This is a genomic window from Nocardia sp. CY41 (genome assembly GCF_009829325.1).
Taxonomy (GTDB): Bacteria; Actinomycetota; Actinomycetes; order Mycobacteriales; family Mycobacteriaceae; genus Nocardia.
The window spans coordinates 1-230,686 of sequence record NZ_VUOS01000017.1; the positions used below are offsets into that span (position 1 = coordinate 1).

The window sequence follows — 230,686 nt, forward strand, 5'->3', positions numbered from 1 at the left end:
TGCCTGGTGCCCGGACCGGCAGTAGCGGTTCGATCACTGTCCACAACTCGTCGTCCACGATCCACGGGGCCGCCACGACGAAACATACTGCACCGCAACGAGAATCACCGCCACTCAACAGAACCTGTTAGAGGCTCTAAAGCGTAGGTGGCGATGATATCGCGGTCAGCGATGCATCTCGTAGCAGCCTGCATCGGTTGCGCCGGGTAGCGGCTGTCCGCACGGAGCGTGCGTACAATCTCGTGAACTACAACTTCCGGAACGACGAGCTCAAGATCCCACTCTTTCCGTCGATCGAGCAGGGACTGCCAGGGGTCGAGCTCCAGGCTCGGCCGAGTACGCAGAGCGTTGGAATCGACGACAACGATTATGGACACAGCTCGCCATTCTCGTCGTCACCCCTGCACCGCCGCGAACTAATTGGTCGATGGCGGCGGCGCGGCGATCTGGGATCGGTGGTTGCAGAATGCAGGTTAAATGGGGTGTTGTAAAACGTTAGATTGTTGATCACCCTTTCGGGTATCGCGCCGTAAGACGAGGGGCACCTGTGGTGCTGTTATGTTGTGCGCCGCCATCGGCGGTGGAGTCTGTCTTGCGGTATCGGGTGCTGACACGTCCTCGATAAAACCGTAGTGTGGGTAAAGTCGCTCGGCCTCTGTGCCTTTGGTAGTACCTGTGTAGACATCGACATCGCCCAGGTGGGCGAGCCCTACACGCATGAGGCCGCTGCCGACTTTTTGGCCGTGCCATTTCGGATGCACATACCATGCGTTCAGTTGGCCCGCGCCGTCCGGGCGATGCGACACCCAGATGAAGCCTGCGATATCGTCGGTGGTCGTTCGGGCAACGAAGAATCCTGGTTCACCGCTTGATGCACGTCTCGTCCACTCCCTGAGTTTGCGTGGCCCCAGGTCGGACAACAAGAATCTGTCCACATCGGCGGAAGCGGCTCCGGGAAGGTGCTCCAGGGCACTTCGGCTTCCGAGCACGTGCGCGCGAGTGATGCCCGGCCCGTCCGTCTCCCGAGCCGGCCCGATCATGGCCACGGGATTCGGAATGTCTTGACTCGTGTTCAGGTACTCCGGCGTGAAGATGGCCGGAGTGGCGGCGCCGGTACCGGGGTCTGTGCCAGCGGGGCGAGCGGTCGGGTGCTCGAGGAGTGTCGAGATCGGTTTCGCCAGGTCGGTATCGTGGCTCTTCAATGTGTGGGCTGCTTGACCCACTTCTGCGGACGTGTCCCAAATGTTCTTGCGCATGATGGGGGTGACACCGCCGACCAGTGCCGTTCTCGTCCGCTCGAGCACATGTCTCAATGCCCGAAGCACATCTGCCACAAGTTCCTCCGCTAGCCGAACCAATGTATTCGCCCTGTTTACGGCCCGGATCCAGCAGTAGATCCTCACCCACCTATCAATCTGACTGAACCGCGCCGACTTTCCTGCCGGTGGTTTACGAGCCGGTAGTCACTCGGCCCATTGGTCTGTGTCAGAGTTCATCGATGCAAAGTAGGTCGACGCGGCCGTAGAGGGCGATGGTCTTTGACAGCACCTTTTCGTCGGCCGCTTCGATGAGTTTGTTGACAAGTTTGGTGGCGAGGGTGTATGCGGCACAGCGGGCGCGATCGGAGGGCCTGGCGACATGTTGCGCGCGCAGGACGATTCCAGGATCATCCGGTCCTGCGCAGCCCTCGGGCGTGTAGCGAAAGTGTACGTCGTTGGCCTCGGCGTACGCGATTTCGTCTCTCTCCAGCTCGGACAAGTCCCTCCCGACCAGCGGGATTCCGTCGCAGGCGACTGGGGACCGTGCACGGCGTCGGCAGCGACGCAGAACAGCCCCATGGCTTGGCTCACATAAGCCGTGACGGCAGTCTTAGGAGCAGCCGCTCCGCGACGGTAACCTTCAACCTTCCGAGTCGGCGAGAAGATCGTGTGGTCCCGTGGACAATCGCTGACCTTTGTCGGGCCGAGCACCCCGGCCGCCGCGGCACTTCGTTGACGGTCATGCCTAACCGGAGCGGCCCGACGGCAACAGCCCGGCGAATAGGACCACTCGTCCCGTTCGACGGCCACGAGATCGGCTTCGGTGTTGAACGCCATAGTCGCTCCCCTGGAGACACCTGAGAATTTGCCGCCGTCCATTATGTCAATCGCCGGCCAGCGCACTGCCGGGTGCGGCCACGTGAGCGGTATGGGCGACGTTGGGATGCTGCGATCAGAAGGGTGTCACGGACGCGGAGCGGCCGGTACCCGGTCGGCCCGAGTGCAGCGAGCTCGACGTCGATATCGACCTCGATGGCGCCGAAGAAGACCTTCGATCACCCCAAGAGGTCAAGCGGCGGCCTCGAAGGACGCGTCGCGAGCGGGGCCCGAACGCCTTGATCGGGTCGTAGTGCTGACCGGTTTGCACAGTAGTGGAGCTGCCCGAGGAAGCGGTTGAAGAGGTGCCGAAGCGCAGCGGCGTGCCGATCACCGCGGTCGCGTCGTCGGCGATAATGATCTTGGGGTGCGCCGGCTTTCGCTATCGCGGCGAACGCCCAAAGGAATCCCGGAGCGTTGAGTCGGTTGTTCTTCACCACGCGGCGGGTGATCGAGATGCTGCGCCCGGAGGCCCGCGTAATCGGCGTAGGCCTTCAGCGAGCGGGCGTCGGTGAACCGCTCGCGGTCGTCGCCGATCTTGCCGAGCACCCGGGCGCCGGAGAGGTCAGCAAGGCCCGGGAACTGGTGATCACCGCGTAGTCGGGGTGCTGCTGGAACGCCACGGTAGTGGCCTCGGTGAGCTGAACCACGGGCGCATTCAGCGTCGACGCTACCCAGCAGCGCGAAGGCCTCCTCGACCAAGGGCGGTTGGTGCAGCTGCTCAGCGCGTAAGGCCTGGTGCAGCTGAAGCGCCAGGGACTCGACGCGGCTCTGACGGCCGGCCCGGCGCAGCACCGCCATCAGCTGAGCCTTCGTCAGCCGCGCCGCAGCGGTGGGAGTTGGTGCGAGCGCCAGGACAGCGCGCGCTTCCGAGCTGGCCAGGTTGGTCGCGGTGCCCTTCTTGAACGCGGTCAGGAATCCGGGGTAGTACTCGCGCAGCACCGCCCGCAGCTCCTGGACAGCCCGCGTGCGCCGCCAAGTGGCGTCCTGAGTGGCCCGCGCCAGCACTGCTACGGCCCGGACGAGCTCGCTGTCGGCGGGCAGCGGCCGGTGGACGTGGGCGTCGGTGCGCAGGATGTTCGCCAGCGTCATGGCGTCGACGTGGTCGGACTTCTTGCGCGCAACGGAGTGGCGCTCGCGGTAGCGGGCCACCGCCATCGGGTTGATCGCGTAGACCCGGCGACCAGTCTGGCGGAGCGCCGTCACGAGCAGCCGCGAGGAGTTTCGATCGCGACCGGGATCGGGTCGGTCGCACTGTCGCCGGCGTCGGCGAGCATGGCCATCAGCTCAGCGAACCCCGCCGCGGAGTCACCGATACGACGCTTGGCGACGAGGCCGGCATCCACGTCGACCAAGGCGATGTCGTGGTGATCTTCGGCCCAGTCCAACCCGCAGAACACTTTCACCCTGTTCCTCCCCTCAATCTGACTGTTTATGCTGGTCAACGTGACCCTGACGAGAACGCGCGGCGCCCTAATGACGAGGCTCTCTGGCCTGACCTCCGATTGAGTCGTCCGCGATCCCAACGATCCGCACGGGCACCGGTCTTACGCAAGAGCTCTGAGCTCCCGTTGCGACTCGGGGTGTCGTCCGCGCGGACGGGCTCGAACCACGAGCAGCATTGTTGCTCCTGCTCCTGCTCCTGCTCGGCGGGGTTGCCCCGCGCGTTCCGGAGTCATTAGTTGGATGTTCTCGCTGTGCGCCGGACTGATGTGCGCCAGGACATCGTCATCGATCCGGCGTCCGGCCCGACGCACCTGGTCGACGGAGAGCCCCGTAAACTCTGTGGTCCAGGCGAGTACGGCATTGGTGGCGAGGGTCAGGAGGCACCAGGCTTGCTCGGTTTGGTCTTCGAGCTGGCGGCCGCGGATCATGCCCTCGTGCGCGTAGAGCAGGTCCCGCCGCAGAGCGTGCAGGGATTCGCCCTTGTTGAGTTGTCAGGAGATCTTGCGCCGATAGTCCGGATCGGACAGATAGCAGGCGTAGACCGTGCGCCGCAACGTCCCGTACTCCTTGAGTGCGGTGGCGAGGGTGTGCTCTGCCGCCCGGACGCGGACAGCTCGCCGACCAGCAGCGAGGCGGTGGCATGCCATGCCTGAACGGATATGCCGTAGCTGCAGGTCGCAGGGGGTGATTCGCTGGTTTCGGCTGCGGTGCTGGTGGGTTGGTGCTTGGCCGGCTGTAGACGAGGTTGGTCGGCGTGCTGGAGGTTGGGATTCGTCGGTCCGAGAGCGAGGGCGGTGTCGATACGATGCGGTCCGGATGGTTCACTGCGACTATAGTTTCCGGGGTGAGTGATGCCCGAGGTCCTGAACGCGATGGTGATCTGACCGATGAGCAGGCTGCTGTTCTGCTGCGCTCGTTCACCGAGACCATCACCGAGGCCGGAGAGATCACGTAGAGGCCCGAAGAGCAACAGAAGCCGATCAAGTTCAACCTGTCCGACCTGATGATCTACCGCAACGCCGTGGATATCACCGTCGTCGTCCGCGACCTGGTCGCCGAGGGCCGACTCATCACCGCCGATCAACTCGCCGCGCTCTCGCCTTATCCAGGAGCCCATATCAGCCGGTTCGGCGCCTACGCCACCGACGAGTTCACCCACCACCCGACCCGTTCGACCCGGCGCTGCCCGAGGTCGGCTTCACCACCGTCGATCTCGCTGCCTGACCGCTCGGCAAGCGACAGGAACTCGATGGGCGGGTCGGGCGGTGGTGCGATCGTCGCGAAAATGCTGCAGGCAGCCAGGCAGGTCGCCGACGCGATCGTCGGCAAAGCCGCACCACGAATCAGCAAAACTCACCAGCAATTCCCGCGCAATATACGTGAGGGCCTTGAGCGGATCACGCACAAAGACGAGCAGCTCGCATCCAAACTCGACAGGATCGGCCCGGCTGCGCGCACCGATCGCAATACCACCGCCGGACACCCAGGATCCGGTGCAGGTGCGTGGCGACCGGTCCACGGGCCGGACCCGACCGCTGAGGACGGATTTCTGGACTTGCCCATCGAGGAGCAGATACGCCGACTAGAGCAAGCGCACGGCATCCGCACCGACGCCCAGCGGGCACTCGAGCTCAGCCTGTACATGGAGGATATGTTCCGCGACATCGTCCTCGTCTCCCGGCAGGCGCGGCCGGAGACGGCCCGCTACGGGCCCGAGGGGTGGGCGAGCTGGCTCGATGCCCGCCTGTACGCCAGGCAGAACCTCCATCGAGAGATGTCGGTAGACCTCATGGCGGAAATACACCGCAGGCTGCAAATCCGGCACGACCCGGAGAGTGCCGGGCTGATGGAAGGGACCCGGAGGTGGGGGTGGGCGATCTTGGGCCGACCGGTGTCGCAGAGCGAGTTGGCCGTTATCGAGGACAACCCGCTACTGACCCATGTGCCGGGGCCGTTCCGTACCGAACCCCACGGAGTCGTGTGGTACCCCAAAGTCGACGGTCAGCCCGGCGCGCGAGAGGTGCGTTGGCTGGACGCACCGCCCACGGAAGAGGAGCTGGCCGCGATCAGGAACGATCCCTTGCGGGGATACGTGGAGCCGGGAGTACCGTTGCCGAACCAAGGTGTGATCCTCTACCCGAATTTCGGCAGCGTGGACAATACGCGCGCATTCCACGAGTCGCTGTGCGACTGGTACGACGTCGCGACGAGACAGCCGGATCACAATCCGTACGAGGTTGCTCCCGAGTTCCAGCGGCAGTTCATTTCCGGGCATGCCTGGCGAGGTGATGGTCACGGTCGGCATTCGAGGATCCTGATGAATTTCGCGTTGGAGCAGGCAGGCTGTCCTCCGAGCGCTGTCGCCAAGTTCGACGGTCTTTCGATGTCGTCGACGGAGTGGGCTGATGCGGTCAAGGCAGGAAGCGACCGCTACCGACAGTGGCAGGACAAACTCGAACGATCGGGCGGGGACATCGATCCGATGGACCTGTTCGATCTGGGACCGACAATGCAGCGGTATCAGCAGATGGGTGGCCAGTCTTTCATGCCGGAAGACTGGCACGACAAGGCCGGGTACGAGCGCCTGCACACCCAACTGCGCTCGGGACAGTAACTGCGGGCTCAGCGTCGAGCGCCACCTGACGACAAACCTAACCCAGACCAGCGCTCAAAAGCAGCTACGGCAAATCCGCCCGATTTTCGGCCGGTCGGGAGCCTGCATCGGAAACCCGACCTCACTGCTGGTCAAGCTATTGTCGTTGTTTCCGCGCGATTACTACCCCTATTCGGCAGGGTGGCTCGACGGCTATTCGTCGGGCGGGGTCACGAAGAGCAAGTCGGCGTGGCCTGTACCCGGCGCGTATGTTCCGAATCCGATTCCCTGTTCGCGGCCGCCACCGGCGCACCGAGCAGACCGGTGCCGGCCGGAGCGGTCGACGGGGAACTGGGTGCGTCCGCCGCCGAATTATCCGGCTTCTGATCGGTGGATTTCGCGTTCGGGTCGGTGGCGGATTGACTCGTCGCGGGATCGGCGCCCGGTTGGGTAGGCGCCGGTGTGTCGGTTTTGGTCGGGTCGCCGGTAGACGGTGCGGCCGCGGGCGTACCATCGGCCGCACGGTCGGCGCTGGTGATCACCGTATCGGCAGCATTCGCGAACTTCTCTGCGGCCGTACCGGCAGAGTCGATCAGGCCCTTGCCCGCCTCGCCGCCCGCTTTGATGATGTCGGCGAGATTGTCGTCCAGCTTGCCGACGGACTCGATCAATGTGGGCACATTTCCGGTGATCGTGCCTACTGCGGTGATCAAACTAGTCACATCCGAGGGCTTCCACGAATTCGGGTCGCTGGCCGCGCCGGTGGAAGCGGGGGTCTGCGCGGGTTGGTCGGTTTTCGTCTCGTCCTTGCCCGCACCGGTGTCGTCGGTCTTGGCGTCGTCTTGTTTCTTTCCGGACTGATCGGCTCCCTCTTGCTTCGCGGACTGATCGGCTCCCTCTTGCTTCGCGGACTGATCGGCTCCGTCCTGCTTCGTAGCCTGATCCGCTCCGTCCTGGCCGGCCGGCTGCTGGCCCGCGATCGGGCTCGCCTGCGGCGTGCCCGCGGGCGTGGTGGAAGGGTCGGTCGGAACCTGTTCGGTCTCTCCGGTGTCGGACTGCCTGCTGTACACCGCGAGCATCGGATCCGTCTGCGGTGTGCCGTCGAGCGGGTCGCCCTCTCCGAGTTGCTCACTGCGGGTACGTACGTTCGCGCCGGCCTGCTCGATCTTGGTCGCGACGTCCGATTGGGTGCCGAGCAATTCGTTCAGCGCGGTCGTGATGGCGGTTTGGTGGGTGTACTGGGTGTCGCCGTCGTCATCCGAGACGTCCGGGCCGGGAATGACCTGCCAGTCCTCGGAGACGGTGAATCCGGCCGCGACGGCTTCGTCGACCTTGTCCAGCAGAGCCTGACGGAATCCGGCCAGACTGGTGCCGCTGTCGATCAAGGTCTGCGCGAGATCGTCGGTATCCAGCGCTACTTTGTTCGCCGCGTCGCGATCGCCTGCGATCCGGTCGTAGGCGGCGTAATAGGCATCGCCGCTCCAATGCGCGCCCGCCGCCCGGATCTGCGTGACCGTTTCATCGATCAGGGCGACGAATTCGCTGTTGCGCGAACGTATTTCGGTTCCGGCTTCGCCCAATTTCCACGGCTGCCATTCCGACCGCACCTGACTGAGGGTGGGCGTCGTGCTCGTCGTCCTCACAGATGTGCGCCCATCGCGTCGAGGCCGTCGCGGAACTCCAGGTCGGATACCTCGTAGTTCGCGGCGCCGCCTTTCGCGATGTTCGAAACGCGCTTGCAGCGCATGGCCATCCGCTGCCATGCGTCCTCGACATTCGAACCCGCCGCCGAGCAGACCTCGCTCAGCGTCGAACCCGGTAGCACACCGCCGAGCGCATCGGTGGTGGCTCGTACGGTCAAAACCCCGATCGCACCGCCGATTTTGTCCATCGACGCGGCCAACGCGCGTAGCTCCGCTGGATCGACGTTCATAACGCCCCCCTTCATACCGGATCCCCTCCGGCGTAACGCTATACCAGAGCAATCCCGCCCCGTGCGGCCAAATCTATCATTCGCCGCCCGCGAAAGGTCAAGACCGGCAAGCCTTTCGGTTACCCTTCCGCATCCGGGTCCGGCGGGAGAACACCGGTGACCAGGAAGATGACCCGGCGGCCGATCTCGACCGCATGGTCGGCGAAGCGTTCGTAGTAGCGACCGAGCAGCGTGACATCGACGGCCGCGGCGACGCCGTATTTCCAGTCCCGGTCCATGAGTAGTGTGAAGAGGTGGCGGTGCAGATCATCCATCGCCTCGTCGTCCTCGTTCAACTGCGCCGCGCGCTCCGGGTCGCGGGTTTCCAGCACCTCTCGCGCACCGGCCCCCATGTTCACCGCGATGCGACCCATCTCGGCGAAGTAGCCGTTGACGGACTCGGGTAGCGCGTGGTTCGGATGACGCCTGCGCGCGACCTTGGCCACGTGCAGCGCGAGCGCGCCCATCCGGTTCACATCGGCGACGATCTGGATCGTGCTCACCACTTGCCGCAGATCACCGGCGACCGGCGCCTGCAGCGCGAGCAGCGCGAAGGCCTTCTCCTCGGCGTCCTGGATCAGTTCCGCGATCCGGTCGGACTCGCTGATGACCTGTTCCGCCAGCGCGAGGTCCGCCTGGAGCAGGGCCTGAGTCGCCCGCTCCATGGCCGAGCCGGCCACGCCAGCCATCTCACCCAGCAGGTGGGCGAGTTCGGCCATTTGCTCGTTGTAGATGACACGCATGGAAACTGACACTAGTTCGCCCCGCTGACCAAGTCACGAACAGGGAGTGAATGACCGGTGTGCATCATTAGCGCGCCGGTTGCCGTCGACGATTCAACGACGGCGAGCCCATGCCGACGCTGAGGGCGAAACAGGAGGATCGCGCCGATTGTGTGATCTGCGTCGCAATGCTGCCGCGGCGTTCCCGGCGGGCTACTTGCAGATGTCCTCGGCGGCGTTGACGTGTTCCAAGTCCGAGGGCAGCACGGCGGGCGTGGAATCCGTCGACGTGCTCGTCGCGACGTTGGCGATCTCGTCACCGACCGGTGTCGGCGCCTTCACGGTGACGCCGGACTTCGAGTCGCCTCCGATGACGACCTCGACGATGCCGCCGAGATCGTCGGCGGGCTCGATGGTCGCGCCGGGGATCGAGGTCGCCACGGTGGCGGCCTCGGCCTCCAGGCCGGGGGCGTAGCGGACCTTGGTCGTGGTGGAGGTGCCGTTGGCGTAGTTTGCGGTGTTGTAGATCGTGAAGCCCTGGTTGCCGAGTTTGGTGGCCGCAGTGCGCGCCAGCCCTTCGACTCCGGAACCGTTGGACACCAGCAACGAGACGGTGGAGGGATCCACCGCCTTGTACTTGGTCGGTGTCGGCGCGGACTGCGGTGGAGCGGGTGAGTTCGCCTGCACGGTCGGCTTCTCGCCCGGCAGCGGCTGGTCGTCGCGGATCGCCTTGAAGATCGCCTTGATGTCGGATTCGCGAGGGATCTCGTTGCCGTAAGGGGTGGTCCCCGCGGTCGGGACGGTGAGGAAGGTGACCGCGCCGGCATCGATCTTCTGCAGTGATCGTCCCAGCATCAGTAGGTCGCTCGGTTCGACCTTCTGGACCCAGGTGTGCTGGCTGAACGCGCTGATGAAGCCATTGAGCTTGCCCGGATTGAACAGCACCTTGCTCGACAGCGTGCCGCGCAGCAACGAAGCGAGGAAGCGTTGCTGCCGGTTGATGCGGTCGTAGTCGCTGCGCTCTTCGCCGTAGACATGCCTGGCGCGCACGTAGTTCAGCGCGGTCGCGCCGTCGATGCGCTGCTTGCCCGGGTGCTCGAGGATGGTGCCGAGCACGTCGTCGACGAGCGGCTTGGACGCGCAGACCTCGACGCCATCGATCTGGTTGACCATCGACTCGAAACCGGCGAAGTCGATGCCGATGAAGTGATTGATCGACGCGCCGGTGAGGCGCTGAATCGTGGAGACGAGGCACATCGGGCCGCCGAGATTGTAGACGGCGTTGAGCTTGTCGCCCATGGCAGAGGGGAACTTCTCGTCTGAGTATGCGTTTTTCTCGTTGTCCCACCCATTGCACTGGGGCCTGGTCACGTCCAAGTCGCGCGGGAAAGATACGACGACGACCCGATTCCGGGCCTTCGGGATGTGGACCAGCATGGTGGTGTCGGCGCGAGCACCCTCGGCGTCGTCCAAAGTGCCCGCGCCGAGCCGGCCATTGGCCCCTGCGCGGGTGTCGGTGCCGACCAGCAGGTAGTTCTCGTCGCCGAGCTGGGCGTTGGAATCGACGATGTCCTCTGAGTTCTCGTCCAGGGCCGAGACCTGGGTGAAACCGTCCGTCGTCGACTGCAAGTAGCTCCAGCCGCCGCCGGTGACCAGCAGCGCGAGCGCGGCGCTCACGGACAGTCCGGCTCGGCCCGCGGCTCGTAGCCGCTTGTTGCGGCGCTCCTTGGAGGCCTGCAGACGGGTCTGGGCGGTGCCGACGGGCTTCGGCTTGGCGTCCTTGCCCTCCTTGGTGGGCCATCCCACGCCCTTGCGCTTGGCGCGCGTGGGCTCCTCGAGCGGAGGAAGTACGTCGGTGACCTCTTCGGCCTGCTCCGGTTCCGAAGCGGCGGCGGGCGCCGGGCGCTCGACGGGGCGGCGGCTCGTGGGGCGGGCGGCCGGCGTGGCGCCTGTGATGTTCTGGACCACAGGGGAACTGGCCGTCTGGCGTGGCGGGGAGTCCGGCGCGCGCCGGGGACCGGCTGCGGCGCCGCGGCCGTTGGCGGCGGCCGGGTCGGCGGGCCTGCGAGGAGCTTCCTGCCGTGCGTCGGCACGGTTGATTCGTGCCGATGGGGGGCCCGCCTGCGGCGGTAGTGGCTCAGGGCGTCGGCCTCGGTTCGCCGGGGGGACGGGAACCGGTGGCGCCGGCTCGGCGCGGCGTCCCCGGCCGTTGGCGGCCGGGTCCGGCGGACCAGGTTCCGTACGGCGACCGCGACTCGGCGCGGCGGCCGGATCCGCTGGGGTCGGCTCCGCGCGGCGGCCGGTGCGTTCGTTGTCGACCCGCTGGACGAGATCCTGCACCGTCAGGGGCGCGGAACTCTGGTCGGGAGCGGCGTCGGTATGGCGGGAGCGACGAGACGTGCGTGCGGCGTCTCGGTCGGGGGAGTCCGCCGCGGGATACCGCTCCCACGGGGCGCGACCTCCGGGCCGTGGCGAACGCCCGTGCCGATCGTCACCCACCAACGAACCTCGCTTTTCGTCCTGCTTTTCCGCTCAGGTCACACTCGACCGGCGGCACCGATTCCGCAATGATAACGATTCCGCCACGGGGAGCCACTCCAGTGCGGAATCGAAGAGGTCACAGTGGTGTTGCGCTCTGGATTCGCTGTGCGGTTGCCCGATCAGCCTCCGCTGTGCATCACATCGGCCGCGCGTGGCACCGCGGGATCATCCGGATCGTCGAGCCAGCCGTGTGGCAGCGCGACCTTGCCCGGCGAACCCTGCCTGCCGCGCGGCCCCTCCGCGTCCTTCGGGAACGGAACGGCCGGGTCGAGTTGGCCGACGAGATCTTCCAGCTGCGCGAGGCTGCCCACCGTGGCGAACGCGCGACGCAGATCGGAACCCACCGGGAAGCCCATCAGGTACCAGGCCATGTGCTTGCGCAGATCGCGCATCGCCTTCTCCTCGCCGACATGCTCGGACAGCAGCGCGCCGTGCCGGAACAGCACCGCGCCCACCCGGCCCAGATCGGGCGGCTCGGGCAGCGGCTCACCGCGCAGCGCGGCCTGCAGTTCGGCGAACAGCCACGGCCTGCCGAGGCAGCCGCGGCCGACGACGACGCCGTCGCACCCGGTCTCGTCCATCATGCGGACGGCGTCGGCGGCGGAGAAGATGTCGCCGTTGCCGAGCACCGGGATCGAGGTGACCGCCTCCTTGAGGCGGGCGATCGCGGTCCAGTCGGCTTCGCCGGAGTAGCGTTGCGCGGCCGTGCGCGCGTGCAACGCGACCGCTCGCGCGCCTTCGGCTTCCGCGATGCGTCCCGCGTCCAGATAGGTGTGGTGGTCGTCGTCGATGCCGATACGAAACTTCAGGGTGACCGGGACGCCCGCCGGTTCCGCCGCGCTCACCATGGCGCGCACGATGTGCCGGAACAGTGTCCGCTTGTACGGCAGGGCGGCGCCGCCGCCGAGGCGGGTGACCTTGGGGACGGGGCAGCCGAGGTTGAGGTCGATGTGGTCGGCCCAGCCCTCGCCGACGATGATGCGCACGGCTTCGCCGAGTGTGGCCGGGTCCACGCCGTAGAGCTGCATCGAGCGGGGATGCTCGTCGGCGTCGAAGGACATCATGTGCAGCGTCTTCTCGTTACGCTCGACCACCGCCCGCGCGGTGATCATCTCGCACACGTAGATAGAGGTCGGGCTCCCGAATTCCCGGCACAACTTGCGGAAGGCCAGATTCGTGATGCCCGCCATCGGCGCGAGTACGACCGGCGGATCGACCGGATACGGCCCGATCCGCAGTGCCGCCGTCGCCTCGGTAGTCATCGTCACGCCGACCAGTGTCTCATTTCCGCACGTAGGTCGGCCGGATCGGGTCGTCCGCCCAGTACGCATGTCGCGATGCGGGCGCTGCACCGGTCCGTTCCCATGTCGCCGCCGTCCGGTCCCGGACGGCGGCGTGCTGTCGCTGCGGTCAGCCTACGGAGCTGCCCGCCATCTGGCGGTCGCGCTTCGCGGCTTCGCGGGCGAGCATGCGGTCGCGCTGCTCCTCGAACTTGATGACGTCCTTGCTCAGCTTGTCCAGGAACAGCCCGAGGCGCTCGCGGACCGCCTCGCCGCGGGCGGTGAAGTCCGTGCGTTCGAAGATGTTCCACTTCTTCAGCACCGGCTGGACGACTTCCTCGAGGTGCTGGCGCAGGTCGTAGATGCCGTGCTTGGCCATCAGCACGCCGTTGCGGCGGAAGTTGGGCATGCCGGCACCGGGCATCTGGAAGTTCTCCAGGATCAGGGTGATCGCCTCGATGGCCTGATCGGGGGCCAGGTCGAGGGCGGCGCCGCACATGTTGCGGTAGAAGATCATGTGCAGGTTCTCGTCGGCGGCGACGCGCTGCAGCATGCGGTCGGCGATCGGATCGTCACAAACCTTGCCGGTGTTGCGGTGGCTGACTCGGGTGGCGAGTTCCTGGAAGGTGACATACGCGACGGAATGCAGGAATCCCGCGTCGGCTTCGGCAGGGGAAGCGAAACCGTTGGTCATGTGGACCATGCGGGCTTCCTCGAGGGCGACCGGATCGACGCCGCGGGTGACGACCAGGTAGTCCCGCATCACGATGCCGTGGCGATTCTCCTCGGCGGTCCAGCGGCCCACCCAGGTGCCCCATGCGCCGTCCTGCGAGAAGTTCTCGGCGATCTCGCGGTGATAGGAGGGCAGGTTGTCCTCGGTGAGCAGGTTGGTGATCATGGCCGCCTTCGCGACCTCATTGAGCCGGGACTGCTCCGGATCCCAATCCACGCCGCCGAGTGCCGCGAAATTGCGGCCGTCGTCCCACGGGACGTAGTCGTGCGGATGCCATTCCTTTGCCAGGGAGAGGTGCCGGTTGACGTTTTCTTCGGCAACCGGCTCCAACTCCGTCAGAAGCTCGAGTTGAGTCAGATCCCTTGCCATGTATGAACCCTTCAGTGTGTGCTTCCGGTCGTGCAGGTCATCCCAAGGTAGACCGATACCGATGCGGCCATACCTTACGGCACCGTAGGTGTGATGCGAAACGCATCTGTTAGACGATCGATGCCCTGGTGATCCACCTCATACGACGCCTTCGCCGTTCGGTGATCTACACGAGTGTATGGGTTATTCCCGCAGCAATGGGACTATCGACGCGGCCTACGGAGCGTTAGCTGCACGTGACGGATCGCACCGCCGCGCTCACCGGGCAAGGTATAGGACGAAACGCGCTGGTGCCCGCGTGTGTCGCCCCTCGCGGCGCACCTAGCTGCGATGTTCCTGTGAATCGGCTCCGGCAATTGCGCGAGCCGAGGGGTGTCGGGACGGCGGTCCTTCGGAGTCTGCTCGCGGAAGATAAGGAAACGCTGGGTATGAGCCGAGGCACCTCGCTCATCGGGTGACGCGTCCTGGCGGGGAATCACTCGCGCGCCGACGGAGGGTCCTGGCCGTCGGGCCCTCTACCCGGGTCAGCCGCACACCCACCGCCCGGGCTGCCGCGGGGGCCTGCTCCTCGATCATTCGCAGCGGTTCCTCCGCCGCGGCCCGCACCTCGAGATCGTCGCCGGCACCGGCCTTCCTAGTGCTGCGGCCAGAAGCCGCTTCCGCAGGATCATTCGAATCGACTACGGAAGCGGACGCCCTCGGCCGTACGCCGCTACCGAGTGCGCCGCCATTTGTGCCGTTTATCACAGTCCGACCGGTCTCGCTTCTCGCATCGACCACGCATCCGCGGGCGGCGAGATGCCCTCATTGCGACTGGGTCATTCCCGCAATGCAGAGTTTGCGCCGCTCTCCATCCGCGGCCCGCAACCATCTGTCTGCGCTCGGCGCGATCGCATGAAAAGGAATCTGGAAGACCGTCGATTCAGGCGTACGGGCTTCGATCCTGATGCCAGGGCATTGCCTACGGCGCCCGAGGGATTGCACCCGACGGGAAGGGTGTGACTCCGGCATGGCCCTGCAAGTCGGCATAACAAGTGCCCGATCCGCGGAGAACTCCGAGAAACGGGCCGGGCGCCCGGGTGACCCGGGCGCCCGGCGCCTGTGCCCCCAGTAGGGCTCGAACCTACGACCTGCGGATTAAAAGTCCGTAGCTCTACCAACTGAGCTATAGGGGCGCGGAGGAACAGTGTAGTGGGATCGGGGGCGGATGCCCCAATCGGGGGAGTTCGTGTCGGCGGGCGGGGTGGATGGGTGGGGGCGGCGTGGCGGGCCCGGTTGTGGCGGGCGGCGATGCCGAGGTGGGTAACGCGGCGTGCGCGACGGGCGATGCAGGCGGTAAACACTTGCCACCCAGCTTTGTTCATCTTAGCTGGATCTGGATATCATTCAATCATGTTGGCTGGCAATGTCTTTGGATTTGCAGGGGGTGAACGGCTCTGGCCGGGGGAGGCGCGCGGGACGGGTTGGCGGGCGAATCCCGGGCGGCGACCGGTCGTCCGGGCTGCTGGTTCGCTCGCGTGAACAATCCTGGGCCGCTGCCGAATTCGCGCACCCTCCGGACCGACCGGTGCGGTTGCCGAATATTTGCCGTAACAGAAATCGGAATCGGACGGCTATCCGACTCGCCGGTTTGCCGCGTGTCGGAACCGGATTCCGGGTACGGTGACGCCTTGGTGAATTCCGAAAGAATCGCCGACCCGTTCGGCGCCTTGGAATTCGGATTGTCGTTGCTGTGTCCGAGAGCGCCGCGGTCGATCCGGTCGGCCACGGCTCGACGGAACTCGATGCCGCAGGAGGAGGCACGTTCGAGACGAAGAAATGCCCGGATGCGCACCCCCTGCGGCGCACCCGGGCAGGCAAACTATACCAGCTGGTGTGGTTCAGGTTTTTCGCGAGTTTTCGTACCGAAGGTTTGAAATCGGTCGAAAACCGGGTTCCACGTATTGATAAAACTCATGAATTCGCGCCGAGGGTCCGTTCCTTCGGGGGTGGCTGATTGGCGGCGAGTAGGCTTCGGAGGCGTTTCGAGCATGGCACGGCAGCAAGAGCGGGCGCGCCGGACACGGGCGGCGATTATCAGGTCCGCCGCCGTTGAGTTCGGGAAGAGCGGCTATGCCGCTGCATCGCTCAACCGCATATTGGAAGGGTCGCGCGCCACCAAGGGCGCGATGTACTTCCATTTCGATTCGAAGGAAGATCTGGCACGCGCGGTGCTGGAGACCGCGGTGGAACGCTACCGCGCGTCCGCCGAGCGCTGGCTGGCTCGAACGGATCTCAGCCCGCTGGACGTCCTGCACGGGGTGGTCGACGAGATCGCGCTGCGGTTGGAGCACGACATCATCGTGCAGGCCGAGTACCGCCTGATCATCGAACCCGACTTCTACCGTGACGTGCAGGCTGGCGGCGGCCGCATCCTGGGCCGCACCACCAGGGTGCTCACCGTCCGCGCCATCGACCACGGGCAGCTGCGCGCGGATGCCGATCCCGACCGGTTCACCCGCACGCTCGCCGCCGCGTTGGCCGGCCAGCGGTACATGGTGGCCCTGCTCGGCGGGCAGGTGGACCTGCGGGCGCGATTCGAGGAGGCGCTCGAGGTCGTGATCGAGGCGATGGCCACCATGGAATGGCTGGAGAAGTTCCGCAGCGACGGCTGGCGGGCTCAGGCTCGCTTGGAGGAGCTCGGTTTGAGCCTCTGACCAGCCGGTTTGGGATTCGAGTCCGGTCTGTCATAAGCTATCCCAGCTCCCAACGGACAGCCGTTGAAAGCCGGTCCGGAGAAATCCGGGACGAGCCCCCTTCGTCTAGCGGCCTAGGACGCCGCCCTTTCAAGGCGGTAGCGCGGGTTCGAATCCCGTAGGGGGTACGATCTGTGGATCGTTGGTAGCAGAGCATGGCCCTGTGGCGCAGTTGGTTAGCGCGCCGCCCTGTCACGGCGGAGGTCGCGGGTTCGAGTCCCGTCAGGGTCGCAAGGAAGCGCCGGAGATATCCGGCGTTTCGCGTATGGCATTCACTTCGGGTGCCTGCGGCCAGGTAGCTCAGTTGGTACGAGCGTCCGCCTGAAAAGCGGAAGGTCGCCGGTTCGATCCCGGCCCTGGCCACCCCACTCGTAGGCGAGCCCTGTTCACGGAGAGCGTGAGCCGGGCTCGTTTCGTCATTTCTTGTGGGGGTGCAATCCCCACGCCCCGCCCGGAGGGCTTCGCCCCCGGACCCCCCCTTGGTGCTGGTTGCGTTCGGGGGATCATCCAGATCATTTCGCGGTGCGGTCATGATCCGTGTCGTTCGGGTTCTTCGCGCTTCTGGGTCCGTGTCGCCTCCTCGGTGAGTAAGGCGGGGTATTCTCTGGAGTCGACCGAGCGCTCCGTGTGGTGAATCACACGGTGGCGCATCCGAGTTCGGGCTCGGGTGGTGGTCGACAGGGGGCGGGTAGGCTGGCGCGGCCATGTCGACCCTTCTTCTCGCACTCGCGGGGTTCGCCTTTCTGGACTCGCTCGATCTGCTGCTCATCGGCGTCACCACGGCCGTCGTATACGACAGCAGGCTGAGCCGCCGGTCGCCGTTGGTGAGTGGTCTGAGCCTGCTGGCGGGCGTCTTCGCGGTCACCACCGCGTTCGGGATCTGCACCGTGCTGGGAATCGGATTCCTGACCGATCTGATCGACTTCGAGATCACACCGGCGGTGCGGTACTGGGGCGAGCTTTCGGCGGGCGTGGTGTTGCTCGCTCTCGCGGGCATTCGGATGACCGGAACGACGGCCCCGGAGCGGGCGACCGCATTGCGCCGCCGACCGTGGGTATTGGCGGGCATCGGCGTGGCGATCGGCATCGCCCAGGCGCCGACGGCGGTGCCGTATCTCGCCGGACTCGCGATGATCTCCGCCCGGAATCCACTGCCGACGTTGTGGCCACTGATCATCGTCGCGTATTGCGCGCTCGCATTGCTCCCCCCGTTGGTGATACTCGGCCTGGCGATGCGGCGAACGACCGGGGCACGGCGGATGTATCGAAAAGTTGTTCGTCTTATCACTACTTATGGACCGATCTCGGTTCGTGTGCTTTTCGCGATCTTCGGTGTGGCTCTCCTGTGTGACGCGCTCGTCCATTACCGCAGCCTCTGGTGGTGAATTGCGGCGCCGTAAGTCCGGCAATGGTGGGCGAACGGGAAACGCGGTTTGCGGGGCGGTGTTCGGTGGGATGCTGGAGGTATGGCTGAGCGCTGGTATTACTGCTTGAAGCACAATCGAGCCGAGCAAGGGCGGCAGTGCTGGTTCCGCGACCGGATGGGCCCGTACCCGGACCAGGCGACGGCGGAGCGGGCCCTCGAGATCGCGCACGCGCGCAACGCGCGGGAAGACGCCCGCGACCGGGCCTGGCGGGACGGGGACTGAGTCTGCCCGAACTCGGCCAGGGCGATCCTTCCCCGGGCCGGTGAAGTTGATCTTGAGTCGCAGGTCGGAGGCTCGGGCGGGGTCACACCGGGTGCGGCCGCTCAGCCCGCGATCAGGTGTATCGAGTACGGTTCTCCAGAACTCGACGAATGCTCGGAGGTCCTGGCGTGGGCTGCGAGCGGAAACCAGGATCAGCAGGGAGGGCGACCCTTGAGGGTTACCGTTGTTGTGCCGACCTACAACGAGCGGGAGAATCTGCCGGTTGCGGTGGAGCGGCTGACCGCGCTGCCGGTGCCCGACCTGCACGTACTCGTGGTGGACGACAGCTCGCCGGACGGCACCGGCGAAGTGGCCGACAAGCTCGCCGCCGAACTGCCGAACGTGGTCGGTGTGCTGCACCGGACCGAGAAGGACGGGTTGGGCCGCGCCTACGTGGCGGGTATCACGCGCGCTCTGGACGAGGGCGCGGACGTGGTGATCCAGATGGACGCCGACCTTTCGCATCCCGCCGAAGTCATCCCGGCCATGCTGGAGAAGCTCACCACCACCGACGCGGGCGTGGTGCTCGGTTCCCGCTACGTACCCGGCGGCTCGACGGCCGCCGAGTGGAAGTGGTACCGCAAGGCGTTGTCGGCCTGGGCCAACTTCTATGTCAACCTGATCCTGCGCCTGGGCGTCAAGGACGCCACCGCGGGCTTCAAGGCATGGAAGGGCGACACCCTGCGCGCCATCGATGTGGCCTCGATCCGCAGCAACGGCTACTCCTTCCAGGTCGAGATGAACTACCGCACCATCAAGAAGGGGATCGCGATCGCCGAGGTGCCGATCCGATTCGAGGAGCGGACGCTCGGAGCCTCCAAGATGAGCCTCAAAGTGCAGCTCGAATCGGCGCTCATGCCGTGGAAGCTGCTGTTCGGCCGCGCGGTCTGAGCGCAACCCCGAGCCGCGCTCGCCGCAGGAACGGGGCGCCCAGCGGGTGACGAGCGGGTGGTGCCCGCGCCCGCATGAGCGCTTCGGCCAGGCGAGTGGGAGGTACGCAGCGTCGCAGCCGCCGACGTCACGGCGACTCACACCGGGTGCACGTTGTTCGCCGAGGGCAGCGGCGTGGTCGGCGTCATGCCGGTCGACGGCGACCACGGTGGGGAGACAACGACGCGTGTGTTAGCCGTCGCCAGGCCGGTTCGACCACTGTCGCAGGTCGGCCCCGCCGAATCGGCGTTGCTGCCCGTGCGTGATCAACCGGTCAGTGCGGCCAATCCAGGAGCGTATCGATGAACAGCTGGCGCACCCGGGCCACGTTTTCGTCCAGATCAGCCGGCTCCCATGCGCTGACGTCGATCGGGTCGAGGATCGCCACGTCGACCGTTCCGGGCCGGGCGACCATCGCGTTGCGCCAGCAGATCTCGCCCGCGTTCCGGATGACGACCGGGATGACCGGTACCCCGGCTTGTATCGCGATGTGGAACGCGCCCTTCTTGAAGGGTCCGACCTCGGGGGTGTAGGAGCGGGTGCCCTCCGGAGCCACCGCGACGGACAAACCGCCGCGTAGGGTCTCGACCACCGGCCGCAACGCCGCCTTCGCCTGCGCGGTGTTCGCGCGATCGATGAACGTCACCCCGACGAAGCGCATGAGCGGGCCGAAGACCGGATTCTTGGTCAGCTCCTTCTTGCCGATCGCGGTCACGCCGCCGCCGAGCACCTCGGGCACGATGATGATGTCGAACTGGCTCTGGTGGTTGAACAGGAAAACCGCAGGCCGCGGCGATTTCGCGTTCTCCGCGCCGGTGACGCGCACGTGCACGCCCGCGATGCGCAGCGTATTGCGCGCGGCGTGCGCCATCAACGCGTCGGCCATCTGCTGCCGGTCCTTCGTCGGCGCCTTCGACGCGACGCCGAACAGCGCGCCCCCGAGCAATCCGGCGAAGCCCGCGGCGGTGCGTGCGTAATCGCCTGCGCGCGGCGAACGGCGCGGCCGGAACGTCAGCCGGGCCCACTGCCGCCGGTCGGCGATGCCGGCCAGCTCGTCGTCGGGGTTCACCGCCACCGGATGCCCGACCAGCGACAGCATGGGTGCGTCGGCGATCGCGCCCGCGTAGGCGTAGCTGTGTCCGAGATCCACCCCGTACGCGTCGGCGAACTCCGTGATCGCCTCGGCTTTGCCGTTTCGCCACAGCGTTCTACCGTCGGGATATCCCGTGAGCACACCGTCCGTGGTGGCCATGGGCGTGTACAGCAGGTGTTCGATGCCGAGCTGCGCCGCGGCGGGCGCGACGTGGAATCTGGTCAGCGAGGTGGCCAGCACGACGGTGTGCCCGGCCGCTCGGTGGGTCCGGATCAGCTCCCACGCTTCGGGATAGAGGTATCCGTACCCGGTGCGCTTGAACTGACGCCTGCCCAGCTCGTCCAGTTCCTCTTCGGATCGACCGCCCAGCGTCTCGGACAGTTCGCGGAGGAACCGGCTGTATTCGCCGTCGGTCATGTGGTTGTGCAGTCCGCCGAGCAGCACGTCGGCGGGCTTGCGGCGTGGCCGCCGCCGCGAGCCGGGGCCGTCGACGACCGCGCCGCCGAAGTCGAAGACCGCCGCGACCGCGGGGCCTTGCGGCCCGGAGCGGATGGCGGCGAGCGCGGCGTCGAGGTCAGCGCGCTCGGTCATCGATCCTCCTGCGTATCGCGATGTTGTCGAAGCGATCGTTCACCGCGCCGCCCGATTGGACGGGTCCAGTGCGGCGGCCTGCGCGATACGGGCGCCGATCACGCGCAGGCGTTCGGCGAACTCCCTTCGTCGCCGGATCAAATCCTTCCCGGCCGACTCCGGATCGTCCTCGGGCACCGTCTCCAGCAGGCCGTAGTTGTCGGCGAGCTTGAGGGCGCTGGTGAACAACTCGGTGGAAACCGACTCGGGACTGTGCAGCCGTTGCTGGAGCATCATCTGCTTGCCGACCGCCACGCATTCGGTGATGAACCCTTTGCGATCGAGCTCGTCGCTCGGGTCGCGGTCGGCCAGCCGTTCGGCCACCACCAGCTGCGCGTCGACGAACGAGCGCAGCACGCGGTGGGCCATGGTGAAGCCGGAGGCGGTGAGCTTCGCCAGGATGTCCGAGCCGTCGGTGTCCCGGCGGGAATGGCTGTACCAGTCCGGATCCACCAGCAGCATCTCCGCGACCATCTGGTCGGCGAACTCGCCGCGATCCGGGAAGAAGAACTCGAACTTCAGCAGATCGCGCAGCCGGAACGCCTCGTCCCAACCGGTCCGCAGGGCGTCGGCGTCGTCGCTGTCGACCGCGGCCAGAATGGACAGCTCGAGAATCGCGCGATTGACGAACCAGTGCACGGCACTGTTGCGGTAGAAGGCGGCCTCCAGGTGCGCACCCGACTCGATCGAGTACACCGGCTCGATCCCGCCGCGATACACCGTGACCACCTTGGTCAGCGAAAGCTGTTCCAGCACCACGGCCAAGCCCTGCTCGTCGCGCAGGGCCTCGAGTTCGCCGCGCGGCAGTTCGCGCTTGTCGATGTAACCGAGCACGGGGTTGAGCACCGTGCGCACCTCGCCGAGGGTGAGGGCGCGCCCGTCCACACCCAGCAGCGCCAGGGTGACCAACGCGTTGACCGTCACCGGGGTGACCGCGTTGATGCCGACCGCGACTTCGAATGCCAACCGCTGCACGGCCCTTCGCTCCAGTTCGGCGATCTCCGGCGGTTCGTTGTCGACGACCCCGGCTTCGGTGCGCGGCGGCGGGATCGGCTCCGTGTGGTGCAACGGGATGGTCAGCGGCGGGGCCGTGAGCGGATCGCCGTGTGCGGAGAGCCGGTCGCGGGCCGACAACGGCTCGCCGAAACGGACGTACACGTGCCCGGCGGAATGCTGCTGACTACGGATGTAGCGCGCCAGCCAGGTCAAGCCCTCCGGTTTCTTCTTGCCGCCCTCCTGCTCGGTGGCGATGGCGCCGAGTTCGTTGAGCCGCTCGTAGGTGATCGAGACGGGCACCAGCATGACGTCATCGATGCGGTTGGAACGGACGGCCGCGGCAAGGTAGTTCAGCAAGCCGTAGCGCGGCGGCCGCAGCTTGCCGGTGCGGGTGCGGCCGCCCTCGAAGTACCACTCCAGGTTGAAGCGTTTGGCCAGCAGGTAGGCGAAGTACTCCTCGACGACGGCCTTGTAGACCTCGTCGTCGCCGAAACTGCGCCGGATGAACACCGTTCCGGTGCGCCGGGCGACCGGGCCCATCGGCCAGAAGCTGAGGTTCGCGCCGCCGATCACGTGGTTCGGCGGGAAGTCGTTGCGGGCAAGCACGTCTCCGAGCACGAACGCATCGACGTAGGAGCGGTGTGAGGGCAGGAACACCAGCGGGAAGCGGCGGTTGAGATCGCGCAACCCGGCCAGGCCGGAATCGTCGGAGTCCACATTCCAGGTCGAGGCGTGCACCGGGCGCATGGCTTGGGTGAACAGGTCGGAGATCAGCCTGCTCTGCGCGGCCACGAGTTCGTTGAGCGCTTTCTCCGCGCGGCGGTACACCTCGTGCGGGCTCGCCCCGATCTGGTCGGCGATGAGTTCCAGCCTGCGCAGGAAGTCGGGGGAGTCGAGGATCTCCTCCGCGACCAGTTTGGGCACCTTGTACCGGTCGCCGATGATGGTGCGCTCGGCGCGTTCGAGCGCCACCACCGCCGCGCGCACGACGGCGCGGGCGAACGGCTCGGCGGTGCCCTTGTCGAACAGGGCCGAAGCTTCCGGGTTGTTCGCGCGCAATTCGCTGAGGCAGGCAGGCGCACCGGTCAGCACGACGTACCGGTCCGGTGACTTGCCCAGCAGTCTGCGCTGGACCAGCCGATTGGGCTTGCGCGGGTTGGTCAGCAGGGCGAGATCGGCGAAGGTGACGCGGCGCACGCCGTCGCGTTCGGGCGGCAGCCACAGCACGCGGATCGGCACCACCAGCGGATCGTCGCGTCTGCCGACCAGCCGGGCGGCGACGGCGCCCGCGTCCAGGTCCAGCTGTGTGACCGGCGCGTCGGTGCCGAACTCCGCGCTGATCCCGCCGTCGGCGAGCCACTGGCCGACGAGTTCGCGTTCCACCCCCGAGGCGGCGTCGATCAGGGCCACCACCGATCGCGGTGCGGTCCCGGGCCGGGCTGTCGTGAGTGAATCGCCGCGGTGATCGATCATTCCACTATTCAATCCCGGAGTGTCTATTCCGCGCAGGCAGTCGGCGCGGTGAGTTCGTTGCGGACGCGAATGACGTGTCTCGCGAAGCGGCGTGGCGAAAGTGCTCGCCGCTGTCGCCGCGAGCACACCCGCACGGCGATGCAGGTAATGCTAACCTTACCTCCATTAGTTAGGCCAGGGTAACCTTTGGAGGATCGTTGTCGACCACGGAACGCCTGCGGGTTGAGTATGTGACCGATCCGGCGGCAGCGATGTCCCGGCTGGCGGGGGCGGATCGGTTCGGCGAGTACGTGATGTACGAGCGTCCGGGGGAGTGGGTGTTCGCCGCCGATCCGATCGGCAGTGTCGAACTGGATGTCCGCGAACTGCGCATCGCCTGGGAGGGGCAGACCACCACCAGTCCGTGGGAAGGCAATCCCGCGGGAGTGATCGACCGCGCGCTCGCCGCGCTGCCCCTCGACGGGCGGAATGCCTACGGCTGGATCGGATTCGAGTTCTGCGCCTGGGCGCTCGACGCCACCGAGCACCTGGACCCGCGCACCACGCTGGCGCATCTGATGGTTCCTCGGATCGAAGTGCGGGTCGGCGAATTCGGCGTGCGGATATCGGGCGCGACGCCGACGGAGACCGGAGACATCCACGACCTGATCGCGCAGTCGCAGAACACCGAACTGCCGCAAGCGCATCCGACCGACATCCGCATCGACCCCACCGGCTATCGCGACCGGGTGGCCGAGGCGGTCGGCGAGATCCGGGCCGGGCGATACCAGAAGGTCATCCTGTCCAGGAAGGTCGATCTGCCGTTCGCCGTGGACGTCCCGGCCACCTATCGGCTCGGACGCGCGCACAACACTCCGGCACGGTCGTTCCTGCTGCGGCTCGGCGGTCTGGAGGCGGCGGGCTTCAGCCCCGAACTGGTCGCGTCCGTGGACGACGACCGGGTGGTGACCACCGAGCCGCTGGCAGGCACCCGCGCTTTCGGCCGCGGCGCCGCGGCCGACTCGGCCGCCAGGGCCGAGCTGATCACCGACCCGAAAGAGATCGTCGAACACGCCATCTCGGTGCAGACTTCCTTCGCGGAGATCGCGGTCGTCGCCGATCCCGGCACGCCCGCGGTATCGGATTTCATGGCCGTGCGCGAGCGGGGCAGCGTGCAGCATCTGGCCTCCACGGTGCGTGGGCGGCTGGCCGCGGACCGGTCCAGCTGGGACGCGCTGGAGGTGCTGTTCCCGTCGGTGACCGCCTCGGGGATTCCGAAGCGCGAGGGCGTCGACTCGGTGTTCCGCCTCGATCACGACCCGCGCGGGTTGTATTCCGGTGCGGTGGTCACGGTTTCGCCGACCGGCGCGCTGGAGGCGACCCTGGTGTTGCGCGCGGTGTACCAGAACGCCGAGGGAGCCTGGCTACGCGCGGGTGCGGGCATCGTGGGCCAGTCCCGGCCGGAGCGCGAGTTCGAGGAGACCTGCGAGAAGCTGGGCAGCATCGCGCCCTACGTCGTCAAGGCGTAACGGAAGGCATACGGGCAGCGCACAATCGGTGCGCTGCCCGTCGGTCTCCAGTCGACCTACAGGTCGGCGCGCAACGCCTTCTTGTCGATCTTGCCGACCGCGGTGACCGGCAGTTCGTCGCTGCGGCGCAGCACATCCGGCAGTTTGTAGGTGGCCAGCCCCCGCGCGGCGAGGAAGGTCTTGATCTCCGCCAGCGTAGGCATCTCGCCGTCGACGACCAGCACGGCGCACACCTTCTCGCCCAGGGCCGCGTCGGGCAGCCCGACGGCGGCGGCATGCCGGACGGCGGGATGGGCGAGCAGGTGTTCCTCGAGTTCGTCGCAGGAGACGTTCTCGCCGCCGCGGTTGATCACATCCTTGATCCGGCCGGAGACCACCAGATGCCCGCTGGGCAGGCGGCGGACGAGATCACCGCTGCGATAGAAGCCGTCCGGGGTGAACGCGCGCGCGTTGTGCTCGGGCGCTCGGTAGTAGCCGCGAATCGTGTACGGACCCCGGGTCAGCAGCTCGCCCTCCGCGCCGGGGGCCACTTCGTTGCCGTCGCCGTCCACCACGCGGATCTCGTCGGCGGGGGAGAGCGGACGGCCCTGGCTGGTGTGCAGCAATTCGGCCGGATCGTCGAGCCGGGTGTAGTTGAGCAGACCCTCGGCCATGCCGAACACCTGCTGCAATGTCGCGCCCAGCGCCGGGGTCACTTCCTTCGCGTTGACCTCCGCGAGTCGCGCGCCGCCCACTTGGAGCAGGCGCAGCGAACTCAGGTCGGCCTCTTCCCATTCGGTGGCCGCGCACCAGAGCTGGGCCAGCGGGGGCACGACGGCCGTAACCGTGACACGGTGCCGCTCGATCGCGGCGAACGCGTTCTCCGGGCTCGGGTCGCTGACGAAGGCCACCGCACCGCCGACCGCGACGGTGCCGAGGATCCCGGGGCAGGCCAGCGGGAAGTTGTGCGCTGCGGGCAGCGTCGCCAGATACACGTCGCGCTCGGTCAATTCGCACACCTCCGCACTGGCGGTGGCGTTGTAGGCGTAGTCGTCGTGCGTGCGCGCGATCAGCTTCGGCAGGCCGGTGGTGCCGCCGGAGACCAGCATCAGGGCGATGTCGCCCGGATCGATCGCGGGCAGCTCGCCGCCGTCGCGCGGGATCGAGGCGAGGTCGGTGAACGGGCCGGGATCGCCGAGGACGAGGACATGGCGAAGCGACGGCACCGCGTCCCGCACGGTCGAGGCCAGTTCCCGGTAGTCGAACTCGCCCGTCCGGTCGGCGACGATGTAGCCGACCGCGTCGGAAAGCCGTGTCAAATGCTCGATTTCGGCCCGTCGATGCGCGGGCAGGCCCAGCACGGGGATGATCCCGGCGCGCAGCAGGCCGAACAGCACGGTCAGGAACTCGGGCACGTTCGGCAGCTGGACCACCACGCGGTCACCGGGCGCGATGCCGAGCGCGAGCAGTCCGTGGGCCATCCGGTCGGCGGCGGCGTCGATATCGGCGTAGCTGCGCGTGCTCGCCGCGTCGACCAGCGCGGGGCGCTCGGGGTGGCGTTGTGCGGTCGAGCGCAGGAGGTCTCCCAGCGGGCGTCCGGCCCAGTAGCCTGCCGCTCGATACTCCGCGGCCTTGTCGGCGGGGAAAGGTACGTAGCCGTCGCGATGCGCGGACTCGGTCGGAGTGGAAGTCACGGTCAGCCTCACAGGTTCGAGCAAAGGTTCCCTTATGTAGGTTAGGCAACCCTACTTGGAAGGTCGGCGCACGGAATAGGCCGCGGCGTGTTCGAAGCTGCCGCGCCGGGTCGTCGAGCACTAGACTTTTCGTCATGACCAGGTGGGACACCTCGAACATCCCCGATCAGAGCGGTCGGAAGTTCATCGTGACAGGGGCAAACAGCGGCCTGGGGGCCGAAACGGTGCGCGCGCTTGCCGCCGCTGGGGGCGAGGTGGTGCTCGCCTGCCGGAACGTCGCCAAGGGGGAGCGGGTGGCCGCCGGGCTCGGTGACCGGGCGGAGGTACGCGAACTGGACCTGGCCGATCTCGCTTCGGTGCGCGCGTTCGCCGAGGGCATCGATCGGGCCGATGTGCTGATCAACAACGCGGGCGTGATGGCACTGCCCGAAGGACGCACCGCCGACGGGTTCGAAAAGCAGATCGGCACAAACCATCTCGGTCATTTCGCGCTCACCGGGCTGCTGCTGGACAAGATTTCCGACCGTTTCGTCACCGTATCCAGCGGCGCGCACCAGGTCGGCAAGATCGACTTGGACGATCTGAACTGGGAGCGGCGCAAGTATCAGCGCTGGGCCGCCTATGGGCAGGCCAAGCTGGCCAACCTGATGTTCGCTCGCGAGCTGCAGCGCAGGTTGACCGCGGCGGGATCCGCGAAAGTCTCGGTCGCCGCGCATCCCGGCTACGCCTCCACCGAGTTGCAGTCGCACACCGAGTCGTTCCTCGACCGCGTGATGTGGGTGGGCAACCGGGTGTTCGCGCAGAACGCCGCGATGGGCGCGCTGCCGACGTTGTACGCGGCGACCGCCGACGTCCAGCCCGGCGGCTACTACGGGCCCACGGGGCTCGCCGGCATGCGCGGATACCCGGGGCCGTCCGGCTCGTCGAAAGCGTCCAGGGACGAGAAGGTCGCCGCCGACCTGTGGCAGCTGTCCGAGAAACTGACCGGAGTCACCTACGACTTCACGAACTGAAGCGTTGTGACCCACGTCTCATAACCTGGTGTCACACTCCATCTTTCCGCGTCGTCCTCTTGATGAACCACAAGGAACGGCAAAGGACGGAAATCATGGAACAGCGCTTCGAACTCTTCGCCAACCCGGTCGGCGGCAGCTTCATCAAGCGGCTCACGATGGCGTCCAAGGTGATCAACGACTCCACTCTGGATGCCGCGACCTACGAACTGGTGAAGATTCGCGCCAGCCAGATCAACGGCTGCGGCTACTGCACCGACATGCACACCAAGGACGCGGCGCACGCCGGTGAGACCTCCGTGCGGCTCAACCTGATCGCCGCATGGCACGAGGCCACCGTCTTCACCGAGGCCGAGCGCGCCGCACTGGCGCTCACCGAGGAGGCCACCCGGATCGGCGACGGCCGTGCGGTGAGCGACGCGGTGTGGCAGGAGGTGCGCAAGCACTACGACGACGACCAGATCGCCGCCCTGATCGCCGCCATCGCGATGATCAACGCCTGGAACCGGATGAACGTCATCGCCCGCACGCCCGCCGGTGATTACGTGCCCGGTCAGTGGGGGTGAGCCGGTTCGTCGGGCACGGCCCGCGCCGTTCGCGGCCTCCTTCCGGCGGGACCGCGAACGGTGCTCACGCGCAACAACACCGGCCGATCAACGGTTTCCGAGCGAAGGAGCGCCACGCGGCGTTCGTTCGCGGCTCGATGTGCATGCCGGCGGCGAAGACTGCCGGGACGCGCTCGGCAGCTGTCGGTGGCGTTCCGGACTCGGTCGGTCGACCACTTCGGGCGAAACACGCCGCGCCGACACCGTGGCCGATGACACAGTTCACCGATCGGTTGCAGGCTGGTACTGTCCCTGACGTGCAGCGCGTGTATTTCTGGTTTAGCAAGCCGGCCCAGGGTGGGCTGGTCTGCGGCTACCACGTGCGCTGACGAACTTCCACCCCGAGCCGGACGCTGGACCGGCTCGACGGGATTCGCATCCGTGGGTCGGCCTCGAGAAAAGGAACCCACGACATGACAACCGCAGCCGACGTCGACGCACGGCATTCCGATCTGGATGATCAACGCACTCTCAACGTGAGCCCGCTGCGCTCGCCGGCGGAAGTGCGTCGCGTGCATCCGATCACCGACGCGCTCGCCGACACCGTCCGCGCGGGACGCAAGGCCACTGTCGACGTGCTGAACGGCGCGGATGATCGCCTGATGGTGATCGTCGGTCCGTGCTCCGTGCACGACCCCGCCGCGGCGCTGGACTACGCGCGCCGTCTGGCGGCGAAGGCCGCCGAACTCGGCGACCGGCTGCATGTGGTGATGCGGGTCTACTTCGAGAAGCCGCGCACCAGCCTGGGCTGGAAGGGCCTGATCAACGACCCGCACCTGGACGGCTCGTTCGACGTCAACACCGGATTGGGCTTCGGCCGCAAACTGCTGGTCGACATCACCGCCCTCGGTCTTCCGGTGGCCTGTGAGTTCCTGGATCCGATCACTCCGCAGTACATCGCGGATCTGGTGTCCTACGGGGCGATCGGGGCGCGCACCGCCGCCAGCCAGGTGCACCGCCAGCTCAGCAGCGCGTTGTCGATGCCGGTCGGTATCAAGAACGGCACCGACGGCGACGTCCAGGTGGCCGTGGACGGCGTGCGCGCCGCGGCTGCCAGTCACGTGTTCCCCGGCACCGACCTCGACGGTCGTGCCGCGCTGATCCGCACCACCGGCAATCCGGACTGCCACGTGATCCTGCGGGGCGGCAGCACCGGGCCGAACTACGACGCGGCTTCGGTCGCCGAGGCGTGCCTGCGACTGGAGAAGGCGTCGTTGCCGCAGCGGATCGTGGTGGACGCCAGCCACGGCAACAGCAACAAGGACCACAACAAGCAGGTCGACGTGGTCACCGACATCGCGCGGCGGCTGGCGGCGGGTGAGCCCGGTGTCGTCGGCGTCATGCTGGAGAGCTTCTTGGTGGCCGGACGCCAGGATCTGGCCCTCGGCCACGCCGACGAACTCACCTACGGGCAGTCGATCACCGACGCGTGCCTGGACTGGGAGACCACCGCCGCGCAGCTGGACCATTTGGCCGACGCGGTTGGGCGGCGGCGCGAATCGTCAGCAGCCGAGCACACCCAGTAAGTCGCCGGAGGCGATGGTCCGGACAGAAAAGTCTGCCTCGGTCAGGTGTTCGGTCAGCCGGGCGAGCGGCGGCTTCGGACTGGTCGGAGCCGCGGCGTCGGGTGTGCCGTACCCGTAGAACAGGCCCAGCGTCGCGCCCGGCGCCAGCAGTCGCCGGATCAGTGCGAGTTCGGCGGTGGGGCGCTTGGTCCAGAACAGGTTGACATTGACCGCCAGTATTTTGTCGAAACCCGCCGCGCCGGCCCCGGTCGCGCGCAGCAGCCGGTCCGGGTCCAGGTCGGCGAGGTCGGCATGCACCAACCGGACCCGGCCCGACTCCAGCCGCGCGGCATGTCGTCTGCCTGCCCGGGAGACGGCGGTGGCGGAGCGCTCGACACCGACGACCATGCCGTCGATCGCCTGCTCGGCGAGGTAGCCGATCGAATCACTGGAACCGGGGCCGATTTCCAGCACCCGGTCGGCCGGCCGCACCGCCATGGTGCGCACGATCCACGCGAATCGCGGGTCGGTCGTCATCGTGCGCGAGCTTCGCCCGGCGCCTGGGCGCTCGGCGTCCGGCGGTGGCGGAATTCGGCGGGCCAGTCGTCCGCCGGACCGGGCGGGTCGGTGCGCAGGCGGGCGGCGAGCCAGTGATCGCGGCGTCGACCGCGCTGAATGCTGCCGAGCCGGGACAGGCCCTCGTAGTGAAACCCGGTGTGGCGCGCGACCGCGGCCGACGCGTAGTTGCCCACGAACGCGCGCCAGGCGATCCGCTCCAGGGCCAAGCCGTCGGCGCGGAACCCGAATTCGCACACCAGATCGACCGCCTGCGTCATCAGGCCGCGCGACCGCTGCGCCGGGGCGAGCCAGAAACCGATCTCGGCCGCGCTCTCGTCGCGCTCGCCCAGACCGATCATGCCGATCACCGGTCCGTCGGCGCGCAGCCGGAGAGCCCAGGTGGGGCTGCGCGCCGCCCAACCCGGGACGACCATCTCATCGATGAAGGTCACGGCGCTGTCGCGGACGTACGGCACCGGGATGGTCACCCACTCCGCGATGGCCGGGTCCTGACAGCACTCGGTGATGGCGTCGACATCGGCCGCCGTCGGAGCCGACAGCCAGATCGTTCCGTTCGACAGCGCGTGGTGGTCCATCGCGCCATGCTGTCACGGAAGGGCCCGGCGAATCATCCCGGAACTGCCTGCCGCCGATGCGGCGCGGGGCGGCTGTCGCCCGGACCGTAGACTTCCCCTCGATGGTTGCCGCGCTGCTTTCCGACCTGTTCGAGTCACATCGGGCGCATCTGCTCTCGGTCGCCTATCGGCTGACGGGCAGCGTCGGCGATGCCGAGGACGCGGTTCAGGAAAGCTGGTTGCGCTTGGCGGGCGCGCACCAGTCCGAGATCGACGATCTGCGGGCCTGGCTGACCACCGTGGTGAGCCGGATCTGCCTGGACCGTCTGCGGAGTGCGGCGGCGCGGCGGGAGAGTTACGTGGGTCAGTGGCTGCCGGAACCGGTGGTCACCGCACGCACTCCCTCGAGCACTCCGGATCCGCTGGAAGCCGTGGTGCGCAAGCAGGAGTGCCGGTTCGCGGCGCTGGTCGTGCTGGACACCCTGACGCCGCCGCAGCGCGTGGCTTTCGTGCTGCACGACGGGTTGTCGGTGCCGTTCGACGAGATCGCCGACATCCTCGGCATTTCGGCCGATGCCGCGCGGCAGCTGGCGGTGCGCGCCCGCAAGGCGGTGACGCAGGCGCCGCAACCGGTGCCCGATGCCGAGCACGAGGCCGCCGTACAGCGCTTCCTCGTCGCGCTGAGTTCCGGTGACGTGGCCGCCGTCGCCGCGGCGCTGCACCCGGACGCGGTGATGATCGGCGATGCCAACGGCACCACCGCCACCGCGATCAACGTCCTGCACGGTGCGGATCGCATTGCCCGCTTCTACCTCGGCCTGGTGCGCAAGTACGGCCTGGCGGAGGCGTCGCCGGTGTACGAATTCGTCTCGGTGAACGGGCAGTTGGGTCTGAAGGTCGCGGCGCGTCCGGCGGAGGAAGGCCGAAGCGGGTATCCCGCGCGGGTGGTCGGCTTCACCGTGCGGGACGGGGCGGTCTGGGGGACGTACGATCTGGCGAACCCGGCCAAGTTGGGCGGCATCCGGCTGGGTTGAGTCCGGCGGGGACGACATCGGTGCGTGCCCCGGCACGCTCGCCGAGCGCTTCGGGGGAGAGACGGAGAACGTGCCCGGCTGGTCGGTGCTGCCGGGTGGACGTCGCACCGAGCACCGCGCCCGCCGCTGGCGCCGGCGTCGCCCGGCGCGGGAGCTCGACGGCGAGTAGGACGCCCGCTCGCCGCTTTACCACCCGTTGACGGAGGCCGCCGAACCGGTTTCCGGTGGGTGATTCCGGACCGCGTCTGTTTGCGCGGAGCCCGTTCGATCGCGCGCGGAACTCCCGACCTGGCCCGGTGGCAGGGGGCGCGGAGAGATAGAGAGAGGGGGCTACTCTCCGGTTATGCCCTCGCGACATCAGACCGTTGCCCGCCTGCGCCCCTTCGCGTCCACCATCTTCGCCGAGATGACCGAACTCGCCGTCCGGCACGACGCGGTCAACCTGGGCCAGGGCTTTCCCGACACCGATGGGCCCGCGAGCATGCTGGAAGCAGCGCGTCGCGCCATCGCCGACGGACTCAACCAGTACCCGCCGGGGCGCGGCATGCCGGTGCTGCGCCGGGCCGTGGCCGACGACCGGGCGCGGCGCTACGGGACCGATTACGACCCGGATTCGCAGGTGCTGGTGACGGTGGGCGCGACCGAGGCGATCAGCGCGGCGGTGCTCGGCTTGGTCGAACCCGGCGAAGAGGTGGTGCTGATCGAGCCGTACTACGACTCGTACGCCGCGGCGGTCGCGCTGGCCGGAGCCCGGCGGCGCACGGCACGCCTGGTGGCCGACGGGGATCGGTTCGTCCTCGACCTGGACAGCCTGCGCGCCGCGATCACCCCCGCGACCCGGATGCTCATCGTCAACTCGCCGCACAACCCGACCGGCACGGTGCTCGGACGCGCGGACTTGCAGGCGATCGCCGACATCGCCTGCGAACACGACATTCTGGTGCTCACCGACGAGGTCTACGAGCACTTGGTCTACGACAACGCCGAACATGTCAGCCTGGCCACCCTGCCGGGCATGGCCGAGCGGACGGTCGTGGTGTCGAGCGCGGCGAAGACCTTCAGCGTCACCGGGTGGAAGACCGGGTGGGCGTGCGGGCCTGCCGAGCTGATCGAAGGGGTGCTCGCGGCCAAGCAGTTCCTGACCTTCGTAGCGGGCGGCCCGTTCCAGCCCGCTGTGGCACACGCGATCGCTCACGAGCTGGGCTGGGTCGCCAAGCTGCGGGAAAGCTTGTCCGAGAAGCGTCTACGGCTCTCCGCCGCGCTCGCCGACACCGGGATGCGGGTGTACCAGAGCGCGGGCGGCTACTTCGTCGTCGCCGATATCACTCCGCTCGGCGCGGGCGACGGCCTGGCGTTCTGCCGTGCATTGCCCGAGCGGCTCGGTGTGGCGGCGGTGCCGGTCATCGCGTTCGCCGACGACACCGCCGCCTGGAGTCACCTGGTGCGTTTCACGTTCTGCAAGCGGGACGAGACGCTGGAGGAAGGGGTCCGGCGGTTGCGTCGCGGCTGATCGCAAAACCTTGCCGTTAGCTGTCAGGTTTCGCTGGCATCGTGCGTGCCATGGCAACCCAGTACTACACGGCGACCAGTCTCGACGGATACCTCGCCGACACGGAGAACTCGCTCACCTGGCTTTTCGAGGTCGAGGGAGCGGATGACGCGGAGGCGGGCATCGCGGGCTTCCTCGCGCAGGTCGGCGCCATGTGCATGGGCGCGACCACCTATGCGTGGATGGTGGCCAACGAGCCGCCCGAAAATTGGCACAAGAACTACGGTGATCTCCCGTGCTGGGTGTTCACCCACCGGGAGCTGCCCGCGATACCCGGCGCGAATCTCCGTTTCGTCTCCGGTGCGGTCGAGGCGGTGCACCGAGAGATGGCCGAGGCGGCAGGTGCGCGCAACATCTGGGTCGTCGGTGGCGGCGATCTGGCCGGGCAGTTCGCCGACGCGGGACTGCTCGACGACATCATGGTGAGCGTCGTCCCGGTGACGCTGGGCGCGGGCGCTCCGCTGCTGCCGCGCCGCATCCTGTCCACCCGGATGCGACTCGTCGGCGTGGAGCAGGCCGGTCAATTCGCCGAACTGCGCTATCGCCTGACTTCCGGCCCGAGCTAGGGGTCCTGCATCAGGCCGGTATCGGCCGGGCGCGGTCGGTGGCGAGGAGCGCGGCGACCGCGCCGAGCATGGTGCCGGTGACGTAACGCTGGGTGCGCAGCCACAGCGGGCGGCCGGTGAGGAAGCTCGCCAGACCGCCCGCACCCAGGACGATCAAGCCGTTCACGGTGAGTGCCACCGCGATCTGCACCGCGCCCAGGCACAGGCTCTGCAACCAGACCTTCCCGTGCTCCGGCGTGACGAACTGCGGGATCAGCGCCATGTACATGATCGCGATCTTCGGGTTCAGCAGGTTGGTGACCAGTCCCATGGTGAACAGCCGTCGGGCGGGATCCGTGGACAGCGTCGTGGGCGTGAACACCGAGACGCCGCCCGGCCGCACCGCCTGCCAGGCCAGCCACCCCAGATACGCGGCTCCCGCCAGCTTCACCGCCAGATACAGGCCCGGAACCACCGCGAACACCGCCGTGATCCCCGCAGTCGCCGCCGCCAGATACACCCCGAACCCCGCCGCCACCCCGGCCAGCGACACCAACCCGGCCCGCCGCCCCTGCGACACCGTCCGCGACACCAGATACATCATGTTCGGCCCCGGCGTGAGCACCATCCCCAACGCCGCCACCGCAACCCCCACCACCGCCGCCATCTCGATCATGACCCGATCGTCGCCCACCCCCATCCCCTTTGTCGCGGTCCACTCGCCACCCGCTGGACGTGAAGCAACGCCTGCGGTGGCGCAACCGAGCTTTCGATCAGCCCTGCGTCAATTCGAGATACGGCTTTTGCAGATGGGCCGGCGGCTGAACCGACTGGAAACGGGACTCCGGCCCGAGCACGTCACCGCTACGCACGCCTCGAAAAAGTTCGGAGCCTTGCGCGGAGCGAATGACCTGCGTGGGAGCGGAGCCCGTGATGAAGATGTAGAGATTGTCGGTCGGGCGGTCGAACCCGGACTCCGGAAGATTGGACCAGCAGTATCCGGGAAGATTCGCTGCCGAATTCAACTTTTCCGCTGGTAGACCGGATGCCGCTATGACGACGCGATCCCACTGATCATCCCACCCCGCGGCTTCGGTCAGCGTCCGCAGCGAATAGGTGCCCGGCTGCGCAGCCCGCTCTCTGATGGAGCGCCGCAATTCGGTCGCGGAACCCAGCGGCTCGGCCCGCGACTCCAGATCGAAGCTCGCCGAGCACTGCGAAGCGGTCTCACCACGGTCATTCGACGTGGAGCATGCCGCACCGGCCAGCAGGCACAGAGCTACAGCCGTTATCCGGAGAAGAGCACGCATAGATCACCGACCTGCCGGAAGCGGGATGTCAGCACGCGCCGGGTGGCCGTTCTTGTCCACTTCCACCTGGTTGCTCCATGCGACCTGCCCACTCGGGTCGAGCACGATCGCGCCGCCCTCCTTGATTCGCTGATAAATCAATCGCTGGAGTTCATCCGGCGAGGCATTCGGATGGTCAATGGCGATCTGCCGGCCGATCGCGTTGTTGTGTAGATCCATCGCTTCTCGCGTCGGAGGATTCGCGCCGAGTCCTTCATGCGCGGCACCATAGTTTTCGGTCCACTCCGCACCGTATCGCTGTGTCATGAGTGCGTTCCAGTACATATGCCGGAATGCATCACCGTGGCCGTCGTTGAGCGCGTTCTGGTCCGGATTGCTGTACGTCTTCTTGGCAGCCTCCTCAGCCTGCGCTTTTATCTCGAAGAAATCCGTGATTTCACCTACTCCAGTGGTTCCCGGCCGGGCGACTCGTGATGAGAGGAGCGCTATCTCTTCGGGGGTCATCAGGATGGGTTGGAAATCCGGACGGACGGCACGGATGCGATCGAGCACCAAGCCGGAGGGCCACAGCGTGGCGGGCGCACTCGACGGGGCGGTTTGGAATTTGGTGAGAACCTCGACCAGGCCCGGGTCTCGAGGCATAGCGGTGACTCCGCGCCGGGTCTCCGGTGAGAGATCCTCCAGCAGTCGCTTGATCTTCTCAGCACCCTCGAGGTCGGTTTGCTGGATCGCCGTCAGTGCGGCGCGAATCTGCGTGGTCAAAAAAAATTCGAGCCCTTCCTTCTCGGCGAGGCCCGATGCTCCATACTTGATCAGGACCTCGGTGTTGGACATCCTGGAGTCCACGCCGCCGTCGTCCCTGACGAAGAAATCGAACTCGGCGGACTCGGCTTCGGCCTTCTTGCTTTTGATCACTTCGATGTAGCCGACGATCGCATCGATCTGAAGGTAGACCTGCTGCTGGATTTCGATGAGAATCTGCTTCGTTCGCCGCGCATGGTCCCGGTCGTGAGCCGCTCTGTCGCGGGCGGAATCAGCGACCGATCCCTTGAAGTAGGCGTATGACATGTCGATCCGTGATGCGGCCTGGTGCGTCTGCTCCTCGATCCGCAGCGCGGCGTCTTTGAACGCGTTGGCGATGGTGACCGTGGCACGTGGATCCCAGGACAGCACCGTCGATACCGTGAGAGGCGTCGTGTAGCTTCCGCCGCTCATCGCTGGCCTGCCTCCCGGAGGTCGATAGCCCAGTACTGGTCCCGACCGACGAACTCGACAACCGCGGCGTCCGTGACGTCCGCGAATCCGATCAATTGCTGCGCGTGGTAGTGCACAACTCGATCGAGCGCCGTCGCGATCTGATCCACAGCGTCTGCGACCTGGGAGTCGCGCATGGTTTCGACAGCGATGACATCCCTCGCCAGGGGCACCGCCTGCCGTATCGCGTCGGCGTGGCCGCGTACTGTCCCCGCCATCTCTCGCGTCTGGACTGGATCAAGTTCGAGCTCGCTCACCGTGCCCCCTCGAGGTCGTATTCCGGACAAGCGTACCGGCCGAAGGAGGGCATCGCGGTCGCGCGGGGAAACCTGGTGTCTCCTCATGTGTGCGCCGACGAATCGGACGATCTGATCGAAAAGCGTTGTCTTACAGAGGGCTCGGGATTGTGCCGGTGTGGCGTGCAATGACTTGGAGGGAAAAGGCGCCCCGCGCGGACACCACGACGAAGGTGGATAGGGCGGCGAGTCGGCGGGACTTGCCCGGCCGGACCGATGACAATGCTGCGCATGGCGGCCACGGTCAGCGGGTTGGGGAATCGGCGGGCGGAGCCGATGGAAGGAGTGTCGCCAGGGGCGGCATTTCGGCGGGATATCGAGGGAATGCGGGCGGTCGCGGTGCTGGCCGTGGTGCTTTTCCATGCCGGTGTGCCGGGGATCGGTGGTGGATTTGTCGGGGTGGACGTATTTTTCGTGATTTCCGGGTTTCTGATCACGGGAATGCTGTATCGAGAAGCGGCGGCCGGTGGCACTGTCGGGCTCGTCCGTTTCTACGGCGCGCGGGCGCGCAGGCTGCTGCCCGCCGCGGGTGTCGTGCTCGTCGCCACGGCGATCGGCGCGGCCGTGCTGCTGTCGCCGGTGCAGGCCCGCCAAGCGCTCGGCGACGGGATCGCGAGCGCGCTGTACGCCGGGAACTACCGGTTCGCCTGGCAGGGTACCGACTACCTCGCCGCGGACGCGCGCCCCTCGCCGTTCCAGCACTTCTGGTCGCTCGGTGTGGAGGAGCAGTTCTATCTGATCTGGCCGGCGCTGGTGATCGTGACGGCTCGGCTCGTGCGACGGCGCCGCAGCGGTTCGGCCACCGCGCTGCCGCACCTGATCGTCCTCGCTGTCGTCGCCGCGCTCTCCTTCACGATCGCGCTGACCTGGACGCGCACCATGCCGCCGTGGGCGTTCTTCGCACTGCCCGCGCGGGCCTGGGAGCTGGCGGCGGGCGGCGTGGTGGCGCTGTCGGCCGTCTACTGGTCCCGGTTGCCGAAATCGGTGTCCGCCTGCGTGGGGTGGACGGGAGCCGGTTTGATCGTCGTGGCCTGCGTTCGGCTCGACGAGCAGACCCCGTATCCGGGCATCGCGGCGCTGCTACCCGTGCTCGGCGCGGTCCTGGTCATCGGGAGTGGCTGTGCCGCGGCGCGATCCGGCGTCGGTCACGTCCTCGCGGTGTCCCAGATGCAGGCCGTCGGCAGGCTGTCCTACTCCTGGTATCTGTGGCACTGGCCGGTGCTGGTGCTGGCCCCGCATGCGCTCGGCCGGCCCCTCGGGCTGGTCGGCGCGCTGGGCGCGGTCGCCATGGCCGGTGGGCTGGCCGCGCTCACCCAGCGGCTGATCGAGAATCCGGTTCGCTTCGCCGCCCGTCTGCGCGGTTCGGGCGGGCTCAGCCTCGCCTGCGGTGGTGTGAGCACCGCGCTGGCCGTCGGTGTTGCGCTCGCGCTGCTGGTGCTCGTGCCTCCGCCGGTCGGGCGCGGCACGGCGGCGCAGAGCCTCACGCTGACGACACCGGTCGCGCCGGCCACTCCCACCGATCCCTACGATGCGGCGATCGAGCAGTTGACCGCGCAGACCCAAGCGGCGGTCGCCGCGTCGGCGGTGATCCGCGACGTTCCGTCGAACCTCACGCCCGCGCTGTCGAACGCCCGCGGCGACCGGGCAGCGGTGTTCGACAACGGTTGCTTCCGTTCCTGGCACGACGTGGGCCAGGGCGAGTGCGCCTCCGGTGACACCGGCTCGCCGACCACCGTCGCCTTGGTCGGCGACTCCCACGCGGCGATGTGGCAACCGGCGTTCGAGGAGATCGCCGTAGCGCGGCATTGGCGGCTGGAGACGATGGCGAAGGTCACCTGCCCGCTGCTCGACCTCCCCATCACCAGCCCCTACCTGGGCCGCGAGTACACCGAATGCGGGCAGTGGCGCGGACAGATCATGACCAGGCTGCGGCAGGAGCGTCCCCGGCTGGTCGTGGTGAGCATGTCCCGGCGCTACGGCGGCGACTTCGGCTTCGTCTCCTACGATCCGGCGTGGATCGACGCCGTGCGCCGCCTGGCCGCCGAGCTGCGCGCGACGGGCGCGGCGGTGCTCGTGCTCGGCGGGATACCCGATCCGCATGCCACCGTGCCCGCGTGCGTGGCCGAGCATCTCGACGACGCGTCGGCCTGCGCGCCCGCCCGGACGGTCGCGGTCGACGACGCGGGTATCGCCGCCGAGCGTGCGGCTGCCACTGCGGGAGGCGGGCAGTTCGCCGACCTGACCGCGCTGTTCTGTACGGCGGCCCGCTGCCCGGTAATAGTCGGGAACGCTCTGGTCTACCGTGACGACAACCACCTCACGATCGGGTACGCCACGACGCTGGCGCCGGTCATCGGCACACTCGCCGAACGCGCGCTCGCGCACGGCTGAGCAGTGAGTGCGGTCCGCGGGAAGACATCGCGCCTTTCCGGCGTTACACCCGGTCGCTGCCTGCCGCGCTTCGCGGGAAGGGCCGGTAACCTGCGAGGTTGTCGGAGGGGTCGGGGAGAATGGCGGGGAATCTAGCTGAGGAGGGACTGTGAACGACGGTCCGCTGATCGTGCAGAGCGACAAGACGCTGCTGTTGGAGGTCGACCACGAGCTGGCCGATTCGGCGCGGCAGGCGATCGCGCCGTTCGCCGAGCTGGAGCGGGCGCCGGAGCACGTGCACACCTATCGGGTGACGCCGCTGGCGCTGTGGAACGCCCGCGCGGCAGGTCATGACGCCGAGCAGGTGGTGGACGCGCTGGTCAGTTTCTCCCGATACGCGGTGCCGCAGCCGTTGCTGGTCGACGTGGTGGACACCATGGCCCGTTACGGCAGGTTGCAGCTGGTGAAGCATCCCGCGCACGGGTTGACGCTGGTCAGCCTCGATCGCGCGGTGCTGGAGGAGGTGCTCCGGCACAAAAAGATCGCGCCCATGCTCGGCGCGCGCATCGATGACGACACGGTGGTGGTGCACCCGTCCGAGCGCGGCCGGATCAAGCAGACGCTGCTGAAGATCGGCTGGCCCGCCGAGGACCTCGCGGGCTACGTCGACGGCGAGGCGCACCCGATCGAACTCGACTACGCGACCGATGGCTGGCACCTGCGCGACTACCAGCAGATGGCCGCCGACTCGTTCTGGGCGGGCGGCTCCGGCGTGGTGGTGCTGCCCTGCGGCGCGGGCAAGACGATGGTCGGCGCCGCGGCGATGGCCAAGGCCAAGGCCACCACGCTGATCCTGGTCACCAACACGGTGGCGGGCAGGCAGTGGCGGCGCGAACTGCTCGCGCGCACCTCGCTCACCGAGGACGAGATCGGCGAGTACTCCGGCGAGCGCAAGGAGATCCGCCCGGTCACCATCGCCACCTACCAGGTGATCACGCGTCGCACCAAAGGTGAGTACAAGCACCTGGAACTGTTCGACAGCCGTGACTGGGGCCTGGTCATCTACGACGAGGTGCACCTGCTGCCCGCCCCGGTCTTCCGGATGACCGCCGATCTCCAGTCCCGCCGGCGGCTGGGCCTGACCGCGACGCTGGTGCGTGAGGACGGCCGCGAGGGCGACGTGTTCTCGCTGATCGGCCCGAAGCGCTACGACGCGCCGTGGAAGGACATCGAGGCCCAGGGGTGGATCGCGCCCGCCGAATGCATCGAGGTCCGGGTCACCCTGACCGATGCCGAGCGGATGTCCTACGCGACCGCCGAGCCGGAGGAGCGCTACAAGCTGTGCTCCACCGCGCACACCAAGATCGCCGTGGTCGAGTCGATCCTGGCGCAGCATCAGGACGCGCCGAGCCTGGTCATCGGGGCCTACCTGGATCAGCTGGACGAACTCGGCGCCGCGCTCGACGCCCCGGTGATCCAGGGCTCGACGAAGACCAAGGAGCGCGAGGAACTGTTCGACGCGTTCCGGCGCGGCGAGATTCCGGTGCTCGTGGTGAGCAAGGTGGCGAACTTCTCCATCGATTTGCCGGAAGCGTCGGTGGCCGTGCAGGTCTCGGGTACCTTCGGCTCGCGGCAGGAGGAAGCGCAGCGTCTCGGTCGGCTGCTGCGTCCGAAACACGACGGCGGCCAGGCGCATTTCTACTCGGTCGTCGCGCGTGACACACTCGACGCCGAATACGCCGCGCATCGTCAGCGTTTTCTCGCCGAACAGGGGTATGCCTACCGCATCACGGATGCCGACGACTTGCTCGGCCCCACCATCGGATAAGCGGAGGAAATTCCTCCGCAAGCTGTGCTAGGAATGAGGGCGTGCGACGCTTCGAATTCGCGGTGGACCGCAACCACGCCCACGCGGTCAACGAAGTCTTCGCCGACCTTCGCCGGCTGCGTCTCCTGGCCATCGCCGCCGCGGTCGTCGCGGCGACCGGGACGGCGTTTCTCATCTGGCTGGATCATCCCTGGGCGTATCTGCTCGCGGTCGCGTTCGCACTCGGGGCGGTGACGGCGTTGTGGGTGGCGCTGTGGACGCCGTGGCATTCCAGCATCGACAAGCTGTACGCGGACGGTGAGCTGGTTCCCGCGGTGGTCTCGGAGGCGCGCCCCTCCGGCGTGGTGCTGCTCGCCTTGGTCGATGTGTCGACGCCGGATACGAGCGATCCGCGCTATGCGTTGGTGACCAGGAAAGTCCGCGACCTCCCCGGTCACAAGGCCAGGGCGGGGGAGCGCGTGCCGTCGGTCGCCGTGCGCACCGACCGCGCGCCGCGGCAGGTGGGGCAGCGCTGGCAATCGGTGAGCGCCATGCCGATCGCCTGGGGCACCACCGACGGCTCGGTCATCGCCCGCGCCCGTGCGGCGATCAGCGAGGCCGAGTGGCGGCTGCTCACCGACAATCTGGCGCTCGCCGAGAAGGTGCGGCGCACCGCGACGAAACGGTTGCTGCTCGACCCGCACCACCTGCCAGGCGACCTCGGTTCCTGAATCCGGCTGCCCTCGCGCGCTTTACCGGTTGCGGCGGCGCTTAGACTCGAAACATGGTTCCAGCGTCCGATCTGCTGGCTTTCGTCGCCGCCGCGGTGGTCATCATCGTCGTGCCCGGTCCCGGGGTGCTGTTCACCATCGGTCGCGCGCTCACGCTCGGCCGCCGCGCGGCGCTGCTCTCGGTGCTCGGGCACGCGGCGGGCGTCTACGCGGCTCTGGTCCTGGTCGCCTTCGGTCTCGGGACCCTGCTCACCGCGTCGGCGCTGGCGCTCACCGTGGTCAAGTTCGCGGGCGCGCTGTATCTGATGTATCTGGGAATCCAGGCGATCCGTCGGCGTTCGGCGTTGCGCGAAGCGCTGGGCGCCTCGATCGAACCGGAGCCGCACACGCGGGTGCTGCGCCAGAGCGCGATCGTCGGGTTGACCAATCCCAAGGCGATCGTCTTCTTCTCCGCGGTGCTCCCGCACTTCGCCGACCCGGCGGCGGGTTCGCTGTCGTGGCAGTTCCTGCTGCTCGGCACCGTGTTCCTGGCCATCGCGCTGGTTTCCGACAGCGCGTGGGCGCTGCTGGCCGCCTCGGCGAGGTCCTGGTTCGCCAAGTCGCCGCGCAGGTTGGAGGCGGTCGGTGGCGCGGGCGGGGTGATGATCTTCGGCGTCGGCGCGTCGGTGGCGCTCACCGGAAGCGGCGACTGAAGCCGTTACCATCCAGCGAAGTCGGTGCGCCGGTACCGGCAGCAGGCGGGGTGGAAAGGGGTGGTCGTTCGTATGAGGTTGTCCGGCCGGATGTGCGCCGCGGTCGCGTGCGTGGTCGTCGCGGGGTCGTGGGTGCCCGCGCACGCCGACCCGCCACCGGATCCGCTGGTCGGCGCACCGGGACTGGGCGACCCGTACTACCCGCTCGACGGCAACGGCGGCTACGACGTCCACCACTACGATGTCGGGATCGACTACGACCCGCCGAGCCGTGCGCTGGCAGGTACCGCCACGATCACCGCGCACGCCACCCAGGCCCTGCGCGTGTTCAACCTCGATTACGCGGGGCCGCAGGTGCGCACGGTGTCGGTGAACGGGCTTCCCGCCGCCTTCGAGCGCAATGGCGAGCACGAGTTGACCGTGACGCCCGCGATCGTCCTGCTGCCCGGCCTGCCGTTCACCGTCACCGTCGATTACGCGGGCCCCGCGGTGAACACCAACGGCGAGGGATGGACGTTCGCTCCCAGCGGCGGCGCGTTCGTCGCGGGCGAGCCGCACTCGGCGACGAGCTGGTACCCGCTCAACGACACCCCGCTGGACAAGGCCACGTTCAGCCTGAACGCGACGGTTCCCGCCGAGTGGGAGGTCGTCTCCAACGGCGTGCGCGTCGAGAACGTGGTGGACGGTGCGAAGCGGACGGTCCGCTGGATCAACGCCAAGCCGGTGCTCGGCTACCTGACCACCGTCGCGATCGACAAGTTCGACTACCTCGAGCAGCGCAGGGCCGACGGCATTCCCTTGATCAGCGCGTTCGCGCCGAACGCCGAGGAGCGCCAGCGCGAGCTGGAGCAGCGTCTGCCGGAGATCCTGGACTTCGCCGAAAACCTCTACGGCCCGTATCCGTTCGAGGCGGCGGGCGGCATCCACCTGGACGCCGACATCTCCTTCTCGCTGGAGACCCAGACCCGCCCGGTCTACGCGCCGGCGATCGACCTGCAGACCGTGGTGCACGAGATCGCGCACCAGTGGTGGGGCGATTGGGTGTCGGTGCGCCAGTGGTCGGACATCTGCCTGAACGAGTGCTTCGCCAGCTACACCGCCGACTATCTGTGGCCCGAGCGGATGGAGGGCAAGAACGTCGACGACGACTACCGCGAGACCATCCAGAAGTATCGCGACAACCAGAAGTTCTGGAACGTTCCGCTGGAGAACCCCGGCGTCGGGAAAGAGTTCACCTCCGTCTACTACCGCGGCCCGCTGTTTCTGCACGCACTGCGCAAACAGATCGGCGACGAGGTGTTCTTCGGGGCCGTCCGGGACTTCCTCGCCGTGCACGCCTACGGCAACGCCTCGATGCCGGAGTTCCGCGCTTTCGTGCAGTCCAGGTCGCCCGTGGACCTGACCGGTTTCTTTCACGCATGGCTGAACACCACCGCGCCGCCGCCGGAGGAGTACCTGTTCCCGGGCGTGTTGCGCAGCTGAGACCTCAGTCGTCCGCCACGCGCTGCCCGGCCTTCGCCACCCTGCGTTCTGCTCGCTCCACCTGACGGCGTGCCGCCTGCAGTTCGTCTTTCGCCGACCGCTCTGCCGCCTTGCGGAACTGCCGCTGCTGTTCGGCGTGCGCGAGCTCGTCGCGCAGCGTGGCCACGCGTTCCTCCGCCGCGGACAGTTCCCCGGTCGCCTCCGCGAGCGCGGCGCGTGCCGAATCCTCGTCGGCGCGAGCGGATCCGAGCGCCTCCTGAGCCTCCGCCAGCTCCCGGCGGGCACTGTCGTCCGGCTTCTGCCGGGATGCCGCCCGTCCGCGCCGCGCGGCCGGTTCGGGAACCGCGAGCAGATCCGGGCCGCTCGGCCCGAAGCCCTCGTAGCTCGCGGCCGTGACGAGGGTCCCCGAGCGCAGTCGGTCGGCCACCTCCGCGTCGGCGAGTGCCGCGGTCAACGTCTGGCCGAGTTCCCGGACGACGCTCTCGCCGACCGGATGGCCTTGTTCGGCGGCGAGCGTCCCCGCCTTCTTTGCGAGGGCGTTGACCAGTTGCTGCCGCTGTGTGGTCAGCTCGCGCAATTGTTCGGCGGAGAGTTTCCGCTGAGCGGCGGCCAGGGCGGCGCCGAGCCGCAGCAGTGCGTCGACGTCGTCGGGCGCGGCGCGGGACAGCAGATTGGCCGCCCACGCGGTCAGCGTGGGTTTGCGCAGCTTGCCGATGGCGGCCGCGAGCTGCTTGTCGCCCGCCTGCTTCGCCGCGGCCGCCCGGTCCGTGCGCGCCGTGACGAACTCCGTGGGCGCCAGGCCGTACAGGTCGCGCGCCACGTCCTCGACCGTCATACTGCCCAAGCGTAACGGCCGGGTCTCGGCCGACGACACACTCCGCATACCGGACATCAGTCCAGTTGCATAGAAGATGCGAAAGGCGTTGCTAGTGAATTACTCTGCGTTCCTGCTGCTCGGCCGTCTGCTTCCCAGCATCCTGGGTTACGCGCTCATGGGGCTGTACGGCACGCACGGCATCTGACGCGCGCCGTTCGCCTTCACCCGGTGAGCTGATGCGGCCGCCGTGGTCGTACGGGTATCCTCACCGCGTTCACGAGCCCGTGAACGTGTTCGGTGAGAGAGGTTTTCAGGTGAAGTTTCCAGGAGCGAGGCTGCTGGCACGCATCGTGCTCGCCCTCGTCGCGGTAGCCGCGGTGGTGGTCGCGGTGGCCGGCTGTTCGATGATCGAGGACGCGGGCAAGTCGGACACCGCCAAGGCCAAGGTCGGCGACTGCATCAACGTCATCGAGGGCTCGGCGGTCGATTCCAAGACCGAGCCGGTGGACTGCTCGTCGGACAAGGCCGTGTACAAGGTCGCGCAGTCGTCCGACAAGAAGACCGACTGCGCCGCCGACTACACCTCCTACGAGGAGACCCTGGCCGGCGGTACCACCGCGTTCCTGTGCCTGGCGCCGAGCTTCAAGGAAGGCAGCTGCTACAACGAGAGCAGCACCACCGGATACAAGCACGTGGACTGCGCCTCGCCGGACGCCACCTTCAAGGTGCTGAAGCGGATCGACGGTCAGGCGGACGAGTTGCTGTGCGGTGCGGACGCCGACAGTTTCCGGCTGATCGAAACCGACCCCAAGGCCACTTTCTGCACGGCCAAGCCGAAGGGCTGATCATTCCAGCAGGGCGACCGACGCGATCCGGTGCAGCGTGAAGTGCCGGACCGCGCCGGTCACGGGGTCCAGCGCGTCGAGCTGACCGTTGCCCACTTTCAACGGTTCCACCACCCGCTGCGTGGCGACCCCTTGGGCGTCGACGTAGCCGATGTTCACCGACCGCCGCACCCGCGCCGCGAGCTGGAGCAGGGCGAGGGTGGCGGCGGTGTTGGTCCGGGTGCCGTCCGGGCGCACCGCCTGACCGGACCTGGCGCTGGCGGCGCGTTCGCCGGCGCGCAACTCGGTGACGAGCAGTTCGAGCTGCTCGGTACTGGGCGGGGTCGGCCGGTACGGCTGCCGCGCGGCCGGGCGCACCGAGATGCGCGCGCCGCGCGGCCGCAGATCGACGATCGCGCCGGCCGAGTTCTCACCCGCGGGCGCGAATCCGGCAGCGCGCAACCGCTCCAGTAGTTCGCCCAGCGGCGCCTGGGCGATGGCGACGGTCGGCGCGATGGCCCGCAGGGCCAACTCGCTCGCCACCGGCGCCGAGAGCACCTGGGCCAGCAGCGCCGGATCGTCGCTGCGGATGAACGACTGCGCCATGCCCGCCCGCAACTGACCGTGGCGCCTGGCCACGTCATCGATCAGATAGGTCAGCGCCTGCGGGATCGGCGTCCGGGAATGTGTGGCGAACAGCGCGTGCAGCTCGGCTGCCGTCGAACCGGCGTCCAAAGCGCGGCGCACCGAGGATTCACCGATCCGATACACCGTTGCTGCGCCCGCGGATTCCACGTCGGCGGCGAGAGCCACGCGCCGTTGGAGGTCGGCGGTCAACGGACCCGGCGCGATCACCGTCAGATCCGCCTGCACCAGCACGTGATCCACCGGCTCCGGCAGCGCCGCCTCCATCTGCGCCTCCGCGTCGGCCACGCTGGTCGGCGCCGCGTGCAGGAGTGCCCGCGCCGCCGAGCCGAGCGCGCCGCGGCCGACGAATCCGAGCGCCGCCGCCTCGGCCAGCGTCTGTTCGACCACCTCCGGTCGGAAGTTCCTGCGCCTGCGGGGCTGCTGCCAGGCCAGTACCCGGCCGATGTCCGCGGGCTCCAACGCCGTGCCGGATGGGTACTCGGCGAGCAGGGCGAGGATCGCGCGCCGATCGCGCGGCGCGTTCGGGCTGCGCAGCTCCAGTGCCAACGCCGCAAGGGGCTTGTCGTTGGCATCGCGCATGCCGATCATCCACGGCATCCGATCCAAGTCCAGCCAGGTCGATCCGAGCGTGGCCCAGCGCCGCGCGGGCGGAGATTCCAGCCAGGAGTCCACCAGCGGTGTCGGCGCCCAGAAGTCGTCGGTCGTATCGAAGTCCGGCGGCGGGTCCGGCAAACCTTTCTCGATCAGTTTCGCGGCGGCCAGTAGCTCCACCAGCAAACCCGCGCGCGGCTCGTCCACACCGGCCTGCTTGGCGATGCGGCGCAGTTCCCGCACGCCCAGGCCGCCCGCGCGCAGGGCGGGAGCGGGGGCTTGGCCGAGCACATCGAGCACGGCGGCGCAGTGCCGCAGCAGCTCGCCGACCTCGCCCGCCGCGACGGCGTTCACATCGGCGGGCGTCTGTTTGACGGTCTGTGGTTGCGGCGGAGTCAGCGCATGCGGGTGGGTGACCGGTTCCCGCCGCAGCACCTGCCCGACGGTGACGGGAAGCTCGACGGTCTCGTCATCGATCCGGTGCAGCAGCCTGCGCGCCAGCAGCCGCTGAATCGGGCGGTCCGGCGGCGTGCCCGGTGCGGCGTCCTTGGTGCGCCCGCGCGGTCCGGTCGTGGCCAGCTTGTCCAGCAGAGCGCGTTCGGCCGGGACGAGTTCGGGCAGCGCCGCGACCACCTCGGGTTCGGTGAGGGCGTCGGGGATCTCGGTCGCGGTGCCGATCGGCCACGGCAACGCCTCGGCGGCCGCCGGAATCAGGTGCAGCCCCTCGTCGACGTTCAGCCAGACCAGCGCGCGAGCGGTCAGCCGCTCCAGCGCGTGGTCGATCGCGGCGGCCGGCACCCGTTCGCACAATTGCACATGCAGTTCGGCGCGGCGGAGCGGACCGCCGTCGGTGCGCGTCACCCCATGCATCGCAAGGGTTTCCACGATGGCGAAATCGAGGGTGTTCAGGTCTTCGGTGGCGCGCAGCACCGACGCGCGCTGTTCGAGGCGGGCGGCGAGCACGGCCATGGAAGAGGGCAGCGGCACGGCCAGGTCGGGCCGAAGCTGCAACAGCGTCACGAGCTGGGCATCACTGCGGGCACCGAGCCATCCGGCGAGGGAGTCGGTCGCGGTCATCCGATCCAGCCTACGATGCTGGGCGGTCGCCCGCCGGAGTGCGGCGGTGCGGGCCGCGCGGTGCGGGCTGCGGCGCGTCCGGGGAGAACGGCCCATGCCACAATGAGGGCGTGGTGAACAAATCGAAGAAATCCTACGTCGACAACGGCTGGCCGAAGGTCGCCGACGGTGACCACGCGGTCACCGAGCTCTCCTCGGCCCGCTCCGGTGGTCTCTCGCCCTACGGTGAGGACACCGAGTTTCCGGTCCCCGCTGAGCAGTTGCCCTACATGCACCCGAACACGGTGATCAACCGCTGAGCGCGCGAACGGAACGTTCTCGGCTACGGAGAAGGGCCCCGCATCCATAGTGATGCGGGGCCCTTCTCGACGTCGCGTGGCGATCAGGAGGGCAGCAGGCCCTTGTTCGCCTCGTAGAAGTTCACGATCGCGGGGTCGAGGGTGACTCCGCTGGACTTGGCGGCATTGAAGAAGTCGAGAGCTTCTTTGGGCACCTGAACGCCCTGGCTCTGCACGACCTCGAGGGCGCGGTCGACGGCCGAGAAGATCTGCTGGGTGTCCGCCGGCGCGGCCTGGGCGGCCTGCGGCGCGGGGTTCCAGCGGGGGGTTTCGGCCTGGGCGGGCGCGGAGCGCGGGGTGGGCGCACTGCTGAGGCCGAGCTTGGACGAGCAGGAGGGCCAAGCGCCCCAGCCCTGCGAGGCGAGCACCTTCTCGGCGACCGCGATCTGCTGTTCACGGCTGGCCTGGTTGGCGCTGGCGGCGTACTCCTGGCCGCCGTGGGCGCGCCACGTGCTCGGCGAGAACTGCAGCCCGCCCTGGAAACCGTTGCCGGTGTTGATGCCCCAGTTGCCGCCGGCCTCGCACTGAGCGAGTCGATCCCAGTCGGAGTCGGGTGCCGCGCTGGCGTTGCCTGCGAAAGCCACACCAGCGGTGCCGATGATGGCGCCGGTGACGGCGACCTTGGCTACCGTGCGGCCGGTCGAGCTTGGCTTGCGATGGCGTCCACTCATATCGGGTTCGTCTTCCTCTCGACGCACCTGCGACGTCTTCGGTTCTGGTTCGGACTGAGAGGTCGTCCGTTCCGCCCTCGCCCCTACGTTTCCGTCGGGGGTCCGGTACCCGCGGGGCGAGGCTCGGTGCGGCGGGCCGGTGGTTCGCCGGGTGTCCCGGCTGGATAAGACCGTACGTCGAACGGCGGGAAAAATCACTATTTGGTAACCGGCGTGTACCAACGGGTCTCGACCCGGTCTCAACTGCGCAAGCGGCCTTCGCGCAGCTAGAGGCGCTACGGCCGAGTCCGCTCAGTGCTGTCGCCGCGCCGTGACCTTCTCGTAATGTGACGAGGATCACATGTCCGAGTGGGTAACGATCGCGGCGGGTACCCGGTTCTCGCCGCTTCGGAGGCCGCGCTCCGGTGCTATCGGGCCCTGCGGCCCGAGCGCAGTGCGAACACGAGCGCGAGCACGAACCCCAGCGGTGCGAGCATGGCCCCGAAATAGAGCCACAGGCCCGGCTCGCCGTCGGTCAGCACAGGAATCGCGAAGATGGCGACGATGGCCAGCAATCCGAGCGCGAACATGGCGAGCGCGAGCTGCAGCAACCAGTCGCCGCGCCGCTTGGGCGCGCCGCCGGATGGGGTCGGAGCGGAAGGGTTCGTCACGGCTCGACGGTAAAACTGATGTGCTTGCGTTATTCGCACCGGGGTAGACTCGATGGCAATCGCGTCCTGCAATCGTGCTGGGCGCGTTCTTTTCGCACAAGAAAAGGGCCGGTCGCGGGATCGGCCCGGCAGACGGATGTGCTCGGGCCGTAGGGGTCCGAGTTTTCGATGACGAACGGGTGAGCGCAGTGCCGACCGGCAGGGTGAAGTGGTACGACGTCGAAAAGGGCTTCGGCTTCCTTTCCCAGGACGAGGGTGAGGACGTCTACGTCCGCTCGTCCGCGCTCCCTCAGGGCGTCGAAGGTCTCAAGCCCGGCCAGCGTGTCGAATTCGGCATGGCCGCGGGCCGTCGCGGCCCTCAGGCGCTCAGCCTCAAGCTGCTCGAGGCGCCGCCGTCGGTCCGGCAGGGTCAGGAACGCAACGCGCGCAAGGAACCTGCCGCGCGCAGGCACACGCCGGACGAGTTGCACGGCATGGTCGAGGACATGATCACCTTGCTCGAGGCGAAGGTGCAGCCCGACCTTCGCAAGGGCAAGTACCCGGATCGTAAGACGGCGCAACGCATCTCGGAGGTCGTCCGCGCGGTGGCGCGCGAACTGGACCGGTAGTCGCCGAGGCGTTCGCGTCGCTGTGCGTTCACGCGGCCGTGCACGGTTGCCGTCCGGAGGTGCACGCGCAGCGGCGGATCACCGTCCGCCCAATTCTCGGGTGACGAGCGAATCGACGAGATCGTTCATCTCCTCGACTAGTTCGGCCGCGCCTCCGTTGTGGGCGAGGTTGCGCATCTCGTGGGGATCTTCCTGCCGGTCGTAGAGTTCGTACTCGAAATCGGCGCGGGATCCGGCGATGTCCCGGGGTGTCGAGTAACGGGCGAAGCTGTAGCGGGGCGTGATGGCGCCTCGGAGGCAGTATTTGACGCCCGGTGCTCGACCGCCACTGGACTCGGCATCGGAGGTGACCAGGATCGCGTCGCGCAGGGAGCGAGTGGGGTCGGCCAGCACAGGTGTGAGGTCTTTGCCGGTGAGCGGGCTCCCCGTCGCGGCGTCGATCCCGGCCAGGGCGGCCAGGGTGGGCACCAGATCGATGTGCGAAGTGAGTGCGGCCGTGGTCGTTCCGTGCGTCGCCGGATTACGGGGATCGGCGATGACCAACGGGACGCGGTTGTTCTCGCGGTAGATCATCGCGCCCTTCTGGCGCAGTCCGTGCGCCCCGCCGAGCTCGCCGTGGTCGGCGACCCGTACCACGACGGTGTCGCTCGCGCCGCCGCTGTGGTCCAACGCCTCGAGGACCTGGGCCATCAATTCGTCGGTGCGGCGCAGCAATTCCAGATACCAGTTCCCCCACTGCCGCCACTGTGTGCGCCCGAGCGCCGAATCGACGTCATGGGGCATCGGGCCGCCGACGGCCTCGTTCATGGTGCGCCACACGGACTGCACCCGAGGTTTGGCCGACAGATCCGACTCGAAGTTCGGCGGCACGTCGGCGCCGTGCTCGGGGACGTCCTCCAGTCGGTAGAAGCGCGGGCAATACATCATGTCGTGCGGATTCACCATGCTGACCACGCACATCCACGGCTGACGGTCGCCGCCGTGGCGCCGCAGCCAGTCGACGGCGTTGCCCACCACGCCGGGGTCCGCATGGGTGCCCTCGTTCGGCCCGCCGCCGGACAGGATGTCGTAAGCCTCGTCGAATCCGTATGCCGAGAGCGCGGAGCCGTCGGTGCCGACCGGCTCGGAGAGGTGCCATTTCCCGATGTAGGCGGTCCGATAGCCGGCGTTCTTCAATACCGTGCCGATGGTGGGGATCGTGGTGTCGAGGTCCGGGCTCCAGGCGTGCAGCGGCCCGAGCGCCGCGCCCATGAGGTCGTTGCCTCGGACGTTGTCCGTCATGCCGGTGGCCGGAGCGTGCTGCCCGGTGAAGAACGCCGACCGCGCAGGCGAGCACGGCGCCGTTGGAGAGTGGTGCATGGCGAACCGGACGCCCGCGGCTTCCACCCTGGCGCGAGCGGGCAGGGTGAAGCCCGACGGCAGGACGACATCCGCGCGCTCCTGATCGGTCATGAGCACCAAGATGTTCGGCCGCGACGCCGGCGCCGCGGCCGCCGCGCCGGCGCGCACGCCGCTCAGGACGGGCACGGACGCGGCCGCCATCATCGCGAGCATCCGGCGTCGGTTCGGGGCCGGTGGGCGAGAGGACCTGGGGTGCGGTTCGAAGTCGGACACGAAGCGGAACCTTCCTGCTGCACAGACGGGCGCGACCCACTGTAACTGATTAATTGACGAAATTATTCAGTTGAACTTTTTCGCCGGTGAGGTCGGCGCGATACCGTGCACTCGTGTCACGAACCGAGACGACCTCCGCCACGGCACGCGGAGAACAGACGCGGCAGGCCATCCTGGACGTCGCCACGCGCCGGTTCGCCGATCAGGGTTTCCGCAATACGTCGGTGGCGGCGGTGGCGCGCGAGGTCGGGCTCGCGCCCTCGGCGGTGTATTTCCACTTCGCGGACAAGGAGGCGCTGTTCGTCTCCGCTTTCGACCGTGATGCCGCGCGACTGTGCGACGACGCGCTGCCCCGGTCGGGTCCGATGGACGAGGCGTACTGGCAGCAGGTGGTCGGCCGGTTCGTGACCCGGCTCGATTCCTACCCGCTGGTGCATCGGGTCCTCGCGGGCCAGGAGCCCGGGTTGCTGGTCCGGTTGGTGGACGGCGTTGTGCCGCAGCGCATTCGGCAGGTGCTGGAAGCGTCGCTGCGCGCCGGTCAGCAGTCCGGGGACATCACAGCGGATCTCGATCCGCGGGACACCGCGATCGCGCTGGAGGCCGTTTTCACCGCGGTCGTGATCACCGTGGTGCAGGTCGGCGGCAGCGGTTCCTCCGAACGCATCGACGCCGTCGCGCGCCTGGTGCGCACCGCGCTCACGAAGTAGCGCCCGAGGTGGCTCTCGCCGCTATGCCGTGCTGATCGACCAGGTGGCGTGCGGCACGTAGAACTCCCGCCCGGTTTCGTCCCGGGCGAGGATCGGCAGCTGGAACTCGACGCCGATGAGGCGCAGGTCGGGCTCCGGCTTGGAATCGATGGTCAACGCCAGCGCGCGGTCGGGATAGTCGTTGCGGCTGATCACCTGGTCGACTTTCTCGCCGCTCGGCAGGACGTAGACCAGTTGCGCGAGCCACGGCGCGTCGGCGACCTGCTTCGGCAGCGACAGCTGCAGGGGGTAACCGGCGGGAACGTCCAATTCGGCGGTGCGTCCGCGATGGCAGTCCGGCGTGTCGGGAGCACAGGTCAGCGTCGAGAACACGGTGCCGGGCACGTTCTGCTCGGGCAGGACGCTGCAGTGCTGCATGGTCACCGCGCAGTAGCTGAACGGCCGTACGGTGATCGTCTTGCCGTGCGCGTAGGCGGTGAGGGTGACGTCGGGTTCCTCGGCGTTGCGGACCAGCACCGCCAGCACGCCCGCGAAGGCGACGGTGAGCACGAGCAGGGCGGCCGCGACCAGCGCGGCGATCGTGCGTGCGTTGAGCTTGCTCACCAGATCGGGTCTCCTTGCCCTCGTCGAAAGCGTTTGGTGTCGCCGCCGCGCGGCTTCGGGTTCGGCGCCTGCGGCGCGCTCGCCGGATATCCGTACGGCCGGGTCGTCGGCACCTCTTGGTCCGCGTGCTGGGGACGGTTGCCGCCGAGGCCGGGCAGCAGCGAATGACCTCGGAAGCTGAGGAAAGTCTGCACCAAGCCCAGCACGAGGACTGCGGTGACCACCGCGAAGCCCTTCCAGTAATCGGTCGGCAGCAGCACCCCGGCCGCGCCGCCGACCACCCAGCTCAGCTGCAGCACGGTCTCCGACCGGCCGAAGCCGGAGGCGATCGACTCCGGCGGCAGGTCGTCCTGGATCGAGGCGTCCAGCGAGACCTTGGCCAGCGCGCTCGTCGCGGACGCGACCAGGGCGGCCACCGCCGCGCCGAGCAGATTGTTCGCGAACGTGGCGAACAGCGCCACCAGCGCGCACGCCGCCGTGCAGCCGAGCACGATCAGCGCGGGCCTGCCGAGCTTGAGCCGGGCGCCCGTCGCGTTGCCCGCGAAATTGCCGATGGCCGCGGCCGCGCCGACCGCGCCGAGCATCAGGGCCTGCTGCACCGGCCGGTGCTCGGTCGCCTTGGCGACGAACGCGACATAGAAGGTGAGGAAGCCGGTCAGCACGCGGATGGCGCTGTTGCCCCACAGTCCCGTCACCACGGCCCGGCCGAGCGGCTGCCTGCGTTTGCGCGGCGGGACCGGCGACTCGTCGCCGGACGCGAGCACCTCGGTGCGCGCGTCGGCGCCGTGATAGCTCAACGTCGCGGGCACCTCGCCCTCGGTCACTTCGACCCAGGACGGGATACGCAGACTCAGATAGGCGCCCGCGCAGGCGATCAGCGCCGCGAAGAACAGTGCGCCGTTCGAGCCGGCGATCGCGGCGGCCAGGCCGGCCAGCGCTCCGGCGCCCATGGTGCCGCCGACCAGCCCGAACACCGTCAGGCGGGAGTTGGTGCGGACCAGATCGATGTCCGGCGGCAGCACCCGGGGCGTCACCGCGCTCTTGAGCACCGAGAACGATTTGCTGCCGATCATCATGCACAGCGCCAGCGGGTACAGCGCCCAGCTGTCGAACTGGAAGATCAGCACCACCGCCACCACGGTGCGCACCGCGAACGACGTCGCCAGCGCCAGGCGGCGGCCGCGTTGCAGACGATCGAGCATCGGTCCGATCAGCGGGGCGATCACCGCGAACGGCGCGATCGTGATCAGCAGGTAGAGCGCGACCTTGGTTTTGCTCTCCGCGGTGGCGCTGGCGAAGAACAAGGTGTTGGCCAGCGCGACCGCGATGGCGGCGTCCAGGGCGAAGTTCGCCATGGTCGCGTAGGTGAGCGCGGTGAGGCCCGACTTGTCCGCGCCGTCGGCCTTGGCCGCGCGCTGGAAGGTCGCGATGCCTTTCTCGGTGAGCTCCCGGCCGCGCATGGCGGCCACCCGGGTGACCGTGAGTTTGCGCGGCATCCGACGCGCGCCGGAGGGCGCCTCGTTTTCGGGAGGCCGGCCCTGGTCCTGGACAGCGCTCTCGGGTTCGGCGCGCTCCGGCGGGTCGGTGGGACGAGATGGTTGCGGACGGTGCGGGAAGACGTGCCGCGGTGCGCGGTCGACGGATTCCGGCTGCTCGGCATCACCTCCGCGCGGGAACGGTTTCGTCCGCGGAGGTTCCGGTGACGCTTCCCGCCGCGGCCCCGGTTGCTCGCCACGCTCCGGGGAGCGTCCAGGTCGCGGTCCGAGCGGTGGCAGTGACCCGCGGCGTCGTGGTGCGTCGGGCGGCGGATAGCGGTCGAATCCGGGATGCCGGTCGAACTGCGGGACCTCCTCGCCTTCCCACCGATCACGGTCGGGACCGGAGGGTTCGCGGGGAGTAGTCACGACTCCAATTCTGGCGCACTCCCGTGCTGGGCGTTCATCCGCGCTCCGGGGCGGCGGAAAGTGACCCGTCGTCGTGACCGCCGAGTCGCGCTCAAGCGGGCGTGAAGCGGACCTCGAACATGGTGGGCCAGTTCTTGCCCGTGATCAGGAACCGGTCGGTGCCGGGTAGTTGGGCGATGCCGTTGAGGGCGTCCGCGTCGGCCCGCGCGGTCGCGGGGAGCAGACCGGCGGCGTCGGCGGTCGCCAGCACGGCGCCGGAGTCCGGGTCGATGCGCAGGATCGTGTCCGTCGGCCAGTCGTTGGCGTAGACCGACCCGTCCGCAGCGCACTCGAGTTCGTTGAGTCGCGCGCCGTTGCGGCTGGTCAGCTCGATCGAGCCGGTCGGGGCGAAGGTGACCGGATCGCGGAAGGTGAGCCGGTCGGTGCCGTCGCTCATGACGAGTCGTCCATCCGCGGCGCACAGACCCCAGCCTTCGCCGTCGTAGCGCACCCGGCCGCGTTCGGCGAGGGTGGCCGGGTCCCTGGCGATGGCCACGCCGTCGTGCCAGGTCAGTTGCCAGAGCGTGGCGCCGGCGAGGGTGATGCCCTCGCCGAAGAACGGGGCGGGCAATTCGGTCCTGGCCAGCTCCTCGCCGGTCGTCAGCCGGGACGCCCGCACGCTCGACGCGCCCGCCAGGCCGGTGCCCTCGTAGAGGACGTCGCCGTCGACCTCCAGCCCCTGGGTGAACGCCTTCGGATCGTGCGGCCGGGTGCCGAGCACCTCGATGTTCATCCGTGGCGCGGGGTCCGCGACGCCGCCGCATCCACCTACGACGAGCAGACCGACCAGCACACCGATGGCCAACGCACGGCGATTGCGCTCCATACGGCAAAATGTAGGCCGTGAGCGCAGTTTCTGTTTCGGAGTCCGGCGTGCGGCCGATTCTGGCTGATGCCGTAGACCTGGCCCGCCGTGCGCTCCTGGAGTTGGAACCGTCGGCTGTCGGCGCGCACCTCGGCGTGATCGCCGAGGACGAGAGCGCGGCGACCCACCGTTTCGAGGCCACGCTGCCCGGTTATCGCGGGTGGCAGTGGGCGGTCGTGGTGGCCGCCCCGCCCGGCGCCGACTACGCGACGGTCAGCGAGTCGGCGCTGCTGCCCGGGCCCGAAGCCTTGGTCGCACCCGAGTTCGTGCCCTGGGAGCAGCGTGTTCGCCCGGGGGACCTCGCGCCCGGTGACCTGCTCGCTCCGCCCGCCGACGACCCGCGCCTGGTGCCGGGGTACGTCGCGACCGGCGATCCGGTGGTCGACGAAGTGGCCTACGAGGTCGGTCTCGGCCGCACCAAGGTGATGAGCAGAGAAGGCCGCGAAGAGGCCGCCGAGCGCTGGTACGCCGAGCACGGTCCCGATTCGGAGATGGCCAAGGCCGCGCCCGCCACCTGCGGAAGCTGCGGGTTCTATCTTCCGCTGGCCGGATCGCTGCGCGCGGCGTTCGGTGTCTGCGGCAACGTCATGGGCGCCGACGGGCGCGTCGTCCACGTGGCCTACGGCTGTGGTGCGCACTCGGATACCGAGGTCCCCACCGGCAGCGGGTCGCCGCTCTACGAGGCGTACGACGACGCGGCCATCGATCTCATTTCGCTCGAAACCGACCAGGCGGCACAGAGTGTGGCCGGTTCCCCGACGTCCGCGGACGATCGGCGCGCTACGGCCGAGCAGACGGAGGACGCCACGGCGACCGCCGCGAGCGCCGGAGACGCTGCGACTGCCGAGGCCCCTGCGGCTGCCGAGCGCCCGCTCCCCGGAGACATCGTGGTTGCCGACACCGCTGTGGCCGCCGAGGGAAGCGAACGAGTGGACGCCGCAGTGGCCGACACCGCTGTGGTGCCCGCGGCTGTCGCTGCCCCAGACGCCGTCCGCGGGTCACGCACGACCGAGGAACCGGCCGTCACCGAGCGGGTCGCCGCTGACGAAGGTGTCGGGTCGACAGAGGACGGCGCCGTCGCGGACGAGATCACCGTCGAATCCCCGAGCGCGACCGACGTCCGACCCGCCGACAGCACGGCCACCGACACCGATGCGGTGAGCGCCGCCGAGGTCGGCGAAATCGACACTTCCGCCGCGTTCACCGAATCGAGCGTTCCACCCGCTGCGCGGACGGCACCGAGCGCGGACGCGCCCGCTGTCCACGACAGCACCTCCGATGCCGCTGCGGCTGCCACGATCGGCGCTCCGGACGAGCAGAGTGTGGCGAAGGAAGACACCGGCATCGACCCGGCACTGGCTTCCGGCGATGCGGCGGACACCACCGCGGTCGCCGGCGAAAGCGGTTCGAGCATTGCGGATCCCACCGCACCGCTCGATACGCAGAGCCCCACGAGCTATCCGGTGGAGGTCGGTGCGCAGGCAAGTCCGGTCGAAGTCGATTCGATCGCGCACGAGTCGTCCTTGTCGGCGAGTCCGGACGCCGAGGCCGCATCGAACGAGACCGGTTCGGACGCGGATGAGGGGCAGGGCGCGGTTCCCCCGGTGAGTGGTGGCAGCGACCGGATAGGCGACACCGAATCGACCGCGCCGGAGACGGATGTCGAGGAGCGTTCGTCCGACTACGCGCCCGGCGGCGCTTTGGACGCGCCGGTGTCCGAGCAAGGCGACACGGGGTCGCCGGCCGACGACGGGCCCGAACGGCCGGAGTACCGATCATCGCCGCGGAGCTGAGCGAGGCCGCCGACCCGTTCGGCACTTCGGCGTTGCGGGCTGCGGTTCTCGCCGCATGGCGTGATTCGCCGACGCGGTTGCGGGAGGACGCGGCCACCGAGAGCGACTTGGTGCGCGCCGGTTACCGCGACCGACTGCTGACCGAGCTGGCGCAGAACGCCGCCGACGCCGCGCGCAAGGCGGGTGTGGCCGGCGCCGTCGTCGTCCGGCTCGACGGCCGTGACCTGTACATCGGCAATACCGGTGCGCCGCTGGACGTCTCCGGTGTGCACGCGCTCACCGCCCTGCGCGCGTCGGGGAAATCGGCGGGGGAGACCGTCGGCCGGTTCGGTGTCGGGTTCACCGCGGTGCTCGCGGTGAGCGAAGACATCGAGCTGCGGTCGGTCTCCGGTTCGCTGCGCTTTTCCCGTGCCGAGACCCGCGAAGCCCTGCGCCGCAACGAGATCCGGATGCCCGAGGGCACTGTGGGCGAATTCGTCCCGCCCGCGTTGCGGTTGGCCTGGCCCACCGGGGCGCGACCGTCGGACGGTCTGGACACCGAGGTGGTGCTGCGGTTGCGCGCGGACGTCGACGCCGACGCGCTACTGGCCGCGATGCGCGCCGAAGCCGTCGACCTGCTGCTGGAACTGCCCGCGCTGCACCGCATCCGCATCGGCGCGGACGAACTCGTCAGCAGCGCCGAGGACATGGGCGGCGGCATGCACGAGGTCTACGTCGACGGTCCCGGCGACGTGCAGCGAACCTGGTGGCAGTACCGCACACCGCGCGCCCGCTGGCTGCTGCCGGTGCGCGACGGCAGGCCGGTGGCGGCCGCCCCGGACGTGCTGCGGGCGCCGACCAGATCCGATGAGGAACTATCCCTGCCCGCGCTGCTCGTCGCGGACATCCCGATGCAGCCGGACCGCCGTAGGCTGCTGCCCGGCGCCAGGCTCGCCGAACTGGCGGTCGGCTACGGCGAGTTCGCCCGTGCCCTTCCGCCGCGCGATCGTCTCGTGCTGGTTCCTGCACCCGGTTTCGCTCGAAGCGAGGCCGATGGGCTACTGCGCGAAGCATTGCTGCGCGAATTGCAAACGCATCCGTGGCTGCCGGTGCGAGCCACCCGTCGGCGCACTGATCGGGAAAACTCCTATGACACGGCGCGGCTCGCCGTCGACCTCGAGCCCGTCACCGCAGCCTATGCCGAATCGGACGGCATCGCCTCGCTCACCGGTGACGAACTGCGGCAAAGAGATGCGGAAGCCGTGGCTCGCACGGAACCGCCGGACGAGCCGGTCGTCGAACCTGTCGATGCGTCCGGCGATCGGGCGCAAGCGGCGCTCCAGGCGCCCGACGGGTCGAGTGCCGGATTCGGCGCCGAACCGGGCGATATCCGGACTGCCGAGCACATCGACGCTTCGAGCGGCAGATCGGCACCCGCCGAACCGGGCGCATCGGGCATCCTGGAGCCACCGTCGATCGCCGCACCACCGCACCCCCGGGACGTCGCCGTCCCCACCCGCGCGTTTGTCTTCGCCGGTCTGACCTCGGAATTGGCCGACCTGCTGGACGAGGTGGTCGGTCCCCTGGTGATTCCCGACCTCTCCGGCCGGGCGCACACCGAGGCCATGGCTGTGCTCGACGTGCACCGCCTCGGTCTGGCACGGCTCGCGGAATTGTCCGGCGGCTTGGATCGGCCGCCGAGTTGGTGGCGATCGTTCTACGCCGCGCTGGAACCGTTCGCCGGAGATCCGCTCGCGGCGGAGGAACTCGGCGCGCTGGCGGTGCCGCTGGCGGACGGCAGGCTCGTCACGGGGCCACGCACCGTGGTGCTGGACGATCAGCTCGAAGTCGCGATCCCGGTGCATTGGGCCCGGCTGGTGCATCCCGAGGCCGCGCATCCTCTGCTGGCCCGGCTCGGCGCGCGCTCGGCCACCCCCGAGGATCTCCTGACCGACCCGGGCTTGCGCGCCGACCTGGAGGACCACCCGGACGACCCCGACACCGCCGACGCCATCCTGCGTCTCGCCGCGCACGCCGACCAAGAGGCGCTGCCGCCGTGGCTGAGTTCGCTCGAATTGTCCGATGTGGAGGGCGAACTCCGGCCCGCCGACGAACTGTTGCTGCCCGGCGCGCCGTTGCGTGAGTTGCTCGTGCCCGACGCGCCGTTCGGCACGGCCGATCCCGAGCTGGTCGACCGCTACGGTGCGGACGCGTTGCGCGCCGTCGGCGTCGGCTGGGACTTCGGTGTCGTGGTGGAGGCGGATCCGACCGGGCCGGACCATGATCTGGACGACGAGGAACACTGGTGGTCCACGCTGCCGGACGATCCGCCGGAGTTGGTCGCCGTCCGCGATCTGGATCTGGTCGATGACGCGGCGTGGCCGGAAGCGTTGCGGCAGTTGGCCGCGACGCCGCGCACCCGCCGCCTGCTCGCCGACGCCGATGGCTATACCGCGTGGTGGCTGCGCCGATACGCTCGGATCGACAGCACGCCGCTGGGACTGTTCCGCCATCCCGCCGACGTCGAATTCGACGGACTGTTACCGGCATTCGCCGTGGCCGGTGTCGACCCGGACGCCTGCCGCGCCGTCCTGGCCGATCCCGACACGATCACCGAGGAGCTGGCTGCCGCGCTGCTGGAGGCGCTGGCGGATTCGTCGAGAACCCCCTCCGCAGAGGTGGTTTCGCGAACTCACGCCCGCTTGGCGGCTGCCGTCGCCGGGGACCGGCTCGAGGTGGCCGATCTACAACCGCCGGATCGCGTGCGCGCAGTGTCCGGTGTCGTGGCCGACCCGGCAGACGTCTTCGTCCTCGACCGGCCGTGGTTCGGCTTGGCGGTGCCCGCGGATCGTCTGGTAGTCGGCGATACCGAAACAGCCTCGGCGCTGGCGGCTCTGCTCGACCTGCCGCTGGTGTCCGAAGCGGTGACCGCCGAGGTGATCGATACCGGTCGCCGCACGACGTGGGCGGCGGAGCCGCTGGGCATCGTGCTGCGGCAGCTGTTTGCCTTGCCCGCGCAAGCGGGCGAGCTGGTCGTGCACCGCGACCTGACGGTGCGGCTGAGCGGTGCGATCGAGGCCACCGTCGAGGTGCCCTGGTGGCAGACCGGCTCGGCTGTGCACGTCCGGGCACCGCACCTGCGCGGCTGAACCGCGGCTACTGCGCCGCGTATCCGGTGATCATCTCGCTCAGCAGATCGAGCTGGCCGCGCACGCTCTCGCTGTCGTTGTCCACCAGCCAGCGCAGCACCACACCGTCGATGACGTTGAGCGTGAACCGGCTCAGCGTCTGAACCGGGACCGACCACGTATTGCCGGTCGCATCGCGCGCGTGCTCCAGGATGTCGGCGACGGTGGAGTCGTTGAAGTTGTACTGTTCGCGCGCGATCGCCAGTTTCGCCGGGGTTTGTTCGCCCTCGCGCAATGCGTAAGTGGTGGTTTCGTAAGTGAGCAGCTGCCGTTCCGGAGTGGCTTCAATGTTCAGCCACATGAGTTCCAGTCCCGCGCGGATCAATTTTTGAAGGGCTTCTTTTCCACTTCCGACGTCCTGCCATACCGTTTCGTTTGCGTCGACGGAATCGCGCAATTCCATCGACAACGCTTTGACCAGCTCGGTCATCAGCGCGTCCTTGTTTTCGAAACAGTAATGCACCACACCCAGCGAGACACCGGCCGCCTGAGCGACATCGCGCGTGGTCACGCCCGCGACGCCCTTTTTCTCGGCAAGACCGATCGCGGCCTCGATAAGGTGGGCCCGTCGTTCTTCGACGCTCAATCGGGAGGACACCCAAGGGAGTTAAGCGCCCGTGGCCCCCGCAGTCAATTCGCCGGCCGGAAAAAGTCGGACTGGACGAGTGACCAGTTGTGTGGTTCGCTGCATCGGGACAGAAGGGAGACGGGTATGCCGGTGTCACGCAGAACTGTTCTGGCCCGGACCGCGCTCGGTTCCGCCACCCTCGCGGCCGCGGCGGTGCCCGGGATGAGCGACGCGCTCGGCGTTCCGGCGGCCGCCGCCCCGGATTCCGGCGACTACGAGATCGGCGTCGGCATCTCCGACATCACCGGCCCGGCCGCCGAATGCGGGATGATGGGCTACTCCCAGCTCGAGCAGCAGACCGCGGGCATCCACCTGCGCCCGCGCGCGCGGGCGTTCATCATCGGCAGCGCGGGACGGCGCGTCGTCTTCGTGGTCGCCGAGAACGGAATGATCTTCCAATCCGTGCACCGCGGCGTGCTGACCGAAGTGGCCCGGCGCTTCGGTGGGCTCTATACCGAGCAGAACGTCCTGCTCACCTCGACGCATTCGCACGCGACCTGCGGCGGCTCCAGCAACGACTACGCCTACAACCTGTCCGTCCTCGGCTTCCAGCAGCAGGTGTACGACGCCGAGGTGAACGGGATCGTCGAGGCGATCGCCGCCGCGCACGCCGATCTCGGCCCCGGCTCGCTCGCGCTCGGCCGCACCGAGCTGCACAACGCGAGCGTGAACCGCTCGCGGGTGGCGTGGGAACTGAATCCGTCTGCGGACAAACAGCATTTCCCGGACGCCATCGACCCCGCGGTGACCACGCTCGTCCTGCGCAAAGGCGGCAGGACGGCCGGGACCATCACCTGGTTCGCCACGCACAACACGTCAATGACCAACGCGAACCGGCTGATCAGCTCGGACAACAAGGGCTATGCCGCGTTCTCCGCCGAGCATATCGAGCGCGGCGTGCGCTACCTGGACGGCAAGCCCGAGTTCGTCGCGGCCTTCGCGCAGACCAACGCGGGAGACATGTCCCCCAATCTGAACCTGCGCCCGGGTTCGGGGCCCACCGAGGACGAGTTCGAGAACACCCGCATCCTCGGCGAGCGTCAGTACGCGGCGTCGAAGGACGCGATGGCGCAAGCGCGAGCGATCTCCGGACCGGTCGACACGATGCTCTGCTACATCGACTTGGCGGACATCGCCGTGGACGGCCGTTTCACCCCGGACGGCCTCCCACGACGCACCGCGCCGGCCGCGGCGGGCGTCTCGCTGATCGCGGGCAGTGTCGAGGACGGTCCGGGCCTGCCCGGCGGCCCGATCCCCGAGGGGGTGCGCAATCCGTTCCTCGCGGCGCTGGGCGACCCCGCCCAGCCCGCGCCGGACTGGTTGGCGGACGCGCAGGCGCCGAAAGCGATCGCGGTGCCGCTCGGGCTGCTGCCGCCGGTGGCGTGGGTGCCGAATGTGCTGCCGATTCAGCTCGTCCGCATCGGCGAGCTCTATCTGGCCGCCGCGGGTGGCGAGTTCACCATCACGTCGGGCCTGCGCATCCGCCGCGCTGTGGCCGCGGAGCTGAACGTTCCGCTCGAGCAGGTGCTGATGCAGGGATACGCGAACGCCTATCACGAATACGTCACCACGCCCGAGGAATACGACTCCCAGCAGTACGAGGGCGCTTCGACGTTGTTCGGTCGCTACACCTTGTGCGCCTATCAGCAGGAGTTCACCCGCCTGGCCGCGGCATTCGCCGCTCGCAGCCAGGTGCCGCGCGGGCCGGCGCCCCGCGACGTGTCCCAGCTACAACCGAACTTCCAGCCGGGCGCCGGTCCGGACGCGGCCGCACCGGGCCGCGGATTCGGTGACGTGCTGGTGCAGCCGCACCCGTCCTACGCTCCTGGAGATCAGGTTCTGGCCGAATTCGTCTCGGCGCACCCGAAGCACGACAATCGCCGCAACGGGACGTTCCTCGAAGTGCAGCGCAAGACGGCGTCGGGCACTTGGGCGCGGGTGGCCAACGAGGGGGAGTGGGCGGTGAAATACCACTGGAGCAAGCGCGGGCTCGCCGAGTCGGTGGCCCGATTCACCTGGGATATCCCGGTCGAGGCCGAACCGGGACGCTATCGCTTCCAGCATTACGCGACCCGCCTGGATCCCGATGGCGCGCTGTACCCGCTCACCGGCACGACCGACGAATTCGAGGTGGTCCGACCGTAAGCCGCGCGGTCACAGACCCGTTTGCGCGCCCTTGTCCCCGCGCCGGGCGCCGCGCCGCTGGACCAGATAGATCACGAGTGCGATCAGCCCGACCACCAGTCCCATCAGGCAGACCGGCCGAGCCGACGCCCACCGGTCGCCGCCCGCCCACACCACGACGGTGGCGATCAGCCACAGTGCGCTGCCGACCGCGAGCACGGGGCGCGGATCGGTCAGGCGCGGCGGCAGCTGCGGGACTTTCTGTGTCACGGGCCCAGCCTAATCCGCCCTGCCGGGTGCGGCGCTGCGGCCGAGCGGAGCGGAGTGGTCGCGGCCTGGCGGGAAGCCGCGACCGGCCGCCAATGGTCCCGTATCGTTTGGCACTGTGACAACGCCATCGGATGTCAGAGCCCTCGCTGGTGAGCTCTCGCTGGCGGTCGTTCGACTGACGCGGCACCTGCGCGGCCGTCGTGCCGACTCGCAGATCTCGCTGACTCAACTCTCCGCGCTCGCCACCCTGGCGCGCGAGGGCGCGATGACGCCGGGTGCGCTCGCGGCGAAGGAACGTGTGCAGCCCCCCTCGATGACCCGGGTCATCGCCTCGCTCACCGACCTGGATCTGGTGGAACGCAACCCGCATCCGACCGATGGCCGTCAGATCATCGTCTCGCTGTCCTCGGCGGGCCGCGCGCTGATCGCCGACGAGGCCAGCGCTCGGGAGGCGTGGATGACCGAGCAGCTGTCGACGCTCACCGAGGAGCAGCTGGTCGTGCTGACCCGCGCCGTGGCGATCATGAAGCAGATCGTCGCGGAATCCGAATGACGCCTGCCGGATTCGGCGGCACGGCTCAGCGGTTCGCCCGCACCAGCCGGAGGACGATCCCGCCGCCCCACCGCAGCAGGCCGCCCGCGATGGCCAGGCACAGGACGAAGGCCGGATAGACCAGCACCCCGTAGTCGTCGGCCCAGCGGGGCAGATGGGTGAACTGGGTCGCCGCGCCGATGAGCAGCAGCAGCCCCAGCGTCACGGCGATCGGCGCGAGCGGCGCGGTGTCCGAGTCGGGCCTGCGGGCGGTGCGGTCGGTCATGGTGGAGCCCTCCCGTGCGGTCGGCTCGGCGCCCGCTCGGGGCGCGGTGGGCACTGGAAAAGATCAGTTACCTTCTAGCTAACCTTCGCACGGAGGTGTGATTTCGTTAACACCATGTGATGTAGATCACAGATATATCGCGAATCGGGCTCTGCCCGGCGCGCCCCATGGACCGGATGCCGGCGGCTACCGCGCGCCGAACGGCTGATCGCTGTCCACGATCTCCCGTCCGAGCGGGAACAGCGAGATCGGGATGAACTTCAGGTTGGCCCAGCCGAACGGGATGCCGATGATCGACACGAACAACGGAATGCTGGTGAGCAGATGACCCAGCGCCAGCCACCAGCCCGCGACGATGAACCAGATGATATTGCCGATCAGCGACCCGGCCCCGGCCCCCGGCTTCTCCACGGTGGTCCGGCCGAACGGCCACAGCACGTAGGCGGCGATCCGGAACGACGCGATGCCGAACGGAATCGTGATGATCAGGATGAAGCAGATGATCCCCGCCGCGATGTAGCCCAGCGCCAGCCAGAACCCGGCGAAGATCAGCCACAGGATGTTGAGAACCAACTGGATCGGCTTCATGAGACCAGCATGCCAGCCCTCGGAGCGCGGTGCGCGTCGTCAGAAGAACCAGCCGAGCATCGCGTCGCGCTCGACGCCGAAGGCGTCGTCGAGCGCGCGCAGGTGCGCGGCATTCTTGCTCCGCAACCGGTTCGCCGCGGCGAACACGCGCGCGGGATACGCGCCCAGGTACATGCTGCCGAGAACGTCGATGCCGACGTCGATATCGGGTGTGCGATCGGTCGGTTCGCATTCCGCCTGCCCGTTCCGCACGCGCAGTGCGAACGTGCCACCCGCGTTCCGGAAGGGATCGGTCACCTCGAGCGTCACATCCAGATCGCTCCGGTAAGCGCGCGCGGTGAGCGCCGCGGGCACGTCCATCAGGCGAAGCCACAGTCCGTCGTAGCGGGCGGTGGTACGCACCAGCCGGTGATCGGTCAGCAGGTAGGGCAGCGGGTCGTGGTCGGTGAGCACCGCGTCCACCCGCCGCATCAGATCGAGCCCGAGCAGGGCCCGCCACAGGGCCGCGTGCGCTTCGTCGGTGACCGTCCGCATTTCGACCACCTCGACCGTCCGCGCCCTGCCGTCGGAGTGGCACCGATACAGCGCGTAGCCGTCGGCGTGCAGAAGTCCGAACAGCGTGCTGCCGCCTTCCCGGAAGCGTTCCGGATCGTCGAAAACGATGTCCCAGGCCGCCGCGGGGCGTACCTGCGCCCCGGGCGTCAGCCTGCGCCAGCGCTCGTAGATCGCCTCCGCCGCCGCGCGCAGTTCGCTCGGCGGGCGCAGCGTGACACCGCCCGGATCCGGCGCCGACGGCAGGAATTCGGCGAACCGCCGGTCGATGCCAACGGCGTTCTCCCGCGTCGCGGGACCGTAGCCGAACCGGCCGTAGATGCCGCCCTCGCTCGCGGTGAACATGGTCAGCGGCAGCCCGGCCGCCTCGACGCGCCGGTGCTGTTCGGTGTACATGGCGCGGAGGATGCCGCGCCGCCGGTGGGTCGGCGCCACCCCGACGCCCGCGATGCCGCACACTCGCACAGTCCGTTCGCCGGGCACCGTGACCGTCATGGTGGTGGACTGCACGTGCCCGACGACCCGTCCGTCCTCGACCGCGACGATGGTGTTCTCCAGCGGGAACAGCAGGGGGATCCGCCGCAGCTCGGCCGGGTCGTAGCGAGTGCCGAACGAGGTCTCCACCAGCGTCGTGATCGCGGGTCCGTCGTCCTCGGTGGCCGACCGGATGGTGATTCCCGGGAGGGTCGTCATGCTCCGACCATCCCATGTTCGCGCACCTGCCCGCACCAGGTTTTCCGTGCTCCGCGACCGCCCGGCGAACGCCGATTCGGACCCGGCCGCGACCGTTCGGCAGGATGGAGCGGTGGCCGAAGTGATCGACATCGATGACCCCGCCGACCCTCGGGTCGACGACTTCCGCGATCTCAAGTCGGCCGATCGCAGGCCCGATCTGCCCGGGCGCAAGGGACTGGTGATCGCCGAGGGTGTCGTGGTGGTCCAGCGGATGCTCGACTCGCGCTTCGCGCCGTCCGCACTGCTCGGTGTGGAGCGCAGGCGCGCCGAACTCGCCGACGATCTGATGGCCGTCGACGTGCCGTACTTCCGGGCGACGGCCGAGGTGATGGCCGAGGTGGTCGGTTTCCACCTCAACCGCGGCGTGCTGGCCATCGCCCGCCGCCCCGCCGAACTCGGCATGGACGAGGTGCTCGAGCAGGCGCGCACCGTCGCGGTGCTCGAAGGCGTCAACGACCACGAGAATCTCGGCGCCATGTTCCGCAACGCGGCCGGGCTCGGAGCCGACGCGATCCTGTTCGGCGACCGCTGCGCCGACCCCTTGTACCGCCGGGCCGTCCGGGTCTCCATGGGCCATGTGCTGCGAGTTCCGTTCGCGTCCGTGCCGGACTGGCCGGGCGGACTGGATATACTGCGCCGCAAAGGATTCCAGATCATCGCCCTCACTCCCGACGCGGCGGCGGCGAATCTGGCGGCGGCGATGACGGGGGAGCGGGTGGCGTTGTTGCTCGGGGCCGAAGGGCCGGGGCTGACCGAGGCGGCCATGCGGGCCACCGACGTCCGCGCGCGCATCCCCATGACGCCCGGCACCGATTCGCTCAATGTCGCGACCGCGGCCGCGATGGCGTTCTACGAGCGGGTGCGCACGGCATGAGCGGTCAGGCCCGGAGGAGGCAGCGCAGCGTGACCACGCAGGGCCCCGCTCATGCCGGAAAGGACACGGCATGACCGGACCGTATCGACCGTATCCGTCCTACCAGGACCCGACGCCGTGGGGCGCGGGCCTCACCGTGGCCGTCATGGTGGCGCTGCTGGCGGCGGTCGCGGTGTATTCGTTCGGGGCCGCACTGGCCGAAGTGCACCCGTTGCTCGCGGTGGCGGTCAACCTGGTGGCGGTCGGCGGCGCCGCGCCCACCGCGTGGCGCTGGCGTTTCGCCCCGGTGACGCGGTGGGTGATCGGCGGCGGCGCGGCAGGTGTGCTGCTCGGATGGATCGTGCTGTTGATCGGCGGATCGGCCGCCTAGCACCGGCGGGCTGCCGCGTTCAGCCGACCGGGTCGTGTCCGCGCAGCCAGCCGAACAGTCCGCGCTTACGCGCGGGCGTATGCGCTCCGGCCTCGGTCGAGCCGCGAACCGGCGGGTCGGGCATCTGGCCCTTCGGGTACAGCGCGAACTTGCAGACGGGAATGTCACCCGGCACGAGCGCGCGGGGCGCGACAGGCCCGCGGTAGTGGAAGCCCAGCCATTCGTTGTTGGCCGCGTCGGCGAAATCGGGTGGGTCGAAGGGCAGCGCCTGGGGGTCGGGCAGTTCGCCCGCGCGCCAGCGCACCGGATGTTCGCCTGCCCAATACGGCCGTTCCCAGACCAGCGGAAGTCCTTCGTCCTCCAGGATGCGCACCCGGGTCGAGCTGAAGGCTCTGCGGAATTCGCCGCGCTCCCAGTGGGCGAACGCGCCCCAGCCGTGCTCGAGGTCGAACGACACCAGATACGTGTGTTCCGAGGCCAGCGGCCGCACCAGCAACTCCGGGATCTCGGTCGGGTGGATACGCGCGGCTTGGGCCGAGCACAACACCGTGACGCCGGGAAAACAGCCGATGCACACCTCGTCGGTTCCCGGTCCCGCGCAACCCGCCAGCGTGCCGACCATGATCGGCCGCACATCGCGGTCCTCGTGCAATTGCTTCGCCAATGCCAGTGCGGCTCCGGGATCCGGATCGTGGTTCGCGCGCAATACCGTCAGGGCATCGGGTGCGTCGACGTACCAGAGCGAGCAAGCCTTGGATAGCATCCGGCACCTCCCGATAGTTGCACGAATCGACTCCGCGAACTTCGAGCGAACGCCCGGCTGCGCCGAACGGCCACCGCTGGGTTGGCTCCTGGCGCCGACGCGCGTCGTCGACCACACCAAAATTTACTCGCCACGGACCGGCCCCGGTGCGGCTTCGCACCGCGAACGCCGGTTCGTAATCATCGATTTCGCGAGGCAGCGCTATCGCCAGAGGCGGCCGACGCACGAGGGCTCCCGCGTCCAGTCGGCGACCCATCGACGGCTCGGAAGGCCGGCGCTCAGTGACCGGAGCTGCGCACTCCGAGCAGTACATCTTCCCACGACGGCATCGGAGCCTTGCCGCGCTTGCTGCGACTCGGCTTGGCCGGAGCCTTCGCCGCGGGCTTCGCAGGCTCCTCGGTGGGGGCAGGCGCCGGCGCGGCGGTGTCCGCGGGGGTGGACGTGGCGGCCGTCGCGGCGCCATTGGCGGACGCGGGGCTAGCGGCGGGAGCCGGGGCCGCGGTGGCGGACGCGGCGGACGTCGAGCCGTTGCCCGCCGGGATCGCGGCGGCGCTGCCGCCGGCCGCGACGGCCCGCTGTTCGTAGTACTCGTCCAGCGTCGGCTGGTTCTGGCGGCTCGCGGTGCGCGCCGGCGGCGCGGCCGGGGCGGGACGCGGTTCGGCCTCCGGCTCCGGCTGCGGCGCGGCCGGTTCGGGCTCGGGCGGCGCGATCGTCGCCAGGCCGCGCAGGGCGCGCCCGAAATCCGGATCGATCAGATCGGAGGCCGGGTCGTCGAGCGGGGAGACCGAGCCACCGTGCGCGTCCGGCTGGTAACGCCAGTGCGCGGCGATCTCGGATCGTCCGTTCTGCCACTGCAACTGGGCGACCCAGTAGCCCTTCTCGTCCTTCCAGGCATCCCATTCGGCGCCCTCGATGTTGTGCCCGCGCGCGGTGAACGCGGCGGTGACCACGTCGATCAGAGTGTCCACGGCGGGGCCGTCGGGGCGCACCGGGTGCGCCTTCTGGGCGAGCTCGGCGGCGCGGGCCCGCTCCAGCAGTACCGGATAGGCGAATCGCTCGACGCGACTGGCCGGCATTCCGGATTCTTCGGTGACCTGTTCCACGGAGGCCCCTGCGCGAATACGGGCCTGGATATCGCGGGGACGCATAGTTGCTTCCATTTCGATCTCAATCTGGCCGAATCGGGCAAGGTCTCCGCGCGCGGCGGCTCGCAGTTTGTCGTCGGCGGGCAGCCGGAACTTCTGACCGGACTCGGTGTCGATACACACGATGTGCGTGGAGTCGGGCGTCACCCCGATCACTCGAAGTTCACGCACCGTTACCTCCTTATCGCGTCGACTCGCGACACCGCCCACTTTCCGAAACAGTAGTGCACATCTGAGATTCCTGGGGCAGGACACGCGGCACGGAAATCTCTCGGGAGACGTCCGTGCCCCGCTAATCTGCTCTGTTCGCTCGGCTACGTCTAATTCTGCGGCGTGTCGATCCCGGGCGTGTTGCGGCCCGTCAGGGCCGAAATATGCGGCCGTCAGCCGAGATTCTGCACGACCCAATCGATGGCGCGGGTCAGCTGGCTGACGTCGTCCGGATCGATCGCCGGGAACATGCCGATGCGCAGCTGGTTGCGGCCCAGCTTGCGGTACGGCTCGGTGTCCACGATGCCGTTGGCCCGCAGGATCTTCGCGACCTTCGCCGCGTCGACCGAATCGGCGAAGTCGATGGTGCCGACCACCTGCGAGCGGTGCGCCGGGTCCGTGACGTACGGGGTGGCGTACTCGCTCGACTCGGCCCAGGAGTACAGCCGCGAGGAGGAGTCCAGCGTGCGCTTGACCGCCCAGTCCAGACCGCCGTTGCCGTTGAGCCACTCGATCTGGTCGGCGAACAGCAGCAGGGTGCCCAGGGCCGGGGTGTTGTAGGTCTGGTCCTTCGTGCTGTTGTCGATCGCGATCGGCAGCGACAGGAAGTCGGGGGTCCAGCGGCCCGAGGCCTTGATCTCCTCGACCCGGGCCAGTGCGGCCGGGCTCATCAGCGCGACCCACAGGCCGCCGTCGGAGGCGAAGCACTTCTGCGGCGCGAAGTAGTACACGTCGGCGTCGGTGATGGTCACCGGGAGGCCGCCCGCGCCCGAGGTGGCGTCGATGGCGATGAGCGCGTGCTCCGAGCCCGCGGGCCGCCGCACCGGGATCGAGACGCCGGTCGAGGTCTCGTTGTGCGCCCAGCCGATCAGGTCCGCCGACGGGTCGGACACCGGCTCCGGCGCGCTGCCGGGCTCCGCCGAGACCACGATCGGGTCGCCGATGAACGGGTTGCCCTTGGTCACCGCGGCGAACTTCGAGCTGAATTCACCGTTGGTCAAGTGCAGCGAACGCTCACGGACCAGGCCGAACGCCGCGGCGTCCCAGAATGCGGTGGTACCGCCGTTGCCGAGCACCACCTCGTAGCCGTCCGGCAGGCCGAACAGCTCGCGCAAGCCGGAGCGCACGCGCGCCACCACGTCCTTGACCGGCTTCTGCCGATGCGAGGTTCCGAATACCGAGGCGCCGACGTTCACCAGCGACTGCAGCTGCTCCGGACGCACCTTGGAGGGGCCGCAACCGAACCGTCCGTCGGCGGGCTTGAGATCGTCGGGAATGGTCGGAAACGCAGAGGTCATGGCGAACAGGGTAGTCGGTGGTGTTGCTGTGGCGACGCCCACACTCCGGCTAACGTAAGCGCCCATGAGCATGCCCTCAGCTAACTCGGGGTGGCGACTGCGCGAGAGAGCGCGGAATTTCCGGCTGCGCGGCGCGACGGTCTCGGACGCGATGCGGCGAGAGTTGCTGATTCGGGGGGAAGCGGGGACCGCGACGATCCTCGGGGTACGTCCGCGGCGCACCGAACCGGGGCACGTGTTCTGGGTTCGGGTGCAGCTGACCGGGGAGTTCCCCTACGAGAGCCGGGTGCGGCAGCGGGTGGCCGACGCCGACCTGGAATGGATGCGGCCCGGTGACGTCGTGGGCTGCCGGGTGGATCCGCGCGACCGCGATCGCCTCGTGCTGTACGTGCCCGACCTCGCCGAAGCCGGCCGGGCGAGCATCGCCAAGATCCTCGCCGACGGCCGCCGCGCCGATGCCACCGTGCTCGCCGCCGCGCCGGTAGCCGCCGGGTACTCGGGCCGCGACGATCCGGTGCTGCGTCTGGACCTGGAACTGCGCGCCTGGGACGAACCGCGACCGTGGCGGGTCCGGTTGGTCCAGCCGGTGCCGTTGCACGCCTTGGGCCTGGTCGATTTGGGCCGGCATCTGGAGGTCGCCTTCTTCGAGGTGGACCGCGGGGATACGGTCGCCGTCGACTGGGTCGCGTCGCTCGAGGAGTGAACTACCGGCGAACGCGGCCGCGCGCCTACAGGTGCACGAAGGTGAAACCCATCGCGCGCAGCTTCGGCACCGCCGCGATCATGCCCGCCGCGGTGCCGGAGTGCGGCCGGTGCATATGGGCCAGGGAAATGGCGCCGGGGGCGGCGGCATTCATCGCTGTTCGCACTTGGTCGGCCGACGCGGTCGCGCCGAAATCGGCGTTGATCGTGAAACCGACCGGGATTTCGCCCAATTCGTTGACGATGGAAACCGCGACATCGTCGTAATGCGCGGTGCCCGCGCGAAAGAATCGCGGCGGGCTGCCCGTCAGCGTGGTCAGCAGCTCATGGTTCGCCCATACTTCGTCGGCGGCCTGCTGCGCCGATCCGGTCCCGGCGATGCCATAGGCTTCCCGGCCGTTCACCGACAGCGGTTTGTGTGCCACGCCGTGATTGGCCAGTTCGAACAGTGGATTCGCCGCCAGTTGGGCGGTGCGCGCCCGATTGGCATCGATCCAGCGCTTGTTCAGGAACAGCGTCGCGGGAATCCGCTCGGCGATCAGGAAGTTCACCAGCGACTCGTCGATGTCGTTGTTGCCCGAGCCGCCGCAGGCGTCGAAGGTGAGCGCCATCTGTTTGCCCGCAGCAGCGAAAGTGCTCGTGATCCCCGCCATCGCGACGCCCCACTGCTGTGGCCGGATCCCGGCATGCCTGGCGGCCACGGCGGACGGCGTGCCCGCGGCGGGGACCGCCGAGGCCGGAGCGACCCGTGCCCCCGTAGTGGTGCGGGGCGCGGCCGAGACGCGCGCCGGTGCGACGGACGTATTCTGGGTGGCGGCGCACCCGGTGGCGGTGAATCCCGCGGTCAGCGCGGCTCCCAGCCCGAGCATTCGCCGCCTCGATATTGTTTTGTCCAGCATCCCTCGAGTCCTCTAGCTTCCCCCCGGATGCTACGCGAGCCGGACATCGACGGCGGGACAACATCTTCCGCCGTCACGTCCGGCTCGCGGTCGTGCGCTGTGGCTCGGATAGACCCGGTGGCCGAAGCCCATCAGGTCCTCGAATCGTGCCCGCGGTGACGTCGACACGCGGGATCGAGCCCGTCGAACCAGCCCGGCCGCTGGTGGTGGCCTGTACGGTGACCGGATACCAGTGTCGAGGAGGGGCTATGTTCGCGCTCGTTGTGAAGTTCGATCTCCAGGACGCAGAGAAGGCGGCCGAGTTCGACAAGCTGATGGCCGAAACGGTCGAAGCCATCACGGAGCTGGAGCCCGGGACCCTCGTCTACGCCACCCACGCCGTTGAGAACGAACCGTTGTCGCGCGTGTTCTACGAGGTGTACCGCGACCGCGACGCGTTCGAGGAGCATGAGCGGCAGCCCCACACGAGGCACTTCCTGAGCCAGCGTGAGAAGTACATCGCCTCGTTCCGGCTGGAATTCCTGTCTCCGGCCGCAGTGAAGGGCTTACCTGCGGCAGGCTGACCAGATCACAGGCGCGCAGCCACTCCGCACCACACGGCGAAACCGTGGACGGTGTCGACGCTGCGCGCTTCCGCACGAGCCAGCGCCCGCACTGTTTCGTGCACCATGGGATTCCAGCGAGTCTGGGCCGGAGCAATCGCTTTTGCAGTCAGTAGCGCGTCCAAAGCGCGTGTGCGGTCTCCATGCAGGAGATAGGCGCGAGACAGGTCGATGTAGTGGTGACCCGCGCGTTCTTTCGGTGTGTCATCCGGGATGACCAGCGAGCGTGCACGGTTGAGCGCTTCGGTGCCGTCCATGCTCTCCACGGCAAGCGCCACGGCCCAGATTTCGACGTTCGTGGGTCCGAACGACAGAATGACGTCGCGATCGCCGCCGAGGCGCAGCGCTGTCTTCCGGGCCTCGGCCAAGTGCTCGTCAGCGAGGTCGCTTTTGCCGGAGCGTGACGCGGCGAGTCCGGATTGCAGGTGCAGGCCGCCCCAGGCGATGAGGTCGTGGCGGTGTCCAGCGCTGAGGCGGGGTTCGATGCAGGCCCGGCAACGTTCCAAGAACCTGAGGGCGGCAGTCCAGTCGCCGCCGGAGGTGAGCAGCGCCGCCCGCTGGAACTGACTCGTGGCGATCCACAGTTCGTTTCCGGACTCGGTGGCTGCCCACGCGAGTCGATCGATGGCGAGTGCGGCGAGGTCGCCATATCCGAGTTTGTGGGCGAGGCTGTGCGCGGAGTAGTACAGCTCGCTCATCAGTACGAGCGCCTGATCCCGCTCGCGGCCGCTGCTGCGATGCACCGCAGCACGTACCTCGCCGAGGAGCGGCGGCAGCGAGTCGCCCAGTTTGTGGAAAGACGCGGCGCGGCGATAGCGGCACACGTGTTCGACGTCGGCCATGATCTGTCCGAGCGGGCGCACGTGAGAGGCGTTGTCGTTGTCGAGGTCGTAGGCGGCCAGTTCGGTTCGTAGCACCCCCACTGCGGCGTGTACCTCGGTGTCGGGGCCTGGCGCAGGCGGATACGGCTGTCCAGTCAGGTCGGCGACGCTGACTCGGAGAGCCTTGGACACGGCCCCCAGAAATGCCGGCGATGCAGGGGCCGTCCGCTGCTCGACCGCACGAACAATTCCGAGAGAGATGTGCGCTTTCTCCGCTAGCGCCTTCTGCGTCAGGCCGGCGAGCTTTCGGGCCTGGGCCACTCGCGCTGCGATTGCGGCGCGGTCTTCCATTCGGCTCACCTTTCCATTCAACGACATCCGATCCCGCCTGCCTACCAAGAAGTTTGATACCCCGCGGGCCGAATTGGGCTCACAGTCGTAGCAGGCCCCGGCGCCGGGTGACGCCCGTTCCTCATCCGGGCACACCACCGGCGTCCGTGACGCCGCCGGACGGTAGCGAAAGCCCCTGGCGCCGGGCGCCTCCATCGACTAGAGGGGAGTGGCACGGGGATGCGAGAGGGTGACAAGTTCCGGCTGTCGAAGACGGGACAGTGGGAAACGACGGATGGCACGCCATACGGGCCGTTGTCGCGGGTGCGTTGCCCCGATGTCGAGCACTGCCTACGCCTGGCCCCATACGAGGACGGGCGGATCGGACTACACGACCGCAACATCCCCGGCCGGTGCGCGTGGGTGGGGACCGCAGTCGTGGATGACCGCCACGACATCCCGTCGCAGTACCTGATCACGCTCATCCCCATCACCGGCATCGACCGGATGCGATGGCCCGGTGGTGACCGCAATGGCTGACCGTTCAGGCGTTCTCGCCAACGACGCGACGATGGTCTTGGAGACTCCGATGGCGCGGTGTCGGTTCTACCGCCACGTGTGCGGGCTGCCCGCCTGTATCGAGCCGTCGATGGGCCGGATCTCGCTGGTATCGGGGAGTGTCGGGGCGATCACCGTGCCCACTCAGCTTGGTGCGCGCGTGAAGATCCACATGCAGAACAGCGGTACACCGGCCGGGCCGATAATCTCGCACCCGCGTTCGAAGCGGTGGACGTTTCTGGTGGTGCCGGATATTCCGTGCGATATGCCGCTGTTCTCGGAGCTGTTCCGGCTCAATGCCACCATGACGTCGGCCGGGGCGCAGATCGCATTGCCGTCCCCCGCCGACGACGGCCCGGCGCGGTTGCGAGTGTGGGCGCAGGCCCCGCGTGATTCGTATCGGCCATCAGCGCTGGCGGTGATCGGCGCCATCCGCGACTGCGTGCGAACCCGGCCGAGGCGGTAGCGCCCGTGACGAGTCCGCGCACAACGGAATTGGATGGGGTGACGGTGACGTGGCGGGTCGACGCGGGTGTGGTGCGTGTGCTGCACGTCCGGCACCCGCACGGGCCGACCACGTTTCGGTCCCCGCCGACCCTCGCCGAGTGCATCGATCTGATACCGCGCGAACTGTGGGTGCAGATCCGCTACCAGTACGAACAGTCCAGAAATGACTGGTGATATACCGCCGCAACGGGAGGAACGATGACCATCGCCCCTACGATCCGCACTGCCCTGCTCACCAGCGCCCTGGTGCTCGGCACAGCCACCGTCGCCCATGCCGAACCGATCCACACCGCGAAGGATGCGGTGGTGTGCTTCATCAGCGCTATCCCGCCGTACAAGACCGACGCGGGAAGCATCGCCTCCATCAATTTCGGGTTCAAGGTGCACTGCACCGGCAGGCCCTCATTGCGGAGCGTCAACACGAAGCTGTACCGATACGACCCGGCAGACGGCAAATACTATGTACATTCCGAGCGCAACGACGACACCACCGACCCAGATGTCGAAACGCTCTACAGCGCGTCATGCTCGGCGGCGGGAATCCTGTACCAGTTCCACACCAAGGCCACCATGTCCGCGTTCCACGGCAACTGGGACCGGGAGTACGACGACAGCACTACCATCGGGGCTCTCTGCTGACCTGACAGAAGGGAATCGCCAATGGACGGACTGGACCATCCAGCGGTCACCGTGGCGATTGATGCCCTGTCGGTCGCTGATCGGGATCTCACCCCGGTGGGCGTCATCGTCAGGGACGAGATCGTCGCGGTGCTCATCGACGGCGACCGAGGGCGGTACGTCAGCTTCGTGCGGCACGATCATGGGCGTTGGATCGCGCCGAGCATGATCACCGGTTCGCCCCGCCCCGCCGGTCCCCGCGCCGAGCGCACCCCGCATCACCGACCGCTGCACCGGAAGTCGGCGAAACTGTTCACCCTTCCCAAACCTGACGGCACACCTCAGGATGAAAGCTGGTTCGCCGTCACCGGTCTCGCCGCACTGGACGCCGTACGGGTGTCGGTGATCTCTGAATTGGACCAGCAGACCACACCCATCAGCACCGACGGGCTGGCCTTCGCAATTGTCCGGGCCCGGACAAGCGAAGACCCACGTATCTACGTGCACACTCGCGACGGTCGGCTTGTCGAAATGGGTCGTGGTGCGTTACGTGTGCGCGATCGTGGCCCAGCCTTCGACCTCTTCGGGCTTGCGGGGGCCGGGGCCGGTGTAGATGGCCGCCGGGCGGACCAGCTTGCCCAGTTGTTTCTGCTCCAGGATGTGCGCGCACCAGCCCGCGGTGCGGCCGCAGGTGAACATGGCGGGCATCATGTGCGCGGGCACTTCGGCGAAGTCCAGGATCACCGCGGCCCAGAACTCCACGTTGGTTTCGATGGCGCGGTCGGGGCGGCGTTCGCGCAGTTCGGCGAGGGCGGCTTGTTCGAGCGCGGCGGCGACCTCGTAGCGCGGCGCGGCCAGTCGCTTCGCGGTGGCGCGCAGGACGCGGGCGCGCGGGTCCTCGGCCCGGTAGACCCGGTGCCCGAAGCCCATCAGCTTCTCCTTGCGGTCCAAGATGCCCTTGACCAGGGCCCGTGCGTCGCCGGTCCGCTCGACCTCTTCGATCATCGGCAGCACGCGTGCGGGCGCGCCGCCGTGCAGCGGGCCCGACATGGCGCCGATCGCGCCGGACAGCGCGGCCGCGACGTCGGCGCCGGTCGAGGCGATCACCCGGGCGGTGAAGGTGGAGGCATTCATGCCGTGCTCGGCGGCGGAGACCCAGTAGGCGTCGATGGCCTCGGTGTGGCGCGGATCCGGGTCACCCTTCCAGCGCGTCATGAAGCGCTCGGTGACCGTGGTGCACTCGTCGATCTTCTTCTGCGGGACGGCGGGCTGGTAGATGCCGCGCGCCGACTGCGCCACGTAGGACAGCGCCATCACCGAGGCGCGGGCGAGGTTCTCGCGCGCGGTCTCGTCGTCGATGTCCAGCAGCGGCTGGTACCCCCAGATCGGCGCGAGCATCGCCAGCCCCGCCTGTACGTCGACGCGCACGTCACCGGTGTGCACGGGCAGCGGGAACGGCTCGGCGGGCGGCAGGCCGCGCCCGAAGGATCCGTCGACCAGCAGGGCCCACACGTCACCGAAGGTCACCCGGCCCTCGACCAGGTGCTCGATGTCGACGCCGCGATAGCGCAGCGCGCCGCCGTCCTTGTCGGGTTCGGCGATGTCGGTGGTGAAGGCCACCACGCCCTCGAGGCCGCTGACGAAATCGCTGGGAACGGTGGCCTGCCCACCGGAAACCGCGGGGCTGGTAGTCATGTCACGACTCTCCTTGCACTTGGGTCGCACGTTCTCGCCGATGGGAAGATGTCGGATTTGACGAGTACATGCCGATCATCAAAACCTTAGCTCCCTGCTACTGCGGAGTAACGTCTGGCCCATGCGTGACCTGGACAATTCATCGGATCTGGCGGCTATGCGGGTCGACTACGGCGGCCTTCCACACGGCGGCAACGACGACGTCGACTTGGACGAGACCTGGCTCGCCGGGGGCTGGGAGCCGCTGCTGCGGCATTGGATCGAACAGGCCACCGCGGTGGGCATCGCCGAACCCAACGCCATGGTGCTGGCCACGGTCTCGCTGGCCGACGGCACGCCGCGGCCGGTCGCGCGGACCGTGCTGTGTAAAGGGCTCTCACCCGAAGGCGTGATCTTCTACACGAACTACGACTCGGCCAAAGGCGCCCAGCTGACCGCCGTCCCGTACGCCGCGGTCACCTTCGTGTGGCCCGCGCTGGGTCGGCAGGTGCACCTGCGCGGCGCGGTCGAGCGGGTCCCCGCCGAGACCACGGCGGCGTACTGGCGGTCCCGGCCGCGGGACTCGCAACTGGGCGCCTGGGCCTCGCGCCAGTCCCAGCCGATCGGGTCGCGGGCCGAATTGGACCGCACGCTGGCCGAGGCGACCGCGCGGTTCGCCGATGTCGACGAGATCCCGGTTCCGCCGCACTGGGGCGGTTTCCTGGTCCGTCCCGACGAGGTCGAATTCTGGCAGGGCCGGCGCGGGCGTCTGCACAACCGCATCCGGGTGCGGATCGAGGGTGACGCGACCACGGTGGAGCGCTTGCAACCCTGAGGTATTCCCAGCCCCGGCGTGAGAATTCTCGCGCCGGGCCGGGCCGGAGGACTGATTACGCTGCGGCAGTGAAACTGCTCGCCGACACCACTCCGCTGCGCAACCCGGACTATCGACGCCTGTGGAGTTCGGGCATCGTCACCATGATCGGCGCGCAACTGTCGGTCGTCGCGGTGCCGCAGCAGATCTTCCAGATCACCGGCAGCTCCGGCTACGTGGGGCTGGCCGGGCTGTTCGGCCTGGCGCCGCTGGTCGTGTTCGGCTTGTGGGGCGGCGCGCTCGCCGACGTCCTCGACCGGCGCAAGCTCCTGCTGATCACCAATTCGGGCACCGGGCTCACGGCGCTGGCCTTCTGGCTGCAAGCGGCGGCCGGAGTGGACAACGTGTGGATCGTGCTCGGCCTGTTCGCCGTGCAGCAGGCGTTCTTCGCGGTGAACCAGCCCACCCGCAGCGCCACCATCCCGCGGCTGCTCCCGGAAGGCCAACTCGCCGCCGCCAATTCGCTGAACATGACGGTGATGCAGTTCGGCGCCATCGCCGGGCCGGTGCTGGCCGGAGCGCTCATCCCGGTCGTCGGGCTCGCCACGCTCTATCTGATCGACGCCGTCGCGCTGCTGGCCACCCTGTGGGCGGTGTGGCGGCTGCCCGCGCTGCCGCCCACCGGGACGGTGCGCCGGGCCGGATTCCGCACGGTGCTGGACGGTTTCGGCTACCTGGCCACACAGCGGGTGCTGCTCGCGTCGTTCGCGGTGGACGTGATCGCCATGGTGTTCGGCATGCCCCGCGCGCTGTTCCCGCAGATCGCGCACGAGACCTTCGGCGACCCGGCCACCGGCGGCGTCGCGCTGGGCTTGCTGTTCGCGTCGATGTCGGCGGGCGCGGTGCTCGGCGGGGTGTTCTCCGGCTGGATTCCGCGCATCCGCAGGCAGGGCCTCGCCGTGCTGGTCTGCATCGCGCTGTGGGGGCTGGCCATGGTCGGGTTCGGCCTCGCCGTCGGCCTCACCGGCCACGGCCTCGGCGTCGGGGCCGGGCTGTGGATCGCTTTGGTGTGCTCGGCTTTCGGCGGCGCGGTGGACATGGTCTCGGCCGCGCTCCGGGTGACGATGCTGCAGACGGTGGCCACCGACGATCTGCGCGGGCGGCTGCAAGGGGTGTTCACCGTGGTGGTCGCGGGTGGCCCGCGCATCGGTGATGTTGCCCACGGTTTCGCGGCGGCGAGCCTGGGTACCGCTGTAGCCGCGGCGGGCGGCGGCGCGCTCGTGGTGGTGGGCGTGGTGCTCGCGGCAGTCGCGTTTCCGGCCTTCACGCGTTACCGTGTCGCTCGCGCTCGTGCCGAAATCGCCGCGTGACGTGCAGCGCGAACACCTGGCGATCGCGTTCCGCCGTGGCTGTGGGACCTCACCGCGCCGGGACGTGTTTGTGAGCCGCCGCAGGACTACCCTCCGGTATTGTCCGCGTCGGTCAACGGCTAGCGTTGAGGCAAGCGCATCGTGCGCCACCGTGCCGGTGCCTGTGGTTCAAGCCTGAGAGGGATCCTTCCGTGCCCGCTGAGAACATCATCAACGTCGACGACGACGCCAAGCCGGTTCTTTCCTACCCCGGCGGCGAGTTCCCGATGACGGTCACCAGGGCCGCCGAGGGCAACGACGGGATCGAGCTGGGAAAGCTGCTGGCCAGCACCGGGTACGTGACGTACGACCCGGGCTTCATGAACACCGCCCCGACCAAGTCGGCCATCACCTACATCGACGGTGAGGCGGGCGTCCTGCGCTACCGCGGCTACCCCATCGACCAGCTCGCGGCCGCCTCCACCTTCATCGAGGTCAGCTACCTGCTGATCTACGGCGAGCTGCCCACCCAGGCCCAGCTCGAGGACTTCACCGACCGCATCCGCAGGCACACCCTGCTGCACGAGGACCTGAAGCGGTTCTTCGACGGCTTCCCGCGCAACGCGCACCCCATGCCGGTGCTGTCCTCGGCGGTGAACGCGCTGTCGGCCTACTACCAGGACTCGCTGGACCCGCGCGACCCCGAGCAGGTCGAACTGTCCACCATCCGGCTGCTGGCCAAGCTGCCCACCATCGCGGCCTACTCGTACAAGAAGTCGGTCGGCCAGCCGTTCCTCTACCCGGACAACTCGCTGAGCCTGGTGGAGAACTTCCTGCGGATGACCTTCGGCTTCCCCGCCGAGCCCTACGAGGTGGACCCCGAGGTCGCCGCCGCGCTGGACATGCTGCTGATCCTGCACGCCGACCACGAGCAGAACTGCTCCACCTCCACCGTGCGCCTGGTCGGCTCGTCCGACGCCAACCTGTTCACCTCGGTGTCCGGCGGCATCAACGCGCTGTGGGGCCCGCTGCACGGCGGCGCGAACCAGGCCGTGCTGGAGATGCTCGACGGCATCAAGGCCAGCGGCAGCGACGTCAAGGAGTTCATCCGCAAGGTCAAGAACAAGGAAGACGGGGTGAAGCTCATGGGCTTCGGCCACCGCGTCTACCGCAACTACGACCCGCGCGCCTCGATCGCCAAGAAGCACGCCGACGCCATCCTCAGCAAGCTCGGCGGCCACGACGAGCTGTTCGACATCGCCCAGGCCCTGGAAGAGGCCGCGCTCACCGACGACTACTTCATCGAGCGCCGCCTGTACCCGAACGTCGACTTCTACACCGGCGTCATCTACAAGGCGATGGGCTTCCCGACCCGCATGTTCACCGTGCTGTTCGCGATGGGCCGGCTCCCCGGCTGGATCGCGCACTGGCGCGAGATGCACAGCGAACCGCTGAAGATCGGCCGTCCCCGGCAGATCTACACCGGCTACGGCGCTCGCGACTACCGCGAGATCAACAACCGTTGACGAAATCCATCCATCACCTATCGAAGGGGATAGCCGCATGACCAAACCGGAGATCGAGTTCCAGGCAGGGCCCGCGCCCACCGAGCTGGTGATCAAGGACATCATCGAAGGCTCGGGCAAGGAAGCGGTGCCCGGCGGCACCGTGGAAGTGCACTACGTGGGCGTCGAATTCGAATCCGGCGAAGAGTTCGACTCGTCGTGGAACCGCGGCGAGTCCATCACCTTCCCGCTGCGCGGCCTGATCCAGGGCTGGCAGGACGGCATCCCCGGGATGAAGGTCGGCGGTCGCCGTCAGCTGACCATCCCGCCGGAGCTGGCCTACGGCCCGGCCGGCGCCGGTCATCGGCTTTCGGGCAAGACGCTGGTCTTCGTGATCGACCTGCTGAACGCTAACTAATCTGGCGGCGCCTGCGGCGCCGCGTGTTCACGGCCCCTTTATGGCTCGCGTCCGAGCGACCACTGCTTGCGACTTCGTCGCTTGCGCAGCGGTCGCTCGGACGCGAGCCGGGCCGCGAACGGCACATGCTCGGTCTCGCTTCGCTCGAAAGACGTTGTCGAGGTGAGCTGGGCACGTCGTCTTACCAGTTACGGGTCAAGTGCACGCGGTTCTCTGGAGGTCGAACTCCAGCCGACCGGTATCTGTCCTGTGGATCACCGTTGGCTCGCCCGCCACGAGCCTGAAGATGTTACGGCCCGTCATCTGTGAAGGAAGACGGGCCCTCGTCATGTCTACTTCCTGACGATCTCGACCGGGTCGGTCAGGGCCGCTGCCAGCGCTGCTTGCTGGGTGCTGCTGCGCTGGGGCAGGGCGGCTACGGCCTTGTCGGTCTGGGTGCTCAGATTGTGGACGATGTTCTGCAACTGGTTCACGCCGGCGGTGAGCTGGCTGATGGCGCCGACCAGTTGGGCGCCGCCCTGTTCGGCGAGCTGGGGGAGGCCCTCGGCGAGCTTCGCGCCCTGGGTCAGCTGCGCGCTCGCGCCGGTCAGGCGGTCCACGACGGTGCGAAGCAGCGTGCCGAGATCGGTGTCGGGGTCGACCGCGCCGCCGACGAGCGAGCCGAGGCCGGTCAGCTGGGAGCCCGCCTGCGCGGACACGCCGCGCAGCGCGTCCAGTTTTCCGATGATGTCGGCGAGCGCCGGATCGTTCGCGAACGGCAGCGCGCGCAGCAGCGGCAGGATCTGATCGAGTCCGCCGCTCACCGTGTTCGCCGTGCGCTCCACCTGCGCGATGGTGATGCCGGTCGAATCCAGGGCCGCGGCCAACTGACCGGCCTGCGCGGCGGCGCCGTCGACGGTGGAGTTCAGCAGCGCGATGGCTGAAGTGAGCTGCGCGGACCCGGTTTTCGCGAACTCCAGGAAGCCGAGCAGCTGGTCGGCGCCGGAACTGAACTGGTCGGCTCCGGCGGCGGCCGCGTCGACGCCCGCGCCGAGCAACTGGGCGGTGAACTGCACCTGCGACATCTGAGAGCGGGCCTGCGCGACGGCGGTGAGCGCGGCGTCCACCCCGGCCGCGCCGATCCGATGCGTCACCTCGGTCACCGCGCCGTGCACCAGCTCGGCGTCGGCCTTTTCGTGGGTCTGCACGGTGACTTCGGCCCGCTTCGGCTCGGGCCCGGCCAGGGTGCCCATCGATGCGGTGAGGTCGGCGGGCAACGTGATGACGACGGCGTAATCGTCGGTGCTCGCCTCGCCCGGCGCGGCGGCGGTCCATTCGTAACCACCCGCGTCCTGCAGCGCCTTCACCACCCGCGCGCCGGTCGGCCCCGCGTCGGCATCGATCAGCGCGATGCCCGTCGGCCCGCGATCGGTTCCGGTACAGGCGGTGATCCCGGCGCCGAGCGCACCAGCTGAGACGAGGGCGACGACGAGAAGGCCCCGGCGGGCGCGTTTTCCGATCACGCCGCAGACCCTAAACGTGAGTTATGGCGCGCCCCTCGGCGTTTCTCTGAGAGTTGAGTAAGGAGCCGCGGATGCGTCGCGAGTCACACCACCCCGGGCAGATCGAGGACCAGACGGATGCCGCCGAGCGTGCCCGCGTCGAAATACGCTCGGCCGCCGTGTAGCTGGGCCTGCTGGGCGACCAGCGCCAGGCCGAGGCCGGAGCCGCCCTTGCTCGCCTGGCTGCCGCGGAAGAAGCGGTCGAAGACGGCGTCGCGTTCCTCCGGCGGGATACCGCGGCCGTTGTCGTCGATCGAGATGACGATGCGGTCGCCCGGCTCGCGGTGCGCGGAAACCAATGCCTCGGTGGCCCCGCCGTGCTTGACCGAGTTGGCCAGCGCGTTGTCCACCGCCAGCCGCAGCCCCGCGGGCAACCCCCGGGTGACCAGTTCGGCATCCGAATCGATGCGTACGGTGAGGCCGGGGAAATGTCGCATGGCGTCGTGCGCGGCCTGGTCGCACAGGTCGCCGACATCGGTGGCGACGTGGTCGCGCTCGTTGGTCAGATCGCCGGTGGCCAGCCGCTCCAGCGCCGCGAGCGTGCTCTCCACTCGTCCCTGGCTGCGCTGCAGGTCGTCGAGGATCTCGGCCCGCTGCGCCTCGTCGAGATCGAGCGTGCGCAGTACTTCGAGGTCGGTGCGCATCGCGGTCAGCGGGGTGCGCAGCTCGTGGGCGGACACGGCGGCGAAGTCGCGCGCGGTCTCCAGGGCGGCGGCTGTCTGGGCGTGCGCCTGATCCACTCGCTGCAACATGGTGTTCACCGCGACGGCCAGCTGCTCCGCCTCGTGCACGCCCGCGCCCTCCACCGGGGCCTGCGGGTTGCGCGGATCGGGATAGGCGCTGCGTGCGCCCACCTGGCTGGTCAGCCGGACGATCGGACGCACCGCCGCGCCGGCGAGCAACCAGCCGAGCGCCGCGGCCGCGGCGATGGACAGCAGCGCGCCGCCGAGCACCCATCGTTGCTGCTCGGCGGTGGCCTCGGCGGCTCCGGCGGCGGGGATGCCGAGCGAGACCGTGCGGCCCGCGGGTTGATTCTCGGTGGTGGTCAGGATCCGGTAGGGGGTGCCGCCCACCGTGACGGTGCGGGAACCGGTCGGCAGCGCGGGGAGTTCGGTGGGCGTGCTGGCGACGACATCGCCGTTGTCCCGGACGGTCACCGCCATGTCGTTGTTCAGCCCGGTCAGGCTGATGATCCGCACCGCGATCTGCGGTTCGAGCAGGACGATCCGCGCCGCGACGGCGAGCTGCTGGTCGGCCTGCTGCAGGTTGTTGCGCTCGATGGCGCGAATACTGATCAAGCTGATCAGCGTCACGATGATGATCGCGCCCGCGGCCGCCGCGCCCGCGACGCGGGTGCGCAGCGAGAACGACCGGCGCCGACGGGTTCTCGGCGACGCGGTGGCGGACACGGTCATTTCGGCGCTCGCAGCACGAACCCGACGCCGCGGATCGTGTGCAGCAGCCGGGGCGCGCCGTCCACCTCGAGTTTGCGGCGCAGATAGCCCACGAAGACGTCCACCACGTTGGTGTCGGCGGCGAAGTCGTAGCCCCACACCAGTTCCAGCAGACGTTCCCGGCTCAGCACCACGCCGACGTTCCTGGCCAGCGTCGACAGCAACTCGAATTCTCGCTTGGTGAGCTCGATCTCGCGGCCGTTCAGCAGCGCGCGATACCCCGCCACGTCCACTTCGAGCGGACCGACGCTGACCGCGCCCGGGGTCGCGGGCGCCTGTGTGTCGGACCGGCGGCGCAGCAGCGCCCGGATCCGGGCCACCAACTCCTTCAGCACGAAGGGTTTGACCAGGTAGTCGTCGGCGCCGGACTCCAGGCCGGAGATGCGGTCGTCCACCGACGCGCGTGCGCTGAGCACACAGATCGGCACCTCGTTGCCCATCGCGCGCAACGCGGTCACCACGCCGGCGCCGTCGAGCGCGGGCATGTTCATATCGAGCACGATGGCGTCGGGCGAGTGTTCGTTCACGCTGCGCAGCGCTTGTGCGCCGTCCCTGGCCACGAGGACCTGAAAGCCGGACAACCGCAGGCCGCGCTCGACCGAGGCGAGCACATCCTCGTCGTCGTCGACGACGAGAACCGTCGGGTTCGAGGTCGAGGTCACGTCATCCATTCTGCTCCCCGACTCCGGTGAATCTTCGGACCGTGCGAACGGGGCACGCGGGACGGACATTCCGTCCCGCGGTGGTGACCCGCCGGGTACCGGACATACCCGGCGAGTCCGTCCACGTCCCCGTGGAATCAGTAGTTGTGGCAGGTCTCGGCCACGATGCGGATGGTGTCGCGCAACTGCGCGGTCCGCGGGTCGTTCTCCGCCTGGCGTACCGCGTCCGGGTTCTCGTCGATGGCCCGGCGCAGCTCGGCCCGCCGCTGCTCGACCGGCTGGTCGAACCGGCGCTGCAATTCGGCCTTCTGGCTCGGGTTCGCGTCGAGCACCGCGGCCAGCTGCGGGGCCTTGTCGTGCAGCGCCGCGTCGACCTGGGCGAACGAGCAGTCCGAGGTCAGGAGTGGCTCGGCGTATTCCATCGGGCCCGCGGTGGCGATGGCGGGGCTCAGGAACAACGTGACCGTGGCGATTCCACCGGTTGCGAGAGCGGCGACGGCGGGGCGGCCTACGGAACGTTTCATGATGTATTGCCTCCAGATCATCGAAGGGTTTCGGGGCGGTCTCGAGGCTATTTCGAACTGCTGGCACCCGCGTGAACATCCTCTGAGGAAACTCTGAGGACGTGTCCGGGCGACGCGGAACTCAGGACGGCACAACCGGATCCGCGTCCGGCGCGACCACGTGGCCGGTGTTCTCGTTGTCGTCGTGCGCCGGGTCCCGCCACTGGGGCCGCGCCGTGCGGATCTGCTGCTCCAGCGCCGCGAGCACGGCGGGATCCTCGATGGTGGAGGGCACTTCGAACGTCTCGCCGGAGGTGATCTGCCGGATCGTCTTGCGCAGGATCTTGCCGGACCTGGTCTTGGGCAGCGCCGTCACGATGATGGCGTCGTGGAGCGTGGCGATCGCGCCGACCTGGGTGCGCACCCGTTCGATCAGCTCGTCGCGCAGCCGATCCGGATCGATCTCGACACCGGACTTGAGCACCACGTACGCCAGCGGCCGGTGCCCCTTGAGCTCGTCGGGCAGCCCGATGACGGCGCATTCGGCGACCGCCTGGTGCCCCGCGATGGCCGCCTCGATGCTGCCCGCGGAGAGCCGGTGCCCGGCCATGTTGATCACGTCGTCGCTGCGGCCGAGGACGTACAGGTAGCCGTCCTCGTCGAAGTAGCCGGAGTCGCCGGTGAGGTAGTGGCCGGGGTAGGCGGACAGATAGGAGCGCTCGTAGCGGGCGTCGTCGCGCCAGAGCCCGGTCAGCGTGCCGGGCGGCAAGGGCAGGCCGATGACGATGTTGCCCTCGGTGTTCGGCGCGACCGCGTTGCCGGAGGAGTCGAGCACGCGTAGTCGATAGCCCGGCACCGGTACCGAGGCCGAACCCGGTTTGATCGGCAGTTTCTGCAGGCCGAGCGGGTTCGCGCAGATCGGCCACCCGGTCTCGGTCTGCCACCAATGATCGATGACCGGGCAGTCCGGGCGGCCGGCGAGCAGGGTCTCCTCGGCCCAGGCGTGGGTGGCCGGGTCCAGGCGCTCGCCCGCGCAGAACAGGGCACGCAGCGAAGAGAGGTCGTGGCGGTGGGCCAGTTCCGCCTCGGGGTCGGCCTTGCGGATGGCGCGCAGCGCGGTCGGTGCGGTGAACAGCACATCGACCTTGTGTTCGGCGACCACCCGCCAGTACGCGCCCGCGTCCGGCGTGCCGATCGGCTTGCCCTCGTACAGCAGCGTGGTCGCTCCGACCAGCAGCGGCGCGTAGACGATGTAGGAGTGCCCGACCACCCAGCCGACGTCGGAGGCGGCCCACATCACCTGGCCCGCGTCGACGTCGTAGATGTTGCGCATCGACCAGGCCAGGGCCACCGCGTGCCCGCCGTTGTCCCGGACCACGCCCTTCGGCTTCCCGGTGGTGCCGGAGGTGTAGAGGATGTAGAGCGGATCGGTGGCCGCGACCGACACCGGATCGGCCGGCGCCGCGTCGCGCACGGCGTCGTCCCAGTCCAGCCACTGCGCGGCCACGGTCTGCGTCGAACTCGGCAGGGACTCGGTGGCGGGCTGCGGGGCGGGGAAATGGATCGTGTCGAACTGCGGCCGCTGCTTGACGATCACCGTGCGGGGCGCGGTGGTCTGCGCCAGATCCAGCGCCTGCAGCACGATCGGCGGGTATTCGATCTTCTTGCCCGGCTCCAGGCCGCCGGACGCTGTGACGATCAGCACCGGCTCCGCGTCATCGATGCGCGCGGCCAGCTCTGGGGCCGCGAAGCCGCCGAACACCACCGAGTGGACCGCGCCGATGCGGGCGCAGGCGAGCATCGCGATCACCGCTTCGGGGATCATCGGCAGGTAGATCACCACGCGATCGCCCGTCGAGACGCCGAGCCGGACCATCGCGCCGGCAAACCGTGACACCTCGTCGAGCAGTTCGGCGTAGGTGTAGACGACGGCGGTGTCGGTCATAGCCGAGTCGTATATCAGGGCGGGCTGATCGGCGCGGCTGGGGGCGTCCGGCGTGGTGGGGTGGACATGCCGGTCCAGGGCGTTGAAGGAGGTGTTGAGGCGAGCCCCGGAGAACCATCTGGCCACCGGGCGGGCGCCGGCGTCGACGATCTGGTCCGGCGGCACGTCCCAGTCGATCGCTTCGGCCGCGCCGGCCCAGAACTCGGCGGGATCCACCAAGCTGGTCTGGTAGGCCGGTCGGTACTCGTGCCGCACGTTCAACCCCGTGACTCCCTAGCCTCGCCTCGATGCCCGCCTCGATAGATCTGGTTGATTGTGGCAGACTTCACGCGACGCCCGGGTGGGTGCCGCTACCTTTGGTTTTGCCTGGAACCGGCAGGTCAATGATCGCGACATCACGCCCAGTCACCCAAGAAGTTATTGATCCGTTAGAATCTGATGTCACTTATTTGGGCCGTCGTAGACGCAATTTCTCGGCCAGCCGCAGCTCTCGGCCAGCTCCACCTGTCGAGCCAAGCACGCGAATGTGGAGGTTCGGTTGATGGCGCGTGGTAGAGGCCAGTTTGGAAAGTGAGTGGGAGATGCGTGACGCCGCTAGGTCCGGCAGCAGCCGCTGGGCTCTGGGCAACTGGGACCTGCGCTGGAAGGTGACGGCGGTACTCGCCGTGCCTCTGGCGGTCGCGGTCGGGCTCGGCGTGTCCAGGATCTCGTCGGAGTTCGCGGAGTCGAACCGGCTCGCCGACATCTCGGAGAACGTCGCCGCGATCCCATCGGTCACCGCGCTCAGCGCGCAGACCGCCACCACCGCGGGCTCGCAGATGATCTCGCTGGGGACCAACCAGTCCGTGGTGACCGACCAGAACCTCGCGGATCTGGACAAGGCGATCGCCAACGCCGAGAAGGCGGTCGCCAAACTCGACGGCGTGCCCGGCGCGCGCGAGGCCATCGACAGCATGCTCACCCAGGCCAAGGGCGTGCGTGCCCAGGGCAAATCGGTCTCCACCGGCCCGCCCGCGGACACCCTCGCGTTGATCGACCGCGTCCGCAACGACAGCGTCCGGATCGTCGAGACCACGGTCGGCCAGGTCAGCGACACCGCCGTGGACGCGGCCAAGCTGCGGCTGGTCGACTCGCTCAACACCCGCGCCACCCTGGTCAGCGAGCTCGCCGCCTTCCCCGAGGTGCTGCGCTCCCAGCAGGCCGGCGTCCAGAACTTCCTCATCGCCTCGAACACCGAGCGCGCGCTGCTCAACGTGCTCGCGCACCGTTTCTCCGACGGCGACACCTCCATCGCGGACCTGCGCGCGGGCATCGACACCAGAATCGCGCTGCTCACCAGCCCGCAGTCGCAGGCGGGCCAGCTCCCCGTCGGCGACCTGAAGAAGTCGCTGACCGACAGCCTCGCGGTCTACGAACACGTCGTCGGCAAGGCGACCAAGGACATCGACTCCGCGATGCACTCGCTGGTGACCACCGCCCAGCGCGACGCGTGGACCTACACCGCGGTCGTCATCGCGACCATCCTCGCCGCGCTGCTGCTCGCGGTCTTCGTGGCCCGCTCGATGATCGTGCCGCTGCACCGGCTGCGTTTGGCCGCGCTGCGGGTGGCCGAGAGCGACCTGCCGCACGAGGTCGCCCAGCTCCGCAACGGCGCGTCGCCGGAAGAGGTGCCGCTGGAGCCGATGCCGGTGCGCAGCACCGAGGAGATCGGTCAGCTGGCCCGCGCCGTCGACGACATCCACGGCCAGGCGCTGCGTCTTGCGAGTGACCAGGCGAAGATGCGTTCGCAGGTCAACGACATGTTCGAGACCCTGGCGCGGCGGTCCAAATCGCTCGTCGACCATCAGCTCACCCTCATCGAGGCGATGGAGTACGACGAGAAGGACCCGCGCCTGCTGGAGAACCTCTTCCGGCTGGACCATCTCGCCGCCCGCATGCGCCGTAACGGCGACAACCTGCTGATTCTCGCCGGTACCAGGCAGCGGCGCGCCAAGTCCGCCCCGGTGGAGATCGCCGACGTGCTGCGCGCCGCGATCTCCGAGGTCGAAGACTACGAGCGCGTGAAGCTCGGCGCCACGCCGCGCGGCTCGCTCAAGGAACCCGCCGCCTCCGATCTCGCGCACCTGTTCGCCGAGCTGCTGGACAACGCGCTGCGTGCCTCGCCGCCGGAGACCGACGTCAAGTTCACCTTCGCGCAGGCGCACGATCAGGGCCTGCTCATCGAGGTGGCCGACCGCGGCATCGGTATGCCGCCCGCCGAGATGGCCGACATCAACCGCCGCTTGGAGCAGACCGCCGAGCCGGGCCCGGACACGGCCCGCCACATGGGCCTGTTCGTGGTCGGCAGGCTGGCCGAGCGGCACGGTCTCACCGTGCGGTTGCGCCCGACCTTCGACACCGCGCGCGATCCCGGCGTGACGGTGACCGTGCACGTGCCGGTCGGATTGATCGTCGCGGGCAAGCCGAGCGCGGGGCAGCCCGTCACCCCGCAGCCTTCGCCGCAGGCCGCCGCTCCACAGCGTCCGTCGGCGCCGTCGTCTATGCAGATGCGGGCCGTCCAGCGGACTCCTGGGGGCAATGTCATGGTCACTGTCGATCCCGGGGTGAGCGGTCCGATTCCGGCCGCCAGCGCCAAGCCCACCGGCTCGCCCAGCGGGCCGATCCCCACCGGTCCCGGCGGACTGCCGCAGCGGCAGCCGGGTTCGGCGATGTCGTCGTCGGGCATGCGCTCCGAGACGCAGCAGTCGGCGACGAGCCTGCGGCCCGCGTCGGGACAGCCTGCGCCGAGCGGTCCGCAGCGGGGCAAGCTCGCCGCGGCCAATCTGCCCAAGCGCACCCTCAGCCCCGGCGGTCCGCCGCCGCGCCAGCCCGGTGGTCCCGCGGAGCAGTCCGGTACCGGACTGCCGCCGCGGGATCCGAGCTCCGGCGAACTGCCCGTGCGTCAGCCGGGCGCCAATGGTGTGCCGCAGCCGAGCACCGGCCTTCCGCAGCGCCAGCCCGGCACCAATGGAGCGCCGTCGCGGGACGCGTCGAACGGCCTGCCGCAGCGCGATGCGGCGAGTGGCCTTCCCCAGCGGGAGTCCGGTCTGAGTGGTCTTCCGCAGCGCGAGTCCGCCTCCGGTAGCCTGCCGCAGCGTGAGTCGGCGGGTGGCCTGCCGTCGCGTGAGCCGGGTCCGACCGGCCTACCCCAGCGGCAGCCGGGTGCGAACGGTGTGCCGCAGCGTGAGTCGGCGACAGGTGGTCTGCCGCAGCGCGAGCCGACCTCGGGTGGTCTGCCGTCGCGTGAGTCGGCGTTGGGTGGTCTGCCGTCGCGTGAGTCGGCGTTGGGTGGTTTGCCGCAGCGTGAGTCGGGCGCGAGTGGTTTGCCGTCGCGTGAGTCGGGCTCGACCGGTTTGCCGTCGCGTGAGTCGGCGTTGGGTGGTTTGCCGCAGCGCGAGTCGGGCGCGAGTGGTTTGCCGTCGCGTGAGCCGGGCTCGACCGGTTTGCCGTCGCGTGAGTCGGCGTTGGGTGGTTTGCCGCAGCGCGAGCCGGGCTCCACCGGTCTGCCGCCGCGGCAGCCGGCGCCGAACCTTCCGCAGCGCGACGCCGCACCCGGTGGTCTGCCGCAGCGTGAACCGGGCAGTGGTTTCCCGCAGCGGGATTCCGGCGCCCACCATCTTCCGCAGCATGCGTCGGGGAACGGCTTGCCGCAGCGTGAGCCGGGCTCCGGTGCGCTGCCCGCCGTCAACGGCCTGCCGCAACGGGACTCGGCCGCGAGCGGTTTGCCGCAGCGTGAGTCGGCGGGTGGTCTGCCGCAGCGCGAGCCCGGCGCCGTGAACGGTCTACCGCAGCGTCCGCCCGCACCGTCGGGTCCGCCGCAGCGCGAGAGCGGTCTCACCGGTCTGCCGCAGCGGCAGCCGGGCGCCCAAGCGCCGCAGCGCCAGCCGGTGCCGCCGGGCATCGCACTGCCGCAGCGTGATCGCGGTGGCCAGCACGCCGCGAGCGGAGAGCAGCCCGCCACGCCGCCGGGCCGCGATCCCGGTAAGCACAGCTTCCGGTCCAATCCGGCCAAGACGGCCTCGTTCTTCCAGACCAGGCTGCAGCCGGCGGAGGAGCCGGGGGCGTCGATGGGCGGAACGCCGATCTTCGCCGAGATGATGTCGGCGTGGCTGTCGGATCCCAACGCGGATAGGTCTCAGGTGGCCGCCTCCTTCGAGTCGCCGGGTGACGAAGGTTGGCAAGCGGCTCGCCGCGCCAGCGAGGCCCAGCCCGAGACGAAAACGGCGGCGGGCTTGCCGCAACGCAATCCGGGCGGAAGGCTTGTCCCCGGCGGCGTCAGCGGTGCGGCGGATCGGGCGCCGCGCCGTGACCCAGAAACGATCAGGTCCAGCTTGAGTCGTCACCAGCAGGGCGTCCGGGATGGCCGCGCAATGAGAGCAATGAACCTAACCGGAGATAAAGGAGACCGATGAACCCCGATCTAGGTGGTACGAATCGTCAGCTGGATTGGCTGGTTTCGAACTTTGCCAACGAGGTTCCTGGCGTAGCCCATGCCGTCCTGGTCTCGGCGGACGGCCTACTCATGGCCGCGAGTGCCCAGCTGCCCGTCGACCGCGCCGAACAGCTCTCGGCCGTCACGGCCGGTCTGGCGAGCCTGTCAGTCGGCGTCTCGAACCTGTTCGAGGGTGGCACCGTGCTGCAGTCCGTCGTCGAGATGGAGCACGGTTACCTGCTACTCATGGCTGTCGGCGACGGTTCCTATCTCGCGGTGCTGACCAACACTTCGTGTGACATCGGTCAGGTCGGCTACGAGATGGCTCTGTTGGTCGAGCGGGTTGGCCAGACTGTTCAGGCCACACCACGCGTCACGATGGGTTCCTGATGGTGGGATGGACATAGAAGATCACCGCGTGGGGAGCGCCGAGCCGAGCCTCGTTCGCCCATACTCGCTGACCGCAGGCCGAACCAGGCCCGCGGTCGAGTTGGCGTTGGAGGCTCTCGTCGCATCGCATCCGGTCGCCCTGGAGCGGCAGTTCGAACTGACCAACATCGAGACGTCAATCGTGGAGTTGTGCAGAGAATCGCCGTCCGTTGCCGAGGTAGCAGCCCGATTGGGTATCCCTATCGGGGTGGCCCGTGTGCTCGTGGCCGATTTGATCGAGGCCGGGCACGTGCGCGTATCGGCGACTTTGAAAGACGATTCCAGCGACGATGAGCGTCGCGAGCTGATCGAAAGGGTTCTCAGTGGACTCCGGCGTATTTGATTCGACGGCGCAGGTCGACACTCGTACCAGCAAGCCAACATCGGCGAAGATCGTGGTCGCCGGTGGCTTCGGCGTCGGGAAGACCACGTTGGTCGGTGCTGTCTCGGAGATCGTTCCGCTGCGCACCGAGGCTTTGGTCACCAATGCCAGCGCCGGGATCGACAACCTGACCGGCATCCCGATGAAGTCGACCACCACCGTGGCGATGGACTTCGGCCGGATCAGTCTCGCCGACGATCTGGTGTTGTATCTGTTCGGCACGCCTGGCCAGTATCGATTCTGGTTCATGTGGGACGACCTGATCCGTGGCGCCATCGGTGCCGTCGTCCTGGTCGACACCCGCAGGCTGGAGGACAGCTTCGCGGCCGTCGACTACTTCGAAGCGCGCGGCCTGCCGTTCTTGGTGGCGCTCAACGAATTCGACGACGCACCGCGGTACCCGATCGAGGACATCCGGCAGGCACTCGCCGTGCCCGCCGATGTGCCGATCCTGTCCATCGATGCTCGTCGTCGTGAGCCGGCCAAGCAGGCGCTGGTCGCGCTCACCGAGTACGCGCTGCGCAAGGTGATGCAGGGCTACTGAGTGCTCCCGTGGTTCGCCGGGGCGCCGGGTAGAGCGGGATAGGCTCGACCGGTGCGCACTTCGGCGCGAGAGTTGCTGGAGCAACTACTCGACACGGACTCGTTCGTCAGCTGGGACCGGCCACCGGTGACGGTGGCCGCTTCCCCGCAGTATCGCGATGCGTTGCGGAAGGCGGCAGTCGCGGCAGGCACCGACGAATCGGTGCTGACCGGCGAAGGGTTGCTGCGTGGTCGGCGCGTGGCCGTGATCGCCTGCGAGTTCGGTTTCCTGGCCGGCTCGGTCGGCGTGGCGGCGGCGGAGCGGATCGTCTCGGCGGTGGAGCGCGCCACCGAGCTCGGGCTGCCGCTGGTCGCCTCGCCGACCTCCGGCGGGACCAGAATGCAGGAGGGCACCGTCGCCTTCGTGCAGATGGTGAAGATCGCGGGAGCGGTGGCGGCGCACAAGTCGGCGGGGCACCCCTACGTCGTCTACCTGCGCAACCCCACGATGGGCGGCGTCTTCGCGTCGTGGGGGTCATTGGGCCACATCACTTTCGCCGAACCCGGGGCGCTCATCGGCTTTCTCGGTCCACGGGTCTACCAGGCCTTGTACGGCAAGCCTTTCCCAGAAGGCGTGCAGACCGCGGAAAACCTGTATCGGCGTGGCGTTATCGACGGTGTTCTCACGATCTCCGTCTTCCGCCGCATCGCCCATCGCGCGTTGAGTGTGTTCAGTGGTGTCGAACTTCCCGAGACCGCTGCGACACAGCGGAATTCGGATCAAATCGCGACGCCGCCTGAGTCATCGGTGACGGATCGCGTCCCGGATGCGAATGTCTCCGGGGCAGAACGACATCAGCTCGACGAGCCGCGGATCGCCGCCGAGGGCAATCGGGTGTGGCAGTCGGTTCTGATCTCCCGCCGCCCGCAGCGTCCAGGCATCCGAGATCTGTTACGTCATGTGACGCAACGAGTTCCGCTCAGCGGCACCGGTCAGGGAGAATCCGATCGCACTGCCGTGCTCGCCCTCGGCCGTTTCCGCGGGCAGCCGTGCGTGGTGTTCGGGCACGACCGGCGTGGCCAACAGGGCGAGAACACCATGGGCCCGGCCGCGCTACGGGAGGCGCGGCGCAGTATGGCGCTTGCTCAGGAGTTGCGGCTGCCGCTGGTGTTGGTCATCGACACGGTGGGCGCGGCGCTGTCGAAGGAAGCCGAAGAGCGCGGGCTGGCGCCTGAGATCGCCCGTTGCATCGCGGACCTGGTGACACTGGATACCCCGACTGTCTCGGTGCTGCTCGGCCAGGGCACCGGTGGTGGCGCGCTGGCGCTGCTGCCCGCCGACCGGGTGCTCGCCGCCACGCACGCCTGGCTGGCCCCCCTGCCGCCGGAGGGCGCGAGCGCCATCGTCTTCCGCGACACCGATCATGCGGCGGAACTAGCTGCGGCACAACGGATCAGTGCCGCCGACCTGCTGGACGACGGTGTCGTAGACCGGATCGTGCCGGAGTTGCCCGACGCGGCGGACGAGCCGGTGGACTTCGCCCGCCGCATGGTCGCCGCGATCGCGCACGAGCTGGCGGCATTGCGCGCCCGGCCGGACGCGGAGTTGCTCGCGGCGCGACAGGCGCGGTACCGGCGGCTCGGCTTGCCCGGCCCGACCAGCTGACCGGCGGCACAGCCCTTACCCGCCCTTTCCCAGCAAATTGCAAGCCAACACACCCGAGGGCGTGATTGACGGTTCGCCGCCGCACTTCTACCGTCGGAATGTGACCTTCAAAAGCGAGACCAGCACCGTTCCCTCGATCGTGCTGAACGACGGGAACGTGATCCCGCAGCTCGGCTTCGGCGTGTTCCAGGTACCCGCCGAGGACGTCTTCCCGGTCGTCACCACCGCGCTCGAGGTTGGCTACCGCAGCATAGATACCGCTGCGATCTACGGAAACGAAGAGGGCACCGGCCGTGCGATCCGGGAATCCGGCCTGCCCCGCGACGAGATCTACGTCACCACCAAGCTGTGGAATTCCGACCAGGGTTACGACGCCACGCTGCGCGCGTTCGACGCCAGTCTGCAGCGGCTCGGCTTGGACTACCTCGACCTCTACCTCATCCACTGGCCGGTGGCCGCGGCCGACCGCTTCGTGGACACCTTCCGCGCCTTCCAGGCGCTGAAGTCGCAGGGCCGGGTGCGGTCGATCGGAGTCTCGAACTTCACGGTCGCGCATCTCCAGCGGCTCATCGCCGAGACCGGTGAGATCCCGGCGGTGAACCAGATCGAGCTGCACCCGCGGCTGGCGCAACCCGAGTTGCGCGAATTCCACGCCGCCAACGCGATCGCCACCGAGGCGTGGAGCCCGCTCGGACAAGGCACGGTGCTCGACGAAAGCGCCGTCACCGCGGTGGCCGCCGAGGTCGGCCGCACTCCGGCGCAAGTGATCATTCGCTGGCATCTGCAACTGGGCAACGTCGTCATCCCGAAGTCGGTGACGCCGTCGCGGATCGCGGAGAACTTCGACGTGTTCGGCTTCGAGCTGACCGCGGCGCAGATGGACGCGATCACCGCGCTGGACACCGGTTCGCGCACCGGAGGAGATCCGGACACGTTCACCATGGGCCTGATCGACTGACGATTCCGGTCGGCGGTGGGTCAGCGCAGTCCGAGATGTTCGGTGAGTTCGAGCGCCGCCGCGCGTCCCGCGCGATTGGCGCCGACCGTGCTGGCCGACGGTCCGTAGCCGATCAGATGGATGCGCGGATCGGCGGCCACCTGGGTGGCCAGTCGTCCCGACATCGTGACGCCGCCGCCGGGTCCACGCAATCGCAGTGGCGCCAGGTGGTCCAGCGCGCTGCGGAACCCCGTTGCCCACAGGATCACGTCCGCCCGCTGGAAGGTCCCGTCGGCCCATCGCACGCCGTCGGGCTCGATATGCTCGAACATGGGCAGGCGGGTGAGTACGCCGCGAGCCCGCGCCGCGCGTAACCGGTCGTCGAGCGGCAGGCCGGTGACCGAGACCACCGATCCCGGCGGCAACCCCCGCCGCACCCGGTCCTCGACCATCGCGACCGCGGCTCGCCCGTCCTCCTCGGTGAAGGCGCCTTCGCGGAAGCGCGGCGGTGTCCGCGTGACCCAGGTCGTGGTGGTGACGTGGGAGATCTCGTCGAGCAGCTGGACCGCCGAGATGCCGCCGCCGACCACCACGACGTGCTCGCCCGCGAATTCCTCGGCACTGCGGTAGTCGCGGGTGTGCAGCTGACGGCCCGCGAAGGTCTGCGCTCCGGGATAGTGCGGAACGAACGGATGCTCCCAGGTGCCGGTGCAGTTGATCAGGCCGCGTATCCGGAACGGACCCGCCACGTCGGTCTCCGCGTCGAGCACCGTGCCGCGTGCGCCCGCAGCGCCGTCCTCCGTGCGGTCACAGACCACGGTGACCGAGACCTGCCGGTGCACCCGCAGGTCGAACCGCTTCTCGTACAGCTCGTAGTAGTGCGGCACCGCCGAGGCCGCGGGCACGGAGGACGACCCCGGCGGCAAGGTCGCGGCGAACGACATACCGGGCAGATCGTGCACGCGGTTGACCGTGTCGAGGGTGAGGGAGGGCCAGCGGAACTGCCACGCGCCGCCGGGACCGGGAGACCGGTCGACCAGCAGGAAGTGCCGCTCGGGGCGCAACCCGAGGCGTTGGAGGTGATAACCGGCCGACAGTCCCGCCTGACCAGCGCCGATCACCAGGATGTCGAAGTCGGTCGGCACAGCCGGTGATCGTATCGCCCGGCGCGGAACAGACGGTCCGCTGTGGCAGAGTGAAAAGATCAGACGGACCGTTCAGTCGGGGAGGTCGCATGCTCGGGGTCAGCCGGGACGGTGACGTGGTCACCATCGAACTTCAGCGGGAAGAGCGCCGCAACGCGCTCAACCACGAACTCGTGACACTGCTGCGCGAGGCCGTGCTCGCCGCTGTCGCCGACCAGGCGCGCGTCATCGTCTTGACCGGGCACGGCCCGGTGTTCAGTGCGGGCGCCGATCTGTCCGGGGTGTACTCCGACGATTTCCTGTCCGGGTTGCTGGAAACGCTGCACACGATCGAATCGGCGCCGATCCCGGTGATTTCGGCGATCAACGGCGCTGCGATCGGCGCGGGCGTGCAGTTGGCGCTCGCTTCGGACCTGCGGGTGATCGCACCGGAGGCGTACATCGCGGTGCCGGCGGCGAAACTGGGCATCAGCGTGGATCGCTGGACCGTGCGCAGGCTGGCCGCCCTGATCGGCGGCGGTCCGGCGCGCACGGTGTTGCTGGGCGCCGAGCAGATCCCGGCCGAGGACGCCTATACCTTCGGGTTCGCCAACCGGATCGGCACGGTGGCCGACGCGCAGGCCTGGGCCAAGCAGATCGCGGCATTGGCCCCGTTGTCCCTGCGCCACATGAAGCTGGTGCTCAATGATGACGGAACGCGCGATCCGGAGACCGCGCAGCAGCGCGCGGCCCTGGAGGCCGCGTGGACGAGCGAGGATGCCAAGGAGGGTCGTTTGGCCAGACAGGAAAAGCGCCCGGCGAAGTTTGTGGGGCGATGATGGGCATCAGACGCGTCGCGGGCGCCGCGGCGGGCGCGCTCGGCATCACCTGGCTGGTCCGGGCGGTGTGGGACATCCCGTCGGCGATGGGCGCCTCGATCTCGGCCATCCAGCCGTACGCGGTGGGCGCGGCCACCTATCGCGACCGCCAGTTCCACAACACCGAGCCCAGTAACCAGGTGGTGGCGGGTTCGGCTCCCTCGCTGCTGGTCTCGGCACTGACCCGGCGCAATGCGGGCAGACCGCGGGGTCCGGTCCCACTGCGGACCCCGCAGCCGCCGGCCGAGGCGGCCGCTCTGGCCGTCACCTGGTACGGCCACGCCACGACGCTGGTCGAGGTCGACGGGTACCGGATTCTCACCGATCCGGTATGGAGCGAGCGGGTTTCGCCGTCGCCGCTGGTCGGACCCGCGCGCATGCATCCGGTGCCGCAGCCGCTGGCCGATCTGCCTCCGATCGACGCGGTGATCATCTCGCACGACCATTACGACCACCTGGACAAGGAGACCGTCCGGGAATTGGTGGCACGCCAGGACACGCCGTTCCTCGTTCCGATCGGCATCGGCGCCCACTTGCGGCACTGGGGTGTCCCGGACGAACGCATCGTCGAATTGGACTGGGGCGGTTCGGTGTCGCTCACCGACCTCGGCCGGGGCCGTGACGGCGCCGATCTGGTGCTCACCTGCACGGAGGCTCGGCACTTCTCTGGACGCGGCCTGCTGCGCAACACCACGCTGTGGGCCTCGTGGTCGATCGTCGGCCCGACCCGGCGGGTGTACTTCGGCGGCGACACCGGCTTCACGAAGGCGTTCGCCGAGGCCGGCGCGGCGCTCGGCCCGTTCGATCTGACGCTGCTGCCGATCGGCGCCTACGACGAGCGCTGGCCGGATGTGCATATGAACCCCGAGGAGGCGGTCCGGGCACACGCCGACCTGTGTGGCGGGAATCCCGGTCACGGACTGCTGGTGCCCATACACTGGGCCACCTTCAATCTCGCCTTCCACGGCTGGTCGGAGCCGGTCGCGCGGATGGTGGCCGCGGCGCAAGCGGCGGGCACGGGTGTCGCGGTGCCGATGCCCGGCGAACGTGTAAACCCGTCGAGCGCCCCACCTGCGGATTCTTGGTGGGAGAATATCGGGTGAAGCACTCCGGATAGTTGGCGACAGGAAGGATCACGGCGATGAGCTTCGCGGATACGGTCAAAGGCCTGGTCGACAAGGGGAAGGACGCGGCGGCCAAGAACGCCGACAAGATCAACCACGCGGTCGACAAGGCCGGTGATTTCATCGACCAGAAGACACACGGCAAGTACACGGACAAGATCGCCAAGGGCAAGGAGGCCGCCAAGAAGGTGGTTCCGCCCGATCAGTCCGGGCCGCACGCCTGAGTCCGCGGCGGAGACCTCCGCCGGGTCTCCGCCGCTACACTTCGGATATGGCGGCCCGCCGCGAGTTCGGTGGTATCGAGGTTGACCTGAGCAACCTCGACAAGGTGCTGTACCCGGCCACCGGAACCACGAAAGGCGAAGTGGTCGCCTACTATTCGGCGATCGCGCCCGCCATGCTTCCGCACATCGCCGGGCGGGCGGTGACCCGCAAGCGCTGGCCGAACGGCGTCGATGAGCCGTCCTTCTTCGAGAAGAATCTCCCGTCGCATGCCCCGTCGTGGATCGAGCGGCGGGCCTTGCGGCATTCCGATCGCAAGGTCGTCTACCCGCTGATCGATTCCGAGGCGGGACTGGCTTGGCTGGCGCAGCAGGCCGCGTTGGAAGTCCATGTGCCGCAGTGGCGATTCGACGGTGCCGACATGGGTCCTGCGACCAGGTTGGTCTTCGATCTGGATCCCGGGGAGGGGATCGGGCTCGCCGAATGCGCCGAGGTGGCGCTGGCGGTGCGCGAGATGGTCGAGGGCATCGGCCTGCGCGCCTTCCCGGTGACCAGTGGCAGCAAGGGCATCCACCTGTATGTGCCGCTGGATCGCGACCTGAGCTCCGACGGCGCGTCCACGGTGGCGAAACAGGTGGCCACGAATCTGCAACGGCTGCGTCCGGACCTGGTCACGGCGACGATGGCGAAGGCGGCGCGCGGCGGCAAGGTCTTCTTGGACTGGAGCCAGAACAACGCCGCGAAGACCACCATCGCGCCCTACTCGATGCGGGGGCGGCCGGAGCCGAATGCCGCTGCGCCACGCACTTGGGAGGAGATCGAGAATCCCGAGAAGCTGCGGCAGTTGCGGTTCGACGAGGTGCTGGCCAGATACCGTTCCGACGGCGATCTGCTCGCCGAACTGGATACCGCACCGGCGCAGGGCGATTCGTCCGGGGCTGCTTCCGACGCGTTGACGAAGTACCGCTCGATGCGCGACCCGTCCCGCACGCCCGAGCCGGTTCCGGCGCAGGCGCCCGCGCCGGGGGAGAACAATCGCTACGTCGTGCAAGAGCATCACGCGCGGCGCCTGCACTGGGATGTGCGGCTGGAGCGCGACGGGGTGCTGGTGTCCTGGGCGGTGCCGAAGGGCCCGCCGACCTCGCCCGAGCAGAACCGCCTCGCCGTGCACACCGAGGACCATCCGATGGAGTATCTCGACTTCCACGGCGCCATCCCGAAGGGCGAGTACGGCGGGGGCGAGATGACGATCTGGGACTCCGGCACCTACGAGACCGAGAAGTGGCGCGACGACGAGGTCATCGTTCGCTTCCACGGCAGGCGGCTCACCGGCCGGTACGCGCTGATCCAGACCAACGGCAACCAATGGCTGATGCATGTGATGCGTGCACAGAACGGAGCCGAACAGCAGGAGGAGGAGCCGGACGAACCGCAGGGCCGGATCATCCGTCCGTCCGGCGGGCCCGCGCCGCTGCCACGCGGTCTGTCACCGATGCTCGCGACGCACGGTGACGTCGCCGAACTCGGCGCCGCCGAGTGGTGCTTCGAGACCAAGTGGGACGGCTTCCGGCTGATCGCCGAGATCGAGTCCGGCGCGATGACGCTGCGCAGCCGGGCGGGCCACGTCGTGACCGACCGCTATCCCGGCATCGCGGCGTTGCGGCGGGAGTTGTCCGGACATCAGGTGGTGCTGGATGGTGAGGCCGTCGTTTTCGACGATCACGGCGTCGCGAACCTGGGTCTGTTGCAGGCCGATGCGGCGCGGGCGGTGTTCGTCGCTTTCGACGTGCTGTACCTGGACGGCACCTCGCTGCTGCGCAAGCGCTACGCCGACCGCCGCAGGGTGCTGGAGGCGCTCGCCGCCAACGCGCCGTCGCTGGTCGTGCCCCCGCGCCTGGACGGCTCGGGCGCCGACGCCTTGCGCTACAGCCAGCAGCACGGGCTCGAAGGTGTGGTCGCCAAGCGCAAGGACTCGGTGTATCTGCCGGGCAAGCGCGGGCATGCCTGGGTGAAGCAGCGCAACTGGCGCACGCAGCGGGTGCTGATCGGCGGATGGCGGCGCAGCTCGGCGCGGGAATTCAAGTCCTTGCTGGTCGGCATTCCGCACGACGGGCGGCTGGTCTACGTCGGACGGGTCGGCACCGGGTTCGACGACTCGGACCTGCGGGCGCTGGCCGCGCGGCTGCGCCCGCTGGAACGCAAGACATCGCCGTTCGACAACGACCTGACCGCCGAGGAACGCAAGGAAGCGGTGTGGGTGACGCCGAAACTCGGTGGCACCGTGCGCTTCATGAACTGGACCGAGACGGGCCGGTTGTGGCACCCGGCGTGGCTCGGTGCTGGGTAGGGTTGTCTCGCGGTGGTTCTCAGCGCGAGACGAGGAGTGCACGGTGGACTTCAAGAACCTGGCGGGCAAGGCGATGGACTTGGCCCAGAAGAACGCGGACAAGCTGGACGCGGTGATCGACAAGGCGGGCGATCTCGTCGACGAGAAGACGGGCAAGAAGTTCGCAAGCCAGGTCGACGCCGCCCAGGACGCGGCCAAGAAAGCCTTGCGGGAGCAGTGAGCGTCGAACGGGACCCGGCCGTGGCCGGGTCCCGTCGGGTCAGTTGGCGCCGGCGAGCAGCGGTGTGATGGTCGCGATGTCGGTCACCAGTGCGTGGCCCTGGAACTCGAAGTCGGCGTAAGCCCGCGCCATGGCCTCCTTGTCCCGGCCGCCCACCGCATCGCTGATCACCACCGGCACGAAGCCGAGATCGGTGGAATGCGTGACCGTGGGGGCGATGCCGATCTCCAGCGCGACGCCCGCGATGGCGTAGGCGCCGATGCGCAGGTCGCGCAGCATCGAGGCCAGCGGAGTCCCTTCGAAGGCCGACATCGACGTCTTGTCGAACACCACCTCGTCCGTGCGCGGCCGCAGCTCGGGAACCAGTTCGAAGGCCGGAGTGTCGCGCTGCAGGATGAAGCGCACCTCGTCCACCGAATCCACTTGCTGCCAGCTCATGGCCATGCGCAGCGCGAAGGTTCCGCTCAGGCGTTCGGGCAGGAAGAAATGGCGCAGGAAGACCACGGGGTAGCCGCCCGAGCGCGCCGCGTCGACCACGCCGACCACGCGCTCGATGATCTCCGGCCCGTCCGGCAACTGGCTGAGCACGCCGACCTGCATGTCGTAGACGATCACCGCCATTCGGTCCGGGGCGCACACGTCGGCGAGTCCCTCGGGGATGTCCAGTCCGTTGCCATGCCGCATGCTCGGCTACTCCTGTTCGTTGCGCTCGCGCTGCGAGGGGGGTGACCCCGGACAGCTATTCGATTGCGCTGGGGGCGTTTTGGCCAACACTGTAGCCAGCCGGGCGGACACCCGCGGCGGTGGGTGTGACCTGCGATCGACCGTTGCCGGGCCGGTCGGCCCGGCAGTACCGTGGAGTTCAGGAGGTCAGGTGAGCCCCGCCGCACCGGGGGACCCACCGCCTCGCCGGGACTGGGGAGGCCCTGATGAAGGATGTTCACGCAGCGCCTGTCATCGCGCAGGCGAGCAACCGCCCCGTGTGCACGGTGATCCTGGGGATCATTCTGTCCGCGTTGATCGTGCTGGCCGCTGTCCCAGCGGCACACGCCGAGCTACCGCCGCCGGACCACGACCCGTTCTACGCGGCTCCCGCCGACCTCGCGCGCTATGGCAACGGCGCCGTGCTGGATTCCCGCCCCATCGCGTTGTTCGGACTGCCTCTGCCGATTTCGGCGTGGCAGGTGAAGTATCGCACCACCGACGCGGGCGACGATCCCGTAGCCGACGTGGCGACCGTGCTGGTGCCGATGCTGCCGTGGTTCGGCCCGGGCGCCCGGCCCCTGCTGTCGTATCAGGTGCCCGAGGACAGTCTGGGCACGCGGTGCGCACCGTCGTTCGCGCTGCGCGGCGGCTGGGACACCGGCGCGGTGAACACGGTGATCGATACGCCGTTCATGGCCGAGGCGCTACGCCGCGGGTGGGCGGTGGTGGCCAGTGACTACGAGGGGCCGCGATCCCGGTTCCTGGACGGAGTGAACTCCGGACGCGGTGTGCTGGACGGCATCCGTGCGGCGCGTGATCTTCCGCAGGCCGGACTCGGACCCGCGACGCCGATCGGCGCCTGGGGCTACTCCGGCGGCGCGTTCGCCACGTTGTGGGCCGCGCAGTTGCAGCCGGAGTACGCCCCGGACGTCCGGTTCGCGGGAATCACCTCGGGTGGCGTTCCCGCGGACTGGCCCGCCATCGCTCGCGAGGCGGACGGCACCGTGCAGGCCGGGCTGGCGTTGCTGATCGTGTTCGCGCTCGCCCGAAACGATCCCGGTAACGGCGTGCTGGAGTTGCTCAACGATCGGGGGCGTGCGGCGCTGGCCGAGAATGCCACCATGTGCGGATCCGACCTGGTGCCGAAATACGTCGGCGCGTGGGTGGACGACTTCGCCGTCGTCCCGGACCTGCTGAAACATCCGATTTTCCGCGCCGCGACCGACGCCCAGGAACTCGGCGGCAGCGCGCCGGAGACGCCGATGTACCTGTACCACAGCCTGACCGACGACGTGATCCCCGTCGCGGGCTTCACCGACCTGATCGGCCGGTACTGCGCGCAGGGAGCGTCGATCACCTCGGTGCACTCGATGCTGCCCACCCACAACCCGGCGGCGATCGGTGAGGCGCCGGGTGCGATGAACTTCCTCGCCGATCGGTTCGCGGGACTACCGGTGATCCCCGGGTGTCGTGAGCGATAAGTGGACGACCGCTTGTCGTCGGTGACGGTCCGGAACAACGGAGCCCTCGACGGGCATGGGTGTGTGCGCGGTGTTCGTCTCGAAAGTCATCGGCGATGCGGCACCGGATCCGTCGACGGGCGCGGGTGCGCGATGCGTGGTGCTCACCTCCAGCGGACCACGGGCTGTCCGTACAGATGAAAGCGCACCGAATCGCGGACGATTCGGTGCGCGTCGTGCCCGGAGGCGCCTGGTCAGTTCTGCGAACGCCCGGTGGTGTCCATCCACTTGGTGGTGCCGGGCGGGGCGGCCAGCGTGCTGATCAGATCGATACCCGCGATGATCAGGGCCGGTCCGCCGACGACGATGGTGCCGATGATGCCGCCGATACCGGCGCCCGCGAGCACGGTGGCGATACCGACGGGTCCTCCGATGATGCCCGTCAGGCCGACCAGCGCTCCGATGACCGTACCGATGAAGCCGCCGACCGCGGTGGCGATGCCGAACTGCGACAGGAAGGCGTCCATCGCGCGCTGGTTCTCGAACGGCGAGGCGACCGGCGTTGCCGCCGGGCGGGCCTGCGTCGCGTCCTTGACGACGGTCAGCTCCAGCACTCGGCCCGCGTCGCGCACGAGGTGGGCCATCGGGTATTCGAGCCCGTCCTGCCGGAAAGCGAGGGGCAGGGTGACCGCGACGTCGCCCGCCGCGTCCTTGATGTCGACCGCGTCACCGCGCAGCTCGAACGTGCCCGCGGTGAGCGTCGTGACGACCTTGTTTCCGATCAATTCGGCTCGATAGCCGATATCCGGGACCGTTGTCGCGTCCGGTTCCGCGTGCGCGACGCCGGACCCTACCGTGAGCGCGGCGACCAGTGGCACGACAGCGGCAGTGACTTTCCGCAGAATCATTCTCGGTTTCCAATCTTCATCAGGCTTCGAGCAATAGAGAACGCGGCGCACACCGAATTTCCTTCCCCCACCGGCGTGCTCATCCGGGATGTGATACAAAGAACAGCTACTTCCGAGTGATAACTGTACTGTGACGGAAGAGGTTTGGGAAACGAATTCGGAGGGTAATCTTCCGCCTTTGTCGCCTGCTTTTCATAGCCAACGGCTATTTTCGGTGTGGTATTGCGAACATTTCGGTCGGGCCGGTCGGCCTTTGCGCGGAGCGGGGCGGTGCAACCTCCGAATCGAAGCATCGATCGCGAAGTACCCGGATGTCGGTCCGCGTGTAAGCCGCAGTCCAGCAATGGCTTTGGTGAGTCTTGCGACGGGATCCGGTGGAGGGTGCGTTCGCCCGGCCCGCGTCCACCACGGGCCGGGTGGCTCGAAGGAGATCGTGCGCCGTGGCCCGGCTGCGCGATCGGGGTCGGCGGCTACGCGTTCGACGCATAGGGCTCGAGCACGCGCTGCCTCGGTCTTCGATCGGAGGTTATCTCACCTGATATCAGTCGGTTTGCAAACGATCAGCAATCCTCTTGGCCGAAATGTGGCTGGAAACACCGCTTCGCGGGCCCGCGCTCAGAGCAGCAGGTGCAGAGCGACGCAGCCGAGGCTGACGCCGACGACCAGCACGAGCGCCAGAGCGTCGCGCAGGCCGGGTGCGCTGGGATGGGCGGTGAGCTGCCCGGTGCCGCCGCGTGCGGTGATCGCCTCACCCAGTTCGCCCGCCCTGCGGGTGGCGACCGCCATGGCCGCGGTGAGGATGTCGATGAGCGGGTTGTCGGCGGCGCGGGCGATCATGCCCTCTTTGGGGCGCAGGCGCCGAGCGGCGCGCAGCACCCGGATCTCCTCCATGAGCAACGGCAGACCGCGGAGGGTCAGCGCGACGACGACCGCCCATTCGTCCACCGGCATCCGGAGTCGGCGCAACGGCGCGCCCAGCTTGGCGAGGGCGGGTGCGATGTCACCCATCGGCGTGGTCCACGCGATGAGGAAGGAGGCGGCCACCAGGATCAGCGTGAACGTCGCGATCTGCGCGTAGCGCAGCACCGCCGCACCGCCGACGGGCGCCGTGAGCAGGCCGCCGAGGACGAACAGCGCCCAGAACCACCAGGGCAGCCGCGGCAGCGTGCCCAGCGGCAGCCGCGCGAGGACGCCTACGAATACCAGGAACGCCGTCATCACCCCGAGCACCGGCCAGGACGGCAGGAACATCAGCACCAGGCTGATCAGGAACACCCCGATCATCTTGGTGCCCGCCCACAGCCGGTGCACGGGACTGCCGACGGGTACCTGGCGCAGCAGGACTGTGCTCATCATCGACCTCCGTGATCGAAGCGCCAGGCCGCTTCACCGGGCGCGCGCAGCGCTCCGGAATCGGCTCGCGCGGAAGCCTTGCCCGGCGCAGGCGCTGCCGCCCACGCGGACTCCGCGCTCAGGATGCGGCCCGATCGCAGGTGCACCGTGCGGTCGCACACCGCCGCCATATCCGCCACGTCGTGCGAGATGACGATCAGCGTCAAGCCTGCGTCCCGCAGCCGCGCCAGCAATTCCACGATGTCGGCCCGGCCCTCCGGATCGAGACCGGCCAGCGGTTCGTCGAGCACGACCACTTGGGGATGGCTGGCCACGATCGCGGCGAGCACCACCCGTTTGGCCTGGCCGCCACTGAGTTCTTCGATCGAGCGCGCGGCCAGCGACCGGTCCAGCCCGACCGCGTCCAGCGCGCGCCCGACCGCGCCGGAGCCCGTGGCGCGCCCGCCCCAGTCCCCGATCTCCGCGCCGACGGTCTGCTTCTGCAATTGCAGGCGGGAATGCTGGAACGCCAGCCCGACCGCGCCGATCTGCTTGCCGACCGGCTTACCGCGCAGTTCGCACCGGCCGGAAGTCGGTTCGATCAAGCCCGCCACGATCCAGGCCAGGGTGGACTTGCCCGACCCGTTCCCGCCGACGACCAGCAGCGCTTCGCCTTGGCGGACGGACAGGTCGACGCCGTGCAGCGCGGGCGCTTCCCACGGCGTCGCGCGGTTGTAGGTGTGCCGGACATCGCGCAGTTCGAGGATCGGCTCGCCCATCGGCCTGCGGCGCGCGGCGCGGGCCGGGCGGGGCCACGCGGGCAGGTGCGCGACCGAGCGTCCTCCGGCCAGGTGCACGACCCGGTCCGCGGCCGCGGCGTCGGCTTCGTGGTGGGTCACCAGGACCACGGCCATCGGATGCCGCTTCGGCAGGCCGGCGAGCAGTTCCACCAGTTCCCGGCGTCCGTCCGGATCGATCATCGAGGTCGCCTCGTCGGCGATCAGCAGGGCGGGCCGCCGGGCCAGCGCTGCCGCGACCGCCAGCCGCTGCTGCTGTCCGCCGGAGAGCGTGGCGGTCTCCTTGCCGCCCATCCCGGCCAGACCGACCTCGCTCAGCAAGCCCTCGACGTCCACCTCGGCGGCGAGGTGCGCGGGCAGCCCCCACACGACGTCGTCGGCGACGAGCACGCCGAGGGTCTGGCTCTCCGGTCGCTGCAAGACCAGCGCCGTGCCACCGAGCTGTCCCAGTCCGGCCGAGCCGGGGCGCCGCACCGAGCCCGAGGTGGGCGGTAGCCCGGCCAGCACACGGGTCAGCGTCGATTTGCCCGAACCGTTGTGGCCGACCACGGCGACGAATTCCCCGACCTCGACGGTCAGATCGACGCCGCTGAGCGCGTCGCGCGCCGCGCCGGGGTAGCGGAATCCGGCATCGCTCAGCGTGACCGGCAGCGGCGCGATGGGCCGGTCGTCGGGCGGCGCGGCGAGCCGGTCCTGGCCGGGCAGCCAGTCCAGCCGGTCGAGCACCGAGCCCAGGACATACCAGGAGCACACGCCGGTGGCCAGCATGCCGAGCGCGATTCCGCCGCCCACCCAGAGCCACCACGAGCGCAGCACGGCGTCGGCGAGGTCCGCCACGACTTGCCCGAGCGAAGCCAGACCCACTCGGCCGGCGAGGTCCTGCAAGCCGCGCGAGCCGTTGCGGATGTTGTCGAACACCAACTCGCGCGCACTCGACATCGCGAGCAGCGACCCGACGGCGAGCGCGGCCCAGGCCAGTCCGGCCAGCAGCGAGAGGCCGAGCACCGCGACGAGGCCGCCGCCGCGCCGCTTCACGGTCCCGATGATGGCGCCCATGGTGGCCGAGGCCACCAGCACCGTCGCCGAAGCCAGACCGGCCGCGACGAAGGTGACCAGCGTGGCGGCGATGGTCGCGGTGACCAGCGCTCGCGCTCGGAAGCGGTGCGCGATCAACCCGATCGGGACCGCGGCGACCAACTGCAGCGCGCCGGCGAACGGGACCACCGAGCCGATGGTCACCAGCCCGACGGTGGCTCCGCCCAGCACGGCGCCGGTGGCCAACTCGAGGGGCCGCAGCGGCCCGCGTTCGGCCGATGCGCCCGGACGGGCCAGTTCATTCACAGCACAAGTCTGCCAGCCCGGCGGGTGATGCCGGGCGGAGGCGAATTCGAGCGGGCCCGCACGCCGCGCGATCGGTCACCCGACGGGGGTGAGCGTGTAGTGGACTGGATCGAAGCGCCGGGTGCGGCGACGGTAGCTGGTCTGCGAGCCCGGCCAGTTGTTGGTGATACGACCGGCGGCATTGCGATACCAGCTCGAGCAGAAGTTCCACGGGGTGCGGGCCAAGCGGCGCTGGAGCGCGGTGTTGTAGTCCTCCTCCGACTCCGCGCGGACCTCGACACAGTGGCGGGGGTGGTCGGCCAGCCACTGCACGGCTTGACGGATGTAGCGGGCCTGCGACTCGATCATGTAGATGATCGAGCCGACGCCGAGATTGGTGTTCGGCCCGTAGACCAGGAAGAGGTTCGGGAAGTCCGGCACCGTGATGCCGTAATACGCGTGCGCGCCGTCGGCCCAGGCGTCGGCCAGCCTGCGGCCGCCGCGGCCCCGGATCTCCATCGGCCAGAGGAACTCCGTGCCCTTGAAACCGGTGCCGTAGATGATCACGTCCACCTCGTGCGTCGCGCCGTCGGCGGTGCGCACGCCCTGCGGTGTGATCTCGCTGATCGCGGCCGTCTCCACCCGTACGTTCGGTTGGGTGAGCGCGGGATAGTAGTCGTTGGAGAACAGCGCGCGCTTGCACCCGATCGGGTAGTCCGGGGTGAGTTTCGCACGCAGCTGCGGATCCTCGACCTGCTCGGCCAGGTGCCGGGAGGCGATGCGGGCCACCCAGCGGGCGATGGCGGGGACCTCGACCAGCCCGAGCGAGACGAATTCCGCGATCGACCACCACCCGAACCGTTCGGCCAGCAGCGCGCCCGGCACCCGTGCGAACAGATTGTGCTGGATCGGCGAGTAGTCGGTGTCGAACTTGGGGATCACCCAGGCCGGTGTGCGCTGGAACAGCGTGAGGTGGGCGGCCTCGGGCTGGATCTCCGGGATGTACTGGACCGCGCTGGCCCCGGTGCCGACGCAGGCGACGCGTTTGCCCCGCAGGTCGACGTCGTGGTCCCACTCGGCGGAGTGGAACGAGGGGCCCGCGAAGGTGTCGATGCCGGGTATGGCGGGCAAGGACGGACGCGACAGCTGGCCTACCGCCGAGATCAGCACATCCGCGACCCGGCTGTCCCCGTCGGCGGTGCGGACGGTCCATCGGCCGGTGGCGTCGTCGAATTCGGCGTCCGTGACGCTGGTGCCGAAACGGATCGCCGACAGGATGCCGTGGCGTTCGGCGACACCGCGCAGGTAGGCGTGGATGGCGGCGCGGCCCGAGTATCGCTGCGGCCAGTCCGGCTTGGGTTCGAACGAATACGAGTACAGCGGGGACGGGACGTCGCAGGCCGCGCCGGGGTAGGTGTTCTCTCGCCACACCCCGCCGAGGTCGGCGGCCCGCTCCAGGATGGTGATGTCGTCGAAGCCGTTGCGCCGCAGCTCGATCGCCATGCCGATACCGCCGAAGCCCGCGCCGATGACGAGGATCGACGGCCGATCGCGCCCTGTCATGTGAGACTCCTCACTCCGACCGTAGATGACTCCACTGTAGAGCCGCCGTGCCGTCGCATAGAGAAATTCGGCCATAATGTCCGCGTGGAACGGGTGCAGGATCCGGATGTCCGCGATTGGAATTTTCCGCGCGGCGTGGCGAGCGTGGCGCTGATGGTCGGCTACGCGGCCGAACACGGTGTGCCCGCGGCGCGGATGCTGCACGGCACCGCGCTCGGCGAGCGGCAATTGCGCGATCCGGACGCGCAGATCGACGCGCACACCGAACTGGCGGTCATCCGCAATCTCGTCCGCGAACTCCGCGACCTGCCCGCCCTGGGGGTGGAGGTCGGCCGCCGCTACCGGATCACCACCTTCGGCATCTTCGGCTTCGCCTGCGTCAGCAGTCCGACACTCGGGGAGGCGATCAGTTTCGCGCTGCGCTACCTCGATCTCAGCTTCACCTTCTGCATACCGGTGGCCGAATGGGGCGAGAGCGAGTTCGTCGCGGTGGTACACGACGAGTCGGTGCCGACGGACGTGCGCCAGTTCCTGGTCGAACGCGACGTCACCGCGATGCATCAGGTGATGAGCGATCTGCTCGGCACGCGCCTGCCCTTGACCAGGGCCGAATTCCGTTTCCCCGAGCCCGCTTACGCCGAGCGGATCGCGGAGGTCACGCTCGTGCCACCGGATTTCGGCATGCCGCGCAACCTGTTCGCCATCGAGCCCATGCTGTTGGAGAAACCGCTGCCGCAGGCCAACGAGCACACCTGGGCCATGTGCCTGGCGCAGTGCCGGGAGCTGGTGCACCGGCGCAGGGCCCGCACCGGCATCGCGGCCGAGGTGCGCGAACGTCTGGTTCCGCGCGGCGGCGCGGACGGATTCGCCGCCCCGCCCGGCATCGACGCCGTGGCGAACGATCTCAACATGAGCACTCGCACGCTACGGCGGCACCTCGATGCCGCGGGGACCAGCTATCGCGCGTTGCTGGATGAAGTGCGGCGCGCTTTGGCGGAGGAAATGCTCACGGCGACACCGCTATCGGTGAGCGATGTCGCGATCCGTCTCGGCTATGCCGAAGCTTCGACCTTCATCTTCGCGTTCAAGCGGTGGACCGGTAACACCCCGGCGGCCTACCGCCGCGAACGCGCCGTCCGGCGTTAGGTCTCTTCGCCCCGACCGCTCCTGCTGCCTGTGTAGGCCAGCTCGCGGATCTTGCCGATGGCCTTGGGAAACAATTCCACCTCGGCCGGGTGGTTGAGCATCGGGTCGAAGTAATCCGTGCGGTACTCGGCGGTTTCGGCGAGTCGCAGCGTGAGTTCGGCGACCCGCCAAGTCGGCCCGCCGAGGCGGCCCGCGGTAAGTGTGAAGCTGACCAAGTCCTCGTCCAGGTGAGCTTGCATCGCCTCGAGCGACGCGGACGAGGGCTGGACGCTGTCCGGCTCGGCGAAGAACCAGGTCGGCGCGGAATTGCCGATTCGGTAGGGCATCAGGCAGCCGTATCGTGCACTGGCCCAGCCGCGCGCCGGGGTGATCACCAACCGGCCCAGCGGTCCCCGGCCGGTGGTGGCCAGCGCGAAATCCCAAGGCTGATCGTCTCGGTCGAGCACGCGGAACGCCAGGCCGAGCACGTCGGGCAGGCCGTCGGGCAGGCCGATGCCCTTGGACACCCGCGCGATGACCGCGCGATCACCGCCGCCGAACAGCGGCTCGAACTCGGGCTCGGCATGCAGACGACCGGCCAGGTGCAGGCCCGCGGGATGGAAAACCCGCGCATGCCGGATCCGCGCACCGGTCGCGAACGCGGTCCTCACCACTGCGGCTGGTAGGTCGACCATGGTGGTCCTCCCGGGTAGGCGTCGTGTGCCTCCCGATTGCCCCGGCTCGCACCGGGTAAACCGCGCTCAGGCCGGTTGCACGCCGATCCGGCCGCCCATCGGAACCGTCCGGAAATGGGTGGTCAAGCGATAGTCGTCACCGAAGACGTGCAGCGCGACCGCCGGGTCCGGCGCGTAGTCCATGACGTGATCGGGCGGGTCGAGTTCCCATTCCCCGCTCAGGACCGACGCGGTGCTGGGAGCCACCAGCAGCGGGCGGCCGCCGAACGTGGAGGTCGCGGCGGAATGCGCGTGCCCGGTGAGGACGGCGGCGATCCGGTCGTCGCCCGCCACCAGGTCGGCGAGCCGCTGCGGATCGGCGAGGGAGATCCCGTCGACGATCGGGCTGAACAGGTGTGCGGGCGGGTGGTGCAGCGCGAGCAGGATCGGCTTACCCGGGGGCGCCCCGCCGAGCACCTCGCGCAGCCAGTGGTAGGTCTCGTCGGACAAGTGTCCGCCCGGCTCCCCGGGAACGCTCGAATCCAGCAGTGCGACGGTGAGATCGCCGATGCGGCGCACTTGGTTGATGGGGGCGCCGGAGGATGGCTCGCCGAGCAGGGCGGTACGGAAGCCCGCACGGTCGTCGTGGTTGCCGGGGAGGACGTACACCGGGATGTCGGTGTCGAACGCGAGCTTGGCCTCCGCGTACTGCTCGGGTTTGCCGGAATCGGTGATGTCGCCGGTCACCAGGATGGCGTCGGGCCTGCGGCGCAATCCGGCGAAGTAGTCCATCACCCGTCGTACCCGCTCGGCGTTGCGGGCGCCGAGATCGAAATGGGTGTCGCTGACCTGAGCAACCAGGATCATCGGCATTCGCTTTCGCTAGGGTTCGCTGCATTGCGTCAGAGGGTGCGCGGGTCGCGTCCGCCGCCCGTCATCAGGCTAGTTGACCTGCGTATACCGCGTCGCCATGACGCTCGCCACCGGGCGGAGGGCACTCATCGATTTGTGTCTGAAGTCACAATGCGGTCGGATTGCGGGTCAGAACTCGGAGCGTTCGGCGACCGAGTCGGAGAGCGTGCGCAAGGCGCGCAGGAAGACGCGGCGGTCGGCTGCGGGGAGCCGCTCCAGCAGTCGCTCCTCGCCGGCCTGGATGTCGCGCTGGGCTCGGTCGCGCAGGTCGCGGCCCGCGTCGGTGAGCGCGACCAGGTTGACCCGCCGGTCCGCCGGATCCGGTTCGCGGGTGATCAAGCCGCGGCGCTGGAGTTCGTCGAGCACGCCGATGATGCGGGTCTTGTCGGCGCCGATCGCCTTGGCCAGCGCCGCCTGGGTGTAGACGGGTTCGCCGCCGAGGCCGAGCAGCACGGCGTAGCCCCACATCGACAATTCGTGGCGCTCCAGGATGGGCAATTCGGCGGCGATGAGCGCCCGCCCGAGCGGCGCGATCATCGCGGCGAGATCGGGGCGGGCGTTCGGCATGGGACGACGATACTGGTTGGCAAATCGTAAGCTTGCACATACGATATGCAGATGCTTACTGATTCCCGGAAAGATCTGCGTGACCGGCATGCCCGTTCGGTTCGGCTGAGTGTGGACGCCGTCTCCCGCGTGCGCCCCGATCGGCTGGACGCCGAAACCCCCTGCGCTGGTTGGCGCCTTCGTGACCTGCTGGAACACATGATCGCGCAGAACCACGGTTTCGCCGCCGCCGCGCGGGGCGGCGAGGACACCGAGGTCTGGAGCGTCCGCGCGTCCGCGGATCCGGTCGCCGACTATCGCGCTTCGGCCGACGACGTGCTCGCCGCCTTCGCCGCCGAGGACGTCTTCGAGCGCGCGCTCCTACTGCCGGAAGTGACCGATCAGCGGATTCCCGCCACCCGCGTGATCGGCTTCCACCTCGTGGACAGCGTCGTGCACGCCTGGGACGTCGCCCGATCGATCGGAGAGACCATCACCGTCGACCCCGACGTGGCCGCAGCGGCGCTGGAGATCTCCCTCGCCGTTCCCGACGGCCCTGAACGCACGGCCCCTGGTGCGGCCTTCGCCCCGGCGCTGTCCGTCCCGGAACAAGCGCCGACCCTCGACCGGATCCTGCTGCTTCTGGGCCGCTCCCCGAACTGGCCGAACTGACTATGGTTCCGTGCGCACGGCTGCCACTCCGGTCGTGCGCACTCGGATGATCTGCCTGGGGACGACTGTGGATGAATCGCGAACGGAGGTTCACCGTTCCGGTTTCTCCTGCTGTGCCGGGACGACAGCCGTGCGAAGCGGTGGGTAGCCGCGACATCCGTGCGTCGTGACCTGGCCGCTCATCGGCCGGGCCAGGCGCTACGCACATCGGCAGCGCCGCGGTCAGGCGAACGCCCAGCAGCAGGTCGACGGTGCCGAGGTGGCCTGTCGCATCCTGGAGAGCGGGAAACGTCAAGATCGTGACCGGCAGCGTCGCCGCTGCCGCCGACCAGGCCGGCGCGATTTCGAAAGCGCGCCGGACGTTTCCTCGGCGTGGTCCCTCGCCAAGGGTGCCCGACGCGGAGAAGATCGCGCGGCTTCGCGCCAAGGCGCGCGTCCGGCGCCTACTCGGTTTGGCACGCGAACTCGAGCACGGCGGCCGTCGAACCGCGTCCTGTGCGTCGTCCACAGCCGAGACCACCCGGACGCGGCAGGGACTCTCGGCACACCGACCCCGTCCTCAGGTGCGGTCAGCTCGGCGTCCAGCCCCGCGTCGGCCGCGCCGCTGTCGGCCGCACCCGGCAATGCCCGGTGCGGTGGGGAAACGCGCTAGTCGAGGGTCCGCAGCGCGTCGGCGGCGCGTTCGAGGGCGTCCGGGGCGGCGGATGCGGCCAGTGGGCGCCAGAAGTCGGCGTCCGGCTCGGCGGTCAGCGTGAGTTCGGGCGGGGTGCGCCACGAGGCGGCCAGGCCCAGCCGCCAGGAGTGCAGGTAGGCGCGCGGTTCGGCGCCGGAGCGGTCGAACAAGGGATCGCCGACGATCGGATGCCCGGTCCAGGCGAGGTGGACGCGAATCTGGTGGCGACGGCCGGTGACGGGGCGCAGGGCGAGCACGGTGTGCGCGGGGCCGCGCAGCACCGTGACGAACCGGGTGAGCGAAGGGTAGTTCTTGGCGGGCAGCAGGTCGGCGGCATCGACGAACCAGCAGCCCCCCTCGTGCCGGATGCGTTCTCGCGGCGCCGCGATCCGCACCCGGTTCTTGCGTCCCACGCTGAGCGGCAGATCGAATACGCCGGTATCGGGCAGGCCGGTGGCGGCGACGACGGCCAGGTACGCCTTGTTCGCCGTCTGCTTGTTGAACTGCCTGGTCAGCTCGCCGTGGGCGCGCAGTTCCTTCGCGAACAGGATCAAGCCGGAGGTCACCTTGTCGATCCGGTGCACCGGATACAGCGTTTCCCCCGCGGCGGCCGCCAGTTCGACGAGATCGGTGTCGTGGCGCTCACCGGTGACGGAGATGCCGGGGGGTTTGCGCAGGGCCAGGATCGCCGCGTCCTCCTCGACCAGGCAACGTGCGCGCAACTGTGACCAATCCTTGTCCACCGGACGAGCCTAGGGTGGCGGGTGGCGGGCGGTGTCGGCTACCTGCCGTTCTTGCCGTTGCGGCGCAGCAGATGCGGGCGCAGGCGGTTGAAGCCGCGCACGCGCACGCTGCGCAGGTGCTTGATGGTGAAGCCCGGGTCGCCCTCCAGTGCGGTGGCGGCTCCGTCATCGATCAGGACGGTGCCCGGTCGCGCGACGCCGGTGAGCCGGGAGGCGATGTTCACGACCGAGCCGTACAGGTCGCCGAAGCGTTGCAGCACCGGGCCGTAGGCGAGCGCGACGCGCAGGTCCGGGGTACCGCCGACCATCATGGTCGACTCCTGGATGGCCAGCGCGATGCGCGCGGCCTCGGTGGCGGTCTCCGTGGCGAACATGACTTCGTCGCCCACGTTCTTGATAACCCAACCGCCGTTCTCGGTGATGGCGGCGGTGGTGGTGGACTCGAACGCCTCCAACAGAATGGACAGCTCGTCCGGATGCAGATGCCGGGTCAGCCGGGTGTAACCGACCATGTCGGCGAAACCGACGGCCAGCTCGCGCACGGACTCACCCGCGCTGGTCCCCGGGTCGAGCGAGCGTGACAGCGCCGCGGCGAGATGGCGCCGCCACGCATAGTTGTTCAGCTCCTCCAGGGTGGCGATGGCGCCTTCGGTGGCGGTGCGCACCGTCTCCTCGGCGTCGGCTCCCGGGTCGGCCCGGGCGATGCGCTCCTCGATCTCCGCCAGCACCAGGTCGACCTGCCATTCCGCCAGGCGCGCCATGCCCTGGCCGAGCGTGCGCGCGGTCGCCGACTGCTGCCGGGTGTCGGCCGAGGACAACACGGTCAACTGCTCGAAGTTGCGTACCGCCGTGACGTCGGCATCGGCATAGTCGACCGCGTCGTCACCGATGCTCGACGGAAAACCGAGCGCCGTCCACAATCGCCGCGTGAGCGCCGTCGTCGTCCCCGACTGCTCGGCGACTTCGGTGCGGTTGTACCGCCGCGCTCCGGCGAGCAGATAGGACTCGACGACCGAGCGCACCAATTCGGACCTATCGGTGGGCACCATGATCGGTACCTTACGGGCCGGATCCGGCCGCTCGGCTTCCATTGGGAGGGTTCACATACCTTCGCGCATGCCACGTCGATTCCGGTGCCGCACCGCAGGCGCCCAGCCACCGCGACCCGTTCGGGGCGCCGGGCGCGGCCGGTCCCGGTTCGGTGCGTTCGCCCACGCTCGCACTCCGGTGCCTAGCGGGATCTCGTCGCCTCTTGCCTCATTGCCCAGTGAGGCTCGCACGCGGCGTTCGATGCTGACGCGGGTGGATTCTCGTACCCGACGAAGGTGATGCCGGTGCGGGCCCCGATGGGCTGCTGCGAGTCCGGCGATCGCGTCCGCGGATAACGGTGGTTGTCGGCATAGGTGCGGATCGGATCGAACGACGTGGGCTCCGGGCCGGCGCCGATGTGGATGGCGTACAGCGCGTCCGCGTCCTTCGAACGGCCGAGCGTCGCGGTCATGCGGGCGTGCCAGATGTCGGCGATGCTCCAACCCCTCCGCGTCCGGAGTGACCGCACGGTGCGGCGACGACCGGTTTTCCGAGGTCACCGGATCGGTGCGCAGGGTCATGGTTTGGGCGTGGGGGTCCAGTAGCCGGAGCGGTGGTTGTCGGCGGCGGCGCGGACGGCCGCGTGTAAGCGTGCGACCAGGCGGGCGGGAGCGGCGAGATCGTCGCCGGTCCAGCGAACGACCGCCCAGCCGAGGGCGCGGAGCCGGTCTTCGCGCTCCTTCTCCGCCGCGACCACCCTATCGGCGGAAAATGCGCGGGAACCGGTTCGACGGTCGCTCTGCGTGCGGAACTCGCCGATCACGCCGAGCTCGGGGAACAGGAAATCGACGCGGCCGACGCAGATTTGGTCGTCGGAGAAGACACGTGCTTGTACCTGCGGCGCGGGGAAACCGGCTCGGTGCAACAGGATCCGGATGCGCGATGCGCCTGCGCTCGTGCTGCGGCCGTCGAGGAGATCGAGGACCAGGGCGGCCCGGCGGCATCCGGGACGGTGCCGGGCCCGGCGGAGGTGTTCCCGCAATTCCGCGGTGGTGGTCAGTCCCTGGCGCAAGGCGGAGTCCCCGAGTGCGACCGATTGGTCGAACCCCTCCGAGCGGGCGATGTCGAGCACCGTCCGAGCCGGAGTGGTCACTCGAATGTCATCGACCAGGGTGACCTCGTCCGGTTCCACCTGGGCCGAATGGACCACGACCCGTCTGCTCAGCCGCCCGCCGTTGATCCGATTCCTGGTGAGATGGACGCGGTCGAGCGCAATGCCCCAGGTGGTCATCCCGTGCAGCACCGCCGCCGAACAGTGGCTCGTGATGGCGGAGTCGGACGTGGATTCCGCGGTCGCCAGCGTCATCAGCAGATGCCGGCCGGTGGCGCCGAGCGCGGAGCCGGGCGCGTTCAGATAGTGCCCGGCGCGCAGCCGCTGCCATTGCCCGGAGCTGCACAGCCTGCGCAATGCCTTGTCGGACAGTCCGGAGGCCAGCGCTTGCCGGCGCGAGATCAGTTGCGGTGCTTCCATACCGACGATCGTGATCGACCGGCGCCCGCGAGACACTCGGCCGGGCAGCGTATGTGCACAACCCACGGGCTGTGGAGAACTCGCGGGGTCAGCCCAGTTGGGCCATCCCGGCTGCGACCACCTGGGCCACGTTCAGCACTTCGTCGGCGGTGGGCAGCGGCACGCCGTCGAGCGCGTGCAGCCGGTCGGTGCTGGCGATGGCGAACATCGCCGAGACCCAGGCCGCGGCGCACGCGCGCAGGGTTCCCGGCCGGACCGGGGCCGGGGCGCTTGCCTGCAGCACCTTGGCGGTGACCTCCAGCATCTGGTCGCGCAGGCGGCGCAGCTGTCGTCGCACGTCCGGATGGGTGTCGGCCTCCCGCCAGAGGATCACCCGCAGCACCGACGAGTGGTGGTCGCGCAGGTTCAACGCGGCGTCGAGGTTGACCAGGCTCGCCGCCGGGTCGCCCGGGGCCACCACCGTGCCGATGTCGTCGATCGGCTGCGCGGGAATCCGCTCGGACATCAGTGCGGACAGGATCGCGTCCTTGGTGGGGAAGTAGTAGAAGACGAGTCCTTTGGGGACCCGGGCCGCGGCGGCGATGGCCGCCGTCGCGGTGGCGTCGTATCCCTGTGCCGCGAAGAGCTGCTCCGCGGCGTCGAGAATGAGCTGCCGGGCGTCACCGTCGGCTTTCGCGCTGCGGCGACGCCCGGCGCGGCGGGTTTTCGGCATCTGCATCAGTGATGCGGAGCCATGTCGTGCAGACGTCCCGACACGGTCGGCAGCGCCGCCACCGCGACCACCGCCGTCACCACCCCGACTACCCATGCGGTCCAGGATGCGCTGCGGTACTCCGTGAAGTCCATGACCCACGGGGAAAGGAACAGCAGGACGCCGAACAGGCCCATCGCGTAGTCCGCCGCCGCCATGTCGGGGCGGGCCATCTGGGCCAGACCGGTGAGCGCGATGAGCACGCCGAGCACGATCAGCGACCACATGGCGTTGTCGTTGGTGTCCACCCAGAGGGGGGACAGCGCGGCGAAGGCTCCGAGCACGACAGCGAGGAAATCCTGCGCGCGGCTCTCGGTGAACATGGGTACCTCCTCAGGCTGTGAGTGTTGCTGTCCTCGGTATATCCCTGATTGACCGCCCGATCAATATCGAAACGAATACGATTGCGCGGCTGTTGTTGTCTTACTTCGGCGTGATGGCTGTCACAGAGGAATGGACCAAGCAGAGGTTAGGGTGGGCTTTCGTCGCGCCGCCGGTTCCGTGGAATCGGCCGCTGGGTTCCAGAGAAGGGATGGCCGGATGACCGCGCCGATCGTGATCGTCGGAGCTGGCCTCGCCGGCCTGCGCACCGCGGAGGAATTGCGCCGCGCGGGCTATGCCGGTGAACTCGTGCTCCTCGGTGACGAGTCGCGGTTGCCGTACGACCGGCCGCCGCTGTCCAAGCAATTCGTGCGCGGCGAGACCGACGACACCACGCTGCGTCCGAGCGAGTTCTACGCCGAGAAGCAGATCGATCTGCGATTGAGCACCGAAGCCGTCGGGGTGGACACCGCCGCCCGCCGCCTTCGCCTCGCCGACGGCACGACCCTCGACTACGACCAGCTGATCATCGCCACCGGCCTGCGTCCGCGCCGCTTGCCCGGCCTGCCCGAGCTCGGCGGCGTGCACGTGCTGCGCGGCCATGCCGACGCCGTCGCCCTGCGCGCCGATCTGGCCGCCGCCGCGACGGCGCTCGTCGTCGGCGCGGGCTTCATCGGTTGCGAGCTCGCCGCGAGTTTCCGGGCGCAGGGAGTGGACGTCGTGCTGGTCGAACCGCAGGCGACGCCGCTGGCCACGGTGCTCGGCGCGGAGGTGGGCGAATTGGTCGCGCGGATGCACCGGGCGGAAGGGGTCGATCTGCGCTGCGGCGTCGGCGTGGACACCCTCCTCGGTGACGATGCGGGACGGGTGCGCGGCGCACGCCTGTCCGACGGCGCGGAGGTGGCCGCCGATCTCGTCGTGATCGGGGTCGGCTCGCGGCCGGTGACCGATTGGCTGAGCGAATCCGGAGTCGCGCTCGCCGAACCGTCGGCCGGCGGCGGCGTGCTCGCCGACGAGGTGGGCCGGACCTCCGCCGAAGGCGTGTGGGCGGTCGGCGACGTGGCGGCCTGGCTGCACGAAACCGGTTTGCGCAAGCGTGTCGAGCACTGGACCAACGCGGGGGAGCAGGCCAAATTGGTGGCCTGCGCGCTGCTGGGGGCGCAACCGCCCACGGCCGCTCGCGTCCCGTACTTCTGGAGCGACCAGTACGACGTCAAGATCCAGGCCCTCGGTACCCCGGGCGCGACCGACGAGGTGCACATCGCCTCCGACGACGGTCGCAAGTTCCTGGCCTACTACTCCCAGAGCGGCAACCTCACCGGCGTCGTCGGCGCGGGCATGACCGCCCAGGTGATGAAGGCGCGCGCGAAGATCGCGGCCGGTGCTCCGGTGACCGAATTGCTCGCGCCCAGCTGACCGCGTGCCGGGGCCGGGCGCGGAAACTCGTACCGGTGCGGTCGGGTGCGGAGAAGCAGATCGATCTGCGATCGAACGCCGAAGCCGCCGGGTGGGACATGGACGATCGCGGGTTCAGGGGCACTAGCCTCCCGTCGCGGTGCTGCGGTGCTGCGGTGCTGCGGTGCTGCGGTGCTGCGGTGCTGCGGTGCTGCGGTGCTGCGGTGCTGCGGTGCAGCGGTGCTGCGGTGCAGCGGTGCGGCAGTGCGGCAGTGCGGCAGTGCGGCAGTGCGGCAGTGCGGCGAGTTTCCCGCGCCCGGGTGTGCGGCGGCAGGCGTGCCCGCGGTTGTTGCGGAGCATGCGCCGGGGCGCGCACGGCGTGCGGCGGTGTCATGAGGCTGTAATACGGTGGTGCGGTGATCGTCGCGCTCATCGACTCAGGTCTGGGGTTGCTGCCCACCGCCGCTTGGTTGCGCAAGTTGCGGCCCGATGTGGATCTGCTGCTGCAACTGGACCCGGAGGGCGCGCCGTGGGGGCCGAAGCCGGAGGACTGGGTGGTCGAGCGCGTGGTGAACGCCGCGCGGACCTCGCTCCGCTCGGGCGCCGAGGTGATCGTCCTGCCGTGCAACACCGCCAGCGTCACGGCGTTGGAGCACGTCCGCGCCGACGTCGGGCCCGACGTGCCGGTGATCGGCACCGTGCCCGCCATCAAGCCCGCGGCGGCCGTCTGCCGGTCGGTGGCGGTCTGGGCCACCGCGGCGACCACGGCGAGCCGGTATCAGGCCGACCTGATCGCGAAGTTCGGCGGGGACGCCGACGTGGTGGGAGTGGCTTGCCACGGGTTGGCGGACGCGATCGACCGCGGTGATCTGGTCGCCGCCCACGAAGCGATCGCGGGCGCCGCGGAGCGGACGCCGCCGGACGTGGAAGGCGTGGTGCTCGGCTGCACGCACTACCCCCTGGTGACCGACGCGATCGTGGCCGCGCTGCCGAACGGCGTCCGGCTGTTCGACAGCGCGCAAGCCGTTGCCGCGCAGACCATTCGGCGCATCGAGGCACTGGGGCGCCGGAGCACCGGCAACGGCGAGGTCAGGGTCCTGAACAGCGGACGCCCCGGTGCGCTGCCCGCCAGTGCGGCCGCCTTCGAGTCGGGACGCGTCCTGGGCGCGCAGGGATGACGCGCTGCCCGGTATCGCGTTCGCGTCGCTGAAGGGCCACTCCACGCCGACGGTCGTGCCGGGACGATGGGATGTCGAAGCGCGCGACGCCGAGTGAGCGCCGTAGCGGCCGGTCCGTTGCCGTTGCTTGCGGCTCCGCAGCCGAGGCCGTCGGCGCGCCGACGGCCGCGGGAAGACTTCGCCTGATCAGGCCGTGCAACGGCGGCTTTCGGTGTCACTTCCGAGTGTGGGACCGGTTTCGCCGAGATGTCGTAGCCCGCCGGTACCGTCCGTCGTAACCGCCTCAACAGAGGTATCCGTCGCGACCGGGCCCCGGCGCGGCGGCAGTCCCGGTGACATCATTCCACTCGCGCGCAGCGCAGTCCGGAACAGGAGCGTGGTTCGATGAGCGACTCGGTGACCGCTGCCGATGTGCAGGCCGCGTTGCGGGAGCTGGCGAATCCGGCCGATGCGGCGAACCTGCAGCGGTTCTTCAAGACCGGACCAGGCGAGTACGCCGAGGGTGACGTGTTTCTCGGGGTCCGGGTCCCGGCGAGCCGCGGTGTCGCGAAACGCTTTGCGGCGCTCCCGCTCGACGAGATCGACCGGCTGCTCGACAGCGACGTGCACGAGGACCGCTTCACCGCGCTGGTGATCCTGAACGCGCGCTTCGCCGCGGCGTCCCGGCCACGCTCCTTCGACGACGCCGCCCGCGCGGCCATGGTGGAGCTGTATCTGGCGGCGGTGCGTCGCGGCCGGGTGAACAACTGGGATCTCGTGGACGTGTCCGCGGAGAACGTCGTCGGCCCCTGGCTGCTGGACAAACCGCGTGACTTGTTGTTCCAGCTGGCGCGGGCCGAGTCGCTCTGGGAGCGGCGGGTCGCGCTGCTGTCCACTTTCGCGTTCATCAAGGCGGGCGACGCCTCGACCACCTTCGCGCTGAGCGAACTGCTGCTCGGCGACCGCCGCGATCTGATCCAGAAAGCGGTGGGCTGGATGCTGCGCGAAGTCGGCAAGCGCGTCGACCGCAGCCTGCTGACCGAGTTCCTCGACCGGCACGCTGCGGCCATGGGGCGTACCGCGTTGAGCTACGCGACCGAGCACCTGCCGCCGGAGATCCGCGCCGACTACCGCGCGCGATGAGTCACCGCAATCGTTCGGCTAACGGCGCGAATTCAGAACTGGATCTTCAGGTGGTCGGTCACCGGATGCGCCTGGCAGCCGAGGATGTAACCGTTCTCGATATCCTCCGGGTCGAGGATTTCGGCGTTGTCCATTTCGACCTTGCCCTCCAGCACCGTGCAGGCGCACGAGCCGCATTCGCCTTCCTGGCAGGAATAGGGCACGTCCAAGCCCTTGGCCAGCATGATGTCCACCAGCGTCTGCTTGCGCGGCCACTTCAGCTCGTGCACCTCGCCGTCGAGTTCGACCTCGACGGTCGCCGCGTCGGCCGCTTCCTCGTCGGAGACCTCCACCGGCTCCTGATCGGCGAACGGATCGCCCGCCAAGGAGTTGAACACCTCCGCGTGCGTGCGCGAGCGGGGGACGCCCAATTGTGCGAGCGCGTCGTGCACCCGGTCCATGAACGGCTTCGGACCGCACATGAACGCGTCGTAGCCGCGATACGGGGCGACGAGAGTGGCCAGCGCGTCGGCCGTGGGCAGGCCCTGCAGATACTCCAGCCAGTGGATCACGGTGAGACGCTGCGGGTGTTTGTCGGCCAGCTCGCGCAGTTCACCGGCGAAGATCACCGACTCGTGGTCGCGGTTGGCGTAGACCAGCACGATGCGGCCGGTGCCGCGGGCCAGCGCCGATTTGAGGATGGACATGACCGGCGTGATGCCGCTGCCCGCGCCGAACAGCAGCAGGTCCTCGTCCAGGTCCTTCGGGGTGAAGACGCCCGAGGGCGGCAGCACCTCGATCCGGTCGCCCGCTTTGACATTGTCGCACACCCAGTTAGACCCGTAGCCGCCCTCGGTCCGCTTGACGGTCACCTTGGGGCGGTCGTCGGTGTGGGGCGAGCTGGCCAGCGAGTAGCACCGTGCCACCGAGCCGGTCCGCTCGCTGGGGATGCGCAGGGTGAGGAATTGTCCGGGTTGGTAGCGGAACTTCTCGGCCAGCTCGTCGGGAACGTCGAAGACCAGCGAGCGGGTGTCGGCCGTCTCGGTGATGACCGCGGACACCCGCAGCACGACCGAGCGCGAGCCGTGGGGAACCTCGACAGTGGTCATGTCGTCCTCTCGAACCTGGCACGGGCGAGCCGCGACGCAAAAACTAGAACGTGTTTCAGTTTCATCGTACGTCGGGCGTCGCCTGGCGGACAAGCTGGGCCTCCAGACCGGCGATCAGCACCTCCATGCCGAAGTCGTAGGAGTACCGTCCGCGCAGGTCGCCGATGTACCGCGTGGCCCGCTCGACCACGGGGGGCAGCGTGACATCGGCCGGCGCCGAGCGGTCGCGTGGATTCACCCGGCTGCGGCCGAACAAGTAGGTGTGGATGGTCGCGTAGGCGGCCAGTATGTTGCGGTCGCCGAAACCCGCGTCGTCGAGGATGTCCATGATCGCGGCGATCAGGTCGAGCTGTTTGCCGAGCATCTGCTCGATGAGGATGTCACCGAGGCCGGGATGCTTGCGCAGCTTCTCGTCGATCTGGTCGACGAGATCGCGCAGCCGGTGTTGCCATGGTCCGGATTCCGCTGGCGGAGTGCGCACTCCGGTCAGCGCGGCGCTGGCGACGAGGTCGAGCAGCTCCCGTTTGTCGGCGACGTAGTAATAGGGCGCCATGGGGGAGACGCCGAGTTCGCGGGACAGTCGCCGCATCGACAGTTTCTCCACGCCGTCCTCGCGCACCACGCGCAGTGCGGCCTCGACGATCTCGGACTCCGACAGGGTTCGATTCGTGGTGCTCGCGGGCCCTCCGTGGTTACGCAAGCTTCCGCCTCCGGGCCTGATGTGCGCACCGCTGTGTTCGAGGTGCGGCGCTCCCGGGCCCTGCGTGGTTACGCAAGCTTCCGCCTCCGGGCCTGGCGCTCGCACCGCGTGCGCTGCCGCCCCCGTTCGCCTGCATTCGTCCGACTCCCATGCCACCTCGACCACCGCGGGCGTGTGCTGCCCGTCACATTCTGTTCAGCTGCTTGCAATGCGCAGTCTAGAGCGCCGGGTATCGGCCCCGTCGCCGCCTGTTGCACTCGGCTCGCCGCCGAACGCCCGGTCGAACGCGTCGTGGGGTGGCCGGACCCGCGGGCCATCGATTCGATGACTGAAACCTGTTCTTTTGTCAGTTGATGACGTTATTGTGTGAGCACGGACTGCGCCGTGCAGTCCGCACACGGATCGTCCTCGCGGAGGTAGCCATGCCGGAATACGGGTCCATCGGACACGCGGAAACCGACAACACCGGACGGATGGAGACCGCCGCCGCGCGGTCGGCCGAAGAGGCGCCGCTGGTCGAGGAGAGCCTCATCGAAGAGGTGTCCATCGACGGCATGTGCGGCGTCTACTGACGGGCGGTCGACGACGATGTTCGATCTCGATACCCGCTGGCAGCTGCACCCGCGCGTGGCGCTGCGTCCGGAGCCGTTCGGCGCGCTGCTCTACCACTTCGGCACGCGCAAGCTGTCCTTCCTGAAAAATCCGCGGATCGTCGAGATCGTCCGGTCGCTGCCGGAGCACGCGTCGGCCCGCACCGCCCTGCGCGCGGCGGGCGTACCGGAGGCGAGTGCAGGCGCGTATCTGAAAGCGCTGACCCAGCTCGCCGATTCGGACATGATCGTCGGCGCGCCCGCCGGTGCGCCCGCACCGGCTGCCGGGACGCGCGAGCCTTGGGGGGCGGTGGCGCCGTCGGACGCGGCCGTGCGCCTGGTGGATCGCTTCGAGTCCGGCCTCGCCGCGCCGATCTGCCTGACCTGGGAGCTCACCTACGCCTGCAACCTGTCCTGCGTGCACTGCCTGTCGTCCTCGGGTCGCCGGGATCCGCGCGAGCTGAGCACCGAGCAGTGCAAGGCGCTGATCGACGAGTTCGAGCGCATGCAGGTGTTCTACGTGAACATCGGCGGCGGCGAACCCACGGTGCGCCCGGACTTCTGGGAGCTGGTCGACTACGCGACCGCCCACCACGTGGGCGTGAAGTTCTCCACCAACGGGGTTCGCATCACGCCCGAGGTCGCGGCCCGGCTGGCGGCCAGTGACTACGTCGACGTCCAGGTGTCGCTGGACGGCGCCGACGCCGCGGTCAACGACGCCGTGCGCGGCCCCGGCTCCTACGCCATGGCTATCCGAGCGCTGGAGAACCTCGCCGCGGCCGGTTTCCGGGACGCGAAACTCTCGGTGGTGGCGACCAGGCACAACATCGGGCAGCTCGACCAGTTCCGCGCCATCGCCGAGCGGTACGGCGCCACCTTGCGGTTGACCAGGCTGCGGCCCTCGGGGCGGGGCGCGGACGTATGGGACGAGTTGCATCCGACGCCCGACCAGCAGCGCGTGCTCTACGACTGGCTGCTGCGCAACGGCGAGGGCGTGCTCACCGGCGACTCCTTCTTCCATCTGTCGGCATTCGGCCAGGCGCTGCCGGGCCTGAACATGTGCGGCGCGGGCCGGGTGGTCTGTCTGGTCGACCCGGTGGGCGATGTCTACGCCTGCCCGTTCGCCATCCACGACCGGTTTCGTGCCGGAAACGTGGTGACCGATGGTGGTTTCGAGGCGGTCTGGCGCTCCTCGGAACTGTTCGGCGAGCTGCGTGAGCCCAGCGGCGGCGGCGCGTGCGCGTCGTGCAGCCACTACGACGCCTGCCGGGGCGGCTGCATGGCGGCGAAATTCTTCACCGGGCTGCCCGCCGACGGTCCGGACCCGGAGTGCGTGCAGGGCTACGGCGAGGCGGCGCTGGCCGACACCGAGCGGCTGATCCCGCGTTCGTCGGTCGACCACTCCCGCCGGGTCACACCGCGGGCGGGCGGGCGCGGGAGCGGGCCGGTGCCGTTGACCTTGAGCGCGACGCGCCCGGCCGGATTCACGCCCGAGCGCCGCCCGGCGCGGGCCTGCGACGAGAATCCGCTGGCATGACGCCATTCGGTTTGCCAAAAGTGTGCTGATGGTGTGGAAATGGCCACTGTCCGCTCGACGACCTGGCGGTAGCCGTTGTGTTGCCGGATGCTGGGGATTGGTGCCGGGCGAACTCTCGGCATCCGGCGCGGCGCGAGTCGCTTCCGGTGCCGGGCCGGTTTCGCCCGGAAATCTGCCGTTTTTTCCGGACTGTTGATGTCTACCCGCGAAAGTCCGCCTAGCATGCCAGGAATGCGCCATGATCGCCTGCCCGACGGATTCGGGGTGCGGATCGATCCTCGGGTACGCGCATACTCCGGCGGGCGGGTCCTGATCGGCGGTTCGCCGGCCAGGTTGCTGCGACTTGCCCCGGAGGCCGCCGAGATGATCGGCGACGGGTACCTCGAGGTGACCGGCCCGAAGTCCGCCGTCGTTGCCAGACGGCTGCTCGACTCCGGAGTGGCCAATCCCCGCCCGCGGCTGCTGCCCTCGCCGGAGGACGTCACCGTCATCGTGCCGCTGCACAACAACGCCGAGGGGCTGGCGCGGCTGCTGGCCGCGCTGCGCGGGCACAACGTCATCGTGGTCGACGACGGGTCCGACCAGCCGGTGCGGATCCCCCGCAACCGCGGCACCCGGTGCCGGGTGACCGTGCTGCGGCACGACCGCAAACAAGGCCCCGCTGCCGCCCGCAACGCCGGTTTACGGGCGGCGACAACCGACTTCGTCGCCTTCCTGGACTCCGATGTGGTGCCGCGCAGCGGATGGCTGGAAGTGATGCTCGGTCACTTCAGCGATCCGGGGGTGGCCCTGGTCGCCCCGCGCATCGTCGCGCTGGACCCGGAGTCCACCGCGCTGGCGCGCTACGAGCACACCCGCTCCTCGCTCGATCTGGGCAGGCGGGAGGCTGCCGTGCACTCGCGCGGACTGGTGTCCTACGTGCCGAGCGCGGCGCTGCTGGCGCGGCGCAGGGCGCTGCTGGAACAAGGCGGCTTCGACGACTCGATGCATGTCGCCGAGGACGTCGACCTGTGCTGGCGGCTGGAGCGGGCGGGGTGGCGGCTGCGCTACGAGCCCGCGGCACACGTGGCGCACGACCACCGGGTCTGCTTTCGCGCCTGGTTCGACCGAAAGCTCTTCTACGGCACCGGGGCCGCGCCGCTGGGTGAACGGCACGCGGGCACGGTGTCACCCCTGTCGGTGCCGTCCTGGACGCTGCTGGCCGCGTTCCTGTTCGCCACGCTCACCAAGTGGGGACTGTTCGGCGGCATCATCACTTTGATCACCGCGTTGGCTCGGTTGCGCCGCGTCTTCGCCGGGCTCGACAACCCCACCCGGATCGCCGCGATCTATCTGGCCCGCGGTTTCTTCGCCGGGCTCTGGCGTTTGGCCTCGGCGATGTGCAGGCACTACTGGCCGATCACACTGCTGGCGATGGTCTTCTCGCGGCGCGTCCGCCGCATCGCGATCACCATGGCCGTGGCGGACGGCTTGGCCGACTGGTTCACCCACCGCGACGCGGGCGGTCTGGATCCGGTGCGCTACGTGGTCTACAAGCGCCTCGACGACATCGCCTACGGCACCGGCCTGTGGCTCGGCGCGTACCGAGCGCGCAGCGTGGAAGCGCTGAAACCCACCACACCGTCGCGCTGATCGACCCGGACCGTCCACGATGACCTGGATCTTGCCCGCACCCTCGCCCAGCCGCCCGGCGCAGCGGACCGGGCCGAGACACTGAACGGGAGTCCGAATGGCCGACACGCTCATCGTCGGGGGCGGTACCGCCGGGTGCGTCCTGGCGGAGCGGCTGAGCGCCGATCCGGCGCAGACGGTGCGGGTGCTCGAGGCGGGCCCGCTGTGGACCGGCCTCGACGCGATGCCCGCCGAGTTGCTGGACGCGGCGGCACTGCCGATCGGCCCGGAAGCGGGGTGGCTGTGGCGCTACGAGGTCGTTCTCGCCGAGGATCCGCCGGTGCCGGGAACGATCGTGCGCGGCAAGCTGATCGGCGGCTCGGGGGCGGTCAACGGCGGCTACTTCGTCCGCGCCCTTGCGGCGGATTTCGACGCCTGGGGGCGGGTGCTCGGCGGCTCGGACAGCTGGTCGTTCGAGTCGGTGCTCCCGTACTACTGCCGGGTCGAACGTGACCTGGACTTCGGCGATCGGCCCTGGCACGGTGCGCACGGTCCGATTCCGGTGGCGCGCACCTCGACTCCCGCTCCGGTCAGCGCGGCGTTCATGGACGCCTGCCGCGCCGCCGGGTTCGCCGAGGTGTCCGATCTCAATGCCCCCGACAGCGGGGAAGGGGTCGGCTTCGTGCCGTGCAATTGCGACGGAGGAAGACGCATCGGCCCGTCGATCGGCTATCTGCTGCCCGCGCTGACCCGCCCGAACCTGACCGTCGCCGGCGACACGTTCGTCACACGCATTCGCTTCGACGGCACCCGGGCGGTCGGCGTGGAGTGCGTGCGCGACGGCGAGAGCGGCGTGGAGTGGGCCGATCGCATCGTGCTGTGCGCCGGGGCGATCGAGTCGGCCGCGTTGCTGTTGCGCTCCGGCATCGGCGACCCGGGGCAGCTTCGCCCGTTGGGCGTCCCGGTGGTGCACGCCGCCCCGGTCGGCGCCTGGCTCGGCGACCATCCGGAAGTGGGGATCTCCTACCTGCTCGAACTGGCCGAGCCGCCCGCCGTCCCGCTGGAGGCCGTGCTCGAGCTCGATGACGTCGAAATACGCCCGTACGCCGTATCGTTCACCCCCGGCGTGCACAGGCTGGGGGTCACGCTGATGCGCCCGTGGTCGGCCGGAGTGCTCCGGTTGCGATCGGCCGAACCGGACGTCGCGCCGCTGATCGATTACCGCTATCTCACCGCCGAGCCGGATCGCGCGCGGCTGCGCGACACGGTGGCGACCGCGGGCGGGTTGCTGCGACGAATGAACGCGCGGCCGGTGGACCCGATACCGCAGCCAGGAGAACTCGACGCGTGGTTACGCGCGAATCTCGCCACATCGCAACATCTGTCCGGAACCTGCCGGATGGGCCGGGAGAACGATCCGGCGGCCGTGGTGGACGAGTTGTGCCGGGTGCACGGCGTCACCGGGTTGTCGGTGGTGGATCTGTCCATCGTGCCTGTGCCACTGAGCCGCGGACCGCAGGCTACGACCATGATGATCGCGGAAAAGGCAGCCGCACACCTGGCCGAGTGAAGCGAAAGAAGGGTCGGTCACATTCTTCCGGGACGCGGACCGGGTGTGACCTGGCGGACAAAGCCGAACATCGCTCGTTACCGCCCTATCGGCGCCGGTACAGTTTGGGGCGGAAAGAAAGGCAAATGGTCAGCAACATCGCAGGTGGGCGACCCCCACGGCCGGGCGTCGAGCCGGGCGCCCAACTCGGTGCGCTCGAAGCCTACGCCGCGCAGGCGCACGGATATCTCAGTGCGGGCGGCGATCAACTTGCCCGGCTCGCCGGTTTGCTGCGCCCTGCCGTACTGGAGTCCTGGCTGCGTAGCGTTCGCGGCGGCGTCGACCCGATGGACGCGGTCGACGGGCGCGGTCTGCGCGGCGCCGATCTGCAGCGCTATCTGCAGGCCCATCCGATCGCCGCGCTGATGCCGCTGATCGACAAATTGCTCGTACAGGACACGGCCAGAACGGGTTTGATCGTCGTGATCGCCGATCAGTTCGGCCGGGTGCTCTCGGTGCACGGCGGAGCCGAGCAGGTCGCGGCCGCCGCGGAGATCGGCCTGCGCGCCGGCGACGACCTCAGTGAACGACGCATCGGCACGAACGCGGTCGGCCTGGTGGTACGCACCGGGCGCGCCGCGTGGATTCACGGCCCGGAGCACTTCCTGCATCGGATGCACCAGCTCACCGGTGCCGCGGCGCCGGTGCACGACCCGGACGGCAGGCTGGTCGGGGTGCTGATGATCGCTGGCGGTGTCCGTGTGGCGAAGCCGGAGATCCTCGCGCTGGTCAAAGCGACCGCCACGGCCGCGGAAATGGACTTGCTGCTCAGCGCCATGCGCGCCGGGGAGCGCGGAACCGACGGTCACGGGCGGCGCGACGCCGCCCGGCCGCATCCGGCGGGCCGGCTCGGGCTCGACGTGCTGGGTCTCGGGCAGCCACAGTTGAGCGTCGCGGACGATCGGGTGCCGTTGTCCCAGCGGCACGCCGAGATTCTCCTGCTGCTGGCCGAACACCCCGAAGGGCTCGGTGCCGATCATCTCGCGCTGCTGCTCGACGACACCGATCTGGACAACGGCACCATCCGCGCGGCCGTGTCCCGGCTGCGGGCGGTGGTGGGCCCGAGTGTCTTCGGCTCGCGGCCTTACCGTCTGTGCGTTCCGGTCGCAACCGATGTGGAGGCGTTGCGCGCCGCGCTCGATTCCGGTGATGTCGACTCCGCATTGCGCCTTTATGCCGGGCCGGTGCTGCCGCGCTCGACCGCGCCGGGCATCATCGACATTCGCGACGAGCTCCGAGTCCGATTGCGCACCGCGGTGCTGGCGTCGGGCGACACCGCGGTGCTGCGCCGATGGACGGCGGGTCCGGAGGGGCGCGACGACGCCGCCGCGTGGGCGGCCTATCGAGCCACGGTGGATCGGGATTCGCCGCTGTATGCGCAGATCGAGGCCAAGATCCGGGTGCTGGACCGCCGCCTGGGCGCCGATGCAACGCGAATGCAACGTTTCGGCTCATAATCTGCACAGCCATCGGCGTGGCAGCGCGTCGCCGCGATCGTGTGCCGATCGCACGGGGCGGTGTGCCTCCGCTTCCGGCCCTGGTAGCCGCGTTGGACGTCCGTCCAGAAGTTTTTAGTGCAAATAGTTCCTTTTTATTAACGAAGCGCCTAATGTTCGCACTGCACGGATGAGGACCGTGTGACGTAGCTGACATAGCCGTGGCGCCCGCTCCACGGCGATGACGTTGGAGGATTGGCGGCTTTCGCGCGAGTGCGCTTCGCATCGCTCGCGCTCTCATCGAATCGCACGTGGTGGTCGACGCCATGCGCCCGGCCTGGGCAGCCGGGTGTGGCGGCTTCTTCGTGCTGCCCAAAAGCGTTCGGACAGCCGTTGTTCCGCCGGGTAGGAGGCTCTGGTGCACGATACGGAGTTGGGTGGGTTCAGCGCGTTGCCGCAGCGTTCCGCACAGCCCTCCCAGGACGCACCCGAGCCGTTCGCCCTGGCGCCCGCGCAACTCGGTGTCTGGTACGCGCAGCTGCTCCAGCCGGACGTGCCGATCAACGTCGCCCAGTACGTGGACGTGCGGGGCGAACTGAGCGCCGAGCTGCTGCAGGAGGTCTCGGTCGAGGCGGCGCGCGAGTACGAGTCGGTGCTGGTGCGGCTCGGCGAATCCGGCGGCGTCCCGCACCAGTGCGTCGACTCCGGGCTGTCCGTCGACATCCCGCTGATCGACCTGCGCGACCAGGGGGACCCGGTGGCGGCCGCGCACGCCTGGATGCGCGCCGACGCGAGCGCGCCGGTCGACCTGCTCGCCGACCGGCTGTTCGCGGGCGCCGTACTGCGCGTCGCCGAGCGCCGGTACTTCTGGTATCTGCGGGCCCATCACATCGTGCTGGACGGCTACGGCGCGCTCACCAACACCACGCGGGTGGCCGAGCGGTACACCGCGCGGATCCTCGGCACCGAACCCTCGGCCGTGCGGCCCGAGCCGCTCGCCGCGCTGACCGCAGCCGAACTCGCCTACCGCGACAGCCCCCGATTCGAGTCCGATCGCGCGCACTGGGCCGCGCGGGTGCCCGGACTGGACGGCGCGGTCGGCCTCTGCGGTCGCGCCGCGCCGCGGCGCGCGGCCAATATCGTCGCCGGCCGAGCGCTCGCGCCGGAACTGGTCGACCGGATGAACGCGCTTGCGGCCGAGCATGATTCGACACTCGCGGTGGTGCTGCTCGCGGCGTTCGCCGCTTACCTCGGCCGGCTGACCGACCGGGACGAGGCGGTGCTGAGCCTGCCGGTGACCGGGCGCACCACCGCGGCGCTGCGGCGCTCGGCGGGCATGCTGTCGAACATCGTGCCGCTGCGGGTGCCGGTCGACGGAACCTGGGGCGAACTGTTGCGCGCCACCCGCGTCGAGGTGGCGGGCGCGCTGCGCCACCAGCGCTACCGGCACGAGGACATCCGGCGCGACGCCGAGCGCGCCGCCGGTCTCGCACACCGCGGGCTGTTCGGGCCGCTGGCCAACATCATGCTGTTCCGCAGCGATCTCACCCTCGGCGCGACCGTGGGCCGCTATCACGTGTTGTCCACCGGTCCGGTCGAGGACCTCGGCCTCACTGTCTACTACGGCGACCGGGACCGGGTGCACGTCGACTTCGAGGCCAATCCGTACCTGTACACCGCCGACGATGTCGCACGGCAGCACGCCCGGTTCCTCCGCTATCTGGAGCGCTTGGCCGCCACCGAGCCGGATACCGCGCTCGCCGCCGTCGACGTCGCGACCGAGCTGGAACTCGAGGTCAGCACCCGGATCTGGAACGAGACGGGATTCGACGTGGAAGCGCAGCTGCCGGGTCGCTCGGCGGGCTTCGCTCCCGTGGCGACGCTGGTGTCGATGTTCGAGGCGCAGGCGGCCCGCACGCCGAGCGCGGTGGCGCTGCGGGCCGCCGGTGCGCCGGACCTGACCTACCGCGAACTCGCCGCGCGCAGCAACCGGCTCGCCCGGCGGCTCATAGCGCTCGGCGTCGGACCCGAGACACTGGTCGCGCTGCGCCTGCCGCGGTCGCCGGAACTGGTGATCGCCATGTACGCGGTGCTCGCGGCGGGCGGCGCCTACCTGCCGCTGGATCCGGACCATCCGCCGGAGCGCACCGCGCACATTCTGGCCACGGCCCGCCCGGCCTGCGTGCTGACCGCTGGGCCGGACCAGCCGCAGGAGCTGTCGGGTTTGCCCGCGGTGCGGGTGGACCAAGCCGACGGGACGGTCGGAGCGGGGCCGATCTGGGACCGGGAACGCGTCGCGGCCCTGCGGCCGGAGCATCCGGCGTATGTGATCTTCACCTCCGGATCGACCGGTCTGCCCAAGGGCGTCGCGATCACCCACCGCGCCATCGTGAACCGGCTGGTGTGGATGCAGCAGACCTATCGACTATCCACCGAAGATGTTGTGCTGCAGAAGACCCCGGCTACGTTCGACGTGTCGGTGTGGGAATTCTTCTGGCCGCTACAGATCGGCGCGACGCTGGTGCTCGCCCAGCCGGACGGGCACCGCGATCCCGCTTATCTGCGCCGCGTCATCGACGAATACCGGGTCACCACAGCGCATTTCGTGCCGTCGATGCTCGAGGCGTTCCTCGCCGATCAGGACGCCGTGCTCCGTACGCCGCTGCGCACGGTGTTCGCCTCCGGGGAGGCGCTGCCCGCCGCGCTCGCCCAGCGGCTGCGCGCCCTGACCGGCGTTCGCCTGCACAATCTGTATGGTCCGACGGAAGCAGCGGTCGACGTCACCTTTCACGAAGTCACCGACACCGATACCCTCTCGGTGCCGATCGGCGCGCCGGTGTTCAACACCAGGCTCTACGTCCTCGATTCGCGGCTGCGGCCGGTACCGGTCGGGGCGCCGGGTGAGCTGTATCTGTCGGGGGTACAGCTCGCCCGGGGCTATGTCGCGCGCCCGGAGCTGACCGCGGCGCGTTTCGTGGCCGACCCGTTCGGCGGACCGAACGGGCCCGCACGGGCGGGGGACCGGATGTATCGCACCGGTGACCTCGTGCGCTGGACCACGCACGGCGAACTGGAGTACCTCGGACGCACCGATTTCCAGGTCAAGCTGCGCGGCCTGCGCATCGAACTCGGCGAGATCGAGGCCGTGCTGGCCAGGGTGGACGCGGTGGCGCGCGCGGTGGTCGTGGTGCGCGACGACGCGGGGGTCGGCGCGCGGTTGGTGGCCTACGTGGTGGCGGCGGAGCCGGACGCGGTGCGGCCTGAGCTGCTGCGTGCCGCGGCGGCGCGGGCACTGCCCGGGTATATGGTGCCCGCGGTCTACGTGGTGCTGGACACACTGCCGGTGAACGCCTCGGGGAAGTTGGATCGCCGTGCGCTACCCGCTCCCAGCAGGGTTTCGTCCGGTTACGTCCCACCTGCCACACCGGTGGAGTGGGCGGTCGCGCGGGTGTTCGGCGAAGTGCTCGGTAACAAGCAGGTCGGTCGCAACGACGACTTCTTCGCACTCGGCGGAAACAGTCTGGTGGCCACGCAGGTGGCCGCCCGGCTGTCCGCCGACCTGAACTGCCCGCTCGGGGTCCGTGACGTATTCGCCGCCTGCACGGTGGCCGAACTCGCCGGATTCGTCGAGCGGGCCGGTGGATCCGGCGGCGCGTCCTTGGTCGCGCAGCTGCGGGCACGGCCACGGCCGCCGCTGGTTCCGCTTTCCCCGGCGCAGCAGCGCATCTGGTTCCTCAACCGGTTCGAGCGCTCCGGCGCGAGCTACAACATGCCGTTCGTGGTGCGGCTGCGCGGCGTGGTGGACGCCACGGCCCTGCGTCAGGCGCTCGGGGACGTGGTCATCCGCCACGAGGTGCTGCGCACGATCTTCCCCGCGCTGCCGCCCGGCGACGGCGGTGGCCCGACCGCACAGCAGGTCGTGCTGTCGGTGGCCGAGGTGGCAGGCGCACCGGAGGCGATCACCGCCGACGAGCTCGGCGCGTGTCTGCGCGCGTTCGCCGCGCGCGGCTTCGACTTGGAGCGCGAGATCCCGATCCGGGCCCGGATCTTCGCGGTGGACGACGGCAGCCACGCCTTGGCGCTCGTCTTGCACCACATCGCCGCCGACGGGTTGTCGCTGCGGGTGCTCGCCCGCGACGTGATGACCGCCTACGAGGCGCGTCGGGGCGGTGTCGCGCCCGCGTGGGCCCCGCTGCCGGTCCAGTACGCCGACTACAGCCTCTGGCAGCTCGAACTGCTCGGCTCCGCAGGCGATCCGTTCGCCGCCGCCCAGCTGTCGTTCTGGACCGGAGCGCTGGCGGGCGCGCCCGACCAGCTCGACCTGCCCGCCGACCGGCCCCGCCCGGCGGTCGCCTCCGGCCGGGGCGCGACATTCGGCTTCGAGCTGCCCGGCGAAGTGATCTCGCGAATGGGCGAACTCGCCCGCGCGCAGGGCGTGTCGACCTTCATGCTGACGCACGCCGCACTGGCCGCGCTGCTGTCGCGCCTGTCCGGCAGCGCGGACATCGTGATCGGTACCCCGGTCGCGGGCCGGGGCGACCGCGCGCTCGACGAGCTGATCGGCATGTTCGTCAACACCCTGGCCCTGCGCACCCGGGTCGACGCCGCCGCGCCGTTCACCGAACTGCTCGCCCACGTGCGCGAGCGGGATCTCGCCGCCTTCGGCCACGCCGAGCTGCCGTTCGAGCAGGTGGTCGCGGCGCTGGATCCGCCGCGCTCGCAGGCCCGCCATCCGTTGTTCCAAGTGCTGCTCGCCTTCGACAACGCCGAGGCAATCGCCGTCGAACTGCCCGAACTGTCGGTCGCCACCAGTACCCTGGAGACCGGTGTGACCAAGCTCGATCTCCAGCTCACGGTCACCGAGAACTCCGCCGGCGCCGGACTCGGGGAAGGTTCGGCACCGGCGGGGGTTCCCGCCGAATTCACTTACGCCACGGATCTGTTCGACTCGGCCACCATCGCGGGCTACGCCCGTGCGCTGATCGGCTTCCTGGACGCCATCACCGCCGATCCCGGGATCGCGGTGCGCGATCTGCCGCTGCTCGACCACGACGGGCGAGCGCGCGCTCTCGCGGCAGGGCAGGCTCCCGTCGGCGTCCAGGACCCGGCGGAGACGGTGCTCACCGCCTTCGAGACACAGGTGCGGCGCACGCCGGGCGGGGTCGCGGTGCTCGACGACGAGCGGCAGTTGAGCTATGCGGAGTTCGCGGGCGCGGTCAACCGGCTGGCGCGCCGGTTGATCGCCGCGGGTGTCGGCCCGGAGCGGACGGTCGTGCTCGGTATGCGGCGCTCGATCGATTTCGTGGTGGCGGCGTACGCGGTGCTGACCGCGGGTGGCGCGTACGTGCCGGTGGATCCGGACCAGCCCGCGGCCCGGATCGCGCAGGTGATCGCCGCGGCGCGCCCGGTCTGCCTGCTGGCCCGCACCAGTGACGGCCGGACGGAGGAGTTCGCGGAGCGTAGCGTGCTTCCGGTCGTTGTGGTCGATGCCCCGGACGTCACGGAGTACTCCGACGCGCCGGTCGTCGACGCCCACCGCACCGCGCCCTTGCGCGCATCCGGTATCGCGTACGTCATTTTCACCTCCGGTTCGACCGGCCGCCCCAAAGGCGTCGCGGTGCAGCACGACTCGGCGGTCAACCAGATCCGATGGCTGGCGGACGAATACCGGATCGATGCGAACGACGTCGTGCTGTTCAAGACCCCGGCCACCTTCGACGTCTCGGTGTGGGAGTTGTTCGCGCCGCTCACCCGCGGCGCGCGGATCGTCGTCGCCGACCACGACGGACATCGCGACCCCCGCTACCTCGCGAAGGCCATCGCCGCGCACCGGGTCACGATGACCTCGTTCGTCCCGTCCATGCTCACGGTGTTCGCCGCCGCCGCGCCGGAGGCGATCGCCTCGCTGCGCACCGTGCTGGTCGCGGGCGAGGCGATGACCGGCGAGGCCGCCGCCGCGTTCGCCGCGGTGAGCCGCGCGCGGCTGTACAACCTATACGGCCCCACCGAATTCACCGTGCACGCCACGCATGCCCCCGTCGACCCGGCCGTTGGCGGCCCGGCGCCGATCGGGCGTCCGGTACCGGGTAGCCGGGCCGTGGTCCTCGACGCGCGGTTGCGACCGGTTCCGGACGCCGTGGTCGGCGAGCTGTACCTGTCCGGCGTGCAGCTGGCGCGCGGCTACCACGGCCGCGCCGGCCTGAGCGCGGAGCGTTTCGTCGCCGACCCGCACGGACCGGCGGGCAGCCGGATGTACCGGACCGGAGACCTGGTGCGCCGTAGGGACGGCGCGCTGGAGTATCTGGGCCGCAGCGATTTCCAGGTGAAACTGCGTGGGCAGCGGATCGAACTCGGTGAGATCGAAGCCGCCCTGCTCGCCATGGACGACGTGCGCGCGGCGGCGGCGCGGGTCGTCAGCCTGCCCTCCGGCGAGACGCTGGCCGCCTACGTGGTCTGCGCCGTCGCCCCGGATCGCCTGGCCGCCGAGCTGGAGCAGCGGCTGCGCAAGGTGCTGCCCTCGTACATGGTGCCCACCGCGTACGTCGCGCTGGCCGCCATGCCGCTCACTTCCTCCGGCAAGCTGGACCGCACGGCACTGCCCGACCCGCAACCGGTCACCAAGACCTTCCGTGCGCCCGGCACGCCGGGGGAGCGGACCGTCGCCGCGGTGTTCGGGCAGGTCTTGGGTGTCGACCCGGTCGGCTCGGACGACGACTTCTTCGCCTTGGGCGGAAATTCGCTGGTCGCCACGCAGATCGCGGCCCGCTTGGCGGACGCCATGGACACCGAGGTGCCGGTGCGGGCGTTGTTCGAGTATCCGACCGTGGCGGCGCTGGCCGCGCACCTGTCCGGCGGCGGCCGGGCGCACAACCGGGCGCCGCTGGTCGCGGGGCCGCGTCCGACGCGCGTCCCGCTGTCGTACGCGCAGCAGCGTATGTGGTTCCTCAACCAGTTCGACACCGCGTCGGTGGCCGACAATTTGGTCGCCGCCATCCGGTTGCGCGGGGCGCTCGATCGGGCGGCGCTGGCCGACGCGGCCGCCGATGTGCTGGCCAGACACGAGTCACTGCGCACCATTTTCCCTGCGGCGGAGGGCATTCCGTATCAATTGGTGCTCCCGGTCGACGAGGCGCGCGTCGAGCTGGTCGCGGAAACGCTCGACGAGCGGCTGTTGCCGGAGCGGATCCACGAACTGGTGGGAATCCCCTTCCGGGTGGATGCCGAGCCGCCGGTGCGCCTCGCTCTGCTGTGTCTCGGCGACGACCATCACGTGCTCGTCGTCGCACTGCACCACATCAGCGCCGACGGCTGGTCGCTCGCACCGCTCACCCGTGATCTCATGCGCGCCTACAGCGCTCGTCGCGCGGGCGCCGCACCCGACTGGACGCCCTTGGGCGTCCACTACGCCGATTACGCGTTGTGGCAGCGCGAGACTCTCGGGTCCGAGGACGATCCGGATTCGGTGCTGGCCGGACAGATCCGGTTCTGGCGCGGCGAGCTGGCGGGTCTGCCGGATGTGTCGGCGCTGCCTGCGGATCGGCCGCGTCCCGCCGTCGCGTCGGGTCACGGCGCGCGCCACGCGTTCACCATCGAGGCCGCGACGCGGCGCCGGTTGCGGGAGATCGCCGACGCGGCGAACGCCTCGCTGTTCATGGTGTTGCACGCGGCGTTCGCCACACTGCTGGCCACGTTGTCCGGGCAGCGGGACATCGTGCTCGGCACCCCCGTGGCCGGTCGCGGTGACCCTGCGCTGGACGAGCTGGTCGGCATGTTCGTCAACACCGTCGTGCTGCGCGCCGACGTCCGGCCCGAGCTGACGTTCACCGAGTTCGTCGCGGCGATCCGCGAGCGCGATCTGGCCGCCTTCGCCCACGCCGACGCCCCGTTCGAGCGCCTGGTCGAGGTACTGGCGCCGGAGCGGTCGGCGTCCAGGCATCCGCTGTTCCAGGTGATGCTCGACTGGCAGAACACCGCGCGGACCGAACTCGAGCTGCCCGGCCTGGCCGTATCGCGGCTCGATGCCGACACCCGGACAGCGAAATTCGACCTGCACCTGTCCGTGGCGGAAGCGCCGGACGGTGCCCTCACCGCGAGCTTCGAATATGCGACCGACCTGTTCGACGCGGCCACCGTCGCATCGTTCGCGCTGCGCTTGCGCCGGGTGCTGGACGCGGTGGTCGCCGACCCGCAGGTGTCGCTGGAGGCGATCGACGTGCTCGGCCCGGGGGAACGCGCCCTCGTCCTGGACGCCTGGAATGCCACCGGCCACCCGGTGGATCCGGAAGCGACGCTGGTGTCGCTGTTCGAAGCACAGGCGGCGCGGACGCCCGACGCGATCGCGCTCACCTTCGAGGGCGAATCGCTCACCTACGCCGAGTTCGCGCACCGAGTGCGCCGGCTGGCCAGGCTGCTGGTGTCCGTCGGCGTGCGGCCGGACACGCCCGTGGCAGTGGGCATGCAGCGGTCGATCGATCTCGTCGTGGCCCTCTACGCGGTGCTCGCGGCGGGCGGGACCTATGTGCCGATCGATCCGGGACATCCGGCCGAGCGGGTTGCCGACGTGCTGCGGACCGTGCGTCCGGTGTGCGTGCTGACACGTTCCGAGGACGGGCTCGAACTGTCCTCTTCGGCCGAGGGCAGCGGGCTGTGGGCGGTGCTGGATGTCGACCTGTTCGATACCGAGGACTATTCCGGCGGACCGCTGACCGATGCGGACCGGCTCGGGACGCTCACGCCGTCGAACACGGCGTATGTGATCTTCACGTCGGGTTCGACGGGTCGTCCGAAGGGTGTGGCGGTCTCGCATGCGGCGATCGTGAACCGTCTGGTGTGGATGCAGACCGTCTACCGGTTGACCGGCGCCGATGTGGTGTTGCAGAAGACGCCTGCCACGTTCGATGTGTCGGTGTGGGAGTTCTTCTGGCCGTTGCAGGTCGGCGCGCGCTTGGTGGTGGCGAAGCCGGATGGGCATCGTGACCCCGCGTACCTGGCCGAGGTCATCAGCGCCGAACTGGTGACGGTCACCCATTTCGTGCCGTCGATGCTGGCGGTGTTCGTCGCGGATGCGGCTGCGGCGCAGTGTGTTTCGTTGCGGCTGGTGTTCGCTTCGGGTGAGGCGTTGGCGCCCAAGCCCGCGCATCGTTTGCGTGAGTTGACCGGTGCGGCGTTGCACAACCTCTACGGTCCGACCGAAGCGGCGGTCGATGTCACGTTCCACGAGGTCGTGGATGCTGATATCGAGTCGGTGCCGATCGGTGCGCCGGTGTTCAACACGCAGGTGTTCGTGTTGGATGCTCGGTTGCGTCCGGTTCCGGTGGGTGTGGCGGGTGAGTTGTATCTGGCGGGTGTGCAGCTTGCGCGGGGTTATGTCGCGCGTCCGGATCTGACGAGTGACCGGTTCGTGGCCAACCCGTACGGCGAGCCGGGTGCGCGGATGTATCGCACGGGTGACTTGGTGGCGTGGACCGAGCACGGTGAGTTGGAGTATTTGGGCCGCACGGACTTCCAGGTGAAGTTGCGTGGTCTGCGGATCGAACTCGGTGAGATCGAGCAGGCGCTGACCGGGCTGGACGAGATCGCGCAAGCCGTCGTGGTGGTGCGCAACGACTCCGGAACCGGTGAACGCCTCGTCGCCTACCTGATCGAGACATCCGGGACGAGCCTGGATCCGAGCGCGGTCGAAGCGGCGCTCACCCGGCGACTACCGGCGTACATGGTCCCCTCGGCCTACGTCGTGCTGACCGAGTTCCCGCTCAACGCCTCCGGCAAGCTGGACCGTCGCGCGCTACCGGCGCCCGTGGTCGCGTCCGCGCGGTTCCGCGCGCCTGCCACACCGGTACAGCACCTCGTCGCCGCCACGTTCGGTGACCTGCTCGGCGTCGACCGGGTGGGCATGGACGACGACTTCTTCGCCCTCGGCGGCAACTCGCTCACCGCCGCCAGGGCGGCGGCCCGGCTCGGCGCTGCGCTCGACACCCAGTTGCCGGTGCGAATGCTGTTCGACGCGCCGACCGTCGCCGCGCTGGCCGCTCGCGCCGAGGCACATCGCGGCGACGGCGGACGCGCACCACTGCGCCCCCGCCCGCGGCCGGACCGGATGCCGCTGTCCCCGGCCCAGCAGCGCATCTGGTTCGTCAACCGTTTCCACGCCGACGAGCAAGCCGGTCCGGCCGACGCGATCGCCAACATCCCGGTCGCGTTGCGGCTCTCGGGTGAGCTCGACCTCGCCGCGATGACCACGGCCCTGGCCGACGTGGTGGCCAGGCACGAGACCTTGCGCACCGTCTACCCCGACGGCCCGGAAGGCCCGGAACAACTGATCCTGGCTTCGGCCGACCCTGACCTACCGGTCGTGCGGGTGACCGAAACCGCGCTGGCACACCAGCTCGGGGAGCTGGCGGCAACCCCCTTCGACCTGACCACCCAGACCCCGTTGCGCGCGATCTTGTTCGCGATCGACGACGCGCCGCAGACGGAGTACGTGCTCGCCCTGGTGCTGCACCACATCGCCGCGGACGGCTTCTCCCTCGGACCGCTGGCCGAGGACCTGATGACCGCCTACTCGGCGCGTCGCGCCGCCGCCGCGCCGGCCTGGGACGCCCTGCCGGTGCAGTACGCCGACTACGCGCTCTGGCAAGCCGAATCCGCCGACCCGGAGCGGCAACTCGACTACTGGCGGCGCACCCTGGACGGCCTGCCGGAGCAGCTCGAACTGCCCGCCGATCGCCCGCGTCCCGCGATCTCGTCCCATCGCGGCGCGACCCACCGCCTGCGCATCGACTCCGATCTGCACAGCGAACTGGGCGAGCTGGCGCGCAAACGGGAGACCACGCTGTTCAGCACCGTGCACGCCGCGCTGGCGGTGCTGGTGGCCCGCCTGTCCGGCGGCTCGGACATCGCGATCGGCACCCCGGTCGCCGGACGCGGCGACGCGGCGCTGGACCGGCTCGTCGGCATGTTCGTCAACACGCTGGTATTGCGCACCGCCGTCGACTCCAGGGCGCGGTTCGAGACCGTGCTGGACGCGGTGCGCGACCAGGACCTGGACGCGCTCTCGCACGCCGACGTGCCGTTCGAACGACTCGTCGAGGCACTCGCGCCCACCCGCTCGCGCAACCGTCATCCGCTGTTCCAAGTGGCGTTGACCTTCCAGAACTTCGCCCTGCCCGACCTCGAGCTGCCGGGCCTGCGGGTGCGCGCGCAGGAGTTCGACGCGCCCGTGGCCGAATTCGACCTCCAGTTCACCGTGCTGGAGTCCAACGACCGGGACGGCCGCGCCGACGGCATGCGGGTCGAGATCCGCTACGCCACCGACCTTTTCGACGCGCCGTCGATCGAGTTGCTCGGCAGGCGGTTCACCCAGGTGCTCGCCGCCATCGCCGCCGACCCCACCGTGGTCGTGGGCGACATCCAGTTGCTCAGCGCCGAGGAACAGCACCGCGCGCTGTACGAATGGCCGGTCGGCGGGGACGACGTCGCCGACGTCACCGGCAGTGTGGCCGAGCGTTTCGCCCGCGCCGCCGCACTGGACCCGCACGCCGTCGCGGTTCGAGACGGCGCGCGGTCGCTGGCCTACGCCGAACTCGACGACTGGTCCAACCGATTGGCGCGGCGGCTGGTCGCCGCGGGTGTCGGCCCGGAGACGCTGGTCGCCGTCGCGCTGCCCCGCTCGGCGGAGCTGGTGGTCGCACTGCTGGCCGTGCTCAAAGCAGGAGGCGGGTACCTGCCGATCGACCCGGCCTACCCGGACGACCGGATCGAGTACGTCCTCGACGACGCCCGCCCGATCTGCGCGATCGCGGGCGCCGCCACCGAGCTGCCGCGCGGCTGGTTCGGCGGACCGGTGATCGACGTCGACGCGCCGAACCTCGCGGAGTTCAGCGGCGCTCCGATCACCGACGCCGATCGGCGCGGCCCGCTGCGCTCCGCGCACGTCGCCTACGTCATCTACACTTCCGGCTCCACCGGCAGGCCCAAAGGCGTCGTGGTGCCGCATCGCAACGTGCTGCGGCTGCTGGACAACACGCGGCGGCGGTTCGGCTTCGGCCCGGCGGACGTGTGGACCCTGTTCCATTCGTACGCCTTCGACTTCTCGGTGTGGGAACTGTGGGGTCCGCTGCTGTCCGGCGCGACGGTGGTGGTGGTCGACTACTACACCTCGCGCTCCCCGCAGCAGTTCCGGGAACTGCTGATCGCCGAGCGGGTCACCGTGCTCAGCCAGACCCCGTCGGCGTTCTATCAGCTGGTCGCCGCCGATCTCGCCGAGCCGCAACCCGCGCCGTTCGCGTTGCGCACCGTCGTCTTCGGCGGTGAAGCGCTGGAGCCGCAGCGCCTGGCGGGCTGGTTCGCCCGCTACCCGGACGCGCCCCGCCTGGTGAATATGTACGGCATCACCGAGACCACGGTGCACGTGTCCTATCGCGAGATCGACAAGCGCACCGGCTCCGCGAGCGTGATCGGCGGCGCGCTGCCCGGGTTGACCGTGCGCCTGCTCGACGACCGGCTGCGGCCCGTACCGGTCGGGGTGCCCGGCGAGATCTACGTGTCGGGCGGCCAGTTGGCGCGCGGCTACCTGCACCGCCCCGCCTTGACCGCGGGCCGCTTCGTCGCGGACCCGTACGCCGGCGACGGATCGCTCGCCTACCGCAGCGGCGATCTGGCCCGCTGGACTCCCGACGGCGATGTGGAGTACCTCGGGCGCGCCGACCAGCAGGTCAATCTGCGCGGCTTCCGCATCGAGCTGGGCGAGATCGAGGCCGCGTTGCTCGACGCGTCCGACGCGGTGCGCGAGGTCGCCGTGGTGGTGCGCACCGACCTGGTGGACGAACCGCGCATCGTCGCGTACGTGGTGGCCGCCGACGAGCCGATCGATACCGTCGCGTTGCGGCAAGCGCTGCTGTGCCGCCTGCCCGAGCACATGGTGCCCGCCGCGATCGTGCCGGTGCCGCGGATCCCGTTGACCGTCAACGGGAAACTCGATCGTGCGGCGCTGCCCGCACCGCGGTTCGAGTCGACCGCCTACCGGGCGCCGTCCACCTCGAGCGAACGCGTGGTGGCCGAGGTGTTCGCCGAGGTGCTCGGGTCGGACCGGGCGGTGGGCGCCGACGACGACTTCTTCGCGCTCGGCGGCAGTTCCCTGCTGGCCGCGAAGGCGGTCGCCCGGATCGGCGCGGCGCTGGGCCGGACGGTCGGGGTGCGGGCGCTGTTCGAAGCTCCCCGGGTCGCGGACCTCGCGGCCGTGGCTAGCGCGGTCGCCATGGGCGGCGCCCGGCCGCCGCTGGTGGCCGGGCCGCGTCCGGCGCGGATACCGCTCTCGCCAGCGCAGCAGCGGATGTGGTTCCTGAACCGGTTCGACCAGTCGTCCACCGCGTACAACATCCCGGTGGCGCTGCGGCTGTCCGGCCGGCTGGATGTGGCCGCGCTGCAGGCCGCGCTCGCCGACGTGATCGCACGGCACGAGGCGCTGCGCACCCGGTATCCGCAGGTCGACGGTGAACCGGTGCAGTTCGTCGACGCCGCTGACGCGGCCCCGGTAGTGCGGCCGATCGACATTCCGGAATGCGAGATACCGCAGCGTGTCCGGGAATTGGCGGAGACGACCTTCGACGTCACCGCCGAGATTCCGGTGCGGATACGACTGTTCCGTGTGCGGCGAGCGGACGAACGCCCGGAGGATGGGCACAGCGAATTCGTGCTCGCCGCGGTGCTGCACCACATCGCCGCCGACGGCTCGTCCATCGCGCCGTTCGTGCGGGACCTGATGGTCGCCTATACCGCGCGTCGCGACGGCGCCGCACCGGAATGGGCGCCGCTCGCCGTGCAGTACGCCGATTACGCCTTGTGGCAACACGATCTGCTCGGCGCCGAGGACGACGCCGGATCGGTGGCGGCCCGCGAGATCGAGTTCTGGACCGAGACCCTCGCCGGGCTTCCCGACCAACTGGCGCTGCCGACCGACCGCCCGCGTCCGGCGACGCAGAGCCTGCGTGGCGACCAGGTGCCGTCGACGATCGGCGCGCGGTTGCACGCGGATCTCGCCGCCCTCGGCAGGCGGCACGGCGCGACGCTGTTCATGGTGCTGCACACCGCGTTCGCGGTGCTGCTCGCGCGCTGGTCCGGCGCCGGCGACATCGCGATCGGCACGCCGGTGGCCGGACGCGGCGCGGCCGAACTCGATGACGTGGTCGGAATGTTCGTCAACACCCTCGTCCTGCGCGTCGGCATCGACGGCGGCGAGTCGTTCGCCGGGCTCCTCGCGCGTGCCCGCGCCGCCGACCTCGCGGCGCTCGAACACGCGACCGTGCCGTTCGAACGCCTGGTGGAAGTGCTCAATCCGGTGCGCTCGACCGCCCGTCATCCGCTGTTCCAGGTCGGCTACTCGTTCCAGAACCACGAGCGCGGACAACTGCGCCTGCCCGAACTGGAGGTCCGCGAACTCGACTTCGACCAAGGCGTGGCGCAATTCGACCTGCACCTGTTCGCGGTGGACGCCTATGACGCCGACGGCATGCCCGACGGCGTCGACTTGGCGTTGCGCTACGCCACGGATCTGTTCGAGCGGCCGACCGCGTTCCGTTTCGCCGCCCAGCTGCGCCGGGTGCTGGAGACGGTCGCGGTCCGGCCCGACCTCCCGGTCGGCGACATCGATCTGCTCGGCACCGATCGGTCGCTGGTGCTCGCCGAATGGAACCGGACCCGGCAGCCGGTCACGCGGGCCACGCTCGCGGATCTGATCGACGCGCAGACCGCGCGCACCCCGAGGGCGGTCGCGCTGGTGGACGCGACGACCGGAGCCGAGCTGAGCTACGCCGAGTTCGGTGACCGGGTGAACCGTCTGGCCCGCAAACTGATCGCGGCCGGAGTCGGCCCGGAATCGACGGTCGTGCTGGCGATGCGCCGCGCACCGGACCTGGTCGTCGCGATGTACGCCGTGGTGAGCGCGGGAGGGGCGTATGTGCCTCTCGATCCCGACCATCCGGCCGAACGGATCGCCCACATCATGTCCGTCGCCGCGCCCGCGGTCGTCCTCACGACCTCTCGCGACGGTGTGCCCGCCGGAACCCGCTGCGCCGCGTGGGACATCGATCGACTCGACCTCGCCGGGTGCGCCGCGACGCCGATCACGGACGCGGAGCGGACGCGGCCGTTGCGTCCGGAGCATCCGGCGTACGTCGTCTTCACCTCCGGATCCACGGGTCGGCCGAAAGGCGTGACGATCCCGCACGCCGCGATCGTGAACCAGCTGGCCTGGCTGGCCGAGCGATTCGGCCTCGGCGCGGACGATCGCGTGCTGCTGAAGACGCCCGCGACCTTCGATCTGTCGGTGTGGGAGTTGTGGTCTCCGCTGGTCACCGGAGGGCGCCTGATCGTCACCGCGCCCGGGGCCGAACGCGACCCGGATCTGTTGCGCGCGTTGTTGCGCCGGCACGGCGTGACCGTGCTGCACGCGGTGCCCGCCCTGATCGGCATGCTGCTGGCGGCGGAGCCGGGCGCCGCGCTGCCGGAGACGCTGCGGCATGTGCTCGCCATCGGTGAGGCGTTGCCGTCCGCGACGGCCGCGGACTTCCTGCGCCGCCACCGAGCCGCAGCCACGTTGGAGAATCTCTACGGCCCCACCGAGGCGGCGGTGTCGATCACCGCGTTCCCGGTACGCACACCGCCGGAGCACACCGTCCCGATCGGGTCACCCGCCTGGAACAGCCGGGTCTACGTGCTGGACGCGCGGCTGCGGCCCGCGCCGATCGGGGTGCCGGGCGAGTTGTATCTCGCGGGTGCGCAGCTGGCCCGCGGCTACCGGCGCCGTCCGGCGCTCACTGCCGACCGTTTCGTGGCCGATCCGTTCGCGGTGGAACTCGGTGCGGCGGGCGAGCGGATGTACCGCACCGGCGACATCGTGCGCTGGCGTCCCGACGGCGCCTTGGATTACTTGGAGCGCGCCGACTTCCAGGTGCAGATCGGCGGCTTCCGCATCGAACTCGGCGAAGTCGAGGCGGCACTGCTGCGGCAGCCGGGGGTGACCGCGGCGGTCGCGGTGGCGCGCGCCGACGAGCGCGCCGGAACGCGGCTCATCGCTTATGCCGCGCTGCCGGAAGCGGATCCGGGAACGTACGCCGAACGCGCCGCGTCACTGCGCGCGGCGGTGGCCGCGCTGCTGCCCGGCTATATGACGCCTGCGGCCGTCGTCGTGCTGGTGGCGTTGCCGCTGACGGCCAACGGCAAGATCGATCGCGCCGCGCTGCCCGAGCCGGTGTTCGCGGAGGCGGGCTTCCGCGCACCGGCCGGTGCGCTGGAGCGACTGGTCGCGGAAGCGTTCGCCGAGGTCGTCGGCGTGGACGCGGTGAGCGTGGACGACGACTTCTTCGCCAGGGGCGGCAATTCCCTGATGGCCACCCGGCTCGCGGCCCGGCTCGGCGCGGCACTGGGCGGACATGTCCCGGTGGCCGCGGTGTTCGAAGCACCGACACCGGCGGCGCTCGCCGAGCGTCTCGCGGTCACCGAGCGCGGCGCGGCCCGGCCCGCACTGGTCCGCCGCGCCTGCGCCGGGCCCGCGCCGCTCGCTCCCGCGCAGCAGCGCATGTGGGTGGTCGACCGGCTCGCGCCGGATTCGTCGGCCTACCACATTCCGGCCGCGCTGCGGTTGCGCGGCGAGCTGAACGTGGCGGCGCTGGAGGCGGCCGTCGGCGATGTGCTCGACCGGCACGAGACGCTGCGCACGAGGTACCCCGATACCGAGGCGGGACCCGTGCAAGAGGTTGTGCCCGCATCGCCGGTCGGCCTGACGCCGATCCCGGTGCCGCGAGCGGAACTGGACACGCGGATCGCGGAGTTCGTGTCCCTCCGCTTCGACCTCGCCACCTCGCCGCCCGTGCGCGCCGCCCTGTTCGGCACCGACGCCGACGACCACGTCCTGGTGGTCGTGCTGCACCACATCGCTGCGGACGGGTATTCGATCGCGCCACTGACCGCCGACCTGGTGCGCGCGTACGCGGCCAGGTCCGCCGGACACGCGCCGGAATGGGATCCACCGGCGATCCGATACCGCGACTACAGCGCCTGGCAGCACGAGATGCTCGGCGACGCCGCCGATCCGGACAGCCTGGCGGCGCGCCAACTCGCCTTCTGGCGAACCGAATTGGCCGCTGCGCCGGAAATCCTGGCCCTGCCCACCGACCGTCCGCGCCCGGCACGCCGAAGCATGCAAGGGGCAAGCGTTCTCCGCGAGATCGGCGCCGAGCGCACCGTCCGGCTGGAGCGGCTGGCCCGCGAACACGGCGGCACGCTGTTCACCCTGGTGCACAGCGCGCTCGCGGTGCTGCTGGCGAAACTGTCCGGCTCGGGGGACATCACGGTCGGCGTCCCGGTCGCCGGACGCGGTGCCCGCGAGCTGGACGAGCTGGTCGGCATGTTCGTCAACACCGTGGCGTTGCGCACCGAGGTCGACCCGCGCGCGAGCTTCGCCGAACTGCTGCGCCGGGCCACCCGGCGCGACCTGGCCGCGCTCTCGCACGCGGACGTGCCGTTCGATCAGGTGGTCGAGGCGCTGGGCGTCATCCGTTCCGGGTCGTACGCGCCGCTGTGCCAAGTGTTGCTCACCTTCCAGAACATGCCGCGGGCAGAGGTGGAACTGCCCGGCCTCGCGGTCGAGGCGGTCGATCTCCCGCTCGCGGACGCGAAATTCGACCTGCAGGTCACGGTGCTGGAGCGGTTCACCGCCGACGGCGCGCGCACCGGTCTCGAGCTGCGCTTCGGCTATGCGACGGACATCTTCGACGAGCCGACCGCGCAGGCGTTCGGTGACCGATTGCTGCGAGTGCTGGAGACGGTCGCCGCGGATCCGGCCGTGGACGTGCGCGCGATAGACATCCGTTCCGCGGACGAACGGCGGCCCCGGCCCGCCCCGTCGGTGGCCGACCTGCCCGCGCTGATCGCTCGCGCGGCGCAAGTCGCCCCCGACGCGCCCGCGTTCGAGCACGGTGATCGGCAGGTCCGCTTCGGTGAACTCGACGCGAAGCTCGCGGCCGTCGCCAGGGCGATGGGCGCGGCGGCCAAACCCGAAGCCCTGATCCATGTCTCGCTCGCCGGGCTGGTGCCCGGCTTGCTCGCCGCGCTCGGCGGCAGCGGCCTCGCGGCCTTGCTGCAGACCTTGCCCGCCGCCGCGGAGGCGGTGCTCGCCGACCCGGCGGCGGCCCTCGATTCGGAAGGAAACCGCTGATGACCCACGCAGACGCCGTGCGCCGCGCCTACGGCATCGACGACCTGCCCGGCCTCGTCGCCATGGTCGCCGGACGGGAGCCGCAGCGGGTGGCGCTGCGCCACGGGGAGCAGACCGTCACCTACGCGGAACTGGCCGCGGACATCGCGGCGCTGTCCGCGGTCATGGGCGCGGACGCGCTGGTCCCGGTAGTGGTGTCCGGTCGGCTGCCCGCGCTGCTCGACTCCGGTGACGGCGCGCTCGGCGCGGTGCTGGACGCGCTGCTCGACGATGCGCTCGCGGCCGCGCCGGACGCCCCGGCCGCCGCCGCGCCGGTGGAGACGCTGGTGAGCGTGTACGAGGAGCAGGTGCGGCGCACCCCGGACGCGATCGCGCTCGACTACGCAGGGGCCACCCTGACCTATGCCGAATTCGACGGCCGCGTCAACGCGCTGGCCCACCACCTGGTCGGACTCGGCGTCCGGCCGGACACGCCGGTGGGTCTGGCCGTCCGCCGCTCGATCGACCTGGTGGTGGGCATGTACGCGATCCTGAAGGCGGGCGGCGCGTACCTGCCGATCGATCCGGACCATCCGGCCGACCGCATCGCCTATGTGCTCGCGGTCGCCGCGCCGGTGGTCGTGCTGACCACCACGTCCGACGAGCCAGGCTTCGGGTCCGCGATCGCCACGCTGCGGATCGACGAATTCGCGAGCCCGCCCACCGCGGACGCGCCCGCGGTCGCCCGCTCGGCCGATCACACCGCCTACGTGATCTTCACCTCCGGCTCCACCGGCCGGCCGAAGGGCGTCGCCGTGTCGCATCGCGCGATCGTGGCGAATCTGCGCTGGCGGCAGCGGATGTACCGGTTGCGCGCCAGCGACGCGGTGGTGCAGAAGACGCCGTTCACCTTCGACGTGTCGGTGTGGGAGTTCTTCTGGCCGTTGCAGGTCGGCGCGCGGCTGGTCGTCGCGGAGCCGGACGGTCATCGGGACCCGGCGTACTTGGCGCGGCTGATCGGGGAGCGCGGCGTCACGGTGGCGCATTTCGTGCCGTCCATGCTCGCCGTCTTCGTCGCCGAGCCGCGGGCGGCCGCGGTGGATTCGCTGCGGTTGGTCTTCGCCTCGGGCGAGGCGCTGCCCGCCGCCACCGCCGCGGCCTTCCGCGACATCTGTGGCGCGACGCTGCACAACCTGTACGGGCCCACCGAGGCCGCGGTCGACGTGACCGCGCACGAGGTGACGGGCGCGGACGTGGCCGCGGTACCGATCGGCGTGGCCGCCGACGACACCGAGCTGCTGGTGCTGGACGACAGCTTGCGTCCGGTGGCGCGCGGGGTGGTCGGCGAGTTGTACCTGGCGGGCGTGCAGCTGGCCCGCGGCTATGTCGCACGGCCCGGCCTGACCGCCGAGCGGTTCGTGGCCAACCCGGAGGGCCCGGCGGGGGAACGGATGTATCGCACCGGTGACCTGGTGCGCTGGGCCCCCGGTGCGGAGGGCGGGCCGGACGAACTGGAATATCTGGGTCGCACCGACTTCCAGGTGAAGCTGCGCGGCCTGCGGATCGAGCTCGGCGAGGTCGAGGCGGCACTGCTGCGGCACCCGCGGGTGACCCGGGCGGCGGTGGCGCTGCACCGGCGGGCGAGCGGCGATCACCTGGTGGGCTACATCGTCGGCGACTCGATAGATGCCGCCGAGGTGCTCGACCGTCTCCGGCGCGAGCTGCCCGAGTACATGGTCCCCGCGCTGCTCGTCCCGCTGGACGCGCTGCCGCTGAACGCCAACGGCAAGCTGGATCGCCGGGCGCTGCCGGAACCCGAATTCGGCTCCGGCGCATCGGTGTATCGTGCGCCGGAGACCGAGGCGGAAACGGCGGTGGCCGCTGTTTTCGCCGAGTTGCTCGGCGTGGCGCGCGTGGGCGCCGATGACGATTTCTTCGCGCTCGGCGGCAATTCGCTGCTCGCCACCCGTGCTCTCGCCCGGATAGCCGCCGCCCTCGGCGCGACCGTGGACGTGCGCGACTTCTTCGACCGCCCGACCGTGGCCGCGGTGGCCGCGCTGGCGCGCCCGGTCGCGCCGCGCCCGCCGCTGGTGGCCGGTCCACGTCCGGACCACGTGCCGCTCTCACCCGCGCAGCGGCGGATGTGGTTCCTCAATCGGTTCGACGCCGACGCCGAGCAATCCCGCGACCTCGGCGCGGCCGCTGTGGACAACATTCCGGTGGCGCTGCGCCTGCGCGGACCGCTGGAGGTGGCCGCGCTGTCGGCGGCGATCACAGATCTGGTGGCCAGGCACGAAGTGCTGCGCACCGTGTACCCCCAGACGTCCGCCGGACCCGCGCAATCGGTGCGGCGGGTGCACGCGGTGTTCGACCTGACGCCCGTCGACGTACCGGAAGACAGGCTGGGCGCGGCGATCCGCCGGGCGGCGGGCCAAGGCTTCGACGTCGCCGAGGAGATCCCGGTTCGGGTGCGCCTGCTGCGCTGCGGGCCCGAGGACCACACGCTGGTGCTCGTCGTCCACCACATCGCGGCCGACGGTTTCTCGCTCGGTCCGCTGATGCGCGACTTGTCCACCGCCTACGCCGCGCGCCGCGAGGGCCGGGCCCCGGAATGGGCCGCGCTGCCGGTGCAGTACGCGGACTACGCGCTGTGGCAGCAGCGGGTGCTCGGCGTGGAGACCGATGCCGATTCCCTGGCCGCGCGCCAACTCGCCTTCTGGCGGACGGAATTGGCCGAATTGCCCGCGCAACTGGATCTGCCCGCCGATCGGCCCCGTCCGGCCGCGGCCTCGTTCCGGGGCGCCACCCACGAGTTCGCCCTCGACCCCGCCCTGCGCGCCGACGTGGAGGCGTTCGCGGCGCGCGTTCGCGCCACGCCGTTCATGGTGCTGCACGCGGCCCTGGCGGCCCTGCTGGCGCGGTTGTCGGGGACCGTCGACATCGTGATCGGCACGCCGGTCGCGGGCCGGGGCGAGGCCGCCCTGGACGATCTGGTCGGCATGTTCGTCAACACGCTCGTGCTGCGCACCGAAGTGGAGGCCGCGCGCGGCTTCGCCGACCTGGTCGCGCATGCCGCCGACCGCGACCTGCGCGCGTTCGCGCACGCCGACATCCCGTTCGAGCAACTGGTGGAGGCGCTGAACCCGGCCCGGTCGGCCGCTCGGCATCCGCTGTTCCAGGTCGCGCTGTTCATGCAGAACATCGGGCCGATCGCGCCGGCCATGCCCGGCCTGGACATCGAGCCGGTCGATTTCGATCCCGGCTTCGCGAAGTTCGATCTCCAGCTCACGGTGTCCGACGCCGCCGACGGCTATCGCGCCGAATTCACGTACGCCACCGACCTGTTCGACGCGTCGACGGTTCGCGAATTCGCGGCGAAGTTCGTCCGCCTGCTGCGTGCGGCGGTGGACGACCCGGACGTGCCGGTCGGGGACCTTCCGCTGCTCGACGCGGGGGAACTGGACTACGTCACCGCGAGCTGGAACGCCAGCGGGCACCGAGTGCCGGACCGCTTCCTGCACGAGGGATTCGACGCGCAGGTACGCCGCACTCCGGATGCCGTGGCGCTCATCACCGACACCGAGCGGTCGAGCTACGCCGAACTGTCCGACCGGGCCGACCGGCTGGCCAGGATGCTGATCGGGGTCGGGGTCGGCCCGGAAGCGCTGGTCGTGCTGGCCTTGCCGCGTTCGGTCGAGCTGGTCGTGGCCATGTACGCGGTGGCGCGGGCGGGTGGCGCGTACGTCCCGGTGGATCCGGCGCATCCGGCCGAACGCATCGGTCACATCCTCGACACCGCGCGACCGCACGCGATCCTTACCAGCAGGGCGGCCGAATTCGATGCGGGCAACGCATCCGCGCCGGTCTATCACTTGGACGAACTCGATCTGTCCACGTACCCCTCGGGCAAGATCGGCGACCGCGAGCGCCACGGCGCGCTGCACCCATCGCATCCGGCCTACGTGATCTTCACCTCCGGGTCCACCGGTAAGCCGAAGGGCGTGGCGGTGAGCCACCAGGCCATCGCCAACCAGCTGGCCTGGATGCACGCGGAATACCGTCCGCGCCCCGGCGACGTGTATCTGCAGAAGACCGCGAGCACCTTCGACGTCTCGCTGTGGGGCTACTTCCTGCCGCTGCGGGCGGGCGCCACCCTGGTGCTGGCGACGCCGGACGGGCACCGCGATCCGCGCTACCTCGCCGAAACCATCGCCCGCGAGGGCGTGACGCTCACCGACTTCGTGCCGTCGATGCTCGCGGCGTTCGCCGCGCACGCGCAACCGGGCGAACTCGACTCGCTGCGCGAGGTTTTCGTCATCGGCGAGGCGCTGTCGCCGGCAACGGTCGCCGCGTTCCGGCAGGTGTGCGACGCGGCCCTGCACAACCTGTACGGCCCGACCGAGGCGGCGGTGTCCGTCACCAACCGTGCGGTCACCGAGGTGGACGAACCGTACGTCCCGATCGGCGAGCCGGAGTGGAATGCGCAGGTCTACGTGCTGGACGGCCGGTTGCGGCCCGCCCCGATCGGCGTGCCGGGCGAGCTGTATCTGGCGGGCGCGCAGCTGGCGCGCGGCTATCACGGTCGCGTCGACCTGACCGCCGACCGTTTCGTCGCCAACCCGTTCGGCGCGCCGGGCACCCGCATGTACCGCACCGGTGACCTGGTGCGCTGGAGCCGCGACGGCGAACTGGTCTACCTGGGCCGCACCGATTTCCAAGTGAAGTTCCGCGGTCAGCGCATCGAGCTCGCCGAGATCGAGGCGGCGCTGCTGGCGGCGCCCGAGGTGCGTCAGGCCGCGGCGCGGCTGGTCTCCGGACCGGCGGGTGAGTTCCTGGCGGGCTACGTGATCGCCGCGCCCGGTTCGACTATCGATCCCGGCTCGGTGAAAGCGTTCGTGGCGCAGCGCCTGCCCGCCTACATGGTGCCCACGGCGGTGGTCGAGCTGCCCGAATTCCCCCGGAACACCAGCGGCAAGCTGGACCGCGCGGCCTTGCCGGTCCCCGAGCTCGCGGCCGAGCGCTTCCGTCCGCCCGTGAGCGCCGCGCAACGGCTGGTCGCCGCGGTCTTCGCGGAGGTGCTGCGGGCAGAGCGGGTCGGGCTGGATGACGATTTCTTCGCCCTCGGCGGCAGTTCCCTCGACGCCACACAGGTCACCGCCCGCACGGGCGAGGCCGCGGGGGTGCGCGTCCCGGTGCGCGCGCTGTTCGACGCGCCCACGGTGGCGGGCTTCGCCGCCGCGGTCGAGGGGCTCGGCGCGGCGGGGGCCGAGCGGCTCCCGCTGGTCCGCCGGAAGCGGCCCGCGCGGGTGCCGCTCTCGCCCGCGCAGCAGCGGCTGTGGTTCCTCAACCGCGTCGAGCCCCAGGACGGCGCCGACAGCGTCTACAACCTGCCGATCGTGCTGCGGCTGACCGGCCGCCTCGACGTGACCGCCCTGGAGCGCGCCGTGCTCGACGTGCTGGCCCGGCACGAGACACTGCGCACCACCTATCCCGACACCGACAGCGGCCCCTGCCAATCCGTGCTCGCCGCCGCTGACATCGGGCTGAGCCTGCATCCGGTACCGATCGACCGACGCGCGATACAGGACGCCGTGGCCGGGATCGTGCGCGCCGGATTCGACGTGACCGACGAGCTGCCGTGCCGGGTCGCGTTGCTGTCGGTCGACCGGGTGGACGAGGCGCGCGGCGTCACCGGCGACGAATACGTGCTGGTCTTCGTCGTGCACCACATCGCAGCCGACGCTCTCTCGATGGCGCCGTTGGTCACCGATCTGGTCCGCGCCTACCTCGCCCGCCTGACGGGCCGACGGCCGGACTGGGAGCCGCTGCCGGTGCAGTACGCCGACTACAGCCTGTGGCACCGGGACCTGCTCGGCGCGGAGGACGTCCCGGGTGACCTCGCCTACCGGCAACTGCGTTTCTGGCGCGCCGTACTGGACGGCGCCCCCGCGCAGCTGCCGCTCCCGGCCGATCGGCCGCGCCCCGCCGTCGCGTCGCACGAAGGAGCCGCCGTCGACTTCGTGATCGAGCCCGAGGTGGCCGCGGGCCTGCGCGCGCTGGCCCGGCGCACCGGCGCGACGCTGTTCATGACGCTGCACGCGGCCTTCGCCGCCACCTTGGCCAGGATGAGCGGCAGCGCCGACATCGTGATCGGCTCGCCGGTCGGCGGACGCGGCGAACGGGCGCTCGACCCCCTCGTCGGCATGTTCGTCAACACCCTCGCCCTGCGCACGCGAGTCGCCGCCGAGGCCTCGTTCGCCACTCTGCTGAGCGAGGTGCGCGACGCCGACCTGGCCGCGTTCTCGAACGCCGATCTGCCGTTCGAGCGGCTGGTGGACGCCATGGCGGTGGATCGCTCCGCCGGTGCGCACCCGCTGTTCCAGGTGATGTTCAGCTTCGAGACCGCGACGCACGCCTTGGACGGGAAGGCCGTGGAGGTGCCGTGGTTGTCGGTGCGTGCGGTCGAAATCCCCGATGACGGGGCAAAATTCGATCTGCACCTGGTGGTGGCGCAGCGGCCGGGATCGGCGGGACTGTCGGCCACCTTGCGCTACGCCACCGATCTGTTCGACCCCGTGACGGCCGAGTCGTACGCCGACCGCTTCCGGCGGATGCTCGTCGCCGCGGCGGTGGATCCCGGGACGCGGATCGGTGACGTCGAGCTGCTGTCCGACGCCGAACGCGGGCGGGTGCTGGAGGAATGGAACGCCACCGCGCACCCGGTCGCCGAATCGGACACGCTCGCTTCGTTGTTCGCCGCGCAAGTCGAACGCACGCCGGACGCGCCCGCGGTCACCTTCGAGGCGACGAGACCGGCGCAGACGGTGTCCGACCACCTGGCGGCGAGCCACGGCGCGGCACCCCATCGTCTCTCTTCGGCCCCGGCCCAATCGTCGCCCGGCAATCCCTCCGTGACGCTGAGCTATGCCGAGTTCGCCGGCCGGGTCAACCGGCTGGCGCGGTGGCTGGTCAGTCGTGGCGTCGGCCCGGAAACGCTGGTGGCGCTGGGCATGCGCCGGTCCGTCGATCTGGTGGTGGGCATGTACGCGGTCGTCGCCGCGGGCGGCGGCTACCTTCCGATCGATCCGGACCACCCGGCCGAGCGCACCGCCCACATCCTCGCCACGGCGGCCCCGGTATGCGTGCTGACCGCGGGCGCGGACCTGCACTGCGGTCTGCCCGAGACGCGGATCGATCGGCTGGACCTGTCCGGCTACCCGGACACCCCGCTCACCGACGCCGACCGGCGCGCGCCGCTGCGCCCGGCGAACACCGCCTACGTGCTGTTCACCTCCGGCTCCACCGGCGCGCCCAAAGGCGTGGCGATGAGCCACCGCGGCATCGTCAACCGGCTGCGCTGGATGCAGTCCGCGCACGTCGCGCTCGGGCCGGGGGATGTCCTGTTGCAGAAGACGCCCGCCACTTTCGACGTGTCGGTGCCGGAGTTCTTCTGGCCGTTGCAGGTCGGCGCGCGCATGGTGCTGGCGCGGCCCGACGGTCACCGGGATCCGGCGTACCTGGCCCGCCTGATCCGCGCCGAAGGCGTCACCGCGGCGCACTTCGTGCCGTCCATGCTGGCCGTTTTCCTCGCGGGCGAGTACGACGTGCCCTCGCTGCGGGAAGTCTTCTGCTCCGGTGAGGCGCTGCCCGTCGGCGTCGCCCAGCGGATGCGTGAACTCACCGGTGCGCGCGTGCACAACGGCTACGGGCCCACCGAGGCCGCCGTGGAAGTGACCTTTCATACGGTGTGCGACACCGACTTCGAGACCGTGCCCATGGGCAAGCCGATCTGGAACACCCGGACCTACGTGCTCGACGTGCGGCTGCGGCCGGTGCCGGAGGGTGTGCCGGGCGAGCTGTATCTCGCGGGCGCGCAACTGGCGCGCGGCTATCTGGGCCGCCCCGACCTCACCGGAGACCGTTTCGTCGCCGACCCGTTCGGCCCGCCCGGCGAACGGATGTACCGCACCGGCGATCTGGTGCGGTGGACCCGCACGGGCGACCTGGAGTTCTTGGGCCGCACCGACTTCCAGGTCAAACTCCGCGGCTTGCGCATCGAGCTCGGCGAGATCGAGTCGGTGCTGCTCGCGACGCCCGCGGTCGCCCAGGCCGCCGTCCTGGTCCGCGACGATCGCGGCGCGGGCGAGCAACTGGTCTCCTACCTGGTGGCGGACGCGCCGGTGGAGATCGCGGCGGTACGCGACGCGGTGGCCGAGCGGCTGCCCGGCTACATGGTGCCGCAGGCGTTCGTGGTGCTGGATCGGTTCCCCGTGAACGCGTCCGGGAAGCTGGACCGATCGGCGCTGCCCGCGCCCGCGATCGCTCCGGCGGTGTTCGAAGCTCCCCGAGGGGAGGCGGAGACGCTGGTCGCCGAGACGTTCACGGCCTTGCTCGGGGTGACCGAGGTCGGCGCCGAGGACGATTTCTTCGCCCTCGGCGGCAACTCGCTCAGCGCCACCCGGCTCGCCGCGCGGCTGGGCAAAGCCACCGGCGCCGAGGTGGCGGTGCGCACGATCTTCGACGCGCCCACGGTGCGCGCACTGGCGCGGCGGCTCACCGTCGACGGCCCGGCCGAGACCGGACCCGTCGCGTTGCCGCCGCTCACGCCGCAGGAGCGCGGCGAGCCGATCCCGCTGTCGATCGCCCAGCAGCGCATGTGGTTCCTGAACCGTTTCGACACCACCAGCGGCGCGTACAACATCCCGTTCGCGCTGCGCCTCACCGGCGCGCTGAACGTGCCCGCCCTGGAGGCGGCGATCGCCGACGTGATCGCCCGGCACGAAACGCTGCGCACGATCTATCCCGAGCACGACGGCGAAGCGACCCAGCTGGTGCTGCCCGCCGGGACGAAACTGGTCGAACTGGTGGCACGGCCGGTGCCGGTGACCCACGTGCCCGAACTGGTCGCCGCCGCGGCGCGCGCCGGCTTCGATGTGACCGCCGAGGTGCCGCTGCGCGTCCGCTTGCTGCGCGTCGAGGACGACGACCGGCCGGGCGAGCCGCGGGAACACATCCTGCTGTTCGTCGTGCACCACATCGCCGCCGACGGCTGGTCTTTCGCACCGCTGACCCGGGATCTGGCCAACGCGTACGTCGCGCGGTGCGCGGGCATGGCGCCCGCGCCGGGATCGCTGCCGGTGCAGTACGCCGACTTCGCCATCTGGCAGCGCGCCGCGCTCGGCTCCGCCGATGACCCGGCCTCGGTGCTGTCGCGGCAGCTGGCCTACTGGACCGATCGGCTGGCCGGGTTGCCCGAGGTGCTGACGCTTCCGTCCGACCGGCCCCGCCCCGCGGTCGCCACCAACCGCGGCGCCGCGCTGACCGGCCGGTTGGACGCCGACCTGCACGAGCAGATCCGCGACCTCGCCGCCGCGCACGGGGCGACGCCGTTCATGGTGCTGCACACCGCGCTCGCCGTGCTCCTGAGCCGCTACGGCGCGGGGCGGGACGTGGTGCTCGGCGCACCGGTCGCCGGTCGCGGCGAGGAAGCGCTGGACGAATTGGTCGGCATGTTCGTCAACACGTTGGTGCTGCGCACCGAGGTTCGCCCGGACGCGACCCTGGCCGAACTGCTGGCCTCCGTGCGTGACGCGGACCTGGCCGCCTTCGATCACGCCGCGGTGCCGTTCGAGCAATTGGTCGAGGTGCTGAACCCGGTCCGCTCGCAGGCGCACGCCCCGCTGTACCAGGTCGCGCTGACCCTGCAGAATCAGGCCGCACCGGAATTCCGGCTGCATCGGCTGGCCATCGCCGCGCTCGAGGTCGGCGCGGCGCCGATCCAGCTCGACCTGGACTGGACGCTGACCGACCGCTACACCGCCGACGGCGCGCCCGACGGCATCGACGTGCACCTGCACTACGCCGTCGATCTGTTCGACGAGCCGACCGTGTCCGGGTTCCTCGCCGCCTTCGAACGCGTGCTGCGCGCCATGGTGCGCGACGCCCGCACCGAGGTGGGCGCGGTCGAGCTGATGTCGGTGACCGAACGCGGCCTGCTGCTGTCGGACCGCAACGCCACCGCGCACGCGCTGCCCGCCGAGACGCTGGACGACCTGCTCACCGCCCGCGTCGCGGCGAGCCCGGACCGCGTCGGCGTGCGCTACGAGGACACGGCGGTGACCTACGCCGAATTCGCCTCCCGGGTGAACCGGCTGGCTCGCACGCTGATCGACGCGGGGGCGGGCCCGGAGGACATCGTCGGGCTGGCGGCGGCACGCTCGATCGACATGCTCGTGGCGATGTACGCGATCGTGCGGGCGGGCGCGGCGTATCTGCCGATCGATCCGGAGCACCCGGCCGAACGCCTGGCGCAGGTCGTCGCCGATGCCGCGCCACGGCTGGTGCTGACCGCGGGCGGAGCGACGCCGCCCGTCCCGCCCGGTGTGCCGGTGCTCGACCTCGCCGAGCTCGATCTCGACGGCATCGCCGCCGGACCGGTCACCGATGCCGAGCGCCGCGCCGCGCTGCGGCCGGACAACACCGCCTACGTGCTGTTCACCTCCGGCTCCACCGGACGTCCGAAGGGCGTGGCCGTCAGCCACCGCGCGATCATGAACCAGTTGCGGTGGCTGGAGTTCCGCTACGAAGTCACCGCGTCCGACCGCATCCTGCAACGCGCGCCGCTGACCTTCGACGTGTCGGTGTGGGAGTGCTTCCTGCCGATCGCCGTCGGCGCGCCGCTGGTGATCGCCCGTCCCGGCGGGCATCTGGACCTGGCCTATTTCGCGGATCTGCTGCGCGAGCATCGGATCACCATCGCCGAGTACGTGCCCTCGGTGCTGGCCGCGCTGATCGGCGAGGGCATGGGCGACGCGCTGCGCTCGTTCCGGCACCTGCACTGCGGCGGCGAGGCGCTCACGCCCGATCTGCTCGCCGCGCTGCGCGACAGCGTCGACGGCGCGGTGCACAACGCCTACGGCCCCACCGAGGCGGCGATCTCGGCGATCTATCACGAATTCACCGACGGCGATACCACATCCGGGCGGGACGTGGCCATCGGCCGCCCGTGCTGGAACACCAGGGCCTATGTGCTGGACCCCCGGCTGCGCCCGGTGCCGATCGGCGTCACGGGGGAGCTGTATCTCGCGGGCGATCAGCTGGCGCGCGGCTATCACGCCCGTCCCGGGCTGACCGCCGAGCGGTTCGTCGCCGACCCCTTCGGCGTGCCCGGCCGCTCGATGTACCGGACCGGTGATCTGGTGCGCTGGACTCGCGAGGGCGATCTGGTGTGTTTGGGCCGCAACGATTTCCAGGTCAAACTGCGTGGCCAGCGGATCGAGCTGGGCGAGATCGAGGCCGTCCTCGCCGCCGCGACGGGCGTGACCAACGCGGCCGTGCTCGTGGCCCGCGACCACGCGGGAGGAGAATGCCTGGTCGGCTACGTCACCGGAGCGGGCCTGACGCCCGCGGCAGTGCTCGGCTCGGCGCGTGCCCAGCTGCCCGCCTATATGGTGCCCGCCCACGTCGTCGTGCTCGACGAGATGCCGCTGACCACGGTGGGCAAGCTCGATCGCGCGGCGCTGCCCGCCGTCGCGCTCACCGGCGCGGCCGCGGAGTTCCGCGCGCCGCGGGAGGGGACCGAGGCGGTGCTCGCCACGTTGATCGCCGACTTGACCGGCTCGGCGCGGATCGGCGCGGACGACGACTTCTTCGCCCGCGGCGGCAATTCGCTGCTGGCCATGCGGCTGGTCGCCCGGGTCGACGCCGCCTTCGGCTGCGCGCTGACCGTGCGCGAGGTGTTCGAGGCGCCGACCGTGGCCGGGCTCGCCCTGCGCATCGCGGGGGCGGAGCCGCCCGACGTCGCGCGGCCCGCGCTCGCCCCGGCGCCGCGTCCGGCGCGAATCCCGTTATCGCTGGCGCAGACTCGGATGTGGCTGCTGCACCGGCTCGATCCGGACTCGGCGGTGTACCACATCCCGATCACCATCCGGCTCGCAGGCGCGCTGGACGCGGCGGCGTTGCGGGCGGCCGTGCGCGACGTGATCGATCGGCACGAATCGCTGCGCACCGTCTTCCCTGCGGATGCCGAAGGCCCTACCCAGGTGGTGCTGGCCGGAACCGACGTGCCGGAACTGCCCCTGACTGCGATCGACGTGCCCGAGCCCGAACTGCGTGCCGCGGTGCTGGCGACGGTCGCGGAGAGCTTCGATCTGCGCACCGGTATCCCAGTGCGGGCGAGCCTGTTCCGCGTCACGCCGGAGGACCACGTGCTCGCCGTGGTGGTCCACCACATCGCCGCCGACGGCATCTCCACCGCACCGCTGGCCCGCGACCTGATGACCGCCTACACCGCGCGAGCCGCCGGGCAGGCGCCGTCGTGGCGGCCGCTGCCCGTGCAGTACGCGGACTTCACCCTCTGGCAGCGCGCGACGCTGGGTTCCGCGAACGATCCGGACTCGCCGCTGTCGCGCCAGATCGCCTACTGGCGCGCCGAACTCGACGGACTCGCGCCGGTGCTGGAGCTGCCCGCCGACCGTCCCCGCCCGGCGGTGGCCTCCGGACGCGGAGCCACCGTCGAATTCGCGGTTCCCGCCGACCTCACCGGCGCCGTCGCCGATCTCGCTCGGCGGCGCGGCGTCTCGACGTTCATGGTGCTGCATGCCGCTTACGCCGCGCTGCTGGCCCGGCTCACCGGAGTGGACGACGTCGTCATCGGCACGCCGGTCGCGGGCCGCGGCGAGCAAGCGCTGGACGACGTGGTCGGCATGTTCGTCAACACCCTCGTGCTGCGCACGCCGATCGCGCCGGAAGCGTCCTTCACCGAACTGCTCGGCCGCGTGCGCGAGGTCGACGTGCGCGCCTTCTCGCACGCCGACCTGCCGTTCGAGCGCTTGGTCGAGGAGCTGAACCCGGTCCGCTCGCAGGCGCATTCGCCCATCGTGCAGACGCTGCTCACCTTCGAGCAACACGACGACACCGTGCTGCGCCTGCCCGGTCTCACCGTGTCGGCCTACCCGCTGGACAACCGCGTCGCCCAGTTCGATCTGGCCGTCGAACTGACCGAGTATCGCGCGGAGACCGGTTACGCGCTGCGCGGCGTGTTGCGCTACGCCACCGACCTGTTCGACCGGAACACCGTCGAGACGTTCGGCGCTCGGTTCGTGCGCGTGCTGCGGGCCGTGGTGGCCGATCCGTCGGCGCGGGTCGGCGATCTCGAGCTCATGGACGCCGCGGAACGAGCGCTGGTGCTCGACCGGTGGAACGACACCGCCGTCCCTGGCGACCCGGCGGCCACGCTGATCTCGCTGTTCGAGGCGCAGGTGGCCAGGACCCCGGACGCGCCTGCGGTCACTGTCGAGGGACGCACCTTGTCCTACGCCGAGTTCGCCGGACGGGCGCGGCGGCTGGCGCGCTGGCTGTGCGGACAGGGCGTCGGCCCGGACGCGCCGGTCGCGCTCGGCATGCGGCGGTCGCTGGAGTTGGTGGTCGGCATCTACGCGGTCACCCTCGCGGGCGGCGCGTACGTCCCGCTCGACCCCGACCATCCGGCCGAGCGGCTGGAGTACGTCTTGTCGACGGTCCGGCCGGTATGCGTGCTCGCCTCGGGTGCGGATCTGGACGCGGGCGCTGCGCGGCAGGTTCGCGTCGACCGGCTCGACCTGGCCGGCTACGCCGCCACTCCGCTGACCGCCCTGGACCGGCTCGGTTCGCCGGCCCCCGGCCACACCGCGTATGTGATCTTCACCTCGGGGTCGACCGGCCGTCCGAAGGGAGTCGCCGTCACCCATGCGGCGATTGTGAATCGGCTCACCTGGATGCAGTCGGCGTATCCGCTGGCCACGGACGACGTGGTGCTGCAGAAGACCCCGGTCACCTTCGACGTTTCCGTCTGGGAGCTTTTCTGGCCGTTGGCATTCGGCGCGCGCTTGGTGGTCGCGCGTCCAGATGGACATCGCGACCCCCGCTACCTGGCCCGGCTGATCGCGGGGCAACGCGTCACCACGGTGCATTTCGTACCCGCCATGCTGGGCGTTTTCTTGGCCGAGGCACACACAGGGGAGTGCATTACGCTGCGCAACGTCTTCGCATCGGGCGAGGCATTGCCCGCGGTTACCGCGCAGCGGGCGCGCGAGGTGATCGGAGCGCGGGTGCACAACCTGTACGGCCCTACCGAGGCCGCTGTCGACGTCACCTATCACGAGGTGACCGATGCGGACGTGGCGTCCGTGCCGATCGGCAGGCCGGTGGCCAACACCCGCCTGCTGGTGCTGGACGCCCGGATGCGGCCGGTGCCCGTGGGAGTACCGGGCGAGCTGTACCTGGCGGGCGCGCAGCTGGCCCAGGGGTATGTCGCTCGCCCGGAGCTGAGCGCGGACCGGTTCGTCGCCGGCCCGTTCGGGCCCGCCGGGGCGCGCATGTACCGCACGGGGGACCTCGTGGCCTGGCGGCCCGACGGTGAGCTGCGGTATCTGGGTCGCACGGACTTCCAGGTGAAGCTGCGCGGTCTGCGCATCGAGCCCGCCGAGATCGAGTCGGCGCTGCTGGCGCTGGACGCGGTCGCGCAGGCGGTGGTACTGGTCCGCTCGGACGAACGGTTGGGCGATCAGCTCGTCGCCTATCTCGTCCCGGCGAGTCGCCACGAGATCGACGTCGAGGACGTGCGCGCCGCGCTGAGCATCGAATTGCCCGCTTATATGGTGCCCACCGCGTTCGTCCCGCTCGAGCGGTTCCCGGTCAACGCCTCGGGCAAGCTGGATCGTGCCGCGCTACCCGCGCCGGAGTTCGCGGCCGTCGGCTACCGGGCTCCCGCCACCCGCACCGAGGCGAGGGTCGCGCGGATCGTCGCGGCGCTGCTCGGCGTCGAGCGCGTCGGTGCGGACGACGACTTCTTCGCCCTCGGCGGCAACTCGCTGCTCGCGACCCAGGTCGCCGCCCGGCTCGGTGCCGAACTGGACGCCGAGATCCCGGTGCGGCTGCTGTTCGACGCGCCGACCGTGGCGGCGCTGGCAGCGCGGGCCGAGCGGCTCGCGGGCACCGGCGGCAAACCCGTGCTCGCGCCGCGGCCGCGCCCGGAGCGCATCCCGCTCTCGCCCGCCCAGCAGCGCATGTGGTTCCTGCACCGCTTCGATCCCACCACGACCGTGCACAACATCGCGGTGGTGGTCCGCCTCACCGGCTACCTGGACCCGGACACCCTCGCCGCCGCCGTCGGCGATGTGGTGGGCAGGCACGAGACCCTGCGCACCGTGTATCCCGACCACGAGGGCATCGGCTACCAGCGCGTGCTCGACATCGGCCGGGTTCCGGTGGTCGAGGTGCTGGAATCCGCGGGCGCGCTGCGGGAATTCGTCGCGGCCCCGTTCGACCTGACCGCCGAGGTACCGCTGCGCATCGGCCTGGTGACCCGGTCCGATCGCGATCACCTGCTGGCCTTGGTGGTGCACCACATCGCGGCCGACGGGTTCTCCATGGGCCCGCTGGCCCGCGACCTCGCCGCCGCCTACGCGGCCCGCGCGACGCGCACCGCCCCGGTCTGGACCGAGCTCGATCTGCAGTACGCCGACTACACGCTCTGGCAGCGCGAGGTGCTCGGCGCCGACGACGACCCCGACTCGGTCGCCGCGCGCCAGCTGGCGTACTGGCGGGAGACGTTGGGCGCGCTGCCCGCCCAGCTGGACCTGCCCGCCGACCGGCCGCGGCCCGCGATCGCCTCGCACGCCGCGGCGAGCACCACCACAACATTGCCGGAAGGGATCGGCGACGGCGTCGCCGCCGTAGCCGTGCGCTACGAGGCCACCCCGTTCATGGTGGTGCACGCCGCGCTGGCCACCTTGCTCGCCAGGCTGTCCGGCACGGCCGACGTCGCGATCGGCGCGCCCGTCGCGGGCCGCGGCGACGCGGCGCTGGACGACCTGGTCGGCATGTTCGTCAACACCCTCGTGCTGCGTGCGCGGGTTCCCGGTTCGGACACCTTCGCCGCCGTGTTGCGCCGAGTGCGCGAGCACGACCTGGACGCCTTCGCCCACGCCGACGTGCCGTTCGAGCGCCTCGTCGAGGTGCTCGACCCGCCGCGCTCCCAGGCCCGCCACCCGCTGTTCCAGATCGCGCTGTTCTTCCAGAATCTCGCGCCGGTCACCCTGGACATGGCCGGTGTCACCGTGGCGGAGCACGAACTGGACTACGAGACCACGCCGTTCGACCTCCAGCTCACCGTCACCGGCGACGGGCTGCGCTGGACCTACGCCACCGACCTGTTCGACGCCGCCACCGTCGAAACCTTCGGCGACCGCTTCGCCCGCCTGCTCGCCGCGGTCACCGCCGATCCGGAACAGGTGGTCGGCGACATCGATCTGTTCGGCGCGGGCGAACTGCGTCGCGTGGTCACCGAGTGGAACGATTCCGCGCACACCGCCCTGGCCGATGAACTGCTGCTGGACGAATTCGAGGCGCAGGCCGCCGCGACGCCCGCCGAGCCGGCGCTGGTGTTCGTGCCCGACGACGCGACGCCTCCGATCACCGTGACCTACGGCGAGCTGGAACGGCGCGCCAACCGCCTGGCCCGCCACCTGATCGCGGCGGGCGTGGGTCCCGAAGCGTTGGTGGCGCTGGCGATCCGGCGCTCACCGGAGCTGGTGGTCGCGATGTACGCGGTGCTGAAAGCGGGCGGCGCGTATGTGCCGATCGACCCGGACCACCCCGCACAACGCATCGCCCACATCCTCGACACCGCGCGGCCCGTGGCCGTGCTCACCACCTCCGCCGATCGGATCGATACGGGCGAATCCGCGCCCACCGTCCTGGTGGACGCCGTCGCGCTGGACGCCTACTCCGACGACCCGATCGCGGCCGACGAGCGGCGCGCGCCGATCCACCCGGGCAGCCCGGCCTACGTGATCTTCACCAGCGGCTCCACCGGAAGACCCAAGGGCGTCGGCGTGTCGCACGCCGCGATCGTCAACCAGATGACCTGGATGCAGTCGCGCTACGGCCTCACCGCCGAGGACGTGTACCTGCAGAAGACCGCCACCGCGTTCGACGTGTCGCTGTGGGGCTATTTCCTGCCGCTGCGGGTCGGCGCCACGCTCGTGCTCGCCGCACCGGACGGGCACCGCGACCCGGGCTACCTCACCCAGGTGATCGCCGAGCGGCGGGTCACGGTCACCGATTTCGTGCCCTCGATGCTGAGCGTCTTCGCCGGGCACGTCACGGCCGCGGGGCGCGGTGCGGCGCTCGAGTCGCTGCACACCGTCTTCGTGATCGGGGAGGCGCTGCCTCCCGAGACCGTGCGGGCATTCGGCGCGGTGAGCGCCGCGCGGGTGCACAACCTGTACGGCCCGACCGAAGCGGCGGTGAGCATCACCCACCGCGACGTCACCGGCGAGCGCGACCGCGCCGTGCTGCCGATCGGCAACCCGGTCTGGAACAGTCGGGTCTACGTGCTGGATTCGCGGTTGCGCCCGACCCTGCCCGGTGTCGCGGGCGAGCTGTATCTCGCGGGTGCGCAACTCGCGCGCGGCTACCACGGCAGGCCCGACCTCACCGCGGATCGTTTCGTGGCCAACCCGTTCGGCGCGCCGGGGGAGCGGATGTACCGCACCGGTGACCTGGTGCGCTGGGACACCGGCGGCGGCGCGGCCGAACTGATCTACCTGGGCCGCACCGACTTCCAGGTGAAGTTCCGCGGCCAGCGCGTCGAACTCGGCGAGATCGAGGCCGCGCTCGCCGCCGCACCGGGGGTGGCCCAGGCGGCGGCCCAGGTGGTCACCACCGTCACCGGCGACGACCATCTGGTCGGCTACGTCAGCGCGGAGCCGGGCGCGGTGCTCGCGGATACCGAGGTGCTGCGCGCCGCCGCGGCCGCGCTGCCGTCGTACATGCTTCCTTCAGCCCTGGTCACACTGGACGTCTTCCCGCTCAACGCCTCCGGAAAGCTGGACCGCGGCGCATTGCCGGAACCGGTTTTCGACCGGGTCGCCTACCGTGCACCGGTCACGCCCGCCGAACGTCTGGTGGCCGACGCCTTCGCGGCGGTGCTGGACGCCGCGCCGATCGGCCTCGACGACCACTTCTTCGCGCTGGGCGGCAACTCGCTCAGCGCCACCCGGGTACTGGCCCGGATCGGCGAGCGGCTCGGCCGCCGGGTGCCCGTGCGGCTGCTGTTCGAGGCGCCGACGGTGCGCGGCCTCGCCGAACTGCTCGCCGCGGACGCCGCCGCGAGCGAGCGGGCGGTGCCGCTGGTGGCCGGACCACGCCCGGAACGGATTCCGCTGGCGCCGGTCCAGCGCGGCATGTGGTTCCTCAACCGGCTCGATCCGGCGTCGCCCGCCCACAACATCCCGGTCGCCCTCCGCGTCGAGGGCAGGCTGGACGCCGACGCCATGGCCGCCGCGTTCACCGATGTCGTCGCGCGGCACGAGAGCTTGCGCACGGTGTATCCGGCCGACGAGACCGGCGCGGGCCACCAGGTGATCCTGCCCGCGAACGACGCCGTGTCCCTGACGGTCGAAGCGCTCGACGGGCGCGCCGCCGCCGACCGGATCGCCGAACTCCTCGGCGCCGGGTTCGACGTCACCGCGGCTGTCCCCGTGCGCGCGGCGCTGCTGCGCGAGCACGCCACCAGCCACGTGCTGGTCGCAGTGGTGCACCACATCGCGGCCGACGGTTACTCGATGGGCCCGCTGCTGCGCGACCTGCTGACGGCCTACCTCTCCCGCGTCCTCGGCGCGGAGCCGGTGTGGCCTGCCCTCGCCGCCCAGTACGCCGACTACGCCCTCTGGCAACACGCCGAGCTGAATGCTACTGCCGCGCAAGATCTTTCGTATTGGGCCGAGACGCTACGCGAGTTGCCCGGCGAACTCGAGCTGCCCACCGACCGCCCGCGTCCCGCCGTCGCGAGCAAGCGCGGCGCGCGCGTGCGGGCCAGGATCGGCGGCGAGGTCGCCGCGCGGATCCGCGCGGTGGCGCTGCGGCACGACGCGACGCCGTTCATGGTGGTGCACGCCGCCCTCGCCGTCCTGCTGGCCCGGCTGTCCGGCTCCGACGACATCCCGATCGGCACGCCGGTGGCCGGACGCGGCGCGGCCGCCCTGGACGACCTGGTGGGCATGTTCGTCAACACCGTCGTGCTGCGCATCCGCCCGGATCAGGACCGTTCCTTCGCCGACCTGCTCGCGCAGACCAAGGCCGTCGATCTCGCGGCGTTCGGGCATTCGAGCCTGCCGTTCGACCGGGTGGTCGACGAAGTCGGCGTCTCGCGTTCCCAGGCTCGGCATCCGCTGTTCACCGTGGCGCTGAGCTACCTCGACGCCACGGACGACGCCTTCGCCGTGCCGGGTCTCGAGCTCACCGCCGTCGAGTTCGACGAGCCGGTGGCGCGATTCGACCTGCAATTCACCGTATCCGCCGACCCGGACGCCGGCGGTCATCTCGCGGTCGAACTGGACTACGCCACGGACCTGTTCGACAGCGCCACCGCAGGCGCTCTGCTGCGCCGCTTCGGCAGACTGCTCGGCGCGCTCACCGCGCGACCGGACGCGCCGATCGCCACGGTCGACCTCCTCTCGCCTGCCGAACGCGCCGACCTGCTCGCCCGCCACGGTGACGCTCCGCTGCCGCCGCGCACGCTGGCCGAACTGGCCGCCGCCGCAGTAGCGTCCGATCCCGACGCGGTCGCGCTGGTCGCGAGCGAACGGCGGCTGACCTACCGGATGCTGGACGAGCAGTCGTCACGGCTGGCGCGCATGCTCATCGGGCACGGTCTCGGCGCCGAGGACGTGGTGGCCGTGGCGGTGCCGCGCTCGATCAGCTCCGTGCTCGCGGTGTGGGCGGTGGCCAAGACCGGCGCCGCGTTCGTCCCGGTCGACCCGACCTATCCCGCCGAGCGGATCGCGCACATGCTGACCGATTCCGGTGCGGCGCTCGGCTTGACGATCGCCACCTGCCGTGCCGCGCTCCCCGGCGACGTCGACTGGCTGGTGTTGGACGCGCCGTCCACCGCCGCGCGGATGCGCCGCAACAGCGGGGCCCCGATCGAAGCTGCCGAGCTGATCCGCCCGGTGCGGGTGGAGAACCCGGCCTGGATGATCTACACCTCCGGCTCCACCGGCACGCCCAAGGGCGTGGTCGCCACGCACGGCGGGCTGGCCGGCGTGGCGCTGGCCCAGCGGGAGCGGTACGAGGTCACCGCCGACGCGCGGGTCCTGCACGTGGCCTCGCCCAGTTTCGACGCGTCCATGCTCGAACTGCTGCTGGCCCTGTCCGCCGGAGCCACGCTGGTGATCGCGCCCCCCGGCGTCTACGGCGGCGCGGAACTCACCGCGCTCATCCGCGACCAGCGGGTGACGCACGCGTTCCTCACACCCGCGGTCCTGCCCACGCTCGACCCGGCCGAGTTGAGCTGTCTGCGGCAGCTCACCGTCGGCGGCGAGTCCTATGGGCAGGACACGGTGCGGCGCTGGGCGTCCGGCCGGTCGTTCCACAACACCTACGGCCCGACCGAGACCACCGTCATCGCGACCATCAGCGCGGTGCTGCGCCCCGGCGATCCGCTCGATCTGGGCACGCCGATCCACGGCATGTCCGCGGTGGTGCTGGACGGCAGGTTGCGGCCGGTGCCGATCGGCGTCACCGGTGAGCTGTATCTGCGCGGCCCCGGTCTGGCCCGGGGATACCATGCACGGCCGGGTCTTTCGGCGTCCCGGTTCGTCGCCGACCCCTACGGCCCCGCAGGAGGACGGCTGTATCGGACCGGTGACCTGGTGCGGTGGACGAGCACCGGCGCGCTGCGCTATGTGGGGCGCTCGGACCACCAGGTCAAGGTCCGCGGCCTGCGCATCGAACTCGGCGAGATCGACGCCGTGCTCGCCGCGCACGAGACGGTGCGCACCGCCGTCACCCTCGGCCACACCGACGCTTCGGGCGCGGTGTCGCTGGTCGCCTACGTGGTCGCGGTGCCGGGCCACCCGATCGATACCGCGGCCCTGTCGGCTCATGCCGCTCGCTCCCTCCCCGCCTACATGGTGCCGAACAGCGTGCTGGTGCTCGACGAGCTGCCGTTGACTCCCGTCGGCAAGCTGGACCGTAATGCCCTGCCGCGGCCCGAGTTGCGCGCCGCCCCGTTCCGCGCGCCCCGCACCGAGCTCGAGCGGGCGGTGGCACAGACCATCGCGGAGGTGCTCGGACTCGACGGCGACGTCGGCTCGGACGACGACTTCTTCGCGCGCGGCGGCAACTCGCTGACCGCGACGCAGCTGGCCGCGCGCCTGGCCGACCGGCTGTCGATCGCGGTCGGCGTCCGCGCGGTGTTCGAGCATTCGACGGTCGCCGCGCTCGCCCGCGCACTGGGCGAGGCCTCCGGTGCGGCCGCGCGTCCCGCGCTCACCCGGCGTGCGCCGACCGGTCCGGTGCCGCTCTCGCTCGCGCAGCAGCGCATGTGGTTCCTCAATCGCCTCGATCGGCAGTCCACCGCCTACAACATCCCGCTGGCGGTGCGGCTGACGGGCGAACTGGACGTGACGGCGCTGAACGCCGCGATCGCGGACGTCGTCGCCCGCCACGACGTGCTGCGCACCGTCTATCCGCTGCACGAGTCCGGGCCGGTGCAGGTCGTGTTGCCCGCCGCGGACAGCACCCCCGTGCTCGCGCCCGTCGCCGTCCCGGCCGATGATCTCGGCGCGGCGGTGGCCGACTTCGTCGGCGGCGGTTTCGACGTCACCGAGACCGTCCCGGTGCGCGCCCGGCTGTTCGCCCCCGTCGACGGTGATGCCCCGGCGCCGGGGACCGAGCACGTGCTCGTGGTGGTCGTGCACCACATCGCGGCGGACGGTTCGTCGCTGGCGCCGCTGGCGCGCGACGTCATGGCCGCCTACGCCGCCCGAAAACACGGCACCGTGCCGGACTGGCCGCCACTTCCGGTGCAGTACACCGATTTCAGCCTGTGGCAGCGGGAGTTGCTCGGTTCCGAGGACGACCCCGCCTCGCTGCTGGCGCGCCAGATCCGGTTCTGGACCGAGACGCTGGCCGAGCTGCCCGCGCAGCTCGGCCTGCCCGCCGATCGCCCGCGTCCGGCCGTCGTCGCCACCCGGGGCAGGCATGTCGATTTCGCGATCGCCCCCGACGTGCACACGCGGCTGGCCGAACTCGGCCGGGCATCCGGAGCGACGCTGTTCATGGTGCTGCACGCGGCGTTCGCGGTGCTGCTCGCCCGCCTGTCGGGGACCTCGGACATCGCGGTGGGCACCCCGGTGGCCGGGCGCGGAGCCGCCGAGCTCGACGACGTCGTCGGCATGTTCGTCAACACGCTGGTGTTGCGCGCCCGGGTCGATGCGGGCGAGGGTTTCGCCGACCTGCTCGCCCGCGTCCGCGCCGCCGACGTCGCGGCCTTCGCGCACGCCGACGTGCCGTTCGAGCGTCTGGTCGAGGTCCTCAACCCGGAGCGCTCCACTGCCCGCCACCCGCTGTTCCAGGTCGGCTTCTCCTTCCACAACCAGGCCGAGGCCGACTTCTCGCTGGACGGATTGACCGCCACCGCCGCGGACTTCGACTCCGAGGTCGCCCAGTTCGACCTGCACCTGGTGGTCACCGACCGCTACGGCCCCGACGGGACCCCCGCGGGCATGGCGGCCTCGATCACCTACGCCACCGCCTTGTTCGACGAATCCACGGTGGCCGGGTTCACCACCCGCCTGCAACGGCTGCTGACGGCGGTGTGCGCGGACCCGCGGTCGCCGGTCGGCGATCTGGCGCTGCTGGATCCGGCCGAGACCGAGCGCGTGCTGGTCGCCTGGAACCGATCCGCGCACGCCTTCGCCCCGGCCACACTCGTGGCCGCGTTCGAGGCGCAGGTGGGCCGGACGCCGCAGGCGATCGCGATCGTCGACGACGCCGCGACGGTCACCTACCAGGAGTTCGGCGCGCGGGTCAACCGCCTGGCCCGGGTGCTCATCGCCCGCGGCATCGGCCCGGAAAAGCTGGTGGCGCTGGCCATTCCGCGCAGCGTCGACCTGCTCGTCGCGATGTACGCGGTGGTGACGGCCGGTGGCGCGTACGTGCCGCTGGATCCGGCGCATCCGCTGGAACGCACCGCGAGCGTGCTCGCCGCCGCCGAACCGCACCTGGTGCTCACCTCGGCGCGGGAGCCGATGCTGCCTGCGGTGGCGTCGGAACACAGCCTGGTGCTGGATGTCTCGTCCGTCGCCGACACCGTGGCCGATGAACCGGTGCGCGACGACGAGCGGATCGCCGCGCTGTCGCCCGCGAACACCGCGTACGTCATCTTCACCTCCGGTTCCACCGGCGTGCCGAAGGGCGTCGCGGTGCCGCACGCGGCGGTGGCGCACCAACTGGACTGGATGCAGTCGGAATACGCGCTCGGCCCGGACGACGCCGCGCTGGTGCTGACCTCGGCCGCCTTCGACCTGTCGGTGTGGGAGTACTGGTGGGCGCCGCGCACCGGAGCCCGGGTGGTGCTCGCGCCGCGTGACGCGCACCGCGATCCGGCCGGTCTGCTCGACCTGGTGCGGCGCGCGTCGGTGACGACGCTGACGCTGGTGCCCTCGCTGCTGGCGATGCTGGCCGAAGCGTCCGGCGAACACCGCCTGCCGCGTTCGCTACGCCGGCTGCTGGTCATCGGCGAGGCGTTGCCCACCGCGACGGTGCGGCGCGTCGAGACGCTCACCGCGGCCGGGATCGACAACCTCTACGGACCCACCGAGACCGCGGTGTCGGTCACCCGGTTCCGCACCGCCGCGGGCACCAGGCAAGCGCTGACGCCCATCGGCACGCCCGAATCCGGCAACCGGGTCTACGTGCTCGACGACCGGCTGCACCCCGTGCCCGCCGGGGTGATCGGCGAACTGTACATCGGCGGCGCGCAACTCGCCCGCGGCTACCACGCCCGGGCCGACCTCACCGCCGAGCGCTTCGTGGCCGACCCGTTCGGGCCCGCGGGGGGCCGCCTGTATCGCACCGGCGACATGGTGCGCTGGGCCGCCGAGGGCCACTTGGAATACGTCGAGCGGCGCGACTTCCAGGTGAAGATTCGCGGTTACCGCATCGAACTCGCCGAGATCGAGCACGCCTTGCGCTCCCGGCCGGAGGTCGGCGAGGCGGTCGTCCTCGCCTATGCCACCGACGGCGCGAACGCCGTGCTGGCCGGGTACTTCACCGCCACCGAGCGGGTCGACCCGGGCGCGTTGCGCGCCGCGCTGGCCGACGTGCTGCCGAGCTACATGGTGCCCGCGGTGCTGCGGCAGCTGGAAACGTTGCCGCTCACCGCGAACGGCAAGGTCGACCGCGCGGCGCTGCCGCGGCCGGAGCCGCACGCCCGGGAATTCCGCGCCCCCGGCTCCGACTTGGAACGTGCCGTGTGCGCGGACTTCGCCGTAGTGCTCGCCGCCGAGCGGGTCGGCCTGGACGACAACTTCTTCGAACGCGGCGGCAACTCGCTGCTGGCCACCCGCCTGGCCGCCCGCCTGAGCGCGGCGCTGGGGGAGCAGATCCCGGTGCTGTGGCTGTTCGCCGCGCCGACGCCCGCCCGCCTGATCGACCGGCTCGAACAGCACCGTTCCGGTCGCGGCCGGGTCGACGCGGCCGCCGCGTTCGACGTCGTCCTTCCGCTGCGTACCGGCGGCACCGGGGAGCCGCTGTTCTGCCTCCATCCGGCCGGCGGTGTCGCATGGTCGTTCGCGGGACTCGCGGCGCACCTGGATCCGGAGCGGGACGTGTACGGCATCCAGTCGCCGGTGCTGAACTCGGCGGCGGCGCTGCCCGACTCCATCGACGACTGGGCGAGCCGCTACGTGCGCGAGATCCGCGCCGTGCAGCCCGAGGGCCCGTACCACCTGCTCGGCTGGTCGCTCGGCGGCGTGCTCGCGCACGCGGTCGCGGTGCAACTGCAGGAGCAGGGCCAGCGGGTCGCGGTCCTGGCCATGATGGACAGCTCGTTGCAAGTCGCCGCGGACGTCACCGCGACGCCTCCCGTCGCCGATCTGCTCGGCGGATTGCTCGGGGAAGCGGCCGACGTCGACGACGCAGAACTCGACCTGGCCGGGCTCGCGCGCCGGATCGCGGAGCTGCCCGGGCCGTTCGCCTCCTTCGGCGCCGACCGCCTGAACCGCGCGCTCGACGCGGGCGCCGGGTCACTGGAGCTGATCCGGCGCTACCGTCCCCGCCCGTACAAGGGCAACCTCGTGTACTTCACCGCCGCGCTGGACGATCCGACCGGCGCCGCGGGCGCCGCGAGCTGGGCGGACGCCGTGGACGGCACCGTGCACAACCACGCGGTGCACGCCACGCACTGGCGGATGACCTCCGAGTCCGCCCTGGCACGAATCGGCCACGTCCTCACCGCGGTATTGGCCGACACCGACCGCCCCTAGATCCCCCAACACCTGACCCGACCAGGAAGAAGGAAAACCGAGATGACCAACCCGTTCGACAACGACGACGCCAAGTTCTACGTCCTGATCAACCAGGAGGGCGAGCACTCCTTATGGCCGGTCTTCGCCGCCGTCCCCGGCGGCTGGACCATCGCCTACGGGGCCGCCAACCGCAAAGCCTGCCTCGAGTACGTGGAGACCCACTGGGTGGACATGCGCCCCAACTCGCTCATCGAGGCCATGTCCGGCGAAACGAAGTGACCACCTGAATGCGCGGGGCGCGCCGGTCCACATCCCCCCTGCCGACCGGCGCGCCCCGCCCCGTCTCCGGGCTCAGGCCTTCGTGTGCGCGGAGTCGATCACCGCGTGCGCGTGCTGCCGCCATTCGCTGACCGCCTTGGTGCGCAGGCCGCCGAGCGCCGAGTCGAACTGTTTGGCGCGCTTGGTGACCGTGAGCCCGACGTAGGTGTGCGCGTTCGTGATGGCGCTGGTCGCCACCGCGCAGGCTTCGTCGATCTCGCCCGAGGCCAGCAGCGCCGTGGCGTGCTCGAAGCGCACCAAGGCCGGTTCCATGGTCTCGGACGGGTCGTAGAGCGCCATGGCGCGAGCGGCCGCCACGGCGGTCTCGTCGGCGCGGCCGAGGCGGGAATATCCGATCGCCTGATAAAAAGCGAGTTTCTCCGGCCGGAAAGAAAAAATACCGACCGAAAGGTCTTCTGGCCCGACGTCTTCCAAAGCCGATGCCGATCGTGCGATACAGCGCGCGAATTCGTCGGCGTGCCCGAGACTGGCATGCGCACGCGCCGCCATTCCCCACAACCATGCGGCTGCCGCGCCGTACGACGGATTTTCTTGCAAGCGGCCGTCGAGTAACTGCAAAACTTCCTTCGGCTTATCGCTATAGGTCGGCAAATAGGCGAGTCCGGCCAGTGCGATGTCTTCCGAATAGCGGTCGCCGATGTCCTGCGCGGCATGGATCGCGGTGGCATACCACATGCGCGCCTGACCGAAATGCCCCTCGTTGAAGAGGATCTCGCCCACCACGTTCGCCAGCCGGCCCGCCGTGCGCACCAGCCGGACCTGATGATGGGTCGGCTGCCGTTCGCCGAGGCAGCCGCGCACCATCCGGAATTGCTCGAGCCCGGTCTGCAGCAGCTCGTGCGGCGGCACCTGGACCACCCGCGTGCCGAGGACCTCGGCCGACTGCTCCAGGAACGCCAGTCTGCGTTCGCTGATCGACCCCGCGTCGAGGGTTGCCAGCATCCGTTCCGGTTCGCTCGCCACCAGGTCCGCCGCCTGGCCTGCCAGGCCGGCGCCGATGCAGGCCAGCAGTTCTCGCCTTCTCACGTCGTCTTCCTCGACTTCCTTGTCGAGCCCGATTTCCCTACCGAGCTTGGTGTGCCTTTCGGGCGCCGAATCGGCGCTTTCGTAGTCGGGGGCGGTCTCCCGGCCCGTGACGATCGCACGCTCGAATCGTTCGGCGACGACGGAATCGACCCCCGACAGGACCCTGTCGAGGAGACGCTGGCTAGCGGCGTGCATCCGGGTTGTCCGGCCGTTCTCCCACAGGACCACGGTGCGCGGTGTGACGCCCACCAGACGGGCGAATTCGTAACGGCTTCGCTTCATCGCCGTGCGAAGCGCAAGTACAGCTTCGCCCGTCCAGTCGACCTCCACCATAGGTCTCTCTTCCTCGCTCCAGGCCGCTACAAACGGAAAGTACTCGCAATTACCGCATTCGGGTCTGTTATCTACCGAATCGCAACGCGCACTGTTGAATCGCACCCGGCATCGGGGGTCCGCCCAAACCCTGTCGAGGGCGCCCATCGACCGGAACCCGGCGCACGGTCCCGACACGGCCCGATCCATCCGTGTCGAGCGCGGTCCGGCGGCGCCTTCTCGGTGCCGGGTGCACTGCGCTGATGGAGGTGGAAGATGGATGTGTTGTCTGCGGATGTCCGGGAACTGTGGCTGATCCAGAGTCGCGACTGCACCCAGGAACCGCTCGGCCTGACCTACGAGCGCGCGCGGTTCCTCTGCGCCGTGCACGCCGGGCACGGCGCGCAGTGCAGGCAGTATCTAACCGCCTCGGCGTTCTGTTTCCGGCAGGCCGCCGATCGGTGATCCGCCGTGGAACCGCTGCTGGGCATGCTCGGCGTGTGCACGCTGCTGGTGGCCGCGATCGTCGGCGTCGGGTCCTGCCTGCCGCACGGCGGCGCCGAGGACGCCCACCGGCCACCCGAGCAGCCGTTCACCATCGAACAGGCGCATCGGGTGATGCAGGGTCACCGCCCCTGCCGCGCCGACGCCTGCCCCCGCAAGCAAGCGGCCTTCCGCACTCTCGTCGCCTCCGGCCGGGTAGTTCCCGACAGCCGGGCCGACGGATACTCGCGCTGACGAGCGTCAGCGCGCCGAACTAGCTGCCTTGACGCGCGATCCGCACGACAGCGAAGTTCACCCCGTGCTTCGGGACTACGGCGAGGGAGCCCCGACAGCACCCAGGCCCTCGCATCTCCCCACCCCCGAGATGCGAGGCCCCCTCCCTCCCTCCCATTTCCGAGTCGATGTCGGAGGGGAACATCTACCCGAAGACGCGAGTGGCACACGGGTGCGGCGAATCGCGACTACAACTCTCGATGGTGTGCCGCTCGCGTCATCGTGGGCGCAGGGTGACCAGCGCGTTGTGGGCGGGACTGATGCCGGGGTGGTAGCGGCGGGGCGGTTCGACGGGGCCGGGGTTGTGGTCCAAGCGATAGTGGCGCAGGACCGTGCGGAAGAGGATGCGTGCTTCGAGAAGGGCGAAATGTGCTCCCAGGCAGCGGTGCCTGCCGCCGCCGAAGGTGAGCCAGGTACGTCCGTCGATGCGTCCGTCGAGGAAACGTTCGGGGCGGAATTCTTCCGGATTCGGATAGTGCTCGGGGGACTCGTGGATGAGCAGGATCGGGACCATCACCACGGCGCCTTCGGGAATGCGGACATCGTTGAGCACCGTGTCGCGCAGCGCCCGCCGCCCGGTGAACGGGCTGACCGGGCGCATCCGCATCGTTTCGGCGACCACGGCGTCGAGGTAGGCGTCGAGCCGCGCGTCGTCGCCCGCGTCGACGGCGGCGTCCAGTTCCGCCATCGCCCGGGGATGGGTGGTCAGCATGGCGGCGATCCAGCCGAGGGTGATCGCGGTGGTCTCGTACCCGGCCAGCAGCATGCCGCGCATATTGCGAACGAGCGTGCCGTCATCGTGCGGGTCCAGTTCGGTGCCGACGTACCGGGACAGCACGTCGCGCCTGTCGTCCGGTGCCGCCCGGCGTTCGGCGATCTCTTCGGCGATGATCGCGTCGACTTCGGCCTGCCCTCGCAGGAGCGGCCGATAGGGCGGCGTGTAGCCGCCCGCGAGCAGGGTGATCGCCGTGACGGCGAGGAAGCCGGGACTCTCGATCGCGCCGAACCAGCGGCCCAGCGCCTCCTTCAGCCGCGTCATCCGCTCCGGCGGCATGTCACCGAACACGACTCCCAGCAGCACACCCAGAGCGAGCCGGTATCCCACGTCCACGAAGGGAAACGGCTCGCCGACCGGCCAGGTCGGCAACTCGCTCCGGACCACGTCCGCCATGAGATCTTCGTATGTCTGCAAGGCCTTGCTCTGGAAGGGCGGGGCCAGCACCTTGCGTTCCCGGCGATGGTCCTCGCCGTCGAGGAAGATCAGCGTCTGCGTGCCGAACAGCGCGTCGTGCGTCGAGTACCGGCGCAGCAGCTGCCCCAGGGAAAAGTCCTCGTGCGACAACAGTTCCCGTACGTCGTCCATGTTTCGCGTGACCAGCATGGTGGGAAATCCGGGCGCCGACATGACGAACCGCTCGCCGAGCGACAGCAACGGCGAACGCTGCGTACCCGGCCGCAGCAGACCCCCGACCCGCCCGAGGTGCCGAGTTCGCAACCGCGGCAGCTCGCGCAGGGAAATCGGGGTGTTCACCGAACTCGACGTCATACTGCCGCTCCTGTGGATCTACCGGACTCATCTCAACCGCCGTCACGCCCGGCGGTCGAGCCCGCCGCGCATGACCAACGAATGTCGCTGGCCCTCAACAATCCTCGACAACCGCCACCCGCGCCATCGCCACCTATCACATTCGCCGGGAAGCATGCCCGGTCCGTCGTGCTGCCCGACAGCCGGACCGGGTCAGTTTCCGGCAGACCCGGTCGCAGCCGACAGTGCCTCGAACTCCTTGTCCGTCAGCTCGATTCGCGCGGCGGCGATGTTCTCTTCGACGTGCGCGACGCTGGAGGTGCCGGGGATCGGCAGCAGCACGCGGGAGCGGCGCAGCAGCCAGGCCAGGGCGAGCTGGGCCGGGGTCGCGCCGTGTTCGGCGGAGATGGCCGCCAGGGGGCCGCCGGGGGCGGCGAGTTCTCCCGTGGCGATCGGGAACCACGGGATGAAGCCGATGTTCTCCTGCTCGGCGTAGTTCAGCACGTCCTCGTCGGCGCGATTGGCCAGGTTGTACAGGTTCTGTACCGAGACGATGGTGGCGAGCTCGCGTGCCTCGCGTAGCTGCTCGACGGTCACCTGCGAGACGCCGATGTGCCGGATCTTGCCTTCCTGCTGGAGCGCCACGAGTTCGCCGAGCTGGTCGGCCAGCGGTACCTGAGGGTCGATGCGGTGCAACTGGTACAGGTCGATCCGGTCGACGCCGAGGTGGCGCAAGCTGAGTTCCGCTTGCTGGCGGAGGTATTCGGGCCGGGCGACCGGACGCCACTCGTTGGGGCCCTGGCGGGTCAGCCCGGCCTTCGTGGCGATCACCAGGCCTTCGGGATAGGGATGCAGCGCCTTGCGGATCAGCTGCTCGCTGACGAACGGGCCGTAGGAGTCGGCGGTGTCGATGAAGTTCACACCGAGTTCGACGGCGCGGCGCAGCACCCGTACCGCTTCGTCCGGGTCCTTGGGGTCGCCCCACACGCCGGGACCGGTCAACTGCATCGCGCCGTACCCGAGCCGATGCACCGGAAGATCGCCGCCGAGGGCGAAGGTTCCGGACGCCGCCGCGGGCTGCGCGTCGAGATCTGTGCTCATGAGGATCTTCCTTCCGAAGCCGGAAACTGCGCGAATACTCCCTGAGCGCCGCACCCGTCCGGGCACGCGCTCTTCTCTGCCGCAACAGCGCTGTCGCGAGGTCGATTCCCGCCGCGGTGTTCGCCGATGGCGTAAACCCTCCCGCGAGATCTGGCGACCGAGCCGAGGCCGCGCCTCACCTCCGGCGCATCGGCACGCCTCGGCAGAGGCACGGACCCCACCGTACCCGGACCCGGACTTCTGCCACCGTGAGCGAACCGGCACTCGAATGCGGCGGTTCGGGGGCAGCGCTACCCCGCGGGCCGGTCGAACAGGATCGTTTGCATCAAGCGGATCACGCGCCGGGGCGAGCACGCCGGGTCGGTGGAGCCGAAACGCTCGCCCAGGTCGACGACCAGCGCGAAGGCGGCATGCACGAGCAGGCGCGCCTCGGCGGCGGACAGCTCGGGTCGCACGCCGACCAATAGTTTGGCCCACTCCTCGACGTTGAGGCGCTGGATGTTGCGCAGCACGGTGCGCTCCTCCGGCGGCACGTTGCTGATCTCGGCGTAGTAGACGAAGGTCAGCTCGCGCTCGGCGAACGAACCCGCCACGTACAGCTCGATGAGGGTGTCGAGAGCTTGTTCGGGCGTCTCGGCGGCGGTGACGGCGGGTCCGATGGCGGCCGACACCCGGTCCGCCGCCCGGCGGAACGCGGCCGTGAGGATGTCGCCCTTGCCGCGGTAGAACCGGTACACCGCCGAGGAGGCGGGCAGCCCGGCGGCGGAGGCGATGTCCTCCACGCTGACGTTCGGGTATCCGTGCTGGTGGAACAGCTCGACCGCGCGCATCAGCAGCAACTCGTGCTTGAAGGTCAGCGGTATCTCGGTCGCGGCGAAGCTCTCGGTCTCGGCGCTTCCGGGCGGCGGCAGCTCACACGCGGCCAGCGCGTGGCAGGCCGCGGTCAGCCGCGCGGTGAGCGCCCGCACCGGGATGGACACGTGGTGATCGCCGATGCTGCTGAGCACGCTCAGTTCCGCCGCGGCGAGCACGGCGCGGTCGGCCTTGGACAGCGCGGGCCGGGTCGCGCCGAGCAGCGAGGTGAGCGTCGCGTTCACGCCCGCGAGCTGGCCGGCCAGGGTGGCCGCGTCCTCCTCCTCCAGGTAGCGCCGCTGCCAGCGCAGCAGTGCGGCGCTGCGCCGATTGGTGATCGCGGCCGCGATCAGGGCGTCGAGCACGCGCGTGAGCCGTTGTCCGGCGGGCAGGCTCGTGGCCTCGGGGAGCCGGGCCGCTTCCTGACTGACCGTGCCCAACCGCAGCACTTCCTCGCGGAACAGCGCGTATTTGCTCGGGTAGTGGCGGTACAGCGCCGCGGAGCTGATGTCGAGCCGGGAGGCGATGTCGTCCATGCTGACGCCGTGGTAGCCCAGTGCGCCGAACGCCTCGGCCGACGCGGCCGCGATCTGGGCGCGACGATCGCGTGGTCGGCGCCGGATCACCCGTGCCGGTGTCCCGTCGGCCGCCTTGTCCGCAGCGTGGCGATCCTGGGCACCCATGCCGCGATGGTAGCCCAACCGAACGTTTGGTACACGCAGGCGACCCTGTCTGGGGAACAAGTGAATGATAGATCACAAATAATCCGAGATTCGACTTCCAGGTCGCACTATGAATCAATCGGATCGAGAATCAGCGATAACATACGTGACTATCGCGCGGGTCGGCTGAAGAGCACCAGCTGCATCAGCAGACGCACCCGGTCCTGAGCGGCCAGCGGCTCGTTGCCGAAGGCGCGGCCCAGGTCGACGACCACCGCGAAGGCGGCGTGGACGAGGATGCGCGCCTCCGCCGGAGTCAGTTCCGGGCGCACCTCGCGCAGCAGCCGGGCCCACTCCTCGACGCTGAGCCGCTGGATGTTGCGCAGCACCGTGCGTTCCTCGGTGGGCACGTGCTGGAATTCCGTGTAATACACGAAGGTGAGGGCGCGTTCGGCGAACGATCCCGCGACGTACTGCGTGATCAACGCGGTGAGCGCGTCCTCGGAATCGGTGGCCGCCGCCACGGCCGGGCCGATCGCGCCGGAAACCCGTTCGGCGGCCCGGCGGAACGCGGCGGCCAGGATGTCGCTCTTGCCGCGGTAGAACCGGTACACCGCCGAGGCGGCCGAAAGCCCTGCGGCGGTGGCGATGTCCTCCACGCTGACGTTCGGATAGCCCCGCTCGTGGAACAGTTCGACCGCTTTGCGCAGCAGCAGTTCGTGTTTGAACGAGTCCGGGATCTCCACCACGGCGACCGGCTCGACCGCGCGGGTGGCGGGCAGCTTCGCGTAGGCGATCGCCCAGCATGCCGAATGCAGCAGGCGGGCAAGGGGTTTGGCCGGCAAGGCGGCGTGGTGGTCGGCGATGCTGGTGATCGTGCTGAGCAGGGCCGCGCGCAGCACGCGCACGTCGTCCTCGGCGAGTTCGGGGCGCAGCGCGGACAGCTGGCCGCCCAGCGCGCCGAGCACCGTGGCCTGTTGCTCGTTGAGCGTGATCTGGTCGTCGGGCTCGAGGTATCTGACCTCCCAGCGCACCAGCGTGACGGTAGGGCGGTTGTCGATGGTGACCGCGATCAGCGCGTCGAGCACGTGCCGGAGCCGCTGCTCGGCGGACCAGTCGGCCGCCTCCTCGGGCAGCTCGACCGATTCGGTCATCGCCTGACCGACGCGCAGCAGTTCCTCCCGGAACAGCGCGTATTTGCTCGGATAGTGGCGGTACAGCGCCGCGGAGCTGATGCCGAGACCCGAAGCGATGTCGTCCATGCTCACGCCGTGGTAGCCGAGCGCGCCGAACGCGGCCGCCGACGCCGCGGCGATCTGGGCACGGCGGTTCTTCGGCCTGCGCCGGATCTCGCGAGGTGCCGAGTCGCCGCTGCTCGCCTTCCGCGCCGTACGGCGATTGTCGACACTCATGACGAACATCGTAACGACCTGGCCGTATGGCCGGGCTCGCCGCGTCACGGGATACGGCTCCCGGGGATGAGCGGCCCCCGGGAGCTGTACCTGTTCTCCGGTGCGCGCCGGCAGGCCAGAAGGCGGTACGTGCGTGCCGGTGCGTCCGGAAGTCGACAACCGGCCTCGGCCGAGCGGGGGGCACCAGGAACGCAGAGCCGAGAATGGTTGTCGAACAAAGACAAACTTACACGAATATATGTCCAGTACAAGAGCTGATCAGACAAAGAATAATTGTTCACATAAACGCTACCCGCGTGGGGCGACCACCACCCGCGCCCGGCCGCGCGGCACCGTGGTGATGTTGCGGATCGTGTCGCGGTCGGACTTGCCGCCGACCGGGAGCGAAAGGGTGTGCCGGAGGAGGATTTCCCGCAGCACGACGGCACCCTCCAGCAGCGAGAACCCCGCGCCGATGCACCGCCGCCGAACGGCAGCCAGGTGTTCGGGGCCACCTCGCCGTCCAGAAAGCGGGCGGGGCGGAACACGGCGACGTCGGGGTAGGCCTGTCGCCTCAACGCCAGGAGAAACGCTGGCACCGGTCCATGCCGGATGGCCGCGGGCCCGGTGCGTGACCCGCAACGGAATCACCGCGCCCGGCATGCATCGGGTTGCGCGGGCGTTGGTGCAGCGCACCCGGCGCCGAATCCCGGACATGTCCGGGCGTCGATTGCGACCTGATCTCGCTGCGCAACCGGCGGTCCGCGCGTTGGCCGGCATCGCCGACCTTCGTGGACCTTTGCGATCGAATCCGCCTGTACCCGTGCGTATTCCTGGTAAGGAGTTCGTCATGGCGTTGGCTTTGCGGCCGGTAGACCCCATCCCGGTGCTGGGCGCCGTGACCGGCGCGATACGGCGGATCACGGCGCGCTATCGGCTCACCCCGCAGGAGAAGCGCAACCTGGACGCCGCCCGTGGCGCGCGGGCGGCGGTCTTCACCGCGTCCATCGGCGGACGCGCCTACCGGAGATGACTGATGCGTGACAGTCGAACTGGCGACGGCCTCGGTCGGCCACGAGATTCCCTCGACCTGGTGAGCGCGTCGACGCGTGGTCGGCGCTGGAAGATGTGCGAACTCCCGCGTCCCGGCGCGCTCGGGAGCGCGCTCACCCCTGCCCGCCGGGCCGAATCGTGCCGTACCAGTCGAGCAGGTCCGGGTTGTCGACCGCGCTGCGTTCGACGACGCGGCTCGGGTCGGCGCCCTGGAACAGCTTCTTGATCGGGACCTCGAGTTTCTTGCCGGTGCGGGTGTGCGGGATGCCGGGGGCGAGGATGATCTCGTCGGGGACGTGGCGGGGGGAGACCTCGGTGCGGATGGTGCTGTTGATGCGGGTCTTCAGCTCGTCGGTGAGTTCCGCGCCGGGGGCAAGGGTCACGAACAGCGGCATCCAGTAGCCGCCGTCGGGCTGTTCGGCGCCGATCACCAGGGCCTCGGCGATCTCGGGAAGTCGTTCGACGGACTGGTAGATGTCGGCGCTGCCCATCCGGATGCCGTGCCGGTTGAGCGTGGAGTCCGAGCGGCCGTGCACGATGACGCTGTGGTGATCGGTGATGGTGATCCAGTCGCCGTGCCGCCACACGCCGGGATACACGTCGAAATAGGCGTCGTGATAACGCTTTCGGTCCTCGTCGCGCCAGAAGGCGACCGGCATGGACGGCATCGGCGCGGTGACGACGAGTTCGCCCACCTCGCCGCGCACCGGCTGCCCCGCCGGATCGTAGGCGTCCAGCGCGACCCCGAGGTAGGGCGCCGAGAGTTCGCCCGGCCACACCGGCACGGTGCGCACGCCGCCGATGAACGCGGACACCACGTCGGTACCCCCGCTGATCGAGGACACCTGGACGTGCTCGCCGACGTTCTCGCCCAGCCACAGCGCCGAGGAGGTGGGCAGCGCGGAACCGGTGATGCCGACGGTGCGCAGGGCCGACAGGTCGTGATCGGTGCGCGGCACCGCGCCCGCTTTGATGCACGCCAGCACGTAGCCGGGGCTGGCGCCCAGCACGGTGGCGCCCACGTCGGCGGCGATCCGCCACAGCGCGTCGGGAGCCGGCGCGGTCGGGCTGCCGTCGTAGGTGACGATGGTCGCCCCTGCCAGCAGGCCCGCGATCTGGAAGTTCCACATCATCCAGCTCGGGCTGGTGTACCAGAAGAACGTATCCTCGACACCGATATCCGATTGCAGCGCAACGGCTTTGAGGTGTTCGAGCAGGACCCCGCCGTGGCCGTGCACAATGCCCTTCGGCAGGCCGGTGGTGCCGGAGGAGAACACGATCCACAGCGGGTGGTCGAAATTCACCGATTCCGTGGTGATCACCGGCGGCGCCGACTCGGTACTGGTCACCGCGTCCTCCCACGAGGTCGCGTCCGGCACCGCCAGCCCGAGCCGCGAGACCACGACCGTGCCCTTCAGTGTGTCCAGACCCGCGCGCAAGGCGGCGATGTCGTCGCGCTTGTCGTGCGGCTTGCCGCCGAAGCGATAGCCGTCGGCGGTGACCAGGACGGTGGGTTCGAGCTGCCCGAGCCGGTCCAGCGCGGCCTTGGGCGAGTAGTCCTGCCCGCAGGCACTCCAGATCGCGCCGATGCTCGCGGTGGCCAGGAACGCGACCACCGCCTCCGGGATGTTGGGCAGATATCCGGCCACCCGGTCGCCGGGCCGCACACCCAGCGACCGTAGCGTCCGCGCGAAAGCGGCGGTGTGGTCGATCAATTCGGCCCAGGAGACCTCGCGAACCGGCGCGTCCTCGCTGACCGCCTTGATCGCGGGCCGGTCGGTGCGCAGCTGCCGGATCACCTGGTCCACGTAGTTCAGCCGGGTACCGGGAAACCACTGTGCCCCCGGCATCTCGGCGTTCGCCAGCACCTCGCCCGCGATCTCGCCGAGCTGGAAGTAGTCCCACAGCGCGTGCCAGAACCCGGCGAGATCCCGCACCGACCACTGCCACAGCTCGTGATAGTCGGCCGCGCGCACGCCGGTGCGGTCGGCGACGAAACGGGCGAAGTCGGTGATCCTCGCCTCGGCGATGTCTTGTTCGGTCGGCACCCATTGCGGTTGCATCGCGGTCCTCCTGACTGTGGAAACTCGGTGCTCAGGCGCGGTCGGCGCGCCGCACGATCTGCTCGGCGTGCCGGAACACGGGGCCATCGACCATCCTGCCCTCGAAGGCGAAGACCCCGCGGTGCTTCGGCGCTTCTGCCAGCACCCGCCTGGCCCAGGTGAGCTCTTCCGCGGAGGGCGCGTAGGCGGCCCGCAGCACCGGCACCTGGCTCGGGTGGATCGCGACCTTGGCGTCGAAGCCGATCGCGACCGCGTCCTCGGCCTCCGCGCGCAGTCCGTCCAGATCGCGAATGTTCAGATACACCGAGTCCAGCGCGAACTTGCCGTACGCCTTGGCGGCCAGCAGCGTGGTGGAGCGCACGTGCACGGCCACGTCGCGGTAGTTGCCGTCGGCGTGCCTGCTCGCGGTGCCGCCGAGCCCGGCGATCAGATCCTCCGCGCCCCACATTGCGCCGATCGCGTTGCTCGCCGTCATCGCCTCGCCGACCGTGAGCGCGCCGAGCGGCGACTCGATCAGCGCGATCACCTCGTAGTCGTCCAGCGCCGTAACCTGTTCGGCGGACTCGCACTTCGGGAGCATGAGCCGCCGGTAGGCGGTGTCCGCGAGCGCCGCCAGATCGAGCGCGTGGTCCTGCGTGCCCGCCGCGTTGACCCGCACCACCGTGGTCTCGGGGTCCAGCGGGGTGGCGAGCAGCGCCTTGCGCGCCGCCGCCTTGTCGGGCGCGGCGACGCCGTCCTCGAGGTCGAGGATCACCACATCGGCCGCGGCCGCCGCCTTCGCGAAACGTTCCGGACGATCGGCCGGGCAGAACAACCACGCCGGGCCCGCCATCTGCCAGCTCACGCGGCAGCACCTCCGGTATGCGGGCGGACCCGCCATCTCCAGACCCGACCGCTCACGTTGTGGACATGTGCGACGTCCCGCGTGGTGGCGCTGCGCTGCCGACTCCGGGCCGGGCCGCTGGTGGTGTGTCGGTTGCCGGTACGCGCGGGCGTGCGCGTGGTGCCGCTGCGCTGCCGACTTCGGGCCGGGCCGTTCATGCGGTGTCGGATGCCGGTATTCGCGGGCGTGTGTGTGGTGGCGCTGCGCTGCCGACTCCGCGCGGGGCTGCTCGTGGTGTGTCGGTTGTGGACATCCCCGGCGCTATTCGTGTCGGCGCTGCGCTGTCCGCGCCGGAACGGACGGTTCATGCCGCGTCCTGCGGAGCTTTGCGCACCAGCGTCTTGCGCACAGCGGTCGCGATGACGTCGCCGTGCTGGTTGCGCCCGGTGTGCGCGAAGGTGACGATGCCCTCCCCCGGACGACTCTTCGACTCGCGCTTGTCGGTGACCACGGTCTCGGCGTACATCGTGTCGCCGTGGAACACCGGCTTGGGGAACGCGACCTCCGAGAAGCCGAGGTTCGCCACTATGGTGCCCTGGGTCAGCTGCGCCACCGACAGCCCGATCAAGGTGGACAGGGTGAACATCGAGTTCACCAGCCGCTGGTTGAACGGGGGCAACTGCTCGCTGAACGCCGCGTCCAGGTGCAGCGCCTGCGTGTTCATCGTCAGCGTGGTGAACAGGACGTTGTCCGCCTCGGTGATGGTGCGCCCGGGCCGGTGCTGGTAGATCACCTCGGTGTCGAACTCCTCGAACCACAGGCCGCGCTGCACGACCGTGCGGCGGGTCACAGGCCCAGCTCCCGGCCGATCAGCATCAGCTGCACCTCCGTCGTCCCTTCCCCGATCTCCAGGATCTTGCTGTCGCGATAGTGCCGCGCGACGGCGTATTCGTTCATGAACCCGTAGCCGCCGAAGATCTGTGTCGCGTCGCGGGCGTTGTCCATGGCGGCCTCGCTGGCCACCAGCTTCGCGATGGAAGCCTGCTTCTTGAACGGCTTGCCCGCCAGCATCAGCGCCGCCGCGTCGTAGTAGGCGGTGCGCGCGGCGTGCGCCCGCGCCTCCATCCTGGCGATCTTGAAGGCGATGGCCTGGTTGCGGCCGATGGCCGAGCCGAACGCCTCACGCTCCTTGGCGTAGCGCACGCTCTCCTCGACGCAGCCCTGCGCGGCCCCGACCGCGAGCGCGGCGATGGCGATGCGCCCCTCGTCGAGGATGCGCAGGAAGTTCGCGTAGCCGCGCCCGCGCTCGCCGAGCAGGTTCTCCTCGGGTACCCGCACGTCGGTGAAGCTGAGCGGATGGGTGTCGGAGGCGTTCCAGCCGACCTTGTTGTACGCGGGTTCGGCGACGAAACCGGGCGTGTCGGTCGGCACAAGGATGGTGGAGATCTCCTTCTTGCCGCCGGTGTTCCCGGTCACGGCGGTCACCGTGACGAGCTTGGTGATGTCGGTGCCGGAGTTGGTGATGAACTGCTTGGAGCCGTTGATGATCCATTCGCCGCCGTCGGCGACCGCGGTGGTCCTGGTGCCGCCCGCGTCGCTGCCCGCGCCCGGCTCGGTGAGCCCGAACGCGGCGAGGTTGCGGCCGCTGGTCAGCTGCGGCAGCCATTCCTGCTTCTGCTTGTCGTTGCCGAAGCGGTAGATCGGCATCGCGCCCAGCGACACACCGGCCTCCAGCGTGATCGCCACGCTCTGGTCGACCTTGCCCAGTTCCTCGAGCGCCAGGCACAGCGCGAAGTAGTCGCCGCCCATGCCGCCGTACTCCTCGGGGAACGGCAGGCCGAACAGGCCCATCTCGGCCATCCCCGCCACCACCTCGTAGGGGAAGGTGTGGTTGGCGTCGTGCTCGGCCGCCACCGGAGCGACCACCGACCGCGCGAAGTCGCGCACGGTCAGCGCGAGATCGCGGTACTCCTCCGGCAGCGTGCCGGTGGACAGGAAGTCGGTCATGCGGGGATTCCTTCTCGTTCGGTGTGATTCGTTTCGGCATGCGCGACGACGCGCGCCAGCACCTGGTCCAGGCGCACCTGGGCACCCGGCTCGACCAGTAGTTCGACGGTTCCGGCGACCGGCGCGGTGAGCGCGTGCTCCATCTTCATCGCCTCCACGACGACCACCGGATCTCCGGCGGCGACGACGGCGCCGGAAGCGACCGGCGCCGCGATCACCGAACCCGGCATGGGGGAGCGGATCTCGGCGTCGCCCACGTGTTCGTCACCGCCGCGCACGTTGGCCTCGGCCACTTCGCGCAGCGCCGCGATGCCGGACGGTCCCGCCACCCACAGCAGGCCGTCCTGTTCGGCGACCCGGTAGGTGCGGCGCAAACCGTCCAGGGTGAGCGTGAGCACGCCCGCGGACGGCGTGGACGCGGTGAACGACGCGCTCAGCGAACGACTTTCGCCCTCATCGACTCGTACCGCCCCGTTTCCTGGCGTGCCGGAGAGATAGACGTGCTCGACCCGCTCGCCGCCCGCGAGCCGGATGGGAGTGGGGGCGTCGGTCCCGATCCGCCAGCCGGACGGCACCTCCCAGGGATCGCGCGGCGCGGCCGGCCAGCGGCGCAACCAGTGCCATGCCGCCGCCGCGACGAACACGTCGTCGCCGACGGAAGCGGGCCGGAAGTCGGCGACCCGCCGATCCAGCAGGCCGGTGTCCAGCCGCCCTTCGGTCACGTCCGGGTCATCGAGCAGGACACGCAGGAATTCGATATTGCTGGTGACGCCGAGCAGGACGGTGTCGGCCAGCGCGCGATCCAGTTTCGCCAGCGCGGCCGGGCGGTCGGCGGCATGGGCGATGACCTTCGACAGCATCGGGTCGTAGTCGCTGCCGACGCGCGTGCCGATCCGCAGGCCCGAATCGACCCGCACGCCGGGGCCCTCCGGCTCGTCGAGGTCGAGCACGGTGCCGCCGGTGGGCAGGAACCCGCGCCCGGGATCCTCCGCGTACACCCTGGCCTCGATCGCGTGCCCGACCATGCGGATGTCGTCCTGCGCCACCGCCAGCTTCTGCCCGGCCGCCACCCGGACCTGGCATTCCACCAGGTCGACGCCGGTGACCAGCTCGGTGACCGGATGCTCGACCTGTAGCCGGGTGTTCATCTCCATGAAGAAGAACTCGTCGGGACGGTCGGCGGAGACGATGAACTCCACGGTGCCCGCGCCCACGTAGTCCACGCTGCGCGCGGTGTTGCAGGCGGCGGCGCCGATCCTGGCCCTGGTGGCCGCGTCCAGCAGCGGCGAGGGCGCCTCCTCGATCACCTTCTGATGGCGGCGCTGCAGGCTGCATTCGCGTTCGCCCAGGTGCAGCACGTTGCCGAACTGGTCGGCGAGCACCTGCACCTCGATGTGCCGGGGCCGGGTGACGAAGCGTTCCAGGAACAGCGTGTCGTCACCGAACGCGGCGGCGGCCTCGCGCCGGGCGCTGCGCAGCGCCTCCGGCAGCCGGGCCGGATCGTCCACCCGGCGCATGCCCTTGCCCCCGCCGCCCGCGGACGGCTTGACCAGCACCGGGAAACCGACCTCGGCGGCCGCGGCGATCAGCTCGTCGTCGGTCAGGCCGGGCGTGGCGATGCCGGGCACCACCGGGACGCCGAACGCGGCCACGGTGTTCTTCGCGGTGATCTTGTCGCCCATCACCTCGATGGCGCGGGCCGGCGGGCCCAGGAACACGATGCCCGCCTCGGCCAGCGCGGCGGCGAACGCGGCGTTCTCCGAGAGGAACCCGTAGCCGGGGTGCACCGCTTGCGCGCCGGCCCGCACGGCGGCGGCCACCACCCGGTCGATGGCGAGATAGCTCTCCCGGGCCGGAGCCGGGCCGAGGCGCACCGCCGTGTCGGCTTCGTGAACGTGGCGTGCGTCCGCGTCGGCGTCGCTGTAGACGGCCACCGAGCGAATTCCCAAGGCGCGCAGCGTACGGATCACCCGCACCGCGATCTCGCCGCGGTTGGCGACGAGCACGGTGTCGAATCCGACGGGAACGGATCTGTTCAGCATCGTCATCACATCCGGAATACGCCGTAGGAAACGGGTTCGAGCGGGGCTTGCGCGCACACCGAGAGAGCCAGCCCCAGAACGGTTCTGGTGTCGACGGGATCGATCACGCCGTCGTCCCACAACCTGGCCGTCGAGTAGTACGGGTTGCCCTGACTTTCGTATTGCTCCCGGATCGGGGCCTTGAACGCCTCTTCGTCCTCGGCCGACCACGGCTGCCCGTTGCTGTCGAGCTGGTCGCCGCGCACGGTCGCCAGCACCGACGCCGCCTGCTCGCCGCCCATCACCGAGATGCGTGCGTTCGGCCACATCCACAGGAAGCGCGGCGAATACGCGCGCCCGCACATCGAGTAGTTGCCCGCGCCGTAGGAGCCGCCGATGACGACGGTGAGCTTCGGCACGCGCGCGCAGGCCACCGCGGTCACCATCTTCGCGCCGTGCTTGGCGATGCCGCCCGCCTCGTAGTCGCGGCCGACCATGAAGCCGGTGATGTTCTGCAGGAACAGCAACGGGATGCTGCGTTTGTCGCACAGCTCGATGAAATGCGCGCCTTTCATGGCGGATTCGCTGAACAGAACGCCGTTGTTGGCGACGATGCCCACCGGATGTCCGTGGATGTGCGCGAATCCGGTGACCAAGGTCTTGCCGTATCCGGCCTTGAACTCGTGGAAGCCGCTCTCGCCCTCGGGGGTGCCGTCGACCAGGCGGTGGATCACTTCGCGCACGTCGTAGGGGGTGCGCAGATCCACCGGCACCACGTCGTAGAGCTCGGATTCCGGCGCGGCGGGCGCGATGACGGGACGCACGTCCCACGGGACCGGCGTGCGCGGTCCGAGGGTGGCCACGATGCGGCGCACGATGCGCAGCGCGTCCTGGTCGTCCTCGGCCAAGTGGTCGGTGACACCGGAGGTGCGCGAATGCAACTCGCCGCCGCCGAGTTCCTCGGCCGTGACCACCTCACCGGTCGCGGCCTTCACCAGCGGCGGGCCGCCGAGGAAGATGGTGCCCTGGTTGCGCACGATCACGGCCTCGTCGCTCATCGCGGGCACGTAGGCGCCACCGGCGGTGCACGAGCCGAGCACCGCGGCGATCTGCGGGATTCCCTTGGCGCTCATGGTCGCCTGGTTGTAGAAGATCCGCCCGAAGTGCTCCCGGTCGGGGAAAACCTCGTCCTGGCGCGGCAGGTACGCGCCGCCGGAGTCGACCAGATACACGCACGGCAGCTGGTTCTGCAACGCGATCTCCTGCGCGCGCAGATGCTTCTTCACCGTCATGGGGTAGTAGGTGCCGCCCTTGACCGTCGCGTCGTTGGCCACGATCACGCACTCCCGGCCGGACACCCGGCCGATCCCGGTGATGATCCCGGCGCCGGGGGACTCGTCGCCGTACATCCCGGTCGCGGCCAGCGGGGAGAGCTCGAGGAACGGGCTGCCCGGGTCCAGCAGTTGGTCCACGCGCTGCCGGGGCAGCAGCTTGCCGCGCGCGACGTGGCGGTCGCGCGCCTTCGCGGGCCCGCCCAGCGCCGCGGCGGCCAGCCGGGCGCGCAGGTCGTCGGCCAGCGCCGCGTGCGCGGCGCGGTTTCCGACGGCCTCTTCGGTAACGGTCATCACGCCATCCTGTCGTCCAGTTAGTCGACGATAACTGGAATTCAGGTTAGTCTTGATTAACCGAACTGTCCAGGTCGGCGGAAAGGAACGCGTGTGACCAGTGCCGAATCCGTCGCGCCTACTCGTCGCGAGCAACTGAAGGCGCAACGCCGGACACAACTGCTGGAGGCCGGAGCGCGGTTGATCGCCGACCGCGGCTTCCTCGGCATGCGCCTGGACGACCTGGGCGCCGCCGTCGGGATCAGCGGCCCCGCGGTCTACCGGCACTTCCCGAACAAAGAGGCGCTGCTGGTCGAGCTGCTGGTCGGGGTGAGCCAGCGCCTGCTCGACGGCGGCAAGGCGGTGGTGGCGGGCGCGAACTCCGCCGAACAGGCGCTGGCCGGGCTGGTCGATCACCACTTGGACTTCGCGCTGGGCGAACCGGAGCTGATCCGCATCCAGGACCGCGATCTGGACAACGTGCCCGCCGCCGCCCGTCGTGAGATCCGCCGCACCCAGCGCCGGTACGTGGAGATCTGGGTGGGCGTGCTGCGCGAGCTGCATCCGGAGCTACCCGAGGAGACGGCGCGGGTGCAGGCCCACGCCGTCTTCGGGCTGATCAACTCCACCCCGCACAGCGCGAGCGAGGCGACCGCCGCACGGGCCCGGCCGGTGCTGCGCGGGATGGCGCTGACCGCGCTGGGTTGAGCGCCCCCTCATCGAGCGCTCCACCCGCCGTCCATCGTGTAGGCCGCGCCGGTCACCATGCCCGCCTCCGGCGACACGAGCCAGCTCACCAGCGACGCCACCTCCTCCGGCTCGACGAGGCGCTTGATCGCGCTCTCGGTGAGCAGGATCTTCTCCACCACCTCCTGCTCGGGCACGCCGTGTGCCTTGGCCTGGTCGGCGATCTGCTTGTCCACCAGCGCTGTCCGCACATAGCCCGGGTTGACGCAATTGCTCGTCACGCCGTGCGGACCGCCCTCCAGGGCGGTGACCTTCGACAAGCCTTCCAGCCCGTGTTTGGCCGTCACATAGGCGACCTTGTATTCGGAGGCCCGCAGGCCGTGCACCGACGAGATGTTGACGATCCGTCCCCAGCCCTGCCGGTACATGTGCGGCAGCGCCGCGCGCACCAGCAGGAACGGCGCCTCGACCATCAGCGTGAGCAGGTCGCGGAAGCGCTGCGGCGCGAACTCCTGGATCGGGCTGACGTGCTGCACCCCGGCGTTGTTCACCAGGATGTCGACGTCGAGCGCCAGGTCTTCCAGCGCCGCGACGTCGAGCAGATCCACCGCCCACGCCCTGCCGCCCAGTTCCCCCGCCACGGTCTTCGCGCCTGCCTCGTCGACGTCCGCGACCGTGACCGTCGCGCCGCGCGCCGCGAGGGCGCGAGCGCACGCCGCGCCGATGCCGCTCGCGCCGCCGGTGACCAGGGCGCTGCGCCCAGCCAGAGCACTCATCGCACGGTCACTTCGGCCCGCGCGCCGAGCGTCGCGGCGTCGGCGTGATCGATGCTCTCCAAGGTCAGCCCCTTCGTCTCTCGGGCGACGAGCACGGCGATCGCGCTCACCGCCGCGGCGCCCGCCAGGTACCAGGCGATCGGCACCGCGGAGTGGTAGGTGTTCAGCAGCCGGACGGCGATGATCGGCGCGAGCGAACCGGCCACGATCGAGGTCACCTGATAGCCCAGCGACACACCGGAGTAGCGCATCCGGGTGGGGAACATCTCGGCCATGATCGCGGGCTGTCCGGCGTACATGAAGGCGTGGAAGATCAAGCCGATGACGATGGCGGACATGATGACCACGTTGTGCCCGCTGTCCATCATCGGGAAGGCGAAGAAGCCCCAGGTGCCCGCGGTGAGCGCGCCGATCAGGTAGACCGGCCGCCTGCCGAAGCGGTCGGACAGGCTGCCCACCAGCGGGATGGTCACGAAGTGCACCGCGTGCGCGGCGAGCAGCCACCACAGGATCACCGCGGTGTCGGCGTGCACCTGTGTCTTCAGGTAGGTGATGGTGAACGTGACCACCAGGTAGTACATGACGTTCTCGCCGAAACGCAGCCCCATCGCGGTGAGCACGCCGCGCGGGTAGCGGCGCAGCACCTCGACCACGCTCAGCGAGGTCGCCTCGAGCTGCTCGGCTTCCTTCTGCGCCGCGACGAAGATGGGCGCGTCGGTGATCTTGGTGCGGATGTAGTAGCCGATCAGCACCACGACCGCCGACAGCCAGAACGCGACCCGCCAGCCCCAGCCGAGGAACGCCTCGTCCGACAGCGTGGAGGTGAGTACGAGCAGCACCACCGTCGCCAGCAGATTGCCCGCGGGCACGCCCGCCTGCGGCCAGCTCGCCCAGAAGCCGCGGCTGCGGCTCGGGCTGTGCTCGGCGACCAGCAGCACCGCGCCGCCCCACTCCCCGCCGACCGCGAAACCCTGGATGAAGCGCAGCGTCACCAGCAGCGCGGGCGCCCAGTAGCCGATCTGCCCGAAGGTGGGCAGGCAGCCCATCAGGAACGTCGCGCTGCCCACCAGCACCAGACTGAACTGCAGCAGCTTCTTGCGGCCGTACTTGTCACCGAAGTGCCCGAAGACCACGCCGCCGAGCGGGCGCGCCGCGAACCCGACCGCGTAGGTGATGAACGCGGCGAGGATGGCGTCCAGGTCGCTGGTGCCCTTGGCGAAGAACACCTTGCTGAACACCAGCGTGGCGGCGGTGCCGTAGAGGAAGAACTCGTACCACTCCACGACGGTGCCCGCCATCGACGCGGCCACCACGCGGCGCAGGCCGCTGGTCGTCCCGCCGGAATCCGCCGCCGCTGTCGTCGCGGCGCTGTGCTCCCTCATCGCACTTCTCCTTCGTGCCGGCGGCCACACTTCGATCTCGATGTGACGGCCCCCACATTGCTCGGCTGCACCGAGTATTAGTGCAGACGATTTGCGCCGCAATGACCATTAATGCAGTTCGGCTCTGCAAAGATGCAGATATGCGTCCGGCCTCTGCTGGCCGTCCCAGCGCGGACGACCTTCTCGTGCTCTTGGCCGTCGGGCGCTCCGGCCGATTCGTGACCGCGGCCGAAGAGCTCGGCATCAACCACACCACCATCTCCCGGCGTATCGCCGCGCTGGAGCAGACCCTCGGCGGCCGCGTGCTCACCCGGGTGGCCGGTGGCTGGGAACTGACCGATCTCGGCCGGGAGGCCCTGGCCGCGGCGGAGGCGGTGGAGTCGGCGGTGAAATCACTGGCCGCGGACGAGAGCGGCAACCGGGTGCTGGAGGGCGTGGTCCGGATCTCGGCGACCGACGGGTTCAGCGCCTACATCGCCGCGCCCGCGGCCGCGGAGGTGCGGCGGCGGCACCCGAAGATCTCGGTGGAGATCGTGGCGACCACCCGGCGCGCCTCGCAGCAGCGGTCGGGACTCGACCTCGAGATAGTGGTCGGCCGGCCGCAGGTGCATCGCGCCACCGCCACGCATCTGGCCGACTACTGCCTCGGCCTCTACGGTTCCCGCGAATATCTGCGCGAGCACGGCGCGCCCGCGACCATCGAGGACCTGGCGCGCTATCCGTTGGTCTACTTCATCGATTCGATGCTGCAGGTCGACGATCTCGACCTGGCCTCCAGTTTCGCGCCCACCATGCGCGAATCCGTCTCCTCCACCAACGTTTTCGTGCACGTGGAGGCCACGCGCGCGTCGGCGGGCCTCGGTCTGCTGCCCTGCTTCATGGCCGACCGTCACGCGGATCTCGTTCGCGTGCTGTCCGATTCGGTGACCGTGACCCTCGGCTACTGGCTCGTCGCCCGCACCGAGACCCTCCGCCGCCCCGAAGTAGCCGCCGTCGTCACGGCGATCCGCGCCATGGTCGCCGACCAGCGCGACACCCTCCTCGGTCGCGGTCGTTGACGGTCCTCGGCTCGACCACCCAGGGAAGACGGGCTCGGCCCGTGCGTCGTGCGACACCATAGAACTACGTCGACCAGGCGGCGAAGGAAACGAAATCGACCAGGAGGGCCCCGGTGGAGCTCAGGGACATCGAGATCTTCTTGATACTGGCCGAGGAACTGCACTTCGGTCGCACCGCACTACGGCTGCACCTGTCCCAGGCGCGGATCAGCCAGTCCATCAAGAATCAGGAACGCCGCATCGGCGCCCGTCTCGTCGATCGCTCCAATCCACGCAATATCCAGCTGACTCCGATCGGGAGCCGGCTGTACGCCGAACTGCTGCCGAACTATCACGGCGTGGTCCGAGCCATCGAACACGCCCGCCAGAGCGCGCGGGGTATCTCCGATGTGTTGCGGGTCGCCATGATCGGCTACAACCCTTCCGACTATCAGCCGTTCTGGGATGCGTTCCGTCGTAACCATCCCACCTGGGAACTGCGTATCCGCAGTAGCGAATTCGGTGACCAGTTCGGCCCGCTGCGCCGCGACGAAGCCGACATCGTCATCGCCTGGCTCCCCGTCGAAGAACCGGGCTTGACTGTGGGGCCGACCATCTTCACCGAGCGCATGGTGGCGTTGATGCCCGACAATCATGAACTGGCGGGTGAAAAATGGATATCGATGGAGACTTTCGGCGATCGCGGCGTACTCGCGCCTGCCGACCCTCTGCCCGATTACTGGGAGGACGCGGTCAGCCCTTTCCACACTCCTTCCGGGCGCCCCATCCACCGCGTCGCGCCCATCTCGACGTTGGAAGACATCCTGGTCAGCGCCAGCACAAGCGAGGTCTTCACGAGCTGCATGAGTCATATCGCTCGGTACTATCCGCGCCCGGGCATCACCTATACGCCGATCAGCGATTCCCCGCTGGTTCGCTGGGCGTTGGTCTGGCGCACGGAGTCGGAGACCCAGCAGATTCGCGCTCTCGCCCGAGTAGTCCGCGACCTGGGTGCGCTGGAACGGGGTTGAGAAAGCCGCCTCTCACGCTCGATCCCAGCGCTTCAGCAGTTCCGCGCGGGCGCTGCGAGGCAGCATCAGTTGCTGTTGTTCCGCGACGAGCCCAGCCGCTTGCATCGGAGGTGGCGTCCCGGTCGGGGGACCGACGGGCGAGAACCCCAACTTCAGATGCGCGGCATAGGCTTCGGTGCGGATCGTCGTATTGGAGTGGACATCGACATCACCGAAGAATTGCAGCGCTTCGCGCATCAAGGCGCGCCCTATGCCCATGGCGTGATACTCCGGCAGAATGTGCCACGCGTAGAGCTGCCCATCGCCATTCGGTCGCCGCGCGGCCTCGACGAAGCCGGTGATCTGCCCATCGGGGGCGCGATGCACGAAGAAGGTTCGCCCGTACTCGGTAAGCGATGTCGTGAGCTCTCGATGTTTTCGCGATGCCATGTCGGCGATGAGCCGCTGTACTCCGCCGGTTTCGGCGCCGGGCAGATTCTCATAGGCCTTCTCACATCCCCGCAGTAGTGCGTTGACCAGACCCGGCACATCCGCCACAGTCGCGTGTTCGATGGCCGACTGCGGGATCTCGCGCCGTCTCCCCTCTGCGGCGCGATCTGATTTGTGCGACGACAGGACCTGTCGCGCTGCCGAGGCATCGGTCGCTCCCGACACTTCCCCGTGTTTCCGGAGTCCGTGAGCGATTGTGCGGTATCCGCTCCCCGCTCCGGCACCGGCTGCCTTCGTTGTCTTCGTCAAGCCGGCTGCGATCCGGGCCAACAAGAGACGTAAGTCTTTCAGCGGAACCACCACAGATCGGCCGAAAGTATTCCCGCCACGACTCGGGCGGATCGGCGAAGCTGCGGAAGGGGCGGGATCTCGGACAACAACGCTCCAGGAGACAAGATCGGATGTGTATCCCAAGCGTGTGATGACCCACCAGCGCAGAACAACGCCGAATCCGGGCGTAGACGATCACTCATACTTATCGGTCGGGACGCGCCCGGCGACAACCACAGGCCGACCGCGCCGTGCCGCACGGCCCAGCCGCTGCGAAGTCACAGGTCTGGTCGAGACCCTGTTGTCATGCCGTGCGGGCGGTGAGGGTGTCGAAGCGGTGGCGGAAGTGTTCGGCGTCGTCACCGCGTGTGCGGGTGGCGGCGACGCGGACCGGGCGGAGTTCGGCGAGGAGGCGCGGTGAATTCACCTGGGTTTCCAGCAGGTTCAGGGTGGTGTGTGCTTCGGTGAGGGCCGAGGTGGTATCGCCGAGGCCCGCGAGGGCGGCGGAGTAGTAGGCGCGGTAGGAGGCTTCGTCGCGGGGGAAGAAGTCGGCGTGGGCGATGCTCTCGCGCCACAGAGCCACCGCCCGGCTGTGGTGGCCGAGCATTCGGAGTCCTCGTGCCTCGTGGGCGCGCAGCTCGGCCTCGGTGACGTGATCCAACCATGCCGGGTCGTCCGGGCTGTCGAGACCGTGGTCGGCTTCGCGCCAGACTCGTGTCATCGCGCGATCGAATTCCCGCTCGTCGCCGACGGCTGCATACGCCGTCGCCTCTTCGGCGGCCTTCAATGCGTTCATGCGGGCCGAAGGAATGCCCCTGACCAATTCGGTCGACCGCCGAGCCAGGCGCACGGGCTCGGCGAACGAGGCTGGTGACGAAGCGGCGAGATTCGCGAGGTCTCCGAGGGCGGCGGCCAATAAAGCATTGTCGCCGCACTGTTCGGCGAGCAGAACCGATTCCGTCAGTCGGCGTCGAGCCGTGCCGGGGCGATTATTATCGCGGGCCAGCCACGCAACGGTATTCGACAACCATCCCGTGGCGCTCACCAACTCGACGCCAATGCGCTGGCCGTACGACCGCGAGTCCAGTAGCCGTCGAACGGAGGCGTATTGCCGTGCTGCGTAGTGGAACACTCCGCCGCCTCCGTGATGGTTGTCGTGCTCCCACAGCCGTTGTGAAAGCGCACGGATGTACGTGACATGACCGGTGCCGACTCGAATCGGTTCCGCCGCCCTGCTCGGCGGTATCGCGACACCCGTCAGTGCCGTCATTGTCGCTGCCAGGCCGAATTGTCTGCGATCCACGTCATCGACTCCTTCGCCAGCCCCGTTGTCGATGGTCCCCGTCTCGGGTGTCGCGAGCAAGAGAGGAAGCAGCGCGGAGCGGGGGATGCCGAGCGCGTCGGCGGCGCGGACCAGTTCCCGCACATCGAAGATGGTCCCGACTTCTCCGCGTTCCACCCGCCCGGCGTGGGTTCGGTCCCAGTGCAGGAGTGCGCCGAAGTCGGCCTGCGAGAGGCCCATTTCTCTACGGACGAGGGCGAGGGCTCGGCCGGGCTGTCCTTCGGCGAGCAACTTGCGGAATTGCGGTGACTTCCACGCGCCGTCGATCTCCTGGTCCATGATTTTTCGCCCCCTGCTCGAAAGTCACCCTGTGGAGCGAACTTAAGCACGATCGCCGAGGTTGTGGCGTGCAACCGCAGATATCGCACACCTGCTCTGGCGCGCTTGACAGCGTGGAGATACGGCTTGCTTTCCTCGAGGCTCGATGTGCGCGCCGCCGGGGTGATGCCGTGCTCGGCACTCCGGACGCGGTGAGCCGCGAACGGTGGCGAAAGCCCCCGGCGGCGGGCGCTCCCGTCGAACGAGAGGTGATCATGAAGCCGAAAGTGGTCGGATATCTGCGCCGCGACATCTCCGGACGCCGCACGCGCAGGCATGAAATGGAAATCCGCGCGCTGGCGAAGGCGTCCGGCTTCGATCTGGCGCGCACCCTGGTCGCCGGGCCGACCGCGCCCGCCTCGCTCACGGCGCTGCTCACCGTGATCGGCCGCGTCGGCGCGATCGCGGTGATCCCCCCTCTCTGTGCCATCTGGAAGACCGCGCGGACGTGATCATGTCGGTGTGCGGGCTGATCACCCTCGATTCCGGGCACATTCCACCGCAGGGCAGGGGACAGCCCGCCGCACCGTGGCCCGGTCCTCGCACGGGCGGTCGAACGAGCGTCTGACCTGATCCTGGGTTGTCAAGCTTCGCTTTTCGCGGGTCGGGCTGGTACGGTCCAGTTCGTTGAATGATCGTTCAATCAATGGAGTGTCGTGGGAAGTCGACGAGAACAGGCGCAGTGGCGGCGCGAGCGCTTGCTCGACGCGGCGTTGGAGGTGTTCGCCGACAAAGGGATCGACGGGGCTTCGGTCAAGGACATCGCGGCTGCCGCCGGGGGCGCGCCCGGCCTGCTGTATCACTATTTCGCCGGAAAAGAGGCGCTGGTGACCGCGTTGTTGCGGGAGCGCGGATTCTCGCGGCAGCTGCGCGAATCGCTGGAGCAGGCGGAGGGCGAGCCGGCGACCGAGGTCTTGCCCCGGGTCATGCGCGAGTTCGACGGCGTCCTGGCCGCCAATGCCAAGCTGATCAGATTGTTTTTTGCCGCCGGGCATTCACACGAGAACGTGCGGGCGGCGCTGGCGGAATTCGTCGGGGAAGGGCAGGCGGTGATGGCCGAGTATCTGCGCTCCCGCGTGGCCGCGGGGGAATTGCGTGACCATGACGCGCGCACGACCGCGACCGCTCTGTTCGCGACTCTCGCCGTCGGGCGCAGCACCGGCATCCCGGTCGATGTCGCCGAACTGGTGGGTCTCGTGCTCCACGGACTTGTTCGTAGCGCGCCATTCGAAGAAGGAGAGATCGCCGGTGCATGACATGAACGTGCAATGCTGCGTGGTAGGCGGCGGCCCCGCCGGGATGATGCTGGGCACGCTGCTCGCCCGGCAGGGTGTCGAGGTGGTGGTGCTGGAAAAACACGCCGACTTCCTGCGCGATTTCCGTGGCGACACCATCCATCCGTCCACTCAGGAGCTCATCCACGAACTCGGCTGGCTGGAGGAATTCCACCGCCTCCCGCACAGCACCATGGATCGCGTCACTGTCGCGGTCGGCGGCGAGCCCGTGACCTTCGCGGATTTCCGGAAGCTGTCGGTCCGCAGCCCGTACATCGCGTTCATGCCGCAATGGGAATTCCTGAATTTCCTGGCGACCAAGGCCGCGGCCTTCCCCGGCTTCCGGCTCCTGCAACCCACGAAGGCAATCGATCTGCTCATCGAGAACGATCGAGTCCTCGGTGTGCGGGCGGCCACCGACACCGAAAGCTTCGAAATACGAGCCGATCTCGTCGTGGCCGCTGATGGCCGCCACTCGCGTATGCGAGAAGCGGCCGGTTTGTGGGCAGCGGCGAGCTCGCCACCGATGGACGTCCTGTGGTTTCGGCTGTCGCGGCGAGCGACGGACCGGGTCGAGTTCTTCCAGGGCGGCAAGGGGGCGATGGTCGCCATCGACCGCGGAGACTACTGGCAAGTGGCGTACACCATTCCCACGAACGCCTACGAAGATCTACGCGCACTCGGCATCGGCGAACTACGCGACAGAATCAGCGCGCTCGCCCCCGCATTGCGAGACCGCGTTCACGAACTCACCGATTGGGCCGACGTTCACCAGCTGACGGTTCGTGTCGACCGGCTCGTCAAGTGGTATCGACCGGGCCTGCTCTGCATAGGCGATGCCGCCCACGCCATGTCACCGGCGGGTGGCGTCGGCATAAATCTGGCCATCCAGGACGCTGTCGCAACCGCGAACATCCTCGGCCCGAAACTGCTCGCGCACAACCTGACCGACGCCGATCCGCCTCGCGTGCAGGCCCGCCGCCAACTGCCCGTCAGACTGACCCAGCTGTTCCAGTTGGCCATTCTGCGCGACCTCTACCCCAAAAATCTGCACGACGACACAGCCACTCACGTCCCGCCGATCTTCCGCGTCTTCCGGCGGCTGCCGGTGCTGCGCCACGCGGTGGGCCGATTCATCGGAATCGGCGTTCGCCCGGAACACATCCGCCCCTGAACACCGCCCCAGACGAGCCCGGGCTCGCCCTGGCAGTAAGGCATGGGAGAAATCGGGCCGTCGCTTTCAGAACGTGCGGTGATGGCTCGTCCGAGCGCAGTTCGAACCCTTCCGTTATGTCGATGGTGTCGTCCACAGAGCGCTGATCTGCAATAGCGGAGTTCGACGGCATGCCCCCTGATCCGCACACCAGCGGCGGGGCATGGTTTTCGTCGTTTCGCCGGAGGGTCGAGAGTGCAGGACTATGGGGACGTGAGTACTCCTGCACCCGGACCTGTCTTCGACGTGATCGCCGTGCTGAACGGCGTGGTGGACCTGCACTCCTATCCGCGCCGGAACCTGGTCCTGAGCTCGCCGCTGCGGCTGGAGTTCCGCGCTCTGGGGGACAACAGGTCCACGATCTTCGAGCCGGTTGTCCACCTGCTCAATGGCATCGAACTGCTCGAATCCCAGGGTTGGGAGTTGGTCAGTGTGATCGAACGGAGCGTCGACAGCTCGGACACGAGGGAGTGCTGCGTGATGGCGTTCATGCGCCGCCCCTGATCAAGACCGGTCGGCCGGACGTCTCCGGGCCGCCGAAATCTTCCGGAGCAGTGGTCTGACCGCTGATCCGGTGCACGGCCGCGTATGGGTCATCCGGCCTGGGGGTGCGGGCGCAAGTCGATCGTGTCGCGCGCCCGTGCCCACACGCCCTGGGCGTCGAACCCGGCGGCCTGCCACGAGTCGGTGGCGAGACCGACTCGGGCGCGCCACTTCCGCATGATGTCGGCGTGCACCGGCCAGCGCACGAACCGTCGCATGTCCTGCTCGGTCTCCCACACCGAGATCGAACCGCCGCGCGCTTCCGACGGCCGCGCCCACAACCACAGGCCGACCGCGCCGTGCAACCGCAGATATCGCACACCTGCTCTGGCGCGCTTGACAGCGTGGAGATACGGCTTGCTTTCCTCGAGGCTCGATGTGCGCGCCGCCGGGGTGATGCCGTGCTCGGCACTCCGGACGCGGTGAGCCGCGAACGGTGGCGAAAGCCCCCGGCGGCGGGCGCTCCCATCGAACGAGAGGTGATCATGAAGCCGAAAGTGGTCGGATATCTGCGCCGCGACATCTCCGGACGCCGCACGCGCAGGCACGAAATGGAAATCCGCGCGCTGGCGAAGGCGTCCGGCTTCGATCTGGCGCGCACCCTGGTCGCCGGGCCGACCGCGCCCGCCTCGCTCACGGCGCTGCTCACCGTGGTGGTTCGCGTCGGCGCGGTCGCGGTGCTGACTCCGACGCTGGAGCACGTGGAATTCCGGGCGGACGAGATCATGTCGGTGTGCGCGCTGATCACCCTCGAATCTCGCCACTTCCCGCCGCAAGGGAGGGCCGCACCCCGCCGTGTCATGGACCCTCGGGTCCCGCATCGGCCGTCGGATAAGCCTCGGCCACCGTGATCCGCGCCAATGGTCACCGAGCTTTTCGGCCGACCCATCGATGTCGTCACGAAGGTGACTACCGCAGGCCTCCAGTAGAGCCGGAGGACCGAAGCCGACGGGAGAATCCTGCGGTGGTCCCGCGATGAGTTCCAGTGCTCCAGCACGTCTAACTCTTCGAGGCCGTGTCGGTCTCGCAGGGATAGGAGAGCTCGATGTCTGAAACGAACCAGGAATCATCGGGACCGCGACGGCTGGCCCAGCATCCGACCGTCCAGCGGATGGCGCAGCGGCCGCGGACCACGCCTGACCCGGTGCTGTCCACCGCCCGGCTGCGCGAGATCTGCCTTGCCGCAGGCGCGGACGACGTGGGCTTCGTTCGGGTCGACGACCCGCGCGTGGCCGAAGAACTCGAGCATGCGCGCGGAATACTTCCCACAGCACGGACATTCATCGCCTTCTGTGTGCGGATGAATCGCGATAATCTACGCAGTCCCCAGCGCAGCCTGGCCAATACCGAGTTCAACCACGCCGACGACGAAACCAACGAGGTCTCGCGCCGGATCACGCGGGCACTCCAGGACGCCGGCTATCGCGCCGTGTACCCGGCGCCGGGATATCCGATGGAGGTCGATCAGTTTCCCGGGCGCGTCTGGGTGATCGCGCACAAGGTGGTGGCGCAGGCCGCGGGTTTGGGGGTGATGGGTATTCACCGCAACGTCATCCATCCGAAGTTCGGCAACTTCATCCTGCTCGGCACCGTGGTGACCGATGCCGTGGTCGACGAGCCGAGCGCCGCGCTGGATTTCAACCCGTGTCTCGAGTGCAAGCTGTGCGTGTCCGCCTGCCCGGTCGGCGCGATCACCGACGAAGGCGGGTTCGATTTCCAGGCGTGCTACACGCACAACTACCGGGAGTTCATGGGCGGCTTCACCGATTGGGCCGAAACCATCGCAGACAGCGCCGACCGTGCCGAGTACCGCGAACGCGTGACCACGGGTGAGTCGTTCTCGATGTGGCAGAGCCTGTCTTTCAAACCGAACTACAAGGCCGGCTACTGCATGGCCGTTTGCCCGGCCGGCGAGGATGTGATCGGAGCTTTCCTCGACGACCGGAAGGGGCACTTGGCGGAGGTGGTGCGGCCGTTGCAGAACAAGCCGGAACCCGTCTACGTGCTGCCGGGCTCCGCCGCGGAGGAGCACGTCACACGCCGTTTCCCGGCCAAGACCCCGAAGCCGGTCACCAACGGCTTCCCGGACGAGGTGAACACGCTGCTCGATCAGATCGGCCCACGGCCTCGCCCGCGCGGCGCCTCGGACTGATCGGGGAGCGAGTTCTCCGCCGCTGAAGCGGGCTCGGCCAGGCGCCGGGCCCGCCGGGCGCATGATTTCCGACCCGGGCCGGGCAGCAGCGCGGTGCGGTTGTCTGGAGCCTGCCCTCGTCCGGAGAAACCGACCGATCGGTAGTAAATTCCCTTCCTGAGACGTCGACCGTCCGTCCCGGATCTCCGCCCGGGCCGGACGTCGAACCGCTGCCGGGTGGTTGTCGCAGGTGAAGGTGAGGGATCATGGCCGAGTACGCGCCGACTCTGGTCGCAATCTATGACGTCGGTCATGCGCGACCGCGCCGAGTAGCCGAATTCGGGTCGAATCCAGACGGTGGCGTGACGCTCACGGTGATCGATCCCGACGGATGCCTCGTCGCCGAACGGCTGTACGAGCGCGGTATCAAAGTCTTCGACCCGCCAGGCCGAATAATGCCGGACGAGGGTCCGCCTTTCCTGCGCGCGTTGCTCGATTCGCAAGCGATGAGCTACTACCGCGTTGTCGATGAGAGCCCGGACGAGCCGCAACGGCCGAGCGGTCGCACGCCTTGGTCCCGGAATCCGGCATCGGGTTCGAATGGCGCGTCGGCGCCGCCCGCTCGGTGAGGGACGCTGTCACCCCGCTACTTCGCAACATCACCCGGCGCCTGACCAGAACCCTCGATCTGGGGACTCGCACCGCCGCGGGCACGTATCGGCGCACCAGCGGCACGCTGGACCTCGGCGCCCGCACGTTCCGGGACGTGGACGAGCGGTCCTCGCACCTGGTGGAAGAAGCGCGCACCCGAGTGCAGCCGCATCCGGCGCAGGCGGCTCGGCAGCGGGTGTGGGACTACCAGCCCAGTGCGGCCGAATCCGCCATGCGCGCGCGCAGGCTGACCACGGATGTCGAGTTCGAAGGCGACATGAAAGTAGCGGTGGCGAAAAGTTCCACCACAGTCCGGAAGATGCGTTCCGCTGATGGGGAATTGAATATCTACAAGCCTATCCACGGTGAGCAATACGACGCGGGGCTGCCATTCGTGCACGCTCCCGGCGCGCTGACCAGCCGGGAGATCGCGGCCTATCGGGTCGATGAACTACTCGGTTTCGGCAGGGTGCCTCCGACGGCCAGAACGGACGGCGTCATCGGACCGGATGGCAGAGCGTCCGGGCCCGGCATGATCCAGCAGTTCGTCGAATCCAAGCCGTCGAGGCCGGTGGCGGACTATCCCAAAGTCCAGCAGCAACAAGTCGCGGTACTCGACTACGTCATCGGCTCCATGGATCGCCATCCCGGCAACTATCGCACCGTGGAACGTGACGGACAGCTCGAAGTCGTCGCCATCGATCACGGCCGATCATTCCCGCTGTCGACTCGACCGCTCGAGATCAATATCGATTCCGACTTCGCCATGGCGCAAAAGGGCGAGCGCCTCGACGCGGAGGTGTTCCGCGCGGTCGAAAACGTCGACATCTCCCGCTTTCGCGCGGCGCTCGGTGACGCCGGTCTGCACGACAATGCGATCGACGGCGCGGTGGCGCGGCTGGAGAAGATCCGGGAACTGGGCATGATCCCGGCCGACGCCAGGGTCCTGCCACCTTGATCCGCTGGTCACCCGGCCTGGGGGTGCGGGCGCCGTTCGATGGTGTTCCGCGCCCGTGCCCACACTTCCTGGACTTCGAACCCGGCGGCCTGCCACGAGTCGGTGGCGAGACCGACTCGGCCGCGCCACGTCCGCATGATGTCGGCGTGCACCGGCCAGCGCACGAACCGTCGCATGTCCTGCTCGGTCTCCCACACCGAGATCGAACCGCCGCGCGCTTCCGACGGCCGCGCCCACAACCACAGGCCGACCGCGCCGTGCATCACCGGCCAATTGCGGCCCAGTCGCATTCCCGTCTTGTAGATCGCCTGAACGTCCTCGTCGGAGGCGGCCAGGAAGTCGGTCACGCTGACGAACACCGGCCCTCGGGTGTCGTGTCGCGGCCCGGCTTGCCAGGGCATCAGCACGGTGCCGTCGGAGAACGGCTGTTCATCCGGTCCGCCGGGCTGGTCGTCGGAGGGTCGAGCCGCAGAGTTTGTAAGCATGTGTAGATGATATGCACAAGCTTATGGAAATGTCACTGTGCGCCGCCTCCGACCGGTCATCGGCACGGAGCCGTATTTCCGACCAGCCCGAGACGGGCATAGGTGGAGGCTTTCCCGCCGACTGGGCGCAGCGGTGCCGCTGTGGCTCGTCGTATCGGCCGAGTTCTCCTGGCGAAGTCGGCGTCAGTGAGCCGTTGCGCCCTCGAAGCTCGGCGGCGAATCCACGGCCGGAACTGTTTCGGGAGCGAGGCGTCCGTCGACCATGCGGTAGACCGCGTTCATCCGGTGCAGGTGGGAGCGGTCGTGGGTGACCAGGAGGGTGGCGGCCGCGTGGTCGTGAGCGACCGACAGGATCAGGTCGATCACCGCCGCGCCGCGTTCGGAGTCCAGCGCGCTGGTGGGTTCATCGATCACCAGGAGGGACGGGGTGTTCATCAGAGCGCGGGCGATGTTCACTCGTTGCCGTTGCCCGCCGGACAGTTGGGCGGGGCGTTTGTCTCGTTGCTCGGCCAGGCCGACGGAATCGAGCAGAGCCAGCGCCCGGTCGCGAAGCTCGCGGCGTCGACGGCGCGAGGTGCCGATTCGTTGCCCGAGATGTCCCATGACCTCGAGTTGCTCGACGGCGGTGAGCGCCGGGATCAGGTTCGGCTGCTGGAAGACGATGCCGATGGACGAGCGGCGCAGCGCCGCTGCCTCGCGGCGCCCCACGGTGGCGAAATCGACGGGTCCCTGCGGCGTTTCGAGTCGGATGTGCCCGGAGTCCGGGCGGATCAGCGTGGCGGTGACGGCCAGCAGGCTGGACTTGCCGGAGCCGGACGGGCCGGTGATGGCGGCGATCTCGCCCGAGGAAACGCGCAGGCTCACTCGGTCCAGCGCGGTGAGGCGGCCCCCGCCGTCGGGGTAGGTGAGCGTTACATCCGCGAGGGTGAGGGTGGTACTGGCTGGGGTCATCTCGGAACTCCGGTGTTGTGGACGGTCGGGCGGTTCGGATGCTCCGACGGCAGGTCCTCCGGCGGTGTCGGTAGCGGGTCGTGATCGTTGGCCGGGTTCCGCGCCGGTGCCGTTCGGCGTGATTGCTGGGGAGAGCATCGCGCGGGTGTTGCCCGACGTGACCGTCGATGAGGCGGTGCGCTCCGGGGCGGCAATGCGTAGTGCGGGGCGGTGCCGCGCAGGAGTCAGCGGCCCGCGCCGAGCGCGGTGAGCGGGTCGGCGGTGAACAAGAAGCGCAGGGCGAAGGCCGCGCCCAGCAGACCGAGCAGGATCAGGACGGCGGACGGGAGCAGCGTGGTGGCCGGGCTCAGTACGAAGGGCACCGCGTCGCCGAGCAGTGCCGCCGTGGTGACGGTGATTCCCAGACCGATCGCGATACCGGTCGCGAGTACCGCCGCGGCTTGGCAGAGGGCGTCGCGGACGAGCGATGCCGACGTCGCTCCCAGAGCTTTCAGCGTCGCGATATCGGGCATCCGCTGGATCGTCCACACGGTGAAGAACGAGCCGATCACCAGCGCGGAGATGGCGAACAGCAGAACCGTCATCAGGGTGAGCGAGCCGTTCTCGGCCCGGTAGGAGCCGATCGCCGACCGGGCTCCGGACAAGTCGGTGGTCCGGGTGTGCGCGGTGGCGTTCAGCCCGTCCTGATCGGTCGCCCCCGAAACCGCGAGCACGGTCGCCGCACCGGAACGAGGATTGAGCGCCCGCCAATCGGCGAGCGTCATCCAGACGACAGGAGTGTGGCTGTACCAGTCGTCGCCGCGCACGGCCGCCACGGTGAAGACGCGTCCGCCGATGGCGACCGGATCACCGGGCACGGCAGCGAGATCGGCGGCCGCGCCGATACTCAGCACCACGGTGCTCGCTTCGGTCGCCCAGCGGTTGCCGGAGTCGGTGCCGGACCGCGTGGCGCGGGCGGGCGAGCGGCCTTCGGCCATCGCGCGGTCGCCGGAGTCCGTGCCGAACAACGCGACCTGCGCGGGTGCGCGGCCTTCCCGTCCGGCCTCGCCGCGGGCGACGCCCACCGGTGTCACGCCGCCGTCGGCGGCCAGCCAAGTCGCGATCTGGTCCTCGGTCAGAACGGACCCGTCGAACGAGGGAGCGCCGCCCGTGTCGGCGAAGACGACGGTGTCACCGGGCAGGGAAGCTATCGCCGACACGTTTTGGTGTGCGAGCCCGGCCGTGAGGCCGCCGAGGAAGCTCACCAGCACCGCAACCAGCGTGACGACGAGTGTGATCAGCGAGAACCGGCCGCGGGCGGCGCGGAGGTCTCGGAGTGCGACGAACATGTCTCCACCCTCACGCCGCACCGGGTCGTTTCCATCGCACCGGGGGAGGAAGCGCGGATGACCGGAAGTCGGTGGCGGTTTTCCACCTTTCGATGGATGCCCCGGCGATAGCCGTACATAAGCTGACACCGTGCACGCGTCCCCGCTGACCCCCGTTTTCACCACGTTGCGACTGGGCCTGCACGTGCTGATGACGGGCTTGGCGGTGGTCGTCGCCGTGCGCGCGATGCTGCCCGGCGCCGCGCACCCGGGCGCGACCGTCGTCTGCACCGCGGCCTTTCTCGCGACCTATCTCGCGGGTGCCGCGCTCGCCGGGAGACGGCGCGCGATCCCGGTATGGCTCGGTGCGCTGACGGCGCTGTGGCTCGGGCTGGTCGTGCTCGCGCCGGATGCGGGTTACCTCGCCTTCGGCCTGTTCTTCCTGTACCTGCACCTGCTGCCGCGCCCGTGGAATCTCTGCGCCGTCGCGGCCGCGACCGCCGTGGCGGTGGCGGGTTTCGGGCTGCATCGGGGCTGGTCGGTGGCCGGCGTCGTCGGACCGGTCATCGGAGCCGCCGTGGCGGTCGGCATCGGGCTCGGCTATCAGGCGTTGTTCCGCGAGGCGGCCGAACGGCAGCGGCTGATCGACGAATTGCTCAGTACCAGAGCGGCTTTGCTGGATCGCGAGCGTACGGCGGGCAAGCTCGCCGAGCGAGAGCGGCTGGCCGCCGAAATCCACGACACGGTGGCGCAAGGGTTGAGTTCCATCCAACTGCTGCTGCACGCCGTCGAGCAGGAGGCGCCGGATCACCCGGCGCTGCCGAGGGTGCGGCTGGCCAGGGAGACGGCCGCGGAGAACCTCGCCGAGACCAGACAGCTCATCGCCGAGTTGACTCCCGTGGCGCTGGAGGGAAAGTCGCTGGCCGAGGCACTGGAGCGGATCGCACTGCGCGCCGCGACGCCGGGCCTGGACACCGAATTCGTGGTCGAGGGTCCGGCGGAACGATTGCCCATGCCGATCTCGGCCGCGCTGGTCCGGATCGCGCAAGGCGCGGTCTCGAACGTGATCCGCCACGCCGGAGCGAGCCGGATGCGCGTGACGCTCACCTACGGGGACGACGCGGTACATCTCGACGTGGTGGACGACGGCGTGGGCATCGCTCCCGCATTGCTCGAGCGAAATCCGTCGGGGTCTTTCGGACTGGCCGCCATGTGGTCGCGAGTCCATGAGCAGGGCGGCGTCATGTCTGTCGAGTCGGAACCGGGACATACGGCGGTCACGGTGTCCTTTCCGCTCGAATCGCGCTCGGGTGCGGTCGGTTCGGAAGCGCCCGCAGCCGATGCGCCGAGCGAGCGAGACCCCGCGCCGGATGCCTCGGCGCTCGGTACGGCGCATCCGCCGCGCAGGGGGCCAGTCGCCCGAGCCCGTACAGAAGCGGCTGCGTCGGACTTGGGCGGGCCGGTGTCCGGCCACGACGGAACAGACACCCGGCCGCGGGACAAGGGCGCGGAGGGGCGCGAGTGATCCGACTGCTGCTCGCCGATGACCATGCGATCGTTCGCGCCGGCCTGCGCGCGCTGCTGGAGGTAGCCGACGACATCACCGTCGTGGGCGAGGCGGCCACGGCGGAGGCGGCCGTCGCGTTCTGTGCGACCGCTCCGATCGATGTGGTGCTGATGGACTTGAGCTTCGGAACCGGTCGGTCGGGAGTCGAGGCGACCGCGCGGCTTCGCGAACTGGCTACCCCGCCGAACGTCCTGGTGGTGACGAACTACGACACCGACGCCGACATCCTCGGCGCCATCGAGGCGGGCGCTTGCGGCTACATCCTCAAGGACACGCCACCCCCCGACTTGCTCTCCGCCGTCCGGTCCGCCGCGGCTGGGGACAGCGTGCTCTCGCCCGCGGTGGCGTCCAAACTGATGACCAGGGTGCGTCGCGCCGACACCACATTGAGTCGGCGCGAACTCGAGGTGTTGCGGCTGGTCTCCGACGGCCGGTCCAACCGTGAGATCGCCAAAGAGCTGTTCCTCAGCGAGACCACCGTCAAATCCCACTTGGTGCATATATACGGAAAACTCGGCGTGCGTTCCCGCACCTCAGCGGTGGCGCGCGCCCGCGAGCACGGCGTCCTGTGATGTGCGGGCGCGACGCCTCCGGCCTCGAACACGGCGATTCGTCCCGTGCTCCGTGCTCTGCCGCGACCTAGGGTGGGCGGATGGCCTCTCTTTCCGATCCAGAAGTGCGCGAGTTCCTCTCCCACGGCACCCGTACCGGCAAGGTGGCGTTCGTGGCCGCCGACGGCAGTCCGATGGTGACGCCGGTGTGGTTCGTCCTCGAAGGGGATTCGCTGGTCTTCAACACCGGCAAGTCCACCGCGAAGGGCAAGGCGTTCGCCAGGGACGGGCGCGTCTCGGTGTGCGTGGACCTGGAGGAGCCGCCTTACGCGTCGGTGCAGTTGCGGGGCACCGTCACGCTCTCGGAAGACCCCGGCGAACTGCTGCGCACCGCCACCGAGATCGGCGGCCGTTACATGGGCGCGGACCGCGCCGAGGAATTCGGCAAGCGCAACGGCGTCCCGGGCGAGCTCGTCGTCCGTCTTCGCCCGGACAAGGTGATCGCTCACTTCGACGCCACCGCCTGAGCGGCGGGGGGCCGCGCCGCGGGGACCATCGCGACGACCCTGCGCCGAATACCGTCGGCGGTCGGGCGGCCTCCGCTCCGGCCTCGGGCCGGTGTCCGGTTGGGAAGCGACCGGATCGGGGGACCGGCGCGAGCGAGCCGAGGAACTGGTCGGCTTTGGCGCTCGGTCGCCGACCGCGTGGCGACCGGCGGTCAATACACTCGCGCGCATGACCGTGCATTTCATCGGGGCCGGGCCGGGGGCGGCCGATCTGCTGACGGTGCGCGCGGTCGAGTTGCTGCGCGCGTCGCCGGTGTGCCTGTACGCGGGGACCTATCTGGATCCAGGGGTGCTGGCGCACTGCGCCCCGGACGCCGAGTTGGTCGATACCCAGCATCTGGACCTCGACCGGATCACCGAGCTGCTGGTGCGCGCGGACCGGGCGGGCCGCGACGTGGCCCGGCTGTGCTCGGGCGACCCGTCGCTGTATTCGGCGTTGACCGAGCAGACCCGCAGGCTCGACGCGCACGGGGTGGCGTGGGATGTCACGCCGGGCGTGCCCGCCTATGCCGCCGCGGCCGCGGTGCTCGGTGCGGAGCTGACGGTGCCCGAGCTGGCGCAATCGGTCGTGCTGACCCGCACGCAGGCCCGCTCCACCGCGATGCCCGAGTCCGAAGCGCTGGCGAACTTCGCCGCCACCGGCGCAACGCTCGCGCTGCACCTGGCCATCACCCGCGTCCGCGCCTTGGCCGCCGAACTGTCCGCCGACTATGGCCCGGACTGCCCGGTCGCCGTCGTCTACCGCGCCAGCCAGCGGGAGCAACTCGTCCTGCGCGGCAGCCTGGCCGACATCGCCGACCAGGTGGAGGCCGCCGGACTGCGGCAGGCCGCGGTGATCCTGGTGGGCCGCGCGCTCACACCCTCGGTGTCGTGCGCGGAATCGCATCTCTACGACCCGGCGCGCGTGCGTGGGTCCTGACGGCGGGTGCCTCAGGCGCCCGCCCCCCGGTGTCGAAGCGCCCGAATTGGTGCCGCGGTGACTCATGTGAGAACCGCAACATCCTTCCGGCAAACATTTGCAAAGCCCCTGCCTGCGGTGATGTTCGCCCGCTATGACCGATGGTTGGTTGCCTGCCGGGGGCGACGGTAGATTGATCCGGTGATTCGCAAAGAAGGTCCCGGCGGAGCCGGTCGGTGGGTTCTGGGCACGGTCGAGCTCATGTAACAAGCCCGGCACGTTGGACAGATAGTTCAATTGAACATTTTTTGCCTGATTTGATGTGAGAACTCAACCCGGAGACGCAGGCGCCACGCTCGGACAGGTGTGCGCCCCCTCCGGGTGTGGTCGGGGAGCGCTTGCGTGGTGTTCCGGAAGCGAGGTTACGGTTGGACCGGCTGGATTTCGGCGGAAACGGCGAAACTGGTGGCGAACGGGCACACGCTGGTGCTGGGGCAGAACCCGGCCTGTCCGGCGCGTTCCCGCTGTCTCCCGCTCAGCTGGGCATCTGGTACGCGCAGCACGTCGACCCGCAGGTGCCGGTCACCATCGCGCAGTACGTCGACCTGCACGGTGAGCTGGATGTCGATGTGCTCGAGCGCGCCAGCATCGATGCCTCGCACGAGCTCGGTTCCGGCTTCCTCCGGATCATCGAGCGCGACGGCGAGCCGTTGCAGTACGTCGACCACGCCATCGCCGAGTACGACAAGGTCGTCTACGTCGATCTGCGCGGCGAGGCCGATCCGGCCGCCGCTGCGATGGCGTGGATGCGCGCCGAGTACAGCCGTCCGTTCGACCTGCTGAACGACCGGTTGATCATGATCGCGGCGCTGCAACTGGCCGACGATCATTGGTACTGGTACTCCCGCGCCCACCACATCGCGCTCGACGGCTTCGGCGCGATGACCAACCTCAACCGCATCGCCGAGCTCTACACCGCGTATGTCACCGGCGCCGAACCCGCCGCGTCCAAGGCGACCGATCTGTACACGCTGTACGAGCAGGAGATCGCCTATCGGGAGAGCTCCCGCTTCACCTCCGACAAGGAGTACTGGGCGCAGCGCGTGGACGGGCTGGAAGAGGGCACCAGCCTGACCGGCCGCTCCGCGCCGCCCGCCGCGATCAACGGCATCGTGAGCGCGGCGCTGTCGGACGAGCAGAACAGCTTGCTGGAGGCCGCGGTCGCGCGGCACGATTCCTCGCCCGCCGGTCTGCTGCTGGCCGGTTTCGCCGCGTACCTGGCGCAGTGGAACGGCGTCGAGGACGTCATCCTCAGCCTGCCGGTGACCGCGCGCACCACCGCCGCGATGCGCCGCTCGGGCGGTGTGTCGTCGAACATCGTGCCGCTGCGGCTGCACGTCGGCCACGACACGACGGTGTCGGAGCTGCTCAAGCAGGTGCAGGTCGAGGTCTCCGGCGCGCTGCGTCACCAGCGTTACCGGCACGAGGACATCCGCCGCGACGCGGCCGGCGACGGCGTGGTGACCACGGAGTTCTTCGGGCCGTGGGTCAACATCATGCTGTTCCACGACGAGCTGGTGATGGGACCGATGGTCGGCCAGCTCAGCGTGCTGTCCACCGGCAGCATCGAGGACCTGGGCGTCAACTTCTATCAGTCGGTGGCCGGCACCCGCTCGCACATCGATTTCGAGACCAACCCGAACCTCTACACCGAGGACGAGGCTCGCCGCCACCACGGCCGCTTCCTGGAGTTCTTCGACCGTTTCCTCGCCGCCGAGGTGGACGCCACGGTGTGGGGGCTTCCGGTCGCCACCTCCGGCGAGCGCGAGCGGACGCTGCTGGAGTGGAACGACTCCGAGCAGGAGGTTCCGGAGACCACACTCGCGGCGCTGCTGGACGCGCAGATGCCGTTGGCCCCGGACGACATCGCACTCGATTTCGAGGGCGCGACGCTGACGTATCGGGAGTTCGACGCGCGGGTCAACAGGTTGGCCCGTTTCCTGATCGCCGACGGCGTGGGCCCGGAGTCGCTGGTCGCGCTGGGCATGCGCCGCTCGCTGGAGCTGGTGATCGGCATGCACGCCGTGCTGAAGGCCGGTGGCGCGTACGTGCCGATCGACCCGGACCATCCGGCCGAGCGCACCGCCTACATCCTCGACAGCGCCGCGCCGGTGTGCGTGCTGACGTTGTCGGCCGACGAACTGGAGCTGCCGGAATCGGTGCGCCGGGTGGAGATCGACACCCTGGACACCTCGGCGTATTCGGCGGATCCGGTCACCGACGCCGACCGCCTCGCGCCGCTGCGCCCGGACAACACCGCCTACGTCATCTACACCTCGGGTTCCACCGGTCGCCCCAAGGGCGTGGCGGTCACCCATCACGCGATCGTCAACCAGCAGCTGTGGATGCTCGACGAGTACCGGCTGACCGCGGCGGACGTGTATCTGCAGAAGACCGCGACCACGTTCGACGTGTCGCTGTGGGGCTACTTCCTGCCGCTGCTGGTGGGTGCGAAGCTGGTCATCGCCTCGCCCGACGGGCACCGCGACCCGCTGTACGTGGCGGAGATGATCTCCCGGCACGGCGTCACCGTGACCGACTTCGTCCCGTCCATGCTCACGGTGTTCGTCGCGCACGCCACGCGCGCCCAATGCGCCACGCTGCGCGCGGTGTTCGTGATCGGCGAGGCGTTGCCGCCGGAGACCGCCGCCGGCTTCCGCGCGATCACCGACGCGGGACTGCACAACCTGTACGGCCCGACCGAGGCCGCGGTCTCGGTGACCTATTGGGAAGCGACCGCCGCCGACACGGTGACCGTGCCGATCGGCATCCCGGAGTGGAACGTCCAGGTCTACGTGCTGGATTCGCGGCTGCGTCCGGCCGCGATCGGCGCGCCGGGCGAGCTGTATCTGGGCGGGCGTCAGCTCGCGCGCGGCTACCGCGGCCGTCCCGACCTGACGTCGGATCGCTTCGTCGCCAACCCGTTTTCCCGCACGGGTGAGCGGATGTACCGCACCGGCGACCTGGTGCGCTGGAACGAAGCGGGCACGCTGGAATACATCGGCCGCACCGACTTCCAGGTGAAGTTCCGCGGTCAGCGCATCGAGCTCGGGGAGATCGAGACCGATCTGCTCGCGCATCCCGCGGTCAGCCAGGCCGTGGTGCTGGTGGTGGACACCGCGACCGGCCAGCAGCTGGTGGCCTACGTCGTCCCGGCTCCCGGCCACACCGTGGAGCCGGTGGAGCTGACCAGGTTCGCCGCCGAGCAGCTGCCCAGCTACATGGTGCCCGCGTCGATCATGGTGCTGGACGCCTTCCCGCTGAACACCAGCGGCAAATTGGACCGTAAGGCGCTGCCGGAGCCGGTGTTCAGCGCCGACGCGGGTGATTTCCGCGCGCCGCGCACCCAGGCCGAGCAGATCGTGGCGGGCATCTTCGCCGACGTGCTCAGCCAGGAGCGCATCGGCATCGATGACAACTTCTTCGACCTGGGCGGCAACTCGCTGGTCGCCACCCAGGTGGTGGCGCGCATCGGCGCCGCGTTCGGCACCCAGATCGGGGTGCGCGCGCTGTTCGAGACCCCGACCGTCGCCGGTATCGCGGCGCGCGCCGAGAACGCCGCGCCGGTGGGCGAATCGCGTCCGCCGCTGGTGGCCAAGCAGCTGCCGGAGCGGGTGCCGCTGTCGCTGGCGCAGCAGCGCATGTGGTTCATCAACCAGTTCGACCCCACCGTGCCGACCTACAACCTGCCGTTCGTGGTGCGGTTGCGCGGCCAGGTGGACCTGGACGCGTTGCAGTCGGCGCTGCTGGACGTGGTCGAGCGGCAGCAGTCGCTGCGCACGATCTTCCCCGAGTCCGGCGACGGCGGCTACCAGCAGGTGCTTCCGGTCGACCAGGTCGAGCTGGGCATCGAGGTGCAGCCGATCGACGAGGCCGAATTGCACGGCGCGCTGGCCGAATTCGCCGCGCGCGGCTTCGACGTCTCGCATGAGCTGCCGATCCGGGTGCGGGTCTTCGCGGTCACCGGCGGCCGCGGCAACGGCGTCGCCGACTACGCGGTGGCGTTCGTCGTGCACCACATCGCGGCCGACGGCTTCTCCTTCGGCCCGCTGGCGCGCGACGTGGCCGCCGCCTACCTGTCCCGCACCGCGGGCGAGGCGCCGAGCTGGGCGCCGCTGCCGGTGCAGTACCAGGACTTCAGCGTCTGGCAGCGCGAGCTGCTGGGCGCCGAATCCGATCCCGCGTCGATGGCGGCGCGCGAGATCGCCTACTGGCGTAGGGCGCTGGCGGGTCTACCCGACCAGCTGGACCTGCCCGCGGACCGTCCGCGTCCGCCGGTGCAGAGCTTCCACGGCAGTCGGGTGAGCTTCGACATCGATGCCGAGCTGCACCGCGGGCTCGTCGCACTTGCCCGCGCGCAGGGCGTGAGCCTGTTCATGGTCATGCACGCGTCGCTGGCCGTGCTGCTGGCCCGGTTGTCCGGCACCAGCGACATCGCGATCGGCACCCCGGTCGCCGGGCGCGGTGAGCAGGCGCTCGACGACCTGATCGGCATGTTCGTCAACACCCTGGTGCTGCGGTCGGAGGTGGACGGCAGCGAGCCGTTCGCCGAATTCCTCGGCCGCACCAGGGAAACCGACCTCGCGGCGTTCGCGTTCGCCGACGTGCCGTTCGAGCGGCTGGTCGAGGTGCTCAACCCGACCCGTTCGCAGGCGCGCCACCCGCTGTTCCAGGTGATGCTGTCGTTCCAGGAGATGTCGCACGCGACCCTGGAACTGCCGGGGCTCTCGGTCACCGCCGACGAGCTCGAGGTCGACATCGCCAAGTTCGACCTGCAGTGGACGGTCACCGAGGAACGCGGCGCGAACGGCGAGCCCGCGGGCATGGGCGCGGTCATCTCCTTCGCCACCGATCTGTTCGACGCGCCGACCGTCGCCGAATTCGGCCGCCGCTACCTGCGCGTGCTGGAAGCCGCCGTCGCCGCGCCGGAAAAGGCAGTGCGCGACATCGAGATCCTCGATGAGGCCGAGCGCGACCGCGTGCTCGCCGAGTGGAACCACACCGGTCACGACGTGCCCGCCGCCACCGTGCTGGAGTTGTTCGCCGAGCAGGTGCGGGGCAGGCCGGACGATCCGGCGGTCGTGTTCGACGGCGGCTCGCGCGGCGCGCAGGATTTCGGCGCGCCGGTCGAACTGACCTACGCCGAGTTCGCCGGGCGGGTGAATCGACTGGCGCGCAAGCTGATCGAGACGGGCGTCGGCCCCGAGACGCTGGTCGCGGTCGGCATCCGCCGGTCGGTGGACATGCTGGTGGCGATCTACGCCACGCTCACCGCGGGCGGCGGCTACGTGCCCATCGACCCCGACCACCCCGCCGAGCGCACCGAATACGTGCTCGACAGCTCCGCGCCGGTGTGCCTGCTCACCACCACGGCCGACGACGTCGCCGCCGCGGGAATCCCGGTGCTGACGCTGGACACCCTCGACCTGAGCGGATTCGGTGACGAGCCGGTCACCGACGCCGAGCGCCGCGCACCGCTGCGCGCCGCCAACACCGCCTACGTGCTCTACACCTCCGGCTCGACCGGCCGCCCAAAGGGCGTCGCGGTCAGCCATGCCTCGGTGCTCAACCAGATCGCCTGGATCACCGCCGAATACCGGATCGGCCCGGCCGATGTGATCCTGCAGAAGACGCCGGTCACCTTCGACGTGTCGGTGTGGGAGCTGTTCGGCACGCTGGCCGTCGGCGCCCGCATGCTGATCGCCGCGCCCGACGGCCACCGCGATCCGATCTACCTGTCGGAGATCATCGGGCGGCACCGGGTCACCATGACCTCGTTCGTGCCGTCCATGCTGTCGGTGTTCGCCGGGTCCGCGGACACCGCCGAATGCGCCTCGCTGCGTGCGGTTCTCGTCGCCGGTGAGGCGCTGCCGCCCGCGACCGTCACCGCGTTCCGGCAGTTCTCCACGGCCGCGGTGCACAACCTGTACGGCCCGACCGAGTTCACCGTGCACGCCACGGCCTGGCACGTCAACGGGTTCGCCCCCACGTCGGTGCCGATCGGCCGTCCGGTGTGGAACGCGCAGACCTACGTGCTGGACGAGGGCCTCGCGCCCGTTCCGGTCGGCGTCCCCGGCGAGCTGTACCTCGGCGGCGTGCAGACCGCCCGCGGCTACCACGGCCGCCCCGATCTGTCCGCCGAGCGGTTCGTCGCCGACCCGTTCGGCCCGCCCGGCTCCCGCCTGTACCGCACCGGCGACCTGGTGCGCTGGGTGCAGCCGCGCGATCCCGAAGTGGGCAGCGCGGGCGTGCTGGAGTACATCGGCCGCACCGACTTCCAGGTGAAGTTCCGCGGTCAGCGCATCGAGCTCGGCGAGATCGAGACCGCCCTGCTCGACCACCCGGCCGTCACCCAGGCCGTGGTGCTGGTGATGGACACCGTCGCGGGTGATCAGCTGGTCGCCTACGTGGTGACCGGAGCGGGCCCGGTCGACCTGGACAGCATCAAGAACGCGCTGCACCGCACGCTGCCCGCGTACATGGTGCCCTCGGCGATCGTGGTGCTGGAAGCGTTCCCGCTGAACGCCTCCGGCAAGCTGGACCGCAAGGCGCTGCCGGCGCCGGTGTTCGAGGTGCGCGAATTCCGTGCGCCGACCACACCGATCGAGGAGATCGTCGCGCAGATCTTCGGCGAGGTGCTGGGCATCTCCCGCGTCGGCGTGGACGACGACTTCTTCGAGCTGGGCGGCAATTCGCTGATCGCCACCCAGGTCGCCTCCCGCCTCGGCATCGCGCTGGACACCCGGGTGCCGGTGCGCATGCTGTTCGAGGCGTCCACGGTGGCCGCGCTGGCCGCGCGGGTGGAGTCGCACGCCGGGGACGGCGCGCGCAAGGCGCTGGTGGCCCGGCATCGTCCGGAGCAGGTACCGCTGTCGCTGGCACAGCAGCGCATGTGGTTCCTCAACCGGTTCGACACCTCCTCGGCGGTGAACAACATCCCGGTCGCCATCCGGTTGTCCGGTGATCTGGACATCGCCGCGTTGCAGGTCGCGGTCATCGACGTGATCGATCGGCACGAGTCGCTGCGGACGGTGTTCCCGGAGACCAAGACCGGCCCGGTGCAGGTGGTGCTGGACGCCGCGCAGATCGTGCCGGACCTGACCCCGGTGCCGGTGACCGAGCACAACCTGATCGATCACCTGGTCGAGCTGGCTTCGATGGCGTTCGACGTGACCAGCGAAGTGCCGCTGCACGCGCGGCTGTTCGAGATCAGCGAGACCGAGTACGTGCTCGGCATGGTGGTGCATCACATCTCCGCCGACGGCTGGTCGATGGGACCGCTGGCCCGCGACGTCATGGTGGCCTACGCCGCGCGCACGTCGTGGGAGGCGCCGGCGTGGTCGGCGCTGCCGGTGCAGTACGCCGACTACGCGCTGTGGCAGCGCGAGGTGCTCGGTTCCGAGGACGACCCGAGTTCGCTGATCGCCAACCAGATCCGTTACTGGACGCGCGAACTGGCCGATCTGCCCGACGAATTGACGCTGCCCTCGGACCGGCCGCGCCCGGCGGTCGCCTCCTACCGCGGCGGCACCTATCCGTTCGTGATCTCCGGCGAGACCCAGCGCGCCCTGATCGAGCTGGGCCGCAGGCACAACGCCTCGCTGTTCATGGTGCTGCACAGCGCGCTGGCGGTGCTGCTGGCGCGCGCCAGCGGCACCAGCGACATCGCCATCGGCACCCCGGTCGCAGGTCGCGGTGAGGCCGCGCTGGACGATCTGATCGGCATGTTCGTCAACACCCTGGTGCTGCGCACCGAGGTGGACGGCGCGATGACCTTCGCCGATCTGCTCGCCCGCGCGCGCGAGACCGACCTGCACGCGTTCGCGCACGCCGACGTGCCGTTCGAGCGATTGGTCGAGGTGCTGAACCCGGCGCGTTCGCAGGCGCGCCACCCGCTGTTCCAGGTGATGCTGACCTTCCAGAACACCCGGCAGGCGAGCCTGGAGCTGCCCGGTCTGTCGGTCAACGGCATCGACTACGACGCGCGGCTGGCCAAGTTCGACCTACAGCTGACCCTGTCGGAGACGCAGGACGAGCAGGGCGAATCGGCGGGCATGTCGGCCGAGTTCTCCTACGCTCTCGATCTTTTCGACGAGCCGACCGTCGCGGCGTTCGCCCGCCGCCTCGACCGCATCCTCGCGGCCGTGACCGCCGACCCGGACGTTCCGATCGGCGACATCGAGTTGCTCGCGTCCGAGGAACGCGCGCGGGTGCTGATCGACTGGAACGACACCACGCACCCGGTGGACCAGGTCGCGACGCTCGTGTCGCTGTTCGACGCGCAGGCCGCGGCCACGCCCGACGCGATCGCGCTCGACTTCGACGACGAGCGGCTGACCTACCGCCAGTTGCAGGAGCGGGCCAACCGCATCGCCCGCCAGCTCATCGGCGCGGGCGTCGGCCCGGAATCGCTGGTGGCACTGGCGTTGCGGCGTTCCACCGAGTTGGTCGTCGCGATGTACGCGGTGGTGCAGACGGGCGCGGCCTACGTGCCGCTGGACCCGGACCAGCCCGCCGAGCGGATCAACTACATCATCGAGACCGCGCGGCCGCGGATGATCCTGTACCGGTCGGCCGACGGCTTCGGCCTCGACCCGCAGCCGGAAGTGACCGCGCTGTCGGTGGAGGGCATCGAGGGCGTGCCCGGTTTCGCCGCGACCAGCGGCGCGCCGATCACCGACGACGAGCGCACGCGCCCGCTGCGGCCGGAGAACACCGCCTACGTGATCTTCACCTCCGGTTCCACCGGTCGCCCGAAGGGTGTGGCGGTCAGCCATGCCGCGATCGTCAACCGGCTGCTGTGGATGCAGCACGCGTACCCGATCGGCTCCCAGGACGCGGTGCTGCAGAAGACGCCCGCGACGTTCGACGTGTCGGTGTGGGAGTTCTTCTGGCCGTTGCAGACCGGCGCCAGGCTGGTCGTCGCGAAGCCGGACGGGCACCGCGACCCGGTGTACCTGTCCCGGATCATCGCCGAGAAGGAAATCACCACGGCGCATTTCGTGCCGTCCATGCTCTCGGTGTTCGTCTCCACGCTGGGCAACGAGAACGGCGACGGCCTGCCCGCGCCGCGGCTGCGGCAGGTCTTCGCCTCCGGTGAGGCGCTGCCCGCGCAGACGGCGCAGCGTTTGCGCGAGCTGACCGGCGCGCGTCTGCACAACCTGTACGGCCCGACCGAGGCCGCCGTCGACGTGACGTATCACGAAGCGACCGACGCCGACACGGTGTCGGTGCCGATCGGACGTCCGGTGTGGAACACCCGCGTCTTCGTGCTCGACAGCCGCCTGCACCCGGTCGCGCCGGGTGTCGCGGGTGAGCTGTATCTCGCGGGCGAGCAGCTGGCACTGGGCTACCTGGGCCGTTCGGATCTCACCGCCGACCGGTTCGTGGCCAACCCCTACGGCGCGCCGGGCGACCGGATGTACCGCACCGGTGACTTGGTGGCCTGGACCCCGGCCGGCGAGCTGGACTACCTGGGCCGCACCGACTTCCAGGTGAAGTTGCGCGGTCTGCGCATCGAGCTGGGCGAGATCGAGTCGGCGCTGCTGGCGCAGCCCGGGATCGCGCAGGCGGTGGTCGTGCTGCGCGCCGACGCGCACGCCGGCGACCAGCTGGTGGGCTACCTGGTCTGCGAACCGTATGTGGCCGTCGACATCGACGAGGTGAAGACCGCGCTGTCGGCGGCGCTGCCGGGCTACATGGTCCCGGCCGCGCTGGTCGTGCTGGACGCGTTCCCGGTGAACGCCTCCGGCAAGCTGGATCGTAAAGCGCTGCCCGCCCCGGTGTTCGAGGCCAGAGTCTTCCGCGCCCCCTCGACGCCGATCGAGGAGATCGTCGCGGAGATCTTCGCCGACCTGCTCGGCGTGCCGCGCGTCGGCGTGGACGACGACTTCTTCGAACTCGGCGGCAACTCCCTGGTGGCAACCCAGGTGGTCGCCCGCCTCAGCGCGGCGCTGAACACCGAGGTCGGCGTGCGCGTGCTGTTCGAGGCACCGACCGTGGCCGCGCTGGCCGCGCGGGTCGAGTCGCACGCGGGCAGCGGTGCGCGCCAAGCGCTCACGGCACAGGTGCGTCCTGAGCATCCGCCGCTGTCGCTGGCGCAGCAGCGCATGTGGTTCCTCAACCGTTTCGACGCAGATTCCGCCGCGAACAACATCCCGGCCGCGGTGCGGCTGGAGGGCGCGCTGGATCTGGACGCCCTGCGCGGCGCGATCGCCGACGTGGTCGCGCGGCACGAATCGCTGCGCACCATCTACCCGTCCCGCGACGGTGTCGCCTACCAGCGGGTGCTGAACGCCACGAGGGCCATCCCGGATCTGGACGTCGTCGAGGTGGCCGAGGGGCAACTGCTCGGCGTCCTCTACGAATTCGTCGAGCGCGGCTTCGACGTGACCACCCGCCCGCCGGTGCGCCTGCGCGCCTACCGGCTCGGTCACGACGACTACGTGCTGGTCGTCGTGGTGCACCACATCGCCGCGGATGGCTTCTCCATGCGCCCGCTGGTGCGCGACCTGATGACCGCCTACGTGGCGCGGACCTCCGCGGCCCAGCCGGGCTGGCCGCCGCTGGCCGTGCAGTACGTGGACTTCGCGCTGTGGCAGCGCGACACGCTCGGCTCCGAGGACGACCCGACCTCGCTCATCTCCGAGCAGCTGGACTACTGGCGCGAGACGCTGGCCGGGCTGCCCGACGAGCTGCGCCTGCCCGGTCGCCCGCGGCCCGCCGTCGCCTCCTACGGCGCGGGCACCTACCGGTTCCGGGTGCCGGGCGAGCTGATCGAGGACCTGAACCGGGTCGCGCAGACGCACGGCAGCACGCTGTTCATGGTGGTGCACAGCGCGTTCGCCGCCCTGCTGGCGCGGTTGAGCGGCTCCGACGACATCGCCATCGGCATCCCGGTGGCCGGACGCGGCGAGCAGGCGCTCGACGACCTGGTCGGCATGTTCGTCAACACCTTGGTGCTGCGCGCCGAAGTGGACCCCGGCGACTCGTTCGCCGATCTGCTCGCCCGGGTCCGCGAGCGCGACCTGCAGGCGTTCGCGCACGCCGACGTGCCGTTCGAGCGGCTGGTCGAGGTGCTCAACCCGGCCCGCTCGCAGGCGCGGCACCCGCTGTTCCAGGTGATGCTGTCGTTCCAGAACCTCGGCCGCACCGCGCTGGAGCTGCCCGGTCTCACCGTCTCCGAGCTGGGCATCGACCAGCCGACGGCGAAGTTCGACCTGCAGCTCACGCTCAGCGAGGTCCCCGGCGGCGAGGCGGCGATGGACGCCGAACTCGTCTACGCCACCGACCTGTTCGACGGCGTGTTCGCCGGGACGTTCGCCGAGCGCTTCGTGCGCGTGTTGCGCGGTGTCGCCGCCGAGCCGTCGGTCACCGTCGGTGACATCGAGCTGCTGGACGACGCCGAGCGGTCTTTGGTGATCGAGCGGTGGAACGCCACCGAGTTCGCGGTCGACGCCGCGCTCACCTCGCCGGTCGGCGACGCCGCGGCGACGCTGGTCTCGCTGTTCGAGGCCCAGGTCGCGCGTACCCCCGACAGCCCGGCGGTCACGTTCGAGGGGACAAGTCTGTCCTACGCCGAGTTCGCCCGCCGGGTCCACCAGCTGGCGCGCTGGCTCAAGGTCAACGGCGTCGGCCCGGAGTCGTATGTGGCACTGGGTATGCGCCGCTCGATCGACCTGGTGGTCGGCATGTACGCGGTGAACGCCGCGGGTGGCGCGTACGTGCCGCTGGATCCGGACCATCCGGCCGAGCGCATCGACTACATCCTGGAGACCGCGCGCCCGGTGTGCGTGCTGACCTCCGGTTCCGACCTGGAGACCACGGTTTCCCGGCAGGTGCGCATCGATGAACTCGACCTGTCGGAGTTCTCCGACGAGCCGCTGACCGACGCCGATCGGCACAAGCCGCTGCGTCCGGCCAACACCGCGTACGTGATCTTCACGTCCGGTTCGACCGGCCGTCCGAAGGGTGTGGCGGTCTCGCACGCCGCGATCGTCAACCGCCTGGTGTGGATGCACGCCGAGTACGGGCTGGCGGCTTATGACGTGGTGCTCCAGAAGACGCCCGCGACGTTCGACGTGTCGGTGTGGGAGTTCTTCTGGCCGTTGCAGGTCGGGGCGCGCCTGGTGGTCGCGAAGCCGGACGGCCATCGCGATCCCGCGTACCTGGCGCGCCTGATCGTCGACGAGCAGGTCACCACGGTGCATTTCGTGCCGTCGATGCTGTCGGTGTTCGTCGCCGAGGAACGAGCGGCCGGATGCACCAGCCTGCGCAACGTCTTCGCCTCCGGTGAGGCGCTGCCCGCGGTGACCGCGCAGAAGCTGCGCGAGCTGACCGGCGCGCGTCTGCACAACCTGTACGGCCCGACCGAGGCCGCGGTCGATGTCACCTTCCACGAGGTGACCGAGTCCGACGCGGTGTCGGTGCCGATCGGCGCCCCGGTGTTCAACACCCAGGTCTACGTGCTGGACTCGCGGTTGCGGCCGGTCCCGGTCGGGGTGCCGGGCGAGCTGTACCTCGCGGGCGCGCAGCTGGCGCACGGTTACGTGGGCCGCCCCGATCTGACCACCGAGCGCTTCGTGGCCAACCCGTTCGGCGACGCCGAGCGCATGTACCGCACCGGCGACCTGGTGGCCTGGACCGAAGACGGCGAGCTGGAGTACTTGGGCCGCACCGACTTCCAGGTGAAGGTGCGCGGTCTGCGCATCGAGCTGGGCGAGATCGAGTCGGCGCTCACGGCGCTGGACTCGGTGGCGCAGGCGGTGGTCGTGGTGCGCACCGATGAGCGCACCGGTGACCAGCTGGTCGCGTATCTGGTGACGGACCCGGACCGGGTGGTGGACGTCGACGCGGTCAAGGCCGAACTCGGGGCGCGACTGCCGGGGTACATGGTGCCCACGGCCTATGTGGTGCTCGACGAGTTCCCGTTGAACGCTTCCGGCAAGCTGGATCGCAAGGCGCTGCCGGAGCCGGTGTTCGAGGCCGAGGTGTTCCGCGCGCCCGCCACGCCGGTGCAGGAGATCGTGGCCGAGACCTTCGCCGAGGTGCTCGGCGTGGACCGGGTCGGCCTGGACGACGACTTCTTCGCCCTCGGCGGCAACTCGCTGGTCGCCACCCAGGTGGCGGCGCGGCTGGGCGAGGCGCTGAACACGCAGGTCCCGGTGCGGGTGCTGTTCGAGGCGTCCACCGTCGTTGCGCTGGCGGCGAAGGTGGAATCGGCCGCCGGGCAAGGCGGCCGGACGCCGCTGGTCGCGCAGGAGCGCCCAGAGCTGGTGCCGCTGTCGCTCGCCCAGCAGCGGATGTGGTTCCTCAACCGGTTCGACAACCGCACCGCGGTGAACAACATCCCGGTGGCGCTGCGGCTGACCGGTGCACTCGACGTCGCCGCGCTGAGTGCGGCCGTCAACGACGTGCTCGCACGGCACGAGGCGCTGCGGACGGTCTACCCGGAGGTGGAGGGCACCGGCTACCAGCGTGTCCTGCCGGTGGGCGAGGTCGCTTTCGACCTGGTCGCCGAACCCGTCGCGGGGGAGCAGCTGCCCGCGCGGATCGTGGAGCTGGCGAGCGCAGCCTTCGACGTGACCGCGGAGATCGGATTCCGGGCGAGCCTGCTCGCGCTGTCGGCGACCGACCACGTCGCGGTGCTGGTCATGCACCACATCAGCGCGGACGGTTTCTCGCTGCGGCCGCTGCTGCGCGACGTCGTGCTCGCCTACACCGAGCGCGCCCGCGGCGAGGCGCCGTCCTGGGCCCCCCTCGAGGTGCAATACGCCGACTACGCGCTGTGGCAGCGCGAGGTGCTCGGCAGCGAAACCGATCCGGACTCCGTGGCGGCCCGGCAGATCGCCTACTGGACCGAGCAACTGCGTGATCTGCCCGATCAGATCGAGCTGCCCGCCGACCGGCCCCGGCCGGAGATCGCCGCCAACGCCGGTGGCACGCACGACTTCGCGGTCGACGCGCAGGTGCACGAGGCGCTCGCCGAGCTGGCGCGCGCCCGCGGCGTGACGCTGTTCATGGTCGTGCACGCCGCGCTGGCGGTGTGGGCGGGCCGATTGTCCGGCAGCACCGACGTCGCGATCGGCACGCCGATCGCGGGCCGCGGTGAACGCGCGCTCGACGACGTCGTCGGCATGTTCGTCAACACGCTGGTGCTGCGCAGCGAGGTCGACCCGGGCGCCGGGTTCGCCGAACTGCTCGAGCAGGTGCGCCGCACCGATCTGGCCGCGTTCGCCAACGCCGACGTGCCGTTCGAGCGTCTGGTGGACGTGCTCAGCCCGGTGCGCTCGCAGGCGCACCACCCGCTGTTCCAGGTCGCGCTGACCTTCGAGGCCGCCTCGGCGGCCGCGCTCGGCGCCGTCGCGCTGCCCGGCGGCCTCGAAGTCGCCGCCGTCGACTTCGACCCGGGCACCGCGAAATTCGACGTGCAGCTCACCGTGGGCGAGGCCGCCGACGGCGGGCTGACGCTGTCGTGGAACTACGCCACCGAGCTGTTCGACCCGGAGACGGTGGCCGCGTTCGCCGATCGGTTCGTGCGTATCCTGCGTGGTGTCGCCGAGGATCCGCATGTCGCCATCGGCGACATCGATCTGCTCGGCGAGGGCGAGCGGCTGGACGTCTCGCAGCGCTGGGTGTCCTCCGGCGCCGAGAGCGTCGCCGGCTCGTTCGCCGATCCGGACATCACCCTGGTCGGGTTGTTCGACGCGGCCGTGGCCGCGCACCCCAACCGCGTCGCGGCCCGCTTCGGCGTGGAGACGCTGACCTATGCCGAACTGGACCGGCGCGCGAACGTGCTGGCGCGCAGGCTGATCAGCGACGGCGCGGGACCGGAGACGCTGGTCGCGGTGATCCTGCCGCGGTCGCTGGACCTCGTGGTCGCGCTGCTGGCCGTGGTGAAGACCGGCGCGGGATACGTACCGGTCGACCCGACCTACCCGGCCGAGCGCATCGCGTATGTGCTCGCCGACTCCCGGCCCACCAGCGTGGTGCTCGACTCCACGGTGCAGGTCGAGGTGCCCGCCGGGCTGCCGTCGGTCGTGCTCGACGGGTTCGCGGTGGAGACCGGCAACGTCGAGGACGCCGACGACGCCCCGATCACCGACGCCGACCGCAACGCCGCGCTCACCCCGGACAACGTCGCGTACGTGATCTACACCTCCGGCTCGACCGGCCGCCCGAAGGGCGTCGCGGTCGCGCACCGGAACGTGGTGCGGCTGTTCGCGAACACCGACCGCGACTTCGGTTTCGGGCCCGAGGACGTGTGGACCTTGTTCCACAGCTACGCCTTCGACTTCTCGGTGTGGGAACTGTGGGGTCCGCTGCTGTTCGGCGGCACCCTCGTGGTGGTCGACTACTACACCTCGCGCTCACCCGAGCAGTTCCTGGAACTGCTGCGCGCCGAGCGCGTCACGGTGCTCAACCAGACCCCGTCGGCGTTCTACCAGCTGGCCGAGGCCGACCGGAACGCCGCGCCCGACGCCGCGCCGCTGGCGCTGCGCTACGTGGTGTTCGGCGGCGAGGCGCTGGAACTGCGCAGGCTGTCGGAGTGGGTGGCGCGCCACGGCGACGGCACCGGCGCGTCCGCCGGACCGCTGCTGGTCAACATGTACGGCATCACCGAGACCACGGTGCACGTGTCCTACCGCGCGCTGGACGCCGCGACCATCGCCGCCGCCTCCGGCAGCGTGGTCGGCCGCGCCATCGCCGGGCTGCGGGTGTACGTGCTCGACAGCAGGCTGCGCCCGGTGCCGGTCGGCGTCGCGGGCGAGATGTACGTGGCCGGACCGCAATTGGCGCGCGGCTACCTCGGCCGCGCCGATCTGTCGGCGACCCGCTTCGTCGCCGACCCGCTGGGCGACGCGCCGGGCGGGCGGCTGTACCGCTCCGGCGACCTGGCGCGCTGGAACCGTTTCGGCGAGCTGGAATACCTCGGCCGCGCCGACGATCAGGTGAAGGTGCGCGGCTTCCGCATCGAGCTCGGCGAGATCGAGTCCGCGATCCTGGCGCAGCCGGGCATCGCGCAAGCCGCGGTCGTCGTGCGCGAGGACCAGCCCGGCGATCAGCGGATCGTCGCGTACGTGGTGTCCGAGCCGGGCGCGGAGCCGGTGCTCGACGCGGTACGCGACGGCGCGGCCGCGCAGCTGCCCGCCTACATGGTGCCCTCGGCCGTGGTGCGGCTGGAGTGGATCCCGTTGACGGTCAACGGGAAGCTGGACCGCCGCGCGCTGCCCGCGCCGACGGCGACTTCGCGCGCGTTCCGCGCGCCGGTCACCCCGGTGCAGGAGACCGTCGCGGCGGTGTTCGCCGACGTGCTCGGCCTGGAACGGGTCGGCGTGGACGACGACTTCTTCGACCTCGGCGGCAACTCGCTGATCGCGACCAGGGTGGTCGCCCGCATCGGCGCCGCGCTGGGCACGACCGTCGCGGTGCGCACCCTGTTCGAGGCGTCCACCGTGGAAGCGCTCGCCGCGCGAGTGGAATCGCACGCCGACGGCGCCGCCCGCGCCCGGCTGGTCGCGCGCGAGCGCGCGGCGGGCGAACTGGTGCCGCTGTCGTTCGCGCAGCAGCGCATGTGGTTCCTGAACAAGTACGACACCGCCTCGGCGGCCTACAACCTGCCGATCGCCATCAGGCTCACCGGCGCGCTGGACGTCGAGGCGCTGCGGCTGGCGGTGGCCGACGTGGTGCGCAGGCACGAATCGCTGCGCACCCGGTACCCGGAGCACGGCGGCACCCCGGTGCAGGTGATCGTGCCCGCCGAGGACATCGCCCTCGACCTGCACCCCGTTGCGGTCGATCCGGCGCGGCTGGTCGAGACGGTGACCGAGTTCGTCACCACCGGATTCGATGTGGCCGAACAGGTTCCGCTGCGCACCCGGCTGTACACGGCCGGGCCGGACGAGCACGTGCTCGTCGTGGTGGTGCACCACATCGCGGCCGACGGCTTCTCGATGGGCCCGTTGACTCGCGACGTGATGGCCGCCTACACCGCGCGCAGCGCCGGTAGCGCTCCCGGCTGGGCCCCGCTGGTGGTGCAGTACGCCGACTTCGCGGTCTGGCAGCGGGAAATCCTCGGGTCCGAGGACGATCCCGACTCGCTGCTGGCGAAGCAGGTCGCCTACTGGCGGCGCGCGCTCGACGACATCCCCGACGAGCTCGCTCTGCCCACCGACCGCCCGCGTCCGGCCGTCGCCTCGCATCGCGGCGCGACGCTGCACCGCGAGCTGTCCGGTGACCTGGTCGCCGCATTGGAGGAAGTGGCGCGGCAGCGCGGTGCGTCGCTGTTCATGGTGATGCACAGCGCGCTGGCGGTGTTGCTGGCGCGGCTGTCCGGCAGCGACGACGTCGCGGTCGGCACCCCGGTCGCGGGCCGCGGTGAAGCCGCGCTCGACGACCTGGTCGGCATGTTCGTCAACACGTTGGTGCTGCGGACGGGCATCGAGCCGGGCGAGTCGTTCGCCGGGCTGC

The 230,686-nt window shown here is 69.6% G+C and carries 161 protein-coding genes, 4 tRNA genes and 3 pseudogenes (1 of these 168 cut by a window edge); 86 read left to right on the forward strand and 82 right to left on the reverse strand.

Features of this window, described 5'->3' with window-relative positions; genetic code table 11:
* Positions 1-473 precede the first annotated feature (473 nt).
* The 5 genes and pseudogenes from GVY64_RS18935 to GVY64_RS39140 form a co-directional block, all read right to left on the reverse strand.
* Complete coding sequence (locus tag GVY64_RS18935; RefSeq protein WP_159843238.1) at positions 474-1,334, reverse strand: GNAT family N-acetyltransferase; 861 nt, start codon at positions 1,332-1,334, stop codon at positions 474-476.
* A gap of 154 nt (positions 1,335-1,488) precedes the next feature.
* A pseudogene (locus tag GVY64_RS18940) lies at positions 1,489-1,602 on the reverse strand (IS21-like element helper ATPase IstB); the annotation flags it as partial.
* 759 nt (positions 1,603-2,361) lie between these two features.
* Positions 2,362-3,541 (reverse strand): annotated as a pseudogene (locus GVY64_RS18945) (IS110 family transposase); the annotation flags it as partial.
* A gap of 279 nt (positions 3,542-3,820) precedes the next feature.
* Positions 3,821-4,239, reverse strand: a pseudogene (locus GVY64_RS39135) (Tn3 family transposase); the annotation flags it as partial.
* 476 nt (positions 4,240-4,715) lie between these two features.
* Entirely contained in the window at positions 4,716-4,910 is a 195-nt protein-coding gene (locus GVY64_RS39140) for a hypothetical protein (RefSeq protein WP_159843240.1), read from the reverse strand.
* Positions 4,911-5,136: 226 nt separating this feature from the next.
* Between GVY64_RS39140 and GVY64_RS18960 the strand changes: the two genes are divergently transcribed.
* Complete coding sequence (locus GVY64_RS18960) at positions 5,137-6,195, forward strand: hypothetical protein (RefSeq protein ID WP_159843242.1); 1,059 nt, start codon at positions 5,137-5,139, stop codon at positions 6,193-6,195.
* 209 nt (positions 6,196-6,404) lie between these two features.
* Here the strand turns inward: GVY64_RS18960 and GVY64_RS18965 are convergent, their stop codons facing one another.
* The 7 genes from GVY64_RS18965 to GVY64_RS18995 all read right to left on the reverse strand — a co-directional run bounded on the left by GVY64_RS18965 (position 6,405) and on the right by GVY64_RS18995 (position 14,966).
* Positions 6,405-7,781 carry a hypothetical protein gene (locus GVY64_RS18965; RefSeq protein WP_159843244.1) on the reverse strand — a complete coding sequence of 459 codons (1,377 nt, stop codon included), beginning with the start codon at positions 7,779-7,781 and terminating at the stop codon, positions 6,405-6,407.
* 32 nt (positions 7,782-7,813) lie between these two features.
* Entirely contained in the window at positions 7,814-8,107 is a 294-nt protein-coding gene (locus tag GVY64_RS18970; protein WP_159843246.1) for a hypothetical protein, read from the reverse strand.
* Positions 8,108-8,226: 119 nt separating this feature from the next.
* A complete protein-coding gene (gene phoU, locus GVY64_RS18975) occupies positions 8,227-8,889 on the reverse strand; it encodes a phosphate signaling complex protein PhoU (RefSeq protein WP_159843248.1) in 663 nt (220 codons plus the stop codon).
* A gap of 192 nt (positions 8,890-9,081) precedes the next feature.
* Positions 9,082-10,836 (reverse strand): LCP family protein, encoded by a 1,755-nt coding sequence (locus GVY64_RS18980; RefSeq protein WP_236566983.1) that lies wholly within the window; start codon positions 10,834-10,836, stop codon positions 9,082-9,084.
* Positions 10,837-11,528: 692 nt separating this feature from the next.
* On the reverse strand, positions 11,529-12,671 hold the full coding sequence (dusB, locus tag GVY64_RS18985) for a tRNA dihydrouridine synthase DusB (RefSeq protein ID WP_159843531.1): 1,143 nt from the start codon (positions 12,669-12,671) through the stop codon (positions 11,529-11,531).
* 148 nt (positions 12,672-12,819) lie between these two features.
* Positions 12,820-13,791: an acyl-ACP desaturase gene (locus GVY64_RS18990; protein ID WP_063023251.1), complete on the reverse strand. Its 972-nt coding sequence runs from the start codon at positions 13,789-13,791 to the stop codon at positions 12,820-12,822.
* A gap of 1,102 nt (positions 13,792-14,893) precedes the next feature.
* Positions 14,894-14,966, reverse strand: a tRNA-Lys gene (locus tag GVY64_RS18995).
* Positions 14,967-15,523: 557 nt separating this feature from the next.
* Here GVY64_RS18995 and GVY64_RS19000 point away from each other — a divergent pair.
* The 8 genes from GVY64_RS19000 to GVY64_RS19035 all read left to right on the forward strand — a co-directional run bounded on the left by GVY64_RS19000 (position 15,524) and on the right by GVY64_RS19035 (position 19,105).
* Positions 15,524-15,787 carry a hypothetical protein gene (locus tag GVY64_RS19000; protein WP_159843252.1) on the forward strand — a complete coding sequence of 88 codons (264 nt, stop codon included), beginning with the start codon at positions 15,524-15,526 and terminating at the stop codon, positions 15,785-15,787.
* 34 nt (positions 15,788-15,821) lie between these two features.
* A complete protein-coding gene (locus GVY64_RS19005; protein WP_159843254.1) occupies positions 15,822-16,487 on the forward strand; it encodes a TetR/AcrR family transcriptional regulator in 666 nt (221 codons plus the stop codon).
* Positions 16,488-16,581: 94 nt separating this feature from the next.
* Positions 16,582-16,654, forward strand: a tRNA-Glu gene (locus GVY64_RS19010).
* 29 nt (positions 16,655-16,683) lie between these two features.
* Positions 16,684-16,757 (forward strand) — tRNA-Asp (locus tag GVY64_RS19015).
* A 58-nt stretch (positions 16,758-16,815) separates the two neighbouring features.
* Positions 16,816-16,889: transfer RNA gene (locus tag GVY64_RS19020), tRNA-Phe, on the forward strand.
* Positions 16,890-17,230: 341 nt separating this feature from the next.
* On the forward strand, positions 17,231-17,911 hold the full coding sequence (locus GVY64_RS19025) for a GAP family protein (protein ID WP_159843256.1): 681 nt from the start codon (positions 17,231-17,233) through the stop codon (positions 17,909-17,911).
* Positions 17,912-17,992: 81 nt separating this feature from the next.
* Positions 17,993-18,175: a hypothetical protein gene (locus GVY64_RS19030; RefSeq protein WP_063023232.1), complete on the forward strand. Its 183-nt coding sequence runs from the start codon at positions 17,993-17,995 to the stop codon at positions 18,173-18,175.
* 210 nt (positions 18,176-18,385) lie between these two features.
* The gene (locus GVY64_RS19035) at positions 18,386-19,105 is read left to right on the forward strand and encodes a polyprenol monophosphomannose synthase (RefSeq protein WP_228829718.1); all 720 of its coding nucleotides are present in this window, start codon (positions 18,386-18,388) and stop codon (positions 19,103-19,105) included.
* A 313-nt stretch (positions 19,106-19,418) separates the two neighbouring features.
* On the opposite strand, the gene GVY64_RS19040 is transcribed toward GVY64_RS19035, so the two are convergent.
* Positions 19,419-20,828: a 1-acylglycerol-3-phosphate O-acyltransferase gene (locus GVY64_RS19040; protein WP_159843258.1), complete on the reverse strand. Its 1,410-nt coding sequence runs from the start codon at positions 20,826-20,828 to the stop codon at positions 19,419-19,421.
* A gap of 39 nt (positions 20,829-20,867) precedes the next feature.
* Entirely contained in the window at positions 20,868-23,336 is a 2,469-nt protein-coding gene (locus GVY64_RS19045) for a glycerol-3-phosphate 1-O-acyltransferase (RefSeq protein WP_159843260.1), read from the reverse strand.
* 197 nt (positions 23,337-23,533) lie between these two features.
* Here GVY64_RS19045 and nbtS point away from each other — a divergent pair, with 197 nt between their 5' ends.
* The gene (gene nbtS / locus GVY64_RS19050) at positions 23,534-24,844 is read left to right on the forward strand and encodes a nocobactin biosynthesis salicylate synthase NbtS (protein WP_159843262.1); all 1,311 of its coding nucleotides are present in this window, start codon (positions 23,534-23,536) and stop codon (positions 24,842-24,844) included.
* Positions 24,845-24,900: 56 nt separating this feature from the next.
* Here the strand turns inward: nbtS and GVY64_RS19055 are convergent, their stop codons facing one another.
* Complete coding sequence (locus tag GVY64_RS19055; protein ID WP_159843264.1) at positions 24,901-26,517, reverse strand: (2,3-dihydroxybenzoyl)adenylate synthase; 1,617 nt, start codon at positions 26,515-26,517, stop codon at positions 24,901-24,903.
* 134 nt (positions 26,518-26,651) lie between these two features.
* Between GVY64_RS19055 and GVY64_RS19060 the strand changes: the two genes are divergently transcribed.
* From GVY64_RS19060 to GVY64_RS19070, 3 genes are all read left to right on the forward strand, one after another.
* Complete coding sequence (locus GVY64_RS19060; RefSeq protein ID WP_159843266.1) at positions 26,652-27,530, forward strand: oxidoreductase; 879 nt, start codon at positions 26,652-26,654, stop codon at positions 27,528-27,530.
* A 95-nt stretch (positions 27,531-27,625) separates the two neighbouring features.
* Entirely contained in the window at positions 27,626-28,096 is a 471-nt protein-coding gene (locus GVY64_RS19065; protein WP_159843268.1) for a carboxymuconolactone decarboxylase family protein, read from the forward strand.
* 452 nt (positions 28,097-28,548) lie between these two features.
* Positions 28,549-29,661: a 3-deoxy-7-phosphoheptulonate synthase gene (locus GVY64_RS19070; RefSeq protein ID WP_159843270.1), complete on the forward strand. Its 1,113-nt coding sequence runs from the start codon at positions 28,549-28,551 to the stop codon at positions 29,659-29,661.
* Here the strand turns inward: GVY64_RS19070 and GVY64_RS19075 are convergent.
* A complete protein-coding gene (locus GVY64_RS19075; protein WP_159843272.1) occupies positions 29,638-30,177 on the reverse strand; it encodes an SAM-dependent methyltransferase in 540 nt (179 codons plus the stop codon). The genes GVY64_RS19070 and GVY64_RS19075 overlap by 24 nt on opposite strands.
* Positions 30,174-30,794 (reverse strand): GNAT family N-acetyltransferase, encoded by a 621-nt coding sequence (locus tag GVY64_RS19080; protein ID WP_159843274.1) that lies wholly within the window; start codon positions 30,792-30,794, stop codon positions 30,174-30,176. Before GVY64_RS19080 ends, GVY64_RS19075 begins: the two co-directional genes overlap by 4 nt.
* A 101-nt stretch (positions 30,795-30,895) precedes the next feature.
* Here GVY64_RS19080 and GVY64_RS19085 point away from each other — a divergent pair, with 101 nt between their 5' ends.
* The 3 genes from GVY64_RS19085 (at position 30,896) to GVY64_RS19095 (ending at position 33,922) form a co-directional block, all read left to right on the forward strand.
* Positions 30,896-31,807 (forward strand): sigma-70 family RNA polymerase sigma factor, encoded by a 912-nt coding sequence (locus tag GVY64_RS19085; RefSeq protein WP_159843276.1) that lies wholly within the window; start codon positions 30,896-30,898, stop codon positions 31,805-31,807.
* A gap of 343 nt (positions 31,808-32,150) precedes the next feature.
* The gene (locus GVY64_RS19090; protein WP_159843278.1) at positions 32,151-33,317 is read left to right on the forward strand and encodes a pyridoxal phosphate-dependent aminotransferase; all 1,167 of its coding nucleotides are present in this window, start codon (positions 32,151-32,153) and stop codon (positions 33,315-33,317) included.
* Positions 33,318-33,367: 50 nt separating this feature from the next.
* On the forward strand, positions 33,368-33,922 hold the full coding sequence (locus GVY64_RS19095; protein WP_159843280.1) for a dihydrofolate reductase family protein: 555 nt from the start codon (positions 33,368-33,370) through the stop codon (positions 33,920-33,922).
* Between the two features lie 10 nt (positions 33,923-33,932).
* Here GVY64_RS19095 and GVY64_RS19100 read toward each other — a convergent pair whose 3' ends face one another.
* From GVY64_RS19100 to GVY64_RS19115, 4 genes are all read right to left on the reverse strand, one after another.
* Positions 33,933-34,577 carry a LysE family translocator gene (locus GVY64_RS19100; protein ID WP_159843282.1) on the reverse strand — a complete coding sequence of 215 codons (645 nt, stop codon included), beginning with the start codon at positions 34,575-34,577 and terminating at the stop codon, positions 33,933-33,935.
* Positions 34,578-34,674: 97 nt separating this feature from the next.
* Positions 34,675-35,211, reverse strand: a complete 537-nt coding sequence (locus GVY64_RS19105; protein WP_159843284.1) for a hypothetical protein — start codon at positions 35,209-35,211, stop codon at positions 34,675-34,677.
* Positions 35,212-35,214: 3 nt separating this feature from the next.
* Complete coding sequence (locus GVY64_RS19110) at positions 35,215-36,426, reverse strand: DUF6973 domain-containing protein (protein WP_159843286.1); 1,212 nt, start codon at positions 36,424-36,426, stop codon at positions 35,215-35,217.
* Positions 36,423-36,722, reverse strand: a complete 300-nt coding sequence (locus GVY64_RS19115) for a hypothetical protein (protein WP_159843288.1) — start codon at positions 36,720-36,722, stop codon at positions 36,423-36,425. Before GVY64_RS19115 ends, GVY64_RS19110 begins: the two co-directional genes overlap by 4 nt.
* Positions 36,723-37,037: 315 nt before the next feature.
* Here GVY64_RS19115 and GVY64_RS19120 point away from each other — a divergent pair, with 315 nt between their 5' ends.
* The 5 genes from GVY64_RS19120 (at position 37,038) to GVY64_RS19140 (ending at position 43,843) form a co-directional block, all read left to right on the forward strand.
* On the forward strand, positions 37,038-39,152 hold the full coding sequence (locus tag GVY64_RS19120) for an acyltransferase family protein (protein ID WP_201298070.1): 2,115 nt from the start codon (positions 37,038-37,040) through the stop codon (positions 39,150-39,152).
* A 148-nt stretch (positions 39,153-39,300) separates the two neighbouring features.
* Positions 39,301-40,959, forward strand: coding sequence for a DNA repair helicase XPB (locus GVY64_RS19125; protein ID WP_159843290.1), 1,659 nt, complete (start codon positions 39,301-39,303; stop codon positions 40,957-40,959).
* Positions 40,960-41,000: 41 nt separating this feature from the next.
* Positions 41,001-41,669 (forward strand): DUF3239 domain-containing protein, encoded by a 669-nt coding sequence (locus GVY64_RS19130; RefSeq protein WP_159843292.1) that lies wholly within the window; start codon positions 41,001-41,003, stop codon positions 41,667-41,669.
* Positions 41,670-41,722: 53 nt separating this feature from the next.
* On the forward strand, positions 41,723-42,361 hold the full coding sequence (locus GVY64_RS19135; protein WP_159843294.1) for a LysE family translocator: 639 nt from the start codon (positions 41,723-41,725) through the stop codon (positions 42,359-42,361).
* 60 nt (positions 42,362-42,421) lie between these two features.
* On the forward strand, positions 42,422-43,843 hold the full coding sequence (locus GVY64_RS19140; protein WP_328820976.1) for a M1 family metallopeptidase: 1,422 nt from the start codon (positions 42,422-42,424) through the stop codon (positions 43,841-43,843).
* 4 nt (positions 43,844-43,847) lie between these two features.
* Here GVY64_RS19140 and GVY64_RS19145 read toward each other — a convergent pair whose 3' ends face one another.
* The gene (locus GVY64_RS19145; RefSeq protein ID WP_159843298.1) at positions 43,848-44,678 is read right to left on the reverse strand and encodes a hypothetical protein; all 831 of its coding nucleotides are present in this window, start codon (positions 44,676-44,678) and stop codon (positions 43,848-43,850) included.
* 296 nt (positions 44,679-44,974) lie between these two features.
* Here GVY64_RS19145 and GVY64_RS19150 point away from each other — a divergent pair, with 296 nt between their 5' ends.
* Positions 44,975-45,505, forward strand: coding sequence for an LppU/SCO3897 family protein (locus tag GVY64_RS19150; protein ID WP_201298067.1), 531 nt, complete (start codon positions 44,975-44,977; stop codon positions 45,503-45,505).
* Here the strand turns inward: GVY64_RS19150 and GVY64_RS19155 are convergent, their stop codons facing one another.
* On the reverse strand, positions 45,506-47,800 hold the full coding sequence (locus GVY64_RS19155; RefSeq protein WP_159843300.1) for a helicase-associated domain-containing protein: 2,295 nt from the start codon (positions 47,798-47,800) through the stop codon (positions 45,506-45,508).
* Between the two features lie 110 nt (positions 47,801-47,910).
* On the opposite strand from GVY64_RS19155, the gene GVY64_RS19160 reads away from it, so the two are divergent.
* On the forward strand, positions 47,911-48,099 hold the full coding sequence (locus tag GVY64_RS19160) for a hypothetical protein (RefSeq protein WP_039795086.1): 189 nt from the start codon (positions 47,911-47,913) through the stop codon (positions 48,097-48,099).
* An 83-nt stretch (positions 48,100-48,182) separates the two neighbouring features.
* On the opposite strand, the gene GVY64_RS19165 is transcribed toward GVY64_RS19160, so the two are convergent.
* A complete protein-coding gene (locus GVY64_RS19165) occupies positions 48,183-48,809 on the reverse strand; it encodes a resuscitation-promoting factor Rpf1 domain-containing protein (protein WP_159843302.1) in 627 nt (208 codons plus the stop codon).
* Between the two features lie 407 nt (positions 48,810-49,216).
* Entirely contained in the window at positions 49,217-49,459 is a 243-nt protein-coding gene (locus GVY64_RS19170) for a hypothetical protein (RefSeq protein ID WP_236566984.1), read from the reverse strand.
* 188 nt (positions 49,460-49,647) lie between these two features.
* Between GVY64_RS19170 and GVY64_RS19175 the strand changes: the two genes are divergently transcribed.
* Complete coding sequence (locus GVY64_RS19175) at positions 49,648-50,067, forward strand: cold-shock protein (RefSeq protein ID WP_063023190.1); 420 nt, start codon at positions 49,648-49,650, stop codon at positions 50,065-50,067.
* A gap of 78 nt (positions 50,068-50,145) precedes the next feature.
* Here the strand turns inward: GVY64_RS19175 and GVY64_RS19180 are convergent, their stop codons facing one another.
* On the reverse strand, positions 50,146-51,621 hold the full coding sequence (locus tag GVY64_RS19180; RefSeq protein WP_159843304.1) for a sulfatase-like hydrolase/transferase: 1,476 nt from the start codon (positions 51,619-51,621) through the stop codon (positions 50,146-50,148).
* Between the two features lie 173 nt (positions 51,622-51,794).
* Between GVY64_RS19180 and GVY64_RS19185 the strand changes: the two genes are divergently transcribed.
* A complete protein-coding gene (locus tag GVY64_RS19185) occupies positions 51,795-52,388 on the forward strand; it encodes a TetR/AcrR family transcriptional regulator (RefSeq protein ID WP_159843306.1) in 594 nt (197 codons plus the stop codon).
* Positions 52,389-52,409: 21 nt separating this feature from the next.
* Here GVY64_RS19185 and GVY64_RS19190 read toward each other — a convergent pair whose 3' ends face one another.
* The 3 genes from GVY64_RS19190 to GVY64_RS19200 form a co-directional block, all read right to left on the reverse strand.
* A complete protein-coding gene (locus GVY64_RS19190; protein WP_159843308.1) occupies positions 52,410-52,991 on the reverse strand; it encodes a DUF2771 domain-containing protein in 582 nt (193 codons plus the stop codon).
* Positions 52,988-54,895, reverse strand: a complete 1,908-nt coding sequence (locus GVY64_RS19195; protein ID WP_159843310.1) for an MFS transporter — start codon at positions 54,893-54,895, stop codon at positions 52,988-52,990. The genes GVY64_RS19190 and GVY64_RS19195 overlap by 4 nt, the downstream gene beginning before the upstream one ends.
* A gap of 91 nt (positions 54,896-54,986) precedes the next feature.
* Positions 54,987-55,760: a glutaminyl-peptide cyclotransferase gene (locus GVY64_RS19200; RefSeq protein WP_159843312.1), complete on the reverse strand. Its 774-nt coding sequence runs from the start codon at positions 55,758-55,760 to the stop codon at positions 54,987-54,989.
* A gap of 17 nt (positions 55,761-55,777) precedes the next feature.
* Between GVY64_RS19200 and GVY64_RS19205 the strand changes: the two genes are divergently transcribed.
* Both GVY64_RS19205 and GVY64_RS37905 read left to right on the forward strand, forming a co-directional pair.
* Positions 55,778-57,592: a DUF3027 domain-containing protein gene (locus tag GVY64_RS19205; protein ID WP_236566985.1), complete on the forward strand. Its 1,815-nt coding sequence runs from the start codon at positions 55,778-55,780 to the stop codon at positions 57,590-57,592.
* A gap of 32 nt (positions 57,593-57,624) precedes the next feature.
* Entirely contained in the window at positions 57,625-60,720 is a 3,096-nt protein-coding gene (locus GVY64_RS37905; protein WP_236566986.1) for a sacsin N-terminal ATP-binding-like domain-containing protein, read from the forward strand.
* Positions 60,721-60,727: 7 nt separating this feature from the next.
* Here the strand turns inward: GVY64_RS37905 and GVY64_RS19220 are convergent, their stop codons facing one another.
* Complete coding sequence (locus GVY64_RS19220) at positions 60,728-61,345, reverse strand: TetR/AcrR family transcriptional regulator (protein WP_236566987.1); 618 nt, start codon at positions 61,343-61,345, stop codon at positions 60,728-60,730.
* 126 nt (positions 61,346-61,471) lie between these two features.
* On the opposite strand from GVY64_RS19220, the gene GVY64_RS19225 reads away from it, so the two are divergent.
* On the forward strand, positions 61,472-63,532 hold the full coding sequence (locus GVY64_RS19225; protein ID WP_159843314.1) for a neutral/alkaline ceramidase: 2,061 nt from the start codon (positions 61,472-61,474) through the stop codon (positions 63,530-63,532).
* 9 nt (positions 63,533-63,541) lie between these two features.
* On the opposite strand, the gene GVY64_RS19230 is transcribed toward GVY64_RS19225, so the two are convergent.
* Positions 63,542-63,781, reverse strand: a complete 240-nt coding sequence (locus GVY64_RS19230; protein WP_159843316.1) for a DUF2530 domain-containing protein — start codon at positions 63,779-63,781, stop codon at positions 63,542-63,544.
* Between the two features lie 115 nt (positions 63,782-63,896).
* On the opposite strand from GVY64_RS19230, the gene GVY64_RS19235 reads away from it, so the two are divergent.
* Complete coding sequence (locus GVY64_RS19235) at positions 63,897-64,334, forward strand: MarR family winged helix-turn-helix transcriptional regulator (protein WP_067795985.1); 438 nt, start codon at positions 63,897-63,899, stop codon at positions 64,332-64,334.
* A gap of 25 nt (positions 64,335-64,359) precedes the next feature.
* Here GVY64_RS19235 and GVY64_RS19240 read toward each other — a convergent pair whose 3' ends face one another.
* The 3 genes from GVY64_RS19240 to GVY64_RS19250 form a co-directional block, all read right to left on the reverse strand.
* The gene (locus GVY64_RS19240) at positions 64,360-64,599 is read right to left on the reverse strand and encodes a hypothetical protein (protein WP_159843318.1); all 240 of its coding nucleotides are present in this window, start codon (positions 64,597-64,599) and stop codon (positions 64,360-64,362) included.
* Positions 64,600-64,785: 186 nt separating this feature from the next.
* The gene (locus GVY64_RS19245) at positions 64,786-65,187 is read right to left on the reverse strand and encodes a YccF domain-containing protein (protein ID WP_159843320.1); all 402 of its coding nucleotides are present in this window, start codon (positions 65,185-65,187) and stop codon (positions 64,786-64,788) included.
* Between the two features lie 39 nt (positions 65,188-65,226).
* The gene (locus GVY64_RS19250) at positions 65,227-66,432 is read right to left on the reverse strand and encodes a GNAT family N-acetyltransferase (protein WP_159843322.1); all 1,206 of its coding nucleotides are present in this window, start codon (positions 66,430-66,432) and stop codon (positions 65,227-65,229) included.
* A 112-nt stretch (positions 66,433-66,544) separates the two neighbouring features.
* On the opposite strand from GVY64_RS19250, the gene GVY64_RS19255 reads away from it, so the two are divergent.
* Both GVY64_RS19255 and GVY64_RS19260 read left to right on the forward strand, forming a co-directional pair.
* The gene (locus GVY64_RS19255; RefSeq protein ID WP_159843324.1) at positions 66,545-67,348 is read left to right on the forward strand and encodes a TrmH family RNA methyltransferase; all 804 of its coding nucleotides are present in this window, start codon (positions 66,545-66,547) and stop codon (positions 67,346-67,348) included.
* 70 nt (positions 67,349-67,418) lie between these two features.
* A complete protein-coding gene (locus GVY64_RS19260; protein ID WP_159843326.1) occupies positions 67,419-67,718 on the forward strand; it encodes a DUF2537 domain-containing protein in 300 nt (99 codons plus the stop codon).
* A 19-nt stretch (positions 67,719-67,737) separates the two neighbouring features.
* Here GVY64_RS19260 and GVY64_RS19265 read toward each other — a convergent pair whose 3' ends face one another.
* From GVY64_RS19265 to serC, 3 genes are all read right to left on the reverse strand, one after another.
* Positions 67,738-68,481 carry a DUF6928 family protein gene (locus GVY64_RS19265; RefSeq protein ID WP_159843328.1) on the reverse strand — a complete coding sequence of 248 codons (744 nt, stop codon included), beginning with the start codon at positions 68,479-68,481 and terminating at the stop codon, positions 67,738-67,740.
* A 278-nt stretch (positions 68,482-68,759) separates the two neighbouring features.
* Entirely contained in the window at positions 68,760-69,797 is a 1,038-nt protein-coding gene (sepH, locus tag GVY64_RS19270; RefSeq protein ID WP_159843330.1) for a septation protein SepH, read from the reverse strand.
* Between the two features lie 212 nt (positions 69,798-70,009).
* Positions 70,010-71,134 carry a phosphoserine transaminase gene (gene serC / locus GVY64_RS19275; RefSeq protein WP_159843332.1) on the reverse strand — a complete coding sequence of 375 codons (1,125 nt, stop codon included), beginning with the start codon at positions 71,132-71,134 and terminating at the stop codon, positions 70,010-70,012.
* Between the two features lie 64 nt (positions 71,135-71,198).
* Here serC and GVY64_RS19280 point away from each other — a divergent pair, with 64 nt between their 5' ends.
* Entirely contained in the window at positions 71,199-71,837 is a 639-nt protein-coding gene (locus tag GVY64_RS19280) for a hypothetical protein (protein WP_159843334.1), read from the forward strand.
* 25 nt (positions 71,838-71,862) lie between these two features.
* Here GVY64_RS19280 and GVY64_RS19285 read toward each other — a convergent pair whose 3' ends face one another.
* Positions 71,863-72,735 carry a polysaccharide deacetylase family protein gene (locus GVY64_RS19285; RefSeq protein WP_236566988.1) on the reverse strand — a complete coding sequence of 291 codons (873 nt, stop codon included), beginning with the start codon at positions 72,733-72,735 and terminating at the stop codon, positions 71,863-71,865.
* A 248-nt stretch (positions 72,736-72,983) separates the two neighbouring features.
* Here GVY64_RS19285 and GVY64_RS19290 point away from each other — a divergent pair, with 248 nt between their 5' ends.
* Positions 72,984-73,298, forward strand: a complete 315-nt coding sequence (locus GVY64_RS19290) for a putative quinol monooxygenase (RefSeq protein ID WP_159843336.1) — start codon at positions 72,984-72,986, stop codon at positions 73,296-73,298.
* A 5-nt stretch (positions 73,299-73,303) separates the two neighbouring features.
* Here the strand turns inward: GVY64_RS19290 and GVY64_RS19295 are convergent, their stop codons facing one another.
* A complete protein-coding gene (locus GVY64_RS19295) occupies positions 73,304-74,509 on the reverse strand; it encodes a helix-turn-helix domain-containing protein (protein ID WP_159843338.1) in 1,206 nt (401 codons plus the stop codon).
* A 219-nt stretch (positions 74,510-74,728) separates the two neighbouring features.
* Between GVY64_RS19295 and GVY64_RS19300 the strand changes: the two genes are divergently transcribed.
* Genes GVY64_RS19300 through GVY64_RS19315 form a run of 4 tightly spaced genes read left to right on the forward strand, consistent with a single transcriptional unit; the run spans position 74,729 to position 76,192 of the window.
* A complete protein-coding gene (locus tag GVY64_RS19300; protein ID WP_159843340.1) occupies positions 74,729-75,028 on the forward strand; it encodes a hypothetical protein in 300 nt (99 codons plus the stop codon).
* Positions 75,021-75,512 (forward strand): DNA-directed RNA polymerase subunit beta, encoded by a 492-nt coding sequence (locus GVY64_RS19305; protein ID WP_236566989.1) that lies wholly within the window; start codon positions 75,021-75,023, stop codon positions 75,510-75,512. The genes GVY64_RS19300 and GVY64_RS19305 overlap by 8 nt, the downstream gene beginning before the upstream one ends.
* Before the next feature lie 5 nt (positions 75,513-75,517).
* Positions 75,518-75,727 carry a hypothetical protein gene (locus tag GVY64_RS19310; RefSeq protein WP_159843342.1) on the forward strand — a complete coding sequence of 70 codons (210 nt, stop codon included), beginning with the start codon at positions 75,518-75,520 and terminating at the stop codon, positions 75,725-75,727.
* Positions 75,728-75,751: 24 nt separating this feature from the next.
* Positions 75,752-76,192: a hypothetical protein gene (locus tag GVY64_RS19315; protein ID WP_159843344.1), complete on the forward strand. Its 441-nt coding sequence runs from the start codon at positions 75,752-75,754 to the stop codon at positions 76,190-76,192.
* A 525-nt stretch (positions 76,193-76,717) separates the two neighbouring features.
* Here GVY64_RS19315 and GVY64_RS19320 read toward each other — a convergent pair.
* Positions 76,718-77,866, reverse strand: a complete 1,149-nt coding sequence (locus GVY64_RS19320) for a citrate synthase 2 (RefSeq protein WP_159843346.1) — start codon at positions 77,864-77,866, stop codon at positions 76,718-76,720.
* A 121-nt stretch (positions 77,867-77,987) separates the two neighbouring features.
* Here GVY64_RS19320 and pdxH point away from each other — a divergent pair, with 121 nt between their 5' ends.
* The 4 genes from pdxH (at position 77,988) to GVY64_RS19340 (ending at position 81,931) form a co-directional block, all read left to right on the forward strand.
* On the forward strand, positions 77,988-78,680 hold the full coding sequence (gene pdxH / locus GVY64_RS19325) for a pyridoxamine 5'-phosphate oxidase (protein ID WP_159843348.1): 693 nt from the start codon (positions 77,988-77,990) through the stop codon (positions 78,678-78,680).
* A 68-nt stretch (positions 78,681-78,748) separates the two neighbouring features.
* Positions 78,749-80,029: an MFS transporter gene (locus GVY64_RS19330; RefSeq protein ID WP_159843350.1), complete on the forward strand. Its 1,281-nt coding sequence runs from the start codon at positions 78,749-78,751 to the stop codon at positions 80,027-80,029.
* A gap of 191 nt (positions 80,030-80,220) precedes the next feature.
* Positions 80,221-81,534, forward strand: coding sequence for a citrate synthase (locus tag GVY64_RS19335; RefSeq protein WP_159843351.1), 1,314 nt, complete (start codon positions 80,221-80,223; stop codon positions 81,532-81,534).
* 37 nt (positions 81,535-81,571) lie between these two features.
* Complete coding sequence (locus tag GVY64_RS19340; protein ID WP_043719293.1) at positions 81,572-81,931, forward strand: FKBP-type peptidyl-prolyl cis-trans isomerase; 360 nt, start codon at positions 81,572-81,574, stop codon at positions 81,929-81,931.
* Between the two features lie 332 nt (positions 81,932-82,263).
* Here the strand turns inward: GVY64_RS19340 and GVY64_RS19345 are convergent, their stop codons facing one another.
* From GVY64_RS19345 to GVY64_RS19365, 5 genes are all read right to left on the reverse strand, one after another.
* A complete protein-coding gene (locus GVY64_RS19345) occupies positions 82,264-83,433 on the reverse strand; it encodes a hypothetical protein (RefSeq protein ID WP_159843352.1) in 1,170 nt (389 codons plus the stop codon).
* An 83-nt stretch (positions 83,434-83,516) separates the two neighbouring features.
* Positions 83,517-84,887, reverse strand: coding sequence for a sensor histidine kinase (locus tag GVY64_RS19350; protein WP_159843353.1), 1,371 nt, complete (start codon positions 84,885-84,887; stop codon positions 83,517-83,519).
* Complete coding sequence (locus GVY64_RS19355) at positions 84,884-85,597, reverse strand: response regulator transcription factor (protein ID WP_159843354.1); 714 nt, start codon at positions 85,595-85,597, stop codon at positions 84,884-84,886. Before GVY64_RS19355 ends, GVY64_RS19350 begins: the two co-directional genes overlap by 4 nt.
* Positions 85,598-85,725: 128 nt before the next feature.
* Positions 85,726-86,112 carry a hemophore-related protein gene (locus tag GVY64_RS19360; RefSeq protein WP_159843355.1) on the reverse strand — a complete coding sequence of 129 codons (387 nt, stop codon included), beginning with the start codon at positions 86,110-86,112 and terminating at the stop codon, positions 85,726-85,728.
* Positions 86,113-86,233: 121 nt separating this feature from the next.
* The gene (locus tag GVY64_RS19365; RefSeq protein WP_159843356.1) at positions 86,234-88,297 is read right to left on the reverse strand and encodes an AMP-binding protein; all 2,064 of its coding nucleotides are present in this window, start codon (positions 88,295-88,297) and stop codon (positions 86,234-86,236) included.
* A 320-nt stretch (positions 88,298-88,617) separates the two neighbouring features.
* On the opposite strand from GVY64_RS19365, the gene GVY64_RS19370 reads away from it, so the two are divergent.
* The 6 genes from GVY64_RS19370 (at position 88,618) to GVY64_RS19395 (ending at position 96,464) form a co-directional block, all read left to right on the forward strand.
* The gene (locus GVY64_RS19370) at positions 88,618-92,487 is read left to right on the forward strand and encodes a sensor histidine kinase (RefSeq protein WP_159843357.1); all 3,870 of its coding nucleotides are present in this window, start codon (positions 88,618-88,620) and stop codon (positions 92,485-92,487) included.
* The gene (locus tag GVY64_RS19375) at positions 92,484-92,897 is read left to right on the forward strand and encodes a roadblock/LC7 domain-containing protein (protein ID WP_011207200.1); all 414 of its coding nucleotides are present in this window, start codon (positions 92,484-92,486) and stop codon (positions 92,895-92,897) included. The genes GVY64_RS19370 and GVY64_RS19375 overlap by 4 nt, the downstream gene beginning before the upstream one ends.
* A gap of 7 nt (positions 92,898-92,904) precedes the next feature.
* On the forward strand, positions 92,905-93,279 hold the full coding sequence (locus GVY64_RS19380; RefSeq protein WP_014981573.1) for a DUF742 domain-containing protein: 375 nt from the start codon (positions 92,905-92,907) through the stop codon (positions 93,277-93,279).
* Positions 93,260-93,862 (forward strand): GTP-binding protein, encoded by a 603-nt coding sequence (locus GVY64_RS19385; RefSeq protein ID WP_174186021.1) that lies wholly within the window; start codon positions 93,260-93,262, stop codon positions 93,860-93,862. Before GVY64_RS19380 ends, GVY64_RS19385 begins: the two co-directional genes overlap by 20 nt.
* A 51-nt stretch (positions 93,863-93,913) precedes the next feature.
* Positions 93,914-95,506 (forward strand): acetyl-coenzyme A carboxylase carboxyl transferase subunits beta/alpha, encoded by a 1,593-nt coding sequence (locus GVY64_RS19390; protein ID WP_159843358.1) that lies wholly within the window; start codon positions 93,914-93,916, stop codon positions 95,504-95,506.
* Positions 95,507-95,606: 100 nt separating this feature from the next.
* Positions 95,607-96,464 (forward strand): aldo/keto reductase, encoded by an 858-nt coding sequence (locus tag GVY64_RS19395; RefSeq protein ID WP_159843359.1) that lies wholly within the window; start codon positions 95,607-95,609, stop codon positions 96,462-96,464.
* Between the two features lie 20 nt (positions 96,465-96,484).
* Here the strand turns inward: GVY64_RS19395 and GVY64_RS19400 are convergent, their stop codons facing one another.
* Positions 96,485-97,588 (reverse strand): NAD(P)-binding domain-containing protein, encoded by a 1,104-nt coding sequence (locus GVY64_RS19400; protein WP_159843360.1) that lies wholly within the window; start codon positions 97,586-97,588, stop codon positions 96,485-96,487.
* An 89-nt stretch (positions 97,589-97,677) separates the two neighbouring features.
* On the opposite strand from GVY64_RS19400, the gene GVY64_RS19405 reads away from it, so the two are divergent.
* Genes GVY64_RS19405 through GVY64_RS19425 form a run of 5 tightly spaced genes read left to right on the forward strand, consistent with a single transcriptional unit; the run spans position 97,678 to position 102,358 of the window.
* On the forward strand, positions 97,678-98,406 hold the full coding sequence (locus tag GVY64_RS19405) for an enoyl-CoA hydratase (RefSeq protein WP_159843361.1): 729 nt from the start codon (positions 97,678-97,680) through the stop codon (positions 98,404-98,406).
* Positions 98,406-99,548 carry an MBL fold metallo-hydrolase gene (locus tag GVY64_RS19410; RefSeq protein WP_442939605.1) on the forward strand — a complete coding sequence of 381 codons (1,143 nt, stop codon included), beginning with the start codon at positions 98,406-98,408 and terminating at the stop codon, positions 99,546-99,548. The genes GVY64_RS19405 and GVY64_RS19410 overlap by 1 nt, the downstream gene beginning before the upstream one ends.
* 38 nt (positions 99,549-99,586) lie before the next feature.
* Positions 99,587-99,793, forward strand: a complete 207-nt coding sequence (locus tag GVY64_RS19415; protein WP_063024726.1) for an antitoxin — start codon at positions 99,587-99,589, stop codon at positions 99,791-99,793.
* Positions 99,794-99,840: 47 nt separating this feature from the next.
* A complete protein-coding gene (locus GVY64_RS19420) occupies positions 99,841-102,138 on the forward strand; it encodes an ATP-dependent DNA ligase (RefSeq protein WP_159843363.1) in 2,298 nt (765 codons plus the stop codon).
* A 43-nt stretch (positions 102,139-102,181) separates the two neighbouring features.
* Complete coding sequence (locus GVY64_RS19425; RefSeq protein ID WP_236566990.1) at positions 102,182-102,358, forward strand: antitoxin; 177 nt, start codon at positions 102,182-102,184, stop codon at positions 102,356-102,358.
* A gap of 39 nt (positions 102,359-102,397) precedes the next feature.
* Here the strand turns inward: GVY64_RS19425 and GVY64_RS19430 are convergent, their stop codons facing one another.
* Positions 102,398-103,042 (reverse strand): cysteine hydrolase family protein, encoded by a 645-nt coding sequence (locus GVY64_RS19430; RefSeq protein ID WP_159843364.1) that lies wholly within the window; start codon positions 103,040-103,042, stop codon positions 102,398-102,400.
* Between the two features lie 245 nt (positions 103,043-103,287).
* Here GVY64_RS19430 and GVY64_RS19435 point away from each other — a divergent pair, with 245 nt between their 5' ends.
* Complete coding sequence (locus GVY64_RS19435) at positions 103,288-104,544, forward strand: lipase family protein (RefSeq protein ID WP_159843366.1); 1,257 nt, start codon at positions 103,288-103,290, stop codon at positions 104,542-104,544.
* Positions 104,545-104,777: 233 nt separating this feature from the next.
* On the opposite strand, the gene GVY64_RS19440 is transcribed toward GVY64_RS19435, so the two are convergent.
* From GVY64_RS19440 to GVY64_RS19455, 4 genes are all read right to left on the reverse strand, one after another.
* The gene (locus GVY64_RS19440; RefSeq protein ID WP_159843368.1) at positions 104,778-105,431 is read right to left on the reverse strand and encodes an ammonium transporter; all 654 of its coding nucleotides are present in this window, start codon (positions 105,429-105,431) and stop codon (positions 104,778-104,780) included.
* 615 nt (positions 105,432-106,046) lie between these two features.
* On the reverse strand, positions 106,047-106,784 hold the full coding sequence (locus GVY64_RS19445; RefSeq protein WP_159843551.1) for an energy-coupling factor transporter transmembrane component T family protein: 738 nt from the start codon (positions 106,782-106,784) through the stop codon (positions 106,047-106,049).
* Positions 106,784-108,901, reverse strand: coding sequence for an ATP-binding cassette domain-containing protein (locus GVY64_RS19450; protein WP_236566991.1), 2,118 nt, complete (start codon positions 108,899-108,901; stop codon positions 106,784-106,786). Before GVY64_RS19450 ends, GVY64_RS19445 begins: the two co-directional genes overlap by 1 nt.
* Before the next feature lie 75 nt (positions 108,902-108,976).
* Positions 108,977-110,443 (reverse strand): flavin-containing monooxygenase, encoded by a 1,467-nt coding sequence (locus GVY64_RS19455; protein WP_159843370.1) that lies wholly within the window; start codon positions 110,441-110,443, stop codon positions 108,977-108,979.
* Between the two features lie 84 nt (positions 110,444-110,527).
* On the opposite strand from GVY64_RS19455, the gene GVY64_RS19460 reads away from it, so the two are divergent.
* Positions 110,528-111,589, forward strand: coding sequence for an AraC family transcriptional regulator (locus GVY64_RS19460; protein ID WP_159843372.1), 1,062 nt, complete (start codon positions 110,528-110,530; stop codon positions 111,587-111,589).
* On the opposite strand, the gene GVY64_RS19465 is transcribed toward GVY64_RS19460, so the two are convergent.
* The 3 genes from GVY64_RS19465 to GVY64_RS19475 form a co-directional block, all read right to left on the reverse strand.
* A complete protein-coding gene (locus GVY64_RS19465) occupies positions 111,586-112,263 on the reverse strand; it encodes a phosphodiesterase (protein ID WP_159843374.1) in 678 nt (225 codons plus the stop codon). The two genes, GVY64_RS19460 and GVY64_RS19465, sit on opposite strands and share 4 nt — an antisense overlap.
* A 66-nt stretch (positions 112,264-112,329) precedes the next feature.
* Positions 112,330-113,115, reverse strand: a complete 786-nt coding sequence (locus GVY64_RS19470) for a metallophosphoesterase (RefSeq protein WP_236566992.1) — start codon at positions 113,113-113,115, stop codon at positions 112,330-112,332.
* Positions 113,116-113,283: 168 nt separating this feature from the next.
* Positions 113,284-113,721 carry a MarR family winged helix-turn-helix transcriptional regulator gene (locus GVY64_RS19475; protein WP_159843376.1) on the reverse strand — a complete coding sequence of 146 codons (438 nt, stop codon included), beginning with the start codon at positions 113,719-113,721 and terminating at the stop codon, positions 113,284-113,286.
* A 51-nt stretch (positions 113,722-113,772) separates the two neighbouring features.
* On the opposite strand from GVY64_RS19475, the gene GVY64_RS19480 reads away from it, so the two are divergent.
* Positions 113,773-114,372 carry a TIGR03086 family metal-binding protein gene (locus GVY64_RS19480; protein WP_328820978.1) on the forward strand — a complete coding sequence of 200 codons (600 nt, stop codon included), beginning with the start codon at positions 113,773-113,775 and terminating at the stop codon, positions 114,370-114,372.
* Positions 114,373-115,020: 648 nt separating this feature from the next.
* Here GVY64_RS19480 and GVY64_RS19485 read toward each other — a convergent pair.
* The 6 genes from GVY64_RS19485 to GVY64_RS19510 form a co-directional block, all read right to left on the reverse strand.
* The gene (locus GVY64_RS19485) at positions 115,021-115,788 is read right to left on the reverse strand and encodes an RluA family pseudouridine synthase (RefSeq protein WP_159843381.1); all 768 of its coding nucleotides are present in this window, start codon (positions 115,786-115,788) and stop codon (positions 115,021-115,023) included.
* Positions 115,789-115,826: 38 nt separating this feature from the next.
* Positions 115,827-116,837, reverse strand: a complete 1,011-nt coding sequence (locus tag GVY64_RS19490; RefSeq protein ID WP_159843383.1) for an adenylate/guanylate cyclase domain-containing protein — start codon at positions 116,835-116,837, stop codon at positions 115,827-115,829.
* A 182-nt stretch (positions 116,838-117,019) separates the two neighbouring features.
* Entirely contained in the window at positions 117,020-117,289 is a 270-nt protein-coding gene (locus GVY64_RS19495; protein WP_159843385.1) for a hypothetical protein, read from the reverse strand.
* Positions 117,290-117,394: 105 nt separating this feature from the next.
* A complete protein-coding gene (locus GVY64_RS19500; RefSeq protein ID WP_159843387.1) occupies positions 117,395-118,348 on the reverse strand; it encodes a type IV toxin-antitoxin system AbiEi family antitoxin domain-containing protein in 954 nt (317 codons plus the stop codon).
* 88 nt (positions 118,349-118,436) lie between these two features.
* On the reverse strand, positions 118,437-119,060 hold the full coding sequence (locus GVY64_RS19505; protein ID WP_236566993.1) for a TetR/AcrR family transcriptional regulator: 624 nt from the start codon (positions 119,058-119,060) through the stop codon (positions 118,437-118,439).
* A gap of 5 nt (positions 119,061-119,065) precedes the next feature.
* Positions 119,066-119,422, reverse strand: a complete 357-nt coding sequence (locus tag GVY64_RS19510; protein ID WP_159843392.1) for an SPW repeat domain-containing protein — start codon at positions 119,420-119,422, stop codon at positions 119,066-119,068.
* Between the two features lie 17 nt (positions 119,423-119,439).
* Here GVY64_RS19510 and GVY64_RS19515 point away from each other — a divergent pair, with 17 nt between their 5' ends.
* The 4 genes from GVY64_RS19515 (at position 119,440) to GVY64_RS19530 (ending at position 123,115) form a co-directional block, all read left to right on the forward strand.
* Complete coding sequence (locus GVY64_RS19515) at positions 119,440-119,643, forward strand: hypothetical protein (RefSeq protein WP_159843394.1); 204 nt, start codon at positions 119,440-119,442, stop codon at positions 119,641-119,643.
* Positions 119,640-120,836 (forward strand): NAD(P)/FAD-dependent oxidoreductase, encoded by a 1,197-nt coding sequence (locus GVY64_RS19520; protein WP_159843396.1) that lies wholly within the window; start codon positions 119,640-119,642, stop codon positions 120,834-120,836. The genes GVY64_RS19515 and GVY64_RS19520 overlap by 4 nt, the downstream gene beginning before the upstream one ends.
* A gap of 395 nt (positions 120,837-121,231) precedes the next feature.
* Entirely contained in the window at positions 121,232-121,993 is a 762-nt protein-coding gene (locus GVY64_RS19525) for a glutamate racemase (protein ID WP_159843398.1), read from the forward strand.
* A 384-nt stretch (positions 121,994-122,377) separates the two neighbouring features.
* Positions 122,378-123,115, forward strand: coding sequence for a DNA alkylation repair protein (locus GVY64_RS19530; RefSeq protein ID WP_159843400.1), 738 nt, complete (start codon positions 122,378-122,380; stop codon positions 123,113-123,115).
* 32 nt (positions 123,116-123,147) lie between these two features.
* On the opposite strand, the gene GVY64_RS19535 is transcribed toward GVY64_RS19530, so the two are convergent.
* Positions 123,148-124,203 carry a ferredoxin--NADP reductase gene (locus GVY64_RS19535; protein ID WP_159843402.1) on the reverse strand — a complete coding sequence of 352 codons (1,056 nt, stop codon included), beginning with the start codon at positions 124,201-124,203 and terminating at the stop codon, positions 123,148-123,150.
* Between the two features lie 61 nt (positions 124,204-124,264).
* On the reverse strand, positions 124,265-124,903 hold the full coding sequence (gene mftR2 / locus GVY64_RS19540) for a mycofactocin system transcriptional regulator MftR2 (protein ID WP_159843404.1): 639 nt from the start codon (positions 124,901-124,903) through the stop codon (positions 124,265-124,267).
* 473 nt (positions 124,904-125,376) lie between these two features.
* Between mftR2 and mftA the strand changes: the two genes are divergently transcribed.
* The 8 genes from mftA to GVY64_RS19580 all read left to right on the forward strand — a co-directional run bounded on the left by mftA (position 125,377) and on the right by GVY64_RS19580 (position 175,453).
* The gene (gene mftA / locus GVY64_RS19545) at positions 125,377-125,475 is read left to right on the forward strand and encodes a mycofactocin precursor MftA (RefSeq protein ID WP_157107015.1); all 99 of its coding nucleotides are present in this window, start codon (positions 125,377-125,379) and stop codon (positions 125,473-125,475) included.
* A 16-nt stretch (positions 125,476-125,491) separates the two neighbouring features.
* Positions 125,492-127,030: a mycofactocin radical SAM maturase gene (mftC, locus tag GVY64_RS19550; RefSeq protein WP_159843406.1), complete on the forward strand. Its 1,539-nt coding sequence runs from the start codon at positions 125,492-125,494 to the stop codon at positions 127,028-127,030.
* A 231-nt stretch (positions 127,031-127,261) separates the two neighbouring features.
* Entirely contained in the window at positions 127,262-128,662 is a 1,401-nt protein-coding gene (gene mftF / locus GVY64_RS19555; RefSeq protein WP_159843408.1) for a mycofactocin biosynthesis glycosyltransferase MftF, read from the forward strand.
* A gap of 97 nt (positions 128,663-128,759) precedes the next feature.
* Positions 128,760-130,211: a mycofactocin dehydrogenase MftG gene (gene mftG / locus GVY64_RS19560; protein ID WP_159843411.1), complete on the forward strand. Its 1,452-nt coding sequence runs from the start codon at positions 128,760-128,762 to the stop codon at positions 130,209-130,211.
* A gap of 125 nt (positions 130,212-130,336) precedes the next feature.
* Positions 130,337-131,707: a GAF domain-containing protein gene (locus GVY64_RS19565; RefSeq protein WP_159843413.1), complete on the forward strand. Its 1,371-nt coding sequence runs from the start codon at positions 130,337-130,339 to the stop codon at positions 131,705-131,707.
* A gap of 397 nt (positions 131,708-132,104) precedes the next feature.
* Positions 132,105-149,897 (forward strand): non-ribosomal peptide synthase/polyketide synthase, encoded by a 17,793-nt coding sequence (locus tag GVY64_RS19570; protein WP_236566994.1) that lies wholly within the window; start codon positions 132,105-132,107, stop codon positions 149,895-149,897.
* The gene (locus GVY64_RS19575; RefSeq protein WP_159843416.1) at positions 149,897-175,192 is read left to right on the forward strand and encodes a non-ribosomal peptide synthetase; all 25,296 of its coding nucleotides are present in this window, start codon (positions 149,897-149,899) and stop codon (positions 175,190-175,192) included. The genes GVY64_RS19570 and GVY64_RS19575 overlap by 1 nt, the downstream gene beginning before the upstream one ends.
* A 42-nt stretch (positions 175,193-175,234) precedes the next feature.
* The gene (locus GVY64_RS19580) at positions 175,235-175,453 is read left to right on the forward strand and encodes an MbtH family protein (RefSeq protein WP_159843418.1); all 219 of its coding nucleotides are present in this window, start codon (positions 175,235-175,237) and stop codon (positions 175,451-175,453) included.
* Positions 175,454-175,525: 72 nt separating this feature from the next.
* Here GVY64_RS19580 and GVY64_RS19585 read toward each other — a convergent pair whose 3' ends face one another.
* Positions 175,526-176,977, reverse strand: coding sequence for a helix-turn-helix domain-containing protein (locus tag GVY64_RS19585; RefSeq protein ID WP_159843420.1), 1,452 nt, complete (start codon positions 176,975-176,977; stop codon positions 175,526-175,528).
* Between the two features lie 150 nt (positions 176,978-177,127).
* Here GVY64_RS19585 and GVY64_RS19590 point away from each other — a divergent pair, with 150 nt between their 5' ends.
* Positions 177,128-177,316 carry a hypothetical protein gene (locus GVY64_RS19590; protein ID WP_159843422.1) on the forward strand — a complete coding sequence of 63 codons (189 nt, stop codon included), beginning with the start codon at positions 177,128-177,130 and terminating at the stop codon, positions 177,314-177,316.
* 6 nt (positions 177,317-177,322) lie between these two features.
* Entirely contained in the window at positions 177,323-177,589 is a 267-nt protein-coding gene (locus tag GVY64_RS19595) for a hypothetical protein (protein ID WP_236566995.1), read from the forward strand.
* 256 nt (positions 177,590-177,845) lie between these two features.
* Here GVY64_RS19595 and GVY64_RS19600 read toward each other — a convergent pair whose 3' ends face one another.
* The 5 genes from GVY64_RS19600 to GVY64_RS38735 form a co-directional block, all read right to left on the reverse strand.
* Positions 177,846-179,174, reverse strand: a complete 1,329-nt coding sequence (locus GVY64_RS19600; RefSeq protein WP_159843424.1) for a cytochrome P450 — start codon at positions 179,172-179,174, stop codon at positions 177,846-177,848.
* 192 nt (positions 179,175-179,366) lie between these two features.
* Positions 179,367-180,254, reverse strand: a complete 888-nt coding sequence (locus tag GVY64_RS19605; RefSeq protein WP_159843426.1) for an aldo/keto reductase — start codon at positions 180,252-180,254, stop codon at positions 179,367-179,369.
* A 290-nt stretch (positions 180,255-180,544) separates the two neighbouring features.
* Entirely contained in the window at positions 180,545-181,789 is a 1,245-nt protein-coding gene (locus GVY64_RS19610) for a TetR/AcrR family transcriptional regulator (protein ID WP_159843445.1), read from the reverse strand.
* A 149-nt stretch (positions 181,790-181,938) separates the two neighbouring features.
* Complete coding sequence (locus tag GVY64_RS19615) at positions 181,939-183,180, reverse strand: TetR/AcrR family transcriptional regulator (RefSeq protein WP_159843447.1); 1,242 nt, start codon at positions 183,178-183,180, stop codon at positions 181,939-181,941.
* A 288-nt stretch (positions 183,181-183,468) separates the two neighbouring features.
* Positions 183,469-183,600, reverse strand: coding sequence for a hypothetical protein (locus GVY64_RS38735; protein ID WP_268895650.1), 132 nt, complete (start codon positions 183,598-183,600; stop codon positions 183,469-183,471).
* A 409-nt stretch (positions 183,601-184,009) separates the two neighbouring features.
* On the opposite strand from GVY64_RS38735, the gene GVY64_RS19620 reads away from it, so the two are divergent.
* Positions 184,010-184,192 (forward strand): hypothetical protein, encoded by a 183-nt coding sequence (locus GVY64_RS19620; protein ID WP_159843450.1) that lies wholly within the window; start codon positions 184,010-184,012, stop codon positions 184,190-184,192.
* Positions 184,193-184,325: 133 nt separating this feature from the next.
* Here the strand turns inward: GVY64_RS19620 and GVY64_RS19625 are convergent, their stop codons facing one another.
* The 6 genes from GVY64_RS19625 to GVY64_RS19650 all read right to left on the reverse strand — a co-directional run bounded on the left by GVY64_RS19625 (position 184,326) and on the right by GVY64_RS19650 (position 192,751).
* Positions 184,326-186,275 (reverse strand): acetoacetate--CoA ligase, encoded by a 1,950-nt coding sequence (locus tag GVY64_RS19625; protein WP_159843452.1) that lies wholly within the window; start codon positions 186,273-186,275, stop codon positions 184,326-184,328.
* Between the two features lie 31 nt (positions 186,276-186,306).
* A complete protein-coding gene (locus GVY64_RS19630) occupies positions 186,307-187,119 on the reverse strand; it encodes an HpcH/HpaI aldolase/citrate lyase family protein (RefSeq protein ID WP_201298068.1) in 813 nt (270 codons plus the stop codon).
* A 343-nt stretch (positions 187,120-187,462) separates the two neighbouring features.
* Entirely contained in the window at positions 187,463-187,948 is a 486-nt protein-coding gene (locus GVY64_RS19635) for a MaoC family dehydratase (protein WP_159843457.1), read from the reverse strand.
* Positions 187,945-189,105: an acyl-CoA dehydrogenase family protein gene (locus GVY64_RS19640; protein ID WP_159843459.1), complete on the reverse strand. Its 1,161-nt coding sequence runs from the start codon at positions 189,103-189,105 to the stop codon at positions 187,945-187,947. The genes GVY64_RS19635 and GVY64_RS19640 overlap by 4 nt, the downstream gene beginning before the upstream one ends.
* The gene (locus tag GVY64_RS19645) at positions 189,102-191,147 is read right to left on the reverse strand and encodes an acetyl/propionyl/methylcrotonyl-CoA carboxylase subunit alpha (protein WP_159843461.1); all 2,046 of its coding nucleotides are present in this window, start codon (positions 191,145-191,147) and stop codon (positions 189,102-189,104) included. The genes GVY64_RS19640 and GVY64_RS19645 overlap by 4 nt, the downstream gene beginning before the upstream one ends.
* A 5-nt stretch (positions 191,148-191,152) precedes the next feature.
* Positions 191,153-192,751: a carboxyl transferase domain-containing protein gene (locus GVY64_RS19650; protein ID WP_159843463.1), complete on the reverse strand. Its 1,599-nt coding sequence runs from the start codon at positions 192,749-192,751 to the stop codon at positions 191,153-191,155.
* A gap of 93 nt (positions 192,752-192,844) precedes the next feature.
* Between GVY64_RS19650 and GVY64_RS19655 the strand changes: the two genes are divergently transcribed.
* A complete protein-coding gene (locus tag GVY64_RS19655) occupies positions 192,845-193,438 on the forward strand; it encodes an SACE_7040 family transcriptional regulator (RefSeq protein ID WP_159843465.1) in 594 nt (197 codons plus the stop codon).
* A gap of 8 nt (positions 193,439-193,446) precedes the next feature.
* Here GVY64_RS19655 and GVY64_RS19660 read toward each other — a convergent pair whose 3' ends face one another.
* Together GVY64_RS19660 and GVY64_RS19665 are read right to left on the reverse strand one after the other, a co-directional pair.
* The gene (locus tag GVY64_RS19660; RefSeq protein WP_159843467.1) at positions 193,447-194,193 is read right to left on the reverse strand and encodes a 3-hydroxybutyrate dehydrogenase; all 747 of its coding nucleotides are present in this window, start codon (positions 194,191-194,193) and stop codon (positions 193,447-193,449) included.
* Positions 194,190-195,575, reverse strand: coding sequence for an MFS transporter (locus GVY64_RS19665; RefSeq protein WP_159843469.1), 1,386 nt, complete (start codon positions 195,573-195,575; stop codon positions 194,190-194,192). The genes GVY64_RS19660 and GVY64_RS19665 overlap by 4 nt, the downstream gene beginning before the upstream one ends.
* A 140-nt stretch (positions 195,576-195,715) precedes the next feature.
* Between GVY64_RS19665 and GVY64_RS19670 the strand changes: the two genes are divergently transcribed.
* Complete coding sequence (locus GVY64_RS19670) at positions 195,716-196,633, forward strand: LysR family transcriptional regulator (RefSeq protein ID WP_159843471.1); 918 nt, start codon at positions 195,716-195,718, stop codon at positions 196,631-196,633.
* A gap of 113 nt (positions 196,634-196,746) precedes the next feature.
* Positions 196,747-197,643, forward strand: coding sequence for a LysR family transcriptional regulator (locus GVY64_RS19675; protein WP_159843473.1), 897 nt, complete (start codon positions 196,747-196,749; stop codon positions 197,641-197,643).
* Positions 197,644-197,655: 12 nt separating this feature from the next.
* Here the strand turns inward: GVY64_RS19675 and GVY64_RS19680 are convergent, their stop codons facing one another.
* Entirely contained in the window at positions 197,656-198,297 is a 642-nt protein-coding gene (locus GVY64_RS19680) for a GNAT family N-acetyltransferase (RefSeq protein WP_159843475.1), read from the reverse strand.
* A 409-nt stretch (positions 198,298-198,706) separates the two neighbouring features.
* Positions 198,707-200,023: a helix-turn-helix domain-containing protein gene (locus GVY64_RS19685; protein WP_159843477.1), complete on the reverse strand. Its 1,317-nt coding sequence runs from the start codon at positions 200,021-200,023 to the stop codon at positions 198,707-198,709.
* 170 nt (positions 200,024-200,193) lie between these two features.
* Here GVY64_RS19685 and GVY64_RS19690 point away from each other — a divergent pair, with 170 nt between their 5' ends.
* The 4 genes from GVY64_RS19690 (at position 200,194) to GVY64_RS19705 (ending at position 203,053) form a co-directional block, all read left to right on the forward strand.
* Positions 200,194-200,514 (forward strand): hypothetical protein, encoded by a 321-nt coding sequence (locus GVY64_RS19690; RefSeq protein WP_159843479.1) that lies wholly within the window; start codon positions 200,194-200,196, stop codon positions 200,512-200,514.
* Positions 200,515-200,718: 204 nt separating this feature from the next.
* Positions 200,719-201,318, forward strand: coding sequence for a TetR/AcrR family transcriptional regulator (locus tag GVY64_RS19695; protein ID WP_159843481.1), 600 nt, complete (start codon positions 200,719-200,721; stop codon positions 201,316-201,318).
* Position 201,319: 1 nt separating this feature from the next.
* Positions 201,320-202,510 (forward strand): FAD-dependent oxidoreductase, encoded by a 1,191-nt coding sequence (locus GVY64_RS19700; RefSeq protein ID WP_159843561.1) that lies wholly within the window; start codon positions 201,320-201,322, stop codon positions 202,508-202,510.
* 252 nt (positions 202,511-202,762) lie between these two features.
* Positions 202,763-203,053 carry a hypothetical protein gene (locus GVY64_RS19705; protein WP_159843483.1) on the forward strand — a complete coding sequence of 97 codons (291 nt, stop codon included), beginning with the start codon at positions 202,763-202,765 and terminating at the stop codon, positions 203,051-203,053.
* Positions 203,054-203,142: 89 nt separating this feature from the next.
* Here the strand turns inward: GVY64_RS19705 and GVY64_RS19710 are convergent, their stop codons facing one another.
* A complete protein-coding gene (locus GVY64_RS19710; RefSeq protein WP_159843485.1) occupies positions 203,143-203,412 on the reverse strand; it encodes a hypothetical protein in 270 nt (89 codons plus the stop codon).
* A gap of 165 nt (positions 203,413-203,577) precedes the next feature.
* On the opposite strand from GVY64_RS19710, the gene GVY64_RS19715 reads away from it, so the two are divergent.
* The 4 genes from GVY64_RS19715 (at position 203,578) to GVY64_RS19730 (ending at position 206,832) form a co-directional block, all read left to right on the forward strand.
* Positions 203,578-203,943 carry a hypothetical protein gene (locus GVY64_RS19715; RefSeq protein WP_159843488.1) on the forward strand — a complete coding sequence of 122 codons (366 nt, stop codon included), beginning with the start codon at positions 203,578-203,580 and terminating at the stop codon, positions 203,941-203,943.
* Between the two features lie 194 nt (positions 203,944-204,137).
* Positions 204,138-205,244 (forward strand): epoxyqueuosine reductase, encoded by a 1,107-nt coding sequence (locus GVY64_RS19720; RefSeq protein WP_159843491.1) that lies wholly within the window; start codon positions 204,138-204,140, stop codon positions 205,242-205,244.
* 245 nt (positions 205,245-205,489) lie between these two features.
* Entirely contained in the window at positions 205,490-205,852 is a 363-nt protein-coding gene (locus tag GVY64_RS19725; protein ID WP_159843493.1) for a hypothetical protein, read from the forward strand.
* Positions 205,849-206,832 (forward strand): hypothetical protein, encoded by a 984-nt coding sequence (locus GVY64_RS19730; RefSeq protein ID WP_159843495.1) that lies wholly within the window; start codon positions 205,849-205,851, stop codon positions 206,830-206,832. The genes GVY64_RS19725 and GVY64_RS19730 overlap by 4 nt, the downstream gene beginning before the upstream one ends.
* Positions 206,833-206,840: 8 nt before the next feature.
* On the opposite strand, the gene GVY64_RS19735 is transcribed toward GVY64_RS19730, so the two are convergent.
* The 3 genes from GVY64_RS19735 to GVY64_RS19745 form a co-directional block, all read right to left on the reverse strand.
* The gene (locus tag GVY64_RS19735; protein WP_159843497.1) at positions 206,841-207,317 is read right to left on the reverse strand and encodes a hypothetical protein; all 477 of its coding nucleotides are present in this window, start codon (positions 207,315-207,317) and stop codon (positions 206,841-206,843) included.
* 183 nt (positions 207,318-207,500) lie between these two features.
* Positions 207,501-208,268 carry an ABC transporter ATP-binding protein gene (locus GVY64_RS19740; protein WP_159843506.1) on the reverse strand — a complete coding sequence of 256 codons (768 nt, stop codon included), beginning with the start codon at positions 208,266-208,268 and terminating at the stop codon, positions 207,501-207,503.
* A 224-nt stretch (positions 208,269-208,492) separates the two neighbouring features.
* A complete protein-coding gene (locus GVY64_RS19745; protein WP_159843508.1) occupies positions 208,493-209,596 on the reverse strand; it encodes an ABC transporter permease in 1,104 nt (367 codons plus the stop codon).
* Between the two features lie 130 nt (positions 209,597-209,726).
* Between GVY64_RS19745 and GVY64_RS19750 the strand changes: the two genes are divergently transcribed.
* The 5 genes from GVY64_RS19750 to GVY64_RS19770 form a co-directional block, all read left to right on the forward strand.
* A complete protein-coding gene (locus GVY64_RS19750; protein ID WP_159843510.1) occupies positions 209,727-211,100 on the forward strand; it encodes a sensor histidine kinase in 1,374 nt (457 codons plus the stop codon).
* A complete protein-coding gene (locus GVY64_RS19755; RefSeq protein ID WP_159843512.1) occupies positions 211,097-211,714 on the forward strand; it encodes a response regulator in 618 nt (205 codons plus the stop codon). Before GVY64_RS19750 ends, GVY64_RS19755 begins: the two co-directional genes overlap by 4 nt.
* Before the next feature lie 80 nt (positions 211,715-211,794).
* Complete coding sequence (locus GVY64_RS19760) at positions 211,795-212,220, forward strand: PPOX class F420-dependent oxidoreductase (RefSeq protein ID WP_159843514.1); 426 nt, start codon at positions 211,795-211,797, stop codon at positions 212,218-212,220.
* A 208-nt stretch (positions 212,221-212,428) separates the two neighbouring features.
* Entirely contained in the window at positions 212,429-213,178 is a 750-nt protein-coding gene (cobM, locus tag GVY64_RS19765) for a precorrin-4 C(11)-methyltransferase (protein WP_159843516.1), read from the forward strand.
* A gap of 407 nt (positions 213,179-213,585) precedes the next feature.
* On the forward strand, positions 213,586-230,686 hold part of the coding region annotated (locus GVY64_RS19770) for a non-ribosomal peptide synthase/polyketide synthase (RefSeq protein ID WP_159843529.1) (this coding region is incomplete at its 3' end). Its footprint extends 18,670 nt past the window's final position; 17,101 of 35,771 annotated nt are visible.

What these genes read in the sequence shown, in the direction of transcription:
- GVY64_RS18970 (WP_159843246.1), bottom strand. Translation starts at nt 8,107, where the DNA reads ATGAACGTCGATCCAGCGGAGCTACGCGCGTTGGCCGCGTCGATGGAC.
- phoU (WP_159843248.1), bottom strand. Translation starts at nt 8,889, where the DNA reads ATGCGTGTCATCTACAACGAGCAAATGGCCGAACTCGCCCACCTGCTG.
- dusB (WP_159843531.1), bottom strand. Translation starts at nt 12,671, where the DNA reads ATGACTACCGAGGCGACGGCGGCACTGCGGATCGGGCCGTATCCGGTC.
- GVY64_RS18990 (WP_063023251.1), bottom strand. Translation starts at nt 13,791, where the DNA reads ATGGCAAGGGATCTGACTCAACTCGAGCTTCTGACGGAGTTGGAGCCG.
- GVY64_RS19005 (WP_159843254.1), top strand. Translation starts at nt 15,822, where the DNA reads ATGGCACGGCAGCAAGAGCGGGCGCGCCGGACACGGGCGGCGATTATC.
- GVY64_RS19025 (WP_159843256.1), top strand. Translation starts at nt 17,231, where the DNA reads ATGTCGACCCTTCTTCTCGCACTCGCGGGGTTCGCCTTTCTGGACTCG.
- GVY64_RS19030 (WP_063023232.1), top strand. Translation starts at nt 17,993, where the DNA reads ATGGCTGAGCGCTGGTATTACTGCTTGAAGCACAATCGAGCCGAGCAA.
- GVY64_RS19040 (WP_159843258.1), bottom strand. Translation starts at nt 20,828, where the DNA reads ATGACCGAGCGCGCTGACCTCGACGCCGCGCTCGCCGCCATCCGCTCC.
- GVY64_RS19045 (WP_159843260.1), bottom strand. Translation starts at nt 23,336, where the DNA reads ATGATCGATCACCGCGGCGATTCACTCACGACAGCCCGGCCCGGGACC.
- GVY64_RS19060 (WP_159843266.1), top strand. Translation starts at nt 26,652, where the DNA reads ATGACCAGGTGGGACACCTCGAACATCCCCGATCAGAGCGGTCGGAAG.
- GVY64_RS19065 (WP_159843268.1), top strand. Translation starts at nt 27,626, where the DNA reads ATGGAACAGCGCTTCGAACTCTTCGCCAACCCGGTCGGCGGCAGCTTC.
- GVY64_RS19070 (WP_159843270.1), top strand. Translation starts at nt 28,549, where the DNA reads ATGACAACCGCAGCCGACGTCGACGCACGGCATTCCGATCTGGATGAT.
- GVY64_RS19075 (WP_159843272.1), bottom strand. Translation starts at nt 30,177, where the DNA reads ATGACGACCGACCCGCGATTCGCGTGGATCGTGCGCACCATGGCGGTG.
- GVY64_RS19080 (WP_159843274.1), bottom strand. Translation starts at nt 30,794, where the DNA reads ATGGACCACCACGCGCTGTCGAACGGAACGATCTGGCTGTCGGCTCCG.
- GVY64_RS19085 (WP_159843276.1), top strand. Translation starts at nt 30,896, where the DNA reads ATGGTTGCCGCGCTGCTTTCCGACCTGTTCGAGTCACATCGGGCGCAT.
- GVY64_RS19090 (WP_159843278.1), top strand. Translation starts at nt 32,151, where the DNA reads ATGCCCTCGCGACATCAGACCGTTGCCCGCCTGCGCCCCTTCGCGTCC.
- GVY64_RS19095 (WP_159843280.1), top strand. Translation starts at nt 33,368, where the DNA reads ATGGCAACCCAGTACTACACGGCGACCAGTCTCGACGGATACCTCGCC.
- GVY64_RS19100 (WP_159843282.1), bottom strand. Translation starts at nt 34,577, where the DNA reads ATGATCGAGATGGCGGCGGTGGTGGGGGTTGCGGTGGCGGCGTTGGGG.
- GVY64_RS19105 (WP_159843284.1), bottom strand. Translation starts at nt 35,211, where the DNA reads ATGCGTGCTCTTCTCCGGATAACGGCTGTAGCTCTGTGCCTGCTGGCC.
- GVY64_RS19110 (WP_159843286.1), bottom strand. Translation starts at nt 36,426, where the DNA reads ATGAGCGGCGGAAGCTACACGACGCCTCTCACGGTATCGACGGTGCTG.
- GVY64_RS19120 (WP_201298070.1), top strand. Translation starts at nt 37,038, where the DNA reads ATGGAAGGAGTGTCGCCAGGGGCGGCATTTCGGCGGGATATCGAGGGA.
- GVY64_RS19135 (WP_159843294.1), top strand. Translation starts at nt 41,723, where the DNA reads ATGGTTCCAGCGTCCGATCTGCTGGCTTTCGTCGCCGCCGCGGTGGTC.
- GVY64_RS19145 (WP_159843298.1), bottom strand. Translation starts at nt 44,678, where the DNA reads ATGACGGTCGAGGACGTGGCGCGCGACCTGTACGGCCTGGCGCCCACG.
- GVY64_RS19155 (WP_159843300.1), bottom strand. Translation starts at nt 47,800, where the DNA reads ATGACCGCGACCGACTCCCTCGCCGGATGGCTCGGTGCCCGCAGTGAT.
- GVY64_RS19165 (WP_159843302.1), bottom strand. Translation starts at nt 48,809, where the DNA reads ATGAGTGGACGCCATCGCAAGCCAAGCTCGACCGGCCGCACGGTAGCC.
- GVY64_RS19180 (WP_159843304.1), bottom strand. Translation starts at nt 51,621, where the DNA reads ATGCTCGCGATGATGGCGGCCGCGTCCGTGCCCGTCCTGAGCGGCGTG.
- GVY64_RS19200 (WP_159843312.1), bottom strand. Translation starts at nt 55,760, where the DNA reads ATGGAGCGCAATCGCCGTGCGTTGGCCATCGGTGTGCTGGTCGGTCTG.
- GVY64_RS19225 (WP_159843314.1), top strand. Translation starts at nt 61,472, where the DNA reads ATGCCGGTGTCACGCAGAACTGTTCTGGCCCGGACCGCGCTCGGTTCC.
- GVY64_RS19240 (WP_159843318.1), bottom strand. Translation starts at nt 64,599, where the DNA reads ATGACCGACCGCACCGCCCGCAGGCCCGACTCGGACACCGCGCCGCTC.
- GVY64_RS19245 (WP_159843320.1), bottom strand. Translation starts at nt 65,187, where the DNA reads ATGAAGCCGATCCAGTTGGTTCTCAACATCCTGTGGCTGATCTTCGCC.
- GVY64_RS19250 (WP_159843322.1), bottom strand. Translation starts at nt 66,432, where the DNA reads ATGACGACCCTCCCGGGAATCACCATCCGGTCGGCCACCGAGGACGAC.
- GVY64_RS19260 (WP_159843326.1), top strand. Translation starts at nt 67,419, where the DNA reads ATGACCGGACCGTATCGACCGTATCCGTCCTACCAGGACCCGACGCCG.
- GVY64_RS19265 (WP_159843328.1), bottom strand. Translation starts at nt 68,481, where the DNA reads ATGCTATCCAAGGCTTGCTCGCTCTGGTACGTCGACGCACCCGATGCC.
- serC (WP_159843332.1), bottom strand. Translation starts at nt 71,134, where the DNA reads ATGACCTCTGCGTTTCCGACCATTCCCGACGATCTCAAGCCCGCCGAC.
- GVY64_RS19280 (WP_159843334.1), top strand. Translation starts at nt 71,199, where the DNA reads ATGAGCATGCCCTCAGCTAACTCGGGGTGGCGACTGCGCGAGAGAGCG.
- GVY64_RS19285 (WP_236566988.1), bottom strand. Translation starts at nt 72,735, where the DNA reads ATGCTGGACAAAACAATATCGAGGCGGCGAATGCTCGGGCTGGGAGCC.
- GVY64_RS19290 (WP_159843336.1), top strand. Translation starts at nt 72,984, where the DNA reads ATGTTCGCGCTCGTTGTGAAGTTCGATCTCCAGGACGCAGAGAAGGCG.
- GVY64_RS19295 (WP_159843338.1), bottom strand. Translation starts at nt 74,509, where the DNA reads ATGGAAGACCGCGCCGCAATCGCAGCGCGAGTGGCCCAGGCCCGAAAG.
- GVY64_RS19300 (WP_159843340.1), top strand. Translation starts at nt 74,729, where the DNA reads ATGCGAGAGGGTGACAAGTTCCGGCTGTCGAAGACGGGACAGTGGGAA.
- GVY64_RS19305 (WP_236566989.1), top strand. Translation starts at nt 75,021, where the DNA reads ATGGCTGACCGTTCAGGCGTTCTCGCCAACGACGCGACGATGGTCTTG.
- GVY64_RS19315 (WP_159843344.1), top strand. Translation starts at nt 75,752, where the DNA reads ATGACCATCGCCCCTACGATCCGCACTGCCCTGCTCACCAGCGCCCTG.
- GVY64_RS19320 (WP_159843346.1), bottom strand. Translation starts at nt 77,866, where the DNA reads ATGACTACCAGCCCCGCGGTTTCCGGTGGGCAGGCCACCGTTCCCAGC.
- pdxH (WP_159843348.1), top strand. Translation starts at nt 77,988, where the DNA reads ATGCGTGACCTGGACAATTCATCGGATCTGGCGGCTATGCGGGTCGAC.
- GVY64_RS19340 (WP_043719293.1), top strand. Translation starts at nt 81,572, where the DNA reads ATGACCAAACCGGAGATCGAGTTCCAGGCAGGGCCCGCGCCCACCGAG.
- GVY64_RS19350 (WP_159843353.1), bottom strand. Translation starts at nt 84,887, where the DNA reads ATGACCGTGTCCGCCACCGCGTCGCCGAGAACCCGTCGGCGCCGGTCG.
- GVY64_RS19355 (WP_159843354.1), bottom strand. Translation starts at nt 85,597, where the DNA reads ATGGATGACGTGACCTCGACCTCGAACCCGACGGTTCTCGTCGTCGAC.
- GVY64_RS19360 (WP_159843355.1), bottom strand. Translation starts at nt 86,112, where the DNA reads ATGAAACGTTCCGTAGGCCGCCCCGCCGTCGCCGCTCTCGCAACCGGT.
- GVY64_RS19370 (WP_159843357.1), top strand. Translation starts at nt 88,618, where the DNA reads ATGCGTGACGCCGCTAGGTCCGGCAGCAGCCGCTGGGCTCTGGGCAAC.
- GVY64_RS19375 (WP_011207200.1), top strand. Translation starts at nt 92,484, where the DNA reads ATGAACCCCGATCTAGGTGGTACGAATCGTCAGCTGGATTGGCTGGTT.
- GVY64_RS19380 (WP_014981573.1), top strand. Translation starts at nt 92,905, where the DNA reads ATGGACATAGAAGATCACCGCGTGGGGAGCGCCGAGCCGAGCCTCGTT.
- GVY64_RS19405 (WP_159843361.1), top strand. Translation starts at nt 97,678, where the DNA reads ATGCTCGGGGTCAGCCGGGACGGTGACGTGGTCACCATCGAACTTCAG.
- GVY64_RS19410 (WP_442939605.1), top strand. Translation starts at nt 98,406, where the DNA reads ATGGGCATCAGACGCGTCGCGGGCGCCGCGGCGGGCGCGCTCGGCATC.
- GVY64_RS19415 (WP_063024726.1), top strand. Translation starts at nt 99,587, where the DNA reads ATGAGCTTCGCGGATACGGTCAAAGGCCTGGTCGACAAGGGGAAGGAC.
- GVY64_RS19420 (WP_159843363.1), top strand. Translation starts at nt 99,841, where the DNA reads ATGGCGGCCCGCCGCGAGTTCGGTGGTATCGAGGTTGACCTGAGCAAC.
- GVY64_RS19430 (WP_159843364.1), bottom strand. Translation starts at nt 103,042, where the DNA reads ATGCGGCATGGCAACGGACTGGACATCCCCGAGGGACTCGCCGACGTG.
- GVY64_RS19435 (WP_159843366.1), top strand. Translation starts at nt 103,288, where the DNA reads ATGAAGGATGTTCACGCAGCGCCTGTCATCGCGCAGGCGAGCAACCGC.
- GVY64_RS19440 (WP_159843368.1), bottom strand. Translation starts at nt 105,431, where the DNA reads ATGATTCTGCGGAAAGTCACTGCCGCTGTCGTGCCACTGGTCGCCGCG.
- GVY64_RS19445 (WP_159843551.1), bottom strand. Translation starts at nt 106,784, where the DNA reads ATGAGCACAGTCCTGCTGCGCCAGGTACCCGTCGGCAGTCCCGTGCAC.
- GVY64_RS19455 (WP_159843370.1), bottom strand. Translation starts at nt 110,443, where the DNA reads ATGACAGGGCGCGATCGGCCGTCGATCCTCGTCATCGGCGCGGGCTTC.
- GVY64_RS19465 (WP_159843374.1), bottom strand. Translation starts at nt 112,263, where the DNA reads ATGGTCGACCTACCAGCCGCAGTGGTGAGGACCGCGTTCGCGACCGGT.
- GVY64_RS19470 (WP_236566992.1), bottom strand. Translation starts at nt 113,115, where the DNA reads ATGCCGATGATCCTGGTTGCTCAGGTCAGCGACACCCATTTCGATCTC.
- GVY64_RS19475 (WP_159843376.1), bottom strand. Translation starts at nt 113,721, where the DNA reads ATGCCGAACGCCCGCCCCGATCTCGCCGCGATGATCGCGCCGCTCGGG.
- GVY64_RS19480 (WP_328820978.1), top strand. Translation starts at nt 113,773, where the DNA reads ATGCTTACTGATTCCCGGAAAGATCTGCGTGACCGGCATGCCCGTTCG.
- GVY64_RS19490 (WP_159843383.1), bottom strand. Translation starts at nt 116,837, where the DNA reads ATGGTGCCCACCGATAGGTCCGAATTGGTGCGCTCGGTCGTCGAGTCC.
- GVY64_RS19495 (WP_159843385.1), bottom strand. Translation starts at nt 117,289, where the DNA reads ATGACCGCGACGCTCGGCCGTTCGAAGGACGCGGACGCGCTGTACGCC.
- GVY64_RS19500 (WP_159843387.1), bottom strand. Translation starts at nt 118,348, where the DNA reads ATGGAAGCACCGCAACTGATCTCGCGCCGGCAAGCGCTGGCCTCCGGA.
- GVY64_RS19505 (WP_236566993.1), bottom strand. Translation starts at nt 119,060, where the DNA reads ATGCCGAAAACCCGCCGCGCCGGGCGTCGCCGCAGCGCGAAAGCCGAC.
- GVY64_RS19510 (WP_159843392.1), bottom strand. Translation starts at nt 119,422, where the DNA reads ATGTTCACCGAGAGCCGCGCGCAGGATTTCCTCGCTGTCGTGCTCGGA.
- GVY64_RS19520 (WP_159843396.1), top strand. Translation starts at nt 119,640, where the DNA reads ATGACCGCGCCGATCGTGATCGTCGGAGCTGGCCTCGCCGGCCTGCGC.
- GVY64_RS19530 (WP_159843400.1), top strand. Translation starts at nt 122,378, where the DNA reads ATGAGCGACTCGGTGACCGCTGCCGATGTGCAGGCCGCGTTGCGGGAG.
- GVY64_RS19535 (WP_159843402.1), bottom strand. Translation starts at nt 124,203, where the DNA reads ATGACCACTGTCGAGGTTCCCCACGGCTCGCGCTCGGTCGTGCTGCGG.
- mftA (WP_157107015.1), top strand. Translation starts at nt 125,377, where the DNA reads ATGGAGACCGCCGCCGCGCGGTCGGCCGAAGAGGCGCCGCTGGTCGAG.
- mftC (WP_159843406.1), top strand. Translation starts at nt 125,492, where the DNA reads ATGTTCGATCTCGATACCCGCTGGCAGCTGCACCCGCGCGTGGCGCTG.
- mftF (WP_159843408.1), top strand. Translation starts at nt 127,262, where the DNA reads ATGCGCCATGATCGCCTGCCCGACGGATTCGGGGTGCGGATCGATCCT.
- mftG (WP_159843411.1), top strand. Translation starts at nt 128,760, where the DNA reads ATGGCCGACACGCTCATCGTCGGGGGCGGTACCGCCGGGTGCGTCCTG.
- GVY64_RS19565 (WP_159843413.1), top strand. Translation starts at nt 130,337, where the DNA reads ATGGTCAGCAACATCGCAGGTGGGCGACCCCCACGGCCGGGCGTCGAG.
- GVY64_RS19575 (WP_159843416.1), top strand. Translation starts at nt 149,897, where the DNA reads ATGACCCACGCAGACGCCGTGCGCCGCGCCTACGGCATCGACGACCTG.
- GVY64_RS19580 (WP_159843418.1), top strand. Translation starts at nt 175,235, where the DNA reads ATGACCAACCCGTTCGACAACGACGACGCCAAGTTCTACGTCCTGATC.
- GVY64_RS19590 (WP_159843422.1), top strand. Translation starts at nt 177,128, where the DNA reads ATGGATGTGTTGTCTGCGGATGTCCGGGAACTGTGGCTGATCCAGAGT.
- GVY64_RS19600 (WP_159843424.1), bottom strand. Translation starts at nt 179,174, where the DNA reads ATGACGTCGAGTTCGGTGAACACCCCGATTTCCCTGCGCGAGCTGCCG.
- GVY64_RS19605 (WP_159843426.1), bottom strand. Translation starts at nt 180,254, where the DNA reads ATGAGCACAGATCTCGACGCGCAGCCCGCGGCGGCGTCCGGAACCTTC.
- GVY64_RS19610 (WP_159843445.1), bottom strand. Translation starts at nt 181,789, where the DNA reads ATGGGTGCCCAGGATCGCCACGCTGCGGACAAGGCGGCCGACGGGACA.
- GVY64_RS19615 (WP_159843447.1), bottom strand. Translation starts at nt 183,180, where the DNA reads ATGAGTGTCGACAATCGCCGTACGGCGCGGAAGGCGAGCAGCGGCGAC.
- GVY64_RS19620 (WP_159843450.1), top strand. Translation starts at nt 184,010, where the DNA reads ATGGCGTTGGCTTTGCGGCCGGTAGACCCCATCCCGGTGCTGGGCGCC.
- GVY64_RS19625 (WP_159843452.1), bottom strand. Translation starts at nt 186,275, where the DNA reads ATGCAACCGCAATGGGTGCCGACCGAACAAGACATCGCCGAGGCGAGG.
- GVY64_RS19640 (WP_159843459.1), bottom strand. Translation starts at nt 189,105, where the DNA reads ATGACCGACTTCCTGTCCACCGGCACGCTGCCGGAGGAGTACCGCGAT.
- GVY64_RS19645 (WP_159843461.1), bottom strand. Translation starts at nt 191,147, where the DNA reads ATGCTGAACAGATCCGTTCCCGTCGGATTCGACACCGTGCTCGTCGCC.
- GVY64_RS19650 (WP_159843463.1), bottom strand. Translation starts at nt 192,751, where the DNA reads ATGACCGTTACCGAAGAGGCCGTCGGAAACCGCGCCGCGCACGCGGCG.
- GVY64_RS19660 (WP_159843467.1), bottom strand. Translation starts at nt 194,193, where the DNA reads ATGAGTGCTCTGGCTGGGCGCAGCGCCCTGGTCACCGGCGGCGCGAGC.
- GVY64_RS19665 (WP_159843469.1), bottom strand. Translation starts at nt 195,575, where the DNA reads ATGAGGGAGCACAGCGCCGCGACGACAGCGGCGGCGGATTCCGGCGGG.
- GVY64_RS19670 (WP_159843471.1), top strand. Translation starts at nt 195,716, where the DNA reads ATGCGTCCGGCCTCTGCTGGCCGTCCCAGCGCGGACGACCTTCTCGTG.
- GVY64_RS19685 (WP_159843477.1), bottom strand. Translation starts at nt 200,023, where the DNA reads ATGGACCAGGAGATCGACGGCGCGTGGAAGTCACCGCAATTCCGCAAG.
- GVY64_RS19700 (WP_159843561.1), top strand. Translation starts at nt 201,320, where the DNA reads ATGAACGTGCAATGCTGCGTGGTAGGCGGCGGCCCCGCCGGGATGATG.
- GVY64_RS19715 (WP_159843488.1), top strand. Translation starts at nt 203,578, where the DNA reads ATGAAGCCGAAAGTGGTCGGATATCTGCGCCGCGACATCTCCGGACGC.
- GVY64_RS19720 (WP_159843491.1), top strand. Translation starts at nt 204,138, where the DNA reads ATGTCTGAAACGAACCAGGAATCATCGGGACCGCGACGGCTGGCCCAG.
- GVY64_RS19725 (WP_159843493.1), top strand. Translation starts at nt 205,490, where the DNA reads ATGGCCGAGTACGCGCCGACTCTGGTCGCAATCTATGACGTCGGTCAT.
- GVY64_RS19735 (WP_159843497.1), bottom strand. Translation starts at nt 207,317, where the DNA reads ATGCTTACAAACTCTGCGGCTCGACCCTCCGACGACCAGCCCGGCGGA.
- GVY64_RS19740 (WP_159843506.1), bottom strand. Translation starts at nt 208,268, where the DNA reads ATGACCCCAGCCAGTACCACCCTCACCCTCGCGGATGTAACGCTCACC.
- GVY64_RS19745 (WP_159843508.1), bottom strand. Translation starts at nt 209,596, where the DNA reads ATGTTCGTCGCACTCCGAGACCTCCGCGCCGCCCGCGGCCGGTTCTCG.
- GVY64_RS19760 (WP_159843514.1), top strand. Translation starts at nt 211,795, where the DNA reads ATGGCCTCTCTTTCCGATCCAGAAGTGCGCGAGTTCCTCTCCCACGGC.
- cobM (WP_159843516.1), top strand. Translation starts at nt 212,429, where the DNA reads ATGACCGTGCATTTCATCGGGGCCGGGCCGGGGGCGGCCGATCTGCTG.